217 protein-coding genes, 12 tRNA genes and 3 pseudogenes (1 of these 232 running past the window's edge) are annotated in these 230686 nt (G+C 56.2%); 103 read left to right on the forward strand and 129 right to left on the reverse strand.

All coding sequences use genetic code 11. The annotated features are described in order from the left end of the window. Window positions 1-55: 55 nt before the first annotated feature. A pseudogene (locus ABFV38_RS05375) lies at window positions 56-241 on the forward strand (LexA family transcriptional regulator); the annotation flags it as partial. A gap of 238 nt (window positions 242-479) precedes the next feature. Here ABFV38_RS05375 and ABFV38_RS05380 read toward each other — a convergent pair. Next, entirely contained in the window at window positions 480-1388 is a 909-nt protein-coding gene (locus ABFV38_RS05380; protein WP_348958728.1) for a LysR family transcriptional regulator, read from the reverse strand. 100 nt (window positions 1389-1488) lie between these two features. Between ABFV38_RS05380 and ABFV38_RS05385 the strand changes: the two genes are divergently transcribed. The 7 genes from ABFV38_RS05385 to pheP all read left to right on the forward strand — a co-directional run bounded on the left by ABFV38_RS05385 (window position 1489) and on the right by pheP (window position 10726). Next, complete coding sequence (locus ABFV38_RS05385; RefSeq protein WP_235400986.1) at window positions 1489-2487, forward strand: aldo/keto reductase; 999 nt, start codon at window positions 1489-1491, stop codon at window positions 2485-2487. Between the two features lie 303 nt (window positions 2488-2790). Further along, a complete protein-coding gene (locus ABFV38_RS05390; RefSeq protein WP_048026887.1) occupies window positions 2791-3807 on the forward strand; it encodes an iron ABC transporter substrate-binding protein in 1017 nt (338 codons plus the stop codon). A 24-nt stretch (window positions 3808-3831) separates the two neighbouring features. After that, entirely contained in the window at window positions 3832-5406 is a 1575-nt protein-coding gene (locus ABFV38_RS05395; RefSeq protein ID WP_045909677.1) for an iron ABC transporter permease, read from the forward strand. 1 nt (window position 5407) lies between these two features. Next, a complete protein-coding gene (locus ABFV38_RS05400; protein ID WP_348958729.1) occupies window positions 5408-6439 on the forward strand; it encodes an ABC transporter ATP-binding protein in 1032 nt (343 codons plus the stop codon). A 150-nt stretch (window positions 6440-6589) separates the two neighbouring features. After that, window positions 6590-6865, forward strand: a complete 276-nt coding sequence (gene yahO, locus ABFV38_RS05405; protein ID WP_235400999.1) for a DUF1471 family periplasmic protein YahO — start codon at window positions 6590-6592, stop codon at window positions 6863-6865. Between the two features lie 185 nt (window positions 6866-7050). Beyond that, on the forward strand, window positions 7051-9234 hold the full coding sequence (locus tag ABFV38_RS05410; RefSeq protein ID WP_348958731.1) for a TonB-dependent siderophore receptor: 2184 nt from the start codon (window positions 7051-7053) through the stop codon (window positions 9232-9234). Window positions 9235-9337: 103 nt separating this feature from the next. Next, on the forward strand, window positions 9338-10726 hold the full coding sequence (gene pheP / locus ABFV38_RS05415) for a phenylalanine transporter (RefSeq protein WP_045909674.1): 1389 nt from the start codon (window positions 9338-9340) through the stop codon (window positions 10724-10726). Window positions 10727-10860: 134 nt separating this feature from the next. Here pheP and ABFV38_RS05420 read toward each other — a convergent pair whose 3' ends face one another. Then, complete coding sequence (locus tag ABFV38_RS05420) at window positions 10861-12102, reverse strand: mechanosensitive ion channel family protein (RefSeq protein ID WP_348958732.1); 1242 nt, start codon at window positions 12100-12102, stop codon at window positions 10861-10863. 65 nt (window positions 12103-12167) lie between these two features. After that, window positions 12168-13604 (reverse strand): MFS transporter, encoded by a 1437-nt coding sequence (locus tag ABFV38_RS05425; protein WP_196345938.1) that lies wholly within the window; start codon window positions 13602-13604, stop codon window positions 12168-12170. A 107-nt stretch (window positions 13605-13711) separates the two neighbouring features. Between ABFV38_RS05425 and ABFV38_RS05430 the strand changes: the two genes are divergently transcribed. The 3 genes from ABFV38_RS05430 (at window position 13712) to ABFV38_RS05440 (ending at window position 15318) form a co-directional block, all read left to right on the forward strand. After that, window positions 13712-14581 (forward strand): helix-turn-helix transcriptional regulator, encoded by an 870-nt coding sequence (locus tag ABFV38_RS05430; RefSeq protein WP_045909671.1) that lies wholly within the window; start codon window positions 13712-13714, stop codon window positions 14579-14581. A gap of 139 nt (window positions 14582-14720) precedes the next feature. Beyond that, complete coding sequence (locus ABFV38_RS05435) at window positions 14721-15050, forward strand: type II toxin-antitoxin system RelE/ParE family toxin (RefSeq protein WP_048026897.1); 330 nt, start codon at window positions 14721-14723, stop codon at window positions 15048-15050. Continuing rightward, window positions 15031-15318, forward strand: a complete 288-nt coding sequence (locus ABFV38_RS05440) for a helix-turn-helix transcriptional regulator (RefSeq protein WP_045909670.1) — start codon at window positions 15031-15033, stop codon at window positions 15316-15318. Before ABFV38_RS05435 ends, ABFV38_RS05440 begins: the two co-directional genes overlap by 20 nt. Window positions 15319-15353: 35 nt before the next feature. Here ABFV38_RS05440 and nfsB read toward each other — a convergent pair whose 3' ends face one another. From nfsB to ABFV38_RS05455, 3 genes are all read right to left on the reverse strand, one after another. Continuing rightward, a complete protein-coding gene (nfsB, locus tag ABFV38_RS05445; protein WP_235401011.1) occupies window positions 15354-16007 on the reverse strand; it encodes an oxygen-insensitive NAD(P)H nitroreductase in 654 nt (217 codons plus the stop codon). Window positions 16008-16127: 120 nt separating this feature from the next. Then, window positions 16128-16496 carry an MmcQ/YjbR family DNA-binding protein gene (locus tag ABFV38_RS05450; RefSeq protein WP_023293103.1) on the reverse strand — a complete coding sequence of 123 codons (369 nt, stop codon included), beginning with the start codon at window positions 16494-16496 and terminating at the stop codon, window positions 16128-16130. Beyond that, window positions 16486-17076: a TetR/AcrR family transcriptional regulator gene (locus ABFV38_RS05455; protein WP_048026898.1), complete on the reverse strand. Its 591-nt coding sequence runs from the start codon at window positions 17074-17076 to the stop codon at window positions 16486-16488. Before ABFV38_RS05455 ends, ABFV38_RS05450 begins: the two co-directional genes overlap by 11 nt. Before the next feature lie 190 nt (window positions 17077-17266). On the opposite strand from ABFV38_RS05455, the gene ABFV38_RS05460 reads away from it, so the two are divergent. Together ABFV38_RS05460 and ABFV38_RS05465 are read left to right on the forward strand one after the other, a co-directional pair. Further along, a complete protein-coding gene (locus tag ABFV38_RS05460) occupies window positions 17267-18370 on the forward strand; it encodes an MBL fold metallo-hydrolase (protein ID WP_348958734.1) in 1104 nt (367 codons plus the stop codon). Between the two features lie 32 nt (window positions 18371-18402). Further along, the gene (locus ABFV38_RS05465) at window positions 18403-18744 is read left to right on the forward strand and encodes a RamA family antibiotic efflux transcriptional regulator (protein ID WP_010428317.1); all 342 of its coding nucleotides are present in this window, start codon (window positions 18403-18405) and stop codon (window positions 18742-18744) included. 54 nt (window positions 18745-18798) lie between these two features. Here ABFV38_RS05465 and ABFV38_RS05470 read toward each other — a convergent pair whose 3' ends face one another. Continuing rightward, complete coding sequence (locus tag ABFV38_RS05470; RefSeq protein ID WP_013097677.1) at window positions 18799-19047, reverse strand: DUF1158 domain-containing protein; 249 nt, start codon at window positions 19045-19047, stop codon at window positions 18799-18801. Between the two features lie 479 nt (window positions 19048-19526). On the opposite strand from ABFV38_RS05470, the gene ABFV38_RS05475 reads away from it, so the two are divergent. The 3 genes from ABFV38_RS05475 (at window position 19527) to ABFV38_RS05485 (ending at window position 26584) form a co-directional block, all read left to right on the forward strand. After that, complete coding sequence (locus ABFV38_RS05475; RefSeq protein WP_348958736.1) at window positions 19527-22235, forward strand: cation-transporting P-type ATPase; 2709 nt, start codon at window positions 19527-19529, stop codon at window positions 22233-22235. 122 nt (window positions 22236-22357) lie between these two features. Then, window positions 22358-23419 (forward strand): efflux RND transporter periplasmic adaptor subunit, encoded by a 1062-nt coding sequence (locus ABFV38_RS05480; protein ID WP_348958738.1) that lies wholly within the window; start codon window positions 22358-22360, stop codon window positions 23417-23419. 9 nt (window positions 23420-23428) lie between these two features. Further along, window positions 23429-26584 carry an efflux RND transporter permease subunit gene (locus ABFV38_RS05485; protein ID WP_348958740.1) on the forward strand — a complete coding sequence of 1052 codons (3156 nt, stop codon included), beginning with the start codon at window positions 23429-23431 and terminating at the stop codon, window positions 26582-26584. Here ABFV38_RS05485 and ABFV38_RS05490 read toward each other — a convergent pair. Beyond that, on the reverse strand, window positions 26514-27635 hold the full coding sequence (locus tag ABFV38_RS05490; RefSeq protein WP_348958742.1) for a YbdK family carboxylate-amine ligase: 1122 nt from the start codon (window positions 27633-27635) through the stop codon (window positions 26514-26516). The genes ABFV38_RS05485 and ABFV38_RS05490 overlap by 71 nt on opposite strands. 104 nt (window positions 27636-27739) lie before the next feature. Between ABFV38_RS05490 and ABFV38_RS05495 the strand changes: the two genes are divergently transcribed. Continuing rightward, on the forward strand, window positions 27740-28630 hold the full coding sequence (locus ABFV38_RS05495) for an oxidoreductase (RefSeq protein WP_348958744.1): 891 nt from the start codon (window positions 27740-27742) through the stop codon (window positions 28628-28630). Here ABFV38_RS05495 and ABFV38_RS05500 read toward each other — a convergent pair. Continuing rightward, window positions 28627-28731: pseudogene (locus tag ABFV38_RS05500) on the reverse strand (AraC family transcriptional regulator); the annotation flags it as partial. The gene ABFV38_RS05495 and the pseudogene ABFV38_RS05500 overlap by 4 nt on opposite strands. Window positions 28732-28852: 121 nt before the next feature. On the opposite strand from ABFV38_RS05500, the gene ABFV38_RS05505 reads away from it, so the two are divergent. Then, window positions 28853-29167 carry a DUF6678 family protein gene (locus ABFV38_RS05505; protein WP_348958746.1) on the forward strand — a complete coding sequence of 105 codons (315 nt, stop codon included), beginning with the start codon at window positions 28853-28855 and terminating at the stop codon, window positions 29165-29167. A 116-nt stretch (window positions 29168-29283) separates the two neighbouring features. On the opposite strand, the gene ABFV38_RS05510 is transcribed toward ABFV38_RS05505, so the two are convergent. The 9 genes from ABFV38_RS05510 to ABFV38_RS05550 all read right to left on the reverse strand — a co-directional run bounded on the left by ABFV38_RS05510 (window position 29284) and on the right by ABFV38_RS05550 (window position 35590). After that, window positions 29284-29583 (reverse strand): hypothetical protein, encoded by a 300-nt coding sequence (locus ABFV38_RS05510; RefSeq protein WP_146751441.1) that lies wholly within the window; start codon window positions 29581-29583, stop codon window positions 29284-29286. 230 nt (window positions 29584-29813) lie between these two features. Continuing rightward, complete coding sequence (locus ABFV38_RS05515) at window positions 29814-30317, reverse strand: DUF2569 family protein (RefSeq protein ID WP_348958748.1); 504 nt, start codon at window positions 30315-30317, stop codon at window positions 29814-29816. Window positions 30318-30598: 281 nt separating this feature from the next. Further along, window positions 30599-31189, reverse strand: coding sequence for a hypothetical protein (locus ABFV38_RS05520; RefSeq protein ID WP_348958750.1), 591 nt, complete (start codon window positions 31187-31189; stop codon window positions 30599-30601). 111 nt (window positions 31190-31300) lie between these two features. Next, window positions 31301-31711 carry an Imm63 family immunity protein gene (locus ABFV38_RS05525; protein WP_348958752.1) on the reverse strand — a complete coding sequence of 137 codons (411 nt, stop codon included), beginning with the start codon at window positions 31709-31711 and terminating at the stop codon, window positions 31301-31303. A gap of 69 nt (window positions 31712-31780) precedes the next feature. Beyond that, window positions 31781-32200 (reverse strand): helix-turn-helix domain-containing protein, encoded by a 420-nt coding sequence (locus ABFV38_RS05530; RefSeq protein ID WP_196352073.1) that lies wholly within the window; start codon window positions 32198-32200, stop codon window positions 31781-31783. After that, window positions 32197-32508: a type II toxin-antitoxin system HigB family toxin gene (locus ABFV38_RS05535; RefSeq protein WP_348958754.1), complete on the reverse strand. Its 312-nt coding sequence runs from the start codon at window positions 32506-32508 to the stop codon at window positions 32197-32199. Before ABFV38_RS05535 ends, ABFV38_RS05530 begins: the two co-directional genes overlap by 4 nt. 446 nt (window positions 32509-32954) lie before the next feature. Beyond that, a complete protein-coding gene (locus tag ABFV38_RS05540; protein WP_348958756.1) occupies window positions 32955-33461 on the reverse strand; it encodes an SRPBCC domain-containing protein in 507 nt (168 codons plus the stop codon). 133 nt (window positions 33462-33594) lie between these two features. Further along, window positions 33595-34503 (reverse strand): LysR family transcriptional regulator, encoded by a 909-nt coding sequence (locus tag ABFV38_RS05545; protein ID WP_103770800.1) that lies wholly within the window; start codon window positions 34501-34503, stop codon window positions 33595-33597. 175 nt (window positions 34504-34678) lie between these two features. After that, window positions 34679-35590, reverse strand: coding sequence for a LysR family transcriptional regulator (locus ABFV38_RS05550; RefSeq protein WP_252002408.1), 912 nt, complete (start codon window positions 35588-35590; stop codon window positions 34679-34681). A 178-nt stretch (window positions 35591-35768) separates the two neighbouring features. On the opposite strand from ABFV38_RS05550, the gene ABFV38_RS05555 reads away from it, so the two are divergent. The 6 genes from ABFV38_RS05555 (at window position 35769) to ABFV38_RS05580 (ending at window position 40804) form a co-directional block, all read left to right on the forward strand. After that, window positions 35769-36227 carry a cupin domain-containing protein gene (locus tag ABFV38_RS05555; protein ID WP_004110848.1) on the forward strand — a complete coding sequence of 153 codons (459 nt, stop codon included), beginning with the start codon at window positions 35769-35771 and terminating at the stop codon, window positions 36225-36227. A 10-nt stretch (window positions 36228-36237) separates the two neighbouring features. Continuing rightward, window positions 36238-37014 carry a carboxymuconolactone decarboxylase family protein gene (locus ABFV38_RS05560; RefSeq protein ID WP_348958759.1) on the forward strand — a complete coding sequence of 259 codons (777 nt, stop codon included), beginning with the start codon at window positions 36238-36240 and terminating at the stop codon, window positions 37012-37014. A 22-nt stretch (window positions 37015-37036) separates the two neighbouring features. Further along, a complete protein-coding gene (locus tag ABFV38_RS05565) occupies window positions 37037-37774 on the forward strand; it encodes an SDR family oxidoreductase (protein ID WP_004110842.1) in 738 nt (245 codons plus the stop codon). 199 nt (window positions 37775-37973) lie between these two features. After that, window positions 37974-39182: an MFS transporter gene (locus tag ABFV38_RS05570; RefSeq protein WP_348958761.1), complete on the forward strand. Its 1209-nt coding sequence runs from the start codon at window positions 37974-37976 to the stop codon at window positions 39180-39182. Window positions 39183-39267: 85 nt separating this feature from the next. Beyond that, the gene (locus tag ABFV38_RS05575; RefSeq protein ID WP_348958763.1) at window positions 39268-40311 is read left to right on the forward strand and encodes an alpha/beta hydrolase; all 1044 of its coding nucleotides are present in this window, start codon (window positions 39268-39270) and stop codon (window positions 40309-40311) included. A 64-nt stretch (window positions 40312-40375) separates the two neighbouring features. Then, window positions 40376-40804 carry a cyclophilin-like fold protein gene (locus ABFV38_RS05580; protein WP_348958765.1) on the forward strand — a complete coding sequence of 143 codons (429 nt, stop codon included), beginning with the start codon at window positions 40376-40378 and terminating at the stop codon, window positions 40802-40804. A 183-nt stretch (window positions 40805-40987) separates the two neighbouring features. Here the strand turns inward: ABFV38_RS05580 and ABFV38_RS05585 are convergent, their stop codons facing one another. The 9 genes from ABFV38_RS05585 to ABFV38_RS05625 all read right to left on the reverse strand — a co-directional run bounded on the left by ABFV38_RS05585 (window position 40988) and on the right by ABFV38_RS05625 (window position 49011). Next, on the reverse strand, window positions 40988-41443 hold the full coding sequence (locus ABFV38_RS05585) for a hypothetical protein (RefSeq protein ID WP_348958769.1): 456 nt from the start codon (window positions 41441-41443) through the stop codon (window positions 40988-40990). Between the two features lie 252 nt (window positions 41444-41695). Continuing rightward, a complete protein-coding gene (locus ABFV38_RS05590; protein WP_348958771.1) occupies window positions 41696-42706 on the reverse strand; it encodes a C45 family peptidase in 1011 nt (336 codons plus the stop codon). A 21-nt stretch (window positions 42707-42727) separates the two neighbouring features. Beyond that, window positions 42728-43450 carry a glutamine ABC transporter ATP-binding protein GlnQ gene (gene glnQ, locus ABFV38_RS05595; RefSeq protein WP_024906944.1) on the reverse strand — a complete coding sequence of 241 codons (723 nt, stop codon included), beginning with the start codon at window positions 43448-43450 and terminating at the stop codon, window positions 42728-42730. A gap of 2 nt (window positions 43451-43452) precedes the next feature. After that, window positions 43453-44109: a glutamine ABC transporter permease GlnP gene (gene glnP / locus ABFV38_RS05600; protein ID WP_024906945.1), complete on the reverse strand. Its 657-nt coding sequence runs from the start codon at window positions 44107-44109 to the stop codon at window positions 43453-43455. Window positions 44110-44159: 50 nt separating this feature from the next. Further along, window positions 44160-44912 (reverse strand): glutamine ABC transporter substrate-binding protein GlnH, encoded by a 753-nt coding sequence (glnH, locus tag ABFV38_RS05605; RefSeq protein ID WP_235402756.1) that lies wholly within the window; start codon window positions 44910-44912, stop codon window positions 44160-44162. Between the two features lie 125 nt (window positions 44913-45037). Then, on the reverse strand, window positions 45038-45592 hold the full coding sequence (locus ABFV38_RS05610; protein WP_196364904.1) for a carboxymuconolactone decarboxylase family protein: 555 nt from the start codon (window positions 45590-45592) through the stop codon (window positions 45038-45040). Next, window positions 45589-46917, reverse strand: a complete 1329-nt coding sequence (locus ABFV38_RS05615) for an aspartate aminotransferase family protein (protein ID WP_262780333.1) — start codon at window positions 46915-46917, stop codon at window positions 45589-45591. The genes ABFV38_RS05610 and ABFV38_RS05615 overlap by 4 nt, the downstream gene beginning before the upstream one ends. 127 nt (window positions 46918-47044) lie before the next feature. Further along, window positions 47045-47902, reverse strand: a complete 858-nt coding sequence (locus ABFV38_RS05620; RefSeq protein ID WP_045909652.1) for a MurR/RpiR family transcriptional regulator — start codon at window positions 47900-47902, stop codon at window positions 47045-47047. A gap of 227 nt (window positions 47903-48129) precedes the next feature. After that, entirely contained in the window at window positions 48130-49011 is an 882-nt protein-coding gene (locus ABFV38_RS05625) for a LysR family transcriptional regulator (RefSeq protein WP_348958773.1), read from the reverse strand. 105 nt (window positions 49012-49116) lie between these two features. Here ABFV38_RS05625 and budA point away from each other — a divergent pair, with 105 nt between their 5' ends. The 4 genes from budA to ABFV38_RS05645 all read left to right on the forward strand — a co-directional run bounded on the left by budA (window position 49117) and on the right by ABFV38_RS05645 (window position 52992). Continuing rightward, a complete protein-coding gene (budA, locus tag ABFV38_RS05630) occupies window positions 49117-49896 on the forward strand; it encodes an acetolactate decarboxylase (protein WP_086374961.1) in 780 nt (259 codons plus the stop codon). A gap of 13 nt (window positions 49897-49909) precedes the next feature. Beyond that, window positions 49910-51589 carry an acetolactate synthase AlsS gene (gene alsS, locus ABFV38_RS05635; RefSeq protein ID WP_024906953.1) on the forward strand — a complete coding sequence of 560 codons (1680 nt, stop codon included), beginning with the start codon at window positions 49910-49912 and terminating at the stop codon, window positions 51587-51589. A 20-nt stretch (window positions 51590-51609) separates the two neighbouring features. Then, on the forward strand, window positions 51610-52380 hold the full coding sequence (locus ABFV38_RS05640; RefSeq protein ID WP_023334821.1) for a (S)-acetoin forming diacetyl reductase: 771 nt from the start codon (window positions 51610-51612) through the stop codon (window positions 52378-52380). 138 nt (window positions 52381-52518) lie between these two features. Next, window positions 52519-52992: a cold shock domain-containing protein gene (locus tag ABFV38_RS05645; RefSeq protein ID WP_045909648.1), complete on the forward strand. Its 474-nt coding sequence runs from the start codon at window positions 52519-52521 to the stop codon at window positions 52990-52992. Between the two features lie 78 nt (window positions 52993-53070). Here ABFV38_RS05645 and ABFV38_RS05650 read toward each other — a convergent pair whose 3' ends face one another. The 5 genes from ABFV38_RS05650 to ABFV38_RS05670 all read right to left on the reverse strand — a co-directional run bounded on the left by ABFV38_RS05650 (window position 53071) and on the right by ABFV38_RS05670 (window position 58103). Continuing rightward, complete coding sequence (locus ABFV38_RS05650; protein WP_069719635.1) at window positions 53071-53775, reverse strand: ABC transporter ATP-binding protein; 705 nt, start codon at window positions 53773-53775, stop codon at window positions 53071-53073. Beyond that, complete coding sequence (locus ABFV38_RS05655; protein WP_348958776.1) at window positions 53762-54598, reverse strand: ABC transporter ATP-binding protein; 837 nt, start codon at window positions 54596-54598, stop codon at window positions 53762-53764. Before ABFV38_RS05655 ends, ABFV38_RS05650 begins: the two co-directional genes overlap by 14 nt. After that, window positions 54591-55424, reverse strand: a complete 834-nt coding sequence (locus ABFV38_RS05660; RefSeq protein ID WP_348958778.1) for an ABC transporter permease — start codon at window positions 55422-55424, stop codon at window positions 54591-54593. The genes ABFV38_RS05655 and ABFV38_RS05660 overlap by 8 nt, the downstream gene beginning before the upstream one ends. Then, window positions 55424-56437 carry an ABC transporter permease gene (locus ABFV38_RS05665; RefSeq protein ID WP_348958780.1) on the reverse strand — a complete coding sequence of 338 codons (1014 nt, stop codon included), beginning with the start codon at window positions 56435-56437 and terminating at the stop codon, window positions 55424-55426. Before ABFV38_RS05665 ends, ABFV38_RS05660 begins: the two co-directional genes overlap by 1 nt. Window positions 56438-56534: 97 nt before the next feature. Continuing rightward, complete coding sequence (locus tag ABFV38_RS05670) at window positions 56535-58103, reverse strand: ABC transporter substrate-binding protein (protein WP_348958782.1); 1569 nt, start codon at window positions 58101-58103, stop codon at window positions 56535-56537. Between the two features lie 201 nt (window positions 58104-58304). Between ABFV38_RS05670 and ABFV38_RS05675 the strand changes: the two genes are divergently transcribed. Beyond that, a complete protein-coding gene (locus ABFV38_RS05675; RefSeq protein WP_348958784.1) occupies window positions 58305-59003 on the forward strand; it encodes a GNAT family protein in 699 nt (232 codons plus the stop codon). A gap of 33 nt (window positions 59004-59036) precedes the next feature. On the opposite strand, the gene ABFV38_RS05680 is transcribed toward ABFV38_RS05675, so the two are convergent. The 8 genes and pseudogenes from ABFV38_RS05680 to betI form a co-directional block, all read right to left on the reverse strand. Next, on the reverse strand, window positions 59037-60731 hold the full coding sequence (locus ABFV38_RS05680; protein ID WP_348958786.1) for a thiamine pyrophosphate-binding protein: 1695 nt from the start codon (window positions 60729-60731) through the stop codon (window positions 59037-59039). 33 nt (window positions 60732-60764) lie between these two features. Further along, window positions 60765-61505 (reverse strand): SDR family oxidoreductase, encoded by a 741-nt coding sequence (locus ABFV38_RS05685; protein ID WP_048026922.1) that lies wholly within the window; start codon window positions 61503-61505, stop codon window positions 60765-60767. A 273-nt stretch (window positions 61506-61778) separates the two neighbouring features. Further along, window positions 61779-62426 carry an anti-sigma factor gene (locus ABFV38_RS05690; RefSeq protein WP_032649642.1) on the reverse strand — a complete coding sequence of 216 codons (648 nt, stop codon included), beginning with the start codon at window positions 62424-62426 and terminating at the stop codon, window positions 61779-61781. Continuing rightward, window positions 62423-62990, reverse strand: a pseudogene (locus tag ABFV38_RS05695) (sigma-70 family RNA polymerase sigma factor). Before ABFV38_RS05695 ends, ABFV38_RS05690 begins: the two are co-directional and overlap by 4 nt. Window positions 62991-63033: 43 nt before the next feature. Further along, window positions 63034-63597, reverse strand: coding sequence for a fasciclin domain-containing protein (locus ABFV38_RS05700; protein ID WP_348958789.1), 564 nt, complete (start codon window positions 63595-63597; stop codon window positions 63034-63036). A 587-nt stretch (window positions 63598-64184) separates the two neighbouring features. Next, complete coding sequence (betA, locus tag ABFV38_RS05705) at window positions 64185-65849, reverse strand: choline dehydrogenase (protein ID WP_348958791.1); 1665 nt, start codon at window positions 65847-65849, stop codon at window positions 64185-64187. Between the two features lie 13 nt (window positions 65850-65862). Next, window positions 65863-67335 (reverse strand): betaine-aldehyde dehydrogenase, encoded by a 1473-nt coding sequence (gene betB / locus ABFV38_RS05710; RefSeq protein WP_032656123.1) that lies wholly within the window; start codon window positions 67333-67335, stop codon window positions 65863-65865. Window positions 67336-67348: 13 nt separating this feature from the next. After that, on the reverse strand, window positions 67349-67936 hold the full coding sequence (betI, locus tag ABFV38_RS05715; RefSeq protein ID WP_023343550.1) for a transcriptional regulator BetI: 588 nt from the start codon (window positions 67934-67936) through the stop codon (window positions 67349-67351). Between the two features lie 128 nt (window positions 67937-68064). On the opposite strand from betI, the gene betT reads away from it, so the two are divergent. Beyond that, on the forward strand, window positions 68065-70098 hold the full coding sequence (gene betT, locus ABFV38_RS05720) for a choline BCCT transporter BetT (RefSeq protein WP_021242626.1): 2034 nt from the start codon (window positions 68065-68067) through the stop codon (window positions 70096-70098). A 46-nt stretch (window positions 70099-70144) separates the two neighbouring features. Here the strand turns inward: betT and ABFV38_RS05725 are convergent, their stop codons facing one another. From ABFV38_RS05725 to ABFV38_RS05755, 7 genes are all read right to left on the reverse strand, one after another. Then, entirely contained in the window at window positions 70145-72250 is a 2106-nt protein-coding gene (locus ABFV38_RS05725; RefSeq protein ID WP_348958794.1) for a prolyl oligopeptidase family serine peptidase, read from the reverse strand. Beyond that, window positions 72247-74379 carry a peptidase domain-containing ABC transporter gene (locus ABFV38_RS05730; protein WP_045909634.1) on the reverse strand — a complete coding sequence of 711 codons (2133 nt, stop codon included), beginning with the start codon at window positions 74377-74379 and terminating at the stop codon, window positions 72247-72249. The genes ABFV38_RS05725 and ABFV38_RS05730 overlap by 4 nt, the downstream gene beginning before the upstream one ends. Then, window positions 74372-75646 carry an HlyD family secretion protein gene (locus ABFV38_RS05735; protein WP_167212087.1) on the reverse strand — a complete coding sequence of 425 codons (1275 nt, stop codon included), beginning with the start codon at window positions 75644-75646 and terminating at the stop codon, window positions 74372-74374. The genes ABFV38_RS05730 and ABFV38_RS05735 overlap by 8 nt, the downstream gene beginning before the upstream one ends. A gap of 132 nt (window positions 75647-75778) precedes the next feature. Further along, the gene (locus tag ABFV38_RS05740) at window positions 75779-76021 is read right to left on the reverse strand and encodes a hypothetical protein (protein ID WP_348958796.1); all 243 of its coding nucleotides are present in this window, start codon (window positions 76019-76021) and stop codon (window positions 75779-75781) included. 140 nt (window positions 76022-76161) lie between these two features. Then, window positions 76162-76380 (reverse strand): hypothetical protein, encoded by a 219-nt coding sequence (locus tag ABFV38_RS05745; protein WP_045909632.1) that lies wholly within the window; start codon window positions 76378-76380, stop codon window positions 76162-76164. A gap of 349 nt (window positions 76381-76729) precedes the next feature. Continuing rightward, window positions 76730-77383 carry an enterobactin synthase subunit EntD gene (gene entD / locus ABFV38_RS05750; protein ID WP_348958799.1) on the reverse strand — a complete coding sequence of 218 codons (654 nt, stop codon included), beginning with the start codon at window positions 77381-77383 and terminating at the stop codon, window positions 76730-76732. 85 nt (window positions 77384-77468) lie between these two features. Then, a complete protein-coding gene (locus ABFV38_RS05755; protein ID WP_045909630.1) occupies window positions 77469-79718 on the reverse strand; it encodes a TonB-dependent siderophore receptor in 2250 nt (749 codons plus the stop codon). Between the two features lie 144 nt (window positions 79719-79862). On the opposite strand from ABFV38_RS05755, the gene fes reads away from it, so the two are divergent. From fes to entF, 3 genes are read left to right on the forward strand one after another with little or no spacing between them, the layout of a single operon-like run. Further along, window positions 79863-81062 carry an enterochelin esterase gene (gene fes, locus ABFV38_RS05760; protein WP_348958801.1) on the forward strand — a complete coding sequence of 400 codons (1200 nt, stop codon included), beginning with the start codon at window positions 79863-79865 and terminating at the stop codon, window positions 81060-81062. Between the two features lie 10 nt (window positions 81063-81072). Beyond that, window positions 81073-81285: an MbtH family NRPS accessory protein gene (locus ABFV38_RS05765; RefSeq protein ID WP_348958803.1), complete on the forward strand. Its 213-nt coding sequence runs from the start codon at window positions 81073-81075 to the stop codon at window positions 81283-81285. Beyond that, entirely contained in the window at window positions 81282-85139 is a 3858-nt protein-coding gene (gene entF, locus ABFV38_RS05770; RefSeq protein ID WP_348958804.1) for an enterobactin non-ribosomal peptide synthetase EntF, read from the forward strand. The genes ABFV38_RS05765 and entF overlap by 4 nt, the downstream gene beginning before the upstream one ends. Window positions 85140-85226: 87 nt before the next feature. Here entF and fepC read toward each other — a convergent pair whose 3' ends face one another. From fepC to fepD, 3 genes are read right to left on the reverse strand one after another with little or no spacing between them, the layout of a single operon-like run. Then, window positions 85227-86021 (reverse strand): iron-enterobactin ABC transporter ATP-binding protein, encoded by a 795-nt coding sequence (gene fepC, locus ABFV38_RS05775; RefSeq protein ID WP_262802228.1) that lies wholly within the window; start codon window positions 86019-86021, stop codon window positions 85227-85229. Further along, window positions 86018-87007: an iron-enterobactin ABC transporter permease gene (gene fepG, locus ABFV38_RS05780; protein WP_262802261.1), complete on the reverse strand. Its 990-nt coding sequence runs from the start codon at window positions 87005-87007 to the stop codon at window positions 86018-86020. The genes fepC and fepG overlap by 4 nt, the downstream gene beginning before the upstream one ends. Then, on the reverse strand, window positions 87007-88011 hold the full coding sequence (fepD, locus tag ABFV38_RS05785; protein ID WP_348958805.1) for a Fe(3+)-siderophore ABC transporter permease: 1005 nt from the start codon (window positions 88009-88011) through the stop codon (window positions 87007-87009). Before fepD ends, fepG begins: the two co-directional genes overlap by 1 nt. A 108-nt stretch (window positions 88012-88119) precedes the next feature. Between fepD and entS the strand changes: the two genes are divergently transcribed. Further along, window positions 88120-89358 carry an enterobactin transporter EntS gene (gene entS, locus ABFV38_RS05790; RefSeq protein WP_348958806.1) on the forward strand — a complete coding sequence of 413 codons (1239 nt, stop codon included), beginning with the start codon at window positions 88120-88122 and terminating at the stop codon, window positions 89356-89358. A 77-nt stretch (window positions 89359-89435) separates the two neighbouring features. On the opposite strand, the gene fepB is transcribed toward entS, so the two are convergent. Next, window positions 89436-90395 (reverse strand): Fe2+-enterobactin ABC transporter substrate-binding protein, encoded by a 960-nt coding sequence (fepB, locus tag ABFV38_RS05795; protein ID WP_348958807.1) that lies wholly within the window; start codon window positions 90393-90395, stop codon window positions 89436-89438. Window positions 90396-90583: 188 nt separating this feature from the next. On the opposite strand from fepB, the gene entC reads away from it, so the two are divergent. The 7 genes from entC to ABFV38_RS05830 all read left to right on the forward strand — a co-directional run bounded on the left by entC (window position 90584) and on the right by ABFV38_RS05830 (window position 97923). Then, window positions 90584-91759: an isochorismate synthase EntC gene (gene entC, locus ABFV38_RS05800; protein ID WP_348958809.1), complete on the forward strand. Its 1176-nt coding sequence runs from the start codon at window positions 90584-90586 to the stop codon at window positions 91757-91759. A gap of 9 nt (window positions 91760-91768) precedes the next feature. Next, window positions 91769-93379, forward strand: a complete 1611-nt coding sequence (entE, locus tag ABFV38_RS05805) for a (2,3-dihydroxybenzoyl)adenylate synthase EntE (RefSeq protein ID WP_348958810.1) — start codon at window positions 91769-91771, stop codon at window positions 93377-93379. A gap of 10 nt (window positions 93380-93389) precedes the next feature. Then, window positions 93390-94244 (forward strand): isochorismatase, encoded by an 855-nt coding sequence (locus ABFV38_RS05810; RefSeq protein WP_348958812.1) that lies wholly within the window; start codon window positions 93390-93392, stop codon window positions 94242-94244. Next, window positions 94244-94996 carry a 2,3-dihydro-2,3-dihydroxybenzoate dehydrogenase EntA gene (gene entA / locus ABFV38_RS05815; RefSeq protein ID WP_348958813.1) on the forward strand — a complete coding sequence of 251 codons (753 nt, stop codon included), beginning with the start codon at window positions 94244-94246 and terminating at the stop codon, window positions 94994-94996. Before ABFV38_RS05810 ends, entA begins: the two co-directional genes overlap by 1 nt. Continuing rightward, window positions 94997-95410, forward strand: coding sequence for a proofreading thioesterase EntH (gene entH / locus ABFV38_RS05820; protein ID WP_048226051.1), 414 nt, complete (start codon window positions 94997-94999; stop codon window positions 95408-95410). 149 nt (window positions 95411-95559) lie between these two features. Further along, on the forward strand, window positions 95560-97665 hold the full coding sequence (gene cstA / locus ABFV38_RS05825; RefSeq protein WP_348958814.1) for a pyruvate/proton symporter CstA: 2106 nt from the start codon (window positions 95560-95562) through the stop codon (window positions 97663-97665). 60 nt (window positions 97666-97725) lie between these two features. After that, window positions 97726-97923, forward strand: coding sequence for a YbdD/YjiX family protein (locus ABFV38_RS05830; RefSeq protein ID WP_006809671.1), 198 nt, complete (start codon window positions 97726-97728; stop codon window positions 97921-97923). On the opposite strand, the gene ABFV38_RS05835 is transcribed toward ABFV38_RS05830, so the two are convergent. From ABFV38_RS05835 to ABFV38_RS05850, 4 genes are all read right to left on the reverse strand, one after another. Continuing rightward, the gene (locus tag ABFV38_RS05835) at window positions 97920-98324 is read right to left on the reverse strand and encodes a helix-turn-helix transcriptional regulator (RefSeq protein WP_045909615.1); all 405 of its coding nucleotides are present in this window, start codon (window positions 98322-98324) and stop codon (window positions 97920-97922) included. The two genes, ABFV38_RS05830 and ABFV38_RS05835, sit on opposite strands and share 4 nt — an antisense overlap. Continuing rightward, window positions 98299-98601 carry a type II toxin-antitoxin system RelE/ParE family toxin gene (locus ABFV38_RS05840; protein WP_348958815.1) on the reverse strand — a complete coding sequence of 101 codons (303 nt, stop codon included), beginning with the start codon at window positions 98599-98601 and terminating at the stop codon, window positions 98299-98301. Before ABFV38_RS05840 ends, ABFV38_RS05835 begins: the two co-directional genes overlap by 26 nt. A 183-nt stretch (window positions 98602-98784) precedes the next feature. Further along, window positions 98785-99528: a 3-oxoacyl-ACP reductase family protein gene (locus tag ABFV38_RS05845; RefSeq protein ID WP_045909613.1), complete on the reverse strand. Its 744-nt coding sequence runs from the start codon at window positions 99526-99528 to the stop codon at window positions 98785-98787. A 57-nt stretch (window positions 99529-99585) separates the two neighbouring features. Then, a complete protein-coding gene (locus tag ABFV38_RS05850; RefSeq protein WP_348958816.1) occupies window positions 99586-100674 on the reverse strand; it encodes an oxidoreductase in 1089 nt (362 codons plus the stop codon). Between the two features lie 159 nt (window positions 100675-100833). Here ABFV38_RS05850 and ABFV38_RS05855 point away from each other — a divergent pair, with 159 nt between their 5' ends. From ABFV38_RS05855 to ABFV38_RS05870, 4 genes are all read left to right on the forward strand, one after another. Further along, window positions 100834-102336 (forward strand): sugar ABC transporter ATP-binding protein, encoded by a 1503-nt coding sequence (locus ABFV38_RS05855; RefSeq protein WP_348958817.1) that lies wholly within the window; start codon window positions 100834-100836, stop codon window positions 102334-102336. Continuing rightward, window positions 102333-103328: an ABC transporter permease gene (locus ABFV38_RS05860; RefSeq protein ID WP_348958818.1), complete on the forward strand. Its 996-nt coding sequence runs from the start codon at window positions 102333-102335 to the stop codon at window positions 103326-103328. The genes ABFV38_RS05855 and ABFV38_RS05860 overlap by 4 nt, the downstream gene beginning before the upstream one ends. Before the next feature lie 19 nt (window positions 103329-103347). Next, the gene (locus ABFV38_RS05865) at window positions 103348-104412 is read left to right on the forward strand and encodes a sugar ABC transporter substrate-binding protein (RefSeq protein ID WP_039265942.1); all 1065 of its coding nucleotides are present in this window, start codon (window positions 103348-103350) and stop codon (window positions 104410-104412) included. Window positions 104413-104495: 83 nt separating this feature from the next. After that, the gene (locus ABFV38_RS05870; protein WP_348958819.1) at window positions 104496-105737 is read left to right on the forward strand and encodes an LVIVD repeat-containing protein; all 1242 of its coding nucleotides are present in this window, start codon (window positions 104496-104498) and stop codon (window positions 105735-105737) included. A gap of 87 nt (window positions 105738-105824) precedes the next feature. Here the strand turns inward: ABFV38_RS05870 and mtnK are convergent, their stop codons facing one another. After that, a complete protein-coding gene (gene mtnK / locus ABFV38_RS05875) occupies window positions 105825-107024 on the reverse strand; it encodes an S-methyl-5-thioribose kinase (protein WP_045909608.1) in 1200 nt (399 codons plus the stop codon). A 104-nt stretch (window positions 107025-107128) separates the two neighbouring features. On the opposite strand from mtnK, the gene mtnA reads away from it, so the two are divergent. Both mtnA and ABFV38_RS05885 read left to right on the forward strand, forming a co-directional pair. Then, window positions 107129-108145 carry an S-methyl-5-thioribose-1-phosphate isomerase gene (gene mtnA, locus ABFV38_RS05880; RefSeq protein ID WP_348958820.1) on the forward strand — a complete coding sequence of 339 codons (1017 nt, stop codon included), beginning with the start codon at window positions 107129-107131 and terminating at the stop codon, window positions 108143-108145. Window positions 108146-108187: 42 nt separating this feature from the next. Further along, on the forward strand, window positions 108188-108658 hold the full coding sequence (locus ABFV38_RS05885) for an SRPBCC family protein (RefSeq protein WP_348958822.1): 471 nt from the start codon (window positions 108188-108190) through the stop codon (window positions 108656-108658). Window positions 108659-108754: 96 nt separating this feature from the next. Here the strand turns inward: ABFV38_RS05885 and ABFV38_RS05890 are convergent, their stop codons facing one another. From ABFV38_RS05890 to ABFV38_RS05900, 3 genes are read right to left on the reverse strand one after another with little or no spacing between them, the layout of a single operon-like run. Then, a complete protein-coding gene (locus ABFV38_RS05890; protein WP_348958823.1) occupies window positions 108755-109297 on the reverse strand; it encodes an acireductone dioxygenase in 543 nt (180 codons plus the stop codon). Then, window positions 109294-109983, reverse strand: a complete 690-nt coding sequence (gene mtnC, locus ABFV38_RS05895; RefSeq protein WP_023334872.1) for an acireductone synthase — start codon at window positions 109981-109983, stop codon at window positions 109294-109296. The genes ABFV38_RS05890 and mtnC overlap by 4 nt, the downstream gene beginning before the upstream one ends. After that, window positions 109980-110594, reverse strand: a complete 615-nt coding sequence (locus tag ABFV38_RS05900) for a methylthioribulose 1-phosphate dehydratase (protein WP_348958824.1) — start codon at window positions 110592-110594, stop codon at window positions 109980-109982. Before ABFV38_RS05900 ends, mtnC begins: the two co-directional genes overlap by 4 nt. A gap of 123 nt (window positions 110595-110717) precedes the next feature. Between ABFV38_RS05900 and ABFV38_RS05905 the strand changes: the two genes are divergently transcribed. After that, on the forward strand, window positions 110718-111878 hold the full coding sequence (locus ABFV38_RS05905; RefSeq protein ID WP_045909604.1) for a pyridoxal phosphate-dependent aminotransferase: 1161 nt from the start codon (window positions 110718-110720) through the stop codon (window positions 111876-111878). On the opposite strand, the gene ABFV38_RS05910 is transcribed toward ABFV38_RS05905, so the two are convergent. From ABFV38_RS05910 to ABFV38_RS05920, 3 genes are all read right to left on the reverse strand, one after another. Then, window positions 111879-112505, reverse strand: a complete 627-nt coding sequence (locus tag ABFV38_RS05910; RefSeq protein ID WP_045909603.1) for a ParB/RepB/Spo0J family partition protein — start codon at window positions 112503-112505, stop codon at window positions 111879-111881. Next, a complete protein-coding gene (locus tag ABFV38_RS05915; protein WP_348958826.1) occupies window positions 112490-113713 on the reverse strand; it encodes a phosphoadenosine phosphosulfate reductase in 1224 nt (407 codons plus the stop codon). The genes ABFV38_RS05910 and ABFV38_RS05915 overlap by 16 nt, the downstream gene beginning before the upstream one ends. A 148-nt stretch (window positions 113714-113861) precedes the next feature. Next, a complete protein-coding gene (locus ABFV38_RS05920) occupies window positions 113862-114761 on the reverse strand; it encodes a LysR family transcriptional regulator (protein ID WP_348958827.1) in 900 nt (299 codons plus the stop codon). Window positions 114762-115438: 677 nt separating this feature from the next. Between ABFV38_RS05920 and ahpC the strand changes: the two genes are divergently transcribed. Both ahpC and ahpF read left to right on the forward strand, forming a co-directional pair. Beyond that, entirely contained in the window at window positions 115439-116002 is a 564-nt protein-coding gene (gene ahpC, locus ABFV38_RS05925) for an alkyl hydroperoxide reductase subunit C (protein ID WP_008501015.1), read from the forward strand. Window positions 116003-116189: 187 nt separating this feature from the next. Then, on the forward strand, window positions 116190-117755 hold the full coding sequence (gene ahpF, locus ABFV38_RS05930; RefSeq protein ID WP_045909600.1) for an alkyl hydroperoxide reductase subunit F: 1566 nt from the start codon (window positions 116190-116192) through the stop codon (window positions 117753-117755). 60 nt (window positions 117756-117815) lie between these two features. Here ahpF and uspG read toward each other — a convergent pair whose 3' ends face one another. After that, window positions 117816-118244 carry a universal stress protein UspG gene (gene uspG, locus ABFV38_RS05935; RefSeq protein ID WP_023310731.1) on the reverse strand — a complete coding sequence of 143 codons (429 nt, stop codon included), beginning with the start codon at window positions 118242-118244 and terminating at the stop codon, window positions 117816-117818. 180 nt (window positions 118245-118424) lie between these two features. Between uspG and ABFV38_RS05940 the strand changes: the two genes are divergently transcribed. Beyond that, window positions 118425-119663, forward strand: coding sequence for a zinc-dependent alcohol dehydrogenase (locus ABFV38_RS05940; protein WP_348958829.1), 1239 nt, complete (start codon window positions 118425-118427; stop codon window positions 119661-119663). A gap of 10 nt (window positions 119664-119673) precedes the next feature. Here ABFV38_RS05940 and yldA read toward each other — a convergent pair whose 3' ends face one another. Next, on the reverse strand, window positions 119674-119763 hold the full coding sequence (gene yldA, locus ABFV38_RS05945; protein WP_008501020.1) for a small membrane protein YldA: 90 nt from the start codon (window positions 119761-119763) through the stop codon (window positions 119674-119676). A 139-nt stretch (window positions 119764-119902) separates the two neighbouring features. Further along, complete coding sequence (rnk, locus tag ABFV38_RS05950; RefSeq protein WP_045261020.1) at window positions 119903-120313, reverse strand: nucleoside diphosphate kinase regulator; 411 nt, start codon at window positions 120311-120313, stop codon at window positions 119903-119905. Window positions 120314-120558: 245 nt separating this feature from the next. Here rnk and ABFV38_RS05955 point away from each other — a divergent pair, with 245 nt between their 5' ends. Beyond that, window positions 120559-121176 carry a flavin reductase family protein gene (locus ABFV38_RS05955; RefSeq protein ID WP_048226075.1) on the forward strand — a complete coding sequence of 206 codons (618 nt, stop codon included), beginning with the start codon at window positions 120559-120561 and terminating at the stop codon, window positions 121174-121176. Here the strand turns inward: ABFV38_RS05955 and rna are convergent. Both rna and dcuC read right to left on the reverse strand, forming a co-directional pair. Continuing rightward, window positions 121170-121979: a ribonuclease I gene (gene rna, locus ABFV38_RS05960; RefSeq protein ID WP_348958830.1), complete on the reverse strand. Its 810-nt coding sequence runs from the start codon at window positions 121977-121979 to the stop codon at window positions 121170-121172. The genes ABFV38_RS05955 and rna overlap by 7 nt on opposite strands. A gap of 94 nt (window positions 121980-122073) precedes the next feature. After that, window positions 122074-123441 (reverse strand): anaerobic C4-dicarboxylate transporter DcuC, encoded by a 1368-nt coding sequence (gene dcuC / locus ABFV38_RS05965; RefSeq protein ID WP_048026951.1) that lies wholly within the window; start codon window positions 123439-123441, stop codon window positions 122074-122076. Window positions 123442-123835: 394 nt separating this feature from the next. Between dcuC and pagP the strand changes: the two genes are divergently transcribed. Next, window positions 123836-124453: a lipid IV(A) palmitoyltransferase PagP gene (gene pagP / locus ABFV38_RS05970; protein WP_080298633.1), complete on the forward strand. Its 618-nt coding sequence runs from the start codon at window positions 123836-123838 to the stop codon at window positions 124451-124453. A gap of 190 nt (window positions 124454-124643) precedes the next feature. After that, complete coding sequence (gene cspE, locus ABFV38_RS05975) at window positions 124644-124853, forward strand: transcription antiterminator/RNA stability regulator CspE (protein ID WP_002439184.1); 210 nt, start codon at window positions 124644-124646, stop codon at window positions 124851-124853. Between the two features lie 219 nt (window positions 124854-125072). Here the strand turns inward: cspE and crcB are convergent, their stop codons facing one another. Beyond that, window positions 125073-125456, reverse strand: coding sequence for a fluoride efflux transporter CrcB (crcB, locus tag ABFV38_RS05980; RefSeq protein WP_024907010.1), 384 nt, complete (start codon window positions 125454-125456; stop codon window positions 125073-125075). A gap of 67 nt (window positions 125457-125523) precedes the next feature. Between crcB and ABFV38_RS05985 the strand changes: the two genes are divergently transcribed. Both ABFV38_RS05985 and tatE read left to right on the forward strand, forming a co-directional pair. Then, entirely contained in the window at window positions 125524-126312 is a 789-nt protein-coding gene (locus ABFV38_RS05985) for a deaminated glutathione amidase (RefSeq protein WP_348958831.1), read from the forward strand. Between the two features lie 125 nt (window positions 126313-126437). Continuing rightward, window positions 126438-126641 carry a twin-arginine translocase subunit TatE gene (tatE, locus tag ABFV38_RS05990; protein WP_023310742.1) on the forward strand — a complete coding sequence of 68 codons (204 nt, stop codon included), beginning with the start codon at window positions 126438-126440 and terminating at the stop codon, window positions 126639-126641. Window positions 126642-126722: 81 nt separating this feature from the next. Here tatE and lipA read toward each other — a convergent pair whose 3' ends face one another. From lipA to leuS, 14 genes are all read right to left on the reverse strand, one after another. Next, entirely contained in the window at window positions 126723-127688 is a 966-nt protein-coding gene (lipA, locus tag ABFV38_RS05995; protein ID WP_013097595.1) for a lipoyl synthase, read from the reverse strand. 207 nt (window positions 127689-127895) lie between these two features. Then, entirely contained in the window at window positions 127896-128849 is a 954-nt protein-coding gene (locus ABFV38_RS06000; RefSeq protein ID WP_348958832.1) for a YbeF family transcriptional regulator, read from the reverse strand. A gap of 291 nt (window positions 128850-129140) precedes the next feature. Beyond that, window positions 129141-129782 (reverse strand): lipoyl(octanoyl) transferase LipB, encoded by a 642-nt coding sequence (lipB, locus tag ABFV38_RS06005; RefSeq protein ID WP_045909592.1) that lies wholly within the window; start codon window positions 129780-129782, stop codon window positions 129141-129143. A gap of 94 nt (window positions 129783-129876) precedes the next feature. Further along, a complete protein-coding gene (ybeD, locus tag ABFV38_RS06010; RefSeq protein WP_003858718.1) occupies window positions 129877-130140 on the reverse strand; it encodes a DUF493 family protein YbeD in 264 nt (87 codons plus the stop codon). A 106-nt stretch (window positions 130141-130246) separates the two neighbouring features. Next, window positions 130247-131458 carry a D-alanyl-D-alanine carboxypeptidase DacA gene (dacA, locus tag ABFV38_RS06015; protein WP_008501035.1) on the reverse strand — a complete coding sequence of 404 codons (1212 nt, stop codon included), beginning with the start codon at window positions 131456-131458 and terminating at the stop codon, window positions 130247-130249. Window positions 131459-131597: 139 nt separating this feature from the next. Then, window positions 131598-132716, reverse strand: a complete 1119-nt coding sequence (gene rlpA / locus ABFV38_RS06020) for an endolytic peptidoglycan transglycosylase RlpA (RefSeq protein ID WP_235402736.1) — start codon at window positions 132714-132716, stop codon at window positions 131598-131600. 16 nt (window positions 132717-132732) lie between these two features. Then, window positions 132733-133845 (reverse strand): peptidoglycan glycosyltransferase MrdB, encoded by a 1113-nt coding sequence (gene mrdB / locus ABFV38_RS06025; RefSeq protein WP_008501037.1) that lies wholly within the window; start codon window positions 133843-133845, stop codon window positions 132733-132735. A 2-nt stretch (window positions 133846-133847) separates the two neighbouring features. Next, on the reverse strand, window positions 133848-135749 hold the full coding sequence (gene mrdA, locus ABFV38_RS06030) for a peptidoglycan DD-transpeptidase MrdA (protein ID WP_008501038.1): 1902 nt from the start codon (window positions 135747-135749) through the stop codon (window positions 133848-133850). A gap of 28 nt (window positions 135750-135777) precedes the next feature. Further along, on the reverse strand, window positions 135778-136245 hold the full coding sequence (rlmH, locus tag ABFV38_RS06035; protein ID WP_348958834.1) for a 23S rRNA (pseudouridine(1915)-N(3))-methyltransferase RlmH: 468 nt from the start codon (window positions 136243-136245) through the stop codon (window positions 135778-135780). A 3-nt stretch (window positions 136246-136248) separates the two neighbouring features. After that, window positions 136249-136566, reverse strand: coding sequence for a ribosome silencing factor (gene rsfS, locus ABFV38_RS06040; protein ID WP_023334893.1), 318 nt, complete (start codon window positions 136564-136566; stop codon window positions 136249-136251). A gap of 269 nt (window positions 136567-136835) precedes the next feature. Then, on the reverse strand, window positions 136836-137501 hold the full coding sequence (gene nadD, locus ABFV38_RS06045) for a nicotinate-nucleotide adenylyltransferase (RefSeq protein WP_025912714.1): 666 nt from the start codon (window positions 137499-137501) through the stop codon (window positions 136836-136838). Beyond that, window positions 137494-138525 (reverse strand): DNA polymerase III subunit delta, encoded by a 1032-nt coding sequence (holA, locus tag ABFV38_RS06050; protein ID WP_048026955.1) that lies wholly within the window; start codon window positions 138523-138525, stop codon window positions 137494-137496. The genes nadD and holA overlap by 8 nt, the downstream gene beginning before the upstream one ends. Beyond that, a complete protein-coding gene (gene lptE / locus ABFV38_RS06055; protein ID WP_008501042.1) occupies window positions 138525-139094 on the reverse strand; it encodes an LPS assembly lipoprotein LptE in 570 nt (189 codons plus the stop codon). The genes holA and lptE overlap by 1 nt, the downstream gene beginning before the upstream one ends. Window positions 139095-139108: 14 nt before the next feature. Beyond that, window positions 139109-141691 (reverse strand): leucine--tRNA ligase, encoded by a 2583-nt coding sequence (gene leuS, locus ABFV38_RS06060; protein ID WP_045909589.1) that lies wholly within the window; start codon window positions 141689-141691, stop codon window positions 139109-139111. 214 nt (window positions 141692-141905) lie between these two features. On the opposite strand from leuS, the gene ABFV38_RS06065 reads away from it, so the two are divergent. Further along, window positions 141906-142388, forward strand: a complete 483-nt coding sequence (locus ABFV38_RS06065) for a zinc ribbon-containing protein (RefSeq protein WP_023617134.1) — start codon at window positions 141906-141908, stop codon at window positions 142386-142388. A 63-nt stretch (window positions 142389-142451) separates the two neighbouring features. Here ABFV38_RS06065 and rihA read toward each other — a convergent pair whose 3' ends face one another. From rihA to miaB, 10 genes are all read right to left on the reverse strand, one after another. Beyond that, the gene (gene rihA, locus ABFV38_RS06070; protein ID WP_348958835.1) at window positions 142452-143390 is read right to left on the reverse strand and encodes a pyrimidine-specific ribonucleoside hydrolase RihA; all 939 of its coding nucleotides are present in this window, start codon (window positions 143388-143390) and stop codon (window positions 142452-142454) included. A gap of 120 nt (window positions 143391-143510) precedes the next feature. Continuing rightward, window positions 143511-144236 (reverse strand): amino acid ABC transporter ATP-binding protein, encoded by a 726-nt coding sequence (locus ABFV38_RS06075; protein WP_014883001.1) that lies wholly within the window; start codon window positions 144234-144236, stop codon window positions 143511-143513. After that, entirely contained in the window at window positions 144233-144910 is a 678-nt protein-coding gene (gene gltK / locus ABFV38_RS06080) for a glutamate/aspartate ABC transporter permease GltK (protein WP_008501047.1), read from the reverse strand. The genes ABFV38_RS06075 and gltK overlap by 4 nt, the downstream gene beginning before the upstream one ends. Next, on the reverse strand, window positions 144910-145650 hold the full coding sequence (gene gltJ, locus ABFV38_RS06085; protein ID WP_008501048.1) for a glutamate/aspartate ABC transporter permease GltJ: 741 nt from the start codon (window positions 145648-145650) through the stop codon (window positions 144910-144912). Before gltJ ends, gltK begins: the two co-directional genes overlap by 1 nt. Window positions 145651-145805: 155 nt before the next feature. Then, window positions 145806-146711, reverse strand: a complete 906-nt coding sequence (locus ABFV38_RS06090) for an amino acid ABC transporter substrate-binding protein (protein ID WP_008501049.1) — start codon at window positions 146709-146711, stop codon at window positions 145806-145808. A gap of 409 nt (window positions 146712-147120) precedes the next feature. Then, complete coding sequence (gene lnt / locus ABFV38_RS06095; RefSeq protein ID WP_167212176.1) at window positions 147121-148659, reverse strand: apolipoprotein N-acyltransferase; 1539 nt, start codon at window positions 148657-148659, stop codon at window positions 147121-147123. A 5-nt stretch (window positions 148660-148664) separates the two neighbouring features. After that, window positions 148665-149543, reverse strand: coding sequence for a CNNM family magnesium/cobalt transport protein CorC (gene corC / locus ABFV38_RS06100; protein WP_021242574.1), 879 nt, complete (start codon window positions 149541-149543; stop codon window positions 148665-148667). Between the two features lie 89 nt (window positions 149544-149632). Further along, window positions 149633-150100: an rRNA maturation RNase YbeY gene (ybeY, locus tag ABFV38_RS06105; RefSeq protein WP_008501052.1), complete on the reverse strand. Its 468-nt coding sequence runs from the start codon at window positions 150098-150100 to the stop codon at window positions 149633-149635. After that, window positions 150097-151143 carry a PhoH family protein gene (locus ABFV38_RS06110; RefSeq protein ID WP_008501053.1) on the reverse strand — a complete coding sequence of 349 codons (1047 nt, stop codon included), beginning with the start codon at window positions 151141-151143 and terminating at the stop codon, window positions 150097-150099. The genes ybeY and ABFV38_RS06110 overlap by 4 nt, the downstream gene beginning before the upstream one ends. Before the next feature lie 164 nt (window positions 151144-151307). After that, window positions 151308-152732, reverse strand: a complete 1425-nt coding sequence (gene miaB, locus ABFV38_RS06115; RefSeq protein ID WP_045909585.1) for a tRNA (N6-isopentenyl adenosine(37)-C2)-methylthiotransferase MiaB — start codon at window positions 152730-152732, stop codon at window positions 151308-151310. A gap of 135 nt (window positions 152733-152867) precedes the next feature. Here miaB and ubiF point away from each other — a divergent pair, with 135 nt between their 5' ends. Beyond that, entirely contained in the window at window positions 152868-154043 is a 1176-nt protein-coding gene (ubiF, locus tag ABFV38_RS06120; RefSeq protein ID WP_348958836.1) for a 3-demethoxyubiquinol 3-hydroxylase, read from the forward strand. 119 nt (window positions 154044-154162) lie between these two features. On the opposite strand, the gene ABFV38_RS06125 is transcribed toward ubiF, so the two are convergent. From ABFV38_RS06125 to nagB, 12 genes are all read right to left on the reverse strand, one after another. Continuing rightward, a tRNA-Gln gene (locus tag ABFV38_RS06125) sits at window positions 154163-154237 on the reverse strand. 36 nt (window positions 154238-154273) lie between these two features. Beyond that, window positions 154274-154348 (reverse strand) — tRNA-Gln (locus ABFV38_RS06130). Between the two features lie 42 nt (window positions 154349-154390). Then, window positions 154391-154467: transfer RNA gene (locus tag ABFV38_RS06135), tRNA-Met, on the reverse strand. Between the two features lie 17 nt (window positions 154468-154484). Further along, a tRNA-Gln gene (locus ABFV38_RS06140) sits at window positions 154485-154559 on the reverse strand. 32 nt (window positions 154560-154591) lie between these two features. Further along, window positions 154592-154666 (reverse strand) — tRNA-Gln (locus ABFV38_RS06145). Between the two features lie 23 nt (window positions 154667-154689). Continuing rightward, window positions 154690-154774, reverse strand: a tRNA-Leu gene (locus tag ABFV38_RS06150). 8 nt (window positions 154775-154782) lie between these two features. Next, window positions 154783-154859, reverse strand: a tRNA-Met gene (locus ABFV38_RS06155). Window positions 154860-155085: 226 nt separating this feature from the next. After that, a complete protein-coding gene (gene asnB / locus ABFV38_RS06160) occupies window positions 155086-156750 on the reverse strand; it encodes an asparagine synthase B (protein WP_021242994.1) in 1665 nt (554 codons plus the stop codon). Window positions 156751-156999: 249 nt separating this feature from the next. Beyond that, complete coding sequence (gene nagD / locus ABFV38_RS06165) at window positions 157000-157752, reverse strand: ribonucleotide monophosphatase NagD (protein WP_008501057.1); 753 nt, start codon at window positions 157750-157752, stop codon at window positions 157000-157002. A 46-nt stretch (window positions 157753-157798) separates the two neighbouring features. Further along, complete coding sequence (locus ABFV38_RS06170) at window positions 157799-159019, reverse strand: N-acetylglucosamine repressor (RefSeq protein ID WP_021242995.1); 1221 nt, start codon at window positions 159017-159019, stop codon at window positions 157799-157801. Between the two features lie 8 nt (window positions 159020-159027). After that, window positions 159028-160176 (reverse strand): N-acetylglucosamine-6-phosphate deacetylase, encoded by a 1149-nt coding sequence (gene nagA / locus ABFV38_RS06175; protein ID WP_023343588.1) that lies wholly within the window; start codon window positions 160174-160176, stop codon window positions 159028-159030. Window positions 160177-160231: 55 nt separating this feature from the next. Then, the gene (nagB, locus tag ABFV38_RS06180) at window positions 160232-161032 is read right to left on the reverse strand and encodes a glucosamine-6-phosphate deaminase (RefSeq protein ID WP_008501061.1); all 801 of its coding nucleotides are present in this window, start codon (window positions 161030-161032) and stop codon (window positions 160232-160234) included. Window positions 161033-161359: 327 nt separating this feature from the next. Between nagB and nagE the strand changes: the two genes are divergently transcribed. The 4 genes from nagE to chiQ all read left to right on the forward strand — a co-directional run bounded on the left by nagE (window position 161360) and on the right by chiQ (window position 167367). Continuing rightward, window positions 161360-163312, forward strand: coding sequence for a PTS N-acetyl glucosamine transporter subunit IIABC (gene nagE, locus ABFV38_RS06185; RefSeq protein ID WP_348958839.1), 1953 nt, complete (start codon window positions 161360-161362; stop codon window positions 163310-163312). Between the two features lie 169 nt (window positions 163313-163481). Further along, the gene (glnS, locus tag ABFV38_RS06190) at window positions 163482-165149 is read left to right on the forward strand and encodes a glutamine--tRNA ligase (RefSeq protein WP_045909581.1); all 1668 of its coding nucleotides are present in this window, start codon (window positions 163482-163484) and stop codon (window positions 165147-165149) included. Between the two features lie 446 nt (window positions 165150-165595). After that, complete coding sequence (chiP, locus tag ABFV38_RS06195; RefSeq protein ID WP_023293022.1) at window positions 165596-166993, forward strand: chitoporin; 1398 nt, start codon at window positions 165596-165598, stop codon at window positions 166991-166993. Between the two features lie 47 nt (window positions 166994-167040). Continuing rightward, window positions 167041-167367: a ChiQ/YbfN family lipoprotein gene (gene chiQ, locus ABFV38_RS06200; RefSeq protein ID WP_045909866.1), complete on the forward strand. Its 327-nt coding sequence runs from the start codon at window positions 167041-167043 to the stop codon at window positions 167365-167367. 92 nt (window positions 167368-167459) lie between these two features. Here chiQ and fur read toward each other — a convergent pair whose 3' ends face one another. The 4 genes from fur to ybfF all read right to left on the reverse strand — a co-directional run bounded on the left by fur (window position 167460) and on the right by ybfF (window position 170072). Beyond that, window positions 167460-167906: a ferric iron uptake transcriptional regulator gene (gene fur / locus ABFV38_RS06205; RefSeq protein WP_014169146.1), complete on the reverse strand. Its 447-nt coding sequence runs from the start codon at window positions 167904-167906 to the stop codon at window positions 167460-167462. Window positions 167907-168196: 290 nt separating this feature from the next. Beyond that, window positions 168197-168727: a flavodoxin FldA gene (gene fldA, locus ABFV38_RS06210; protein ID WP_008501067.1), complete on the reverse strand. Its 531-nt coding sequence runs from the start codon at window positions 168725-168727 to the stop codon at window positions 168197-168199. A gap of 155 nt (window positions 168728-168882) precedes the next feature. After that, window positions 168883-169170, reverse strand: coding sequence for a LexA regulated protein (ybfE, locus tag ABFV38_RS06215; protein ID WP_023310772.1), 288 nt, complete (start codon window positions 169168-169170; stop codon window positions 168883-168885). A gap of 128 nt (window positions 169171-169298) precedes the next feature. After that, window positions 169299-170072 (reverse strand): esterase, encoded by a 774-nt coding sequence (gene ybfF / locus ABFV38_RS06220; protein WP_048226102.1) that lies wholly within the window; start codon window positions 170070-170072, stop codon window positions 169299-169301. Window positions 170073-170255: 183 nt separating this feature from the next. Here ybfF and seqA point away from each other — a divergent pair, with 183 nt between their 5' ends. Continuing rightward, complete coding sequence (seqA, locus tag ABFV38_RS06225) at window positions 170256-170804, forward strand: replication initiation negative regulator SeqA (protein WP_008501070.1); 549 nt, start codon at window positions 170256-170258, stop codon at window positions 170802-170804. A 24-nt stretch (window positions 170805-170828) separates the two neighbouring features. Continuing rightward, window positions 170829-172469 (forward strand): phosphoglucomutase (alpha-D-glucose-1,6-bisphosphate-dependent), encoded by a 1641-nt coding sequence (pgm, locus tag ABFV38_RS06230; RefSeq protein WP_048026964.1) that lies wholly within the window; start codon window positions 170829-170831, stop codon window positions 172467-172469. A gap of 90 nt (window positions 172470-172559) precedes the next feature. Here pgm and potE read toward each other — a convergent pair whose 3' ends face one another. The 9 genes from potE to kdpF all read right to left on the reverse strand — a co-directional run bounded on the left by potE (window position 172560) and on the right by kdpF (window position 184492). Beyond that, window positions 172560-173873 (reverse strand): putrescine-ornithine antiporter, encoded by a 1314-nt coding sequence (gene potE, locus ABFV38_RS06235; RefSeq protein ID WP_008501072.1) that lies wholly within the window; start codon window positions 173871-173873, stop codon window positions 172560-172562. Further along, window positions 173870-176068, reverse strand: a complete 2199-nt coding sequence (gene speF, locus ABFV38_RS06240; protein WP_348958841.1) for an ornithine decarboxylase SpeF — start codon at window positions 176066-176068, stop codon at window positions 173870-173872. Before speF ends, potE begins: the two co-directional genes overlap by 4 nt. 254 nt (window positions 176069-176322) lie before the next feature. Next, window positions 176323-176427: a leader peptide SpeFL gene (gene speFL, locus ABFV38_RS06245; protein WP_003858645.1), complete on the reverse strand. Its 105-nt coding sequence runs from the start codon at window positions 176425-176427 to the stop codon at window positions 176323-176325. Window positions 176428-176706: 279 nt separating this feature from the next. Beyond that, window positions 176707-177384, reverse strand: coding sequence for a two-component system response regulator KdpE (kdpE, locus tag ABFV38_RS06250; RefSeq protein WP_008501074.1), 678 nt, complete (start codon window positions 177382-177384; stop codon window positions 176707-176709). Beyond that, window positions 177381-180068 (reverse strand): two-component system sensor histidine kinase KdpD, encoded by a 2688-nt coding sequence (gene kdpD / locus ABFV38_RS06255; RefSeq protein WP_348958843.1) that lies wholly within the window; start codon window positions 180066-180068, stop codon window positions 177381-177383. Before kdpD ends, kdpE begins: the two co-directional genes overlap by 4 nt. After that, window positions 180069-180644 (reverse strand): potassium-transporting ATPase subunit KdpC, encoded by a 576-nt coding sequence (gene kdpC, locus ABFV38_RS06260; RefSeq protein WP_348958845.1) that lies wholly within the window; start codon window positions 180642-180644, stop codon window positions 180069-180071. Between the two features lie 12 nt (window positions 180645-180656). Further along, window positions 180657-182705: a potassium-transporting ATPase subunit KdpB gene (gene kdpB, locus ABFV38_RS06265; protein ID WP_008501077.1), complete on the reverse strand. Its 2049-nt coding sequence runs from the start codon at window positions 182703-182705 to the stop codon at window positions 180657-180659. 18 nt (window positions 182706-182723) lie between these two features. After that, window positions 182724-184403, reverse strand: coding sequence for a potassium-transporting ATPase subunit KdpA (kdpA, locus tag ABFV38_RS06270; protein WP_045909575.1), 1680 nt, complete (start codon window positions 184401-184403; stop codon window positions 182724-182726). Beyond that, window positions 184403-184492, reverse strand: a complete 90-nt coding sequence (gene kdpF / locus ABFV38_RS06275; protein ID WP_014069365.1) for a K(+)-transporting ATPase subunit F — start codon at window positions 184490-184492, stop codon at window positions 184403-184405. Before kdpF ends, kdpA begins: the two co-directional genes overlap by 1 nt. Window positions 184493-184801: 309 nt before the next feature. On the opposite strand from kdpF, the gene ABFV38_RS06280 reads away from it, so the two are divergent. The 7 genes from ABFV38_RS06280 (at window position 184802) to nei (ending at window position 190902) form a co-directional block, all read left to right on the forward strand. Beyond that, window positions 184802-185008, forward strand: coding sequence for a YbfA family protein (locus ABFV38_RS06280; RefSeq protein WP_008501079.1), 207 nt, complete (start codon window positions 184802-184804; stop codon window positions 185006-185008). Window positions 185009-185601: 593 nt separating this feature from the next. Beyond that, entirely contained in the window at window positions 185602-187014 is a 1413-nt protein-coding gene (gene phrB, locus ABFV38_RS06285; protein WP_348958848.1) for a deoxyribodipyrimidine photo-lyase, read from the forward strand. 10 nt (window positions 187015-187024) lie between these two features. After that, on the forward strand, window positions 187025-187768 hold the full coding sequence (locus ABFV38_RS06290; RefSeq protein ID WP_045909572.1) for a type 2 GTP cyclohydrolase I: 744 nt from the start codon (window positions 187025-187027) through the stop codon (window positions 187766-187768). Window positions 187769-187782: 14 nt separating this feature from the next. After that, window positions 187783-188439 carry a 5-oxoprolinase subunit PxpB gene (gene pxpB / locus ABFV38_RS06295; protein ID WP_045909571.1) on the forward strand — a complete coding sequence of 219 codons (657 nt, stop codon included), beginning with the start codon at window positions 187783-187785 and terminating at the stop codon, window positions 188437-188439. Next, window positions 188433-189365 carry a 5-oxoprolinase subunit PxpC gene (gene pxpC, locus ABFV38_RS06300; protein ID WP_348958850.1) on the forward strand — a complete coding sequence of 311 codons (933 nt, stop codon included), beginning with the start codon at window positions 188433-188435 and terminating at the stop codon, window positions 189363-189365. The genes pxpB and pxpC overlap by 7 nt, the downstream gene beginning before the upstream one ends. Then, window positions 189352-190092, forward strand: coding sequence for a 5-oxoprolinase subunit PxpA (gene pxpA / locus ABFV38_RS06305; protein WP_348958852.1), 741 nt, complete (start codon window positions 189352-189354; stop codon window positions 190090-190092). Before pxpC ends, pxpA begins: the two co-directional genes overlap by 14 nt. Before the next feature lie 18 nt (window positions 190093-190110). Continuing rightward, on the forward strand, window positions 190111-190902 hold the full coding sequence (nei, locus tag ABFV38_RS06310; RefSeq protein ID WP_045909568.1) for an endonuclease VIII: 792 nt from the start codon (window positions 190111-190113) through the stop codon (window positions 190900-190902). Window positions 190903-190991: 89 nt separating this feature from the next. On the opposite strand, the gene ABFV38_RS06315 is transcribed toward nei, so the two are convergent. Then, complete coding sequence (locus ABFV38_RS06315; protein ID WP_045909567.1) at window positions 190992-192275, reverse strand: citrate synthase; 1284 nt, start codon at window positions 192273-192275, stop codon at window positions 190992-190994. Between the two features lie 639 nt (window positions 192276-192914). Here ABFV38_RS06315 and sdhC point away from each other — a divergent pair. The 26 genes from sdhC to pnuC all read left to right on the forward strand — a co-directional run bounded on the left by sdhC (window position 192915) and on the right by pnuC (window position 215015). Beyond that, on the forward strand, window positions 192915-193319 hold the full coding sequence (gene sdhC / locus ABFV38_RS06320; protein ID WP_348959404.1) for a succinate dehydrogenase cytochrome b556 subunit: 405 nt from the start codon (window positions 192915-192917) through the stop codon (window positions 193317-193319). Beyond that, on the forward strand, window positions 193313-193660 hold the full coding sequence (gene sdhD, locus ABFV38_RS06325) for a succinate dehydrogenase membrane anchor subunit (protein WP_008501088.1): 348 nt from the start codon (window positions 193313-193315) through the stop codon (window positions 193658-193660). The genes sdhC and sdhD overlap by 7 nt, the downstream gene beginning before the upstream one ends. Beyond that, window positions 193660-195426 carry a succinate dehydrogenase flavoprotein subunit gene (gene sdhA / locus ABFV38_RS06330; protein ID WP_008501089.1) on the forward strand — a complete coding sequence of 589 codons (1767 nt, stop codon included), beginning with the start codon at window positions 193660-193662 and terminating at the stop codon, window positions 195424-195426. The genes sdhD and sdhA overlap by 1 nt, the downstream gene beginning before the upstream one ends. A gap of 15 nt (window positions 195427-195441) precedes the next feature. Next, on the forward strand, window positions 195442-196158 hold the full coding sequence (gene sdhB, locus ABFV38_RS06335) for a succinate dehydrogenase iron-sulfur subunit SdhB (protein ID WP_008501090.1): 717 nt from the start codon (window positions 195442-195444) through the stop codon (window positions 196156-196158). Between the two features lie 234 nt (window positions 196159-196392). Then, window positions 196393-199200 (forward strand): 2-oxoglutarate dehydrogenase E1 component, encoded by a 2808-nt coding sequence (gene sucA, locus ABFV38_RS06340; protein ID WP_008501092.1) that lies wholly within the window; start codon window positions 196393-196395, stop codon window positions 199198-199200. A 14-nt stretch (window positions 199201-199214) separates the two neighbouring features. After that, complete coding sequence (gene odhB / locus ABFV38_RS06345; RefSeq protein ID WP_008501093.1) at window positions 199215-200435, forward strand: 2-oxoglutarate dehydrogenase complex dihydrolipoyllysine-residue succinyltransferase; 1221 nt, start codon at window positions 199215-199217, stop codon at window positions 200433-200435. 95 nt (window positions 200436-200530) lie between these two features. Beyond that, window positions 200531-201697 carry an ADP-forming succinate--CoA ligase subunit beta gene (gene sucC / locus ABFV38_RS06350; protein WP_006809579.1) on the forward strand — a complete coding sequence of 389 codons (1167 nt, stop codon included), beginning with the start codon at window positions 200531-200533 and terminating at the stop codon, window positions 201695-201697. Beyond that, a complete protein-coding gene (sucD, locus tag ABFV38_RS06355; protein ID WP_008501094.1) occupies window positions 201697-202566 on the forward strand; it encodes a succinate--CoA ligase subunit alpha in 870 nt (289 codons plus the stop codon). The genes sucC and sucD overlap by 1 nt, the downstream gene beginning before the upstream one ends. Before the next feature lie 730 nt (window positions 202567-203296). Continuing rightward, window positions 203297-204865 carry a cytochrome ubiquinol oxidase subunit I gene (gene cydA, locus ABFV38_RS06360; RefSeq protein WP_008501098.1) on the forward strand — a complete coding sequence of 523 codons (1569 nt, stop codon included), beginning with the start codon at window positions 203297-203299 and terminating at the stop codon, window positions 204863-204865. Window positions 204866-204880: 15 nt separating this feature from the next. Beyond that, on the forward strand, window positions 204881-206020 hold the full coding sequence (cydB, locus tag ABFV38_RS06365; RefSeq protein ID WP_348958855.1) for a cytochrome d ubiquinol oxidase subunit II: 1140 nt from the start codon (window positions 204881-204883) through the stop codon (window positions 206018-206020). A gap of 14 nt (window positions 206021-206034) precedes the next feature. Next, window positions 206035-206148, forward strand: coding sequence for a cytochrome bd-I oxidase subunit CydX (cydX, locus tag ABFV38_RS06370; RefSeq protein ID WP_003858598.1), 114 nt, complete (start codon window positions 206035-206037; stop codon window positions 206146-206148). Then, a complete protein-coding gene (gene ybgE / locus ABFV38_RS06375) occupies window positions 206148-206438 on the forward strand; it encodes a cyd operon protein YbgE (protein WP_348958856.1) in 291 nt (96 codons plus the stop codon). The genes cydX and ybgE overlap by 1 nt, the downstream gene beginning before the upstream one ends. Window positions 206439-206586: 148 nt before the next feature. After that, entirely contained in the window at window positions 206587-206991 is a 405-nt protein-coding gene (gene ybgC / locus ABFV38_RS06380) for a tol-pal system-associated acyl-CoA thioesterase (RefSeq protein ID WP_003858593.1), read from the forward strand. Beyond that, window positions 206988-207680 carry a Tol-Pal system protein TolQ gene (gene tolQ / locus ABFV38_RS06385; protein WP_008501101.1) on the forward strand — a complete coding sequence of 231 codons (693 nt, stop codon included), beginning with the start codon at window positions 206988-206990 and terminating at the stop codon, window positions 207678-207680. The genes ybgC and tolQ overlap by 4 nt, the downstream gene beginning before the upstream one ends. 3 nt (window positions 207681-207683) lie before the next feature. Beyond that, window positions 207684-208112, forward strand: coding sequence for a colicin uptake protein TolR (gene tolR, locus ABFV38_RS06390; protein ID WP_003858589.1), 429 nt, complete (start codon window positions 207684-207686; stop codon window positions 208110-208112). 28 nt (window positions 208113-208140) lie between these two features. After that, complete coding sequence (tolA, locus tag ABFV38_RS06395; protein WP_008501102.1) at window positions 208141-209409, forward strand: cell envelope integrity protein TolA; 1269 nt, start codon at window positions 208141-208143, stop codon at window positions 209407-209409. 134 nt (window positions 209410-209543) lie between these two features. After that, window positions 209544-210836 carry a Tol-Pal system beta propeller repeat protein TolB gene (gene tolB / locus ABFV38_RS06400; RefSeq protein WP_008501103.1) on the forward strand — a complete coding sequence of 431 codons (1293 nt, stop codon included), beginning with the start codon at window positions 209544-209546 and terminating at the stop codon, window positions 210834-210836. Between the two features lie 35 nt (window positions 210837-210871). After that, the gene (gene pal / locus ABFV38_RS06405) at window positions 210872-211393 is read left to right on the forward strand and encodes a peptidoglycan-associated lipoprotein Pal (protein ID WP_003858578.1); all 522 of its coding nucleotides are present in this window, start codon (window positions 210872-210874) and stop codon (window positions 211391-211393) included. Window positions 211394-211402: 9 nt separating this feature from the next. Next, complete coding sequence (cpoB, locus tag ABFV38_RS06410) at window positions 211403-212197, forward strand: cell division protein CpoB (protein WP_248220988.1); 795 nt, start codon at window positions 211403-211405, stop codon at window positions 212195-212197. A gap of 161 nt (window positions 212198-212358) precedes the next feature. Then, window positions 212359-212434: transfer RNA gene (locus ABFV38_RS06415), tRNA-Lys, on the forward strand. Window positions 212435-212561: 127 nt separating this feature from the next. Then, window positions 212562-212637, forward strand: a tRNA-Val gene (locus ABFV38_RS06420). Between the two features lie 3 nt (window positions 212638-212640). Next, a tRNA-Lys gene (locus ABFV38_RS06425) sits at window positions 212641-212716 on the forward strand. Window positions 212717-212862: 146 nt separating this feature from the next. Further along, window positions 212863-212938, forward strand: a tRNA-Lys gene (locus ABFV38_RS06430). A gap of 24 nt (window positions 212939-212962) precedes the next feature. After that, window positions 212963-213038, forward strand: a tRNA-Lys gene (locus ABFV38_RS06435). 191 nt (window positions 213039-213229) lie between these two features. Next, complete coding sequence (gene nadA, locus ABFV38_RS06440) at window positions 213230-214273, forward strand: quinolinate synthase NadA (RefSeq protein ID WP_104949096.1); 1044 nt, start codon at window positions 213230-213232, stop codon at window positions 214271-214273. Window positions 214274-214295: 22 nt separating this feature from the next. Next, entirely contained in the window at window positions 214296-215015 is a 720-nt protein-coding gene (pnuC, locus tag ABFV38_RS06445) for a nicotinamide riboside transporter PnuC (RefSeq protein WP_048026975.1), read from the forward strand. Here the strand turns inward: pnuC and zitB are convergent. Then, complete coding sequence (gene zitB, locus ABFV38_RS06450; protein ID WP_048026976.1) at window positions 215012-215950, reverse strand: CDF family zinc transporter ZitB; 939 nt, start codon at window positions 215948-215950, stop codon at window positions 215012-215014. The genes pnuC and zitB overlap by 4 nt on opposite strands. A gap of 105 nt (window positions 215951-216055) precedes the next feature. Further along, window positions 216056-216436 (reverse strand): YbgS-like family protein, encoded by a 381-nt coding sequence (locus ABFV38_RS06455; protein WP_235404795.1) that lies wholly within the window; start codon window positions 216434-216436, stop codon window positions 216056-216058. A 303-nt stretch (window positions 216437-216739) separates the two neighbouring features. On the opposite strand from ABFV38_RS06455, the gene aroG reads away from it, so the two are divergent. Continuing rightward, window positions 216740-217792: a 3-deoxy-7-phosphoheptulonate synthase AroG gene (gene aroG / locus ABFV38_RS06460; RefSeq protein WP_008501110.1), complete on the forward strand. Its 1053-nt coding sequence runs from the start codon at window positions 216740-216742 to the stop codon at window positions 217790-217792. A 60-nt stretch (window positions 217793-217852) separates the two neighbouring features. Here the strand turns inward: aroG and gpmA are convergent, their stop codons facing one another. The 7 genes from gpmA to modE form a co-directional block, all read right to left on the reverse strand. Next, the gene (gene gpmA / locus ABFV38_RS06465) at window positions 217853-218605 is read right to left on the reverse strand and encodes a 2,3-diphosphoglycerate-dependent phosphoglycerate mutase (RefSeq protein WP_008501111.1); all 753 of its coding nucleotides are present in this window, start codon (window positions 218603-218605) and stop codon (window positions 217853-217855) included. Between the two features lie 206 nt (window positions 218606-218811). Next, on the reverse strand, window positions 218812-219852 hold the full coding sequence (gene galM / locus ABFV38_RS06470) for a galactose-1-epimerase (RefSeq protein ID WP_048026977.1): 1041 nt from the start codon (window positions 219850-219852) through the stop codon (window positions 218812-218814). Beyond that, window positions 219846-220994, reverse strand: a complete 1149-nt coding sequence (galK, locus tag ABFV38_RS06475; RefSeq protein WP_126325477.1) for a galactokinase — start codon at window positions 220992-220994, stop codon at window positions 219846-219848. Before galK ends, galM begins: the two co-directional genes overlap by 7 nt. A gap of 3 nt (window positions 220995-220997) precedes the next feature. Then, window positions 220998-222044 (reverse strand): galactose-1-phosphate uridylyltransferase, encoded by a 1047-nt coding sequence (gene galT / locus ABFV38_RS06480; protein ID WP_196345999.1) that lies wholly within the window; start codon window positions 222042-222044, stop codon window positions 220998-221000. A gap of 9 nt (window positions 222045-222053) precedes the next feature. After that, a complete protein-coding gene (galE, locus tag ABFV38_RS06485; RefSeq protein WP_235404792.1) occupies window positions 222054-223070 on the reverse strand; it encodes a UDP-glucose 4-epimerase GalE in 1017 nt (338 codons plus the stop codon). A gap of 201 nt (window positions 223071-223271) precedes the next feature. Next, entirely contained in the window at window positions 223272-224744 is a 1473-nt protein-coding gene (gene modF / locus ABFV38_RS06490; protein WP_048222099.1) for a molybdate ABC transporter ATP-binding protein ModF, read from the reverse strand. 67 nt (window positions 224745-224811) lie between these two features. Beyond that, window positions 224812-225600: a molybdenum-dependent transcriptional regulator gene (gene modE, locus ABFV38_RS06495; RefSeq protein WP_348958858.1), complete on the reverse strand. Its 789-nt coding sequence runs from the start codon at window positions 225598-225600 to the stop codon at window positions 224812-224814. A gap of 127 nt (window positions 225601-225727) precedes the next feature. On the opposite strand from modE, the gene ABFV38_RS06500 reads away from it, so the two are divergent. The 4 genes from ABFV38_RS06500 (at window position 225728) to modC (ending at window position 228579) form a co-directional block, all read left to right on the forward strand. Continuing rightward, a complete protein-coding gene (locus tag ABFV38_RS06500; RefSeq protein ID WP_008501118.1) occupies window positions 225728-225877 on the forward strand; it encodes an AcrZ family multidrug efflux pump-associated protein in 150 nt (49 codons plus the stop codon). Window positions 225878-226055: 178 nt separating this feature from the next. After that, a complete protein-coding gene (modA, locus tag ABFV38_RS06505; RefSeq protein WP_235404791.1) occupies window positions 226056-226829 on the forward strand; it encodes a molybdate ABC transporter substrate-binding protein in 774 nt (257 codons plus the stop codon). Then, a complete protein-coding gene (gene modB, locus ABFV38_RS06510; protein ID WP_045909470.1) occupies window positions 226829-227518 on the forward strand; it encodes a molybdate ABC transporter permease subunit in 690 nt (229 codons plus the stop codon). The genes modA and modB overlap by 1 nt, the downstream gene beginning before the upstream one ends. A 2-nt stretch (window positions 227519-227520) precedes the next feature. After that, window positions 227521-228579 (forward strand): molybdenum ABC transporter ATP-binding protein ModC, encoded by a 1059-nt coding sequence (modC, locus tag ABFV38_RS06515; RefSeq protein ID WP_167212242.1) that lies wholly within the window; start codon window positions 227521-227523, stop codon window positions 228577-228579. Here modC and ABFV38_RS06520 read toward each other — a convergent pair whose 3' ends face one another. Further along, window positions 228580-229398, reverse strand: coding sequence for a pyridoxal phosphatase (locus ABFV38_RS06520; protein ID WP_348958860.1), 819 nt, complete (start codon window positions 229396-229398; stop codon window positions 228580-228582). 140 nt (window positions 229399-229538) lie between these two features. Here ABFV38_RS06520 and pgl point away from each other — a divergent pair, with 140 nt between their 5' ends. Beyond that, window positions 229539-230534: a 6-phosphogluconolactonase gene (pgl, locus tag ABFV38_RS06525; protein ID WP_235404790.1), complete on the forward strand. Its 996-nt coding sequence runs from the start codon at window positions 229539-229541 to the stop codon at window positions 230532-230534. 123 nt (window positions 230535-230657) lie between these two features. Here pgl and ABFV38_RS06530 read toward each other — a convergent pair whose 3' ends face one another. After that, window positions 230658-230686, reverse strand: partial view of a putative acyl-CoA thioester hydrolase gene (locus tag ABFV38_RS06530; RefSeq protein WP_348958862.1) — the 3' end only. The gene runs 1255 nt beyond the window's last position; only the last 29 of its 1284 coding nucleotides appear in the window; its start codon lies off the right edge, out of view; it ends in the stop codon at window positions 230658-230660.

Below are 230686 nucleotides of genomic sequence, written 5' to 3' on the forward strand. Positions count from 1 at the left end.
CTAAGTGCACCTTTTTAATGTTTTATGCATTCATAGTATTTACCGGAGGTGCATTATGGGATTCCCGAGTCCAGTAACAGACTACGTTGAAGAACGCATATCACTCGACCAGCGCATCATCACCAGACCAGCGGCTACGTACTTCATACGAGCGGGTTCTACTCACTATCGTGAAGGAATCCTTAGCGGTGCGTTGCTGGTTGTCGACGCTTCACTGGGACCATGTGACGGATCATTGCTTGATCAATATGATGGGGGAAAAGGCATAGCTATGCCATGAGGTATGGCTATGCTCTCTGTGTGACTGGTGTCATGCAAGGATGAACCATAACGAAACGCAGAAGAATATAATGACACGTAATGACACAAACCCGGGGTGAGCGCGGAAAAATTAATGAAATTACAGTGTGTTAAATAGTACTCTTCGTTATTCTAAACCGTAGGTCGTAGGTTCGAATCCTACAGGGCGCCATTTCCTCTCAACGCACGTCTTTATTCATCGACATCACCCACGCTATGAAGGTTCTCAGCGGTGCTGGCAGATGTTTACGACTCGGGTAGTAAACACAAAAATTATCAGCAGGATAGGTATAATCAGATAGCAAACGGACAAGTTTGTTTTCGCTAATTTTATCCTCAACCAGATTCTCATAAACAAACGCAATCCCTAACCCATATTCAGCAGCCTGGATCATTGCCGCGTCTGAATCGACAACCAGATCGCCATTTACAGATACCTCCATCGTTTCCCCTTGTGGATCCATAAACTCCCAGCGATACAGCTTTCCATCAGGAAAACAGCGATTTATACACCTGAAATTGACCAGATCGTTTGGTGAGTCAGGCTGACCTGATTTCTTCAGAAAATCAGGGCTGGCAACGGGAATAAGAGACATCTTGCCACCAAAGGGAATGGCGACCATCTCTTTAGGAACATCTTGTGTATAACGTATTCCGGCATCGAAACCTGAGTCGATAATATTGATTTTTCTGTCAGTGGTGAACAACGCTAATTTAATACCCGGGTAATCATTTTTGAACTTCACGAAGTGGCTTTGAAAAAAGAGATCAAGCACGATCCGGGGTAAGTTGACTTTGATGACACCTTCAGGTTTTTCTTTGTAGTCATTAAGATTATCAATGACGCGTCTGTAGTCATTCAGGACGGGCGTCACGTCATCAAGAAATGCTTTACCGATGGCAGTCAAAGACAAGCTTCGGGTGGAGCGATTTAAAAGTCTAACCCCAAGTTTTTCTTCAAGATTATTTATGGCGACAGTTAACGTCGGCGCTGAAACATTTAATTCTCTTGCGGCTTGACGAAAACTCCCATGTTTTAAAATAAGAAGTAATATTTCTATATGTTGCAGTTCTGGTGCATTTTTCATTGTTAGTTCTCATAAAACACTGCATTAAAAATATACTAATTGTTCTACATTAAGAATGAAAGTATATATTTCCTGCTATTTATCAAAAGAGGAATATAAGATGAAAACACGTTATCTGGGAAAAGATAAATTTCAGGTGTCAGCACTGGGGTTGGGTTGTATGGGGATGAGTTTTGCCTATGGTGGCGCCGAAGAATCGGAGGCGATCAATACCATTCACGCAGCGGTGGATTTGGGCGTTACCTTCCTTGATTCCGCGGAAGTCTATGGCCCCTATGATAATGAAGTCCTGGTCGGAAAAGCGATTAAAGGCATTCGCGAAAAGGTACAGATTGCGACTAAATTTGGTTTTCGTATCCTGCCCTCGGGGCAGGGGCTGGAGCGTATGGCAGGTGTTGACAGCCGCCCTGAACATATTCGTGAAGCGGTAGACGGTTCACTTAAACGTCTCAATATCGAGACTATCGATCTGCTTTATCAGCACCGCGTCGACCCGTCTGTGCCTGTTGAAGACGTTGTGGGAACCATGGCTGATTTAATCAAGGAAGGAAAAATTCGCCATATCGGGCTTTCAGAAGTGTCTGCCGACACGTTACGCCGGGCCTGCCAAGTTTATCCGATTACCGCCGTGCAAACGGAATATTCGCTTTGGACTCGCGAGCCGGAGGAAAGCATGCTTAACGTTTGCCGCGAACTAGACGTTGGGTTTGTACCCTATAGTCCGTTGGGTCGCGGATTTTTAACCGGAAAAATCACGGACAGCTCAGGCTTTGGCGAGGATGATTTTCGGCGAAACCTGCCTCGCTTCCAGAAGGCAGCGATGCAGAAAAACCAACAGTTGCTTGCCCAACTGCAGGATGTCGCGGATAAATACCGCTGTTCCCTCGCACAGCTGGCTCTCGCATGGGTGATGAGTAAAGGAGATGACATTGTTCCCATACCGGGGGCTCGAAAAATAGCGCATTTACAGGATAATGCAGGTGCGGTCAGTCTGAATCTTTCAGGTTCGGATATTAAGTTTATTGACCATATCTTTAGGCCTGACAATATCCAGGGGCAAAGATATAACCAGAGTGATTTTAATTTAATCGAAAAATAATACCCCGCATTAATTTCTCCCGCTTCTCTGGCGGGAGAGTGGTTAACCTTGCATTAAATGTCACTATAATAAATAGAAGGCTAATGAATCCTTCCTATGTACAATCTTAAGGTTTTCTTAATATTGAGTTAAACTCCCTTATCCATCTGGAGTTTTATCATTTTAAACTTCGCAATAAAGAAATTTTACACTTTTACGCGTAAACTGGATTGATACTAATTATCATTAGCGTTGTTGTATGCTTTAATCCTGTCCCACAAAGCTATGAGTGGTTACTCCCGTTGGTCTATTAAGGATATGTTCATGAATTCTCGCCTGCTGTCCTGCTTCTCGCTTGCCTTGTTGTCTTCATCTCTTTTCCTTTCCACACAATCGGTTGCCGCCGATAACAACGACGGTATCGTTGTCTATAACGCGCAGCATGAAAACCTGGTGAAGTCGTGGGTTGACGGTTTTACCAAAGAAACCGGGATTAAAGTGACTTTGCGTAATGGTGATGACAGCGAGCTGGGTAACCAGCTGGTTCAGGAAGGTAGCGCATCGCCGGCAGACGTATTCCTGACGGAAAACTCGCCATCCATGGTGCTGGTGGATAACGCCAACCTGTTTGCACCGCTGGATGCCGACACTCTGAAGCAGGTACCGGCAGAGTATCGTCCGGCGCACGGCCGCTGGATCGGCATTGCCGCCCGCAGCACCGTATTCGTCTATAACCCGGCGAAGCTGAGTGAACAGCAGCTGCCTAAATCGCTGATGGATCTGGCGAAACCCGAGTGGAAAGGCCGCTGGGCGGCATCTCCTTCAGGCGCAGATTTCCAGGCCATCGTGAGCGCGATGCTGGCCCTGAAAGGCGAAAAAGCCACCCTGGAATGGCTCAAGGCGATGAAAGCCAACTTCGTTGCCTATAAAGGTAACAGCACGGTGATGAAAGCGGTCAATGCCGGTCAGATTGATGGCGGGGTGATTTATCACTACTACCGCTTTGTCGATCAGTCCAAAACCGGTGAAAACAGCAAAAACACCCAGCTCTACTACTTCAAACACCAGGATCCGGGCGCGTTCGTAAGCCTTTCCGGCGGTGGCGTGCTGGCGTCCAGCAAACACAAAGCGCAGGCGCAGGCCTTCATCAAATACATTACCGGCAAAGAAGGTCAGGAAAGTCTGCGTACCAACAACGCCTTTGAATACGCCGTGGGTGTGAACGCGGCCTCCAACCCGAAACTGGTTCCGCTGAAAGATCTTGATGCGCCGAAAGTTGAACCTTCAACGCTCAACAGTAAGAAAGTTATTGAGCTGATGACGCAAGCCGGTCTGCTGTGATCCTGAGAGTGAAGTGAACGTCTTATGTCTGGTCTGAGTCTCGACATCGGAAAAAACAGAGTGCAGGAGCCTGCCCGCAGGCGTCCTGCACTGCCGATGGTTGCGTTAGCTGTCTTATTTTCATTACTGGCGCTTCTGCCTTTGGGTTTTATCATTGCCATTGGCATTGAGACGGGCTGGGAAACGATAAAGGCGCTGGTGTTTCGCCCGCGTGTGGCTGAGCTGCTCAGCAACACGCTGTGGCTGACAACCCTGGCGGTTCCGCTGTGTATCGTGACGGGCGTGGCGATAGCCTGGCTCACAGAGCGCACGCAGCTTGCCGGGCGAGGGATCTGGTCTGCACTGGCGGTCGCCCCGCTGGCGATCCCCGCGTTTGTGCAAAGCTATGCCTGGGTGAGCGTTGTTCCGTCCATGCACGGGCTCTCCGCGGGCGTGTTTCTCTCCGTTCTGGCCTACTATCCCTTTATCTACATGCCGGTTGCGGCGGTGCTGCGCCGCCTTGACCCGACGCTCGAAGATGTGGCCGCGTCGCTCGGCACCCCGCCGTGGCGGGTCTTTTTCCGCGTGGTGCTGCCCCAGCTCAAGCTGGCTATCTGCGGCGGCGCGCTGCTGGTGGCGCTGCACCTGCTGGCGGAATATGGCCTGTACGTGATGATCCGCTTTGATACCTTCACCACGGCAATTTATGACCAGTTTCAGTCTACCTTCAGCGGCCCGGCGGCAAACATGCTGGCGGGCGTGCTGGCGTTATGCTGCCTGGCTATCTTAGTGCTGGAAGGCGTGACGCGTGGAAAAGCACGCTACGCGCGCATTGGCGCCGGTGCCGCGCGCGAACAGAAACGCTGGCCGCTGAAGCCTGCGGCTGCCGCGCTGGGGCAGCTGTTTTTCATCGTGCTGATCGTGCTGGCGCTGGGCGTGCCGTTGGTTGTCCTGTGTCGCTGGATTTGGCTCGGCGGTGTGGAAAACTGGATGAGCGCCGATCTCTGGCACTCGCTGCGCCAGACGCTGATGCTCGGTGTGGGCGGCGCGCTGCTGACGACGACGTGCGTGATCCCCATTGCGTGGCTCGGTATCCGCTATCCGCATCGTATCTTCCGGATGCTGGAAGGCTGCATCTATATCACCAGTTCGCTGCCGGGCATTGTCACGGCGCTGGCCCTGGTCACCGTCACCATTCACTACGCCCGTCCAATTTACCAGACGGAAATAACCCTGTTCCTTGCCTATCTGCTGATGTTTATGCCCCGTGCGCTTATCAACCTGCGGGCGGGAATTGCGCAGGCACCGGTTGAGCTGGAAAACGTGGCGCGCAGCCTTGGCAGCACGCCCGCGAAGGCGCTCTGGAGCGTCACGATGCGGCTGGCCGCGCCGGGTGCGGCGGCGGGAGCCGCGCTGGTTTTCCTCGGCGTCAGCAACGAGTTGACCGCCACGCTGTTGCTCTCTCCCCTGGGCACGCGCACGCTCTCCACCGGATTCTGGGCGCTGACCAGCGAGATTGATTATGTGGCAGCGGCACCTTACGCGATGCTGATGATCCTGATTTCCCTCCCGCTGACCGCCATTCTCTATATGCAGTCGAAGAAAATTGCAGGGCTATGACATGCTTGAATTAACCGCCATTTCTAAATCGTTTGCTGATGTGCAGGTGCTCGACAGCTTAAACCTGAGCGTTGCGCCGGGGAGCAGAACGGCCATTGTCGGGCCGTCGGGGTCGGGTAAAACCACGCTGCTGCGTATTCTTGCCGGGTTTGAGACGCCCGACACTGGACGTATTGTCATGCAGGAAAGAACGCTGTTTGATGAAAACCGTTTTGTCCCTGCCCACCAGCGCGGGATCGGTTTTGTGCCGCAGGAGGGCGCACTGTTCCCCCACCTCAACGTGGCAGATAACATTGCCTGGGGGCTGGACGGGACCCGCCACGAGAAGCGCCAGCGCGTTGAGGCGCTGATGGAGATGGTCTCGCTGGACAGGCAGCTCGCAACACACTGGCCCCACGAGATTTCCGGCGGACAGCAGCAGCGCGTGGCGCTTGCTCGTGCGCTGGCCCAGCGTCCTTCACTGATGCTGCTGGATGAGCCGTTCTCGGCGCTGGATACCGGCCTGCGCGCGATGACGCGTAAGGCAACGGCCGATCTGCTGGCCGAAGCGGGCGTGGCCTCGATTCTGGTCACCCACGACCAGAACGAAGCGTTGTCTTTTGCCACGCAGGTTGCCGTCATGCGTTCCGGACGTTTCACGCAGGTCGGGACGCCTTATGAGGTTTATACCCGTCCCGTTGACGAAGAGACGGCGCTATTTCTTGGCGACGCCGTGATCCTGCCAGCTCAGCTCACTGCCGGGTATGCTGTGTGCGCGCTGGGTGAAGTGCCGACGGACAACGCGCAGGCGACAGGACAGGGCAGAGTGATGATGCGCCCTGAACAATTACGCGTGACGGCATGTGCCTCACATGAAAGCCCGATCTCGATTCTTGATGTGGACTTCACCGGACAGCTATCGACGCTCACCCTCGGATTAGCCGGGCAGCAACAGCCCGTGATTCTGAAGACCGTCAGCCAGCCAGGATGGAACCCAGGCACGGCGGTACGCATTGATATTGCTGGGGTCGCGCGTGTATTCGACTATTCTTAATATTCGTTAGTAATTTCATGCAACGGGTTGTTATAAAAGAATTTTCCTGAACGTATGGCATTTCCTGAGATTCTCTACCATGCTCATAAAACCTCACCACAATGCGTGAGGTTTTTCGTAGTTGCTGATTAATCTCAAGGAAAAAAGGTTATGAAAAAGACGACTGCTATTTTGTTGGGAACGGCGTTACTGTTTACAACCAATGCTTTTGCTGCCCAACTGCTGACTAAAAATGAGTTCAAGAAAGTCGAGTCTCAGTATAAAAAAATCGGTACGGTAAGCACTTCAAATGAAGTATCGGTTGATGATGCAAAAAAAGAACTGATTGAGAAAGCCGATAAGCAAGGCGCGGATGTCCTGGTGCTCACCTCAGGGAACACCAACAATAAAATTCACGGTACGGCCAATATCTACAAGAAAAAATAACGTCATTGCAGCCACCCCGAAACGGGGTGGTTGTTCCTCACCCTGTCTCCCCATCTCTTCTTGTTGTTCGCAGTTACGCTTGCTAACGCATAGATAATGCGTATAGTTCTCATTTGCATTGCTATCAATACATTCTAAGGCCCGACAACGGGTCATTTTTGCGCGCACTTTCAAATGAGTTAACGATGAACAACACCAACATACACAAAACGCTGCTGGCGCTCGCCGTTGGCGCGGTAACACATTCCGCCTTCGCAGCGGACGATCAAAAAGAAGATACCCTCGTCGTGCAGGCTAAGCCTGCCAGCGAGTTCAAACCCGGTGGCGATCGGCTGATACCGGCCTTCCTCGACGGACAGGTGGCAAACGGCGGACGGATGGGGATGCTGGGCCAGCAGAACGCCATGGACGTACCGTTCAACATCATCAGCTACACCTCAAAGCTGGTGGAAGATCAGCAGGCGAAAACCATTGCTGACGTAGTCGCCAACGATGCGGGCGTGCAGTTCGTTCAGGGTTTCGGCAACAGCGCGGAAACCTACCGTATCCGTGGTCTGAAGTTCGACGGTGACGACATGACCTTTGGCGGTCTGTCCGGCGTGCTGCCGCGGCAGGTGGTGGATACGCAGATGGTTGAGCGCATTGAGATCTTCAAAGGGGCAAACGCCCTGATGAACGGCGCGGCGAGCTCCGGCGTGGGCGGGATGATCAACCTTGAGCCAAAACACGCGGGCGAACTTCCGCAGGCGAAAGTGGGCGTCGACTACACTTCCGATTCTCAAATTGGCACCACGCTGGATGCGGGCCGTCGCTACGGCGACAACGACCAGTTTGGCGCGCGGGTGAACCTGGTGCACCGCGAAGGGGAAACCGGCATACCGAACGATCGCCGCCGCACCACGCTGCTCTCTACCGGCCTGGATTACAGCGGTGACCGCTTCCGCACCTCGCTGGATCTGGGCTATCAGAAAAAAACCTTCCACGGCAGCCCAACCAGCGTCAACATTTCGGCGGTGGATTTCGTGCCCGAACCGCCGAAAAACGATCGCAACTTCTCGCAGAAGTGGGCCTACAGCAACATCGAAAACGAGTTCGGGATGTGGCGCAGCGAGTACGACATCACCGACGGCTGGACCGCCTATACCGGACTTGGCGCGCAGCACGCGCACGAGGAAGGGATCTACAGCGCGCCGAAGCTGGTGGATAAAAGCGGTAAGGCAACGGTCAGCCGCCTTGATACCAACCGCATCAGCGATTCCGTCAGCGGCATGGCGGGCATTCGCGGTAACTTTGATACCGGTTTTATCTCGCACAAGGTCAACGTTGGCTATTCGGCGATGACCAAAAACGAAAAAATCGCGTGGAAAATGTCGGCGACGAAGGATAACCCGACGACCAACATCTACCACAACACCGGCGTGGATATGCCAGACAGCAGCAACTTCAACGGATCTGGCGGAAAGTACAGCGACCCGCTGACCAGCGGACGCACCCGTACCCAGGGCTGGCTGTTGAGCGATACCCTGGGCGTGCTGGACGACAAATTGCTGTTCACCGCTGGCGCACGCTACCAGAAAGTGGTCATTCGCGGGTATAACAAAATTACCGGTGCGGAAAACGCGGCAGACGGCTTCGACGGCAGCCGCTGGATGCCAACCTACGGCGTGGTCTACAAGCCGTGGGAGGAAATCTCGCTCTATGCTAACCATACCGAAGCGCTGCAGCCGGGCAAAACCGCGCCTAATACCGCCACCAACTACGGCCAGAGCACCGGTATCGTTCACTCTAAGCAGAACGAAGTGGGCGTAAAGGCGGACTTTGGCCGCGTAGGCGGATCGCTTGCGCTGTTTGAGATCAAGATGCCGTCGGCGATCCTCGACAGCAACAATCACTACGGCCTCGACGCCGAGCAGCGTAACCGCGGCGTGGAGCTGAACATTTTCGGCGAACCCATGCTCGGGATGCGCCTCAACGCCAGCGCCACCTGGCTGCAGGCCGAGCTGACCAAAACCAGAAATGGTGTCAATCAGGGTAACGATGCGATCGGTATTCCGAACTTTTACGCCGTATTGGGTGCAGAGTATGACATCAAGCCGATTGATGGCCTGACGGCGACCGCCCGCGTCAACCACTCCGGTGCGCAGTACGCTGACCTGGCAAACACCAAAAAGCTGGACAGCTACACCACGCTGGATCTGGGGATGCGCTATCGCTTCGCAGTGAACCACAATGCAAACCAGATGACGGTGCGCGCGGGCATCGACAACGTGACCAATGAAAACTACTGGGCCAGCGTGGACGATTCCGGTACCTACATCACGCAGGGCGAACCGCGTACCTTTAAGATCGCGGTTGGCTACGAATTCTAAGCGTTCCATCTCGTTATCCGGGGCACGGATGCCCCAATCCCTTGCTACCTCCAGCATGAAGTGTTAAAACGTGCCCCTTCTAAAAAAGAGACAGGGGTAGGACGTGAAAGACGCGTCATCCGCTTCAGGCCATGGTAGCGCCGAAGCCTCGTCGGATCAGAATCCGACGCTGCAACGTGGTTTGCAAAATCGACATATTCAGTTAATTGCCCTTGGCGGCGCAATCGGTACCGGGCTCTTTCTCGGCATCGGCCCCGCTATTCAGATGGCGGGCCCGGCGGTGCTGCTGGGTTACGGTATCGCCGGGATTATCGCCTTCCTGATCATGCGCCAGCTCGGCGAGATGGTTGTCGAAGAGCCGGTGTCAGGCTCCTTCGCGCACTTTGCTTATAAATACTGGGGCCCGTTTGCCGGCTTCCTGTCCGGCTGGAACTACTGGGTGATGTTCGTGCTGGTGGGGATGGCGGAGCTGACCGCCGCAGGCATCTATATGCAGTACTGGCTGCCGGATGTCCCGACGTGGATCTGGGCGGCGGCCTTCTTCATCATTATTAACGCCGTTAACCTCGTCAACGTCCGCCTGTATGGCGAAACCGAGTTCTGGTTTGCGCTGATCAAGGTGCTGGCGATTATCGGCATGATCGGCTTTGGCCTGTGGCTGCTTTTCTCAGGCCACGGCGGCGAGCGCGCCACGATCGACAACCTGTGGCAGCACGGCGGCTTCCTCGCCACCGGCTGGAAAGGGCTGATCCTCTCCCTGGCGGTGATCATGTTCTCCTTCGGCGGACTGGAGCTGATTGGCATTACCGCTGCTGAAGCGCGCGACCCGCATAAAAGCATTCCAAAAGCGGTTAACCAGGTGGTGTACCGTATCCTGCTGTTCTACATCGGCTCGCTGGTGGTCTTGCTGGCGCTCTATCCGTGGGTGGAAGTGAAATCCGACAGCAGCCCGTTCGTGATGATTTTCCACGATCTGAACAGCAATGTGGTCGCCTCTGCGCTGAACTTCGTCATTCTGGTGGCATCGCTGTCGGTCTATAACAGCGGCGTATACTCCAACAGCCGTATGCTGTTTGGCCTCTCCGTTCAGGGCAACGCACCGCGCTTCTTAACCCGCGTCAGCCGTCGCGGCGTGCCGGTGAACTCCTTGTTACTGTCAGGTGCCATCACGTCGCTGGTGGTGCTGATCAACTACCTGCTGCCGAAAGAGGCCTTTGGCCTGCTGATGGCGCTGGTTGTCGCTACACTGCTGCTGAACTGGATCATGATCTGCCTGGCGCACCTGCGATTCCGCGCCGCGATGCGCCGCAAGGGGCGCGAAACGCAGTTCAAAGCGCTGCTTTACCCGGCGGGGAACTACCTCTGTATCGCTTTCCTGGGGCTGATTCTGGTGCTGATGTGCACCATGGATGAGATGCGCCTCTCGGCAATGCTGCTGCCGGTGTGGGTGGTGTTCCTGTTTATTGCTTTTAAGCTCTCGCGCAAAAAGTAGCGCGGTTTTCTCCCTCTCCCTGTGGGAGAGGGCACCAGACCACACTTGCCTTCATGCCCGGTGGCGCTTCGCTTACCGGGCCTACAAAATCAAAGTAGGCCGGGTAAGGCGAAGCCGCCACCCGGCAACCCACCTCACCGATGCTGAGGGGTCAACGAGCGAATATCATTCCCCGTCGGCGACTGGTGAATACGCAGACCAAATTCATCCACCACCGCGAAAATATGGTCGAAGATGTCGGCCTGAATCTCCTCATATTCTGCCCAGACCACGGTATTGGTGAAGGCATATATTTCAATCGGCAAACCATTCGCGTCAGGCGCTAGCTGGCGCACCATCAGCGTCATATCTTTACGAATACGCGGGTGGTTGCGCAGATATTCGTTCAGGTAAGCGCGGAAGGTGCCGATATTGGTCATCTTGCGCAGGTTTAATATCGATTCCCCTTCACCGTTCTGCTGATTCCACAGGTTAATTTCCTCATGACGTGCGGCCAGATAAGGCTTCAGCAGTTTCGCCTGAATGAGCTTCTGCTGTTCCTGCTCGTCGAGGAAATGAATGCTGGTGGTATCAATGTTCAGGCTGCGCTTAATGCGTCGCCCGCCGGAGGCCGACATGCCGCTCCAGTTGATAAAGGCGTCGGAGACCAGCGCCCACGTCGGAATGGTCGTAATCGTATTATCGAAATTGCGCACTTTCACGGTGGTCAGGCCGATGTCCGTCACCGTGCCGTTGGCACCGTATTTCGGCATCTCCAGCCAGTCGCCGAGCTTGAGCATGTCGTTGGCAGAAAGCTGAATACCCGCTACAAGCCCGAGTATCGGGTCTTTAAACACCAGCATCAGCACGGCGGCCATGGCGCCCAGACCGCTGATCAGAATCGCCGGGGACTGGCCAATCAGCAGGGAGATAATCAGTATCCCCACCAGGATGGCGCTCACCAGCTTGATGCCCTGGAAGATCCCTTTCAGCGGCAGCTGTGACGCGGTAGCCATTTTCTGCGACAGATTGAAAATCACGTCCAGCAGCGAGAAGAAGGAGAGCAGGGCATACACCATCACCCACAGCTTCGCGCAGGTGGTGAGTATTTCCGCTGCTTCGCTGCCTTTTTGCAGCCACAGTACCGCCTGGACATTGACAATTATCCCCTGCAGGGTAAAGGCCAGACGGTGAAATAATTTATTCTGGGTGATGATCTGCAGCCATAAATGGCTGCTGGCCTGCGCGCGCTTTTCGAATGCGCGAAGTACCCCTTTGTGTAGAATAAAATGAACGATGATGGCGGTAAGAAAAATAATACCAAAGATAATCACTAAAGAGGTGGTGTGATTAATTTCAATGCCTAACTCTTCAACCTGAGCAATCAATTCCTGCATAACGTCTCCTGTATTTTTGCAGCCCCATAATGGCGGCTGCGGATCTATTATGCAAATTCACGAACTTATTTGGCGGCCTGGCAGACCTTTACCACCGGCAGGCACAGGCGATGGCGGATGCGCAGCGTCGCCAGAGCCAGCACCACCATCATGGCTGTTTCCACCATGAGGAAGACGTTAACCGCCTGGGTGTAATCCCCGTGATGGTTTTGAAGCGCGTGCAGCAAAATGGCGCCAAAAATGGCCGGGCCAAGACCCAGTGCGGCCTGCTGTAGGGTGCTTAAAATAGCGCTCGCGGCTCCCGCGTCGTCAGGCTGAATGTCGCGCATCCCGATGCGGTAGAAACTGTTCACGATCAGCGCCTGCCCGTAGCCCACCAGTCCGGTCGCGGGTGCCAGCGTCAGGGTGGTATTCTCCATGCCCCAAACGCGGAACGTGGCGATCAGCGCCAGCAGGCCGGTAATCTGGATCGCCAGACCCGTCAGCAGGATGGTGCTGGTGCTGTAGCGGGCAATCAGCCGAGGTGCGAACCACGCCGACACAAAGTAGGTCACGCCCAGGGCGATAAAACTGTTCCCGGATTGCCACGGCGCCATCCCCAGACCGGTTTGCATGGTCAGGGCCATACAGAACATAAACCCGGACCAGACGCTGAAAAAAAGCATCGCAATCAGAATGCCAAAGCGCACGCTGCGAAGCGCAAGCAGGCGCGGCGGGATCAGCGGGTGGGCATTCTCACGCTCTTTTTTGCGCGCATTCAGCGCCATCAGCCAGGCCAGCGGGACCAGGGCGAGCAGCATCGTCTTCAGCGGCCAGGACCAGTGCCACTGCGGGCCGAGCGCCATCGGGAACAGCAGGCAGCAAAGCATGATGGCCAGCAACACGGTACCCGGCCAGTCGATGCGTGACGGCGTCTCGCGACGGGTTTCCGGTACGAAGCGGCGGCTCAGTGCCAGCACCACCAGACAAATCGGCACGTTGATAAAGAAGGCGTTACGCCAGCCCAGTCCGGCGATATCCGCCGATACCAGCCAGCCGCCGCCCATCTGCCCGACGATAAACGCAATCCCGCCGATGCCGCCGAACAGGCTGATGGCTTTTGCATGCGCCGTACCTTTGAGCGTCACGTGCAGCGTGGCAAGAATTTGCGGCATGATCAGTGCGGCACCTGCGCCCTGAACGATGCGCGCGGCGAGCAGCTGTTCAATGTTCCCCGCTATTCCGCAGAGCAGCGAGGCCAGGCCAAAGCTCGCCACACCCCACATGAACAGACGGCGACGGCCAAAATTATCCCCCAGCTTGCTGCCGAGCGCGAGGCAGACGGCAAAGGCCACGCCGTAGAGTGCGACGATGAGCTCCAGTTCGGTGGCGGTAGCGTGCAGTGAATGGGTAATGGCGTCCAGCGCCACGTTGGTGATTGAGGTATCAATCATCGGCAGCATCTGGCCGGTTAACAGCAATATCAGGCCAGCGCGACCCGGTGAAACAACTGACGTATTCATGGTAACTCCATTGCGTCATTCAACAGATGGTCGTAGCATCTACCATCAGATAAACGGGTACCAGTTCTTGCTTATACTGGTACTGGCACTACCATGCAGGGGGATTTATGGCGCTGATGTCTGAACCTGTCGTCTCACTTCAGGATGACACCCGAAAACAGCTCGGGGCATTTTTACGCGCCCGGCGTGAAAGCCTCGATCCGCAGCGTCTCGGCTTGCCGCGCAGCGGTCGTCGCCGCACGCCGGGTCTGCGCCGGGAAGAGGTTGCAATGCTTGCTGACGTGGGCGTGACCTGGTACACCTGGCTTGAGCAGGGCAGGGACGTCAATCCGTCCAGCGCGGTGATGGCGGCCGTGGCAAAAGCGCTGCAATGCACCCCAACCGAGGCCCGGCACCTGTTTGTGTTAGCGGGTTTGCCGCCGGGTGAAGCACCGCAGGCGGTCTGCTGCGAAGGCATCAGCGAAGGCACCCGACGCCTGCTGGATACGCTGATGCCGAAACCCGCGAGCATTCAAAAACCGAACTTCGATATCGTGGCGTGGAACGACAGCTTCGGGCATCTGATGGGCGTCGATTTCAATGACATCCCTCCCGAAGATCGCAACTGTATTTATCTGTTCCTCACGCATCCGGCGTGGCGCGCGCGCCTCGGCAGACGCGACGACGTGCTGCCCATTTTTGTCTCCTATTTCCGGGCGGCGATGGCCGAACACCGGGGTGACCCACTGTGGGAGGCCAAACTGGCGCGTTTCTTCGCGGTGTCCGAAGAGTTCAAAACTCTGTGGCACCAGCGCAACGACGTGCGCGGCGTGGAGAACCAGCTCAAGCTGTTTACCCATCCCGAGCTGGGGGATTTTACGCTGCAGCAGATGTACTGGTATTCCGCGCCGCGAAACGGATCGCGGCTGCTGGTGTATCTGCCGGTGGATGAGGCGGGAGAGCGGGCGATGGAGTGGCTGGCGGCGCAGGGAAAGTAAGTTTTTTGCGAGGGGCTTTCATGTAATCAAAGCAGATCCGGTTCTGTCTGTTAAAAACGGATAAGGTGGGACACGAAAAGCTAAATTAGCCTTTAATGCAAATTGCCTTATGTGCTAATATTCTCAGGGATGAAATATCGTGTTCAGACTTATCGTTCATGAGGCGGTAAGGGAAGAGATTCTCTCACTGCCTGCTGGGGTGCAGGCGAAGCTGATTCGACAGCTTGATAAATTACGCACCAATCCGACAGTACTGAGAGAACCTGACAGCAAACCCTTACCCTATGGTTTGTTTGAAATCAGAACCGTCGGGCTGATCCACACTCGTGGGATCTACGTTTATCAGCGGGAAAAGACAATTTTTCTGCTGCGGGTATTTATCAAGAAAACGCAAAAAACACCCTCTGCTGAACTCCGTCTGGCATTGAAACGACAACAGGAGATGTTGGATGAGCAAAAAGATTATTGACTGGGATGAACTCAGAGCGGAACTGTTAAGCAATTCAGAAGTGCAGGCTTCTTTTGATGCAGAAGAGCGCAAGGAACGCCTGCGAGAGATGCTGGCGCAATGGCGAGACCATGCTGGCCTGACGCGCGCGCAGGTGGCTGAGCGGATGGGCGTCAGCGCACCCACGGTATCCAGAATGGAAGCGAATATTACCCGGGCAAGCCTTGATACGTTAACGCGTTATGCGCTGGTGTGTGGGATTAAACACCCGCAGATTACGCTTTATTGAAACAGGCACGCCGGAACCCAGCGTGCCAGGAGGGATTAGCACTCGGTCACAATCGTGCTCAGTGGCAGGCGAGATTTCGGCAGCGTGGCGTTGAAATCTTCCACGCTGTGATGCCCAACCGGCACCACCACCAGGCTGGTGAAGCCCTTCTCTTTCAGGCCAAACTCTTCGTCGAGGATCGCGGCGTCGAAACCTTCGATCGGTACCGCGTCCAGACCCATAGCGCCCACGCCCAGCAGGAAGTTGCCGACGTTCAGATAAACCTGCTTCGCCATCCACTGGTCGTCATCTTTCAGATCCACGCGGTGCATGTCGGCGAAATAGGTGCGGCCCTTATGGTTCGCGGCTTTGGCTTCCGGGGTGTTGAAGCGACCGTCGGCTTCTTCCTGATCGACAACGCGTTCCAGCCAGACATCGTCCATCGCGGTTTTCGCGCAGAACACCACCACGTGAGAGGCATCCAGCATTTTGCGTTCGTTAAACACATAGGTGCCTGCCGCGGATTTCGCCACGCGCGCTTTTCCTTCCTCGGTGCTGGCCACAATGAAGTGCCACGGTTGGGAGTTGGTGCTGGACGGGCTGTACTGCAGCAGGGTTTTGATTTTTTCCGCTTCTTCAGCGGTCAGTTTTTTGCTTGCGTCGAACGCCTTGGTGGAGTGGCGTTTCAGCGCAACAGAAATGATATCCATAACAACTCCTGATGATGAAATTCGCCCGCGTGCGGGCGCGAAAGATGAGCAGATTACAGCGGGACGGGGAAAAAGATAAGGGCAATTCGAGCGTTTAATCTGTTCGTCTCAGACGAACAATCAGACCGGCCGGATCCACTTCTGGTCTTTTTTCGGCAGTTTATCCACCACCAGATGCCAGGAATCATTGATGAGGTCGGTAACCAGTTCCGGCGTCACGTCGTCAGTGCCGTAAAGGGAAATCCAGTGCTTTTTGTTGAGGTGATAGCCCGGTTCAACGCCGCGATAAATCTGCTGATTTAACAGCGATTTCTCCGGGTCTGACTTCAGGCTGACGTGTGGACGCCCGTGCGCGACGGCCACAATCATGAAAATTTTTCCGCCCACTTTAAACACGTCAAACTCCGGCCCAAACGGCCAGCAGTGTTCGGTGAATGGCAGTTCCAGCGCCACGCGTTTTGCGTGCTCCTGCAACGTTTTACTGTCCATCGCTCTCTTCCTGGGCAAGCCCGCGCCACATCACCTCAAAGCCGAGCGCTTTAAACTCAACGGCGCGGGACGGATCGCGGGTAGCAAATTCCATCGTACTTTCGGCCAGCGATAAGAAAAGCGCATCGCCAAACGTTTTAAATTCATCAGACATAAACACCTGACGCACCGAACGGCGGCAGAGTTCATGCAGCTCCGGAAACATCTCTTTCACCGCCTGTTCCGTTTCGACGCTCAGCTTTTCACTGACGCCAATCTGGCGGATCGCCGCATGTGCAACGGGGTTACGAATACCCCAGTCCACATAGCTGTTCCAGATATTGCGGGTATGTTCTTTAGGCAGCGTGATGGTGCGATCGAGGTTTGCCAGCATGGTCTGGCAGAGATCCTGCTTCAGATGCAGATAGAGGGCATTCAGCAGATCGTCTTTCGTAGCAAAGTAGCGGAACAGGGTGCCTTCGGCGACGCCCGCCTTACGGGCAATAAGCGCCGTTGAGGCGGCAATACCTGACTGTGCAAACGCCGCCGTTGCGGCGTCCAGTAAGGCCTGTTTTTTATCTTCACTCTTCGGACGTGCCACTAAATTTTTCCTCCTGTCAATTATAAAAACCCTGATTGAAACACGTGCTTTGACACGCTGCAACGCGGAATGTCAAAGATCGAAAACGTCTTGACGACTTTATCATCATATCTATAATGAGTGCTTACTCACTCATAATCAAGTTTACCCTGCGCACGCTATCGGATGGGGCGCGTTTTCGGGTCAGGATATGAAAAAACCTCTCTTCATCTGCGTGGTGTTAATCATGATTATTGCTTCAGCCGCGAGTTTACCGTTTGTTCTGAATGCCGGATTCGGCCAGCCGCCGCAGGGTGAACGCCTCACCGAAGTGGAGGCCTCCCCACAGTATCGCGAGGGGAAATTCCACAATACGCTGCCGACGCCGGGATATAACGGTGACAAAAATATGCTGGTCGCGATGTGGGAGTTTCTGACTAAAAAAACCGAAAACGCCCGCCCGGCCCAGCCGCTGCCGCTGGTGAAAACCGATCTTGCGAGCCTGCCGCTGGAGCAGGACACCCTGGTGTGGCTCGGTCACTCTTCGTGGTATCTGCAGCTCGCGGGCAAACGCATCCTGATTGACCCGGTTCTTGGCAACTATGCCGCGCCGTTCTCATTCCTCAATAAGGCCTTTGCCGGGGAGTATCCGTGGCGCGCGGAACGCATGCCGGCGATCGACCTGCTGATTATCTCGCACGATCACTACGATCATCTGGATTACGCCACTATCAAGGCGCTACTGCCGAAGGTGAAGCGCGTAGTGACGCCGCTGGGCGTGGGGTCCCACCTGCGTTACTGGGGGATGAAGCCCGAGATTATTGACGAGCGCGACTGGAACCAGTCGGTACGCATCAGCGATGAATTGACGGTGCACGTTCTGCCAGCGCGTCATTTCTCCGGTCGCGGCATCAAACGCGATCGCACGCTGTGGGGCAGCTTCATGTTCGTCACGCCAGAGCAGAAGGTTTACTACAGCGGAGATTCCGGTTACGGCCCGCACTTCAGGGCCATCGGTGAACAGTTTGGTGAAGTGGACGTCGCCATCATGGAAAACGGCCAGTACGACCAGGACTGGAAGTACATCCACATGCTGCCGGAGGAAACGGCGCAGGCCTCGGCGGATCTGAACGCGAAAGCCGTGGTGCCCGGGCATAACGGACGTTTCGTGCTGGCGAAACACGCCTGGAACGATCCGCTGATCCAGCTGGCAAAAGCCAGCAAGGATAAAAAGTATCGGTTGCTGACGCCGGAACTGGGCGAGCCCGTCCGGGTAAGCGACAGCGCACAAACCTTTCGTGCGTGGTGGGAATAATGTTTAAGCGAGAAGCAGAGGGGGACAGCAGTATGACCATTTCCGCTCAAGTCATCGACACTATCGTCGAATGGATCGACGACAATCTGCACCAGCCATTACGAATAGAAGAGATTGCCCGTCACGCGGGTTACTCGAAATGGCACCTGCAGCGGCTGTTTATGCAGTACAAAGGGGAGAGTCTGGGGCGTTATATTCGTGAACGTAAGCTGCTGCTGGCGGCGCGCGATCTGCGAGAATCCGACGCCCGGGTGTACGACATCTGCCTGCGTTACGGGTTTGACTCGCAGCAGACGTTTACCCGTATCTTCACCCGTACGTTCAACCAGCCGCCGGGTGCGTACCGTAAAGAGAACCATAGCCAGACACATTAACCTGTCGCGTGTAGGCCGGGTAAGGCGTAGCCGCCACCCGGCTTTTTTATGGGCTCAGGACGCGAGTGAAAACCAGCGTCGCCAGACGAAACGCAGCACGAAGAACTCAATCGCCCCGAGCAGTAAAAACCACACGCAGAACAGAATGGTATAGAGCTGGTTAAGATCGACCATGTGAAAGGTCTGGACCAGCTTCTGCGCCAGCACCAGCCCAAGCGAAGGCGCCGGGAGCAGCAGGCACGAAAGCAGGGCCAGTAATAAAATGCCGCCTGCGGTGAGCAGCGATTCTAGCGGGTGTTTCATCGTAATGTTAATCGTCAGTTAAAAATGTCATTGTCCGGCATTCTGTAACGTAAAGCAATATCAGCCCCTCTGACCTTTTTGAATAAAACAAAGACATTATTACTGCGCACAAATAACAACATACGATCCGGCGTTTATATTAATATCGCGTTATGTAAATAAACGTCCGCATCAGGAAAATAATTTTACAAATGTATAGGTGCTATAACCAATTAACGTGGCAATAACAATGGCCGCGATAACGTATAACACCAGTCTGCGCCCGCGATAAATACCCCACATGGTTCCCCCTCGTTTAGTTTTGGTTTAGAAATATTTTGTAAAAATCAGATCATCGAAATAGTTTTAATCAGTTTTGAATAACCGAGAAGTCATTATATTGCGGTAGATCAATTTTACCCGCAAGACTTTAAAATGAATTTATTTAAGCCCGAAAGGAATTCAGGCTTCTGTTCACCGGAAATTGAAGGAAAAATACGATGACTGAAAAAAAAGTGATTCCGAACGTGCCGCCTTCCGGCGGGCTGGCATACCAGCAGACCGTAGAGCAGGTGCTTGCACACGCGCAGAGCCAGGCCAGCGGTCTGGACCGTGCAGAGGCGCAGGCGCGTCTGCAAAAAACAGGGCCGAACGCGCTGCCGGAGAAAAAAGGCAAACCCGCCTGGCTGCGTTTCCTGGCCCATTTTAATGATGTGCTGATTTATGTCCTGCTGGCCGCCGCCGTATTAACGGCAGTAATGGGCCACTGGGTTGATACGCTGGTTATTTTGGGCGTGGCGGTAATCAATGCCTTAATTGGTCATATTCAGGAAAGCAACGCGGAAAAATCCCTGAAGAGTATTCGTAATATGCTCGCCAGCGAGGCGCGCGTTATTCGTAACGGCACCCATGAAACAATCCCCACAACTGAAATAGTCCCGGGCGATATTATTGTCTTGCGCGCGGGGGATCGTATTCCGGCGGATATGCGTTTAATTGAAGCGCATAATTTACGCGTGGAAGAGGCGATTCTGACCGGTGAATCCACCGTGGTGGATAAACACGTTAATCCGCTGAGCGGCGAATTACCGCTGGGCGATCGCACCAATATGGTCTTCTCCGGGACGACCGTCAGCGCGGGCGGCGGCATCGGTGTGGTCACCGCGACCGGTCAGGATACGGAACTCGGCCACATCAACCAGATGATGGCGGGTATCGAAAAGCACCGCACGCCGCTGCTGGTGCAGATGGACAAGCTGGGTAAAGCGATCTTCGCGATTATTCTGGCAATGATGGCCGCGCTGTTTGTCTTCAGCCTGGCGTTCCGCGAGATCCCGATGGGGGAGCTCCTGCTCTCCCTGATTAGCCTGGCGGTGGCCTCCGTACCGGAAGGTCTGCCGGCCATTATCTCCATCATCCTCTCCTTGGGCGTGCAGGCGATGGCGCGCAAGCGGGCGATTATCCGCAAGCTGCCGACGGTTGAAACGCTCGGCGCGATGACCGTGGTCTGCTCGGATAAAACCGGCACCCTGACCATGAATGAGATGACGGCTAAAGCCATCATCACCGCCGACGCCTGCTACCGCGTGGACGGCAACAGCTACGAGCCGGTAGGCAACATCTACCTGGAAGGCAGCGACGAGCCGGTGCAGATCCAGCCGGGCACCGTGCTGGAGCAGTACCTGCGCACCATCGACCTGTGTAACGACAGCCAGCTGATTCAGGACGATCGCGGGCTGTGGGGCATCACCGGCGGCCCAACCGAGGGCGCGCTGAAGGTGCTGGCGGCGAAAGCCAGCCTTGAGCCGGTGATGACCGCGCTGGTTAACAAGATCCCGTTCGACTCGCAGTACAAGTACATGAGCACCCACTACCAGATTGGCGGTGAGGAGCAGATCCTGATCACCGGCGCGCCGGACGTCATTTTCGCCCTCTGTGCGCAGCAGCAGACCCGTCACGGTGCAGAAGCCTTCAACCGCACGTACTGGGAAAGTGAGATGGAGCGCTATGCGCGTCAGGGGCTGCGCATGGTCGCCGCGGCGTTCAAGTCAGCGAACGGCGAGCAGGAACTGACGCACGATGACCTGAGCCACGGCCTGATCTTCCTCGGCATCGCCGGGATGATGGATCCGCCGCGCCCGGAAGCCATTGACGCGATTAACGCCTGCCAGCAGGCGGGGATCCGCGTGAAGATGATCACCGGCGATCACCCGCAGACGGCAATGAGCATCGGGCAGATGCTGGGGATCAGCAACAGCGAGCAGGCGGTTACCGGCTACGAGCTGGAGAAGATGGACGACGCCGCCCTGGCGGACGCGGCGGTGAAGTATGACATCTTCGCCCGTACCAGCCCGGAGCATAAGCTGCGCCTGGTGAAAGCGCTGCAGGACAAAGGCGAAATCGTCGGCATGACCGGCGACGGCGTGAACGATGCCCCGGCGCTGCGTCAGGCGGACGTGGGTATTGCGATGGGCATTAAGGGCACGGAAGTGACCAAAGAGGCGGCGGACATGGTCCTGACGGACGATAACTTCGCCACCATCGCCAGCGCGGTGAAAGAGGGGCGTCGCGTTTACGACAACCTGAAGAAGACCATCCTGTTCATCATGCCGACCAACCTGGCGCAGGGGCTGCTGATTGTGATTGCGCTGCTGGCGGGGAACATCATTCCGCTGACGCCGGTGCTGATTCTGTGGATGAACATGGCCACCTCCGCCACGCTCTCCTTCGGCCTGGCCTTTGAGGCCGCCGAGCGCAACATCATGCGCCGTCCGCCGCGTCAGACCGGGCAGCACGTGATGGACGCCTACGCCGTCTGGCGCGTGGCCTTTGTCGGCACCATGATTGCCATCGCCGCCTTTGCGCTGGAAGCCTGGCTGGCTCCGCGCGGCCACAGCGCGGAGTTCATCCGCACCGTACTGCTGCAGATGCTGGTCTGCGCCCAGTGGGTATACATGATTAACTGCCGCAACACCGAAGGGTTCTCCCTCAACCGCGGTCTGCTGGCGAACAAAGGGATCTGGCTGGTGACGGGCGTGCTGTTCCTGCTCCAGGCGGCGATTATCTACCTGCCGTTTATGCAGATGCTGTTCGGTACCGAAGCCCTGCCGCTGCGCTACTGGTTTGTGACCCTGGCCGTTGCAGGTGTGATGTTCTTCGTCGTCGAAATCGAGAAGCGACTGACCCGCAGGTTCCGTAAGGCTGCATAACGAAAACCTTACCCCTCACCCTAACCCTCTCCCCAAAGGGGAGAGGGGACCGCCCGGTTTTCTCCCTCGCCCCTTTGGGGAGAGGGCCGGGGTGAGGGGAGAAACAACGCTGAGGTACTCCCATGAAATTCCCGGTCCTGTTAGCACTTCTTGTCAGTACCCTGCAACCCGCATTCGCCGCCATTCCCGTTCGCGTCGCCACCGTGGAGCAAACCGCCCACGCCGCCGAGCGCCAGATCCCGGGCCGCATCGAAGCCATTCACACCGTTGAGCTACGGGCGCGCACGGAAGGCGCGATCGCCAAAATCCACTTCCGCGACGGGCAGTACGTGAAAAAAGGCGACGTACTGTTTGAGCTGGACGACGCCGAGCCGCGCGCCGCCCTGCGCCTGGCGCAGGCCGAAGTGAAAAGCGCCGAAGCCACGCTGCGCCAGGCGCAGCAGCAGCTTTCCCGCTTTGAAAGTCTCGGCAGCAGCAACGCCATCAGCCGTCACGACGTGGACAACGCCCGCATGCAGCGCGACGTCGCCAGCGCCGCTCTCGAGCAGGCGAAGGCCCGGCTCGAAGCCCGCAACGTCACCCTGAGCTACACCCGCATCACCTCGCCGATTGACGGCCGCGTGGGGCACAGCAGCTTCCACGTGGGTAGCCTGGTCAACCCGGCGAGCGGCGTTTTGGTGGAGGTGGTGCAGCTTGACCCGATCCGCATCGCCTTTGCGCTGGAAGAGGGGGCGTTTGCCGCCAAAGCCGGACAGCATGCGGATATCAACGCCATGAAGCGTGCCTGGCAGGCGCTGATCGACAGCAACGGCCAGCGCGTCAGCGGCGAGCTGACATCAGTGGATAACCGCGTTGACCCGCGTACCGCCAGCGTGATGCTGCGCGCCGAGTTTGCCAATCCGCGCCATCAGCTGCTGCCCGGCGGTAATGTGAACGTGTTTTTGCGCCCGGCAAGCGAGCAGCCGGTGCTGACCCTGCCTGCCGCCGCGGTCCAGCAGAACGGCGACGGCTACTTTGCCTGGGTCGTTAATGCCGACGGCAACGCCGAAATGCGCCCGCTGAACGTGGCTGGTCAGATTAGCCAGCAGTTCCAGATCACCTCTGGCGTGAAGTCCGGTGAGCGAGCGATTACTGACGGCGCGCAGCGCGTGCAGCCCGGCGCTGCTGTCCAGATACTGAATTAAGGAGCCATCATGCTGACGTTTTTCATCAAACGCCCGCGCTTCGCGATGGTGATTGCGCTGGTCATCACCCTGCTGGGGGCCATTGCGCTGAGGATTATCCCGGTGGAGCAGTACCCGCAGATCACGCCGCCGGTGGTGAACGTCTCTGCAAGCTGGCCGGGTGCCAGTTCGGCTGACGTGGCGGAGGCCATCGCCACGCCGCTGGAGACGCAGCTGAACGGCGTGGACCATATGCTCTACATGGAGTCCACCAGTTCGGACGAAGGCACTTACAGCCTGAACATTACCTTTGCGGCGGGCACCGATCCGGATCTTGCCGCCATCGACGTGCAAAACCGCGTGGCGCAGGCCGTGGCGCAGCTGCCGACCGAGGCGCAGCAAAACGGCGTGCAGGTGCGCAAGCGGGCCACCAACCTGATGATGGGGGTAAGTCTTTACTCACCGAATAACACCCACACGCCGCTGTTCGTCAGCAACTACGCCAGCACCCAGGTGCGCGAGGCGCTGTCGCGTCTGCCCGGCGTGGGGCAGGTGCAGATGTTCGGCGCACGCGACTACAGCATGCGCATCTGGCTGCGCCCGGACCGCATGAACGCCCTTAACGTCACCACCGATGACGTGGCGCAGGCGCTGCGTGAGCAGAACGTACAGGGCGCTGCGGGTCAGGTGGGCACGCCGCCGGTGTTTAACGGCCAGCAGCAGACCCTGACCATCAACGGGCTGGGGCGCTTAAGCCAGGCCGAAGAGTTTGCCGACATCATCATCCGCGCCGGGGAGATGGGCCAGCTGGTGCGCCTGAAGGACGTCGCCACCATCGAGCTCGGCTCGCGCAGCTACAGCTCCGGCGCGCAGCTGAACGGGCACGACTCCGCCTATTTGGGTATCTACCCGACGCCGTCCGCCAACGCCCTGCGCGTGGCCGATGCGGTACGCGCGGAGCTGGAACGCCTCTCAACGCGCTTCCCGGACGACCTGGTTTATGAGGTGAAATTCGACACCACCTCTTTTGTGGCCGCCACCATTAAAGAGATCGGCGTCTCGCTGGCGCTGACCATGCTGGCGGTGGTGGTGGTCGTTTCCCTGTTCCTGCAGAGCTGGCGCGCGACGCTGATTGTCGCCCTCGCCATTCCGGTGTCGCTGGTGGGCACCTTTGCGGTGCTCTACACGCTCGGCTACTCCGCCAACACGCTCAGCCTGTTTGCCATTATTCTGGCGCTGACCATGGTGGTGGATGACGCCATCGTGGTGGTGGAGAGCGTCGAAACGCTGATGGCGGAAGGACAGAGCCGCATGGCGGCAACCGCGCTGGCGCTGCGCCAGATTGCCGGGCCGGTGATTGCGACGACGCTGGTGCTGCTGGCGGTATTTGTGCCGGTGGCGCTGCTGCCGGGGATTGTCGGCGAACTCTACCGCCAGTTCGCGGTGACGCTCTCCACCGCCGTGACGCTCTCAAGCCTGGTAGCGCTGACCCTGACGCCCGCGCTGTGCGCGATGCTGCTGCGTCCGCGCCCGGAGAAACCCGCGGCCATTTATCGCGCCTTCAACCGCGGGCTGGACGCTACACGCGGTTTCTACACCCGCCTCGTGCATGTCTTAAACCTGCGTCCGTGGCTGGCGCTGCTGGCTACCGCAGGCGCGGCGGCAGTCGTGCTGTTCAGCTTTATGTCGATGCCAAAAGGCTTCCTGCCGCAGGAGGACCAGGGCTACTTCTTCGCCAGCGTTCAGTTGCCGGAAGCGGCTTCGCTGGAGCGCACCGAAGCGGTGATGACCACCGCGCGGGAGCTGATCGCCCAAAATCCGGCGGTGGAGGACGTCATTCAGGTCTCCGGATTTAACATCCTCAACGGCACCAGCGCCTCCAACGGCGGGTTTATCTCCATCATGCTGAAGGACTGGAGCGCGCGTCCGCCGCTGGAGGAGGTGATGGGCACCCTGCAGCGCCAGCTGCTGGCCCTGCCGGAAGCGACCATCATGACCTTCGCGCCGCCGACGCTGCCGGGGCTGGGCAACGCCTCCGGCTTTGACCTGCGCATCCAGGCCCAGGCGGGGCAGAGCCCGGCGGAGCTGGAGCGCGTCACCCGTGAGGTGCTGGCGGAAGCCAACCAGCACCCGCAGCTGAGCCGTGTGTTCACCACCTGGAGCAGCAACGTGCCGCAACTGACGCTGACCGTTGACCGCGAGCGCGCCGCCCGTCTCGACGTGCCGGTGTCGCGCATCTTCAGCAGCCTGCAAACCGCCTTTGGCGGCACGCGCGCCGGGGATTTCAGCATCAACAACCGCGTCTACCACGTGGTGATGCAGAACGAGATGCAGTGGCGCGAGCGTGCAGAGCAGATCAGCGAGCTGTTCGTGCGCAGCAACAGCGGCGAGCGGGTGCGCCTGAGCAACCTCGTCACCATCACGCCAACCGTCGGCGCGCCGTTCCTGCAGCAGTACAACCAGTTCCCGTCCGTGTCGGTGAGCGGCTCGGCAGCGGCTGGGGTGAGCAGCAGCACCGCGATGGCAGCGATGGGCGAGATCCTGGCGGAAAGCCTGCCGGCTGGCTACGACTACGCCTGGAGCGGCATGTCGTACCAGGAGCAGCAGACCGGCAATCAGGCGATCTGGATCGTGCTGGCGGCGGTGGTGATGGCATGGCTGTTCCTCGTCGCCCAGTACGAGAGCTGGACGCTTCCGGCGAGCGTGATGCTCTCGGTGCTGTTTGCCATCGGCGGGGCGCTGGTCTGGCTGTGGATGGCCGGATACGCCAACGACGTGTACGTGCAGATTGGTCTGGTATTGCTGATCGCGTTAGCGGCCAAGAACGCGATTCTTATCGTCGAGTTCGCCCGCGCGCGGCGTATGGACGGAATGGCGATTGTCGATGCCGCGCGGGAAGGGGCCTCGCGCCGCTTCCGGGCGGTGATGATGACCGCCGTGTCGTTCATTATCGGTGTTTTGCCGATGATGCTGGCGACCGGTGCAGGCGCCCAGAGCCGCCGCATCATCGGCACCACGGTCTTCAGCGGCATGCTGGTAGCGACCGTGGTGGGGATTCTGTTCATCCCCGCGCTGTTCGTGCTGTTCCAGCGCCTGCGTGAGTGGGGCCACGGCCTTACGGACTCGTCGCCCACAGCTCGCAGTGCTTCTGGACCAGAGAAATCAGCGAGCCGCCGTCGGCGATAAAGTCCCGCATGCGCTGCGCCTCGCTCTTGCCCTGCTTTAACAGCAGGGCAATTTCATTGATTGCGCTTGTCGCACCGAGCTTATCGGCCGACGGCGCCACCTGCTCCAGCAGCCAGGCGATGTCCTCCGCCACGGTTCGTTGCTCGCCGGTGTGCACATCCGTCAGGATCCCCTCCAGCCCGTAGCGACACGCCTGAAAACGGTTAAAACGGTAGAGCAGAAAATCCCGTTCCTGATGCTTATACGGTCGCGTGGTCAGCAGCCAGTGTGACGTGGCCTGAATCAGCCCGGCGATGTTAATCGCGTGGTCGAGCGTCAGCGGCGTATCCATCACCCGCACCTCAACGGTGCCAAAATGCGGGCTGGGGCGAATATCCCAGTGCAGATCCTTGATGCTGTCGATCATGCTGGTGGAACTCAGGCGGCGGAACAGCCCTTCGAACTCCTGCCAGCTGTTGACCCACGGCATCTGTCCGTTATCCGGGAACCCGGAGAAGATATTGAGCCGCGACGAGGAGAACTTTGTGTCGGTGCCCTGCATGTAAGGCGAGGCGGCCGCCAGGGCAATAAAGTGCGGCACAAACCGCGACAGGCCGTGCAGGAGGTAAATGGCGTCATCCCCGGTCCGGCAGCCGACGTGAACGTGTTGACCGAACACCGTCGCCTGCAAAATCAGATAGCCAAAGCGCTCCAGCGTGACGTTATAGCGCTCGTCGTCGCATACCTCCTGGCGCTGCCATTTCTGGAACGGATGCGTCCCGCCGCCGCAGATCTGAATGTGCTGCTCCGCCGCCGCGCGCAGAATGCTCTGCTGCATCACCGAGAACTGCGCCGCCGCCTGGTCGATGGTCTGACACACGCCGGTGGCGATTTCAAGCATGCTTTCTGTGATGTCGTGTTTGACTTCACCGCCTTTGATGTCGTCTTTGACGGCGGCGATGAGCGCGGAGGAGTCCTGGCTGAGATCGTACCCCGGCGGGTTAACCACCTGCAGTTCGAGCTCGATGCCAAGGGTGAACGGTTCAGAGGATTTAAAATCGGGTAAAGGCATGGCGCACTCCGTTGTCTGTGAATGTTGAGTATAGACAACGGGTGTGGCGCGCTCGTCTCAGGATGGTATAACTGATAGCAGGCTTAGCAAAAGGGGAGTGACCCATGTCTGACTATCCAACCATTGCGCTGATTGGTCCCGGTGCGATTGGCACCACCATTGCCGCGGTACTGCATGACGCTGGCCGCACGCCGCTGCTCTGCGGACGCACCGCGCATCCGGAATTACGCCTGCGTCACGATGAGGGGGAAACGGTGGTGCCCGGTCCGGTATTAACCGATCCGGCGGCCATCACGCGCCCCGTTGACCTCGTGTTTATCGCGGTGAAAACGACGCAAAATGCCGACAGCGCCGGGTGGCTGCGCGCGCTGTGCGATGAAAATACGGTGGTGTGTGCCCTGCAAAATGGCGTAGAGCAGAAGGCTCAGCTTGAGCCTTTGGTCAGTGGCGCAACGGTGCTGCCGTCGGTGGTCTGGTTCCCGGCGCAGCGCGAGCCGGATGCCTCCGTCTGGCTGCGCGCCAAACCGCGCCTGACGCTGCCGGACGTGCCTCAGGCGCAGCGGGTGGTCGAGGCGCTTCGCGGTACGCGCTGTGAAGTTGAACTCTCGGCTGATTTCCCCACCGTCGCCTGGCGCAAGCTGCTGCAAAATGCGGTCGCCGGGCTGATGGTGCTGGCCAACCGCCGTGCCGGGATGTTCAGGCGCGAGGATATCAGCGAACTTTCGCTGGCCTACCTGCGGGAAGGGCTTGCCGTCGCCCGCGCCGAAGGGGCGAAGCTGGCCGATGACGTGGCACAGGAGATTCTGGCGAACTTCCAGCGCGCGCCAGTGGATTTGGGTACGTCGATTCTCGCTGACCGTCAGGCGGATCGCCCGATGGAGTGGGATATCCGCAACGGCGTGATCCAGCGCTACGGCCGCAAACACGGCATTGCGGTGCCCATCAACGACGTGGTGGTGCCGCTGCTGGCGGCAGGGAGCGAGGGGCCGGGTTAACGGACGCTGTTTTTCCGTTCGGCAAAGTAATGGGCGGGCGCGCTGCCCATCGCTTTTCTGAACATGGTGATAAACGCGTTCACGGATTCGTACCTGAGAGTGGCGGTGGGGCGATAGAGAGGGGGAAGATAAGTGAATATGAATATCAGCTTTGTGCCATAATTTTACGTGGTTATCCTGGTAGCGTGTTGATCTGTCGGGAGCAGATCCCGGGAGGTTCAAATGCTTTATAGCTGCATGAATAATACAAAATGGTATGAGATCCGCATGGCAATGGTTAGCATGGAATCTCCCCCCTTATGGAAAATCACTTTTCTCAATGGCTATGAATCTGCAGTTGATGGCGAGTGGTTTTACCATTTCTGTGAAGGTGGCTATTTGGATATCAAGTATCTTGATATTATGACAAACTCAGTTGAACAACATACCATGGTAGGTACTATTCTTCGCGCTATTCATCTCCCTGGAATCGAGGTATCAACCGGTTATAGAATTTGGGGATACGCAGATTCGGTCAGCTATGTAGATTATATTTAACCAGATAAAATCGTTTAATGGCTAACAGGAATACGTTAGTCTTTGCGTAGAATTGGCCTCTACTCCTCACTGTCTAAGCGTTACACTGAAAGTTTATTAATTCAAAGTCAATACAATCAGACATCTTCCCATAGCGGCATCAATTCTCCAGGTAATTGTTCCTTATCAAACCCCTCAAACCAATACACAGAGCCTTGCTGTCCAATAATCGGCACTTCTCCCCACCCCGGATAAAACAATGCGCGACTCCAGTCAGGCTTGAGACGACCACGCCGTTTAAGGCGCTGACCATTACACGCAGTTGCTCGTATTGAAGGAAAATTAATAAAGAAACTTAACGGCATTTTCTCTTTGCGCGCACGTTGTAATTGCCTTGATATCCAGTCCTGGTTACGTTTGCGAAGTTTTTGTTTCATTGGCTACTGTTCTGATTGTACTCACTTATCAATCAATGCTCTCACTGTAATCCGACGCCATGCTTTATACAAGAGTGTCCGTTCTTAACTCAGTGCGGACCTTACCCACTTTTCTGCCCTTTCCGTATCATGAGCGGACGATGATAGCGTCCGCTCAGTGTTGATGACTGTATGTGCATTAGTATAGCCATGCATCTTCTGTCATCAAAATGATGAAGCCATCGTGTTTTTTATCGGATAAACGTTCTTTTTACACGAACAGAGGTTATGAAATAGGGAATCCAAATTAAAGCCGTAATCACGTTTCTAAAAACAGGTACAAGTTCATTATAGCCAATTTCAGCGCCAGGAATTAATATGTAAAGCAAATAGGTATTAAATGACATTGTCGTCACGATTGATATTAAAAACAAAATGTAAAGCTTTGGTAGCAATTTCTTCTTTCTTAGGAAAAATGAAAAAACAGTGACTGTAAAAAGAAATTCGCCAATATAAATAACCAGGGAAACTATGAAGAAAATTTTTGCATTTGCATTCAGGTGCGAATAATTTTCTATCATAAATTTAAACGCATCTGTCATTGCAAAAAGATAGGAAGCAGCAGTAACCACTAATCCTATAAGGGGTAAAAAAAGAAAACCTCCAATTTTCCTGAAGTTTTTATCTTCACAACTGTCGCAAAACTCTCTGTCCTGAGGTATTTCGACCCCACACTTTATGCATCCCCATTCCATATATGGACCTTTGAAGTATTTTATAATTTACAATAGATTAAACGAAGTATGTTACAAACGCAACTGACTGATAAATAAGTATGCTCTGCAGGTAACTTTTTCGAGTAAATTTGTGTTAAGGGGAGATTCCCGCAGCACAGATATTCATTCTAAGTCCCTACCCGGGACCGCTCTTTGCTAATAACGGTTCCTCAAACATTTCTGCCCGACAGTTCCCGACCGGAAACGAATATTTAAAGTAAAGTGCTAACGCTGAACACCATAAGGTTCTCTGTTGCACTTCAGTCCAGCTTCTCAATATTCATCCTAACCGCTTTCAGCGTTCTCCTGCGGATCCAGCCGCTGCCCGCCCGTATTACCAGCCAGTAAGCCGCCATCCTGAGCCGGGTGCTTCTGTCCGGGCAGAAGACGAACGTTTCCGTACTGAGTTCATGCTGGTCTGGTGCCAGTTCCTTTACCTGGTAGCGCAGCAACAGTGTCGCGCTGCCCGGCACGGCAGGCGTCTGAAACGTGCTGGCATCCGGCACGTTTTCCAGACCGAAATCTGCACGCCAGAATTGCCCTCTTAAGCCATAGCAAAGCTCCGATGCTGAATCTTGCAAAAGGGTAAAAGTGTGCAGACCAAAGTTGCTGATTGAGTCAGCCTGCTGATCGCGCAGAAGTTTTTGCGGTAATTGCCGCAAAGCCATCAACCGACGAATCACAGCATCTTGCCGGACGTCAAAGTTGGCAATCAACGGCAGAATATGTTCAGGGTGCGCAGTATGAATGACCGTTCGGTGTTTTTCATGAAACTGGAACTGAGGTAAAAAAGCGGGGACATCCTGCCACTGAGCAAGTGCTTTGCGGGTTACGAATCCAGGATTCAGCATTTCTCTTCCTTGTCATCCCTTGAGTGCAGCCAGAGTATCAGATGGCGTGCTGCAGGCAATCACCAGGAAAAGAGAGGGGGATAGGGCAGTAAATGTAACGAGCCGGTTGGGTTAACGATGTTCGCTTCTTTGCGAATGGAGAAGCTGAGTGATTTCTTTGCGCTTTCTTGTTGCCCATTCGGGCTTGATTGAGAGCATTAAACTGTATTCCTTTCTGAAATAAACCTCTCTGTATTCCCGTTCAGATGAATGTTTTGCTGCATAGGTTGAGGCCAGCCCCGCCACGGCACTCTCCACAAACCAATAAAGAATTTCATCGTCACTGAGCGTTACTTTTCGCTGTATTTCAAGACCCCTTTCACTGATGATAAAATGATATTCTTTCCCATGAATTTCCAGATAGGGAGTTGCAACCCCATCAGATTGGTCAGGGATAAAGAAGTAATGATTTGGTCTTGTGCCTCCCCCAAGTTGCTCACCTATTTTTAGAAGCTCGTTTCGTAGTTCTTCTATCGTTTTCATCAGCATTCCTTTGTTCTTTTATGTGAACCACTCTTTATCGCAGAATGGGTACACAGAGTCTGCTCGCGCTCACTTCCCCACAAACGCACTTAACGGCAAACCGAAACGCTTCGCCAGCGCCCGCATATGATCCAGGGTCAATGTGCGCTGTCCATTAAGGATCCGACTCACCAGAGACTTCTTACCAATCTCATTCTCGAAATCGCTCTGAGTGAGTTGGTACTGATCCATCAACGTTCGTAATAACGCAACGCCTGACGGAATGCGGGCAACACGCGCGTTAAATTCTGCAAACTCCGGAGACTCGTTTTCGTATTTATCGATTTTCGCGGTAAGCATCTCTACCAGCGGGCTATCGGGGTCGTGCTCAATAAGGTGTTCCACCATCGCCAGAGCATCCTCGTAATCTTGTCGCGACGGGCTTGAGCCCAGGAAGGGAAGCTCGTTAGTCAGCTCGTTTGCCGCTTTGATGGCTGCTGCATAATTCATTCTTTCGTTCTCCGGTAGAGGTCCGTGAGCTTGTCATACTCTGCGTGCGTGCTGATGTGTTTAATGAAGATCTTTCCCCGCTCAAAATCAGCAAAAAATATTATTCTTAAATGTCCGCCACCTACATCAATGACCCACCATTTTTCCCGGTATTTCATCCGGTCCAGGCTGGGAAAGCGCTTTCGCATGTCGCCTGGTGAGGGGTAGTGCTCCTTTTTTAGTACCCGATAAAGATCGTCCAGGGCGAGTGCTTGATTGGGAAAATGTCTGGTCGCCGTATCGAAAGGCGCTCTTGAGACTACGTGCATCCATGCCCCTTGTTTCCAGGATGGAAACATTATAGGTGGTGGGTGGTGAGTTGACAATGCGGAAACTGCGGAGATACGTAGCTTCTACATGTTATTGATAGTGGTGCTCGTGTATTGCGCCCGACTACTTAATGTAGGGGTGGCTTGAGATTAAAGGGGTAGATATCGTTCGACGAGGGGGATTTGTTTACTTTGCGTAGCGTATTCAGAAATTGTTTGCTGAAAAGGAGTCTGGTGGAGGTTAGTTTTACTAATAATATCTTATGGAAGTGTGCGAAAGATGAGTCCGCTTTGTGCCAGGAGGGGACATTACAGATATGGCCGCGCGGTGTCACTTGCGGGGGTTACATGATTTACCTGTAATCAAGTGCAATAGCAAACGGGCAAATATTCTTGAGGCTGCGGGGAAGTGCAGCCTCAGTGATATGACTGTGGAAAGCGGTTTATTATTTCTTTGCTGCTCGAATCAGGCCGTCAAGCCATTCCTGATGACCATTAAGCATTGGGTTCGGGCGGGTATTTGCCAGATCTTTTGCCGGGACTCCGTTCTGTGTTTCCTGCGTTAGGATACGGACCCTGTGACCGGAAAGATCCTCCAGTAGCCACGCATGATGGACATCGAGTCGTTGAGGGGTATCTTTTTCACCGGCCCATCCGTGCCATGCCAGACGAGCAGGTTTACCTTCAGCAGGTGGAACAAACTCCACAACCTGAGCTTCAACTGGGAAACCAAACGTGCTGAAGTAGAAGCGAACCCCATTTTCCAATTCTGGACCTTTGTTGTCATAAAAGCGCACATTGGCGGAATTTTTATAGTATTCCGGCCATAGCAATGGCTGACTCAGGAGCGGCCAGACATCATTGACGTTCAGACCTGAGATGATCATTTCATTAGAAACAAAGTTATCGGTAAAACCCGGAACAAAGCCTTCTGGCCAGTTAATCGCGTTCATAAATTTCTCCAATTGCTATAGTTGAGTGCACTGCGTGTGTCATTACGGCAGTAACGTGATGACAGTGATTATTGGTGCAATGGAGTTATAAGGCGAATTGTCATTACTTATATTCTTAATAAGATAAATTATATCAGGACGCGGGATGTTGGCTTACTTCTGCGCATAAAGCACGAATCCACTGATGACTTGGGTCACGATGGGTTCGCTCATGCCAGGCCATGCTCTTGGTAAAGCCGGGTACTTTCAGGGGCAAAGGGAGAATGATGAGATCGTTGTTAGTCAGGACCATGCGGCGAGGTACAACTGCAATCATATCAGTCACTTGCAATATATCAGGTATCACCTGAAAACTATTAACTGACATGCCTACTCGTCGTGTCAGACTGAGCTTAGCCAGTGCTTCATCTGTAACACCGGTGAAGTTACCTTCTGAAGACACCAGAATATGTTCCTGTTTGCAAAATTGTTCGAGCGTCATTTCTGAACTCGCTGCCAGAGGATGATGACGTCGTGCTACGCAGACATAATCTTCTTCATAGAGCGCTCTTCCATGCAGGTCTTCGGGGGTTGTTTGCGGTGTTATCAAAGCCAGATCAACTTCACCCCGAGATAACTGCTGATACATTCGCTCATTGTCCACGGGCCGCACGGCGATTTTAATATACGGTGCACGTTGTTTTAGCTCAGCCATCAACGGAACGACAACAGCCTTAAGTGCATAGTCCGTTGCGACGATGGTATAAGTCAGTTCCACCGTCACGGGATCAAATTTCTTTGGTTTCAGCAGGATAGCGATATCGGTGAGGATTTGTTTTACCGGCGTAGAAAGTTCGTTGGCCCGCATTGTGGGGACCATACCGTGGCTGGTGCGAACAAAGAGTGGATCGTCAAAGTAATCACGCAAGCGAATAAGCATACCACTGACGGCAGGCTGCGTCAGTGAGAGGCGCTGTGCAGCCCGAGTCACGCTTCCCTCATCCAGTAATGCATCAAGGGCCTTAAGAAGGTTAAGGTCGAGGGTTCTGATATCATTTTTCATAATGAACTAGCCTGACAGATATTAAAATTTTAATTCAGGCTAAATGCTCGGGAAAAGGTTGTCTAGAAGGTTTGCGAGTGTTTTCCTTTTGGGGGAACTTCCATTTCTGGATGGTAGGCCTTGTACGGATAAGTCCGTTCTTCGCTCATAGCTGACCGTCATTTATCAGGAAAGATTAACTCTGATGCTTCTCGCGTGTTGAATAGCGAAGTTCATCAACTAGAAGGCTAAATGCTGGAGTGGGTTGTCGGTGGCCTGGATAGTAAAGATGATATCCAGAGTAAGGTTCACACCAATCCTCAAGTACGCGAACAAGAGCCCCGGATGCTATATAGGGTTCAAGCTGCCCTTCTGGTAGATAGGCTAGCCCTCGACCCTCAAGCGCCGCTTTCAGTATCATGCTTCCCGTATTAAAAACCAGTTGACCATCAACTCGCACATTCAGCTCTCGCCCGTCCTTTTCAAACTCCCATGCATAGAGTCCTCCATGCCCGGAAAGGCGCAGGTTTATACAACAGTGTTCTGTCAATTCCTGTGGAGTAATGGGCACATGCCTGTTACTGAAATAATCTGGAGATCCCGCCACTGTCATCCGCATATCTGGTGCAATACGAACGGCAATCATGTCTTTGGCAATAGTTTCTCCGGGACGTACACCGGCATCAAAACGATCTCTTACGATGTCAGTCAGCCCATAATCTGTAAGAATTTCGACTTTAATATCGGGGTATTTTTTTACGAGACGCGACACTGCTGGCCAGAGTATTGACTCTGCTGCATATTCTGTTGCGGTAAGTCGTATTGTACCGGCTGGCTTATCACGTAATTCACTCAGCACCATTAACTGCCGCTGAATATCCTCTATCTGAGGTCCGACTGAAGCGAGTAAACGTTCCCCAGCTTCAGTTGGGACAACTCTTCTGGTAGTTCGGTTAAGCAACCGGATCCCGAGTTGTGCTTCCAGAACACGAACAGTCTGACTGAGCGCTGACTGTGAAACACCCAGACGTTTTGCCGCTCGCGTGAAATTCTGTTCCTTAGCCACCACCATAAATGCAGCAAGGGCATTCAGATTATCATCAGCCATTTAGAGGTTCTCCTTATAATTTCAATCTCATTTTACCATCTAATCACTTAATACGTCCTCAGATATACTTTCTTCGTTCACTAAATAACCATTCCTCCCGACAAAAGGCGTTTTCATTTGCAGGGAATTAATGTAATCCGCTACGCCATTTAGCCGAAAGTAACCAGCGAGGTGAAAGATGAAAGCGATTATTGCTGCTGCAGCCATATCCGTACTGGGGGCCGCCCAGGTTTCTGCCGAAGGCATTGAAATTCGCCGTAACGGGCAGACCCCTTCTGTCGTCGGCAAGGCCGATAACTTCTCAGGTCATGCGGTTGTCAGCCCGTTGTTGCCGCCAAACGCGTCCACGCGTGCCAATCTGGGCCAGGTGGATTTCGCCCCGGGTGCGCGCACGGCCTGGCATACTCACCCCGCCGGGCAGTTGCTGATTGTTACGGCCGGTAAAGGCTGGGTTCAGGAAGAAGGTAAAGCGCGCCAGGATATCGCTCCGGGTGATGTTGTATGGATCCCTGCAACTGTACGCCACTGGCATGGTGCCACGGCGACGTCCCCCATGAGCCATCTGGCCATGACGTATATGGTGGACGGTAAGAACGTGGACTGGCAGGAGCCCGTCTCAGACGCACAGTACCAGTAAGGGGGATAATATGAAAACTTCAACGGCAGTTGCGCTGGCGCTTTCTCTCGGATCGGCTGGCGCCCTTGCAGAAACGGGGGCGCAGCGGGGCCCGCTGTCAGACACCGACATAGAGGCAGTATCCCCCGCGCTCGGACGCTATGCCAGCACCAGGCTGGCAGGAGACCTCTGGAAAAGAAACGATTTGTCGCCACGCGATCGCAGCCTAGTGACCGTTGCAGCGGTTATTGCCCGGAATCAGACCGTACTTTTACCGGAGCAGCTGGAGCTGGCGCTGAAAAACGGTGTCAAGCCGGCGGAGCTTTCTGAGACCATCATGCAGCTGGCGTTCTATGCCGGCTGGGGCAATGCCATTGCCGCCGCAGCGGTAACGAAAGAGATATACCTGCAAAAAGGAATTAACGCTGAACAGCTTCCTCACGCGGAGGAGGCGCTGCTGCCGATCGATGAAAAAGCTGAAGCAGCTCGCGCTGCACGCGTTGAACAGAGTATCGGTAGCGCTGCACCGGGGCTTGTCAGCGACACTACCGATGTGCTTTTCCGGGAGCTGTGGCTGCGCCCCGGGCTTGCTCCTCGGGACAGAAGTCTGGTGACCCTGTCTGCCCTGATTGCAAATGGGCAGGTACAGCAAATTCCGCCGCACCTTAACCGGGCTATGGATAACGGCCTGACCCGGCAGCAGGCTTCAGGCGCACTGAGTCACCTTGCATATTATGCCGGGTGGCCAAATGCTTTCTCAGCAGCGCCGGTTTTCAAAACGGTGTTTGAGCAACGTGAATCGAAATAACCACTCTTTACAGGAGGACAGTATGTCTCAGGGTATCGAAAATAAAATCATCGTCATCACCGGTGCCAGCAGCGGCCTGGGAGCAGAAACAGCCCGACACCTGTCGAAACTGGGCGCAAAAGTTGTTCTGGGCGCGCGCCGTATGGAGAAGCTTGAGCAACTTGCCGGCGAACTGGGGCTGGATGCCAGAGCCATACTCCGCACCGACGTGACGGACCGTACACAAGTCCAGTCCCTTGTTGACCGGGCGGTAGAGCTGCACGGCCGTATTGACGTCATCATCAATAACGCCGGCTTAATGCCGAGTTCCATGCTCGACAAGCTGAAGGTGGATGAATGGGACCGGATGATCGACGTGAACATTAAGGGCGTACTTTACGGTATTGCCGCCGCTCTGCCGTATATGAAAGCCCAGAAGTCCGGACAATTTATCAACGTGTCATCAGTAGCCGGACACAAAGTTGGGCCCGGCGGAGCTGTCTATGCCGGTACCAAATGGGCCGTACGGGCTATTTCAGAAGGCCTGCGTCAGGAAGTGAAGCCCTGGAATATCCGCACAACTATTGTTTCTCCCGGCGCGGTAGATACCGAACTGACTAAAACCATCACCGACGAAGATATTGCGAAAGGTATGTCGAAAACCTACGAGAATGCGATCCCGGCAGAGGCTTTTGCGCGGGTCGTTGCATTTGCCATCAGCCAGCCTGACGACGTGGATGTTAACGAAATACTTTTCCGGCCGACCGTACAGGTTTATTGAAACACAACCAGGCGGGTAGCTGACATCTACCTTATTTCCGGATGGTTTATATCATCCGGATATAAAAAAAGCATTACCAGATAACGCATCTTTCAACACAGGAAATTCAAACCTGAATTTTTTGCGGGCTACTTCGCGCCCAAAAATCACATACGCGTATACGACATTCTGTTCATTAAAAGGTAAGGGGCTGCATTATATGCCTGTAAAACATTCTCAAAATAATTCCGGTGCCCGGGTTGTCGCAGCGCTGATGCCGGTAATGGCCGCGGTTCTGGTCGGTTTTATCATTATCGGCGTCGCGCTGCCCGTCCTGCCGTTGCATGTCAAAAATGACCTGGGCTTCGGGACGTTTATCGTGGGCCTGGTTGCCGGGGCACAGTTTGCGGCATCGCTGATTTCCCGGGTGTGGTCCGGAAGTTATTCAGACAAGCGCGGCGCCAAAAAGGGCGTGGTGGCCGGGCTCATCGCCGCGGCCGTTTCAGGGCTACTGTACCAGGTGTCGCTCTGGCTGGTTGGCATGCCGGTACTGTCAGTGGGTGTACTGCTTGCCGGGCGCGCGATCCTTGGTGGGGCGGAAAGCTTCATCATTACCGGCGCCGTGGCATGGGGTCTGGCCCTCGTGGATAAAGAGCACGCAGGTAAGGTTATCGCCTGGGTGGGCACCGCAATGTTTGCTGCTATGGCACTCGGCGGGCCGGTGGGCACTATGTTGTTTGAAGCCTTCGGCTTTGAGGCGATCGCACTGCTGACGTTTCTGCTTCCTTTACTGGTACTGGCGTATCTTGCTCGCATGCCCGCAGTTGCGCCCCATCCACATGCCGCGCAGGCAACCTTTGGCTCGGTCATGCACGCGGTCTGGTTACCCGGACTGGGCGCCGCGCTTGCCAGCACGGGCTACTGTACCATCCTGGCCTTCAGCTCACTGTATTACAGCGCCATGAACTGGCAGCCCGTCTGGATGGCATTCACTGCCTTTGGCGTTGCGCTGATTGCTGCCCGGACCGTTGCTGGCCATCTGCCAGATCGCTTTGGTGGCGCGCGTATTGCGCTGATTTTTGTGCTCGTACAGGCCGCCGGGCTGTTCCTGATATGGCTTGCCGGTACGTCCCTGATTGCGACGACAGGTGCTGCCTTAGCCGGTTTTGGCTACTCACTGGTTTACCCGGGCCTCGGTATTGAAGCCATCAGTGGTTCAACACCCCAGAACCGCGGCATGGTGATGGGCATCTACACAGCATTTCTTGACGTGGCGATGGCGATCGGCAGTCCTGCGCTCGGCTGGATAGGAAGCCACCTGGGGCTGAACGCGATATTCCTGGCCGGCGCGCTGGCAGTGCTGTCCACCGCTGTGGTGGCGTTCCTGCTGTTAAAACGCCCGGGCCAGAGTAAACAAAATTCGGCCTGAATAGGTCCTGCTGTCCGGAGATTTATTGTTCTCCGGATTTTTCACTCCGTTTGTCTTAACACCGTTATTTAATTCAGGAGGTAATATGAAATTGCATTCAAAAGGGAAATTAAAAACCCTGGCCGCGCTGGCGATACTTAGCGTCGCTCTGGGTATGGGGGCAAACACAGCTGTCGCGGCGGATATGTCCCACGGTGCGGATAATTTCTATAAAAGCGATAAGGTGAAGACTGAAACCGTTAAATTCAAAAATATTTACGGTATGGAAGTTACCGGTACGTTATTTACTCCACGCAATATGGAAGCCGGTAAAAAATATGACGCCCTTATTGTCGGCCATCCTTTTGCTGCAGTAAGACAGCAGGCTGCTAACCTCTACGCAACCAAAATGGCGGAAGCCGGTTTTGTTGCGCTGTCCTTCGACCAGTCTTTCTGGGGTGAGAGTGCGGGTACGCCGCGTGGGGCCGTGCTGCCTGATGTCTATGCAGAAAACTTCAGCGCTGCCGTTGATTTCCTCGGAACCCGTACGTTTGTAGACCGTGAAAAAATTGGTGTAATCGGCATCTGTGGTAGTGGCGGCTTTGCCATCGCCGCGACAAAAATGGATCCCCGCATCAAGGCGCTCGCCACCGTCAGCATGTACGACATGGGTGAATATTTCCGTACCGGCCTGAACCATGAGCGGACCGTGGAGATGAGAAACAAGGACCTGGCGATTGCCGCAGAACAACGCTACAAAACCGCTGAAACCGGGCAACCCGTTTATGGTCCGGGGCAAAACGATCCGGTGTTCATCGAAGGTAAAGAGTCTAATGACTTTTATCAGACGGAGCGCGGTAAGGTGGCATCCAACGATCGCCGCTCAACACCGGCGACCTATGCGAAGTTCATGAACTTCCATCCGTTTATCGATATCGAGTCCATTTCACCGCGACCAATACTCTTTGTCGTGGGTGATGCTGCACCATCCCGCACCTATACCGATACAGCTTACAAAATGGCCGCAGAGCCGAAAGAGCTCGTGGAGATTAAGGGGGCTAACCGTATCGACCTGTATGACCGCACTGAACTCATCCCGTGGGACAAGCTGGTCTCATTCTTTAACACCAATTTGAAATCAGATAAATAATGTTTCTGAACGGCACTATTGCAGTGCCGTTATTCCTGAAAATATAAAAACAACGGAGAGTTTTATGTTCAAACCAGTCATGCTTGCTCTGGCCTCCCTGACGGCGGTGTCATTTTCATCTTTGGGGGCTGAGGCCGAAGGTATCCGGGTCAAGATCACCGCAGGTGACCATGTGATGACGGCAACGTTTTATGACAATGCCACCACCCGGGCGCTGGTCTCTCGCTTTCCGCTGACGCTGCCCATGGAAGATCTTTACGGACGCGAAATGTGCTACCGGTTCCCGGATGCCCTGCCTGCAAACGAAACGCAGACCAGCGGTTATGAAGTGGGCGATGTTGTTTACTGGGCTCCCCGCCACAGTTTCGTGATCATGTACGAACAGAACAATGAACGGATAGGTAACCTTCAGAAAGTGGGTCGTATCCACTCTGGAGTTGGGATTTTAAGGCATACGGGTAATATTGATGTGACATTTGAGATGGCACATTGATTGCAATTCAATTTCGATAATTTGATGCAGTAACATTATTTGTCTTCATTGAGCATAACTTAGGTGTCCGGGTCAGCGTCCGCTTTTCGCTCTTAACAGACAATCAATAAATAACATTGTATTTTGTATGAGGCCGAAATCCTGCTTCTTACCCAGCAGAATTCCAGCCTCCCATCACTCACCTCAGTGCGCTGTAATATACGGCTCCTTCACAAACTCCGCCAGCAGCCAGACCATATCATGCAGCAGTCCGGTCAGTTCTTTCGCCACGTTTACAGGGAGCGTCCCGCCCATCACCGCCAGCGTTAATGCTACGGCATAATCCACCTGCAACGTCGTCTCTTGCCAGCAGTCCGGCACGCAGGAAGCAATCTTTTCCCCCGCAATCAGCTGTTCAACCAGATACGGCGGAAGTTCCGAGTCACAGCACTTGCGCAGCCGTTTGAGCGCAGCCAGCAATTGCTTACAAAGCGCGGCAAACGTCACCGCATCGTCAGTTTCCACCAGTACGCTTACGTAAGCGGCGCAGGCATCGGCCAGCTCGAAGAGATCCGCAGAATCGGAAATGGGGTGGGTGATGAGCTGATGAACAGCGCTTTCCTCAGAAAGCGCGTAGGAAAATTTAGGGGTAGTCGCCATTTAGCATCCTCTTTGTCCAAAAAATGTCATGTTATGCTAACGGGTTCCTACGCCCGGTTACGGATGTGCCGCAACGCAGGCACTTTACGGCGGTGAAAAAAGGAAGGAAAGGGGATGCCCCTGAATTACATAAGGTTGCTTGCAGGTTTGCGAGGCGGCTTCCAGAAGGGCATTGCCGGGTGGCGGCTACGCCTGACCCGGCCTACAAAAATCACAGCCTGTAGGCCCGCACTAGCGCAGCGCCGTCGGGCATTACTGCTGTAAAACGGGTTTTTGCCGATCGTGTGTGAATATCTGCCATTTTATCTGCGACGTACTCAGGGTAAAAATGGCCGTGGCCAGCGTGTTCTCTTCATCCGGGTCGTGTGGCGAGAGACGATAAATCGGGAGCGCAGGATCATGCTGGTCTGAAAGAATCCCCAGAGCCGCTGCACCATCAAGGTGAGATTGCGTCTCCAGCCAGGCGTTAAGCCGCTGCTGGCGTGACCGGGAGCTGTCAGTGATCACCTGCTCAACCGCATCAAGCTGAGGGTGGATAAGGTGATTAGCATGGGCGAAAACGTCCCGCAGCGGCGTGACGGAACAGCCTGTTCCCGTCGCCTCCACGCTAAACAGCCGGCTGTCTCCCATTTGTCCCAGCGTATGATGAAAGGCTCCGGCGCGTGGTGATGAGGTCAGTATAGTGATAGCTTCATCCAGGCTGGCGGCATTCAGCGCAGCGCGGGCAAGTATCTGGCGCGGCATGCCGTCCGGACGGTGCAAAGCGCGTATGTTATTCACCGTGTTCACCACACCCTTTTCGTTTACGGCGAAGGTGTGTCCGCAAATCGATCCCGGATAAGTGAAACTGGTGAACGCCAGGCCGTCATCCGGGGTGATGCTGACGATGGCGCAGTCATTGCGAAGCTGCGGGAAACCGTCTTCATTATGCGCGATAATCAGCTCTCCCTCCGCGGTGCTTCCCGCTACCGTGGTGCAGCCATCAGAGGTTGAGCGCACCAGATCGCCGCGGCAGTTCCAGGCAAACACCTCATCAAACGGTGCCTCCAGGCCCTCGGCCAATCCCTCCAGCTCCTGCCAGATCAGGGGATACTGAGACTGGACCCGCGAGCGCATGCACCGGGTCTGTTCTGCGTCTTTCATGGCGGTAACGGTTTGCCACAACGCCGTTTGCGTCAGTTTTGCATGCCAGGCCTCGTGGCCGAACGCGCCAAGCGCCTGACCTACTGCAAAAGCGGAACCACGAATGTCTATTTTTTTCATAGTGTTATCATTCACTTCTGTTCAGGATACGTGTTGCAAAAATTCTTTCAGGCGGGGATTGCGACTGCTATTCAGCAGCATATCAGGTGGACCATCTTCGGCAATGGTACCGCCATCAATAAAGATGAGCCGGGATGCCACATCGCGGGCGAAGCCGATTTCATGGGTCACAATCACCATGGTCATGCCCTCTTCGGCCAGCGAGCGCATGACTTTCAGCACCTCATGCCGTAATTCGGGGTCCAGCGCTGAGGTCGGCTCATCGAACAGCATCATTTTCGGTTTCACCGCCAGGGCTCTGGCAATGGCCACGCGTTGCTGCTGACCGCCAGAGAGCTCTGATGGGTAGTGACTGGCGCGTTCGCGTAAGCCAACGCGGTCCAGCAGCGCCAGCGCCTGTTCCCGCGCGGCGGCTTTGCTCTGTTTGCGTACGCGAACCGGACCAAACATCACATTCTCCAGCGCCGTCAGATGGGGGAACAGATGGAACTGCTGAAACACCATCCCGGCTTCACGGCGGATATCACATTCGTTAGCGTGAGGATCGGTAATATGCATTCCCGCTACCAGCAGCGTGCCGGAGGAAATTTCCTCCAGCTTGTTAATGCAGCGCAGCAGCGTCGATTTGCCAGAACCGGAAGGGCCGATGATCACCACGACTTCGCCAGCATCAATTTTTAAATTGATGTCGTGCAGTACCTGAGTGGCGCCGAAATTTTTCGACACTGCGCTAAATTCAACCATGCTCATAAAATATGGATCCTCTTCTCCAGTTGCTTCAGCAGGAAACTCAGGCACAGCGTCACCAGCAGGTAGATCATTGCCACTGCGGTCCAGACTTCCAGCGCGCGGAAATTACCGGCAATAATTTCTTGCCCCTGACGAGTCAATTCCGCCACACCAATCACAATAAACAGCGAGGTGTCTTTAATACTGATAATCCACTGATTACCCAACGCAGGGATCATACGGCGTAGTGCCAGCGGCATAATGACATGCCATAGCGTGCTACGCTGGGATAATCCCATCGCCAGGCTGGCCTCTCTAAAACCTTTATTAATCGAGAGGATCGCCCCTCGGGTGATTTCTGCAATATAAGCACCCGAGTTAATCACAATGGTCGTAATGGCCGCCGTTACCGGGTCGATATGAATCGGTAACACCATGGGGAGTGCGAAGTAAATAAACATCACTTGCACCATAATAGGCGTTCCGCGGATTAACTCGACAAAAACTAACGAGACTGTTTTTGATATTTTCCCTCCGAGCGCCCGGCAGGTTCCCGCCAGCAGGCCAATAACAAAACCACCCAATAAACCTGATAATGAAATAATCAGCGTCAGCTGTAGTCCTTGCAACAGCAGCGGCAGGGACTCCCAAATATATTTACTGTCGAAATTCATATGTTACCCGTTAAGATGCAACGAGGTCGGATCGCTCCGACCTGGCGGGATTATTTTGGCTGTTTAGCAAACCACTTCACGTAAATCTTGTTGTAAGTTCCGTCCGCACGTAACGCCTGCAGTGCGGCGTTGATCTTCGGCGTCAGGCTGCTGTTCTTCTGCATCGCAAAACCGTAGTGCTGCGGCAGAATGCTGTCAGTCTCGCCGGTCGATTTCACTTTGCCATCACCCGCCGTTTTTACGTAATAGAGCACGTTGGGGGAATCATGTACCACGGCATCAAGGTTACCTGCCTGCAAATCAAGATAGGCGTTGTCGATATTCGGGAATTCAACATAGTTCGCCTTATATTTGCTTTTCATAAAGCTGGCCGCCGCCGTTCCCTGCTTTAATCCCACTTTCTTTCCTGCTAAATCGCTGAATTTATTAATGGTATTATCGCTGCTTTTCACTGCCATTAATAAATCAGCATCATAATAACCGTCGCTGAAATCGACGACCTGTTTACGCGCGTCGGTAATCGTAATGCCCGCCATGGCGACATCCAGATTACGTGATTGCAAACCCGGAATCAGTCCCCCGAAGTCCATCGGGCGTAATTCGTAGCTGACATCCATTTTTTTTGCGATGGCATCCCACAAATCAATATCAAAGCCGACGTATTTATCGCCTTGTTTAAATTCAAAGGGGACAAAGGCGGTATCAACGCCAACCGTTAATTTATCCTGCGCTTGTGCCACAAAACTGGCGGAGCAAGCGACCAGCGCTAACGTAACTTTTAATTTAGTTAATAATCCAGACATGATAACCCTCGGCGTCAGTGAAGTAGCGTGCATGAATGTCACCCGGCGAAATACATCTGCGGGGTGGGGAAATAAAATGTTGATATGCAGGGCGCACTTTCATGCGCCAAATTTAAAGCGAAAGCTTATGCGGGAATAATCTCATCCCGGGTGTCGGGTACCGGCGTCTGTGCGCCGTTCATTACCATTGAGAGAAAACTGTAATAGCCATTGATGCCGATCAGGTCCACCACGCCTTTCTCGCCCCACAGCGCGATAGCGTGCTGCCAGGTGGCATCGCTGACCTTCTGCTGCTCCTGCAATTCCTTGCAAAAGTGATAGACCGCCCATTCATCCGGCAGCAGATCCTCTGGAAGACGCTTTTCATTAATCGCCTGCACCGCCGCGGCAGATATACCTTTCTCGCGCGCTATCGGCGCATGAATCGCCCACTCCACAGGCTGCGACCAGTGCCGCGCGGTCATCAAAATCGCCAGTTCAGACAGGCGCTGCCCCAGTGCGCTGCGATAACGCAGGTATTCCCCCATGCGTTGTGCATGCGCCATAAGCTCTGGGCTGCGCAGCAGCGGCTCGAAAGGTGGCAGCAGCGCACCGCGGGGCCCGTTGATTATCTCTTCGGCCAACGCGCGCTGCTGGTCGTCCCACTCATGCTCCGCCAGCGGCGGTAAACGATTGATCATAATTTGCTGGTCTCTTCGCGAATTACGGTGTTCAGCGTGTCTACCACAAAGTCGAGCTGGCCAGGCGTGACAATAAACGGTGGTGCGATCAGGATATGGTCGCCATACTGCCCGTCAATGGTTCCACCCATTGGATAGACCATCAGCCCACGTGACATACAGTTTGCTTTGATGGCTGCATGCAGCTTCAGGGCAGGATCAAAGGGGGTTTTGCTCTCTTTATCGCGTACCAGCTCAACGCCCGCAAACAAGCCGCGTCCACGCGTATCACCGACGTGCGGTAATTCCCCCAGCACTTCACGCAATGCGCTGTGCAGGTAATCCCCCTGTTGCCTCACCGCCTGCAGCAAATTATCGCGCGCAATCACCTGCTGCACGGCCAGGGCTGCGGACGCGGCGGTCGCGTGGCAAATGTAGGTGTGCCCGTGCTGGAACAGACCGCTACCGGCCTGCAGGGCTGAGACAATCTTCTCGCTCGCTAATACTGCGCCAATCGGCTGATAGCCGCCCCCCAGCCCCTTCGCGATGGTCACCAAATCCGGCACCACATCATCCTGTTCGAACGCATGCAATGTGCCGGTGCGTCCCATGCCGCACATGACTTCATCCGCGATGTAGAGGATGCCGTATTTATCACACAGGTTGCGTACACCTTTTAGATAGCCCGGGGTAGGCGGGGTGGCGCCGGTGGTGGCCCCCACCACGGTTTCTGCACAGAAACCAATAATGGTGTCGGGACCGGCCTCAATAATGGCGTGCTCCAGCTCGTTGAGCAGACGCGTGGTGTATTGCTGCTGGGTTTCGTCAGCGCGGCGGTCGCGATATTCATTGCAGGCCGAAACGCGGATCACGTCGATCAGCAAGGGAGCAAACTGGCGGCGGCGCCATTCGTTGCCTCCCACCGCGAGCGCCCCAAGGGTATTGCCATGATAGCTCTGCTTACGGGCGATAAATTTGGTGCGCGACGGCTGGCCGATCTCAACAAAATACTGGCGCGCCAGCTTGAGCGCGGTTTCAACCGCTTCCGAACCGCCCGAAACGAAATAGGCATAGTTAAGATCGCCAGGCGCCGTGCGCGTCAGCTGTTCAGCAAGCTGCTCAACGGTGTCGCTGGTAAAAAAACTGGTGTGGGCATAGGCCAGTTGATCGATCTGGCGATGCATCGCAGCCAGCACGTCAGGATGCGCGTGGCCTAAACAGGAAACGGCGGCGCCACCGCAGGCATCCAGATACTGTTTTCCCTGTGCATCAAAAATGTACGCCCCCTGGGCGCGTACCGCTACGGCGGGCGTGCTGCGTAGACTGCGGTGAATGATATGGGTCATGCTGGTCCTGCTCCTGAATGCGCTGTGCTAATGAAGCGCATCATGCAGGATTCATTTGTATCACGTCAATTTCATTTTGATTCAAATGTATTCAGTTTTCTTATGCCGGATGCAAATGAATTATTTTTCAGGGTTTCCCGGGCACCACATAGGCACCAGAGTTAATAAGGTAGCGTTCAGCATTTTCGATTTTATTCACTGCATCTCGACCATGGCGCGCGACCAGCATCGCCAGTAAACACTCGGCCAGCCCCATGCCGGACACCACGGAGGGGAAAAACGACGGGCTGTCTATGGAGAACAGCAGCGTGCAATCGGCAGCCTGGGCTAATGGCGAGACGGGAGAATCCGTGATGGCAACGATCGTCGCGCCTGCCTGCTGGGCCGCGCGCAGGACATCGAGCGACTCACGCGAATAGGGGGCAAAACTGGTGAGTAACAGGCAATCTTGTGCTGTTAATTCGCGGGTGAACACCTCGATATTGCTCGCCAGACCATCAATTAACGACGCCTGCCGATTGAACAGTCGATAGACATAAAACAGCGACCAGGCGATAGGAAAGCTGGCCCGGAAGCCGCAAATATAGACATTCTCAGCCGCGTCCAGCAGCGTTACAGCTTGCTCCATGGCCTGATGGTTTTCATGCTGTGTGAAAGCCAAATTGGCCTGATGCGCCTGAAACACCTCTTCATACAGCTGCGGCTGAGTCCCTTTGGCGATCAGCTTCTCGGCTTTGGATACATATGTATCATTGCGCAGCCCGAGTTCATCGATGAATGCGTCTTTGAGTTCACCCCAGCCGTTGTAGCCTAATCGTTGCGCTAGCCGCAGCAGCGTAGCGGGTTTTACACCGGCTTCACTGGCGAAGGCACGCATCGATAGCACGACCAGTTGATTGGTATTCTGTAGCGAGAACTCGGCAGCACGCTGTAATTCCGCAGACAACTCACTGAATGTACTGACAATATTTTCCCTTGGATTCATAGCAAATAGTCCCGCTGTTTAAGGTTAGCGCTGCTGTTGTCAAGTGACGTTCGATCTTCGCAGACTGAACGGACTCGCGTTGTCCCTGAAACGGATGATGAAAACACAGCGCAAATAAGTCAACGGGGAGCTGAACAGAGAGCATCAGGCGTGTGAAACCCAACCTGACCGCGTCCCCAACCGTAGGCCCGCGCAAGCGCAGCGCCGCCGGGCACTGCGCGCTGCCGTCACCCTTCGCTCAGCATCGTCAAAAACCGCTTCACCGTCCGCGAGCGTTCAAAACGGCGCCAGCAGAGCGCGATGTCGGTATAAAGCTCCGGTGAACTCAGCGTGTGATAGGTGACATTCGGCGGAGATATAGCCGCCATGGATTTCGGCACCAGCGCGAACCCGCCGCCTGCGGAAACCATGCTCAGGGAGGAGGAAAGCTGCGACGACTGCAGCGCGTGCTGCATGTCAATCCCGGCCCGCTCGCAGCAGCCGTGAACCCGGTCGTACAGGCCCGGCGCGACCTCCTGCGGGAACAGCACCACCGGCGTATCCCGAAGCTGCTCTAACGCCAGCGAATCGCACGCCGCCAGCGGATGATCGCGATGCAGCGCCACCACCATCGGCTCCCGGTCGAGGATTTTTAACTCGAACGCCTTGCTGCTCTCGCACGGTAGGCGCACGAAGGCGATATCCAGTTCGCCCTCCGCCAGCATCGTCGTCAGCGACGACATATTGGCTTCCACCTGGTGAACCTGCACCGCCATGTTCTGCACCTGAAACTGGCGAATCAGGGTAAAAATTTTGGGATGAAAAGCGTCGGAGCTGGTGATGCCAATCGACAGGTTACCGTTCAGCCCGCGCGCGATGCCGCGGGCTTTCTCCAGCGCGGCATCGCTCAGCGCCAGGATCTTGCAGGCATCCTCATAGAAGGCTTCTCCCGCTTCGGTCAGCTCCACGCCTCGCGTCAGGCGCCTGAACAGCGGCGTGCCCACTTCCTCTTCGAGCCGTTTGATCTGCTGACTCAGAGGAGGCTGCGAAATACCCAGCGCTTCGGCCGCCCTGGTGAAGTGTCGCTCGCGTGCAACCGCGACAAAATACCGCAGATAACGAAGTTCCATATCTAAAACGTCTCAAACCAGCATGGTTTCTATATTGGAACTCTCTGCTGAATCGGGTCAACATTTATTTAACCTTTCTAAATAAAGTTGAAGAGGACGAGCATGATGGTGCATTCATCTGCCTGCGACTGTGAAGCCAGTCTGTGCGAGACCCTGCGCGGGTTCTCTGCTCAGCATCCTGACAGCGTGATCTATCAGACATCGCTAATGAGCGCCCTGCTAAGCGGCGTGTATGAAGGAGAGACCACCATCGCCGATCTGCTGGCACACGGTGATTTTGGTCTGGGCACCTTCAACGAGCTGGACGGCGAAATGATCGCCTTCAGCAGCCAGGTGTACCAGCTGCGCGCCGATGGCAGCGCCCGGGCCGCGAAGCCGGAGCAAAAAACGCCGTTTGCGGTGATGACCTGGTTCCAGCCGCAGTATCGGATCACCTTCAATGCGCCGGTCAGCCGTCAGCAGATCCACGACGCGATCGACCAGCAGATCCCCTCCGATAACCTGTTCTGCGCGCTGCGCATTGACGGCAACTTCCGCCACGCCCACACCCGCACGGTACCGCGCCAGAAGCCGCCTTACCGCGCGATGACCGACGTGCTGGACGACCAGCCGGTGTTCCGCTTTAACCAGCGCGAAGGGGTGCTGGTCGGGTTCCGCACGCCGCAGCATATGCAGGGCATCAACGTGGCGGGCTACCACGAACATTTCATTACCGACGACCGTCAGGGCGGGGGGCATCTGCTCGACTACCAGCTGGAGAGCGGCGTGCTCACCTTCGGTGAAATTCACAAGCTGATGATCGACCTGCCCGCCGACAGCGCGTTTTTACAGGCCAACCTTCACCCCAGCAATCTGGATGCGGCGATCCGTGCCGTCGAAAACTAACAGGAGAACTACCGTGAACAGTGAGAAACAGTCACGTCAGTGGGCGCACGGCGCCGATTTGGTTGTCGGCCAGCTGGAAGCGCAGGGCGTGAAGCAGGTGTTCGGGATCCCGGGGGCGAAAATCGACAAAGTCTTTGACTCCCTGCTGGACTCCTCCATCGAGATTATTCCGGTGCGCCACGAGGCCAACGCGGCGTTTATGGCGGCGGCGGTAGGGCGTCTGACCGGCAAGGCCGGGGTGGCGCTGGTCACCTCCGGGCCCGGCTGTTCCAACCTGATCACCGGCATTGCCACCGCCAACAGCGAAGGCGACCCGGTGGTGGCGCTGGGCGGGGCGGTGAAGCGGGCGGATAAAGCGAAGCTGGTGCACCAGAGCATGGACACCGTCGCCATGTTCAGCCCGGTCACCAAATACGCCGTGGAGGTGAGTGCGCCGGACGCGATTGCGGAGGTGGTTTCCAACGCGTTTCGCGCCGCCGAGCACGGCAGGCCGGGGGGCGCCTTCGTCAGCCTGCCGCAGGATATTGTCGATCAGCCCGCCACGGGGGCGATTTTACCCGCCAGCGGTCCGGCGCTGATGGGGCCGGCACCGGAATCCGCCATCAACGACGTGGCGAAGCTTATCGAAAAGGCCAAAAACCCGGTCATCCTGCTGGGGCTGATGGCGAGCCAGCCCGCCAACAGCGCGGCGCTGCGCAAGCTGCTGGAGAAAAGCCGTATTCCGGTCACCAGCACCTATCAGGCAGCCGGGGCGGTGAATCAGGAGCACTTCACCCGCTTCGCCGGACGCGTCGGTCTGTTCAATAACCAGGCGGGTGACCGGCTGCTCCATCTGGCGGATCTGATTATCTGCATCGGCTACAGCCCGGTGGAGTACGAGCCGTCCATGTGGAACAGCGGCGACGCCACGCTGGTGCACATTGATGTGCTGCCAGCCTATGAAGAACGTAACTACGTGCCGGATCTGGAGCTGGTGGGGGACATCGCCGAAACCCTGAATCAGCTCGCTAACCGTATCGACCACAAGCTTGAGCTAAGCCAGCGGGCCTCCGAAATTCTGGTCGACCGCCAGCATCAGCGCGATCTGCTCGATCGTCGCGGCGCCTCGCTTAATCAGTTTGCCCTGCATCCGCTGCGCATCGTGCGCGCCATGCAGGACATCGTCAATAACGACGTGACGCTCACCGTGGATATGGGCAGCTTCCACATCTGGATCGCCCGCTACCTCTACAGCTTCCGGGCGCGTCAGGTGATGATCTCCAACGGTCAGCAGACCATGGGCGTCGCGCTGCCGTGGGCCATTGGCGCGTGGCTGGTCAACCCGAGCCGCAAGGTGGTGTCGGTCTCCGGCGACGGCGGCTTCCTGCAGTCGAGCATGGAGCTGGAAACCGCGGTGCGCCTCAACGCTAACGTGCTGCACATCATCTGGGTGGATAACGGCTACAACATGGTTGCCATTCAGGAGGAGAAAAAATACCAGCGTCTTTCCGGCGTCGAGTTCGGCCCGGTCGATTTCAAAGTCTATGCCGACGCCTTTGGCGCGAAAGGCTTTGCCGTGGAGAGCGCCGACGCGCTCGAACCCACGCTGCGTGCGGCAATGGATGTGGATGGCCCGGCCGTGGTGGCCATTCCCGTCGACTACAGCGATAACCCGCTGCTGATGGGCCAGCTCCATCTCAGCCAGATTTTGTGACTCAACATAAGGACAGAGAAATGCAAAAAGTTGCTCTCGTAACAGGCTCAGGCCAGGGGATTGGTAAAGCGATTGCGCTTCGCCTGGTGAAGGATGGGTTTGCCGTCGCCATCGCCGACTATAACGTGGAAACGGCAAGAGCCGTCGCCGATGAAATCATCCGTAACGGCGGTAACGCCGTCGCCGTGAAGGTGGACGTCTCTGACCGCGAGCAGGTATTTGCGGCGGTGGAGAAAGCCCGCACCGCGCTGGGTGGCTTCGACGTGATCGTCAATAACGCCGGGGTTGCGCCGTCCACGCCGATCGAGTCCATCACGCCGGAGATTGTCGACAAGGTCTACAACATTAACGTGAAAGGGGTGATCTGGGGGATCCAGGCCGCGATTGACGCGTTCCGCAAAGAGGGGCACGGCGGCAAAATCATCAACGCCTGCTCCCAGGCGGGTCACACCGGCAACCCGGAGCTGGCCGTCTACAGTTCCAGTAAATTTGCGGTACGCGGCTTAACCCAGACCGCCGCGCGGGATCTTGCGCCGCTGGGGATCACCGTTAACGCCTACTGCCCGGGCATCGTGAAAACGCCGATGTGGGCAGAGATCGACCGTCAGGTCTCCGAGGCGGCGGGTAAACCGCTGGGCTACGGGACCGAAACCTTTGCCAAACGCATCACGCTTGGCCGCCTGTCTGAACCGGAAGATGTCGCTGCCTGCGTTTCATACCTGGCGGGACCGGATTCCGACTACATGACCGGCCAGTCGCTGCTCATCGATGGTGGGATGGTGTTCAACTAAAAATTCAATACTAATAAGCTCTGACATGAGTTTTCCCCTGCACCCGTGCAGGGGCTTTTTTTTGTCTCCTCCGCCATTGTGCATTACACTGCGCGCTGCAAAACTTTAGTCATTACGATCTGACAGGCGGTAACAGCGATGAACGGTACAATCACAACGTGGTTTAAAGATAAAGGCTTTGGATTTATCAAAGATGAAAACGGCGACAACCGCTATTTTCATGTGATTAAGGTCGCGAACCCCGATCTGATTAAGAAAGATGCCGCGGTGACCTTCGAGCCAACCACCAACAACAAAGGCCTTTCCGCCTACGCGGTGAAGGTGATCCCCGAAAGCAAACATCTCTATATCGCAGGCGAGCGCGTGAAGCTCACCTCGATCAAATCCTTCGTGGTGTTCAACGAAGAAGAGCCCGCGGATACCAAAATCGACAAAGAAAATGCGGTGCTGTCGGTGGGGCTGCTGATGAACAGCATCAAGCCGAAATCTGATAAAAAACCGGGCGAAATGCGCACGGTAAAGAAGCTGGCGATCACCACCTTCCAGAACACGACGCTGATCTTCACCGAAGATGAGATCGATATTGATGCCACGGTGAAGCTGCTGAAGTAACGTTTTGCCGGGTGGCGGCGATGCCTTACCCGGCCTACAAAATAACCTCAACGCGCCACCGGGCACCGCCGCACGCACTTAACCCATCCTGTGCTCGCCCCGTAACATCGCCTCACGGTCAAACACCTTCTGGATCACCCCGTGCGCCATAAACGCTGCCCGGTCGGACATATGGGCAATCACATCCGCGTCGTGACTGACCAGCAGATAGGTCATCTCGTGCTCGGCCTTCAGGCGGTTAAGCAGGTTCAGGATTTCCGCCTGTACCGACATATCCAGCGCCGAAGTCGGTTCATCCAGCAGCAGAAGCTGCGGGCGCAGCAGCAGCGCGCGGGCAATCGCAACGCGCTGACGCTGGCCGCCGGAAAGCTGGTGCGGATAGCGCCTGCCCGCGTCGGCGGAGAGCCCCACCTGCAGCAGCGCATTGGCCATCTTTTCCGCGATCTGCGTCTCGCCGTGGATGCTTAACGGCTCCGACAGCGTGCGCGCAATGGTGTGGTTCGGGTGCAGCGACGCCCACGGATCCTGAAACACCATCTGCACGTTGCGGCGAAGCTCGCCTTCAAAACGTCGCCCTGGCGTTAACGTTTCTCCCAGCAGTGCAATACTGCCACGCCACTCGCGCTGCAGCCCAGCCAGCACGCGCAGAAGGGTCGATTTGCCGCAGCCGGATTCGCCAATCAGGCTGAACGTTTCGCCTCTCTCAATGCTAAAGCTGGCGGCAGAGACCGCCGTTTTTTCCCCGAAGGTGACCTGCACCTGGTTAACCTCAACGAGCGCCATCGTTGGCCTCCTTCCACGGCTGTGAACGGTCGAGCGTCGGCAGCATCTGTCCATAAGTATGGGCGTCTGGACGACAGGTCCACAGGGTTCGCGTGTACGGATGCGTCGCCTGCGGGAGCTGGCTCGCTGTCATCTCATCCACCTTTTCGCCCTGATACATCACCAACACGCGGTCGCAGTGCTCCGCCACCAGCGGCAGATCGTGGCTGATTAACAGCATCGCCATCTGGCGTTCTTCGCACTGCTGCACCAGCAGCTCGAGGATCTGGTTGCGCAGGCGCGCGTCCAGCGCGGAGGTCGGTTCGTCGGCAATCAGCACCTGCGGATTGTTGATCAGCGCAATCGCAATCATCACCCGCTGGCCCATGCCCCCGGAAAGTTCGCCGGGGTAGCGTGACAGCACGTTCTCGCTCAGCCCGACGGCGCGGAGGATGTAGTGAATACGCGCCGCACGCTCCGGGCGCGGCAGGCGCTGATGCAGCGTGAGCGCCTCATCAAGCTGGGCGGCGACGCTTTTGACGGGATTAAGGGCGTAACGCGGATCCTGCAAGACCATCGCAATGCCGTTGCCGCGCAGCGCCTGCCAGCGGCGGGCGCTCAGGGTCAGCAGGTCGTTGCCCAGTACGTTAAGCCGGTTGGCGCTCACGATACCGGGTTTACGCACCAGGCCCATCAGGGCGCGGGCGGACATGGACTTGCCGGAGCCGGATTCCCCCACCAGCGCCAGCCGCTCGTTGCCAAGCGTAAAGCTCAGGTTGTTGACCACGCGTGCGGCGGGGTAGTCGATATTCAGCGCATCGACGATGACGCGGGGTTTAGTCATGCTGTGGCTCCAGTACGTCGCGCAGGCCATCGCCCAGCAGGTTAAAGGCCAGGCTGGCAAACAGAATCGCCCCGCCCGGAATGGCGGCAATCCACCACTGGTCGAAAATGACCTGCATGCCGTCCGCAATCATCGCCCCCCATTCGGCCATGGGCGGACGTGCGCCAAGGCCGAGGAAGCCGAGACCGGCGGCGGCCAGAATAATTCCCGCCAGATCCAGCGCCAGCCGCACAATCGCGGAGGGCAGGCACAGGGGCAGAATATGGCCGACCAGCAGGCGCAGGCCGCGGATCCCCATCATCTCGGCGGCGGCCAGATAATCGCTGTGGCGCAGACGCTGGATCTCGCTCCGCGCCTGCCGCGCGTAAGCAGGCCAGGTGGTTAAGGCCAGCGCCAGCGCGGCGTTGACCAGCCCCGGACCGAGCATCGCCACAAATGCGAAGGCGAGGATCAGGCGCGGCATTGACATCACCACGTCGGTGAAGCGCATCAGGATACGCTCCATCCAGCCGCCGTAGTAGCCGGACAAAATGCCCACCAGCAGCCCGGCGGGCAGGGTAATAACCGTCACCAGGGCCACCAGCCCGAGCGCCGGACGCGTGCCGTAAATCAGGCGCGAGAGCAGATCCCGCCCGTAGCCGTCGGTGCCCAGCCAGTGCTGGCCGGTCGGTGCCTGCAGGCGCGCGGCGGCGTCCTGCCAGTTCGGATCAACCGGTGCCAGCCACGGGGCGAACAGGGCAATAAACACCAGCAGCACGATGGCAATCAGTCCGCAAACGGCGGCAGGGGAGCGGCGCAGGCGACGTAAGAAGAGATAAAACGGCATCAGCGCACCCTGGGATCGGTCGCCCGCACAAGCAGGTCGGTAAGGTTATTGATCAGCACAAAGCAGACGCCAATCAGCAGCGTGCCGCCCATGACCGCGGTGGTGTCTCCGGCGAACAGGGCGGTGGTGAGATAGCGTCCGATGCCCGGCCACGAGAACACGGTCTCTGTTAATACCGCACCTTCCAGCATGCTGGTGTAGGCCAGGGCAATCACCGTCAGCAGGGTACTGCGAATGTTTGGCAGCACGTGGCGCAGCAGAATGGTCATCTCCCCGGCGCCCTTGGCGCGGGCAAGGAGGATGTACTCCTTGTTCATTTCGCCGAGGCAGGCGGAGCGGGTCAGGCGGGTAATGCTCGCCAGCGAGTAATAGGCCAGCAGCACCACCGGTAGCACCAGGTGGCTGAGGGCGTTGCGGAATGCTTCGCGATCGCCGGAAAGCCAGGTATCTATCAGCGCAAAGCCGGTGCGTGGCTCGACGGTGAACTGCCAGATATCGTCCAGCCTGCCGGGGCCTGCGCTCCACTGCAGCCTGGCGTAGAACAGGGCCAGCATCAGCAGGCCAAGCCAGAAAATCGGCACCGAGTTGCCGAGCAGGGTGAGCGTTCTGATCGCTAAGTCCAGTGGCGAACCGGCGTAGCGGGCGCACAGTACACCCGCAATCACGCCGAGTACCGTGCCGATAATTAGCGCCAGCGTTGCCAGCTCCAGCGTGGCGGGGAAGGCGTGCAGCAGATCCAGCAGCACCGGCTGCCCAGTGGCGCTGGCGGTGCCCAAATCACCGTGGGCGAGGTTTTGCAGGTAGTGCCAGAATTGCACGGGCAGGGGACGATCCAGCCCAAGCTGGTGGCGAACCTGATCGTAGGTTGACTGGCTGGCGTGATCGCCGACGATCTGCAGCACGCGATCGACCGGGGAAAACGCCGAGAGCGCAAACGTGACGAGCAGCAGCCCGAAGAGCGTGAGCAGCAGGGTCAGCAGGCCCTGAAGCACGCGGGTGGAAAGATGTGGCATGGGAAATCTCTTCATGCCGGGTGCGGCTTCGCCTTACCCGGCCTACAAAAACCGAGAACACAGGCCGGGTCAGCGCAGCGCCACCCGGCAACAAGGGCTACTTCGTGACGCGATCGTACCAGACCATATCCGCGTTCAGCCCCTGCTGATACCCCTTCACGTTATCGCGCACCACGATCTGGGTTTTGCCCTGATCGACGAACACGTACGGCGAGCTCTGCTGCAGCTGTTCCTGCATTTTCTTGTACAGATCCAGACGCTTCGCCGGATCCGGTTCGGCAACCGCCGCCAGCGTGGCCTTGTTCAGCTCCGGAATTTTCCAGCCGTTCAGGCCGGCCACGGTGCTGGATTTCCCGTCGTTCCACGCGAAGGCGCTGGCGTTAGAGTGCGCATCGAAGTAGTCCGGGATCCACAGACGAATCGCCGCCTGATGCTGCTTAGCGCGCACGCGGGCATAGACCTGGCTCCCGGCGGCAGGCAGCAGATCCACCTTCACGCCACCCTGAGCGAAGCTCGCCTGCATCGACTGGGCGATGGTGATAAACGGCGGCTTGTTCTCCACGTCCAGCGTGAAGTGCGCGTCCTTAATGCCCGCTTTGACGAGAATGGCTTTCGCTTTTGCCGGGTCAAATTTAAACGGATTATCTTCCAGCGCGCCCGGTAGCCCGACCGGCAGGAAGCTCTGGTGAACAAAATACTGGCCTTTCAGCAGGTTCTTCGTGATGCCGTCATAATCGACCAGCCAGCGCGACGCTTCCCAGAAGGCCGGGTTATTAAGCAGCGGATTGGCGCTGTTGCCGGTGTTAAACACCAGGTAATTCTGCTCGGCGGACGGAATGCTCAGCACCTTCACGCCCGGCTTGCCGTCCAGGGCGCTAATCTGGTCTGCACCCAGATCGCGCGCCACGTCCGCGTCCCCCTGCTGGATCAGCAGGCGGCGTGAAGCCGGATCGGGGACGTTTTTAATGATGATGCTTTTGAGCTTCGGCGCGCCGCCGGGCGCGGCGTCGTTAGCTTCCAGCACGATGGCCTGATGCGGCTGATAGACGCGCATTTTGAATGCGCCGCTGCCCGCCGAGTGCATTTTCAGCCACGCGTTACCGAAGTCATTATCCTTCACGTTCGCGGCGACCTCTTTTTCATCGACGATAGAGGCAATCGGCGTGGAGAGAATATTCAGCGCCACCGACGGGCTGACGTCCGCCGTCCAGTGAAGCTGGAGGGTATGATCGTCCACCTTTTTCAGCTGGCTGGCGATGTTGCTCGCCTCCCAGCCCAGCACGTTGAGGATAAAGGCCGGGGATTTGTTCAGCGTCACGGCGCGGGTATAAGAGAAGATCACGTCTTCCGGGCGCAGCGGGTTGCCGGAGGCGAATTTCGCATCGGGTTTAAGCTTAATGGTCAGGGTTTTTGCTGCCGCGTCCGCTTCCCAGCTTTCTGCCAGAATCGGCGTGATTTTTTCCGGATTATCGCGGTCCGGCTGTACCAGACGCTGGTAAAGGCTCGGCACGGTCTGGATGCTGGAGAGCTCGTTGGCTTCGGCCGGGTCGAGGCTCACGATATCATCAAGCCCCTGGGCAACCACCAGCGTGTTGGGCGGCGTAGCGGCGTGGGCTGCGCCTGAGAGCGCAGCCAGCACCAGTAACGGCAACAGTTTTTTTGTCATAGCGATCCCTGAGAAGAATATATTGTGATTGTTTTATGCTCCGCTACGTTAGGGCGACTGTGACATTCCACAAAGTCGAAATTCAGCTTTACTTATGCCTTCCGGGAATATCGCATGCGCTCGGGCTATTAAAACACGCTGCTTTTCGCGCTCTTTTTAACCTGCTATAACAAATGCCTTACCTTTCAGGGAGTCACCGTCGTGCCCGAAATCAATCAACATGGTCAAACCGTTAACGATATCGTTCCCGGCTGGAAAGGCGCGCGCGCGTTAACCCGCACGCCGCTGTTCGGCCAGTATTGTCGCCTGGAGCCGCTGGACGCCGACCGCCACGCAGCCGATCTCTATGAGGCCTACGCGCTGGGCGACGACAGCGACTGGACGTGGCTTGCCAGCACGCAGCCCACGAGCGTGGAAGCCACCGCGCACTGGATCATGGCGAAGGTCATGGATGATGAGCTGGTGCCGTTTGCCGTCATTGACTTACGCTCCGAACGGGCGGTGGGGCTGGTGAGCTATATGGCCAACGAGCGGCTGCTGGGGTCGGTGGAGATAGGACATGTCACCTGGTCGCGTAAAATGAAAGGTTCCCGCATCGGCACTGAAACGGTGTGGCTGCTGCTGAAAAATGCGTTTGAGCACGGCTACCGGCGGCTGGAGTGGAAGTGCGATTCGATGAACGTGGCGTCGCGCAGGGCGGCGGAGCGGCTGGGGTTTGTCTGGGAAGGGCGCCTGCGCCAGAAGCTGGTGCGCAAAGGGCGCAACCGCGACAGCGATATGCTTTCTATTATTGACGGCGAATGGCCGCAAAGAGATGCGGAGCTGCGCGCCTGGCTGGCGGCGGAGAATTTTGACGACGACGGGCGTCAGATAAAGCGTCTTGAGGCGTTTCGGTTATAAGTTTTTTATGTAGGGTACAGCGTAAACGCGCGGCTAATCCGCGGAAATCGCGATTTCAATCAGGTTGGTTTTTCCTGACTGTAGCCCGCGCGCTACCGCTTCGGCGATATCGGCAGCTTCGGTTACCCGGCAGCAGTGGACGCCCATGGCGGTGGCCAGCGACTGAAAATCGATATGCGGGTTCACCAGGTCCATCCCGATAAAACGCCCCAGCCGCGTTGAGCTGTAGTCAGCCTGGCTCTTCATAAAGTTTTTCAGGATGTTGTACTCCCTGTTATTCATGACGATAAAGGTGACCGGCAGATTTTCGTGTGCCGCCGTCCAGAGCGCCTGCGGCGAGTACAGGGAGGCTCCGTCCCCTATCAGGCAGACCACCGGCTCCCGTCCGCGTCCCAGCGAGTGCCCTACTGAGGCAGGCATCCCCCAGCCCAGTCCGCCGCCGCGCATAAAGTAGTAGCGCTGGTGCTGCTGGTCAGAGATGAACCGGCGGACATGCCTGGCGGTCGCTATCGCCTCATCAACGATGGTGGTACCCGCCGGAATGGATCGGATGACTTCCCAGGCTGCGACCATCGGGGAGATCGCCGGGCGTAGCCGCTCGGCGGCCAGACGTTCCTCCTGCTGCTGCCACTCCTTCTCCCGTTCGTCGCGGGCCGCAACCAGCAGCCGCTGGTGGACCAGTCTGCTGGCGATCAGGCGCTGCTCAAGCTTCGGCAACAGTTCGTGCAGGGAGAGCTTGATATCCCCCATCACCGAAAGGCGAGTGGCATACGTACGGCCAAGCTCGTGCATATCCGCCGAGAGCTGATACACCGCGCAGGTCGCCGGAATGGCCTCGCCCTCGCTGTACAAAATGGTGATCAGGCTTCTGCCGCCGATGATGAATACGGCATCGTAGGCATTGATGATGCTGGCGATTTCGCTGGCGGTGGTGGGCATATTGCCCCGCCAGAGCGCGTGCTGAGTGGGAAAAGGCAAATTCAGCGGCCAGGAGGAGCCATAGACGTGGGCGCTGAGCGCTTCCGCCAGCTGGACAATCTCCTGCGTCGAGCCGCTGGAGTGCACCTCATCGCCCGCCACAATCATGATCCTGCCGGGCGTAACCTGGCTCAGTTCTTCGGCCAGTTCGTCCAGCGAGCCCGCCACGGTGTGGTAGTTCACTTTAGAGGCCGTTTGTATCCCGGCGTCGCTGAGCTCTTCCATTACGTTCATTGGCAGAGAGAGCAGCACCGGACCAGCCGGAGGGTAGCTGGCAGCGTGAAACGCCCGGCGCACCAGCACCGGGAGCTGGTCGGCGCTGGTGACCTCCTGCGCCCATTTCATGACCGGGGAGCCAATGGAGACAATGTCATCGTACAGGAGCGGGTCGCGCACGTAGTGTCGCGTATCCTGCTGTCCAACGGTGACCACCAGCGGGGTTTTCATGATCCGCGAATTAATGAGATTCCCCATCCCGTGCCCCAGACCGCTGGCGGTATGCAAATTGATAAAACTGGTCTTGCCGGAGGCTTTCGCATAGCCGTCAGCAATTGCCACCACGGTGCTCTCCTGAAGCGCCAGAATATAGTGAATATTTTCATGGCGAAGCAGGGCATCAATGAGTGGAAGCTCGGTGGTACCGGGGTTGCCAAAAATATATTCCACGCCTTCACTCTCCAGCACTTCAAGGAGAATATCGGCACCCGTTCGCATATTGAGATCTGATAAGGACGTTAATGATTTAATCATACTGACACCTCATTCAGTATTATTTAACCCAGGCTAAAATTCTTCCTGCGTTGGACGAACAACAATTTCATTAATATCAACGTCGCCAGGCTGTTCTATGGCAAATAAAACCGCGCGGGCAATCGCGTCAGCCGGAATAGCCTGCTTATAAAACTCATGGAGAAATTTTTTGCTCTCTTCGTCAGAACTGCCGAATTGCAGTTCGCTCTCGACGGCACCGGGCGAAATAAGCGTCGTGCGGAGGGTTTTACCCGCCTCCTGACGTAAGCCTTCACTCAGCGCGCGGACGGCGAATTTCGTGGCGCTGTACACCACGCCGCCAGGCGCCAGCACCTTGATGCCCGCGACGGAGGCAACGTTAATAAAATGCCCGCTGCCCTGACGCTGGAACACCGGAAAAGCGGCAGCGATGCCGTACAGTACCCCTTTCAGATTGGTATCAATCATCTTGTCCCATTCGTCGGTTTTCAGCTCGCTAAGCGGGGCGATAGCCATAAAGCCCGCGTTGTTGATCAGCACATCCACGCGCTGGTAGGCGTCAACGGCAGCGTCAATGGCGCGCTGAACCTCTTCCTGACGGGTGACATCGGCCTTGACGGCAATAGCCTTGCCGCCTTGCTGAATAATCTGATCCACCAGGGCATTAATTCTGTCCAGACGGCGCGCCACCAGCACCAGCGAAAACGCGTTATTCGCTAAATGGAGGGCAATTGCCTGACCAATACCGCTGCTGGCACCGGTAATGACAACAACCTTGTTTGCACTATTATTCATGATCTTATCTCGCTATTGAGTGATGCAAAAAATAAAAGGCAGAGAAGCGTTAATGAATAATGACAAATTCATTAACGCGGTTTTGGATATATTGTGTATCGGGAATAAAATGATGTTCGTTTAAAACTTAATGGAGTGCGGGAGAGTCTGTCAATGTCGTTTTTTAATAATTAAATTAATTACAGGCTTAATATTTAATTCTTATAGGTAACCGAGAATAGTATATAAATGAAATGGGGTCACGATAGCGGCCCTGCGAACAGGGCCTGAGGATTATAATTTGCCACTGTAAAGCACCGGGCCAGTGGGAAGTCCAGTGGGCGATCCGCCCTCTGGTTCAAGGCTTATGGCTATCGTGGCGTCAGGAGGGAGCGTTGTGTTCCTGAGGGTGACGCGTGTGGGGATGTCGTTATGCAGCAGTCCCATGGATACCGGCGCCTGCCCGCCAGGGATCAGCCAAAGCTGCAGGCTGTGTTGCGCCGCGACGGCCGTTGGTCGAAGAGGGGCAATGCTCAGGTGCTGACGGCTGGCGTCCGCGCTGACGACCCACTGTCCGTGCTGTTGGGTATCGTTGAGTACCATCAGCGGAGCGAGTTCCGGGGTACGGATGGCATACCAGGCAACGACCGACAGGGCGGCGAGGGAGGCCGCAGCCATCCAGCCGACATAAGGCCGACTTTTGCGTAAAGGCTTTTTGGGCGGCAGATCGAGGGCGATTCTCTTCCACACCGTCTCGGGTGGCGGGACGGGCACAAGATGACTATCCAGCGTGCTGAACATGTCCTGCCAGTACGCCACGCGGGCGGCCAGAGCGGGTTCATGGAGGACCCTTTTCTGGAACTGAAGCCGCGCTCCTCCCCGCAGCGTGCCGAGGGCATACTCTGCTGCCAGCATGTCGTCGCGTTTTTCTGCGTCATTCATAGCCCGACACACTCCCGAAGATGGTCCATTGCCCGACGTATCCAGCTTTTCACCGAGCCCAGAGGCTGCTGGAGCCAGTCGGCAATGTCGCTGTGAGACATTCCCTGATAGTAGGCGAGCATAATGCTCTGGCGCTGTTCGCTGCTCAAATGTTCGAGACACTGTCTGAGCCGCTCTGCCTGCACATCGTCGTGCCAGTTATTCTGCTCATCGTTCTCGCAAGGCAGAATCGCGTCGTTATACGCCGTCTCGCGGTCGGCAGCGCGGGTTTGCCCGCTGCGCAGCCAGTCAATACAGCGGTTGCGCACAATGTGCGTAAGCCAGGTCATCGGGGAGCTCAGTGCAGCGTTGTAGGTTTCGGCTTTACTCCAGACGGTGATAAAACAGTCGTGAAGGATCTCTTCTGCCCACGCGCGGTCACGCAGCATGCGCAGCGCGACGGCAAACAGGTGTGGCGACGTGAGTCGATAAAGTTGTTCAAATGCACGGCGATCGCCGTTTGCGATCGCCGTTTGCGACCGCCTGCATTAATTTCAGTTGCTGTTCAGCCAGCGCGTTATCCATGTTTTTCCCGGAAGGCAACGTCACACTTCCGAAGTATAGACAACTACTTAGGCATCAGGACGGTATCAATCACATCGATCACGCCGTTTTTTTGATGAACGTCATAGGTGCTAATGTTCGCCACATTGCCTTTACCGTCCTTAAGCTGAATATTGTGCGGGCCGTTGCTCATGATCCACAGTGGCTGACCGTTAACGGTCTTCAGCTCCGCGTGGCCGCCGCCCTGTTTAATTTTCTGCTCCAGCGCTTTCATATCGTAATTACCGGCGACCACGTGATAGGTCAGGATGCTGGTGAGCGTGGCTTTGTTTTCGGGTTTGACCAGGTTCTCGACCGTGCCGGCAGGCAATTTCGCAAACGCCGCATTGGTCGGCGCAAAGACGGTGAATGGCCCTTTGCTCTGAAGCGTATCCACCAGTCCTGCCGCTTTGACGGCGGCCACCAGCGTGGTGTGATCTTTCGAGTTTATGGCGTTTTCAACAATATTTTTGCTCGGGAACATTTCCGCTCCGCCCACCATCACGGAGCCTGACGTCATGGCGGCTGATGCGCCTGCACAGAAGAGTAAAGCGCTGGTTAAGAATGCAACACGGGTTAGCTTTTTCATCATCTTTCCTCGGATTGGGGAGCAAAGGGGTTGCTCACAGACTCATATACGAGAGGCGGGGGGAAACTGGATGCAGGTAAATAAAAAAATTTTGGGTGGGGAGATAAACGTCCTCTCCCTTATGGGGTAAGGGATCTCCATTCATTTTTTAACCAGAAGCGATAAATGTGATTCAGGAAAATGAATAACTTACAGCGATGCCCTGGTCCGGCTGTAAATCGCCGAAGCGTTTCCGTAAGGCCGGGGCGAGGCGCAGGGATGCGCCGAGAGGGCGTGGCCTGCAGGGATGCAGGCTCATGCCCGACCCGATAGCCTGAAGGAATAAGCTGAGGGTACCGCGAAGCGGCGATTTACCGCCGGGAGCCCGGGTCGCCAGGGCGGCGGCGATTGAGCCGTCCTGGCACGTTCACTGGTCATGTCGTTACAGAGTAGCAAGGAACATAATGTGAACGGAATGACCACCACAGCCGTATGTTCCCCCTCACCCCAGCCCTCTCCCTCAAGGGAGAGGGGGCCGTCTGTGCAGGCATTATTTTGTTGGAAGCCCTCTCCCGTATGGAAGAGGGCCAGGGTGAGGAGAAATATCCTCAGCGGCGAACCGGCGCCCCGTTCGCCACATAATACGCGGCCGTGCTCTTCGCCAGCGGCTCGCGTCCGCGAATGACGTCGGCAATCTTTTCGCCGATCATAATGGTGGTGGCGTTCAGGTTGCCGGTGATGATCTGCGGCATAATCGACGCATCCACCACGCGCAGCCCTTCCAGCCCGTGAACGCGGCCTTCGCCGTCGACCACCGCCATCTCGTCGTAACCCATTTTGCAGGTGCCACACGGGTGGAAAGCGGTTTCGGCATGGTTGCGCACGAACTCGTCCAACTGCTCGTCGGTCTGGCACTCGACGCCCGGGCTGATTTCACGGCCGCGGTACTTGTCCAGCGCGGGCTGGTGCATGATCTCGCGGGTGATGCGGATCGCGTCGCGAAACTCCTGCCAGTCCTGCTCGTGGGACATGTAGTTGAACAGGATCGCCGGATGCTGGTGTGGATCGCGCGACTGGATGCGCACGTGCCCACGGCTCGGGGAGCGCATGGAGCCGACGTGGCACTGGAAGCCGTGCTCTTTCACCGCGTTCGAGCCGTTGTAGTTAATCGCCACCGGCAGGAAGTGGTACTGAATGTTCGGCCACTCAAACTCTTCACGGCTGCGGATAAACCCACCCGCTTCGAAGTGGTTGCTCGCGCCCACGCCGGTGCCGCCAAACAGCCACTCGGCGCCAATCTTCGGCTGGTTCCACCACTGCAGGGCAGGGTAGAGGGAGACCGGCTCTTTGCATTCGTACTGGAGGTACATCTCCAGGTGATCCTGCAGGTTTTCCCCCACGCCGGGCAGATCGTGTACCAGCGGGATATCGAACTGTTTCAGCAGGTCAGCGTTGCCCACGCCGGAGCGCTGGAGGATCTGCGGGGAGGCAATCGCCCCGGCACTCAGCAGCACTTCTTTTTTTGCCGTCGCTTTGGATGGGATGGTGCTTTCACCCTCCAGCCACTCGACGCCCACCGCGCGCTTGCCCTCAAAGAGGATGCGATCGGTCATGGCGTGGGTGCGGATGGTTAGGTTTGGGCGCGGTTTCGCCTGATCCAGATAGCCGCGCGCGGTGCTGGCGCGTCGGCCCTGCGGCGTGACCGTGCGGTCCATCGGGCCGAAGCCTTCCTGCTGATAGCCGTTGAGATCGTCGGTGCGCGGATAGCCCGCCTGCACGCCCGCTTCCACCATCGCCTCAAACAGCGGGTTCACGCCCGGTTTCGAGGTGGTGACGCTCACCGGACCGTCGCCGCCGTGATAGTCGTTCGGCCCCACGTCGCGGGTCTCTGCCTTGCGGTAGTAGGGCAGGCAGTTGAGGTAGCTCCAGTGCTCCAGGCCCGGCTCTTTCGCCCAGTGGTCGAGGTCCATCGCGTTACCGCGGATGTAGCACATGCCGTTGATCAGCGACGAGCCGCCCAGCCCTTTGCCGCGTCCGCACTCCATGCGGCGGTTGTTCATGTACGGCTCTGGTTCGGTTTCGTACGCCCAGTTGTAGCGCTTGCCCTGCAGCGGGAACGCCAGCGCGGCGGGCATCTGGGTGCGGAAGTCAAAGCGGTAATCCGGCCCGCCCGCCTCAAGCAGCAGGACGGTGGTGTTCGGATCTTCAGTCAGTCGCGTTGCCAGCACGTTGCCGGCAGAGCCGGCCCCGATAATGATGTAGTCAAATTGCAAATAAACCTCCCGGTTAAAATATGGACTGGAATTTACCCATCTCAACCTGGATGGACTTCACCTGGGTATAGCTCTGCAGCGTCATCACGCCGTTCTCGCGGCCAATGCCGGAGTGCTTGTAGCCGCCGACCGGCATCTCTGCGGCGGATTCACCCCAGGTGTTGATCCAGCAGATGCCCGCCTCGAGCTGATGAATGGCGCCGTGGGCGCGGTTCAGGTCGGCCGTGACGATGCCTGCCGCCAGCCCGTAGTCGGTGTCGTTGGCGCGGCGAATCGCTTCCTCAATGGACTCATAGGTGAGGATGGACATCACCGGGCCGAAGATCTCTTCGCGCACGATGGTCATCTCGTCGGTGCAGTCGGTGAACACGGTCGGGGCCACCCACGCGCCGTTATCGAAGCCTTCGCCCTTCAGCACGTCGCCGCCGCACAGCACGCGCGCGCCTTCCTCTTTGCCTTTGGCGATGTAGCGCATCACGCTGTCGCGGTGCGGGAAGCTGACCATCGGACCAAAGTTGGTCGCTTCATCGAACAGATCGCCCGCGCGGATGCGGCCCACGCGCTCAACGATTTTCTGCTCAAACGCGGCTTTGAACTTAGCCGGAACAAACACGCGGGTGCCGTTGGTGCACACCTGGCCGGAGCTGAAGAAGTTGGCCATCATGGCGATGTCCGCCGCGAGATCCAGATCCGCATCGTCAAAAATAATCAGCGGCGATTTGCCGCCCAGCTCCATCGTCACCTCTTTCAGGGAGGAGGCCGCGGCGTTCGCCATCACCTTTTTGCCGCTGGCGACGCCGCCGGTAAAGGAGACTTTGGCGATGCCAGGATGCTCGGTCAGGTACTGGCCGGTCTCCGCGCCCACGCCCGGCAGGACGTTAAACACGCCGTCCGGCAGGCCCGCTTCGGTGTAGATCTCGGCAAGCTTCAGGGCGGTAAGCGGCGTCACTTCGCTCGGCTTGAAGATCATTGCGTTGCCCGCCGCCAGCGCCGGGGCCGATTTCCACAGGGCGATCTGGATCGGGTAGTTCCATGCGCCGATGCCCGCCACCACGCCCAGCGGCTCGCGGCGGGTATAGACGAATGAGGTCTCGCGCAAGGGGATCTGGCTGCCTTCCAGCGCCGGGATCAGACCCGCGTAGTACTCCAGCACGTCCGCACCGGTGACGATATCCACGGTTGAGGTTTCGGAATACGCTTTACCGGTGTCGAGGGTTTCCAGCTTTGCCAGATCGTCGTTGCGCTCGCGCAGGATGTCGACGGCGCGACGCAGGATGCGAGAGCGCTCCATGGCGGTCATCGCTGCCCAGACTTTTTGCCCGCGCGTTGCGCTTTCTACGGCGCGATCGACGTCTTCGCGCCCGGCGGCCTGAACGGTCGCCAGGACTTCACCGTTGGCCGGGTTGATGGTCTCGAAGGTGCGACCGCTGGTGGCCGATGTATAACCACCATTGATATAAAGCTGCTGTTCTGCCATTCGGGACATAAATTCTCCTCGGTTATTCGGTCGGTAAATGCTGGCTGATAAAGTGGCTGGTCAGTGACTGAGCCAGGGTCTTATCCAGCGGCTTGCCGCTCAGCGCGGCGCGCAGCCACAGCCCGTCGATCAGTGCCGCCAGCCCGTAGCCCGCCTCCTGGGCCTGCTCGCGCGGAAGCTCGCGGCGGAACTCGTACACCAGGTTCGACAGCAGGCGGCGGCTGCTCACCTGCTGCAGGCGGTAGAGCATCGGCTGGTGCATGCTGCTTGCCCAGAAGGCCAGCCAGGCCTTCATCGCCGCGCTGCTCACCTGGGTTTCATCAAAGTTACCGCCGACAATCGCCTGCAGACGCTGCTCCGCGCTGCCGTTCGGCAGGGCGTGCAGGCGGCTTAATACCGCATCGCGCAGCTGGCCGGTGATGTCGCGCATGGTCGCTTCCAGCAGGCCGTTTTTGTCTTTGAAATAGTGACTGATGATCCCCGTGGAAACGCCTGCCCGACGGGCGATCTGCGCGATCGTCGCGTCATGCATTCCCACTTCATTTATTGCTTCCAGCGTGGCGTCGATAAGCTGCCTGCGCCGGATCGGCTGCATCCCCACTTTGGGCATTTTTGCCACTCCATTCATCAGCGTTAGTTAACCATTAAAGCGGTTTTTGATTGGACGTTCAATATAAAATGTGTCTTAATTGTTGCGGATTTGGATTTTAATAGTTACAAAAACAGTGAGGATACTGGATGACAGACCTTTCACAGGACAGAGAAAAAGACAAAATCAACCCGGTCGTTTTTTATACGTCCGCCGGGCTGATTTTGTTGTTTTCCCTGACAACGATCTTCTTTCGCGATTTTTCTGCCGAGTGGATTGGGCGCACCCTGAACTGGGTGTCAAAGACCTTCGGCTGGTACTACCTGCTGGCGGCGACGCTCTATATCGTCTTTGTGGTCTGCATTGCCTGCTCGCGCTTCGGCTCCGTTAAGCTCGGTCCCGAGCAGTCCAAGCCCGAGTTCAGCCTGCTGAGCTGGGCCGCGATGCTGTTTGCCGCAGGCATCGGCATCGACCTGATGTTCTTCTCCGTGGCGGAACCGGTCACGCAGTATATGCAGCCCCCGGAAGGGGCAGGGCAGACAATGGAGGCCGCGCGCCAGGCGATGGTCTGGACGCTGTTCCACTACGGCCTGACCGGCTGGTCAATGTACGCCCTGATGGGGATGGCGCTGGGATACTTTAGCTATCGTTATAATTTGCCCCTCACCATCCGCTCCGCGCTGTACCCGATTTTCGGTAAAAAGATCAACGGCCCGATTGGCCACAGCGTCGACATTGCGGCGGTGATCGGCACCATCTTCGGCATCGCGACAACGCTCGGGATTGGCGTGGTGCAGCTTAACTACGGGCTGAGCGTGCTGTTTGATATTCCGGATTCGATGGCGGCGAAAGCGGCGCTGATTGCGCTCTCCGTCATTATCGCCACCATTTCGGTGACGTCGGGCGTCGATAAGGGCATCCGCGTGCTCTCCGAGCTGAACGTGGCGCTGGCGCTGGGCCTGATCCTGTTCGTGCTGTTTATGGGCGACACCTCGTTCCTGCTCAATGCCTTAGTGCTGAACGTGGGCGACTACGTGAACCGCTTTATGGGCATGACGCTGAACAGCTTCGCCTTCGACCGCCCGGTGGAGTGGATGAACAGCTGGACGCTCTTCTTCTGGGCGTGGTGGGTGGCGTGGTCGCCGTTTGTCGGCCTGTTCCTGGCGCGTATTTCACGTGGCCGCACCATCCGTCAGTTTGTGATGGGCACGCTGATTATCCCGTTCACCTTTACCCTGCTGTGGCTGTCGGTGTTTGGCAACAGCGCGCTGCATGAGATTATCCACGGCAACGCGACCTTTGCACAGGAAGCGATGGCGCACCCGGAGCGCGGCTTCTACAGCCTGCTGGCGCAGTACCCGGCGTTCACCTTTAGCGCCTCCGTGGCGACCATTACCGGCCTGCTGTTTTACGTCACCTCAGCGGATTCCGGCGCGCTGGTGCTGGGCAACTTCACCTCGAAGCTGAAGGACATTAACAGCGACGCGCCGAACTGGCTGCGCATCTTCTGGTCCGTCGCCATCGGCCTGCTGACGCTCGGCATGCTGATGACCAATGGCATCTCGGCGTTGCAGAACACCACGGTGATCATGGGGCTGCCGTTCAGCTTCGTTATCTTCTTTGTGATGGCCGGGCTGTATAAGTCCCTCAAGGTGGAAGACTACCGCCGCGTCAGCGCCAGCCGCGACACCGCGCCGCGCCCGATGGGGGCCCAGGACAGGCTGAGCTGGAAGAAACGCCTGTCGCGCCTGATGAACTACCCGGGCACGCGCTACACCAAACAGATGATGGAGACGGTCTGCTTCCCGGCGATGGAAGAGGTGGCGCAGGAGCTGAAGCTGCGCGGCGCCTACGTGGAGCTGAAAAACCTGCCACCGGAGGAGGGCGAGACCCTGGGGCACCTGGACCTGCTGGTGCACATGGGCGACGAGCAGAACTTTGTCTACCAGATCTGGCCGCAGCAGTATTCGGTGCCCGGCTTTACCTACCGGGCGCGCAGCGGGAAGTCGACCTACTACCGGCTTGAGACCTTCCTGCTGGAAGGAAGTCAGGGGAATGATTTGATGGACTACAGCAAGGAGCAGGTGATTACGGATATTCTGGACCAGTATGAACGGCACCTGAACTTTATCCACCTGCACAGGGAAGCGCCGGGGAATAGCGTGATGTTCCCGGATGTTTGAACCATTTCGTGTATGAATGACAGGGCACCCGTAACGGGTGCCGCTTTCACCTGTCGTGAACGTGAAGACCGGTTTTCCAGATGAAGAAACTTACCGTGTCGACTAATTTTGAATCGGCCTCGGCATAGGTTGCCGCACTGTGTCCTCCCTGACGGTAAGCCAGAACCAGCACGCTACGCGGCGAGCCGATCTCCTCTAAACGGGCGGCGAATTTTGCTGTTTGCCACGGGGAAACGCGCTGGTCATGCAGGCCCACGGTTAACAGCACGGGAGGATAACGTTTTTCAGTGACCAGATGCCGGTATGCATCTATTTTCAATAAGTTTAGCCTGCCTGACGGCGTCAGCGGCGATCCCAGTTCGTCATAGTTCATCACGCCTATCGGAATGTTATCCAGTCGGCTGGTATTCAGCATCCCGGCGTCTATGGCCACTGCGGAAAACAGTTCCGGGCGACGTGTCATCGCCATACCCACGATAATTCCCCCCGCGCTTTCACCCCCGATTGCCAGTTTTGACGGTGAGGTGTAGCGACTGTCGATAAGATATTCCGCGCAACGGATAAAATCGGTAATGGAATTTTCTTTCTTATCCGCTCTTCCTGCTTCGTGCCATTCAGGGCCCATTTCACCGCCTCCGCGTACATGCGCGATAGCGAGAATACCGCCTTGTTCCAGCCAGAGCAGACGGGTCAGATCGAATGAAGGAAACGTACTCACGCCGTACGCGCCATAAGCCGTCAACCAGGTAGGGACCGAACCATCGCGCGCAATGCCTTTACGGTATATGAGAGTCAGTGGGACGCGAACATTCTCTGCTGTAGTGACCCATTTTTCTTCCGTCACATAGTCTGTCAGGGGCTGGCTTAACGGCGGTATTAACTCTGTTTTCTGGAGAATGTTATCCGCAGGTTGATAATGATAAATGACGGGGGGATTAAGCCAGCCCTGACGGGTGAAGAGAATGTCCTGACTATCGCTGCTGGCAAATATCGCACTCACGTCTTCATCTGCAGGGACCGGAATTGCCTGGTGGTGACGGATATCAGCAAACGGAATACGCATGAATTTACTGCTTCCGGCGTTATGATAAGCCACATAAAGTGAATCCCTACTCAGGCTTAATTGTGTTAACTCTCCGTTCGACCAGCTCATCACGGGTTCTTTGGTGGAGGCAGGAGCCGCCAGATTGATGCGTGAAATATCATAGCCTGAGGAGGCGTTATAGCTCGCCAGATAAATCCACTTCCCGGAATAAACAAAGGCAGAAACATTTTTATCGGTATCAACAATTTTGTTCCAGGTGAGTGTGCTGTTGTCATCCGGGTCTTTTTTAGCGGCAAAAAGGTAGCCTCCATAACCACTGATGGATTTTGAAACGTTAACAATCAGATATTCAGAATCAGGAGAGGTGTACAGATTTACGTTTTCGCAGGCTTTTTGTGCGAGTTCAGGGAGCGTGCGCCAGTCAAACGTCATAACGTCTCTGTCGTGCCCTATACGATGGAGGTAGACCTTGCCGCAGGTTTGTCGTCCTGAATCCTGAGTGATGGTGTTGAGACTATAATAAAAGGACTGATTATCCGCGGCCCAGACAACGCTGGGATAGCGAACGTCGGGGATATGCGTATCTAATACGACATTATCCACAACCCGGATAACGGTAATTCTCGTGCTTTCAGTCCCGTTTTTTGAGAGCCCAAAAGCCACGTAGCGACCATCATGTGAAGGGCTAAAAAAATTAATCCCATAGCCAACAGGCGGATCGATGAGCACCCGTTCCGGTTTTCCCTTCTGTCTTACAAACAGCCGCAGGTATGGGTGTTCGACCGTTGAGCGTAGATAAAAACGATTTTGTCCCGCATCATAAATATCAGAAATAGTGGGGGCCGTATTCTCCAGCTCGCTTAACCTTTTCGCCAGCGCGTTTCTCCATGGAAGGGCGTGGAGTGTCTTAACCGTCTGGTTTGAGCGTTGATTTAACCAGCGAGCAGTCTGTTGGGGGTGAGTTTCCATCCAATGATAAGGATCCATGCCATCCTCATAGGGATTTGCGTTAGCATGAGCGAAAAAGAGACAGCCGAAAAATGCGAGGATCGTAATAATTATCTGCTTGCTGATAGGTTTTATTCTCGGTATCAGGCAATGTTTCATTTCTGGCTGGGCTCATGTTGTTCTGTTAGTGGCGTTAGTTGAATCACACGTTCAGCGGATGCGATAGTTGATTTTCTGTGCGCGATGATAATGCGTGTGATGTTTAACTTTTTGATGGCTGCATTGACATAGCTCTCACTCTCTTCATCCAGTGCGCTGGTCGCTTCATCCATAAATAATATTCCGGGTTTGCGATATAGCGCGCGCGCAATAAAGAGTCGTTGTTTTTGTCCACCTGATAATCCTTCACCGAGTTCACCAATTAGGGTCTCGTATCCCATAGGCATTTTTATAATCACGTCATGGATATAGCTGGCGCGGGCGCAGGCTTCCATCCACTCCTTATCGCCTTTGTCATCAAAGCCACAAATATTTTCCCTGATTGATCCAGAGAACAACTTATCATCCTGCATAACGCAGCCGATAATTTTACGATAGTTGTTTAAACCCAGCTGTTGAATGTCATAACCGTCGATTGTGACGGAGCCCGAAAGTGGTTCAAATAACCCACAAAGTACTCTCATAAGCGTGGTTTTCCCCGCTCCTGACGGTCCTGTAATCGCCACGCTTTCACCTGCTGAAACCTTGAATGAGAGATTGCGAAAAACATCGGCGGAATGCTCGTCATAGCGATAGCTCAGCGCATGGGTTTCAAGAGTAACAGGTTGCATGGTATTTATGATTTCTCTGTCAGGCTTTTTCATTTCTCTTACGTTAAGCGCAATATCGGATACGCGTTCGTTATGAAGATGCATCATGCGCAACTTCATCAGAAAATTTGTCAGTGACCAGATTCTGTCGGCAAATTGTTCTCTGAACACGCCAAAAGCGATGAACATCCCAATTGTCATCGCGTTTTCTATGATGAGTTTCGAACCCAGCCATAACATTGTTATTTGTTCGCAGGCAATAATAAAAGCGTTTACCCCACCAAAAAGCAGATCCATTTTGGTGATTTTTATCTCTGTATTGATCGTGTCAATTTCCAGATTTAACCAGTGAGTGCCGCGTCTCTCACTCAAACCCTGCATTTTTACGGTCGCGATACCGTACAACGTTTCCATGAAATAGGACCGGGTGCGGGCATCTCTGATGAGGGTTTCTTCCGATAACTCGCGATAGGTACTGTAGGTCATTAGTCTGGTCAGAACATACAGCGCAGTAAAGCCTATGACTACGCCAGTCAGCCAGCCGCCATAAAGTATCATCATCACGATGACACCCATCATCATGGTTCCATCGATAAGTGCCCCAATGATGCTGCTGGTAAAAGTTTCCCGAAGCGTGTTCAGTGATCCAAAGCGCGACTGAATATCGCCCAGCTTGCGTCGCTCAAAATAGCTTAGAGGCAGCCGCACGAGATGGGTAAAAAGCCCGGACTGCCACTGCACATTGATAAGCGTCGTCATTATCAGCGAGGACCATGAACGTAAAGCACTCAACGCCACGCGCAGTAAAGTAAAGAGAAACAGGCCGATACAAATCACCGTTAACAAGCCCATATCTGCGGCGGGAATAGCATGATCCAGGGCGAGTTGAGTGCCTATCGGTATAAGCAGGTTGATGGTTTCAATAATGAGCGAATAGAAAAATATTTTGCCTAACATTCCCTTAAGGCCGTGCACCTTCGCGGCCAGGGACCTTAGGCTGAACTGATGGCTTGTTGGCTGTGCGGCAAATGTACTTCCGGGCCATACTTCGAGCGCTATGCCGGTAAAGTATTTCGACATCTCCTCCATACCTACTTTTCTTCGCCCCCGAGCGGGGTCGTGAAGTATGGCTCGATTCTGCTTCACGCTGACGAGTACCACAAAATGGTTAAAATCCCAGTGCAGGATGCAAGGAGTCTTAAGCGCGCTGAGTTCATTGAGATCGAGGGATAAACAGCGTGTTGCGAGTCCAAGCTGTTCAGCAATTTGCGTCATGCCTGCCAGTGTGGTGCCCCGTGCCGACAGGTTAAATTGTTGACGCAGGGCGATGAGGTTGCTCTGTTTGCCATAGTGGCTACAGATCATCGCGAGGCAGGCCAGGCCGCACTCTGACGATTCCGTCTGGTGGACCAGCGGAACCCGGGAGCGCAACTGGAGATCCAGCTGTTCGATGAGGGTTTTAAGAGAGCGTTTACTCATTTACCGGACCCCCGGCGCTATTTTTCATATCGTAGAAGGGGGAAAGCATCCACTGGTAGATTTTTCTTTTTTCCAGAAATAAGGTGCTTTGAGCCTGCATACCATTGCCTAAACTCAGACGTTTGCCCGCATAGGCAATGTTTTGTCTGTCAGGCCTGATAATAATTTTGTAGTAAGGGGCGGCCCCGGGTGAGGTCGCTTTAAGTGCCCCCTGATAGGTTTGCATCTCCTGAGGGGAGGCAGGGGAACGCGAGATAACCGAAATGGAGCCCCCAAACATGCCAAATTTTTGTGCCGGAAACGCCTCATAGCGAATGTTCACCCGGTCGCCAGGAGAAAGGTAGGGGACGGCATCATTAGGCACCCATGTGACAAGAGAAAAATGATCGATAGTCAGAGGGATAATTTGCAGGAGGCTGTCGCCAGGTTTGATCATCTGCCCAACAGTAACGCTCAGGGAGTCTACCCGCCCGTCAGACATTGCCCGGATGATAATTGCGCCCCCGGCATCAATATTTAGACGCTCTTTTTGCAGCTCGTAGCGCTGAAGCTCCATCTGGTGGATCTGGTTATCAAATTCGGCAGCCTGAGTTTGAATCTGGCTTTCGAGAGTGGTCACCTGCAACGCGTTCTGATCGCTTTGAGCAGACAAATTAAGCATATTATTTTGTCGCTCGTAGTATAAGGCTATCTGGTTTATCAACTGATCCTGCGTGATAAGTCCGCGCGCTTGATAATGCCGATAGTTTTCCATGTTCGTTTTCATGACGCGAATGCCTTCCTGGGCTTGTGCGATAATGTCTGAGGATCGTTTGAGGGCAGCACTGTATTGCTCTTTTTGTTTTTTTAGCATTTCCAGGGTGTTTCTTTTATTCTCCTGAAGAAGATCCGTGATTTGAGCAATACGTGTAAGTTGGTTATCGACATCCATTCGCTGGTTATCACTCACAACACCGCTACGCGTGCTTTTACTAACATCTATCATGTAGATAGCATCGCCTGTTTTGAGCAGTTGACCTTCAGTGACAAACTGTTTAACTACAACGCCCTGGACACTGGCATACACATTTGATGAGCGGGGATACGTGGATATCTCACCCATCACTGTGATCCTTCTTGTATAGCTGAATGTCAAAATGAAAACGATAAAGGCAACAATAAAAAAAGCAGATAATCCGGCAACAAGCCAAATTGGAATACCAGGTAGTAATAAGGCCTTTCCCTGCCATCGCATTTTTTTGTATTCAACCGCTTGTTGGCGATACACGCATGCTATTCCTTTTGTAAAGCAAGTCTTTAGATTTAGCCTGATTCCAGGCGATCATTTTTAGCTGAATGGCGCCTGGTTATTCCACCTGTTCCAAAACGTTCACTGACTGTCCTGGCCATTAGCTCTCAGTCAGTAATGTTGACCCGGAAAAGATTCAGCCATCTTTTCCATTGCGTCCGTCATGTCCGCCGGGACCTCCTTTTCCGCCTTTGCCCCCTTTCCCGCCTGGGCCACCGTTACCGCCATCTCCTCCGTTACCTCCACGTCCACCATTGCCGCCGTTGCCGCCATTGCCTGACCCACACGTGCCACCGTTTCCTCCACGACCTCCGTTCCCACCGGCGCCCCCGTTGCCGCCATTACCGCCGTCACATTGTGATCCTCCGGAAATAAGCTGCATCTCAGAATTCAGTAATTTTCGCATTTTCATCTCCTGATGAAATAAGTACATCCTTCACGATGGCCCACAATAAAAATCTATCGTGAGCCGTCGTATTCGCTGTTAAGGGTGATTAACGGCGTCCGCCATTATTACCACCACCACAGTTTCCGCCATTACCGCCGTTGCCGCCATTACCCCCACGGCCACCATTACCACCATTGCCGCCGTTACAGGTACCACCGTTACCACCACTGTTACCATTGCCGTTACCACTGTGATTACCGTTCCCGTTACCAGCACCAATTCCACCAGCGACACTGCTCATTTCATTTTGGTTTAATTCACGCATTATACTTTCCTTAGTGATATTGAGTTAATGTAAAACAGCGAAAGCATAATGTTCCTAAAATTATAAAATTGAAATGATTTATTTTGTGTTTGTTGATTTTTTTATCTTGGCATTTTTGATCTGGCTCGAGGTTTTATGGCTGAGTTCTGTTATGAAAAAAACCTGCTCGCATACTTTTAAATGCTCAAGGAAAATTTTGGTGGCTATTATAAATGGTAGGGAGGGGCTTAACATTTTTTCCCGGTGGGTGTACGTTTATTTGATCGGTGGCTATAGGGGAGGATGGTTTCGTTATTATTCATCTGGTATTAATTAAAACTAAATGGCTGGAGCAATAAACAGGGCAGCATTATTCCTGAACGACAATCATTGTATATACCTCTCCATTAACACGTTGCCAGGCGAGGCTAAAGCATTTTCCCTGCTGATAACGGCCCGCCGGAAGGCTGAGCGTCAACGCGATAGTTTGCTGATTCAACGCCGTGACCCGTGCACAATCGAATCCCATGTAGCGCCTTGCCGTAGGGAACAGGGCTTTAAACAAACTTTCTTTGGCGCTGAATGCAAGCGTCAATGCCAGCGCAAAGGGGTAGCCCGAGCGTGTCAGGCACATCGCTTCCTGTGCATCAATGATGCCGTCCTGGATTTCTCGGGCTTCACGGTCAGGAAGAATGGCTTCGCAATCAATACCCACAAGCGCATCAGGATGACGGACGGCAACCGCCATCGCCTGCGTGCCGCAGTGGGTGATGCTTCCTGAAACGCCGTCAGCCCAGAGAGGTTCACCGCTGGGGCCGATGCCGGGCACGGTGTGGTCAGGTAAGGCATGCGCGGCGGCGATGCGGCCTGCCAGATGCTCGGCTTTGCGTTTGCGCCCGGCGTTTGAAAGCTCGGCGTGGTGGGGGAGCCAGAGGAGATCGGCGTCGGTGAAGGTGGTTGGGTCGAAGGTGACGTGGTGAACGGTGTGGCCGGCGAGAATGAACGTGCGGTGGGTGGTGTGCATGGTTTCCCCTCTATCAATAATAGTGCGGCCTGATGCACTTACCCCAGCCCTCTCCCACAGGGAGAGGGAGGCGTTGTTGCCTTTATCAGAAACGCGTATTCACGCTCATATACCACGTGCGGCCTGGCTCATTATAGGTATAAGCCCCCGCGCCGTACATATACGCACCGGTGGTGGCGTTCCCGGTTGTCTGGGCATTACCCGCGCGCCACTGGCGTTTGTCGAAGACGTTGTCCACGCCGCCGGTCAGGCTGACGTTTTTGGTCATGTCCCAGGTTGCGCTCAGACCCACGATGCTGTACGGGCTGACTTCGTCTTTTTCAGACCCGGTCACCGGCTGACCTTTGTAGTTGTACTTCTTCGGCTGCTGCTTGCCGTACCAGGTAAAGGTCGACTGGAGCGACACGTCCTGATGCACCTGCCAGCTCAGAGTGGAGTTCAGCGTGTACTCCGGAATGATCGACAGACGGTCGCCAGTCTCCTTGTTCTTGCTCTGCAGCATGTAGGTGATGTTGTTGGTCCAGTTAATCGTGTCGCTGACCGGCACGTTCAGGGAGCCTTCCAGACCTTCAACCACCGCCTTCGGCACGTTTTCCCACTGGTAGATATCCGTCTGCACTTTACCGGAAGAGGTGTGACCAATCGGCGCGTAGCCCGCTTCAATCTTGTCGCGGTAGTCGTTGCGGAACCAGGTGACGCCCGCTAGCCAGCCGTCGTGTTTCCACTCCAGGCCAATCTCTTTGTTGATGCTGGTTTCGGCCTTCAGGTCGTCGTTACCCATCATGTAGCAGCCCACGCCGTCGGAGCTGGCGTAGCAGCCCTGGCCTTTGCTGTAGAGCAGGTAGTTCGGGTTGGTCTGGTACAGGCTCGGCGCCTTATAGGCGCGGGCGATCCCCATCTTCAGCGTGAAGTCATCCCCCAGACCCTGCGACAGGTTAAGTGACGGGCTCCAGTTGTTGCCGACGATGGTGTGATGGTCGAAGCGCAGGGCAGGGGTCAGCATGGTGCTGTCGGTCAGCTCCATGTTGTTTTCGGCGAACAGAGAGAAAATCTCTGCCGACGTGTACGGGCTGCGGTCATTGCTCATGCCCGGAATGGTGCCGCCCTGCTGGGTTTGGGTGAAGGAGGTTGAGTCCTTCATGCGCTGCTGATTCCACTCGGTGCCGAGCGTCAGGTTCTGGTTAACGAGGAAATCAATCGGCAGGTTGATTTCACTGTGCAGCATCACGTCGGCCAGATCGGTGTCGGTGAATTTATTACTGTTGAACAGGCCTTCCAGACCGCCCGCCAGCCCTTCGCCCAGACGGGAGTTGCGGGTGTGCTCGTACTGCGCCCAGTTGCTGGTGGTAATGCCGTTATCCCAGCCGCCGTTCCAGGTCACCGCGAAGTTCTGGCGATAGATACGGTTGGTCTCTTTGCCGTAGTTCTTTTTCACCAGACCGCTGGAGCTGTTGTCATTGTTGGTGTTCTGGGTATCACCGGCGTAGAGGTTGTTCTGGCGGCTGTAGCCCGCCTCAAATTCCAGAGACTGCATCGGCGCAAAGTCCCAGCGCACCACGCCGTTGATGTCTTTATTTTCTACACCCTCGCGGCCAGCAGGCAGCGTGTCGGCGTAGGCACCGGTACGGTCAGACTGGTGACCCTGGTTGATGTCCCACGCGTCGGCCTGGGTTTTGTCCAGATTGCCGAACATGCGGAAGCTGAAGTCGCCGCCCAGCGGGCCGCTCAGGCTGAAGTTGGTGCGTTTGGTGGAACCTTCATCCTTGTGCTCAGGCGCATTCAGGTAGGTGTTCCAGGAGCCGTGCCACTGGTCGTCGAATTTTTTGGTGATGATGTTCACCACGCCGCCTGCCGCACCGTTGCCGTAGCGCGCGGCTGCCGGACCGCGGATCACTTCGATGCGCTCGATCATCTCCGGCGGCACCCAGCCGGTATCGCCGCGGGTGTCGCGCTCGCCGCGCCAGCCCAGACGGATGGAGTTACGGCTGGTCACCGGCTTGCCGTCGATCAGGATCAGGGTGTTTTCTGGCCCCATGCCGCGGATATCAATCTGACGGTTATTCCCGCGCTGGCCGCTGGTGGAGTTACCGGTCAGGTTAACGCCCGGCATGGTGCGGATGATTTCAGCCACGTCCCGCGCGGGCGGGTTTTTACGTATCTCATCGGCGGTGATGGTCGATACCCCCGGCGCCTGCAGATTCTGCTCGGCGGCGGTGATCACCATCGTGTCTTCGTGCTGCGCAGAGGCGGTGTTGTCGTCTGCCAGAGCGGGCAGCGCGACGCCGTAAATCCCTAAATTGACCAGCAAGGCCAGAGAGTGAATCTTCTTATTCATTGTACGTCCTGCTTTTGCGGTTGTTTTATGAGCGCTTCCCACAGCGCGGGCACTACGCTATTGCAAATGCAAATAGTTATCAATAATATTATCAATAAAATTTGCTCTGAAACAAAAAAGACTGTTAAACATGAGGTTATAAGGGTGACGGCGTTAACAACGGGAAGTGAAGCGTGGTGGCAGTCGAAAAACGGGCCTGAATGGACGCCGGAAAAGGGAAACTATCGCGTCACGTTCTGGTGGCGTGACCCGGCAGGAACGAAAAGAACGTCACCGATCAAACGCGTCTGGCTCTACGTCACCGGCGTGACCGATCACCACCAAAATGCCCGCCCGCAGTCTCTCGAACGCATTCCCGATACCGACGTCTGGCAGTGGCAGGGCGAGTTCAGCCCCGAGTGGCGCGGAAGCTACTGTTTTATCCCTTCCGTGAATGAAAACGATTTTGCCAGTGTCGTGTTTGAAGGCGAGCAGCCGGAGCGCATGGCGCTGCGCGAAGGGTGGCGCAAGCTGCTGCCGCACGCGGTTTCCGACCCGCTGAATCCGCAAAGCTGGCGCGGCGGGCGCGGCCATGCCGTCTCCGCGCTGGAGATGCCGGGCGCGCCCGTTCAGCCGGGCTGGAATCATCCCGATACGCCGTATCAGCCGCCAGTCTGCATTGAGTGGGAAAGCGCGCGCCTGAAAAATCGCCGTCGCGTCTGGATTTTCACTACCGGGGGCGACGACCCGGAACGTCCGCTGGCGGTGCTGCTCGACGGGCAGTTCTGGGCCGAAAGTATGCCAGTCTGGCCTGCGCTGGCGTCGCTCACCGCCGAGCGCAAATTACCGCCTGCGGTCTACGTCTTAATTGATGTTATCGATATGGAGCATCGCAACCGCGAGCTGCCGTGCAATCCCGATTTCTGGCTGGCGGTGCAGGAAGAACTTCTCCCCCTTGTTAAAAAACGCGTGCCGTTTAGCGACCGCGCCGACCGTACGGTGGTGGCTGGCCAGAGCTTTGGCGGTCTCGCGTCGCTTTATGCTGGCCTCCACTGGCCGCAGCGTTTTGGCTGCGTGCTTAGCCAGTCCGGCTCTTACTGGTGGCCACACCGCGGCGGCCAGCAGGACGGGCTGTTAATCGAACAACTTAAAGCCGGTGAAATATCTCCTCGCGGGCTACGCATCATTCTTGAAGCCGGGCGCAACGAGCCGCTCATCTTCCGCGCGAATCAGGCGATTTACGCCGAACTGCACACACACCAACCGGTTATCTGGCGTCAGGTTGACGGCGGACACGATGCGCTTTGCTGGCGCGGTGGGCTGACACAGGGGCTGATGATCCTCTGGCAGCCGCTTATTCACTAACGGAGTCTGTATGGAATTCAGCAATCCTTTCGATAATCCGCAGGGACAGTTCGCCATTTTGCAAAACGACCAGGGGCAGTACAGCCTGTGGCCTCAGCAGTGCGAACTGCCGGCAGGGTGGTGCGTGGTGTGCGAAGCACAGTCGCAGGAGGCGTGCCAGCAGTGGCTTGCCGGGCACTGGCAAACGCTTGAGCCGTCTTACTTTGTGGGGGAGAAAGCATGAACCGTCTTCCTCTCGTCGCCGCCCAGCCGGGGATCTGGATGGCGGAACAGCTGTCCACGCTGCCAAACGCCTGGAGCGTGGCGCACTACACCGAGCTGAAAGGCGATATCGATGCGCCACTGCTGGTTAAAGCCATTGCGGAAGGCATGCTGCAGGCCGATACCCTGCGCATGCGTTTTGCAGAAGAAAACGGTGAGGTGTGGCAGTGGGTGGATGAGACCTTCATTCTGCCGGAACCGTCCGTTGTTCGCGTTGATTCCCACGCCGCTGCCGTGGCGCTGATGGAATCCGATCTTAACCAGAACCTGCGCGTCGACAGCGGTCAGCCGCTGGCATTTCACCAGCTGATTCAGGTCGGTGACAACCACTGGTACTGGTATCAGCGCTATCATCATCTGGTAGTGGATGGCTTCAGCTTCCCGGCCATTACCCGCCAGATCGCCGCGATTTATGCCGCGTGGAAAAAGGGCGACCCCACGCCTGAATCCCCGTTTACCCCATTTGCAGAGGTGGTGGACGAGTACCAGCGCTATCGCGACAGCGAGGCGTACCCGCGCGACGGCGCGTTCTGGGCCGAGCAGCGCAAACAGCTGCCTTCTCCGGTCTCGCTCTCCTCCGCACCGCTGCCGGGTCGTGCCGTGACAACGGATATCCTGCGCCTGAAAATCGCCGCCGACGGTCGTGCTTTTAGCCAGCTTGCGCAGGCGGCAGAAAAGGTACAGCGCACCGACCTGGCGCTTGCGCTGGTGGCGCTGTGGCTGGGGCGCCTCACCGGACGGCTGGACTACGCCGCCGGGTTTATCTTTATGCGAAGGATGGGGTCCGCAGCCCTGACCGCGACCGGACCGGTGCTTAACGTCCTGCCGCTGGCGGTCAATATCGATCCGCAGGAGAGCCTGCCCTCGCTGGCGCTGCGCCTGGCGAACCAGCTGAAAAAAATGCGCCGCCACCAGCGCTACGACGCCGAGCAGATCGTGCGCGACAGTGGGAAAGCGGCGGGCGATGAAGCGCTGTTTGGCCCGGTGCTGAACGTGAAAGTGTTCGACTACCAGCTGGATATCGACGGCGTGGAGGCCATCACCCACACGCTGGCGACCGGCCCGGTGAACGATCTGGAGCTGGCGCTGTTCCCGGACGAGCAGGGCGGGTTGAGCATTGAGATCCTCGCCAACAAACAGCGCTACGACGAGGCGACGCTGGTGCGTCACGTCGCGCGCCTGAACGCGATGCTGAGGCAATTTGCGGTCAATCCGGACCTGCGCTGCAGCGAGGTGGAAACCGTTTCAGAGCAGGAATACGCTAAGCTCGCGCGCATCAACGATACCGGACTGGCGCTGCCGTCCAGCACGCTCGCGGATCTGGTGGCGGAACAGGCGAGCAAAACGCCGGACGCCCCGGCGCTGGCGGATGCGCACGTTAAACTCAGTTATCGCCAGATGCGCGAGCAGGTCGTCGCGCTGGCAAACCTGCTGCGCGCGCGCGGCGTGAAGCCGGGCGACAGCGTGGCGGTGGCCCTGCCGCGCTCGGTATTCCTGACGTTAGCCTTGCACGGCATTGTGGAGGCGGGCGCCGCGTGGCTACCGCTCGACACCGGCTACCCGGACGATCGCCTGCGGATGATGCTCGAGGACGCGAAGCCGTCCCTGCTCATTACCACTGACGAACAGCTTCCGCGCTTTAGCGATCTCTCCGTCGAGACGTTTAGTTACAACACACTATTACCGACCGCGGGTGCTGAACCGCTGCGTCTGGCGAAGCCGGAGCAGACGGCGTACATCATCTTTACCTCCGGCTCGACCGGGCGTCCAAAAGGGGTCATGGTCGGCCATACCGCCATCGTTAACCGCCTGAAATGGATGCAGGATCATTATCCACTGACGGCGTTTGACGTAGTGGCGCAGAAAACGCCGTGCAGCTTTGACGTGTCGGTGTGGGAGTTCTGGTGGCCGTTTATCGCCGGGGCGAAGCTGGTGATGGCCGAGCCGGACGCGCACCGCGATCCGCAGGCGATGCAAAGTTTCTTCGCCCACTATGGCGTGACCACTACCCACTTCGTGCCGTCGATGCTGGCGGCGTTTGTTGCCTCGCTGACGCCGGAAAACGTGGTTTGCTGTAAAACCCTTAAGCAGGTGTTCTGCAGCGGCGAAGCGCTGCCAACCGAACTGTGCCGCGAGTGGGAACAGCTGACCCGCGTGCCGCTGCACAATCTTTATGGCCCGACGGAAGCGGCGGTGGACGTCAGCTGGTATCCGGCGTTTGGGCCTGAGCTGGCGGCGGTGGAAGGCAACAGCGTGCCGATCGGCTTCCCGGTGTGGAACACGGGGCTGCGCATTCTGGATGCGATGATGCGCCCGGTGCCGTTCGGCGTGGCGGGCGATCTCTACCTCACCGGCATCCAGCTGGCGCAGGGGTATCTAGGACGCCCCGATCTCACCGCCAGCCGCTTTATCGCCGACCCGTTTGCACCGGGCGAGCGGATGTACCGCACCGGAGACGTTGCCCGCTGGCTGGATAACGGCGCGGTGGAATATCTGGGCCGCAGCGACGACCAGCTTAAAATTCGCGGCCAGCGCATCGAGCTGGGTGAAATCGACCGAGCGATGCTCTCGCTGCCGGACGTGGCCCAGGCCGTGGCGCACGCCTGCGTCTTCAACCAAGCGGCGGCAACGGGCGGCGATGCCCGCCAGCTGGTGGGGTACGTGGTTTCTGAATCCGGCTTACCGCTGGACCGCGACGCGCTGCTGGAATCGCTCAAAGCCCAGCTGCCGCCGCATATGGTGCCGGTGGTGCTGCTGCAAATCAGCGCGCTGCCGCTGAGCGCCAACGGCAAGCTGGATCGCAAGGCGCTGCCGCTGCCGGAACTGACCGGTAAAACGTCCGGACGGGCCCCGGAAAACGAAACCGAAATCGCCGTCGCGCAGGCGTTTGCCGCGCTGCTGGGCTGCGAGATCAATGACATTGAGGCGGATTTCTTTGCCCTCGGCGGCCACTCGCTGCTGGCTATGCGTCTGGCGGCGCAGCTCAGCCGTGCGTTCAACCGCAAGGTCACGCCGGGGCAAATTATGGTCGCCTCGACGGTCAGCAAGCTTAGCGCCCTGCTGGCCTCGCAGATGAGCGACGAGCAGGCGCAGCGTCTGGGGTATGAAACGCTTCTGCCGCTGCGTGAGGGCGACGGCCCGACACTGTTCTGCTTCCATCCGGCATCCGGCTTCGCCTGGCAGTTTAGCGTGCTGGCGCGCTACCTCTGCCCGCGCTGGTCAATCGTCGGCATTCAGTCGCCGCGCCCGGACGGGCCGATGCAGCAATGTGCGGATCTGGATGGGGTGATTGAGCGCCACCTGTTTACGTTACGTAAGCAGCAGCCGCAGGGGCCGTATTACCTGTTCGGTTATTCCCTCGGCGGTACGCTGGCGCAGGGGATTGCGGCCCGCCTGCGCGAGCAGGGTGAAGCGGTTTCGTTCCTCGGCCTGCTGGATACCTGGCCGCCGGAAACCCAGAACTGGGCGGAAAAAGAGGCTAACGGCCTCGACCCGGCGGTGCTGGCAGAGATCGAGCGGGAACGTCAGGCGTTTATCGCCGCCCAGCAGGGGCAGGGCTCCAGCGAGCTGTTTAACGCGATTGAAGGCAACTACGCCGACGCGGTGCGGCTGCTCACCACGGCGCACAGCGCGCGCTTTGACGGCAAAGCGACGCTGTTTGTCGCCGAGCGCACGCGAACTATGGATCCGCAGGCGGCCTGGGCGCCGTGGGTGTCGGAGCTTGAGGTGTACAGCCAGGATTGCGCCCACGTGGATATCATTTCACCGCAGGCGTTTGAGAAGATAGGGCCGGTGTTGAAGAATATTTTGGGGTAACGTCAAAAGCGCCGGGTGGCGGCTACGCCTTACCCGGCCTACGGGAGCCGAGTGTAGGCCGGGTAAGGCGTAGCCGCCACCCGGCAATTACCGCCGACCTAACGGCACCACCAGCGGTGTGCCCGCCACCGGATCGTCGATTATCATGCACCGCAGGCCGTAGATCCGCGCGATCAGCTCCGGCGTGACAATCTCTTTCGGTGCACCCTGGGCCACAATCTCCCCGTCTCGCAAGGCAATCAGGTGCGTGGCATAGCGGCACGCCTGGTTTAAATCGTGCAGTACCGCCGCCAGGGTGTACCCCTGCGCGCGGTTCAGCTCGCTCAGCAGCTCCAGCAGGTCAATCTGGTGGCTGATATCCAGCCACGTTGTCGGCTCGTCCAGCAGCATGATGGAGGTCTCCTGCGCCAGCACCATCGCGATCCACGCGCGCTGACGCTGTCCGCCGGAAAGGGTATCCACGCTTTGCTGAGCGAGATCGGTAATGCCCGTCGCCCGCATCGCGCGGTTCACCGCCTCGTCATCTTCCTTGCGCCAGCGGGTAAACAGCGGCTGGTGCGGATAGCGCCCGCGCGAGACCAGCTCCTGCACCGTGATGTCCCCCGGCGTGGTGGCGTTTTGCGCCAGCAGCCCGATGCGCCTGGCCACCTCTTTGCTGGCGAAGCGCTGGATCTGCTCGCCGTCGAGAAGCACGCTCCCCGCAACCGGCGTCATCAGGCGGCTCAGCGTGCGCAGCAGAGTCGATTTTCCGCAGCCGTTCGGGCCGATAATCGCCGTGAAGTGGCCGTCCGGAATGGCGACGGATAAATCACGGGCAATAATTTTTTTGCCGTAACCGAGGGTGAGATTTTCGCCGCGCAAGCGGGTGGTTGAATCTGTCATTTCTTGCGAGACTCCTGAACGAGCAAGACGATAAGGTAAATGCCGCCGAGGCTGACGGTCACCACGCCCACCGGAAGCTGGTAAGGCATAAACAGCCGCTGGGCGCAGAGATCGGCGGCCAGCAGCAACAGCGCGCCGCACAGCGCCGCCTGAGTTAATCCCCAGCGCGCCGTCCCGCTTAGACGTCGTGCGATATGCGGCGCCACGAGGGCGATAAACGAGATCGGCCCGGCGATGGCGGTGGAGGCGGCGGTCAGCAGTACGGCGACCAGCATCAGCATCAGGCGCGAGCGTTCAACGCCCACGCCCAGCGCGCAGGCGCTGTCGTCGCCCATCTCCAGCAGCCGCATGCGCCGTACCAGCAGCAGCGCGCCGATAAACATCAGCACAATCAGTGGTGCCGCGGGCCAGGTTTTGCCCCACGTCAGGCCGTTGAGGGAGCCCGCGTACCACAGCCCGGCGGAAAGCGCCGTTTCCAGCGAGGCCTGCAGCAGCAGCCAGGTGTTAAAGGCCATCAGCATCGCACGGATGCCGATACCGATAATGATCAGCCGGAAGGTATCGATGCCGTTGCGCCAGGCCAACAACCAGATAACCAGCGACGTCAGAATGCCGCCCGCCATCGCCGTAAAAGTGATGGCCGTCAGGTGCTGGCCGAACAGCACCATCGCCACCAGCACGCCGCTCCAGGCCCCGGTATTGAGGCCCATCACGTCCGGGCTGCCGAGCGGGTTGCGCATCAGCGACTGGAAGATCGCGCCGCTGACGCCGAGCGCCGCGCCCACCAGGATCGCCATCGCCACGCGCGGCAGTCGCCATTCGGTGACAACCAGGGTGATATTGCGCGGCGCGCTGCCGAGCAGGGCGTTAAGCACCTGAGTGAAATCAAGCGTCACCGCGCCGCTGCGCAGGCTCCAGACCGCCAGCAGCAGAATGGCGATAACCAGCAGGGAGACGCAGGCGACTAAACGCCGGGAGGGAGCCATCATGCGCCACCTCCGCGTCTGCGTCGTACCAGGAAGATCAGCACCGGCGCACCGATAAAGGCGCTGACCACCGAGACGCGCAGCTCGCCGGGCACCAGCAGGCGGCCCAGCACGTCGGCAAACAGCAGCAGGGCAGGGGTCGCCAGCAGCGTGACGGGCAGGGACCAGCGGTGATCCGCCCCCACCAGCCAGCGCGCCATATGGGGCATCATCAGGCCGATAAAGGCAATCGGGCCAACCACGGCGGTCGCGCTGCCGCACAGTACGGTGATGGCCAGCAGGCCCGTCAGCTGCGTGCGCGCCACGCGGTTGCCGAGGGCGGTGGCGGTGTCGCTGCCGAGGCTCAGGCTGTTCAGCGCCCGGCTTAACGACAGCGCTACGACGACGGCAATCATCACCGGGATCGCCACCACTTTCAGGGTTTCAAGGGTGCGGATATCCAGCGAGCCGGCCTGCCAGAAGCGCAGCTGGTCGTAAACGTCCGGGTTGAGCAGGGCGATGCCGTTGGACAAGCCTTCCAGCACCGCCGCAAGCGCCACGCCCGCCAGCGTCAGGCGTACCGGGCTCAGCTGTCCGCCGCCCTGGCTGCCGGTAAACGCCACCACCAGCGAGGCGGCCAGCGCGCCGCAAAAGGCCATCACCAGCTGTTCAGAGGGCGACGTCAACCCGAACAGCGCCGCGCCGAGTACGATGGCAAAGCTGGCACCGGAGTTCACGCCGAGAATGCCGGGGTCCGCCAGCGGGTTACGGGTAAGGGTTTGCATCAACGCACCGGCAAGGCCGAGCGCGCCACCGGCCAGCAGTCCGGCAAGGGTGCGGGGCAGGCGGGCGTCGAGCACGATGATGCAATCGGCGCTCTGACAGGTGCCGGAGAGCGCATCAACGATAACGGAGGCGGGCAGCGGCTTCGCGCCGACCAGCAGGCTGAGTGCAATCGCCAGGCTCAATAGCAGCAATAAAACGGGCACGGCAATGGCGCGCACCGAAGAAGAGGAAAACGACATAGCAACATCCATGATTTGATAATGATAGTGATTATCGTTATCTATCTTATTTGGCTATGTTAGCATGTGCGCCCATGGAATGGGTAGAATTACACTCAAGGCTTTGTCATGAATCAAAAATCCTGGCTGCTCAACCTCAGCCTGCTCAAAACGCACCCGGCGTATCGCGCCGTCTTTATCGCTCGTTTTATCTCCATTTTATCCCTTGGTCTGCTCGGCGTGGCCGTGCCGGTCCAGATCCAGACTATGACGCACTCCAGCTGGCTGGTGGGGTTATCGGTGACGTTAACCGGCGGGGCGATGTTCATCGGTCTGATGGTCGGCGGCGTGCTGGCGGACCGCTACGAGCGTAAAAAGCTGATCCTGCTGGCACGCGGCACCTGCGGCGTGGGCTTTATCGGGCTGTGTCTGAACGCCATGCTGCCGGAGCCGTCGCTGATGGCCATATATGCCCTCGGGCTGTGGGACGGTTTCTTTGCCTCCTTAGGCGTGACGGCGCTGCTGGCGGCGACGCCCGCGCTGGTCGGGCGCGAGAATCTGATGCAGGCGGGGGCAATCACCATGCTCACCGTGCGCCTCGGCTCGGTGATTTCGCCGATGGTCGGCGGCCTGCTGCTGGCGACCGGCAACGTGGCGTGGAACTACGGCCTGGCGGCGGCGGGGACGTTTATCACCACCCTGACGCTGCTGCGCCTGCCGCTGCTGCCACCCCCGCCGCAGCCGCGCGAGCATCCGCTGACATCATTGATGGCCGCTATTCGTTTTCTGTTCAGTAACCCGCTGATTGGCGGCATTGCGCTGCTTGGTGGCCTGCTGACCATGGCGAGCGCCGTGCGCGTGCTGTATCCGGCGTTAGCGGGAGAGTGGCGGATGAGCGCCTCGGAGATTGGCCTGCTGTACGCCGCGATTCCGCTCGGTGCGGCCTGCGGGGCGCTGACCAGCGGCAACCTGGCGCAGAGCGCGCGTCCGGGGCTGATTATGCTGCTTGCCACGCTGGCCTCGTTTATCGCCATTGGCTTCTTCAGCCTGATGCCGGTCTGGGCGCTCGGGGTGATGTGTCTGGTGATTTTTGGCTGGCTGAGCGCCATCAGCTCGCTCTTGCAGTACACCCTGATCCAGACCCAGACGCCGGAAGGGATGCTCGGACGCATCAACGGCCTGTGGACCGCGCAGAACGTCACGGGCGATGCCATCGGCGCGGCGATCCTCGGCGGGCTGGGGGCGATAATGAGCCCGGTGGCGTCGGCGAGCAGCAGCGGGTTTGTGTTAGCAATGGTTGGGGCGATCTTATTGGTGGCGCTGGTGGAATTGCGCCGGTTCAGGCAGGAGAGTGTGGTGACCTTGTAGGTCGGGTAAGGCGGAGCCGCCACCCGACAAAACGCCCGGTGGCGCTGCGCTTACCGGGCCTACGGGGATCGTGCCTCTTATTTAAATATCGCGTTCAAACGCTGCAACACCAACATCGCGCTGTAATAATCCAGGCGGAACGTCTCGGTTCCTAACGCCCACACGCGCTTGTTTTTCACCGACGGCAGGTGCGCCAGGAGTGGGTTAGCGTAAATCGCCGCCACGTCTTTCTCGTCACCGGCAAACACAAACAGCCCTTCGCCGTTAAGTCCCGTCGCCAGGTTTTCACCGCCCAGCTGGATAATGTCGTGGCGCTTGCCCTGGCTTGTTGAGGTCTGCAACCCGGCAGGCAGCTCCGCCAGCGTAAAGCCCAGCTGGTGCAGCAGCTTGCCCTGCGCCGATTCCGCGGTCCACAGGTTGGCGGAATGCGCGGCGGCGGTGTAGACGATGGCGTTCACCGGCTGCGGCGGCAGCGTCATTTGCTGTTTCACCTGCGCGAGCTGTGTATCAAACGCGGCTATGCGCCCGGCGGCCTGCTTTTCATGGCCGGTGATCGTGCCCAGCTGGGTCAGCAGCGCCTGCCAGCTCTTGTCGTCGTAGTTGATGATAAGCGTCGGCGCGATAGCTGAGAGCTGATCGTACAGCGCCAGCGCGGAATCCCCGCCGGTAGCGCTGATCAAAATCAGGTCCGGCATTTGCGCGGCTACCGCTTCGGCGCTCGGCTCGCCAATGTACAGCCGCGCTACCTTGCGCTGCTTCGCGATATCGCCCCACTGGCGCAGGAAACCCTGTCCATCCGCCACGCGGTTGTTTGGCGTGGTCGCGCCGCTGGCGACGACCGGTGCGTCAATGGCCAGCAGGGAGCCGGTTAAGGTCACGCTGGTGGAGACAATGCGCGTCGGTTTGTGCTCAAGGGTATGTACCCCGCGGCTGTCAGTCACCTGACGCGGCCAGTCGGCGGCAGCGGCTGAGGTAAGTCCTAAAACAAAAAGTGATAATAAAAGCAGGGGATTACGGAAAACGGCAGGGAATTTCACAGCGCGGGATCCTGTTTTCGTTGAAGATAATGCTTCTCATTTTCATGGTTGACGCATCGGGATGCAAGCTTTTGTCGCACAAGTTATTTGCCCGACGGTTGACAGCGAAGCGATGTGGGATTAGGTTAGCCGACGAAAATATAAATGATAATCATTATTGCTTCTTTTATCATTTTTAGGAGGATGATATGGATACGTCCCTGGCTGAGGAAGTTCAGCACGCCGCAACCACGCTGGAATCAGACCGTTTTTTCTTTATGTCGCCTTACCGCAGCTTTACCACGTCCGGCTGCTTTGCCCGCTTCAGTGAACCCGCCGTCGGCGGTGACGATCCGGCGGGTCGCTTCCAGCAAAAATTAGCCCAGGCCTTCCGCACGGCAAAAGCCAGCGGTATTGCTCACCCGGTGATGGTGGGGGCGATCCCGTTCGACACCCGCAAGCCCTCGTCGCTGTTTATTCCGCAACGCTGGGAAACCTTTTCCCGTCCCGCACGTCAGCAGTCCGCACGCTATTTTTCCGGCGCGCAGGCGCTGAAGGTGGCACAACGCACCGAGGTCCCGCCGCAGCCCGTCTTCGAAGAGATGGTCGCTCGCGCCGCGTCGCTGACCGCCACGCCGCAGGTGAACAAGGTGGTGCTGTCGCGCCTGATTGATATCGCGACCGACAAACGCATGGACAGCGGTGCCCTGATGGAGCGCCTGATCGCCCAGAACCCGGCGAGCTTCAACTTCCACGTGCCGCTGGAAGACGGCGGCGTGCTGCTGGGCGCCAGCCCGGAGCTGCTGCTGCGCAAAGAGGGGGCGCACTTTAGCTCGCTGCCGCTGGCAGGCTCCGCGCGCCGTCAGCCGGACGACGTGCTGGATCGCGAAGCGGGCAACAAGCTGCTGGCCTCCGAAAAGGACCGTCACGAGCACGACCTGGTCACCCAGGCGATGAAGGCCATTCTGGCACCGCGCAGCCACCATCTCAGCATGCCTGATTCTCCTCAGTTGATTACCACGCCGACGCTGTGGCATCTGGCGACGCCGGTGGAAGGCGAGGCGCGTGAAAACGAGAATGCCCTGACCCTGGCCTGCCTGCTGCACCCGACCCCGGCGCTGAGCGGCTTCCCGCATCAGGCGGCGAAAGAGCTGATTGCCGAGCTGGAGCCGTTCGACCGCGAGCTGTTTGGCGGCATCGTTGGCTGGTGCGACAGCGAAGGCAACGGCGAGTGGGTGGTGACCATCCGCTGCGCGCGTCTTCGTGAAAATACCGTTCGCCTGTTTGCCGGTGCGGGCATTGTGCCTGCCTCCTCCCCGGTGGGCGAGTGGCGCGAGACGGGCGTGAAGCTCTCCACCATGCTCAACGTGTTTGGTTTGCACTAAGGAAGACTCATGACCATTCCCTTTACCCGCTGGCCTGAGGCATTTGCCCGCCGCTACCGTGAAAAAGGCTACTGGCAGGATCTGCCGTTGACCCACATCCTGACGGATCGGGCGGACAGCGATGCGGTGGCGATTATCGATGGCGATCGCCACATTACCTACCGCGCGCTGAATCAGGCCGTAAACAACCTGGCCTCAGCCCTTCAGGCGCGTGGGCTGCAGCGTGGCGAGACGGCGCTGGTGCAGCTTGGCAACGTGGCCGAGTTCTACATGACCTTCTTCGCGCTGCTGCAAATCGGCGTCGCGCCGGTCAACGCGCTCTTTAGCCACCAGCGCAGCGAGCTGTACGCCTACGCGGCGCAGATCAACCCCGCCGTGCTGATCGCCGATCGCGACCATGCGCTGTTTGCGGGCGATGATTTTCTTCATGCCTTTGTGGATGAACATCGCTCGGTGCGCGTCGTGCTCCTGCGTGGCGATAAGGGTGAATATGCCCTGGACGCGGCGATTGCGCGCCCGGCGGACAATTTTATCCCTAACCCGACGCCCGCCGACGAAGTGGCGTTCTTCCAGCTCTCCGGCGGCAGCACCGGCACGCCGAAGCTGATCCCGCGGACGCACAACGACTACGACTACAGCATTCGCCGCAGCAACGAGATCTGCGGTATCACTGCGCATACCCGGTATCTGAACGCGCTGCCCGCGGCGCACAACTACGCCATGAGCTCGCCGGGGTCGTTAGGCGTCTTTACCGCGGGCGGCTGCGTGGTGCTGGCGAACGATCCGAGCGCCACGCTCTGCTTCCCGCTGATCGAACAGCATCAGATTAACGTCACCTCGCTGGTCCCGCCGGCGGTCAGCCTCTGGCTGCAGGCGATTGCCGACGGTGCGGGGAACGCGCAGCTTAACTCCCTGAAGCTGCTGCAGGTGGGCGGCGCACGCCTCTCCGCCACGCTCGCGGCGCGCATTCCGGCAGAAATCGGCTGCCAGCTTCAGCAGGTGTTCGGCATGGCAGAAGGGCTGGTGAACTACACCGCGCTCGACGACGCGCCGGAACGCATCATCAACACCCAGGGCCGACCGATGTGCCCGGACGACGAAGTGTGGGTGGCGGACGAGCACGGCAACCCGCTGCCGCGCGGGGAAGTCGGGCGCCTGATGACGCGCGGCCCGTACACCTTCCGCGGCTATTTCAACAGCCCGGAACACAACGCCAGCGCCTTCGACGCCGACGGCTTTTACTGTTCCGGGGATCTGATTGCCATTGACGAGCAGGGCTACATCACCGTGCAGGGGCGCGAGAAAGATCAGATCAACCGCGGCGGCGAGAAGATTGCTGCTGAAGAGATCGAGAACCTGCTGCTGCGCCATGAGTCGGTGATCCACGCCGCGCTGGTGAGCATGGAGGATAGCCTGCTGGGTGAGAAGAGCTGCGCGTATCTGGTGGTGAAACAGCCCCTGCGTGCGGTGGAGGTGCGTCGCTTCCTGCGCGAGCAGGGCGTCGCCGAATTCAAGCTGCCGGACCGCGTGGAGAGCGTGGATGCGCTCCCGCTGACGCCGGTCGGCAAAGTCGATAAGAAACAGTTGCGCCTGTGGCTTGCTGAACGCGCCCGGGGCTGAGGAAAAGAGTATGGCCATTCCAAAATTAACCGCTTACGCGCTGCCGACCGCCGCAGAGTTGCCGACCAGCAAGGTGAACTGGGCGTTTGAACCCGAGCGCGCGGCGCTGCTGATCCACGATATGCAGGAGTATTTCCTGAACTTCTGGGGCGAAAACAGCGAGATGATGCAGCAGGTGGTGGCGAACATCGCCAGACTGCGCGCCTGGTGCAAAGAACACAATATCCCGGTGTACTACACCGCGCAGCCAAAAGAGCAGAGCGACGACGATCGCGCCCTGCTGAACGACATGTGGGGCCCGGGCCTGACCCGTTCGCCGGAGCAGCAGCGCATCGTCGCCGAGCTGGCGCCGGACGAAGCGGACACGGTGCTGGTGAAGTGGCGCTACAGCGCGTTCCACCGCTCGCCGCTGGAGCAGATGCTGAAAGAGACGGGCCGCAACCAGCTGCTGATTACCGGCGTCTACGCCCACATCGGCTGCATGACCACCGCCACCGATGCCTTTATGCGCGACATTAAGCCGTTCTTCATTGCCGACGCGCTGGCGGATTTCACCCGCGACGAGCACCTGATGTCGCTGAACTATGTAGCCGGACGCTCGGGCCGCGTGGTGATGACCGACGAACTGCTGCCGTCCGTTCCGGCCTCGAAGCCCGCACTGCGCGAGCTTATTCTGCCGCTGCTGGACGAGTCCGACGAGCCGATGGATGACGAAAACCTGATCGACTACGGCCTGGATTCAGTGCGCATGATGGCGCTGGCCGCCCGCTGGCGCAAAGTACACGGCGATATCGACTTCGTGATGCTGGCGAAAAATCCGACCCTCGACGCCTGGTGGGCGCTGCTTTCCCGCGAGGTGAAGTGATGGGATGGGATTTCACCGGTAAAACCGTCTGGGTGACGGGCGCGGGGAAGGGGATTGGCTACGCGACCGCACTGGCGTTTGCCGAAGCCGGCGCGCAGGTGACCGGGTTCGATTTGGCCTTCCCGCAGGATCACTATCCGTTTGCCACCGAAACGCTGGACGTGGCGGATGCCGCGAAGGTGCATGAGGTGTGCGGGCGCGTGCTGGCTTCGCTCGAACGGCTGGACGTGCTGGTCAACGCGGCGGGCATTCTGCGCATGGGGGCGACGGACCAGCTCTCGCACAAGGACTGGCAGGACACCTTTGCGGTCAACGTTGGCGGCGCGTTCAATCTGTTCCAGCAGACCATGGGGCAGTTCCGCCGTCAGCAGGGCGGGGCGATTGTTACCGTGGCGTCCGACGCGGCGCACACGCCGCGCATCGGCATGAGCGCCTATGGCGCATCGAAAGCGGCGCTGAAAAGCCTGGCCCTGACCGTCGGGCTGGAGCTGGCAGGCAGCGGCGTGCGCTGCAATCTGGTGTCGCCGGGCTCAACGGACACCTATATGCAGCGCACTCTGTGGAAAAGCGACGATGCGGAGCAGCAGCGCATTCGCGGCTTCGGCGAGCAGTTTAAGCTCGGTATTCCGCTGGGCAAAATTGCCCGTCCTCAGGAGATAGCTGAGACCGTGCTGTTCCTTGCCTCCGATGCCGCCAGCCATATCACCCTGCAGGACATCGTGGTGGACGGCGGCTCCACGCTGGGGGCGTAAATGATCTGGAAACGTCATTTATCGCTTGAGGAACTGAACGCCACCAGCGTGAATACCCTGGTGGCGAACCTGGGCATCGTCTATACCCGCCTCGGGGACGACACGCTGGAAGCGGAGATGCCGGTGGATGCGCGTACCCATCAGCCGTTTGGCCTGCTCCACGGCGGGGCCTCGGCGGCGCTGGCGGAAACGCTCGGCTCAATGGCCGGATTTCTGATGACCCGCGACGGGCAGAGCGTGGTGGGAACGGAGCTGAACGCCACGCATCATCGGGCGGTATCCCACGGCACGGTTCGTGGCGTGTGTCAGCCGCTGCATCTTGGGCGTTCGAGCCAGAGTTGGGAAATTGTGGTTTTCGACGAGCAGGGGCGGCGGTGCTGTACCTGCCGGTTGAGTACGATGGTGCTGGGCTAGCCCAGGCAGATCAAAGTGATCGGCTTAACACTGTGGTGTAAATCTCTGGTTTGACCACGCATTATTGCGTTTCAAAGTTGTTAAATTTTTCCGGTTGTTCTAGAAACAAAATGTAACATCTCACTGTTTCACAACAACGGACAACAACTATGAACAACTCAGGGAAATACCTTACATGGGCAGGGCTCTCCGTTGTGGGAGCCTTTGCCCTGGGCTACATCGCCCTCAACCGGGGGGAGCAGATCAACGCGCTCTGGATCGTCGTTGCCTCGGTCTGCGTTTACCTGATCGCCTATCGTTTTTATGGCCGCTATATCGCTAAAAATGTTCTGGCGGTCGATAGCACCCGCATGACGCCTGCCGTCCGCCATAACGACGGTCTGGACTACGTGCCGACCGACAAGAAAGTGCTGTTCGGTCACCATTTTGCGGCGATCGCCGGAGCAGGCCCGCTGGTGGGCCCGGTGCTGGCGGCGCAAATGGGCTACCTGCCGGGGATGATCTGGATCCTCGCCGGGGTGGTGCTGGCGGGGGCGGTGCAGGACTTTATGGTGCTGTTCGTCTCCACCCGCCGCGACGGACGTTCGCTGGGGGAACTGGTGAAAGAGGAGATGGGGGCCACTGCCGGGGTGATTGCGCTGGTGGCGACCTTTATGATCATGGTGATCATCCTCGCGGTGCTGGCGATGATCGTGGTGAAAGCGTTGACCCACAGCCCGTGGGGAACGTATACCGTAGCCTTTACCATTCCGCTGGCGCTGTTCATGGGGATCTACATCCGCTACCTGCGTCCGGGCCGCATTGGTGAAGTGTCGGTGATTGGTCTGGTGTTGCTCGTGTTCGCCATTATCTCCGGCGGCTGGGTGGCGGAAAGCCCGACCTGGGCGCCGTTCTTCGACTTTACCGGCGTACAGCTGACCTGGATGCTGGTGGGCTACGGCTTTGTGGCGGCGGTGCTGCCGGTGTGGCTGCTGCTGGCCCCGCGCGACTACCTTTCAACGTTCCTGAAAATCGGCACCATCGTCGGGCTGGCAATCGGTATTCTGATTATGCGCCCAACGCTGACCATGCCGGCGCTGACCAAATTTATCGACGGTACCGGCCCGGTCTGGACCGGGAATCTGTTCCCGTTCCTGTTTATCACCATCGCCTGCGGTGCGGTGTCGGGCTTCCACGCGCTGATCGCCTCCGGGACGACGCCGAAGATGCTGGCGAATGAAAATCAGGCCTGCCTGATTGGCTACGGCGGCATGCTGATGGAGTCCTTCGTGGCCATCATGGCACTGGTCTCAGCCTGCATTATCGACCCGGGCGTCTACTTCGCGATGAACAGCCCGATGGTGGTCCTGGCTCCGGCCGGTACCGTTGACGTGGTGGCATCTGCCGCGCAGGTGGTGAGCGGCTGGGGCTTCGCGATTACTCCTGATACGTTGACGAGCATCGCCAGCGAAGTGGGCGAGCAGTCCATTATCTCCCGCGCGGGCGGGGCGCCGACGCTGGCGGTGGGCATGGCGTATATTCTCCACGGCGCGCTGGGCGGGCTGATGGACGTGTCGTTCTGGTATCACTTCGCCATTCTGTTTGAAGCGCTGTTTATCCTGACGGCGGTGGATGCGGGAACCCGTGCGGCGCGCTTTATGCTGCAGGATCTGCTGGGCGTCATCTCCCCGAACCTGAAGCGGACCGACTCGCTCCCGGCTAACCTGCTGGCGACGGCGCTGTGCGTGCTGGCGTGGGGCTATTTCCTGCATCAGGGCGTGGTCGATCCGCTGGGCGGGATTAACACCCTGTGGCCGCTGTTCGGTATCGCCAACCAGATGCTGGCGGGCATGGCGCTGATGCTCTGCGCGGTGGTGCTGTTCAAGATGAAGCGCCAGCGCTATGCGTGGGTGGCGCTGGTGCCTACCGCGTGGCTGCTGATCTGTACCCTGACGGCGGGCTGGCAGAAGGCCTTCAGTCCGGATAATAAGGTGGGCTTCCTGGCAATTGCCAACAAGTTCCAGGCGATGATCGACAGCGGCAAGATCCCGGCACAGTACACCGAATCACAGCTGTCGCAGCTGGTGTTTAACAACCGTCTGGACGCCGGGCTGACCATCTTCTTTATGGTGGTGGTCGTGGTGCTGGCGTTGTATTCTCTCAAGACCGCGCTGGCGGCATTGAAAGTCGACACGCCAACGGCGAAAGAGACGCCGTATGAGCCAATGCCTGAAAACCTGGAAGAGATTGTGACCCAGGCGAAAGGGGCGCACTAACCTTTGTGCCGGGTAGCGGCTTCGCCTTACCCGGCCTACATTCCCTGTGAGATCAGAATCATGTTCGACACCCTTTCCAAAGCCGGTAAGTACCTGGGCCAGGCCGCCAAAATGATGATTGGCGTGCCGGACTACGACAACTACGTCGAGCATATGCGCGTCAATCATCCGGACCAGACGCCAATGACCTACGAAGAGTTTTTCCGTGACCGCCAGGACGCCCGCTACGGCGGCAAGGGCGGGGCGAAGTGCTGTTAACCCTCTTTCGGGAGATAGAGGCTGATCTGCTCCTGCTTACAGCCGTAGATCGCTGCCAGCTTTTCACGGGTGCGCTTTTGCGGACGGGAGTCCAGCGCTTCCAGCTGTGACACGGCGGACTGGCTGATGCCGAGTTTCTCCGCCACCTCCTGCTGGGATAGCCCGCGCAGGATACGCCACGCGGCCTGCAGGCTGACGTTCTGCCAGGTCATGATGCTGCACACTTCTCCGGGCAATTCCACGTCATCCAGACTATCGTGTTCGACCTCAATATCCTCCAGATCGTCATCGGTTTCGTCGTCAATTTCTGACATCTGTAAGAGCATACGAAAATATTCGTGATAGGGAATAACGGCGTACTGCGTTTTCCCGTTATCATCCTTGATTAGCTGTACAGCCATAGGTGGCACTCTCCTCATGCAGGTAAGTCGTTGAAGTTCTGCGCTTGACGGCCAAAACATAACAATGGTCATCGGGATCGTCCCGAAGCGTATAGATGATGCGGTAATCGCCAACGCGTAGCCGGAAATGATCTTCTGTCGCCGATATTTTTTTGATATCGGGCCGGGGAGCCGAGCGGTCATCCAGCTCAGTAAGCTTTACCTCAATGCGTCGCTGATACCGCTCTTCAATCTTTGAAAACGCCTTCTTTGCACCATTGGACCAGACAATCTTCATCCGTACCTCCACTGTACGCCCACACAGAATATAAGGAAATAATAAGACTATTAGATAAATTCCGAATTTCTAATGGGGTACTGTAGAGCGGAGAAAAACCGGAAGAAAGCGGCAAAACGGGAACCGTCGAGGGTGCTCGGGAATGCCTCTGCCGGACGACAGAGGCTTGCAGGAAATGTGCGATCAGGCGTTCAAACCACCGTCCACATCGAGACCGGTACCGGAGATCTGCCCGGCGGCCGGGCTGGCGAGGAAGGTGACCGCCGCCGCGATGTCTTCCGGCTGGCCGTAGTGACCGACTGCGATCATCTGGCGCTGGGCTTCCGCCTGTTCGCCGTCTTCCGGGTTCATATCGCTGTTGGTGGGGCCGGGGTGGACAAGGTTAACGGTAATACCGCGCGGGCCCAGATCGCGCGCCAGGCCGCGGGTGAGGGAGTTAAGGGCAGACTTGGTCATCGAGTAAACGGCAATACCCGGCATCGCCACGCGGTTGGCCAGACAGCTGCCGATGTTGATAATGCGCCCGCCGTCGGACATGTGCACCAGCGCTTCCTGAATGGCGATCACCACGCCGCGAATGTTGACGTTGATGAGCGCGTCAATGTCCGCCAGGGTCATGGACTCAAGCGGGCCGCCGCGCGCGATACCCGCGTTGTTGACCAGAATGTCCAGCCCGCCAAGGGAACGTGCTGCATGGGTGACGGCATCCTGAATCGCCTGCGCGCTGGCGCTGTCGGCCTGCACAGCTTCGCTGTGTCGTCCCAGCGCCTTAATCTCCTCTGCGACCGCCTGGGCTTTATCGGCGGATTTTTCATACGTAATAATCACATCCGCACCGGCGCGCGCCAGCGACAGTGCAATAGCCCGACCCAACCCGCGGCTGGCACCGGTAACCAGCGCCTTTTTACCTGTTAAATCGATCTGCATGATGACCTCGTTACGAGAGTGATAAGAATCATCATTAGGTATAGACGGTCAGGGAGATTAACGGCTGAAGTATTCCACCTTCTCAAACGCCGCGCGCAGAACCTCAGGCGTTAACGTCACCGGCAGATAATGAATTGACTCCACCGGACGCAGGGTGTGGGCAATCACCCTATCCAGCTCGTCGCGGTTGTGAATATCGACCTCCAGCGCGCGAAGCGTGGTCGGCAGGTTAAAACGTCGATACGCCGAGACCAGTTGCGCCAGCACGTCGTCCTGGCCGAGCAGGGCGCTCTGCACCAGAATGCCGTAGGCCACCTTGGTGCCGTGGAGGTATTTTTCCGTCTGCGGCAGCACGGTTAAACCGTTGTGCACCGCATGCGCCGCCGCCACGCGGGTATAGCGTTCGCCCAGACCGCCGACCATCCCGCCGCCAGCGATTATCGCATCCACCACGTCCCGAAAGACCTGCGTCTGTTCGCCGCGCAGCTGGTCGGCTAGTGCTTCCTCACTGTGCTCCAGCAGTACGTCGCGGATCGCCAGCGCGCCGTTGATGCCCAGCCGCACGGTCAGCGGCAGGTTTTCAGGCTGCGGAGCAAGCACTACCGCTTCGTACCACTTCGCCAGCGTATCGCCGATCCCCGCCAGCAGGTATTCCGCGGGCGCGTTGAGAATGATCTGTGGCTCTACCAGCACCAGGAAGTTGGCGTCATCGAAGATCTCAAAATGCAGCGCCTGCCCGGCATCGTTGTACCAGACGGAGAGCGGAGTCCACGCCGCGCAGGTAGCGGCAATGGTGGGGATACCCACGAACGGCACGCCCAGACGACGCGCCACGGCCTTGACGGTATCCAGCACCGCACCGCCGCCGACGCCAATCACCACGCTGGCGTCACTGCCGGATTCGTTCACCAGATGGATGACGTCGCGCTCGCTGCAGTGGCCTTTAAACAGCAGGTGTTTCGCCCCCGGCGCGTGAAAGCTCTCCGGCAGGAACGGGCGCGCGCCGTCGATAGCGCGCTCGCCGTAAATCCACACCGCGCGGGAAAGCTGTTCCGGGGTAAAGAAGTCATTCAGATGCGCAAGGCTTCCGGGATGGGAGAAGTAGTTCGCCGGGCCAGGCACGACGCGGATATCGGTGTTGCTCATGGTGTTGTCCTTTTTTAGCAAGCGCTAACCCGATGTTATGTCTGGACATCCGGATGGCTAATAATATTTCGCTTTAACTTATGCCTTTTCCGTCGTTGTCAGTCAACCGGAGCTGTGAAAAATTCGATAAATCAGAAGAGTAATGAAGGATTTACGCGGATGGTTTCCAGTCGCCTTGAGATGCGCGGTATCAGCCTGGCCTTTTCCGGCTTTCAGGCGCTGTCGCGCGTGAACTTCACCTTAACCGGCGGATCGGTACATGCGCTGACCGGCGCCAACGGCGCGGGGAAATCGACGCTGATGGCAGTGCTGTGCGGGACGCACGACCACTATGAAGGCGAAATCTCCATTAATAACCAGCCGGTAAGCATCCGCGAGCCGCTCGACGCCAAACGGCTGGGCATCCACCTTGTGCAGCAGGAGGTGGACGTGGCGCTGATCCCGGGGTTAAGCATCGCCGAGAACATCATGCTCGACCAGCTGGCGCAGCCGGGGCATCGCTTCCGCTGGCGCGCCGTCCGCCAGCAGGCGAGACAGGCGCTGGCGCAGCTGGATGTTGCTCTGGACGTACGCCGTTCCATCGACAGCTGCACGCTTGCCGAAAAGCAGCAGATTTTGCTGGCGCGCGCCCTGTCACACCACTGCCGTTTTCTCATTCTTGATGAGCCCACTGCGCCGCTGGACGCGCACGAGAGCGAGCGCCTGTTTGCGGTGGTGAGACGGTTAAAGCAGCAGGGCATCGGCGTGGTGTTTATCTCCCACCGCATTCACGAGCTGAAGGCCATCTGCGACACCCTGACGGTGCTGCGCGACGGCAAGCTGATTGAGTCCGGCCCGATGGCCGATCTCAGTGGCGAAACGATCGTCGAGAAGATGCTCGGCCACGTCCTGAGCGATATCTACCCGCCCACACGGCCGCCGCACGGCGACGAAACGTTGCTGCGGGTTGAAGGGCTGCACGACGACGCGCTGCTGAAAGATATCTCCTTGCACCTGCGTAAGGGCGAAATTCTCGGTATTGCCGGGCTGGCGGGCGCGGGCAAAACCGAACTCTGTAAGGCGCTGTTTGGCGCCAGCAAAAGCCGCGTGTCGCGCGGTGAGTTGAATCAACAGCCCTGGCAGCCGCGCGATCCGGCGGACTCGGTGCTGCGCGGCCTGGCGCTGGTGCCGGAAGAGCGGCGCAAAGAGGGCATTTTTATCGACGAGCCGGTGAGCATGAACCTTGCCGTATGCGCCGATAACAGCTTCTCGCGCTGGAGCCTGTTCGGCCATCGTCAGGCGTGGCGCTGGGCGGAGGCGGTGATCGCCCGCGTCGGCGTGCGCGCCCGCGGTCCCGGACAGGTTTTGCGACGTTTGTCCGGCGGCAACCAGCAGAAGGTCGCCATCGGCAAGTGGCTGCGCAATGACGCGAGCGTGCTGATCTTCGACGAGCCGACCAAAGGCGTGGACGTGAAGGCCAAAACCGATCTGTTCCAGCTGATTGACGGCCTGGCGCGCGAGGGCAAAGGGGTGATTTACGCCTCCGGCGAGTTTGCCGAGTTGGTCGGGCTGTGCGACCGCATCTGCGTGCTGTGGGACGGGCGCATCGTGGCGGAAATCGCCGGGGCCGAGGCCCGTGAAGAGACACTACTTTATTATTCAACCGGAGGAACGGCGTCGTGAGCAAGGCCCTTTCAGTAAACGCGACGGCGTCTGGCCGTCAGCAGATTTTCGATTTTCTCTACAAGTGGGGCATGCTGTTAACCGTCGTCGCGCTGGTGGCCGTCTTTGGCCTGGCGTCGGACAGCTTCCTCGATCCAAACAACATCATCAATATTCTGCGTTCGATTGCCATCGTGACGGTGATAGCCATCGGCGTGTCGATCTCGCTGACCATCGGCGGGTTCGATCTCTCCGTGGGGTCTACCGCGTCGCTGGCGAATGCGCTGGTGATTTCCCTTTTCGTCTGGCACGGCTTCGGCACCACCGAGTCGATTCTGATCACCCTCGCGCTCTGCACGCTGGTGGGGCTGTTTAACGCCTTTCTGATCGTCATCCTGCGCATTCCGGACATGCTCGCGACGCTGGCCAGCCTGTTTGTGATCCAGGGCGTGGCGATGACCTACAGCTACGGCGGGTCGATTACCGAGAACATGGTGCTGCCGAGCGGTGACATGGTGGAAGGCACCATTCCGGCGACGTTCAGCCTGCTGGGGCAGGTGCCGACGATCGTGATCATCATGCTGGTGGTGACAGTTCTGGCGCAGCTGGGGTTGTCGCTCACCACTCACGGTCGTCGGATGTACGCCATTGGCGGCAACCCGGAGGCGGCGCGCCTCTCCGGCATTCGCACCACCCGCTACAAGGTGGCGGCCTACGTGATTGCCTCCCTGCTGGCGGGCCTGGGCGGGATTTTGCTGGCCTCGCGTATTGGCTCATCGCAGGTGAACGCGGGCGGCGGTTACCTGATGGATGCGGTGGCGGCGGCGTGGATTGGCTTCTCGCTGGCCGGGTCCGGGAAGCCTAATGCGCTGGGGACCCTGGTCGGGGCGGTTATTCTCGGCGTGCTGTCGAACGGGCTGGTGATGCTCTCCGTGCCGTATTACGCCATGGACATTATAAAAGGGCTGGTGCTCGCGGTAGCGCTGGCGATTACCTACATACAAAAACGCTGACAACACAACGGGATAAAAAATGAAAAAGATTGCACTCTCTTTGGTGGCATTAGGGTTATTCACCGCTCTGCCTGGCTTCGCGGCCACGCCCGCACCGCTTCCGGCGGCCATTGCCAACCACGACGGCCCGATCCGCATCGCGGTGATCCGTAACCTCGGCTCAGACGACAACACCACGCAGTTTATTGCCGGGGCCATTCAGGAAGGGAAGAAGCTTGGCTTTAAGGTCAGCACCTTTTTAAGCAACGGGGACGACGCCAAATTCCAGGACTTCGTGAACCAGGCCATCAGCCAGAAGTACGACGGGATTATCCTTTCTCAGGGCCGCGATCCGTACTCCACCGCGCTGGTGAAGAAGGCGGTGGACGCCGGGATTAAGGTCGCGGTATTTGATACCGCCGTCAACGGCGAGATCCCGGGCGTGACCGTCACCCAGCAGGATGATGCCTCCCTGACGAACCTCTCCTTCGGCCAGCTGGCGAAAGATTTCAACGGCAAGGCCAATATCGTCAAGCTGTGGGTGGCGGGCTTCCCGCCGATGGAGCGTCGTCAGGCGGCGTATAAAGAGTTGCAAAAACAGTACCCGGACATCAAAGAGCTGGAGTCTATCGGCGCGGTCTCTTCTGACGTGCAGGGCGACACCGCCAACAAGGTAGGTGCGATTCTGGCGAAATACCCGAAAGGTAAAATCGACGCCATCTGGGGAACCTGGGACGCCTTCAGCCAGGGCGCCTACAAAGCGCTGAAAGAGAACGGCCGTACCGAGATCAAACTCTACAGCATCGACATCTCCAACCAGGATCTGCAGCTGATGCGCGAGCCGGGCAGCCCATGGAAGGTGAGCGTGGCGGTGGATCCGAAGCTGATTGGGGCGACCAACGTGCGTCTGGTGGCGAACAAAATTGCCGGGGAAGCTACGCCTGCGACCTACGATTTTAAGGCGGCCGCTATTCCGCAGGCGCTGCTGACCGCCCAGCCGGGTGCGGTGAATGTGGCGTCGCTGGGGAAAATCATTCCGGGCTGGGGCCAGACGGAAGATTTTATCGCGCCGTGGTTTGCGACGCTGGAAGCCAGGTCAAAATAATGCCCGGTGGCGCTTCGCTTACCGGGCCTACGGTGTTGTAGGCCGGATAAGGCGAAGCCGCCATCCGGCGAAAGGACTCAACTATGTCTGCATTACCTCAACCCGAATACAGCCGCAACATGCGGCTGATTGGCCATAGCGTTCAGGGTGGTCGCCCGGACGGCGTGCAACTGATGGTGCACCGCGGTTTCGCTTATATCGGCCATATGGTGTCGCAGGGCTTTTCGATTGTCGACGTGCGCGATCCGAAAAACCCGAAAGCGGCGGGCTACGTGCCCGCGCCGCCCGGCACCTGGAACGTGCATCTGCAGGCGCATGATGACCTGCTGCTGGTCATCAACGCCCGGGATCTGTTTGCCGATGCCCGCTTTGCCGACGAGAAGGTCTACTACACCCGCCAGGTGGGCGAGACTGTCCGCGACGTGCAGGACAAAGGCTGGAGCGCCGGGCTGCGCGTGTTTGATATCTCCACCCCGGACGCGCCGCGCGAAATCGGCTTTCTGTCGCTGAGCGGAATTGGCATTCACCGCATCTGGTACGTCGGTGGCCGCTGGGCGTACGTGTCGGCGCTGATCGACGGTTTTACCGACTACATCTTTCTGACGATCGATCTGGCCGACCCGCGTAAGCCTGAGGTGGCAGGGCGCTGGTGGCTGCCGGGGATGAACCAGGCCGAAGGTGAACAGCCGAACTGGCCGGAAGGGAAACGCTACGCGCTCCACCATGCGATTATTGCCGGCGATACTGCGTACGGCAGCTGGCGCGACGGCGGCCTGACGCTGCTGGACGTGAAGGATCGTACCCGGCCTAAGCTCATTAGCCACCGTAACTGGAGTCCGCCGTTTGGCGGCGGCACGCACACCGCGCTACCGCTGCCGGACCGCGATCTGCTGGTGGTGCTGGATGAAGCGGTGCTCGACAACCAAGAGGACGGGGAGAAGCTGATCTGGCTGTTTGATATCCGCGAGCCGTCGAACCCGGTAAGCATCTCTACCTTCCCACAGCCGGACGAAACTGACTACGTGGCGAAAGGGGCGCATTTCGGCCCGCATAACCTGCACGAGAACCGGCCGGGGAGCTTTGTCAGCTCCACGCTGATTTTTGCCACGTATCAGAATGCGGGCGTGCGCGCGTATGACATTTCCAATCCGTATCGTCCGGTTGAAACGGGGGCGCTGGTGCCTGCCGCGCCGGCGAAAATGATGGATACCCGCCCGAATCGCCCGCAGGTGATCCAGTCGTGTGACGTGTTCGTGGATGCGCAGGGAATTATCTACAGCACGGACTATAACGGCGGGCTGTCCGTGATTGAGTATTTGGGGTGAGTTTTTGCCGGGTGGTGGCTTCGCCTTACCCGGCCTACATTTTGCAGCCGTAGGCCCGGTAAGCGCAGCACCACCGGGCAAACGTTCTCAGCTGTACTGCCGTACCCGCGCCACCAGATCTTCCGCGCTGTCGATACGGTCGGCAATAACAATCAGCGCCTTGCCGAGCGTTATCGCGTGGCGAAGGCATTCGTGGCGCATCGCCTCGTCCTGAATGGTGTCGATATCCGCGACGTGGGAAAGCCCGACGCTGCGGCGAATCAGCTCGGTGCCGCAGAATCCAATGGCGTCATGCCAGACCTTTTTCAGGAACGCGGAGGCATAGCCCGGCGCGCTGAGCGCGGCGTCGCGCGTTTTCTCGTGTGCCAGCGCCTGGAAGCGCTCCGCGAAGGTGTTCCACAGTTCCTGAATATCGGTCAGGCGCTGTTCGCGGGCGGCGGCGGCATCGCGAATGCCCAGATGTCCCGGCAGGCCGCAGAAGTTCAGCAGCAGGTTGCCGATAGCGGTGCCGACGTCAAAGCCCATCGGCCCGAAATAACCGAACTCGGCGTCGATGGCCTTCAGGCTGCCGTCGGCCACAAAAATCGAGCCGCTGTGGATATCCCCGTGCAGCAGGGCTTCAGCCTGAGAAAAGAAACGGTGCTTCAGGGAGGCCACGGCAATTTTCAGCTGGGCGTCGTCGCGCAGCGCGGCGACGTCATTTTCCAGCTCGGCCGGGTAGCTGTTGCGTTCGTGGATCTGGTACGGATCGTTGAAGAACAGATCTTCGGTGATCTCGCACATCTCCGGGTTGATGAATTTCGCCACCTGCGCTTTTTTCTCGTGCGGGTGCAGGTAGAAATCGCTGGTGTGGAACAGCGCGTGCGCGAGGTATTCACCCAGCTGACGCGCCGCCTGCGGGTAATAATTATTTTTGATCAACTCGCCGCGCCAGATGCGATGGCTGGAGAGATCTTCCATCACCATCACCGCCAGTTCCGGGTCAAAGTGGTGGATTTTCACCGTGTGCTGCGGGCTGTGCCGGTAGTGCTCGACCAGGGTTTGCGCCTCCAGACGGGCGCGGTCCAGCGTCAGCGGCCAGGACTCGCCGACGCAGCGCACGTAGGGCAGCGCCTGCTTAACGATGATGCGGCTCACGCCCGCGCTGTCGAAGATTTTGAACACCAGATTGAGGTTGCCGTCGCCTACCTCCTGCGCCTCCACCAGCGATGAAGGATCGTCAAGGCCGCCAAACTGCCTGGCATATTCCACGGCGTCCTGAGCGGTAAAGGTACGGTATTGCGACATGGCCTGCTCCTCACGGGTTTGCTAATAAAGACATGTAGACGTCTATACATCTGGATTTCATCCTGACACAATGTGCTACAACAACGCAACAGGGAATTAACGACATGCAGACATTACAGACGACCAGCCTGCGGGTAGCGGATAATCAGCTCTTTATTCTCGACCAGCAGGCCCTTCCGCAGGAGAAACGCTGGCTGGATGCCTCAACGGTAGAGGCGCTGGTGGGGCATATTCACGCCCTGCGGGTGCGCGGCGCGCCGCTGATCGGTCTCTCTGCAAGTCTGCTGCTGGCGCTGCTGGCGGAAAACGGCAAAAGCCGTGACGAGCTGGCGGTTGCGCTGGAAACCCTGCGCGCATCCCGCCCGACGGCGGTGAACCTGATGAACAACCTTGACCGCATGAAGCTGGCGCTGTGGCAGGAAGAGTATGTTCCGGCGCTGGTGGCGGAGGCGCTGCGCCTGATCGACGAAGACAAACGACTCTGTGACGCCATTGCGAGAGCGGGCAGCGCGCTGGTGAAGCCCGGCAGCCGCCTGCTGACCCACTGCAACACCGGCGGGCTGGCAACGGCGGGTGTCGGCACCGCGCTGGGGGTGATTGCTCGCGCGCACCAGGAAGGCAAGGTCAGCAACGTCTGGGTAGATGAAACCCGTCCGCTGCTGCAGGGCGGTAGATTGACCGCGTGGGAACTTGGCGAGCTGGGCGTGCCGTATCAGCTGATTACCGATTCCATGGCCGCCAGCCTGATGGCGAAAGGGCAGGTGGACGCCGTATGGGTGGGTGCAGACCGCATTGCCGCCAACGGCGACGTGGCGAATAAGATTGGCACCTATTCCCTGGCGGTGCTGGCAAAATTCCACGGCATTCCGTTCTACGTGGCCGCGCCGCAAACGACCCTCGATCCGGACTGCCCGAACGGCGACGCGATCCCGATTGAGCAGCGCGCCGCCAGCGAGGTGACGGGCGTCGCCGGAAGCTTTGGCGCGGTGCTGTGGGCGCCGGAAAACGCGCAGGTCTATAACCCGGCGTTTGACGTAACGCCCGCCTCGCTGATTAGCGGCTGGGTGCTGGATATGGGTGTGGTCACGCCGGAAGCGGTGGCAAACGGCAAATTCGCCTGAGTCCGGCTATCCTTTAAGGGGTTCCCTTAAGAGGACAATATCGTGACGCTCGATCCTGAAACAGACTTAAAACTGGAGCGCGTGGTGGATGCCCCGCGCGACCTGCTGTGGCTCTGCTGGACTATGCCCGAGCACATCAAAAACTTCTTCATTCCTGCTCCCCATAAGGTGACCGAATGCGACCTTGACCTCCGCGTGGGCGGACGGTTCAACACCGTGTTTGAGGTGGACGGTCAGCGGATGGATAACCGGGGTGTGTTCCTTGAAATCGACCCGGGAAAAAAGCTGGTCTTTACCGACGGCTATACCGAAGGCTGGAAACCAACCGAGAGGCCGTTTATGACGGCGATCCTGCTGCTGGAAGAGGTGGGCGAGGGCAAAACCCGCTATACGGCGATTGCGCGCCACCCCACGAAGGAAATCCGCGAGCAGCACGAGCAGATGGGCTTCCACGAAGGGTGGGGGATCGTGCTGGATCAGCTGGTGGAGTATGTGAAGGGATTGAAGCGTTGAAGCTCGAGCGGCCTGATGCCCTCACCCCAGCCCTCTCCCACAGGGAGAGGGAGCAAACACTAAAAACGGCAGCTATAGCTGCCGTTTTGCTTTCACCTATGCCAGGCGCGGATACGCATCCGCAATGGCGTTACCGGTAAATTGGGCCACCCAGCCTTCCGGATTATCGAAAATACGAATCGCCGTAAAGTTCGGCTCTGAGCCCATATCAAACCAGTGCGGCGTGCCCGCGGGCACGGAGATCAGGTCGTTTTTCTCGCACAGCACCTGATACACCTCATCGCCAATGTGCAGGCAGAACAAGCCCGCGCCTTCCACGAAAAAGCGTACTTCGTCCTCGCCGTGGGTGTGTTCGTTCAGGAACTTCGCGCGCAGCGCGTCTTTTTGCGGATTGTCGGCGCGCAGGCTGATCACGTCCCAGCTCTGGTAACCCTTCTCTGCGACCAGTTTGTCGATCGCATGTTGATACGCCGCGATCACGGCTTCAGGGGCGGGATCGTGTCCTACATCGCGATCCGCCGCCCAGCGTTCAAACCGCACGCCTTTCGCGTTGAGCTGTTGGGCAATCTCGGCGGCGTCGGTGCTGTGCCACTGGTGTTGACTGGCGTCTTTGTCGGAATAAATGGTCAATGCGCTCATGAAGGGATCTGCTCCGGGTTAATCTCGTCAAACTGGTGGACCTGATGGTGGTGGCTTGCGCCGTCATCATCACCGCGAATCAGCTGCAGGGTACGAAAACCTGCCTGTTCAGCCGCGTCCAGCTCCTGATGAATATCGGAGAGGAAGAGGATCTGCGACGGGGCTATGCCCGTTTGCGCCGCAATGTTCTGATAAGACTGCACCTCGCGCTTGGCGCCGATGTGGGTGTCGAAATAGCCGCTGAACAGATGAGTAATATCACCTTCGTCGCTGTAGCCAAATAACAGTTTCTGCGCAGCGACGGAGCCAGAGGAATAAACATAGAGATCAATCCCTTGCGCTTTCCATTTTTCCAGCGCGGGCAGCACGTCCGGGTAGAGATGGCCGGTAAAGTCGCCGTTGACGTAGCCGTCGTGCCAGATGATCCCCTGCAGCGCTTTAAGCGCAGTGGATTTACGGTCTTCATCCATAAAGGCAAACAGGGCGTCGATAAGTTCGCTGACGCTGGCGTGTGGGTGACCGATTTCATCACGCAGGTTGTCCAGAATGGATTTCACCGGCTCGGCGTACTGCTGAGCGGTCACGAAGGCCGCCAGCCGCTCACGCGCGTAGGGGAACAAAACATCATGGACAAAACGAATATCGCTGGTGGTCCCTTCAATATCCGTCACAATCGCGCGAATCATACTCTCTCCAGTTGTCGTAAACGCATTTCACATTCAAACAGGAACTCCAGTCCTTCCAGGTGACGGCGGGCTTCGGCCACATCGCGCCCCCAGCAGGTTAAGCCATGACCACGCAGAAGAAAACCATAATTAAGCGGACGTTCCTGCGCGTAATGGGCGATTCGCGAGGCGAGGGCGTCAATATTCTGGTCGTTATCGAAGACCGGGATAGCCACCGTGTCCAGATGCGTGGTCTGTCCGGTGAGGGATTTTTGCATCTCAAAGCCGCTGATGTTGAGCTCGGCTTCTTTGACCAGACGTGACAGCACCGTGGCGTTAATCGTGTGAACGTGCAGGACGGCGTTGGCCTCAGGGAACAGACGATAAATCAGCGTGTGCAGCCCGGTCTCCGCCGACGGTTTACGACCGGACGGCGCGCGGTTGGTGGCGATCTCCACCTGCAGAAAGTCATCGGTTGTGAGGCTACCTTTGTCTTTGCCGGATTCGCTAAGCCAGCAGAGATGTTCGTCCTGACGCACCGACATGTTACCGCCGGTAGCGGGCGCCCAGCCTTTGGCACCGATCCAGCGGCAGGCGTCGACCAGATGCGTGAGTTGCAGGTTGTCTGTCATTTTCCTTTTACCCTCTCGGACAGGAATATTCATATTGTTTAGACGTCTAAGCGTCTTGATTGCCAAAGACTAACATCGTGTTATAGTGGCAGCAACATAAGTATTACAAGCAGGCACAACACAATGAGCATTAACGCCTTGATTCCGCAAAGTAAACTTCCCAATCTCGGTACCACCATCTTTACGCAGATGAGCGCTCTGGCGCAGCAGCACAACGCCATTAACCTTTCGCAGGGGTTCCCGGATTTCGACGGCCCGGCTTATCTGCAGGCGCGTTTAGCGTATCACGTGGCGCAGGGGGCGAATCAGTATGCGCCAATGACGGGCGTACAGGCGCTGCGGGAAGCCATTGCCGACAAAACGGCTGAGCTGTATGGTCATAAGCCCGATGCGAACAGCGACATCACGGTGACGGCAGGGGCGACCGAAGCGCTGTACGCGGCCATCACCGCGCTGGTGCGCGCGGGCGATGAAGTGATCTGCTTTGACCCGAGCTACGACAGCTATGCGCCTGCGGTTGAACTTTCCGGCGGCGTGGTGAAACGCGTGGCGTTACAGCCACCGCATTTCCGCCCTGACTGGCAGGCATTTGCTGCGCTGCTGAGTGATAAAACCCGTCTGGTGATCCTGAATACCCCGCATAACCCATCCGCGACGGTGTGGCAGAAAACGGACTTCGCCGCGCTGTGGCAGGCCATTGCTGAACGTGAAATTTACGTGCTGAGCGATGAAGTTTACGAGCACATCTGCTTTGCAGAAGAGGGACACGCCAGCGTGCTGGCCCATCCGCAGCTTCGCGAGCGCGCTATCGCCGTCTCGTCGTTCGGTAAGACCTACCATATGACCGGCTGGAAAGTGGGCTACTGCGTCGCACCGGCCGCCATTAGCGCTGAGCTGCGCAAGGTGCATCAGTACCTGACCTTTGCCGTGAACACGCCGGCTCAGCTGGCGCTGGCGGATATGCTGCGCGCGGAGCCCGAGCATTATCGCGCGCTGCCGCGTTTCTACCGTGAACGTCGGGATCTGTTCGTGACGGCGCTGAGTAAAAGCCGTCTGGAAATTTTGCCGTCTGAAGGAACCTATTTCCTGCTCGCGGACTACAGTGCGATTTCCGATCTGGATGACGTCAGCTTTTGCCAGTGGTTGACAAAAGAGGTGGGAGTGGCCGCCATTCCGCTGTCGGTATTCTGCGCCGATCCCTTCCCACATAAGCTGATCCGTCTTTGCTTTGCCAAGCAGGAATCGACGCTGCTGGCGGCGGCAGAGCGTTTAAACACGCTCTGATTATTTCACCGTCCAGGCTTCGGAATAGCGACGGTCTGCAAACAGCGCCAGCAGACCGTTGATTTGCTTGAGGCGCAGCACCTCGTCGCTGTCCATTCCGAGCTCTTTGCCAATTCGCTCATCATTCCAGCCGAGCTGTGCCAGTTCGCGCACGATCTCTGACATGGCGTTAATCTGGTGCCGACCCCGCGCCCGGTTGTGACGGATCGTGGCAGCCATACGGTCATGCTTTTCCTGTCGGTCCTGGCGCAGGCAGGTGACGGGGAGATATCCCTTGAGCTGACGCTTCAACGCCGCCCGATTTTTGCCGATTTCATGGCGGTGGAAACCATCCACAATTTCGTAATGTTGCGGTTCACTTTCCGTTACGACAAGAGGTTGGGTGAAACCATCGAGTTCCAGCGACCTGGTGAGCAGCCGTTTTTCTGGAGGGGCAACGTTATTGGGGTTGTAGTCGTTAGCGATAATCGCGTCCTGTTTGATCCAGAGCACGCAGTCTATCGGTTGCTCACGAAAAGGACTGTGTCGATGGATCGCTTCACGAAAGGCATTGATGGCGTTAATCCGATCCTCTTCGGAAAGTGACTGCAGGTACGTTTCGATCTCGGTAATTATTCTTTGTCGCATAAAATGCCCCACTCCTTGCGTTTCGCCTTCACTCTGTCGCTGTAGCGCTGATAATGTTTGGGTTTATTTGGGCTGAACGACAGCGCCCTGCACCAGTAGTCATTATTAAGTAAAACCTTACAAATACGGCGCCATGAGGGGATGTCTTTGGCGCCGATATCGCCCTCCTGCGTCTCGGGAATATCCGGCATGCCTCTCTTCTGATACCAGTGCAGATAGATCGCGATTTTATTGCGGTAATGCTCAGCCGTGTTTTGCGGCATGCTGTCCAGCAGGAGCATGGCGTAGTCGCGCCAGCCGAGGTGCTCGGGTTTGAGGATTTTGCGGTGGCCGTAAAAATGGTTGTCCTGCCCGGCGTAGATGCCGCCGCTGCGCACGCCGCTGACGCGCTCGCACATCGCGGCCCAGCGCTCGGGCTCAAGAACGTGATAGAGCCAGAGCCCCTGGCGCTGTTCCGGGCCGAAGGGTTCGCAGATGCGCATATAGCGCGGCGGGACGCCCGCCTGAAACATGAGGTTGTAAAGCGGGTTATAGCTGCACCCGGATTTTGCAAACCATGTCCAGATGTCTGCGGTTTTCCAGTCGTAGACAGGATAGACGTACCACGCGTGCCCGCCGGGGGCGGTGGTTGTCCAGGGCTTATCGTCCGCGAAGCGCTGCTTGCGGTTGTTGGCGATGGTCAAAAACCGGTTGTAGGATTCATCGGCGCGGATGCCCACCAGTACGGCTGCTGGCCGGTGCAGGGCAAACCAGTCGGAAAACGAGCGGACAAACGCTTCAAAGGTCATTCCCGCCTGGTAAAAATCAAAATAATCGGCAGCGGTGATGGCGTCCTCCGGCGGCTGGCGCACCCAGCGCACGCCCGGCGCCCAGCACTGCCATTCTGGTTGATACTGTGAGAGCGAATTTTGCGTGGTCAGCGGAAGCGCCACCCAGTAAAAGTGCTCGATGACGTCCCGGTAGCCTTCGCGCAGCGCATTAACGTGCTCAATGGTGCAGGAGAACTGAGCCTCCCAGTCAATAAACAGCACGCTGATTTTTCGCTTTTGCGCCCGGGCCATTTGCGCGGTGAGATGCAGCATGACGGTGGAGTCTTTGCCGCCGGAAAAGGAGACGCAGATGCGGGAAAACGTGGCGAACGTCCAGTCGATGCGCGCCTGCGCGGCCTCCAGCACGTTAAGCTGCAGGGGATGTTTATACAGTGACATGTGCAATCTCTTCCTGAGTGTGACAGTCGGGGACTTATTTATTGATAATAAACGAAATTATTATGAGTTAATCAGATAATTTGTAATAAAAAAGCAATGACTGCTTTGTTGCTGTAAAGTGATTAATTATATTAAACAATAATTTCACTTATCCCGCGGAGATTTTTTCGATAAATTGAGTGAAAATGGTGCTGTTGAGTGCGGCTCGGTTGTAATTGAGATAAATATCCATCTCAGGCATTTTGAAAGTTGTGGAGATGCTTTTAATATTAAGCGTTTCTTTATAACGTTCAAACATAGCATCAGGTATATATCCAACGAGGTCGGTAGAGCTTATAATGCTCATTATAGAAATAAGCGAGTCGCTGCGAAAGCAGATGTTTCTTTCCGCTAAAAGCGTATTAGAAAGTGACTGAAATTCTTTTATTCCGTTTTCCTGGCTACGCAGAAGTGTGAACTTTTCATGACGTAGGTCTTCGGCGGTGGCATGATCCCGGAGACGGGGATGGTTGTTGCGACAGGTCAGGACGACGGAGAAACGAGAAAAATGTGTGCAGACGACCGATCGGTTGTTGATAGGCGCGAAGGTGAACACAAGATCGGCTTTACGGTAGGCTAACAAATCTTCAGCGCTTTCTGGTGATAAAACCATATCGTTCTGTTCTACCTGGTAATTATCATCGGCAAGCAAGGTGTTTAACAGGTCGGCTAAACGTCCACGGACCATGATCTGCGGACAATAGACAACAAAGCTCTTTTTGATCTGCGCACTATTCAGGATATTGATAGTCTGCTCGATCTGGTTAAGGTTTTCTTCCAGATGGTGATGCAAATTGATCCCCACGGTCGTTGGGGTGATACCTTTACCCGAACGAATAAAAAGCGGGTCATTCAGCTGCGTGCGCAGGCGTTGCAGGGACTGGCTCACCGCAGAGGGGGTGATGTAGAGTGTTTCCGCAGCCTTGCTAATGCTGAGGTGCTGATAAATGCACTCAAAAATGACTAACAGATTGAGATCGAATTTTTTAAGGTCATAAAGATTTGCCATGGGTCATCCTGAGCGTGTTGTTGTGGTTATAACATTACTGATAACTATAGTTCGAAGTTAATCATTTACAATCCTTGTGATTAACTTGCTTAATTTATTTTGTATATGAGCTTAATATATCACGAGGCTCGATAATTGAAATAGAGCTTCAGCCGTTATTAAGATATTTTTATCTTTAAAACGTCGGCGTTGCTCTCAAATTAGCACTTTCTGTTATACATCCTACGTGAAATATTATTGCTACTTTATGGCTGATAACCGGGCCGGAGACTGATTGCCATTCCTTCTCATTGTTCATGAACCGTTTGAGCGCGGCAGAATAGCACACTATTCGGTAAAACCTATCGCAGCCATAGGGCGGAATGCCGGCGTGACGGATTGCCCAAACTGTTAACCGGTGCTGTAATCAAACCGCTGTTACGGCCTGATACAAGGTATGTAGAGCGCAACGCAACGCCAGTCCAGGCTGGCACTGAAAGTTCCTGTGGAAAGTTCAGGTATCAGGGCCGCCCACCAGGGCGGCCTTTTTACGTTCAGGCTTTCCGTTAATTCAGTTCACAACGTTGTCTTGTTGGTGTTGTAAGGTTTGGCTGATTGATTTGATAAAGCATACGCATTAGCCCCGATGGATAAAGTTGGTTACCTTACCTCTCAACGAAAACACGGAGGAAGTACAGATGTCTTTGATTAACACTAAAATTAAACCTTTCAAAAACCAGGCGTTCAAAAACGGTGAGTTCATCGAAGTAACCGAGAAAGATACCGAAGGTCGCTGGAGCGTCTTCTTCTTCTATCCGGCTGACTTCACCTTCGTTTGCCCGACCGAACTGGGCGACGTGGCTGACCATTACGACGAACTGCAGAAGCTGGGCGTAGACGTTTACTCTGTGTCTACCGATACCCACTTCACCCACAAAGCGTGGCACAGCAGCTCTGAAACCATCGCCAAAATCAAATACGCGATGATCGGTGACCCGACTGGCGCCCTGACCCGTAACTTCGACAACATGCGTGAAGATGAAGGCCTGGCAGACCGCGCGACCTTCGTCGTTGACCCGCAGGGCATTATCCAGGCTATCGAAGTTACCGCTGAAGGTATCGGCCGTGATGCGTCTGACCTGCTGCGTAAAGTGAAAGCAGCGCAGTATGTCGCTTCTCACCCAGGCGAAGTGTGCCCGGCTAAATGGAAAGAAGGCGAAGCAACGCTGGCGCCATCCCTGGACCTGGTCGGCAAGATCTAAGTCTGTAAAGCCTGGCGGCGCTGCGCTTGCACAGGCCTACAGTATCGTAGGCCGGGTAAACGAAGTGCCACCCGGCAATCAATGGGCGCATCCGCGCCCATTTTATTCCAGCACCATGATGCAAGTTGCATTCAGGCCGCCCACATAAGGCAGCTTGCATGATGACGTCTTAAGAGAGGGAAGAACAATGCTCGACACAAATATGAAAACCCAGCTCAAGGCCTACCTTGAGAAACTGACTAAACCCGTTGAGCTGATTGCCACGCTGGACGACAGCGCGAAATCGGCAGAGATCAAAGAACTGCTGGCTGAGATCGCCGAACTGTCGCCAAAAGTGACCTTCAAAGAAGATAACTCGCTTAACGTCCGTAAGCCTTCTTTCCTGATTACTAACCCAGGCTCTGAGCTGGGGCCGCGTTTTGCCGGCTCGCCGCTGGGGCACGAATTTACCTCGCTGGTGCTGGCGCTGCTGTGGACCGGCGGTCATCCGTCGAAAGAGGCGCAGGCGCTGCTGGAGCAGATCCGCGATATCGACGGTGATTTTGAGTTTGAAACCTATTACTCGCTCTCCTGCCACAACTGTCCGGACGTGGTGCAGGCGCTGAACCTGATGTCGGTCCTCAACCCGCGCATCAAGCACACGGCAATTGACGGCGGTACCTTCCAGAATGAAATCACCGATCGCAACGTGATGGGCGTTCCGGCGGTGTATCTGAACGGTCAGGAATTCGGTCAGGGTCGTATGACGCTGACGGAAATCGTCGCCAAAGTGGATACCGGTGCCGAAAAACGTGCCGCAGAAGCGCTGAACAAACGTGATGCCTATGACGTGCTGATTGTCGGTTCCGGTCCGGCGGGCGCGGCGGCGGCAGTGTACTCCGCGCGTAAAGGGATCCGCACGGGCCTGATGGGCGAGCGCTTCGGTGGTCAGGTACTGGATACCGTGGACATTGAAAACTATATCTCCGTGCCGAAAACCGAAGGCCAGAAGCTGGCCGGCGCGCTGAAGGCGCACGTCAGCGATTACGACGTAGACGTGATCGACAGCCAGAGCGCCAGCAAGCTGGTACCTGCTGCGGTTGAGGGGGGGTTACACCAGATTGAAACCGCCTCCGGCGCGGTGCTGAAAGCACGCAGCATCATCATTGCCACCGGTGCGAAATGGCGCAACATGAACGTCCCGGGTGAAGATCAGTATCGCACCAAAGGCGTGACCTACTGCCCGCACTGCGACGGCCCGCTGTTCAAAGGCAAGCGCGTGGCGGTGATCGGCGGCGGAAACTCCGGCGTGGAAGCGGCGATCGACCTGGCGGGGATTGTTGAACACGTAACCCTGCTGGAGTTCGCGCCAGAAATGAAAGCCGACCAGGTGCTGCAGGACAAAGTTCGCAGCCTGAAAAACGTCGACATCATACTGAACGCGCAGACCACGGAAGTGAAGGGCGACGGCAGCAAGGTGACCGGTCTGGAATACCGCGACCGCGTGAGTGGCGACGTGCACAGCGTGCAGCTGTCAGGGATCTTCGTGCAGATTGGTCTGCTGCCAAACACCACCTGGCTGGAAGGCGCGATTGAGCGCAACCGCATGGGCGAAATCATCATTGATGCGAAGTGTGAAACCAGCGTGAAGGGCGTGTTTGCGGCGGGCGACTGCACCACCGTGCCGTACAAACAGATCATTATCGCCACGGGTGAAGGGGCGAAGGCGTCTCTGAGCGCGTTTGACTACCTGATCCGCACCAAAACCGCATAAGAAAAGAAAGTAAGGCTACACCTGCAATAGCGAGAGGCCACCGAAAGGTGGCCTCTTTTTTTATCTGACGACCATCACCGGTATATGCGTGTGGCGGATCACGCTGGAGGCGTTAGATCCCAGCAGATGCGTGGTAATGGAAGGGTTGCGCGAACCGATGACCACCACGTCTGCTTTCAGCTCGTTCGCCAGTTCATTTACCGCATCACGTACGCTGCCGAATCTGACGTGCGTTTTGATCCGTGAAGGGTCGATGCTGAAGTGGCTGACCATGGTTTGCAGGCGCGTTTCCGCCTCGTGCTGCAGGTGCTCTTCGAAGCGGCGCACATCGGCAGCAAAGCGGTGCAGGCTCAGGCTGGCGGAGCCCGGGAGCACGTGCAACAGATGAATGACCCCGTCCTGCTGCGCCAGGAACTCCGCGTGGCGTACGGCCTTGTCGCTCAACTCCATCTCAAAAACATCAACCGGCATAATGATTCTCTGATACATACCCGTTTCTCCTTGTTTATAAACGCTGTACTCATTCAACCACAAAATCGTCATGGTTTCTGTAAGCGCCCCGTCAGTTTTCTTATCTTGCCAGGATAAATCTCAAAAGAACCGTATTCACGGGCAGACCTTCAGGGGTAGCTACCCTTATACACTTACCTGGAACCTTTCGGAGGTCGCATGAAAGCACTTACGTATCACGGTCCACACCATGTTCGCGTCGAGAATGTCCCCGACCCCATCATCGAACAGCCCGACGATATCATTCTGCGTGTCACGGCCACGGCTATCTGCGGCTCCGATTTGCATCTCTACCGCGGAAAGATCCCGAAGGTGCAGCACGGCGATATTTTTGGCCATGAGTTTATGGGGGAAATCGTCGAGTGCGGTGCAGAGGTCAAGAATTTGCAAAAAGGCGATCGCGTGGTGATCCCTTTTGTCATCGCCTGCGGAGACTGTTTCTTCTGTCGTCTGCAGCAATACGCGGCCTGTGAGAATACCAACGCCGGGCAGGGTGCTGCACTGAATAAAAAGCAAATCCCCGCGCCGGCCGCGCTGTTTGGCTATAGCCACCTCTACGGCGGTGTGCCGGGGGGACAGGCGGAATACGTTCGCGTGCCAAAGGGGAACGTCGGGCCGTTTAAAATCCCGCAGCTTCTTTCTGATGATAAAGCACTGTTCCTGTCCGACATTTTGCCCACGGCCTGGCAGGCGGCAAAAAATGCGCAGATTGAAAAAGGCTCAAGCGTAGCCGTTTTCGGCGCCGGGCCGGTGGGGCTACTGACCATTGCCTGCGCGCGGCTGCTGGGGGCTGAGCAGATCTTTGTCATCGATCACCATCCTTACCGGTTACGATTTGCCGAGGCACGATACGGTGCAATTCCCATCAATTTCGATGATGACAACGACGCCGCGGAAAAAATCATCGAGCAGACCGCGGGCCAGCGCGGCGTTGACGCTGTGATTGATGCGGTCGGGTTTGAAGCGAAAGGCAGCACCACGGAAACGATCCTCAGCAATCTTAAAATTGAAGGCAGCAGCGGCAAAGCGTTGCGTCAGTGCATTGCTGCCGTGCGGCGCGGCGGGGTGGTCAGCGTACCCGGCGTATACGCAGGGTTTATCCATGGCTTCCTGTTTGGCGATGCCTTTGATAAGGGGCTGACGTTTAAGATGGGCCAGACGCACGTCCATGCCTGGCTGGGGGAACTGTTACCGCTGATCGAAAAAGGGCTGCTTACGCCGGAAGAGATCGTGACCCACTATCTCCCCCTTGCGGATGCGGAGCGCGCCTATAAGATTTTCGAAAAACGGGAGGAGGAGTGCCGAAAGGTGATTCTGGTCCCGGGGGCAGACACGCCCGAAGCCGCAGAGCAGACCGTTAAGGGCCTGGTGAATGCCTTCCCGGGTGGGGTGGCCTGAGAATGTTCGCTTACCAGTGGCGTTCAAGATAGAGCACGGCCGTGACGATAATCGCCACAAATATCAGAAAGATAAGTGTGATAACGCCTATCTCACTCATGACCGTCCCCGCGGCACCAAAACAGATTAAGCGTGGATTAAGGCCATTTTGCGCGGTATAGGAAAATCGGGTGAATTTGCGGAAAGAGGATGCGGCTGCATCCTCTGTGCAAAGCGGGTAGGCGCTTATTCAGAAGAGATTAACGCAGGTAATCGCCCGCGGCTTCTGGCTGGTAGAGCAGCTCCAGCACTTCCAGATGGGTCGAGGCACCGCCCGGCAATTCCCAGTGGATCGTATCCCCCGTACGCAGCCCCAGCAGTGCGGCACCCACAGGGGCCAGAACAGATAGCTGTGCGCTGCTGTCGGTCATCTGAGCGGGGTAAACCAGCGTACGGGTCAACTCTTCACCGGTGGTCAGGTTACGGAATTTCACCTGGCTGTTCATGGTGACCACGTTATGCGGCATCGTCTCAGGCGTGCACATCTGTGCCCGGTCGAGCTCCTCATTCAGGGCGTCGGCCACGGGGAGCGAGGCGAACTCCGCTTTTTCCAGCAGCCTGTCGATACGTTCTGCGTCGAGCTCATTGATGATAATGGTAGGTCTGGACATTTTTTACTCCATGTCGTTAATGCTGCGTCTTACGCAGAAACTGATCCAAAAGAAAACCCTCGCCGTCTGGCAGCGAGGGTTTAACTCTCCCGATGATACTGGCTGAGCGCGCAAGTTTGAAGTGATGAAAGTCACATTCATGGGCCATATGAATTTTGCTGAAATTTATTCAGTCTTCATTCCTGGCGGAATACGTTACGCTGAGTGTCCTGAATCCGGGCGTTGCCCGCCAACGAGAGAGCACTATGTACTTCTATCAACCGTCTCAGGGGCACGGCCTGCCGCATGACCCGCTGAACGCCATTATTGGTCCGCGTCCGATAGGCTGGATCTCCTCATGCGATAAGGCCGGTCAGCTGAACCTCGCACCGTACAGCTTCTTTAACTGCTTTAACTATCGCCCACCGATCATCGGCTTTTCCAGCAACGGCTGGAAGGACAGCGTGCGTAATATTACTGAGACAAAAGAGTTTGTCTGGAATCTGGCAACGCGCGATCTTGCCCAGGCGATGAATCAAACCTCCGCGATGCTTCCCCACGACCGGGATGAATTTAGCTTTGCCGGGCTCACGCCAGCGGCCAGCCAGCTGGTGAACGCCCCTCGCGTTGCAGAAAGCCCGGTGAATTTTGAGTGTCGCCTGTCGCAGTGCATTCAGCTGACGGGGGCTGACGGTACGCCGGTAGACACGTGGCTGGTGCTGGGGGAAGTGGTCGGTATCCATATTGCCGAAACGCTGCTGGAAGAGGGGATATACCAGACGGCGAAAGCGCAGCCCATCCTGCGTGCGGGTGGGCCGACGGCGTACTATGGCATCAGCGATGAAAACCGGTTTGATATGGTGCGCCCAACGGTGGATCAGTAGCCGGCTTTATCAATCACAAATTGTTTACCGCAGTTACCCGGATGTGGCTGCGGGGCAAATGAGGTCGCAGAAAGCGGGTTGTTAATGGTGCCTGCCTTCAGCGAAATCTGCATCTCGGTCAGATAAGCCGGGTTGCCGCTGCAGGTCAGCTTGAACGCTTTGACGTTCTCGTTGCCCCAGCTCCTGGCCACGGCACTGTCAAAATCGCTGCGAGTGACGGTTTTCCCGTAGTGACCGGCAAGGAATTTACCGACCGCACTGTTTTTAATTTCCTGATTCATCCGCACCATCGTGCCGAAATAGGCATCGGGATCGAAACCAAAGCAGACGCCGTGTTTAGCGTATTCGTAACGCTCCAGGCAGGAGTTACCGCCCGCGCCCGGCATCACGTCGTTGAGCTTTGCGGCAGCGGAAAGCGACAGCCCGGTTTCGGCGGCTTCGCATTTGCGGCTGGCCTTCACTTCCGGCATGTTCGGTATGGGGCGCGTGGCGCAACCAAAACGCATCCAGCGACGCTCATCTACCCCGCGTGCGGCAATGGATTTCGGCAGGCCGGGCCATAACCCGTGAACGGTCAGAAAATCGGCTTTATTTTCGCGCTCTTTTTGCAGACGACATTCGTCAGGTTCATTGCGGTTGCGCTCGACCATGCTCTGGCAAAACCCGGTTTGCCAGGACAGAGCCAGCACATAGCGATCGAAATCGCCATACTGGGTTGCCTTGAGCGGTTCTGCCTGTGTGGAGAAGACACAGAGTGCAAGCGCGATTGCGCCGGACGGGATAACAATATCCTTCCTGAACATATGATTTCCTGATCGAATGAGCGTGATTAATTTCTGGGGGTTATTAAAGCACAAAAAGCGCCCGCAGGCGCTTTCTGGATATCCCTAATTTAGGTTAGGCTGCACCGGGAACCAGCACCTCCGTGGCGATAATTACGATAATCAGCCCAACCAGAACGGGTACGGAGGTGCGTTTTACCACTTCGAATGGTGAGATTTTTGCCATCCCGGCAACGGCAACCACCACGCCTGATACCGGGGAGATGGTACGGCCCAGGTTTGACGCCTGCAGCATGGGAATGGAGAGATAGGCCGGGTTGATACCGGAGGAGTGGGCCAGTTTCGGGATCATCTCAACGAAAGCGTAGAAAGGCGCATTACCGGAACCGGTGGTCATCGCCGCCAGCATGGTGAGTACCACCAGCACCAGCATCAGGATAATACTGGCCGATCCGAACGAGGTGGCGATAGAGATCAGGCTCTGGATAAAGCCGATGGTGCTCAGACCCTGGGCAAAAACGCCCGCTGCCACCAGCAGCATCACCACGCCAGCGAAGGCATCCGCCATGCCGCGATAGGCAACTTCCAGACCCGAGAACACCTTTTGCGTGTTAAAACCACGCACAAATTCCAGCACGGCTGCCAGCAGCATGCAGATCACCAGAATGGTAATAATGTGCAGCTGCGGGCCCCATTTGCCGTCAAAAATCAGCACCCCGATAATCGGCGTGAAGGGCAGAATGGCATAAAACGCGGGAGCGGTGGTGGTGATTTCACTCACGTCCATCATTTCATGGCTGATGTTTTCTTTCTTATCGAGATAGCGCTGCCAGAAGAAATGCGCGATACCCATGCCGACAATGGCAACAATGGAGATCGGCAGCGTGGTTTTAAAGGCGAAGTCGATGAGCGACATCTCCGCAGCCTTTGCCGCCAGCACGACGTCGCCGGAGGTCGGAGAGAGAATAATCGCAGCCGGAGACGCGCAAATGGCTGCTGCTGCGCCGCGGCTGATACCAACGTTCACCATGACCGGGAACAGCGTGGCCATCAGCAGTACGCCAAGTCCGGTAGCCGACGAAACGGCCAGTGACATCAGGCAGGCGAGGAAATAGGCGGCGACCATCAGCAGATACGGCGAGTTAATGTATTGCAGGGGTTTGGAGGCAAGCTTAACGACCATGTCGTTGGCGCCGATATGAGTCATGTAGGCCGCAAAACCGCACAGCATCATGATCATCATGCCCAGGTCACCGCCGCGGCTCATGAGCAATATTTTAATATATTCCACAATATCGGTGGCGGTGTAACCGGTGCTGGTTGCGCTGGCAGGCAACACCTGATGCCCCATCAGTGCGCTGATAATCAGCAGCGTTAAACCGCCAACAAATAATACGCCCGTGGCCGAGTAGCCTTTAATGATGTAGCGTGCGACACCGACAATGACGACGACTCCAATAAGGAGCTCGAATAACGTAAGCATGATTTCCCCTGTATCTCTGCTGCTATGGAGCACAAAAAATCAATAAAAAAAAGAAGGATGAAAATGTGCCGAATAAATGGCCTGTTCTTGCTGATTAAAATCAATAAACAGACGACTAGAGAGCAGAACAACCGTGTTTTTGCCATGGCTCATACATTTATGCCATGCGGGTCTTGACCGTCAGAAATAGCGCAATATGTCCTTACAATGATAACAGATTGTTAATATTTTGTGTAATGCAGCATATTGCTGATATACAAGGCTAAACAGGTTAAAGGCTCACTCTGAATGTGCTTATTCAGACTTGCGGTCCAGTTTATTGAGAATATTCCCGGAAAAAGGCCGAATAATTAGGAATAACGCTGATGTCGTTAAGCCTTGATTCAACTACTTTATGGTAAACTTTGCCTCGAATACTAAGAATGGTAATTGCATTGTGATCGTACGTAATACATTTTTCTCAATTTTATTGTTTATTTTTGGGCAGTTAACGTTTTCTTCTGTTGCACAGGCAGAGGGCAACGCGACGGATAAAGGGTGGTTCTCAACCTTTACGGATAATGTCTCTCAGACCTGGACGGCGCCCGAACATTATGATCTCTATGTTCCGGCAATAACGTGGCATGCGCGTTTTGCATACGACAAAGAAAAGACCGATAAATACAACGAGCGTCCGTGGGGCGCGGGTTTTGGTCAGTCGCGCTGGGATGAAAAGGGAAACTGGCATGGCATCTATCTGATGGCCTTTAAAGATTCCTTTAATAAATGGGAGCCGATTGGAGGCTACGGCTGGGAGAAAACCTGGCGCCCGCTAGCCGACGAGAACTTCCATGTTGGGTTGGGCTATACCGCGGGGGTCACCGCGCGTGACAACTGGAACTACATTCCGATCCCGGTGCTGCTGCCTTTGGCTTCTATCGGCTACGGTCCCGCAACGTTCCAGATGACCTACATTCCGGGCACGTATAACAACGGTAACGTTTACTTCGCCTGGATGCGTTTTCAGTTTTAACTGAAAAAACGTCATAGTCTGGTTAAAAAACGTGCAGGCGTTGATTCATAAACGATAAAAATCGGCCAGTGAAAATTAACGCGACTTTAGTCACTTTTTATCAAAGATCCGCTGGACAAAAGGTCTCACAATTGATGTACTGGTAACCGACACAGCATTTGTGTCGTTTTTTAATGTAAAGGTAATTTTGATGTCTAAGATTAAAGGTAACGTTAAGTGGTTTAATGAGTCCAAAGGATTCGGTTTCATTACTCCTGAAGATGGCAGCAAAGACGTGTTCGTACACTTCTCTGCAATCCAGTCTAATGGTTTCAAAACTCTGGCTGAAGGTCAGCGTGTAGAGTTCGAAATCACTAACGGTGCCAAAGGCCCTTCTGCTGCTAACGTAATCGCTCTGTAATTCAGACGCGTCAGCAAGAATTTCAAAACCCGCTCACTGAGCGGGTTTTTTTCGTTTTGAATCAGCCAAGCAGATACATTTTCAGGAAGCTTGCAACGATCAGCACGCTCAACAACACCATGCCTGCGCTCATCAGACTCTGTTTCATTCTGTCACCCTCGTTCAGTACTGCACTCAGAGTGACAGAGAAAAATTAAGCCAACATTAACGGTCCGTCTGTTAATGCGTGCTTGCGGAGGAAAAGAGCCAAAATGCGATCCCCGTCATCGCAAACGAGCCGAGCATGTTAATTGCGATATTCGCCAGCGCCCAGCCGATACGGCCTTCCTGAAAGAGAAACACCACTTCCGCAGAGAACGTCGAAAAGGTGGTTAATCCGCCGCAGAATCCGGTGGTAATCAGGACTTTCCACATTGGGTCAATGTGTGTCATTCGATTAAACCAGGCCAGCCCCATGCCAATGATAAAGGCACCAATCAGGTTTGCAGCCAGTGTCCCCATGGGAATCGCCTGATGCAGCGGGTTAAACCGCATACTCAGAAACCATCGCGCAACGCTACCCGTTCCCCCACCAATAAAAACGGCTAAAAGTAGTTGTAACACGCTAAATACCTGCTATTTGATGTGTAAGAGAAGCGAGTTTAACGCCGTTTATGATGAGGGGACAAATATGTATGTTGCGGTAGGGCAATTTGCGGTCACGCCAGACTGGCAGGCGAACGCGATAACATGCGTCAACCTGATGATGCAGGCCCGGCAGAAAGGCGCATCGCTGCTGGTGCTCCCCGAGGCGCTGCTGGCCAGGGATGATAACGACCCGGATTTATCGGTGAAGTCTGCGCAACCGCTGGACGGTGAATTTTTACAGCAACTGCTCGCCCAGAGCATGGGCAATACGATGACGACGATCTTAACGATCCATGTTCCCTCCACGCCGGGCCGTGCAGTGAATACGCTGGTGGCGATTCGCGGCGGAGACATTGTCGCACGTTACGCCAAGCTCCATCTCTATGATGCGTTCAGCATTCAGGAGTCGCGGCGCGTTGACCCCGGAGACAGTATCCCACCGCTTCTGGAGATTGACGGATTCAAGATCGGGCTGATGACGTGCTATGACCTGCGTTTTCCGGAGCTGGCGCTCCATCTGGCGCTGCAAGGCGCGGACGTACTGGTACTGCCTGCCGCGTGGGTCAAAGGACCGTTAAAAGAGCACCACTGGGCAACGCTGCTGGCGGCACGCGCGCTGGATACCACCTGCTATGTTGCTGCTGCAGGAGAGTGCGGCACGAAAAACATCGGGCAAAGCAGGGTGGTCGATCCGCTGGGTGTGACGATTGCCGCCGCTGCGGAAGCGCCGGATTTGCTGGTGGCGGAGATAAACATAGACAGAATTGCGCTTGCACGTCAGCAATTACCTGTTCTTCGCAATCGTCGGTTTGCGCCACCGCAATTATTGTGATGTTTTTTTCAACAATGCTTGATTCACCTTGTTACAGATTGCTATTGTGTGCACGCGCTAAATGACCGTTAATACAATCAGGTTTTGGCGCTGAATGCAGCCTGTTTTAAGTAAAGAAGGTATCTATGGGTGAGATTAGTATTACCAAACTGCTGGTGGTTGCCGCACTGGTCGTCCTGCTGTTTGGTACCAAGAAGTTACGCACGCTGGGTGGTGACCTGGGGGCTGCCATCAAAGGCTTTAAGAAAGCGATGAACGACGATGATGCAGCCGCGAAGAAAAGCGCTGAGGATGACGTCCCGGCAGATAAGCTTTCTCACAAAGAGTGACAGCAACGCCTGAGGGCTTGCGAAAAAAAACCGGCTCATGAGGCCGGTTTTTTTGTATTACTGTAAATGAATATTACAGCTTTATTTAACTTCTTCGCCTTTAGCCTGCATATCGGCATGGTATGAGGAGCGAACGAATGGGCCGCAGGCTGCGTGGGTGAAGCCCATCGCCATCGCTTCGGCTTTCATTTCATCAAACTCGTCCGGGCTCACGTAGCGCTGTACCGGCAGGTGGTGACGGCTTGGCTGCAGATACTGGCCCAGGGTCAGCATGGTCACACCGTGGCGGCGAAGATCGCGCATCACCTCGATGATTTCATCGTTAGTTTCACCCAGACCCACCATCAGGCCTGACTTGGTCGGAATATGCGGATGCGCTTCTTTGAAACGCTCCAGCAGTTTCAGAGACCAGTTATAGTCAGCGCCCGGGCGGACCTGACGATAGAGACGCGGCACGTTCTCCAGGTTGTGGTTAAACACATCCGGTGGCGTCGCGGTCAGGATATCCAGCGCGCGGTCCATACGGCCGCGGAAGTCAGGCACCAGCGTCTCGATTTTGATGTTTGGGCTTTTCTCGCGAATGGCCGTAATACAGTCAGCGAAGTGCTGCGCTCCGCCGTCGCGCAGATCGTCACGGTCAACGGACGTGATAACCACATAGCGCAGCGCCATGTCGGCGATAGTCTGCGCCAGCTTCTGAGGTTCGTTAGCATCAGGTGCGACCGGACGGCCATGAGCAACATCGCAGAACGGGCAGCGGCGGGTACAGATAGCACCCAGAATCATAAACGTCGCGGTACCGTGATTGAAACATTCAGCAAGGTTCGGACAAGAGGCTTCTTCACAAACGGAGTGAAGGCCATTCTTGCGCATCGCCGCTTTGATCCCCTGGATACGCGAAGAGTCGGCCGGAAGTTTGATTTTCATCCATTCCGGTTTTCTTAACAGCGCCTCGCGCTCTGTAGCCACGTTTTTAACCGGGATAAGGGCCATTTTATCGGCATCGCGGTATTTAACACCGCGTTCCATCACAATGGGTTTACTCATAGCGTGCGTGTTCCAGTTGCGAATATCGAAGGAAAGCGTTTCAATTCAAGGGAATGTTGTATTTATCAACTATTTTTGAACGAACGACAGGCAGTATATCATTGAAACGGTCGTTAAAGCAGCCTGCCAGATCGCCAATTTGTAAAATAGTTGTTGTTTTGTGCCTTTTGCCCTGCCTGTCACAGGGGCTTATGCTGGCTCAACCTGTCAGAAGGCCTGACGGATAATGCGGATGACGTTTTCCAGGACCGGATCGCGCAAACTCAGCTTGTTATAATGCAGTGAAATCTCAACTGATTCCGCATTAAGCTGACTGAGGGGAATACTGTCCAGCGGCCAGCATTTCCGGAGCAGGTTATACAGGCGCGATGGCATCACGCACAGCATATCGCTGCTGCCAATCAGAGAGGCGGTGGTGAACATATTGTAACTGCTGAAGCTGATCTGACGTTCCGGGAAAATTTCATCAATACGCTGACGAAGGGCATGGTTAGACTGCCCTTCGGTCATAAAAGACGAGTGGTCGTAGTTGCGCAGGTTTTCGAGGGTCAGCGGTTCGCTGAGAACCGGATGCTGATGCCGGCAAACCAGCACCAGGTTATCCGTATAGAGCACATTTTGTCCCAGCGCTCTGGCGCTGAAGCTGCCGCTTTCAATAATCAGGTCCGTTTGGAACTGGGCAAGCTGAACGTCAGGTTCATGGAGAGGCACATTGCGAAGCAGGAGCTGCGGAGCATGCTCTTTCACGGCCTGGAAGATCGCAGGCATGACCAGCACACCCACCGAAGGGGAACAGCCGATGGTGATGGTTCTCTGCTTATCGTAGCTCCCGGTTAAATCCAGTGCGCCCAGAATCGACTCCAGCCCCTGGCTGATGTACTCATGGAGATGCGTGGCGTAGGCCGTCGGCGTTACCCCCTGACCCTTACGGATAAATAACGGGTCAGGAAATATAGCGCGTAGCTTTTGGATGGACTGGCTAATTGCTGATGGCGTGAGATTAAGAATTTTCGCAGCGTTAACGATACCCTTATGGACATATACTGCCTCAAAAATAGTCAGTAAATTGAGATCAATATTACGTAAAGTCCGAAAAATTTGCGGCTTGTCTTCGCCACCAGGTTCATTCAGTCGTTTGGCTGGTAAATTATTATACTCCACGCTTTCACTCCGTATACATTCACAATATGAATGATAGTTGAATTTATTTATTATGCTTGTAGAGATTCGTAAAGTGTTGGTTTTGTTTCACTTGTTTATCAAAAGCAAACACTTGTGTGATAATTGCTCACGTTACTTATGCCGTGTTTGCCGTGCTTGCTGGAGGCTAAATAATATGTAGCGGTAATATTCGGGCGCTTCGAAAATATAGAATCTATGGATTATTGTAAAGTGCAAAAACGGTAAATAAACGGTGGCCCGCCAAATTAGCGAGCCCTGTTGTAGGATATATTAAGCAGGGATATATTCGTGCGGGGGATTGTTAAGTAGTGCTAACACGTTCTTCAAAAGCACGGGACGAATAGTGTCTGGCGTAGCGGTTTCAACCCACTGGCGCACTTGCGTCATTTCCATACCGGCGTAGCCGCAGGGGTTTATGCGCTGGAAAGGGGCAAGATCCATATTAATATTCAATGCCAGGCCGTGGAATGAGCAGCCTTTACGAATACGCAGCCCCAGAGAGCAGATCTTCATTTCCCCAACGTAAACCCCAGGCGCATCGGCACGCGGATGCGCATCAATACCATATTCCGCCAGCGTGTTGACGACGGTTTGTTCCAGTAGGGTAACCAGCTCACGGACGCCCAGCTTTCTGCGCTTCAGATTGAGCAGGACGTACATCACCTGCTGCCCGGGCCCATGGTACGTGACCTGACCGCCGCGATCGCTCTGGATAACCGGAATATCGCCCGTCATTAATAAATGTTCTGCTTTTCCCGCCTGACCCTGCGTAAAGACCGGCAGGTGTTCGACCAGCCAGATCTCATCGGGGGTTGTATCATCGCGTGAATCGGTGAAGTCATGCATAGCCTGGGAGACAGGCTCGTAAGGTTGCAGCCCGAGGTGACGGACCAGAATTTTATCCTGATACAAAACTGCGTCTCCGAAGACGAGGGACAAAAGGTATGCGGGAGTATATCACAGCGGGGAGAGGGGTTACCCGGCAAACCGGGTAACCGCAAAGGGACTACAGCACCATACGAACGATTTCGATATTGCCGAGCTCTTCGTACAGCGTCTCAACCTGCTCAATGTGTGTCGCAGTGATGGTAATAGAAACCGAGTGGTAGTTGCCCTTGCTGCTTGGTTTTACTGACGGAGAGTAGTCACCCGGCGCATGGCGCTGTACCACTTCAACCACCTGATCAACCAGCTCAGGTTTCGCCAGACCCATTACTTTGTAGGTAAATGGGGTAGGGAATTCAAGCAGTTCGTTAAGTTTGGTTTTCATGTCAGCTCCGGCGTAACGTCAAAAAATAATAACTCCCACGTCAGGTGGGAGTTATCAGGATACTTAGTATATGGGGATCAAAATCACACTTTCAAGTGTTCAATTTTTAACCAAACCAGTGGTGGAACATCAATTTAATGTAATCAATGATTTTGCCGAAGAAATTGCCTTCAGGAATTTCTTGCAGGACCACCAGCGGACGCTGATCGATCGTTTTGCCATCCAGCTGGAAGTTGATGGTACCCACAACCTGGTTTTTCTGCAGCGGGGCGTGCAGCTCGGTACTGTTCAGTACGTAGCTGGCTTTCAGATCCTTCATACGACCGCGCGGAATGGTCAGGTAGAGGTCTTTATCAACGCCGAGAGAAGCACGGTCGTTGTCGCCGAACCAGACGGGTTCAGACGCAAACTCTTTGCCTGCTTTCAGTGGATTCACGGTTTCGAAGAAACGGAAGCCCCAGGTCAGCAGCTTCTTGCTCTCTGTTTCGCGGCCTTTAAAGGTGCGACCCCCCATCACGGCAGAGATCAGACGCATCTGGCCTTCAGTGGCGGAGGCGACCAGGTTGTAGCCCGCTTTGTCGGTGTGACCGGTTTTGATGCCGTCAACGTTCAGACTGTTATCCCACAGCAGGCCGTTACGGTTGGTCTGACGGATACCGTTGAAGGTGAACTCTTTCTCTTTATAGATAGAGTACTCATTCGGGACATCGCGGATAAGCGCCTGACCAATCAGCGCCATATCACGAGCGGAGCTGTACTGACCGTCTGCGTCCAGGCCGTGTACGGTCTGGAAATGGCTGTTTTTCAGACCCAGCGCGTTCACGTAGCTGTTCATCAGGCCCACGAAAGCATCCTGGCTACCGGCGGCAAAATCGGCCATCGCCACGCAGGCATCGTTACCCGACTGCAGGTTGATACCGCGAATCAGCTGGGAAACAGGAACCTGCATACCCGGTTTCAGGAACATCAGAGAGGAACCTTTAAAGACCGGGTTCCCGGTCGCCCACGCATCGTTACCGATGGTGACCAGATCCGTTTCTTTGAATTTACCTGCCTTCATCGCCTGGCCGATAACGTAGCTGGTCATCATTTTGGTCAGGCTGGCCGGGTCACGGCGGGCATCGGCATTCTGTTCTGCCAGCACTTTGCCAGAGTTGTAATCGATCAGGATGTAGGATTCCGCGTCGATTTGCGGAACGCCAGGGATCATGGTCTTGATATTCAGGTCATCGGCGTGAGCTGCAGAGAGCGCAGCCGCGCAAAGGGCCGTGGTCAGCGCCATGCGCTGCACAAAACGAGCAGAAAAAGTGGTCTTCATGGTCAGAACTACGACATCCGTGATGGAATTAAAAAAAGTGCCTTACTATAGCAAATGCTATTCAGGCAGGCATCCGACTTTAAGCATGAGTTTGTGAATGTGTTTTACACAAACTGACAATTCGGATACCGCCGGTTAATTATTTCGCAACAGCGATAAATGACTGAAGCTGAGCTTCATTCTGCAGACGCTGCTGCAGGGAGGCTGCCTGCGATTTGCTGGCAAACGGCCCCATCTGAATGCGCCAGACCGCACCGTTCTGCTCAACGCGTCCTGGTACGCCAAACTGCTGGCTCAGACGCTGTTGATACTGTTTGGCCCGGGCCTGATCGCTCACTGCGCCGACCTGAACCACATAGCTGCCGCTGGTTGCTGTTGGAGCCGTCACCGCTGCACTTTGCGTGGCCGCGGGCGACGTTACGGGAGCCGACTGGGTCGCTGGCGCAGCAACGGGAGCGGGGGCTGGGGCTGGGGTAGGCTCACTGCCTTCCAGCACGCCCGAGGCTAAGGTCGTCGGTGCGCCAAGAAAGCCGCTACTCTTTACCGGTGCGCCCGTTGAATCGTCGCTTTGCAGCGTGTCATTGCTGATTGGGCGTATTTCTCCCCCCGGTTGAGCAGGCTCGGCCGGAGAAGAGACGCTGCCCATTCCGCCGTCAAGATTTGGGCGGTCGGGCAGGGCATAGGTCTGTTTCGCCACCGTCGTACACGCGGTACCTGGCCCGGACAGCGAACCATCCTGTGCCACGATAATCGGGTCAATACGGACTTTGGTGTTGTTCGAGGTATTCAGACGATCGGCTGATGCGCGAGACAGGGAGATCACCCGGTCATTTCCGTACGGGCCGCGGTCGTTGATACGCACGACAATCATACGGCCGTTTGCCAGGTTGGTGATACGGGCGTAGCTCGGGATCGGCAGCGTTGGGTGTGCTGCCGTCAGCTGCATCGGGTCGAACGTCTCCCCGGAGGCCGTCAGGTTACTGCCTGGCTCGGCATCGTAAATGGCGGCAAAGCCCGCCTGACTGAAACGGGAAGGATCCTGAACAATTTTATAGCTTTTGCCGTCGCGCTCGTAATCCTGATTGGCACTGGCATTCAGCGGTTCATAAACGGGATCGGCACCGCTGATTTCAACGATTGGGCCATTACACACCGCAGGCTGCGGCGGCGCGACGGTTGCCTGTTGCTGACCATCATCACTTGTGCAGGCCGCAAGTAAACTTGCCGCAATGCAGATCCCCAGCCACTGCTTACGCATTCCGATCCCCTTATTTTTATACGCTTTTTGACAACATTTTTCTGTGGGTATGGATCGACATCACGATACCAAACCCGGCCATCAACACGATCAGTGCCGAGCCCCCGTAACTCACCAGCGGCAGCGGTACGCCTACCACCGGCAGAATACCACTCACCATACCAATATTTACGAAGACATAAACGAATAAAATCAGCATCAACCCGCCAGCCATGACGCGACCAAAGGTCGTTTGCGCGCGTGCTGCAATCCACAATCCCCGCATGATCAGCAGAACGTATAGCGCCAGGAGTATTAAGATACCCACCAGCCCCAGCTCTTCCGCCAGTACGGCAAAGATAAAGTCGGTGTGGCGTTCCGGTAAAAATTCCAGCTGCGACTGCGTACCGTGCAGCCAGCCTTTCCCGCGCAGGCCGCCGGAGCCAATCGCAATCTTGGACTGAATAATATGATAGCCCGCGCCCAGCGGATCGGTTTCCGGATCGAGCAGCATCATGACGCGCTGGCGCTGGTAATCATGCATCAGGAAGAACCAGAGAATAGGGATGAACGCCGCTATCAGCACCACCGCGATGCCAATCAGGCGCCAGCTCAGGCCCGACAGGAAGAGGACAAACAGACCTGAGAGCGCGATAAGGATTGAGGTGCCAAGGTCAGGCTGTGCCGCAACCAGCAGCGTTGGCAGGAAAATCAGCACCAGCGCGATAGCGGTATTCTTCAGCGACGGCGGACAGACGTCGCGGTTGATAAAGCGTGCCACCATCAATGGCACGGCGATTTTGGCAATCTCCGAGGGCTGGAAGCGGACAATACCCAAATCCAGCCAGCGCTGCGCCCCTTTTGAAATGGCACCAAACGCATCGACCGCAACCAGCAAAATAATACAGAAGATGTAGAGATAGGGCGCCCAGCCTTCGTAAACGCGCGGCGGGATCTGCGCCATCACCACCATAATGATCAGGCCCATGGCGATCTGGCCGATTTTGCGCTCCATCATCCCGATGTCCTGGCCGCTGGCGCTCCAGATAACCAGCGCACTGTAAACCAGCAGAGCCAGCAGGATCAGCAGCATGGCTGGGTCGATGTGGATTTTATCCCACAGCGATTTTTTATTTGGATTATCCGTCATGATTATTGGTCCTCCGCCGCAGCGGCGGCCGGGTTTTCAGCCGGCAGTTCGGTGTTGTTATCACCCAGCATGATGTGGTCAAGGATCTGGCGCATGATGGTCCCTACTGCAGGCCCGGCACCGCCGTTCTCCAGAATCATTGCCACCGCGACCTGCGGGTTGTCATAAGGGGCAAACGCCGTCATCAGCTTATGGTCACGCAGACGTTCGGCAATGCGGTGCGCGTTATAGGTTTCGTTGGCTTTCAGACCAAATACCTGCGCAGTACCGGACTTCGCCGCCACTTTGTACGGCGTCCCGGCGAAATACTTATGTGCGGTACCGTTCGGGCGGTTTGCCACGCCGTACATACCGTCTTTCGCGATTTCCCAGAAGCCGGAATGAATGTCACCCACCGGGGCTTCGTGCGGCTGGTTCCACGGCACTTTTTTGCCGTCTTCAACCGTACTCTGCAGCAGATGCGGCACTTTCACCACGCCGTCATTGATGAGGATCATCATGGCTTTGTTCATCTGAAGCGGCGTTGCCGTCCAGTAGCCCTGACCGATACCCACCGGAATGGTGTCGCCCTGATACCACGGCTTTTTAAAGCGCTTCAGCTTCCATTCGCGCGTCGGCATGTTGCCGGAGCGTTCTTCCGCAAGGTCAACGCCGGTGTAGTGTCCGTAGCCGAATTTGCTCATCCACTCTGACAGGCGGTCGATCCCCATGTCATACGCCACCTGATAGAAGAAGGTATCCGCAGACTCCTCCAGCGATTTGGTGACGTTCAGATGACCGTGGCCCCATTTTTTCCAGTCGCGATAGCGCTTATCTGAACCCGGCAGCTGCCACCAGCCCGGGTCAAACAGGCTGGTATTGCGGTTGATGACACCAGCACTCAGAGCAGAGACCGCCACGTACGGTTTAACCGTTGATGCCGGTGGGTAAACCCCTTGCGTCGCGCGGTTCACCAGCGGCGTGTTGGGGTCATTCAGCAGACCGGAGTAGTCTTTACTGGAAATGCCGTCAACAAACAGGTTCGGGTCATAGCTTGGCATTGACACCATCGCCAGGATGCCGCCGGTTCGAGGATCGGTGACCACAACGGCTGCACGGCTGCCCGCCAGCAGGGTTTCAATATACTGCTGCAGCTTAAGGTCGAGGGTCAGATAGACGTCATGCCCCGCCTGCGGCGGTACCTCTTTAAGCTGGCGAATCACGCGGCCACGGTTGTTAACCTCAACTTCTTCATAGCCGGTTTGCCCGTGCAGGACATCTTCGTAGTAGCGTTCAATGCCCAGCTTACCGATATCATGCGTTGCGGCGTAGTTCGCCAGCTTGCCGTCTTTATCGAGGCGGTCGACGTCTTTGTCGTTAATCTTGGAGACGTAGCCAATCACATGCGTCAGCGCGGAGCCGTAGGGGTAGTAGCGACGTTTGTAACCTTTTACTTCCACGCCGGGGAAACGGTACTGGTTCACCGCAAAGCGGGCCACCTGGACTTCCGTCAGGTTGGTTTTAACCGGGATGGAGGTGAATCGGTGTGAGCGGGCGCGCTCTTTTTTAAAGGCGGCGATATCGTCGTCGTTAAGGTCAACAACGCTTTTTAGCGCTTCCAGCGTATCCTGAACATTATCGACTTTTTCCGGCATCATCTCGATTTGATAGATGGTGCGGTTTAACGCCAGCGGGGTGCCGTTACGATCGTAAATAATGCCGCGGCTGGGTGCGATAGGCACCAGCTTGATACGGTTTTCGTTGGAACGCGTCTGGTAATCGGTAAAGCGGACAATTTGCAGATTATAAAGGTTGGCGATCAGCACGCCGGTAAGCAGCAAAATCCCGGTGAAGGCGACCAGCGCCCGGCGCACAAACAGCGCGGACTCAGCCGTATAGTCGCGAAAAGAATTCTGTAGTTTCATCCGCTGCTTAATCTACCCTGGTCAGTCATTACTCGCGGTGATAGGGGTGGTTGGTAGTAATGCTCCACGCGCGATACAGGCTTTCTGCCACCAGTACCCGAACGAGCGGGTGGGGAAGCGTCAGCGCGGAGAGGGACCAACTTTGTTCTGCTGCCGCTTTGCAGGCAGGGGATAACCCTTCAGGCCCGCCAATCAACAGACTGACGTCACGACCATCCTGCTTCCAGCGCTCCAGTTCGTGCGCCAGCTGCGGCGTATCCCAGGGTTTTCCTGGAATATCGAGGGTGACGATGCGGTTCTTGCCTGCGGCAGCCAGCATCAGTTCGCCCTCTTTATCGAGAATACGTTTGATATCGGCGTTCTTGCCGCGCTTACCGGAGGGAATTTCCACCAGTTCGAACGGCATGTCTTTTGGAAAACGGCGCAGATATTCAGTAAAACCGGTTTGTACCCAGTCCGGCATTTTGGTGCCGACGGCGACCAGCTGCAACTTCACGCATTAACCCCAGAGTTTTTCCAGTTCATACAGGCGACGGCTCTCGTCCTGCATGACGTGGACAATCACATCGCCGAGATCGACAACCACCCAGTCAGCCGTCGCTTCACCTTCAACACCCAGCGGTAACAGCCCTGCTGCACGTGATTCCTGAACCACGTGATCGGCAATCGAAACAACATGACGCGTGGACGTACCGGTGCAGATAATCATGCAGTCGGTAATACTGGATTTACCCTTCACGTCAATCGCGATGATGTCCTGACCTTTCAGGTCATCAATTTTGTCAATAACAAAATCCTGGAGTGCTTTACCCTGCAAGTTTTCCCCCTGGGGTGAATGAGATTGTAAAACTTTGAATTCGTAGCCAGGCAGTATACCTGAACTCATGCCTGTGTCGGGACAAATGTCTCCGGCCGGGCTTTTGAAGGCGGGTATCATCCCACCCTCCGCCTGAGATTGCATCGCCATTTTTGTAAAACAATTTCTGTAAAGCAATGACTGGCGGGAAAGTCTGGCAGCGGAGAATAACAGTATGGCTTACCCTGTCAAGGCAGGATAAACAATAAGCCGCTTTTTATGCCTTCCCGCTATTCATCTGCGCTTTTCTGATACAAACCGTGCGTATGGATATAGGCCAGCACCGGTGCGGGGAGCAGATCGTCACATGCTAAACCCTGCTGTAAACGCTCGCGAATGAGGGTCGCAGAGATATCGAACCACGGCGTTTCCGCCAGATAAATCTTCCCGGCAGGCTGATTGTGGAGATCTTCAACATTGGCGGTGAGATGATCTTCCAGCCACTGCTGGTACTGCGCTTCGCGCATGGTCAGCGGATAGCCAGGACGGCGGCAGACGAGCAGATGGCTGTTCTCCAGAATGGTTTCATATTTATGCCATGTGGGGAAGTTCAGCAGGGAATCCTGACCGATGATAAAAGCCAGCGGCTGGTCTGGCCCCTGTTCTGCGCGCCACTCCTGGAGCGTCTGCGAGGTCCATGAGGGTGTGTCGCGACGCAGTTCACGCTCGTCAAGCCGGAAGAGCGGCTTATCTGCGATGGCCAGGGCAAGCATCTCTTTTCGCTGCTCGCTGGTCGCCTCGGGCTGTGGACGGTGGGGCGGGACATTATTGGGCATGATGGTAACGCGCTGAAGGCCGATCAGATTCGCCAGAATTTCAACCGGCTTCAGATGCCCGTAGTGTACCGGGTCGAAGGTGCCGCCATACAGGGCCTGTAAAGAATGCATACTATCCATCAATAAAAACGTCTGCCAGCGCCTTGTGGCAGAGCAGCAGAGAAAGGCTTTCCAGCTCCGCCCAGACCGACTGGCCGTAATCTTGCTTGAGCGTAAGCTCGGCGCGCATCAGAAGCTGTACCGCCTGGCGAAGCTGTTCATGACTCAGGCGGTTGATGGCCTCGGTGGTCAAAGCCCGGCGATTTTGCCACACCCGGTGTTTATCAAACAGCGAACGCAAAGGCGTATGGGCAGACTGACGCTTGAGCGTAATCAGCAGCAGTAATTCGCGCTGCAGGGTTCGCAGCAGAATAACCGGTTCGCTGCCTTCGAGGCGCAGCTGCTGCAGAATATGCAGGGCGCGTTTACTTTTTGCCGACAGCAGCGCGTCCACCCAGTGGAACGGCGTGAAGTGCGCCGCGTCGTTAACGGCCTGCTCGACGCGCGGCAAGGTCAGCTTGCCGTCCGGCCAGAGCAGGGAGAGTCTGTCAAGCGCCTGCGCCAGGGCCAGCAGGTTACCTTCATAGCAGTAGCAGAGCAGCTGATTTGCCGCGTCATCCAGCTGAAGGTTGTGCTGTTTCGCTCTCGCGGCGACCCATTTAGGCAGATGTGCCTGCTCAGGCGTCTGACAGGTGACCAGCACCGCGTGGGTCGCGAGTTGGGTAAACCAGGCCGCGTTTTCCTGCGCTTTGGTCAGCTTGTTGCCACGCACAATAAGGAGCAGATCGCTGTGTAAGAGGCTGACCAGCGTTGCGAGCTGCTCGTTTATCGCCGCGTTAGGGCCGTTCTCCGGCAGCAGGATCTGAATTGTCTGGCGCGATGCGAACAGGCTCATCGCCTGACAGAGCGAGAAGAGGGCGTTCCAGTCGGTGTTGTTATCCAACTGGACGGTGTGATGTTCATCAAAACCCTGCGCGGCGGCGGCATGCCGCACGGCATCCAGGCTTTCCTGAAGCAATAACGGATCGTTTCCAAGAAGCAGATACGCCGCGCGCAGCCCTTCATTGAGCTGCGCGCGGAGTTGTTCAGGATACAGCCTGATCATCATTTACCCAGAGAGTTAGCAGCAGGAAGCGTGCCATCAACCGGTTTATCAACAATGTCAGATCCTTGTTTGGTTGACGCTGCAATACTTGGCAGTTTACGGATCAGCTGTTCCGCCGCCTTGTCGTACATTTCGTTGATGATAATCTGCTGTTCGGCATCTTTTGCCAGCGCCGTCTGCGGGTTATCGAAGAACGAACGGTACACTTTCGTGCTGATCGGATAGATGTCTTTACCCGGGATCAGAACTGCCGCGTTGACCGTCAACACCATTTGATACTCTGCGGTACGGCCATCCTGGAAGATTGACGCGGTATCTCTCGACAGACCACTTCCTGTCACACGCAGGGACGGTACATCCTGACGCAGGGTCTGTTTCTCAACAAGCTCAACGCCGTTGAGGCGCAGCTGATTGCGAATTGCCCGGCTGAGTGGACCATTCGGATCCCCGGAATCAAAGATCATGGTTTTCATCTGAGCAGGCACCGCCGTGGTATTGCGCAGGTGCCAGCCACAGCCAGCGGTGACAAGCACCGCCAGTGATAAGAGTATTGTTGCCAGTTGTCGCACGTTTCCTCCCGCGCTTAGCCAACGACCAGATTCAGCAGTTTACCCGGTACGTAGATCACTTTACGTACGGTAACGCCCTCAAGATATTTAGCGACCAGTGGTTCCTGGCCCGCGCGCTCGCGAACCTGTTCTTCGGTTGCATCGACCGCCACGGTAATTTTACCGCGGACTTTGCCGTTCACCTGGACTACGACCAGCGTGGTGTTTTCCACCATCGCGGCTTCGTCAGCCTGCGGCCACGGCGCGTTGTCGATATCGCCTTCGCCTTTCAGCTCCTGCCACAGGGTAAAGCTAACGTGCGGCGTGAACGGGTTCAGCATGCGAACGACGGCTAGCAGTGCTTCACGCATTAAGGCACGATCCTGCTCGCCGTCCTGCGGAGCTTTCGCCAGCTTGTTCATCAGTTCCATAATAGCCGCAATTGCGGTATTGAAGGTCTGACGACGACCAATATCATCAGTCACTTTCGCAATCGTTTTATGAACATCACGACGCAGCGCCTGCTGATCTTCAGTCAGGGCGGCGGCGTTCAGCGCCGGGGCATCGCCCAGTGAGGTGTGCTCGTAAACCAGTTTCCAGACGCGTTTCAGGAAGCGGTTTGCGCCTTCTACGCCAGACTCCTGCCACTCCAGCGTCATGTCTGCCGGAGATGCAAACATCATGAACAGACGCACGGTATCCGCACCGTATCGCTCAACCATCACCTGCGGGTCGATACCGTTGTTTTTCGACTTAGACATTTTGCTCATGCCGGTGTAGACCAGCTCATGACCTTCGGCGTCTTTGGCCTTCACAATACGGCCCTTCTCGTCGCGTTCAACGATCGCGTCAACCGGAGACACCCAGTTACGCTCGCCGTTTGCACCGACGTAATAGAAGGCATCCGCCAGCACCATGCCCTGGCACAGCAGCTGTTTTGCAGGTTCGTCAGAGTTCACCATGCCCGCATCGCGCATCAGCTTGTGGAAGAAGCGGAAGTAGAGCAGGTGCATGATGGCGTGTTCGATACCACCGATGTAGATATCTACCGGCAGCCAGTAGTTCGCCGCGTTGGAATCCAGCATGCCGTCCTGATACTGCGGGCAGGTGTAGCGTGCATAGTACCAGGATGACTCCATAAAGGTGTCAAAGGTGTCGGTTTCGCGCAGCGCAGGCTGGCCGTTGACGGTGGTTTTAGCCCACTCAGGATCGGCTTTGATCGGGCTGGTGATGCCGTCCATGACGACGTCTTCCGGCAGGATCACCGGCAGCTGATCTTCTGGCGTTGGCATCACGGTGCCATCTTCCAGCGTCACCATCGGAATTGGCGCACCCCAGTAACGCTGACGGGAAACACCCCAGTCGCGCAGACGGAAGTTAACTTTACGCTCGCCCACGCCAAGGGAGGCCAGCTTGTCGGCGATGGCGTTGAAGCCCTCTTCGAAGCTCAGACCGCTGAACTCGCCGGAATTGAACAAGGTCCCTTTTTCGGTCAGCGCGTGTTCGGACAGGTCTGGTTCAGAACCGTCAGCCGCCAGGATAACTGGCTTGATGGTCAGGCCATATTTGGTGGCAAATTCGTAGTCGCGCTGGTCGTGACCCGGAACGGCCATCACGGCGCCCGTGCCGTATTCCATCAGTACGAAGTTGGCGGCCCAGACAGGGATCGCTTCGCCCGTCAGCGGGTGAATGGCTTTAAAGCCGGTATCAACGCCTTTTTTCTCCATCGTTGCCATATCGGCTTCGGCCACTTTGGTGTTGCGGCATTCGTCGATGAAGGTAGCCAGTTCCGGATTGTTTTCTGCCGCTTTCTGCGCCAGCGGGTGACCTGCGGCCACGGCCAGGTAGGTCGCGCCCATGAAGGTGTCCGGACGGGTGGTGTAGACGGTCAGAGTCTGGTCGTAGTTCTCAACGTTGAAGGTGATTTCCACGCCTTCGGAACGGCCGATCCAGTTGCGCTGCATGGTCTTAACGGTATCTGGCCAGTGGTCCAGATTATCCAGATCGTTCAGCAGCTCATCAGCATAAGCGGTGATTTTGATAAACCACTGCGGGATCTCTTTACGCTCTACTTTGGTGTCACAGCGCCAGCAGCAGCCATCGATAACCTGTTCGTTCGCGAGAACGGTCTGGTCATTCGGGCACCAGTTAACGGCAGAGGTCTTCTTATACACCAGGCCTTTTTTGTACAGCTCGGTGAAGAATTTCTGTTCCCAGCGGTAGTATTCCGGCGTACATGTTGCCAGCTCGCGGCTCCAGTCATAGCCGAAGCCCAGCATTTTGAGCTGGTTTTTCATGTACGCGATGTTGTCATACGTCCACGGTGCCGGCGCCGTATTATTTTTTACCGCCGCGCCTTCCGCAGGCAGACCGAACGCATCCCAACCGATGGGTTGCAGAACGTTTTTACCCAGCATGCGCTGGTAACGCGCAATCACATCACCGATGGTGTAGTTACGCACGTGGCCCATGTGTAGTCGACCAGAAGGATAGGGAAGCATCGACAGGCAGTAATACTTCTCTTTGCTCTCGTCTTCGGTTACTTCAAAGGTGCGCTTCTCGTCCCAGTGTTGCTGGACTTTTGATTCTATCTCTTCCGGGCGGTATTGCTCTTGCATGGCAGCCAGTGGTCCTGTTTTCAATACAGCTACAAATGTAGCCAATGGATGTGGTAATTCAGATCCGCATAGCATAGCCCAAACGCCCGCGTCAAAACAGCCTTTCGCACAAATGCGCTTTGCAGGAATTTACCGGGTCTGTGCTTCACCTGACAAAGCGGCGATGAAATAAGGTCTATTATTAGAAATAGTTACTTACCCGGGAGGCAAAATGATGAACAAGGTTGCTCAATTTTACCGCGAACTGGTGGCGACACTGACGGAACGGCTGCGTAACGGCGAGCGCGATATCGATGCGCTGGTGGAGCAGGCGCGTGCCCGCGTGTCGCAAACGGGTGAGTTAACGCGAACCGAAGTGGAAGAGGTGACGCGTGCCGTGCGTCGCGATCTGGAAGAGTTCGCGCGCAGCTACCAGGAGAGCCAGGAGGAGGTCACGGACAGCGTTTTCATGCGGGTGATCAAAGAGAGCCTGTGGCAGGAGCTGGCCGATATCACGGATAAAACGCAGCTGGAGTGGCGTGAAGTCTTTCAGGATTTGAACCACCACGGTGTGTACCACAGCGGTGAGGTGGTCGGGCTGGGAAATCTGGTGTGCGAGAATTGCCACCACCATATTGCGGTGTATACGCCGGAGGTTCTGTCGCTGTGTCCGAAATGCGGCCACGATCAGTTCCAGCGTCGGCCGTTTGAGCCCTAGGTAAAAGCGCAGGTTTGCGCCCTCTCCCGTGGGAGAGGGCCGGGGTGAGGGCATCAGGCCGCACTACGCACTATAGTAAGCCAGCCTCTCCGCCAGCAAATCCACAAACGCCTCACGGTCAATATCCACCATCACCGTGGTATTCGGCTTATTTCCCGTCAGCGAGTAGTAGTCCACCACCGTCATCCCCTGGGTGTATTTCCCCTGAGTTTCGACGCCAACCCACCTGTGGACGGTGGTAAACATCTCCGGCTTTAATAGCCAGGCAATGGTGCATGGATCGTGCAGCGGCGCGCCGTGGAATCCCCATTTCTCGGCTTTGTGATACTCCATAAAGAAGTCGAGCAGCTCAGCCACGGTTGTCGCGACCGGATTACCAACTGAGCGGAAGCGTTCAATGTCGTCAGCCATAATCTGCGCGCGATGGGTCACGTCCAGCCCTGCCATCACGACGGGCAAACCGGACTGGAAGACGATCTCCGCCGCTTCCGGGTCGACAAAAATGTTGAATTCTGCGGACGGCGTCCAGTTTCCCAGACCCATGGCCCCGCCCATGATGACGATACGGGCGATTTTGCTGTGCAGTTCAGGGTGGCTGTTCAGCAGCAGCGCGACGTTGGTTTGCGGTCCGGTAGCCACCAGCGTCACGGGTTCCGCGCTCTCGCGTAGCACCTTCGCCATCAGCTCCACGGCGGTGCAGTTTTGCGGCGTGAAGCCCGGCTCAGGCAGCGCCGGACCGTCCAGCCCGCTTTCACCATGCACGTTATCCGCGATAATTAATTCACGCATCAGGGGCTTGAGGGCGCCACCGACGACGGGAATATCGGTGCGCCCGAGCAGCGTCAGCATGCGCAAAACGTTACGCAGGGTTTTATCCGGCGTCTGGTTTCCGGCGGAAGAGGTGACGGCTTTGACGTCGAGTTCAGGGGAGGCAAGTGCAAGAACGAGCGCGATCGCGTCATCATGACCCGGATCGCAATCGAAAATGATGGGTTGTGCCATAGCGTTCTCCATTCATAGCGTTATTTTGTGACAAGGTTAACGCTGCAATGTGACGCAGAATAGATAAAGACAGCTAAAGCGTGAAGCAGTGCGCAATCCGCAGATTGCGCACCAAGAAGATTAGTGCAGGATTTTGGCGAGGAAATCTTTCGCACGTTCGGATTTCGGGTTGGCGAAGAACTCCTCTTTCGGGGAATCTTCGACAATTTTCCCTTCGTCCATAAAGATTACGCGGTTGGCCACCTTACGGGCGAAGCCCATTTCGTGGGTCACCACCATCATGGTCATCCCTTCGTGCGCCAGTTCGACCATCACGTCCAGCACTTCGTTGATCATCTCCGGATCGAGCGCCGACGTTGGTTCATCAAACAGCATGGCAACCGGATCCATACACAGCGCGCGGGCGATCGCCACACGCTGCTGTTGGCCGCCGGAAAGCTGCGCCGGGAACTTATCGGCATGCGCAGAGAGGCCAACGCGTTCCAGGAGCTTCAGGCCTTTCTCACGCGACGCTTTTTTATCACGCTTGAGCACTTTCACCTGGGCCAGCGTCAGGTTCTCAATAATGGAGAGGTGAGGGAACAGCTCAAAATGCTGGAACACCATACCAACGTGAGAACGAAGCTGGGCAAGATTGGTTTTCTTGTCGTTGACTTTGGTACCGTTGACGACGATCTCGCCCTGCTGGACCGGCTCCAGACCATTGACGGTTTTGATCAGCGTCGATTTACCGGAACCGGACGGTCCGCACACCACTACCACGTCGCCTTTTTTCACTTCGGTGGAGCAGTCGGTCAGCACCTGAAAGTGCCCATACCATTTAGAAACATTTTTCAGGGAAATCATTGTACCGTCCTTTTCTTCAGCCAGCTGACCAACAGCGACGCGCTTAAACTAATCACAAAATAGACCGCACCCGCAAAGAGCACCATCTCAACCTGCGTTCCATCACGCTCACCGATGGTTGACGCGGTACGGAAGAAGTCTGCCAGGCTCAGCACGTAGACCAGAGAGGTATCCTGGAACAGCACGATACCCTGGGTCAGCAGGAGCGGAACCATGGCGCGAAACGCCTGCGGCAGAATAATGAGCTGCATGGACTGCCAGTGCGTCATCCCCAGCGCCAGCGCGGCGCTGGATTGCCCGCGGGAGATACTCTGAATGCCCGCACGGATAATCTCCGAGTAGTAAGCGGCCTCAAACATCGAGAACGCCACCATCGCCGAGATCAGACGGATATCGGTTTTCGGCGACAGCCCCAGCACGTTTTGCAGGAAGCCGGGCACGATCAGGTAAAACCACAGCAGCACCATTACCAGCGGGATGGAGCGGAACACGTTAACGTAGGCGGTCGCGAACCAGGCGAGCGGCTTAAAGCTCGACAGGCGCATGACGGCCAGCAGGGTGCCCCAGACGATACCGACAATAATGGCAATGACGGTGATTTTTAAGGTAATCATCAGTCCATCAAGCAAATAAGGCATGGATGGAACGATAGAACTCCAGTCAAATTCGTACATTATTTGCCCCCCATGTTGCCCGGCAGGCGAATTTTGCGTTCAACCAGGTTCATCACCAGCATGATGAAAGCGTTAATCAGAACGTAGGCGAGCGTGATCGCGGTGAAGGATTCCCACGCGTGAGCGGAGTAATCCAGCAGCTTGCCCGCCTGTGCAGCCATATCGACCAGGCCGATGGTTGAGGCGATGGCCGAGTTTTTCACCAGGTTCATCATCTCGGAGGTCATCGGTGGAACGATGACGCGGTAGGCGTTAGGCAGCAGCACGTAGCGGTAGGTTTGTGGCAGGGTTAATCCCATCGCCAGACCCGCATTTTTTTGTCCACGGGGTAATGACTGAATGGCGGCACGCACCTGCTCGCAAACGCGCGCAGCGGTAAACAGCCCCAGACACATCATGGAGGAGACAAAGAACTGCACATTCGGATCCAGTTCCGACTTGAACCACATGCCAATATTTTCCGGCAGCAGTTCCGGGATAACCAGATACCAGGTAAAGAATTGCACGATCAGCGGAACGTTACGGAACAGTTCCACATAGAGGGTGCCAAGCGTTGAAAGAAAACGGTTAGGGACGGTGCGCAGAATACCGAACAGAGAACCGACAAGAAACGCGATGATCCACGCCGTTATCGATAATGCCACGGTGACCTGAAAGCCGCTCCACAGCCAGCCAAGATAGGTGGTGTTGCCGAACGGGGCTTGTTGCAGAAATATGCCCCAGTTCCAGTCGATTGACATAATAAACTCCAGAAAAAAAAGGGTAGCAGCGCTACCCTCGAAGATTGGTGAGAAGCTCATTTTTCGCGCTGAGTGGGGAACGACCACTCAACGTATAGTCTGTCCATGCTTCCCGACAATCGAGAGGGCAGGAGATCCCGCCCCTGTTGTTCTAATTAGTTAAGAGCCTTGTCATTTGGAGATTTGAACAGCGCTTTCATGTCGTCAGACAGTTCAAAATTCATGTTCAGGTTTTTAGGTGGAATCGGGTTCTTGAACCATTTGTCGAACCATTTTTCCGCTTCGCCGGAGGTCTGCACCTGAGCGATGGTGTCATCGATCAGCTTTTTGAACTGCGGATCGTCTTTACGCAGCATACAGCCGTAGGCTTCTTTCGACTGCGCGGTGCCGACGATATCCCAGTTGTCAGGTTTCTTCGCTTTCGCACGCTCGCCCGCCAGCAGGGCATCATCCATCATAAACGCGACGGCACGGCCGCTTTCCAGGGTACGGAAGGAGTCGCCATGGTCTTTCGCGCTGATGATGCGCATATCCATTTTCTTCTCGTCGTTCAGCTTGTGCAGCAGCACTTCAGACGTGGTACCGGAGGTGACAACGACCGCTTTGCCTTTCAGGTCAGCGAAGTCTTTAATCTCACCGCCTTTCTTCGTCAGCAGGCGGGTGCCTACAACAAAGATGGTGTCAGAGAAGGCTGCCTGTTTCTGACGCTCGAGGTTGTTGGTGGTGGAGCCACACTCGAAATCAAAGGTGCCGTTTTGCAGCAGTGGAATACGGTTCTGTGAAGTGATTGGGATCAGCTTCACCTGCAGGTCAGGTTTGTTCAGCTTTTTCTTCACGGCTTCAACGATAGCGTTGGAGTAATCCTGTGAATAGCCCACGACTTTTTGCGTGTTGTCGTAGTAAGAGAACGGGACAGAAGATTCACGGTGGCCGACCACGATGACGCCGTTTTTGGCAATCTTGTCGAGAGTGCTGCCTGCTGCTGGCGCATCTTCAGCGTGAACCACGCCTGCAGACATTCCCATAACCAGCATTGCTGTGGCCAGTTTACGTAATTGCATACCCAACTCCTTTCTTATCAGCGCCAGAGACGCATTGATACCCATTGTGATGTTGTTATATCTCGCGCAATGCGAGTGCAGTGTTATGCAAGCTTGTTAACATTTAGTCTGGCTTAATGTAAAGATTTTGCTGCGTTATTGTTTATTTTTGCGAAGCGCGCCGCACCATTCAGAGGCAAATATCTCCCGTTGCACCGTTTCGGTGCTACCGATGATCTACGCTGGTGCGACAAAGTTGCACGTTAAGCCAAACTGCGTTTACCTGAATAAACAAAGCAATAGGCGTGCCAGAATTGGAGTCTGGAAGGAATTGTCGGGTGGCGGCTGCGCCTTACACGACTTACGGGAACGGAAATGTTGAATGTAGGCCGGGTAAGGCGTAGCCGCCACCCGGCAACAGAAGGGAAGGTTATTTACGACGCTGGCGCAGGCTCATCAGCACCGCGCCAAAGCCGAACAGCGCGGTCAGGATCCACAGCGGCCAGTTGCCGGTACGGGCGTATGGCGTCAGCCCCGTGGTCGGGGTGACGTGAGTGGTCAGTACCTCACGGGTGAACTGTGGGATCATGGCCTGGATTTCACCCTGCGGACCAATCACGGCGGTGATACCGTTGTTGGTGCTGCGCAGTAACGGACGCGCCAGCTCCAGGGAGCGCATGCGTGCCATCTGGAAGTGCTGCCACGGGCCGATTGACTTACCAAACCAGGCATCGTTAGAGATGGTCAGCAGATAGTCCGTATCCGGGCGGAAGTTATCGCGCACCTGCTCGCCGAGAATGATTTCGTAGCAGATGGCCGCCGTCAGGGCAACGCCGTGCGCGTGCAACTGAGGCTGAACGTACGGGCCGCGGCTAAAGGAGGACATCGGCAGATCGAAGAACGGGGCCAGCGGGCGCAGAATCGACTCCAGCGGCACAAATTCACCAAACGGCACCAGGTGGTTCTTGTTGTACCGGTCAGTGGAGTGGTAGCTGTATTCGCTGTCTTTGCCGAGCGTAATGATGGTGTTGTAAGTGTCGTAGCGGTTCTGCTGATTCAGACGCGCATCGACAATCCCGGTGATCAGCGTGCTGCCACGCGAGAGCAGCAGGTCGTTCATCATGTTGAGGAACGGCTGCTGGTTGATCTCCAGATCGGGAATGGCAGACTCCGGCCAGATAATCAGCTGCGATTTACCCATCACCTCTTCGGTGGCGTTAGCGTAGATCTTCAGCGTATTCAACAGCTCTTTCTCGTCCCACTTCATGGACTGCGGGATGTTCCCCTGAACCATGGAAACCTGCATAGCGCGTGCGGGCTCAGGCGTGAACCACTGGATATAGCGCAGCGGGAAGGGAAGAGCGAACAGCACCAGCGCCACAGCCAGCGGCTTCCAGCCACGCGTGACCAGCGCCAGGACCAACAGGCCGCTGACCACCATGAGCAGGAAGTTAATGGCCTCAACGCCCATGACCGGCGCCAGGCCTTTGAGCGGGCCGTCAATCTGACTGTAGCCGAACTGCAGCCACGGGAAGCCGGTCAGCACCCAGCCGCGCAGGAATTCCGTGATTTGCCAGACCACCGGTGCGGCAATCGCGACGCGCAGCCAGCTGGTTTTGGGCCACAGGCGAGAAAGGATGCCGGCGAACAGGCCAGTATAGAGCGAGAGATAGGCGGCGAGCAGTACCACCAGGAAGACGTTTACCGGGCCCGGCATACCGCCAAACTGGGCGATGCTGACGTAGACCCAGTTAATACCTGAGCCAAACAGCCCCAGTCCCCAGAAGTAGCCGATAGCGGCAGCCTGTACCGGACGACGGTTCAGGGTCAGACCCTGAAGCCCCATCAGGGAGAGTATGGCCGCAGGCCAGATGTCGTAAGGAGAAAAAGCCAGCGTACCGCTGGCTCCGAGTAACAGCGCCAGCAGCAAACGGACGCGCTGGCGTTCAAGCAATGGGGCAAATGCCATTTACATTAATCTTCCAGTTTTGGCACCGGTGAGTCGTCCGGCGTTCTGACATGAACCTGTATAATACGTCGGCTGTCGGCCATGGCTACTTTGAACTGGTAACCGTCGATGTCAACGGTCTCACCGCGCGCCGGGAGATGGCCAAAGGCCTGCATCACCAGCCCGCCAATGGTATCGACCTCTTCGTCGCTGAAGTGGGTCCCGAAGGCGTCGTTGAAGTCCTCAATGGAGGCCAGCGCGCGCACGGTCCAGGTGTGGCGGCTGAGCTGACGGAAGTCGATATCCTCTTCTTCGTCGTACTCATCTTCGATTTCGCCCACGATCAGCTCAAGGATATCCTCGATCGTGACCAGACCGGAGACGCCACCAAATTCATCAATAACAATCGCCATGTGGTAACGCTGAGAGCGAAACTCTTTCAGCATCCGATCCACACGTTTACTTTCCGGCACAACCACGGCCTGGCGTAACACTTTTTCCATGCTGAAGGCTTCGGCATCGCTGCGCATAAACGGCAGCAGATCTTTCGCCATCAAAATCCCTTCGATGTGATCTTTATCTTCGCTGATAACCGGGAAACGCGAGTGGGCGGATTCGATGATCACATCAAGGCACTCGTCCAGGGTCTGGTTACGTTTCAGGGTGATCATCTGCGAGCGGGGGATCATGATATCGCGAACGCGCTGGTCGGCGATGTCCATAACCCCTTCGAGCATTTCGCGCGTATCTTCGTCGATAAGGTCGTTCTGCCCGGAATCACGAATCAGCTCCAGCAGTTCATCACGGTTTTTGGGTTCGCCGTGGAAAAGCTGGTTCAGAATGAGGGAGAAGAATCCCTTTTTACTGGTTGTCGTGTCGCTACTGTGTGAATTGTCGTCGCTCATGGCGTTTGTTAAGGGTTCTCTTGTTAGTTCAACGTTTACCGCCACGCGATATCCTTTCGTGGCGGCAGGTGAGTCAGTCAGGTGACGGACTATTCTTTCTCGGCAATGTACGGATCCTCATAGCCCAGAGCAAGCATTATCTCTGTCTCGAGGGACTCCATCTCTTCCGCTTCGTCGTCTTCGATATGATCGTAGCCGAGCAGATGCAGGCTGCCGTGTACCACCATGTGCGCCCAGTGGGCTTCAAGGGGTTTCTGCTGCTCTTTGGCTTCCTGTTCAACCACCTGACGGCAGATGATCAGATCGCCCAACAGCGGCATCTCGATGCCCGGTGGGGCTTCGAACGGGAAAGAGAGCACGTTGGTCGGCTTATCTTTCCCTCGATAAGTCAGGTTAAGCTCATGGCTTTCTGCTTCATCCACCAGGCGAATCGTGACTTCTGATTCTTCCTGAAACTGCGGGATAACGGCATCCAGCCATTTCTGAAACTGTGCCTCATCTGGCATGCCGGAATTGTCTTCACAGGCCAGCTGTAAATCGAGGATCACCTGACTCATTTCTGTTCTTGCTCCTGCGCTTCGCGCTTACGTTCTGCGGCCAGTTCGGCCTTACGCTTCTGATCCGCCTCTTCCCAGGCTTCATAGGCGTTAACGATACGCGCGACCACCGGGTGGCGTACCACGTCTTCACTGTGGAAGAAGTTAAAGCTGATTTCGTCGACCTCGGCCAGCACCTCGATGGCGTGGCGCAGGCCCGATTTGGTGCTGCGCGGCAGGTCAATCTGGGTGACGTCACCGGTAATCACCGCTTTCGAGTTAAAGCCAATACGCGTCAGGAACATCTTCATCTGTTCGATGGTGGTGTTCTGGCTCTCATCGAGAATGATGAACGCATCGTTCAGCGTGCGGCCGCGCATGTAGGCGAGCGGGGCCACTTCGATCACGTTACGCTCAATGAGCTTCTCGACCTTCTCAAAGCCCAGCATTTCGAACAGCGCATCGTATAAAGGACGCAGATACGGATCGACCTTCTGGCTCAGATCGCCTGGCAGGAAGCCCAGTTTTTCACCGGCTTCAACGGCAGGGCGGGTCAGCAGGATACGGCGGATCTCCTGACGCTCCAGCGCATCGACCGCTGCGGCAACGGCAAGATAGGTTTTACCCGTACCCGCCGGCCCCACGCCGAAGGTGATGTCGTGGTCGAGAATATTGGCGATGTACTGCGCCTGGTTTGGCGTACGCGGCTTGATGACGCCACGCTTGGTCTTAATGTTGATCGCCTTGCCATAGTCCGGCACGCTCTCCGCGCTCTGCTCAAGCACGCGCGCCTCTTTAATGGCGAGGTGAATCTGCTCCGGTTCGATATCCTGAATTTCGCCGCGCATGGGGGAGGTGTCGACATACAGGCTACGCAGAATGTCCGCAGCGGCGTTGACGCAGATTGGGCGTCCGGTGAGTTTGAAATGATTATCGCGACGATTGATTTCGATACCCAGACGTCGCTCCAGTTGTTTGATGTTGTCATCAAACGGCCCGCACAGGCTCAGCAGGCGAGCGTTGTCTGCTGGCTCAAGGCTAATTTCACGCGTATCTATGTTCAAACTGTTCCTCTTTGATTGATTAACTGACCCGCTGCCACACGGCGCAATAAAACGGTCATTACCGAAATTATTCACGCCACACAATAAAGGCGCAAGCGTTGCGGAAGATATTGGGGGCGATGAGAGGAAATACAAGGCCTGCCAAAAGAGGCAGGCCTGAAGGATTAGGGCTGGTAAATCCCAACGCCAGAATCGTTTTCTTTGCGGGTACGCGAGATCACGGATTGCGGTGACTCTGCGATACGCAGGCCCATTTCGTCTTCGGTGCGGACGACCTTCGCGCGCAGCGAGTTGGTCAGCACTTCGACAATCTCGACGTCCACAAACTTACCGATCATATCCGGGGTGCCTTCAAAGTTCACCACGCGGTTATTTTCGGTACGACCAGAGAGTTCCATAATGCTCTTGCGGGAAGTGCCTTCCACCAGAATGCGCTGAACGGTGCCGAGCATGCGGCGGCTCCAGGCGTTGGCCTGCTGGTTGATACGCTCCTGCAGAATATACAGACGCTGCTTTTTCTCTTCTTCCGGCACATCGTCAACCATATCGGCCGCCGGTGTTCCAGGACGCGCGGAGAAGATGAAGCTGTAGCTGACGTCAAAATTCACTTCGCCGATGAGCTTCATGGTGCGCTCGAAGTCATCAGCGGTTTCGCCAGGGAAGCCGACGATAAAGTCAGAGCTAATCTGGATATCCGGACGCGCTTCACGCAGCTTGCGGATGGTGGATTTATACTCCAGCACCGTATGCGGGCGGCCCATCAGGTTCAGCACGCGGTCCGAGCCGCACTGGATCGGCAGGTGCAGGAAGCTCACCAGCTCTGGCGTATCGCGATAGACGTCAATAATGTCGTCGGTAAATTCCATCGGATGGCTGGTGGTAAAGCGAATGCGGTCGATGCCGTCAATCGCGGCCACCAGACGCAGCAGCTCGGCAAAGCTGCCGGTCGTGCCGTCGTAGTTCTCACCGCGCCAGGCGTTAACGTTCTGGCCCAGCAGGTTCACTTCGCGCACACCCTGCGCGGCAAGCTGCGCGATTTCAAACAGAATGTCATCTGCCGGGCGGCTGACCTCTTCACCACGGGTGTACGGCACCACGCAGTACGTGCAGTATTTGTTGCAGCCTTCCATGATGGAGACGAAGGCGGTCGGGCCATCGGCACGTGGCTCAGGCAGACGGTCAAATTTTTCGATTTCCGGGAAGCTGACGTCAACGACCGGGCTACGGTTACCGCGAACCTGATTGATCATCTCAGGCAGACGGTGCAAGGTCTGAGGGCCAAAGACGATGTCCACATACGGGGCTCTCTGGCGGATCAGCTTGCCTTCCTGCGACGCGACGCAGCCGCCCACGCCGATGATCAGGTCCGGATTTTTTCGTTTAAGAAGTTTCCAGCGGCCTAACACATGAAAGACTTTTTCCTGCGCTTTTTCACGAATTGAACAGGTGTTCAGCAGCAGCACATCGGCTTCTTTCGCATTTTCAGTCAGCTGGTATCCGTGGGTGGTATCCAGCAGATCGGCCATCTTGGATGAATCGTATTCGTTCATCTGACAGCCCCAGGTTTTTATATGGAGTTTTTTAGTCATCGACTTGCTCAGCTCAGGATTGCAAGCCGCGTATTGTAATGCTTTGGTGGGGTTGTGACCAGTATGAAGGTTGTGTGTCTCAGGACCGCAAAAATCCGGTAAACTTAAGGGATTCTCCAATAAGGAAAATTGACCATGACACTCCAACACACCGAAGTTGCCGTTGTCGGCGGCGGTATGGTCGGCGGCGCGCTGGCGCTGGGGCTGGCGCAGCAGGGATTTGAGGTAACGGTAATCGAACAGGCGGCTCCGCCAGCCTTCGATCCCGCCAGTAAACCGGATGTGCGCATTTCCGCTATCAGCGCGTCGTCCGTCGATCTGCTGCGCGGGCTGGGCGTCTGGGAGACGGTGCTGGCGATGCGCGCTCATCCTTACAGCCGTCTTGAAACCTGGGAATGGGAAAATGCCCACGTCGCGTTTGATGCCGCTGAGCTGAAGCTGCCGCGCCTGGGCTATATGGTGGAAAACAATGTGCTCCAGCTGGCGCTCTGGCAGGCGCTGGAGGCGCACCCGAAGATGACGCTGCGCGTTCCTGCGTCGCTTAAGGCGCTGCATCCTCACGAGAGCGGCTATCTACTGACGCTCGACAGCGGCGATGAGCTGTCCGTGAAGCTGGTCATCGGGGCGGATGGCGCTAACTCGCAGGTCAGACAGATGGCGGGGATCGGGGTTCATGCCTGGCAGTATGAACAGTCCTGTATGCTGATTACCGCCAGGTGCGAGAATGCGCCGGGTGAAAGCACCTGGCAGCACTTTACGCCGAACGGCCCGCACGCCTTTTTACCGCTCTTCGATCACTGGGCATCGCTGGTGTGGTACGACAAACCGGCGCGCATTCGCCAGCTGCAGGGAATGAACATGGAACAGCTGCAGCGCGAAATTCTGCTGCACTTCCCGAGCCGTCTGGGACACGTCACGCCGGTCGCCGCCGGGGCGTTCCCGCTCACACGCCGTCATGCGTTGCAGTATGCCCGCGAAGGCTTAGCGCTGGTGGGGGATGCGGCACACACCATTCATCCGCTGGCCGGGCAGGGCGTGAACCTGGGGTATCGCGATGTCGATGCCTTACTGGATGTGCTGGGCTTCGCCCGCGGACACGCGGAAAACTGGGCCAGCCATCAGGTGCTGAAGCGTTATCAGACGCGGCGTATGGCGGATAACTTCCTCATGCAGTCGGGAATGGATCTGTTCTATGCCGGGTTTAGCAATGACGTAGCCCCGGTGCGTATTCTGCGTAACATAGGCCTGATGGCAGCGGAACGCGCCGGTGGCCTGAAGCGTCAGGCCCTTAAGTACGCTCTCGGACTTTAATCTTTGCTCCGACTTTTCCCTCGCCCCTTTGGGGAGAGGGTAAGGGTGAGGGGGAATCAGGCCGCACAATTTTGTACAAAAACAAAAAAGCCCGCAGAGCGGGCTTTTTTGTTACTAAGTGGCTGGGGTGCAGGGATTCGAACCCCGGAATGCTGGTATCAGAAACCAGAGCCTTACCGCTTGGCGACACCCCAATTGCGTTAAACAAGCTGCTTAACGACTTTTTAAATTGGCTGGGGTACGAGGATTCGAACCTCGGAATGCCGGAATCAGAATCCGGTGCCTTACCGCTTGGCGATACCCCAACAATTTTTTTTCATTACCGAACAACATCGATAATCTAAATTTGGTGGCTACGACGGGATTCGAACCTGTGACCCCATCATTATGAGTGATGTGCTCTAACCAACTGAGCTACGTAGCCAGTACTGCAATCTTCGATGGCTGGGGTACCTGGATTCGAACCAGGGAATGCCGGTATCAAAAACCGGTGCCTTACCGCTTGGCGATACCCCAATACCGCGGAGAACCGCAAAATCGAAGAAATATGGCTGGGGTACCTGGATTCGAACCAGGGAATGCCGGTATCAAAAACCGGTGCCTTACCGCTTGGCGATACCCCATCCGTGCAACGCTTACCCGGGAATGGTGCGGGAGGCGAGACTTGAACTCGCACACCTTGCGGCGCCAGAACCTAAATCTGGTGCGTCTACCAATTTCGCCACTCCCGCAAAAAAGATGGTGGCTACGACGGGATTCGAACCTGTGACCCCATCATTATGAGTGATGTGCTCTAACCAACTGAGCTACGTAGCCATCTTTTTTCGCGTTACCTTATCGGCGTTGCGGGGCGCATTATGCGTATAGACCCTTGCAGCGTCAACACCTTTTTCAACGAAAATAGCCGGAATGTGACTGTTTGGTTAGGTTGCGAACAGCGTGACCGAATATTCGGCAATTATTGGTTATTAATCGGTTTTAGCTGTGCAAAAGCGGGGCAAAAAAAATCAGGCCCCGCAGGGCCTGATGATGAAATGCACGATTATTTGTAGGCTGACTGGTGAACGCCTACCGCACGTCCTGACGGATCGTTCATGGATTTGAACGATTCATCCCATTCGATCGCTTTGGCAGACGAGCAGGCGACGGACGGGCCACCCGGTACGCACTCCGCAGCGCTCGGTACCGGGAACAATTCTTCAAAGATTTCACGGTAGAGATACGCTTCTTTCGATCCCGGCGTGTTGTACGGGAAGCGGAAGCTTGCGGTTTCCAGCTGTTGGTCAGAAACCTGTTTCGCCGCCACCTCTTTCAGGGTGTCGATCCAGCTGTAGCCTACGCCATCGGAGAACTGCTCTTTCTGACGCCATGCCACGCTCGCTGGCAGGTAGGATTCAAAACATTCACGCAGGATATGTTTTTCCATTTTTCCGTTGCCGCACATCTTGTCCTGCGGGTTGATGCGCATCGCCACGTCGAGGAATTTCTTATCCAGGAACGGCACGCGCGCTTCGACACCCCATGCCGACATCGCTTTGTTGGCACGCGCACAGTCAAACATATGCAGCGCCTGGAGTTTACGCACGGTCTCTTCGTGCAGCTCTTTGGCGTTTGGCGCTTTATGGAAGTACAGGTAGCCACCAAACACTTCGTCAGAACCTTCACCGGAGAGCACCATTTTGATGCCCATCGCCTTGATCTTACGCGACATCAGGTACATCGGCGTTGAAGCGCGGATGGTCGTTACGTCATAGGTTTCGATGTGATAGATCACATCGCGGATCGCATCCAGGCCTTCCTGCACGGTGAAGTGAATTTCATGGTGCACGGTGCCGAGGTGGTTTGCGACTTCCTGCGCGGCTTTCAGATCCGGCGCGCCTTCCAGGCCCACGGCAAAGGAGTGCAGTTGTGGCCACCAGGCTTCTGAGCGCTCCTGATCTTCCACGCGACGAGCCGCAAATTTCTTGGTGATCGCGGAGATCACGGAGGAGTCCAGACCGCCGGAGAGCAGCACGCCGTAAGGTACGTCTGACATCAGGTGGCTTTTCACGGAATCTTCCAGCGCCTGACGCAGCTCGGCTTTGTCCGTGACGTTGTCTTTTACCGCGTCGTAATCGAACCAGTCACGCTGGTAGTATGGACGGATCTCGCCGTCTTTGCTCCACAGGTAGCTGCCCGCCGGGAACTCTTTGATGGTGCGGCAGACCGGCACCAGGGCTTTCATTTCAGAGGCAACGTAGAAGTTGCCATGTTCATCGTGGCCCATGTACAGCGGGATAATACCGATGTGGTCGCGGCCAATCAGATAGGCGTCTTTTTCGCTGTCGTACAGAGCAAAGGCAAACATACCCTGCAGGTCGTCCAGGAACTCGGGGCCTTTCTCCTGATACAGCGCCAGGATCACTTCACAATCGGACCCGGTCTGGAACGCGTAGCGGTCGCCGTACTCGGCGCGCAGCGCCTGATGGTTGTAGATCTCACCGTTGACAGCCAGCGCGTGCGTTTTTTTCTCGTTATACAGCGGCTGTGCACCGGCGTTGACGTCAACAATAGACAGACGTTCGTGAGCCAGAATCGCTTTGTCACTGGCGTAAACGCCTGACCAGTCCGGTCCGCGATGGCGCATCAGGCGGGACAGTTCGAGTGCCTTTTTACGCAGTTCGCCCGCGTCAGTTTTAATATCCAGTACGCCAAAAATTGAACACATAACCTTCTCCGTTAACCCTGTTGCTTTGTAATGTTGCTTGCTTATGAAAATGCCGCAAAGGGGCAGGGTGCGCAAGCGTTTTACGGGTGAAAACGGAAATAGTGCAATGGTGGTTGCGGATCGGTGAAAAATGCGTATGTCGTGAGCGCTTTTATTGATGATTATGCAATGAAAGTGCTTTTCCGTTAGATGCAGTTGTGTTTTACAGGCGAGAAAATAAAAAACCACGCCCTGAGGCGTGGTTCGGAATCAGATAATGTCGATTTCGTCGACGGAGGGGTAAATCCAGCTTGGCCGGAACGGCATCGAATCAATGTCATCAAGCTGAGAGACGCCTGACAGGACCAGAATCGTCTCCAGACCTGCCTGGAAACCGGCAAGAATATCGGTGCGCAGGTTGTCGCCGACAATCACGGTCTCTTCTGAGTGGGCCTGCATCTTGTTGAGTGCGGCACGGATGATCCACGGGCTGGGCTTGCCGACGTAGAACGGCTTGCGCCCGGAGATCTTCTCGATACCGGCACACAGCGCACCGCAGGCCGGATAAAAACCACGACCGTGGGTATCCGGGTTGGTCGCAATAAAGCGCGCGCCGTTAGCCACAAAGAAGGATGCCTTATGCATCATCTCCCAGTTGTAGGAGCGCGTTTCACCCACAATCACAAAATCCGGGTTGACGTCGGTGATGGTAAAGCCCGCTTTATACAGCTCATGGATCAGCGCGCCTTCACCGACCACATAGGCTTTTTTTCCTTCCTGACGTTTCAGAAAATCCGCCGTGGCCATCGCCGAGGTATAAAACACGCTGTCCGGGACGTCGACCCCTGCCGTGGCAAAGCGGTTTGCCAGATCCTGACCGGTCTGAGAAGGGTAGTTCGTGAGAAGAACCAGAGGCATTCCTTTGTCGATGATGCGGTGAAGAAACTCCGCAGCACCCGGCACGGCAACGTTGTCGTGCATCAGCACGCCGTCGATATCACAAATTACATTCTTAATGGTCATGGACAGTCCGACATTAAAAAAAAGAAGGCGTTACTATAAGGTCCGATCAACTTTCCAGCAAATGCTGCAGCAGAATTCCGTTGAGCATGGCGCGTTTGACCAGCGCGAACGCGCCAATCGCCGAACGATGGTCAAGCTTTGAACGAACCACCGGAAGATTCTGGCGGAATGCTTTCAGCGCCTGGGTGTTAATACAGCCTTCAATCGCGGGGAGCAGCACCTTTTCCGCTTCCACAATTTCACCGGCGATTACCACTTTTTGTGGGTTAAACAGGTTAATGGCGATGGCAATGGTTTTCCCCAGATGGCGCCCCACCTGCTCGATCACTTCACAGGCCAGCGCGTCGCCTTTATTAGCGGCTTTGCAGATGGTGCCTATCTTGCAGTCGTCCAGCGTGACGCGGCTTTGATAACCCTGTTCAAGCAGATGGCGAACGCGCTGCTCGATGGCCGTGTTGGCGGCGATGGTTTCAAGGCAGCCAAAGTTGCCGCAGTGGCAGCGCTCCCCGAGGGGCTCAACCTGAATGTGGCCGATCTCACCGACGTTACCGTTGCGACCAATAAAGATTCGGCCGTTAGAGATAATGCCTGCGCCCGTACCGCGGTGGACGCGCACCAGAATAGAGTCTTCGCAGTCCTGGCTCGCACCAAAGTAGTGCTCTGCCAGCGCCAGAGAGCGGATGTCATGGCCCACAAAGCAGGTCACCTTGAAGCGCTTTTCCAGCGCGTCGACCAGCCCCCAGTTTTCAACCTGAATGTGCGGCATATAGCGGATCACGCCGCTTTCCGGGTCGACCAGACCGGGCAGTATCACCGAGATGGCGATGAGTTCGCGGATCTTACGCTGACAGCTTTCAATAAACTGCGCGATAGTATTCAGCAGCGCATGCTCCAGCGTCTCCTGGGTGCGTTCCGGAAGGGGATAATGCTCTTCCGCAATGGCTTTGCTGCTCAGATCGTACAGCGTGAGCGTGGTGTCATGACGGCCGAGCCGGACGCCAATCGCCTGGAAATTGCGGGTTTCGGTAATAATAGAGATGGCGCGGCGGCCCCCGGTGGAGGCCTGCTGATCGACTTCTTTGATCAGACCGCGCTCAATGAGCTGGCGGGTAATTTTTGTCACGCTGGCGGGAGCAAGCTGGCTTTGTTCGGCTATCTGAATTCGCGAGATGGGTCCGTGTTGGTCAATCAGGCGATACACCGCCGCACTGTTAAGTTGTTTAACGAGATCGACATTACCGATTTGAGCTTGTCCGCCAGGTGTCATACTTTTACTTACTCAGTGACGACCTCGTTACCATTAACGATGGTCTTAATAATTTTATAATCGTGTGTGAATGCCGTCAGGTTTGCAACCATACCTGGTGCAATTCCGCCGAGCTGTTTATCCACGCCGATTGCGCGGGCCGGATAAAGGGTTGCCATGCGCAGGACTTCCTCAAGCGCAATCCCGCAGTGCTCAACCAGGTTACGTACCCCTTCAATCATGGTCAAAGAGGAACCGCTCAGCGTACCGTTTTCATCCACACACAGTCCATTGCGGTAGTATATTGTTTTACCGGCAAAAATGAACTGCTCAATATTTGCACCTGCCGGCGCGGTAGCGTCCGTCACCAGGCAAAGCTTGTCACCTTTCAGCCGCTTGGCATTGCGAATGTTGGTGTAATCGACGTGTAAGCCGTCAGCAATAATGCCGCAGTAGACGTCTGGCTCATCCAGAATCGCCCCGACCAGACCCGGTTCACGCCCCGTGATATACGGCATGGCGTTATACAGGTGCGTCGCGAAGGTAATGCCCGCGCGGAAACCGGCTTTCGCTTCTTTCAGCGTGGCGTTTGAGTGGCCTGCTGAAACCACAATTCCGGCGGCGGCCAGCTTGCTGATGACGTCCGTGCCGGTCATTTCCGGTGCCAGCGTCACTTTGGTGATCACATCGGCGTTGGCACACATGTAGTCAACCAGCTCCGCATCGGGCTTACGCACGTAATCCGGGTTATGCGTTCCTTTCTTGACCATGTTCAGCCATGGCCCTTCAAGGTGCAGACCGAGCGCCTGATTTGGGTGTTTGGCCAGATATTCGCGCATCACGCGGATACCCTGCTTCATCAGGTCATCACTGCTGGTGATGAGCGTCGGCAGATAGCTGGTGCAGCCCGATTTCTCGTTGGCTTTCTGCATGATCTCCAGCGTTTCGACCGTTACCGCATCGGCGGTATCATTGAATTGCACACCGCCGCAGCCGTTGAGCTGTACGTCGATGAAACCGGGGGAGATTACTGCTCCATTGAGTGAGCGCTGTTCAATCTCCGGCGGCAGTTCTGCCAGCGGGCAAACACGTTCAATCAGGCCATTCGCGATAACAATCGCGTGGTCATCCAGAATTTCATGGCCGGTATAAATCCGACCGTGGGTTAAAGCGTACATAACGACCCCCGGTTAAAAAAAGCGGCCGCCTCTTGAGAAAGAGGCGGTTATTCAATTACAGACCTTTGATGTTCTCGGCTTCTAACTCGTTGAAGTATTTCAGCGTCTTAACCTTCAGCTCCATCGTGGACGGCTCGTCGCAGACGATGACTGATTTAGGATGCAGCTGCAGACAGCTGATGGTCCACATATGGTTAACGTTGCCTTCAACAGCAGCCTGGAGCGCCTGCGCTTTCACGCCGCCCAGCACCAGAATCATCACTTCTTCGGCATCCAGCAGGGTGCCTACGCCTACGGTCAGGGCGTATTTTGGAACCTGGTTAACGTCACCGTCAAAGAAGCGGGAGTTTGCCACGCGCGTGTCATGGGTCAGCGTTTTAATACGGGTACGAGAAGCCAGAGAGGACGCCGGTTCGTTAAACGCGATATGACCATCATTACCTACGCCACCCATGAACAGGTGGATTTTACCGTAGGAACGGATTTTTTCTTCATACTGACGGCATTCTGCGTCAATATCCGGCGCGTTTCCATTCAGCAGGTTAATATTTTCAGCTGGGATATCAACATGATCAAAGAAATTGCGGTGCATAAAGCTATGGTAGCTTTCCGGGTGGTCTTTCGGTAAGCCAACGTATTCATCCATATTGAAGGTCACAACATGTTTGAAGCTAACCTGGCCTGCTTTATGCATCTCAACCAGCGCCTTGTAGGCGGTCAGCGGCGTGCCGCCGGTCGGAAGGCCAAGAACGAAAGGACGATCGGCGGTCGGCTTGAACGCGTTAATGCGGTTTACGATATGGCGAGCGGCCCATTTACCGACTTGTTCAGCAGTTGCCAGGGGAATCAGTCTCATTGTTCACCTCAAAGTTTAAGTAGAAGAGTGGGCGGATGGCTTCGGAACCTGATACTAAAGCGTAACCTGGAAACTTTCAGGCCGGATCAATCCGTCTTGATTTTTTGAATGATAAAATAAGTTTTCGCTGTTAGCCAGTGTAAGGGAGGGCTGAATACGATATTTGGTGACAAAAATCACAAAAAATAGGTGTTTAATTTGCGATACGAATTAATTTTTCACACACTCAGACTGCCAGTGAATTATCAACGGTATCTATCGTTCGTGACACAATAAAAACATAGTTTATGCGCGAGCCTGAAAAACGGGTCTCGTAGGGGGAATAGGATGAATATTTTAGGTTTTTTCCAGCGCCTCGGTAGGGCTTTGCAGCTCCCTATCGCCGTGCTACCGGTTGCAGCATTGCTGCTGCGATTCGGGCAACCCGATCTTCTTAACGTACCGTTTATTGCTCAGGCTGGCGGTGCTATTTTTGACAACCTGGCGCTGATTTTCGCCATCGGTGTTGCCTCAAGCTGGTCAAAAGACAGCGCGGGTGCTGCAGCGCTGGCAGGGGCAGTCGGTTATTTCATCCTGACGAAAGCGATGGTAACGATTAACCCAGAAATCAACATGGGCGTGCTGGCAGGTATCATTACCGGTCTGGTCGGTGGCGCGGTGTACAACCGCTGGGCAAACATTAAGCTGCCAGACTTCCTGAGTTTCTTTGGCGGCAAACGTTTCGTGCCGATCGCGACGGGCTTCTTCTGTCTGGTTCTGGCCGCTATCTTTGGCTACGTCTGGCCACCGGTACAGCATGCGATCCATGCGGGCGGTGAGTGGATTGTTTCAGCGGGTGCAGTGGGCTCAGGTATCTTTGGTTTTATCAACCGTCTGCTGATCCCAACCGGTCTGCATCAGGTGCTGAACACTATCGCATGGTTCCAGATTGGTGAGTTCACCAATGCTGCGGGCACCGTATTCCACGGCGACATCAACCGCTTCTACGCGGGTGACGGCACCGCAGGCATGTTCATGTCTGGCTTCTTCCCAATCATGATGTTTGGTCTGCCGGGCGCTGCGCTGGCAATGTACCTGGCTGCGCCAAAAGCGCGTCGCCCAATGGTTGGCGGCATGCTGCTGTCCGTTGCGATTACCGCGTTCCTGACCGGCGTAACCGAGCCGCTGGAATTCCTGTTCATGTTCCTGGCGCCGGTGCTGTACCTCATGCATGCGGTGCTTACCGGTATCAGCCTGTTTGTGGCGACCCTGCTGGGTATCCATGCTGGCTTCTCCTTCTCTGCAGGCGCGATCGACTACGTGTTGATGTACAACCTGCCGGCGGCAAGCAAGAACGTCTGGATGCTGGTGGTAATGGGTCTGGTCTTCTTCGTCATCTACTTCGTGCTGTTCACTGCGGTTATTCGTATGTTTAACCTCAAAACGCCGGGCCGCGAAGACACCAATGACGACGTGGTGACCAACGAAGCCAACAGCAATACCGAAGAGGGTCTGACTCAACTGGCGACCAGCTATATCGCTGCCGTTGGGGGGACTGACAACCTGAAAGCCATTGATGCCTGCATCACCCGTCTGCGTCTGACGGTGGGTGACTCTGCGCGCGTCAGCGACGCAATGTGTAAACGCCTTGGTGCATCGGGCGTGGTTAAACTGAACAAACAAACTATCCAGGTTATCGTGGGCGCCAAAGCGGAATCCATCGGTGACGAAATGAAGAAAGTGGTTGCCCGTGGACCGGTCGCGGCGGCATCAACCGACAGCGCACCTGCGTCGACGGCTGCCCCGGTAGCGAAGCCGCAGGCCGTGCCTAACGCCGTGACGGTGGCCGCGCTGGTCTCTCCGGTAACGGGTGACGTGGTTGACCTTGAGCAGGTACCTGATGAAGCGTTCGCCAGCAAAGCGGTCGGTGACGGTGTGGCGGTGAAACCAACGGATAAAACCGTGGTGTCTCCTGCTGCCGGTACCATCGTGAAAATCTTTAACACCAACCACGCGTTCTGCCTCGAAACCGAAAAGGGCGCGGAGATCGTTGTCCACATGGGTATCGATACCGTTGCGCTGAATGGTCAGGGCTTTACTCGCCTGGTGGAAGAGGGCGCTGAAGTGGTGGCCGGGCAGCCGATTCTGGAAATGGATCTGGACTTCCTGAATGCCAACGCGCGTTCCATGATTAGCCCGGTGGTTTGCAGCAACATCGACGACTTCAGCGGTCTGGTCATCCAGGCGAAAGGTCAGGTTGTTGCGGGTCAAACCCCGCTGTACGAGATTAAAGGCAAGTAATCGCTCCTGAGTAGAGTCATGCCTTAAGCGGCGGGGGATATCCTCCGCCGCTTTTTTTTGCAGCAAAAGCCCCCATTATTTTATTCAGAGACGTTTTAAGGGTTGTCACTACGTCCGGCTTATAAGATCATATGCCGTTATACGTTGTTTACGCTTTGAGGAATCCACGATGAGTGAGGCAGAAGCCCGCCCGAGTAACTTTATTCGTCAGATCATCGATGAAGATCTGGCCAGTGGTAAGCACACCACAATTCATACCCGTTTCCCGCCGGAGCCGAACGGCTACCTGCATATCGGGCATGCGAAGTCCATCTGCCTGAACTTTGGCATTGCGCAAGACTACCAGGGACAGTGCAACCTGCGTTTCGATGACACCAACCCAGTAAAAGAAGACATCGAATACGTTGAGTCTATCAAGAATGACGTGCAATGGCTGGGCTTCAACTGGTCTGGCGATATCTGCTACTCCTCTGACTACTTTGATCAGCTGTATGCCTACGCGGTAGAGCTTATCAACAAAGGTCTGGCGTATGTTGACGAACTGTCTGCAGATGAGATCCGTGAGTACCGCGGTACGCTGACCGCGCCGGGCAAAAACAGCCCGTTCCGCGATCGCAGCGTGGAAGAGAACCTGGCGCTGTTTGAAAAAATGCGTGCCGGTGGTTTCGAAGAAGGCAAAGCCTGCCTGCGTGCCAAAATTGACATGGCATCGCCGTTCATCGTAATGCGCGATCCGGTGCTGTATCGTATTAAGTTCGCTGAACACCACCAGACTGGCAACAAGTGGTGCATCTACCCGATGTACGACTTCACCCACTGCATCAGCGATGCGCTGGAAGGCATCACCCACTCGCTGTGTACGCTGGAGTTCCAGGACAACCGTCGTCTGTACGACTGGGTGCTGGATAACATCACCATTCCGGTGCATCCGCGCCAGTACGAGTTCTCTCGTCTGAATCTGGAATACACCGTGATGTCCAAGCGTAAGCTGAACCTGCTGGTGACTGACAAGCACGTTGAAGGCTGGGATGACCCGCGTATGCCGACCATCTCCGGTCTGCGCCGTCGTGGCTACACCGCGGCGTCAATCCGTGAATTCTGCAAGCGTATCGGCGTGACCAAGCAGGACAACACCATTGAGATGGCCTCTCTGGAATCCTGCATTCGCGAAGATCTCAACGAAAACGCCCCGCGCGCGATGGCCGTTATCGATCCGGTGAAACTGGTGATCGAGAACTATCCGCAGGGCGAGAGCGAGCTGGTCTCCATGCCTAACCATCCGAACAAACCGGAAATGGGAAGCCGTGACGTGCCGTTCAGCGGCGAGATCTGGATTGACCGCGCTGACTTCCGTGAAGAAGCCAACAAGCAGTACAAGCGTCTGGTGCTGGGTAAAGAAGTACGTCTGCGTAATGCTTACGTCATCAAAGCCGAGCGCGTAGAAAAAGATGCGGAAGGGAATATCACCACCATCTTCTGTTCTTATGACGCTGAAACGCTGAGTAAAGATCCGGCGGATGGCCGCAAGGTGAAAGGCGTTATCCACTGGGTGAGCGCAACCCACGCGCTGCCGGTCGAGATCCGCCTTTACGATCGTCTGTTCAGCGTGCCTAACCCAGGCGCGGCGGAAGACTTCCTGGCGACCATCAACCCGGAATCGCTGGTGATTAAGCAGGGTTATGCGGAGCCGTCCCTGAAAGCGGCTGAAGCGGGCAAAGCGTTCCAGTTCGAACGTGAAGGTTACTTCTGCCTGGACAGCCGTTACAGCACGGCGGAAAAACCGGTATTTAACCGTACCGTAGGCCTGCGTGATACCTGGACGAAGATCGGCGAATAATATTCCTGCTCTGGTCAATGAGAGACAAACGCCGCATTATGCGGCGTTTTTTTATTTAACGATCAGAGTATTAAGCCAGGGACTAAAGAGGCGTTCTGAAAATAACAGGTCAATGAGGTGCTACTTATTTTTTTAAAAAAAGTTTGTATCATTGCCAAAATTAAAAATGTGATAAAAAAGGAAAGCGATCCCGCGCCTGGCCACTGAAAAACCTGAGAATTACCCGTCATTCCTCGCCTTCCTGTAAATGTTACAAAGCACTACCAATTATGTGCACTTCGTCATAATCCTGACTTTTGCCCGCTGAAAAGCATTGATAATTCGCGTCGCGAAAAATAACCTAAAGACGGTAGTTAATTCGAGGGTATTTAAAACTACCCCTGACCATTTGGTCTTTTTTATTTACGCCGTTTCAGGCGTTTTAATTCGTCAAAGAGGAATAATCTATGCGTACGTTCAGTGGCAAACGTAGTGCGCTGGCGCTGGCTATTGCCGGTGTGACAGCAATGTCGGGCCTGGTGATTGCGCCAGAGGCAAAAGCAGCGGGTTTCATCGAAGATTCTACCCTCACGGGCGGTATTTATTACTGGCAGCGTGAGCGTGACCGTAAAGACGTCACTGAAGATAAATACAAAACCAACCTCTCGCACTCCACCTGGAACGCCAACCTGGACTTCCAGTCAGGCTACGCCGCGGATATGTTCGGTCTGGATATTGCCGCCTTCACCGCGATCGAAATGGCGGAAAACGGCGACAGCGGCCACCCGAACGAAATCGCCTTCTCCTCCAGCAACAAAGCCTATGATGAAGACTGGTCCGGGGATAAGAGCGGTATCAGCCTTTACAAAGCCGCAGCGAAATTCAAATACGGCCCGGTCTGGGCGCGTGGGGGGTATATTCAGCCAACTGGCCAGACGCTGTTAGCCCCACACTGGAGCTTTATGCCGGGTACCTATCAGGGTGCAGAAGCCGGGGCTAACTTTGACTACGGTGACGCAGGTGCGCTGAGCTTCTCCTATATGTGGACCAACGAGTACAAAGCACCGTGGCACATTGAAATGGACAAGTTCTACCAGAACGATAAGAAAACCAAAGTCGATTACCTCCACTCGCTGGGGGCGAAATACGACTTCAAAAACGATCTGGTTCTCGAAGCGGCATTTGGCCAGGCGCAAGGGTATATCGATCAATACTTTGCCAAGGCCAGCTATAAGTTCGATATCGCGGGTAGCCCGTTGAGTACCAGCTACCAGTTCTACGGTACGCGCGACAAAGTCAGTAACGGTGGTGTCAACGACATCTACGACGGCACCGCGTGGCTGCAGGCGCTCACCTTTGGCTACAAGGTCGGTCAGGTTGATTTGCGTCTGGAAGGCACATGGGTGAAAGCGGAAGGGCAGCAGGGCTACTTCCTGCAGCGTATGACCCCGACCTACGCCTCCTCCAACGGTCGTCTTGATATCTGGTGGGATAACCGCTCCGACTTCAACGCCGACGGTGAGAAAGCGGTCTTCTTCGGCGCAATGTACGATCTGAAAAACTGGAACCTGCCTGGCTGGGCGGTGGGCGCGTCTTACGCTTACGCCTGGGATGCAAAACCTGCCGACATGGCAACACCGGATGCTTACTACGATCCAAACTATCGCCTGAAAGAGTCTTCCTACAGCCTGGATGCAATCTATACCCTGCAGGATGGCCGCGCGAAAGGCACGATGTTCAAACTGCACTTCACCCAGTACGACAACCACTCCGATATCCCGAGCTACGCGGGCGGTTACGGCAACATCTTCCAGGATGAACGTGACGTGAAATTCATGGTTATCGCACCGTTCACCATCTTCTGATGAATCGTCCGGCGGGTCAGCTCCCGCCGGACTGGAGACTGCATATGATGAAAAAAATCGTAATCGTCGCGCTGTTGGCATCGGGGCTGGTGGCGTGTGCCCAGACTCAGGCACCGAAAGAGGACTCCCGTCTCAGGGAGGCCTACAGCGCCTGTATTAATACTGCGGAAGGCTCGCCGGAGAAAATTGAAGCCTGCCAGAGCGTGCTGAATGTGCTGAAGAAAGAAAAAGCGCACGAGCAGTTTGCGACGCAGGAAAATGTCCGGGTGATGGATTACCAGGCCTGTATCCAGGCGCGTAAAACCGGTAACGATCAGGAAGTGGCGAAGCGTTGCGACAAGATCTGGAACGAGATACGCAATAACAATAAATAAGTTGCTTTACGCCCGGTGGCGCAGCGCCACCGGGCTTTTTTTCAGGCAAAAAAAAGCCAACCTTGCGGCTGGCTCAGAGTATGAATACTCGCTTATTTTGCGTCGTGCGCGTGGTCATCTTCACGGCAGTCGCCTTCAGCGCAGTGACCGTAAAGGTACAGGCTGTGGTTGGTGAGGCGGATACCGTGACGCGCGGCGATTTCACGCTGACGCGCTTCGATGGAATCATCGCTAAATTCAATGACCTTGCCACAGTCGAGGCAGATCAGGTGATCGTGGTGCTGCTGCTGGGTCAGTTCGAATACAGATTTACCGCCTTCGAAATTATGACGGGTGACAATGCCCGCGTCATCAAACTGGTTCAGCACGCGATAGACGGTAGCCAGCCCAATCTCTTCACCCATGTCGATAAGACGTTTATAAAGGTCTTCCGCACTGACATGGTGATTGTCTGGACCCTGAAGCACTTCGAGGATTTTTAACCGAGGAAGCGTAACTTTCAGGCCAGCCTTCTTTAATGCGGTATTGTTGTCAGTCATGCGGAATCTGTCCTGTTGCTAAACGATTCACTTCTGTAGGAAGTGACAGAAAATGCACCTGGGATAATGCGTCTCATTATAGAACTGCCATGGCTAAATGAAAACTGCAAGTCTCAGGCAAAATATGCTTATAAAAATGGGGTATCACCAACAAACTTGCTCGATGGAAAACCACATTTATCAGGGAGACATTGTACAGGTCTGGGCGAAAAAGTTAAAAGATTGTAGCAATTAATTTAATCGGTTTGACCTGGTGCACGGGCGCAACCGCCGTTGCGCCGCGAGAAAAATCAGGCGTTAAGAATATCGTCCAGGTGCAGTTCTTCACGGATCTGCTTAACCCATTTCTCTACGCGCTCTGCGGTCAGTTCTGGCTGACGGTCTTCGTCGATGGCCAGACCCACAAAGTGATCGTCATCGGCCAGACCTTTAGACGCTTCGAAGTGGTAACCGGCGGTCGGCCAGTGGCCGACGATCACTGCGCCATTCGGCTCAATGATGTCGCGGATGGTACCCAACGCGTCACAGAAGTACTCGGCGTAGTCTTCCTGATCGCCGCAGCCAAACAGGGCGACCAGCTTACCGTTGAAGTCCACTTCTTCCAGCGTCGGGAAGAAATCATCCCAGTCACACTGGGCTTCACCGTAGTACCAGGTCGGAATACCCAGCAGCAGAATGTCATAGCCTTCGAGATCTTCTTTGCTGCTCTTGGCGATGTCATGCACATCAGCAACGTCTTTACCGAGCTGTTTTTGAATGTTTTTCGCGATATTTTCGGTATTGCCGGTATCACTGCCAAAGAAAATGCCGATGATTGCCATGAGTAAAATAACCTCTTGAAACTTAATAGTATGGTGGCGCAATTCGGCCACGGATAAGGGCAATAATAGCAGAACTGGCAACCCTGCGGAAACAGCTATCGCGCAGGACTGCACTCTGTGCTACATGAAAAGGGTAATTAAGGGAATTTTCAGACTTATGCCTGGCCGCGCAATGTCTCAAGCTGGGCGATCAGCATCTCTTCAATGAGCTCGCTGCGGCTGATATTGCGCGCCTCGGCCAGCTCGTTAAGTGCATCGACCGCGTCGGCGTTGAGCTTCAGTTCGACACGCTTAAGCCCACGATTTTTATCGCGTTTAAGCTGATTGCGTTTATTGATACGCAGCTGTTCATCGCGCGAAAGCGGATTCGTCTTCGGTCGTCCCGGGCGACGCTCATTCGCGAACAGATCTAGTGTCGTACGGTCCGTTTGTTCTTTGGCCATGATTCTGAGACTTCGGGGGAAACACGCCGCCCTGCTAATGCCCGGGCGATAAGCGCGCCATCATACATCACCAAAAACGGCGCGCCAACGACTGGAAGCCCGCAGCCTTCCAGTCGCTCTCTTTTTAATCAATTTGCAGTATCAGCAAGATAGCGGCGAATGGCGCGCAGTACGGCGTCAGGTTTTTCCGCATGCACCCAGTGCCCGGCTCCGGCAATGACGTGGGCGCGAGCCTGCGGGAATTGCGCCAGTATGGCGTCGCGGTACGCGTCGGTAACGTAAGGGGAGTTACCGCCGCGAATAAAGAGGGTAGGGTGCGGCCAGGCAGGCACGGTTTGCCAGCCCACAATATTGTTGTACTGGTTCCAGAGCACCGGCACGTTAAAACGCCATTGCCCGTCAACAAACGACTTCAGCAGGAACTGCACGACGCCTTCTTCATCAAGATGCTCACGCATGACGGTAGCGGCCTGCTGGCGGGTCGCGACACCCGCTTCGGTGACCGCATTGATGGCGGCAAAAATCTCGTCGTGACGGCGCACGTCGTAATCCACGGGCGCAACATCAATCACCACCAGGCCGTTAATACGCTCCGGGGCCAGCGCCGTCAGGGCCATCACCGCTTTGCCGCCCATTGAATGCCCGATGAGGGTGACCTTTTGCAGATCGTTGGCATCCAGCGTATCCAGCAGATCCTGCGCCATCGCGGCGTAGGTCATCTCGTCGGAACGGCCGGAAAGACCGTGATTGCGCATATCAACCTGTAAGATATCGTGATCGGTAACCAGATCGCGCGCCAGCACGCCCAGGTTATCCAGGCTGCCAAAAAGCCCGTGAACCAGTACGATGGGAGAATTATTGTTCGGCGATTGTGCAGTTTGCGCTCGGGTATTCAATTTCATGGCAAAGTTCTTTTTTTACGTATGTCAGGTTAGGGTATCATGTTGACCATTCTGCCGCCCGGCTGCAAGGTTCCAGTTTAATCTGACTTTTGCCGCCAACCTGGTTTGACGCTATCCGCTGTTGGGATTTGACCTTATAATCCCAATGACTTGTATTCAGATAAGATATCGCACTGGATTAAGATGAAAACAATCGAAGTTGATGACGAACTCTATCAGTATATTGCCAGCCAGACGCGGCATATCGGGGAGAGCGCGTCCGACATTTTACGGCGCATGCTTAAAATTTCCGCCGCTTCACAGCCTGCTACCCCAGTCACCAAAGATGTCGTGTCTCAGCCAAGCGTTGTTGCACAAGCAAAACCTGCCGTGACGCCGGCAAAAGATAAAGTGCGCGCGATGCGCGAGCTGCTGCTCTCCGATGAATACGCGGAGCAGAAAAAGGCGGTCAACCGCTTTATGCTGGTGCTGTCTACACTTTATTCACTGGATAACAAAGCGTTTGCTGAAGCGACCGAGTCGCTGCATGGTCGTACTCGCGTCTACTTCGCGGGCGACGAGCAGACGCTGCTGCAAAATGGCAATCAAACCAAACCCAAACATGTTCCTGGCACCCCGTACTGGGTGATCACCAATACCAACACGGGCCGCAAGTGCAGCATGATTGAACACATCATGCAGTCCATGCAGTTCCCGGCGGAATTGATTGAAAAGGTTTGCGGTACAATTTAACCCTTGCATCAGAAGGACCCGGTAATGGCAAATCACAGCCGTGCAGGCCAACCTGCACAACAAAGCGATTTGATTAACGTCGCTCAGCTGACCGCGCAGTATTACGTGCTGAAGCCGGTCGTGGGCAACGCAGAACACGCAGTGAAGTTTGGTACATCTGGTCACCGCGGCAGCGCGGCGCGCCACAGCTTTAACGAACCGCACATTCTGGCCATTGCTCAGGCCATTGCGGAAGAGCGCGCTAAAAACGGCGTTACCGGTCCGTGCTACGTGGGGAAAGATACCCATGCCCTGTCTGAACCGGCCTTTATTTCCGTGCTGGAAGTTCTGACAGCGAACGGCGTTGATGTGATTGTTCAGGAGAACAACGGCTTCACCCCAACGCCTGCGGTGTCTAACGCCATCCTGGTACACAACAAAAAAGGTGGCGCGCTGGCTGACGGTATCGTTATCACGCCATCCCACAACCCGCCGGAAGACGGTGGTATCAAATACAACCCGCCTAACGGTGGCCCGGCAGACACCAACGTCACTAAAGTGGTTGAAGATCGTGCGAACGCCTTGCTGGCCGATGGTCTGAAAGGCGTGAAGCGCATCTCTCTGGATGCGGCCATGGCGTCCGGCCACGTAAAAGAGCAGGATCTGGTTCAGCCGTTCGTGGAAGGTCTGGCGGATATCGTCGATATGGCGGCCATCCAGAAAGCCGGCCTGAAGCTGGGGGTGGATCCGCTGGGCGGCTCCGGGATTGAGTACTGGAAACGTATTGCCGAGCACTACAAATTGGATCTGACCATCGTGAACGATCACGTCGATCAGACCTTCCGTTTTATGCACCTGGATAAAGACGGCGCGATCCGCATGGACTGCTCCTCCGAGTGCGCAATGGCGGGCCTGCTGGCGCTGCGTGATAAATTCGATCTGGCGTTTGCTAACGACCCGGATTACGACCGCCACGGTATCGTCACCCCTGCCGGGCTGATGAACCCGAACCACTATCTGGCAGTCGCGATTAACTACCTGTTCCAGCACCGTCCGCAGTGGGGCAAAGAGGTGGCTGTCGGTAAGACGCTGGTTTCCTCCGCGATGATCGACCGCGTGGTGGACGCGCTGGGCCGCAAGCTGGTGGAAGTGCCGGTGGGCTTCAAATGGTTTGTTGACGGTCTGCACGACGGCAGCTTTGGCTTCGGTGGTGAAGAGAGCGCGGGAGCTTCTTTCCTGCGCTTCGACGGCACGCCATGGTCAACCGATAAAGACGGCATCATCATGTGCCTGCTGGCGGCGGAAATCACCGCGGTCACCGGTAAGAACCCGCAGGAACATTACAACGACCTGGCGGCACGCTTTGGTGCGCCAAGCTATAACCGTATTCAGGCCAGCGCGACGTCAGCTCAGAAAGCGGCCCTGTCCAAACTCTCTCCGGAGATGGTCAGCGCAAGCACCCTGGCCGGCGACCCGATCACCGCGCGTCTGACGGCGGCACCGGGTAACGGCGCCTCCATTGGTGGGCTGAAAGTGATGACCGAAAACGGCTGGTTCGCTGCGCGTCCATCCGGCACGGAAGATGCGTATAAAATCTATTGCGAAAGCTTCCTCGGCGCTGAGCATCGTCAGCAGATTGAGAAAGAAGCGGTAGAGATTGTCAGCGAAGTGCTGAAAAACGCGTAAGTGCGGTTTGTGTGCCGGGCGGCACTGCGTTTGCCCGGCCTACAACAACGATCGTAGGCCCGGTAAGCGCTAGCGCCACCGGGCTTTTTTTCAACTGTGCTTATTCTTCAATTCAAACCGCGGTGACACCAGACCGTACAGCGTCCAGCCCATAAAGGTCACCATCGCGCCATACAGCATCGCTTCCTGGCCGGAGGAATAGAGCGCGTAGAAGCTGTAGATTGCCCCAATCAGCGCCACGATATTGGCCGCTCGCGCTTTGCGTGGATCCACCTTCGCGACTTTCTGAATAATCACCAGCGCCGCCATCGACAGGATATACGGAATGATATTCGTCACGACCGCCAGGTTGACCAGCACGTTAAACTGGCTGTTCAGCGACGGGCTAATGGTCATCAGCGACAATCCACTCTGGAAGATGACAATCGCCAGCATGCCCTGCACCGGCGCATCGGCTTTGGTGACGCGGGAGAAGATTTTTGGGAAGTAACCTTCATCAGCCGAGGATTTAAACACCTGCGCGATGGTGAACTGCCAGCCAAGGAGTGAACCGCAGCACGACATGACCATCAGACCCATAATCACTTTCCCGACTTCCGGCGTGAACATCTGCGCGAAGGCCAGCCCGAACGGCGCCGTGGAGTTGGCCAGATCCATGTTCGGAACGATGCCCGCAATGACGTTCGTCGAGACGATATAGATCACCGCCGCGCCCAGCGTACCGCCGAGGACCGCAATCGGGACGTTCTTTTCCGGATTATCAACGACTTCTGCGTTCGCGCAGGCGGATTCCAGACCGAGGAAGGCCCAGAGCGTCATGGCGATAGAAGAGCCGACTGCGCTGAAGAACGGCACATGGTGCGGGTTCCAGGAGTTGGCGTACAGGGTCGGGCTGAACCAGAACCAGCCGATGATGCACAGGCCGACAACCGGAATAATCACGCCCCAGACGGTGATGCTGCTGAGCTGTCCGGTGATACGCGCCCCGCCAAAGTTAGCCACGGTGCAGATCCACAGCACGCCGATGGTGGCCAGGCCAATCTGTACCGGGCTGAGCGTCGCGCCAAACAGCTCCGTACCGTAGCCCACGGCGGAGATGGCAATCGCCACGTTGGCGATCAGCAGTGATACCCCATAGGTATAGTTGGCCATAAAGTTGCCCGACTTGCCAAAGGCATACTCGGCGTAGCCTCCCATGCCGCCTGACTTGCGGCTGAACATCCCGCACTTGGCAAATGCCCATGCCAGCGCCATTGAGCCGACGGCGGTCACCAGCCAGGAGATGATTGAAATGGTTCCTACTTCGGCAAGCTTGGTGGGCAGCATGATGATGCCGGAGCCCATCATGTTCACCATGGTGAGGATGGTCAGCTGCACCACGCCCATCTTATTGGACTTACTCATAATTTCTCTCCTTTCAGCAGCGCGGGCTGAGCGGCGGGTTGTTTGATGACATTACAGCGAACCTGTTTACGGCCCTCACACTCCTCGACGTACACACCCTGCAACTCCGGCGCAAAGCCCGGCAGCAGGTTGATGCCTTCTTCCAGCGCGGTGAAGTAGCGCAGCACGGAGCCGCCCCAGACCTCCCCAGGGACAACGCACAGCACCCCCGGCGGATAAGGCAGGGCGCCTTCCGCGGCGATGCGGCCTTCCGCGTCGCGAAGGGAGACCAGTTCCACTTCTCCGCGCAGATAGGCATAGTTCGCGTCCTGCGGGTTCATCATCACGCGTGGGAAATGGGACTTGCGGAACATCTCTTTCTGCAGCTGTTTCACGTTGTGACGGGCGTACAGGTCATGCATCTCCTGGCAGATCTGGCGCAGGGTGTAATCCGCGTAACGTTCCGGATGTTGTTTGTAGAGAGAAGGCAGGACGTCTTTCAGCGGAGCATCGCTCTCAAGCAGTTTTTCGAAGCGCACCAGCTGCGCCACCAGCTGCTGCAGTTTGCCCATATCTTCCGCTGGCGTGAGCAGGAACAGGATCGAGTTGAGATCGCATTTCTCCGGCACGATGCCGTTTTCACGCAGGAAGTTGGCAAGGATGGTGGCGGGCACGCCGAAATCGTCATACTCCCCGGTGCGGGCGTTAATGCCCGGCGTGGTCAGCAGGAGCTTGCACGGGTCGATAAAATACTGATGCTCAGCGTAGCCTTCAAAAGCGTGCCAGTTTTCACCCGGTACGAAGTGGAAGAAGCGCAGATTGGTCGCAATCTCCGCCGTGTCCCAGCTTTCCCACGGACGGCCATCCACTGTCTCCGGCACGAAGGGGCGCAGATACCGGCAGTTCTCCAGGATTAGCTTACGCGCTTCAATACCGTTCACCACGCAGTCCATCCACATGTTGCGGCCGCTCTGGCCTTCATGCATGCGGGCGTTGATGTCCAGTGCGGCGAACAGAGGATAGAACGGGCTGGTGGAGGCGTGCATCATAAAGGCATTATTCAACCGCTTATGCGGGACATAGCGCTGCTGGCCTTTGATGTGGCTGTCTTTCTTGTGAATTTGCGAGGTCTGCGAGAAGCCTGCCTGCTGTTTATGCACGGACTGGGTAACCAAAATCCCCGGGTCGTTTTCGTTCAGCTCCAGTAGCAGCGGAGAGCAGTCGGCCATCATCGGAATAAACTGCTCGTAACCCACCCAGGCGGAGTCAAACAGGATGTAATCACACAGATGCCCAATCTTATCCACCACCTGACGGGCGTTGTAGATGGTGCCATCGTAGGTACCCAGCTGGATCACCGCCAGACGGAACGGACGCGCATCGCGCGCACGGCCCGGTGCAACTTCGGCTACCAGCTCGCGTAGATAGTTTTCTTCAAAACAGTGGGCGTCAATGCCGCCGATAAAGCCGTACGGGTTGCGCGCCGTTTCCAGATAGACCGGCGTTGCGCCTGCCTGGAGGAGGGCACCGTGATGGTTGGATTTGTGGTTATTACGGTCGAACAGTACCAGGTCGCCCGGGGTGAGCAGGGCGTTAAGCACCACTTTATTAGATGACGAGGTGCCGTTCAGCACGAAATAGGTCTTATCGGCATTAAACACCTTCGCCGCATGTTGCTGCGCAATGCACGGCGCGCCCTCGTGAATCAGCAGATCGCCCATTGCGACGTCGGCGTTACACAGATCGGCGCGGAAAAGCGTCTCACCAAAGAAATCAACGAACTGATTACCGGCAGGATGGCGGCGGAAGAACTGGCCGCCCTGATGGCCCGGGCAGTCAAACGCGCTGTTGCCCTGCTTCACGTAGTCGACCAGGGCGCGGAAAAACGGCGGGCGCAGCTGGGTTTCATACCGCAGGGCAGCTGCTTCCAGCTGGCGTCCATAAAAGTCGTTGCTGGTGTCTGAATACTCAAATACGCCATGAATGCGCGATAAATAGTCTGCCGGAATGATCTCTTCTTTATGCGTCGCAACAAAAACAGGAATACCAAATCCGGTGGCTTCTATTTCCTCCAGTATGCCGTCGGTAATATCACTGACCGCCAGCACAATAGCGGCAACGTCGATATAATCAGAGGTTCTGACATCCACCAGTTCACGCTGGGTGGTAAAGCAATCCGGACATGCACGGCTGGCTGCGATTTTTAAACTTTTCATCTTTCTCTCTTTATTTTAGGTAATAAGCGTCCCTCGATTTCTTGCAAGAAAGAAATCGATAATTTTCCGGAAAAAAAGCAAAAGGTGGCCGCTGATTAAAATCAGTACATTGCTTTTTTGATGATTGAAATTCAGTCCGCCCGGTGCGGATGAGTCTGAATTAAAATGAATGAGCGCACGAGTTCACAGGCAATAGCCTGTAAAATAAGATGTTTCAGGGTAACCTGTAAGCGAGTGCGCCAGAAGTCGAAGGACTACCGGGCATTAAAGAGATGAAAGTCAAAGCAGTTTCGGTGGGCAAACATCATGATATGTGTTGTCCGCCTTATATGGGGCATTAAACGATTGTTGTTTTCCATGATTCATTTTCCTTTCAGTAATTGAAAGCACGGTCATTTTATCCAGGAAAAGGCGATTAACTGTGAAGAAGATCACCGTTAACCGATCATTTTAGAAATAAATAGTCGTTTTTGATGAATATCGCAGATCAAAACTCTGATTTGTTATCGATGAGTTAACAGGACGTTTTATCAATGTTTTAAAAGGGCGTGAATAATCCGAATAAACACTAACTGGATTATTTTTGACATATTTTCTGAGAGGTTTAGATTCTATTTAAAAATAAAATGAATAGTTATTCAGAGCATAAACCGATAACCGATACCGGTTTCAGTTAATAAATGGCGAGGGCGAGCGGGGTCGACTTCGAGTTTCTGACGAAGGTGTCCCATATATATGCGTAAATAGTGACTATGTTCCACGGCGTTGGGTCCCCACACCTGACTTAGCAGCTGGCGCTGGGTGAGAACCTTGCCGTGATTGTTAAGCAGCACGGCGAGCAGGCGAAATTCAATGGGCGTGAGGTGAATTTCCTCTTCGCCGCGCACAATGCGCCGCGCGGCCAGGTCAACCCGGATATCCCCAAACGTGTAGGTTGGATCGGCAGGCGTGGTGGCGCTGTGGCGACGCAGCGCCACGCGAAGGCGAGCCTGTAGCTCGCCGATACCAAACGGTTTAATCAGATAGTCATCCGCCCCGGCATCCAGCGCGGCGATTTTATCCGTCTCTTCAGTACGGGCGGAGAGCACGAGGATCGGCATCTGGCTCCACTGCCGGACTTCACGAATAAAATCGATGCCGTCGCCGTCCGGGAGTCCAAGATCGAGGATCACCAGGTCCGGCTTGCGGGTGGCGGCTTCAATTAAACCCCGCTGAAGCGTACCCGCATCATGGACGCGTAGACCGTCTCCTTCCAGCGCAGCGCGCAGAAAACGGCTAATGGCGATCTCATCTTCAACAATCAGAACGTTGATCACAAATCCTCTGGTAATTCATTAAGTTCTGGCGGGGTTTCCAGAGGAAGTGTAACACAAAAACGTGCGCCGCCTTCGGGACGATTCTCTGCGGAAATGGCCCCGCCGTGGACGTCAATGATCGCCTGACATATTGCCAGCCCCAGCCCCACGCCCGGAATGGCCGACTCCTTATTGCCGCGTGCGAATTTCTCGAAAATAGCCAACTCCTGCCCGGCTGGAATGCCGGGGCCGGTATCCCAGACGTCAAGGCGAAGCGTGCCATCTTCCACTGTCGCATCCACCCCAATCTGAGCACTGGCACCCGCATATTTGGCGGCATTTTCCAGCAGGTTGATCAGCACCCGCTCGAATAGGGGCCCATCAACGTGAATTAAGGTCAGGGGCTCGGGCATGTTCAGCGCAATATGTCGCCCGCCCAGGCCCGGCTCGAGCATTTTCAGCGCGCTGCCCACCACCTCTTCCAGCGTGAGCCACTCTTTTTTGAGGTTAAAACCGCCCGACTGGATACGCGCCATGTCGAGCAGGTTATTCACCAGGCGCGTGGTATTCAGCACGTGCTGGCGGATCTCGCTGGCCTGAAGGGCATGTTTAGAGCCTTCCGCCGCCAGGTCCAGCGTCAGAATTTCTGACTGACCAAACAGGACGGTGAGCGGGGTACGCAGATCGTGAGACAGCGCCGCCAGCAGCGAGTTACGAATGCTTTCACGCTCGCTCGCCAGACGGGCCTGTTCCTCGCTGGCGGTGAGGGCCAGTCGTTCCAGCGCGCTGGCCACCAGTAGGGTAAAGGTCTCCAGCAGTCGCTGCTGTTCGGGGATCATCAGCTGGCGCAGGTTGGAAGGCTCCACGATGACCAGCCCCTGATTTTTATCGGCACTGCGCAGCGGCAGAATTTGATAGGGCACGCCGGGGAGGGTGTCGGTCCCTGCGCCCGCCGGTAAGCCTTTGTCAAAGCTCCAGCGCGCGATGGCTTCGTCCCAGGGCGTCATGCCGGTAGCCGAGGTCAGCGGGCGCAGCTTGCCGTGTTCGTCCGGGAGCAAAATCAGGTTGCTGGCATGAAAGGTCGAGCGGATAAACTGCTCGCTGGTCTGCACGATATCCAGCGGCGTGCGGCCCACCGCCAGCGATTTCGACATCTCATAAAGATGGCGCGTGCGCTGTTCGCGATAGCGGGCGATGCGCGCCTGATAGCGCACGCCCGCCGTCAGATTCCCGATCACCAGCCCGACGGTGAGCATAACCGCGAAGGTGAGGATGTACTGTACGTCCGAGACGGCCAGCGTCCCGCGGGGGGCAATGAAGAACAGATCGAAGCTGATGACGTTAACAACCGTCGCCAGGACCGACGGCCAGCGCCCGTAAAAGAGCGCCACCACCACCACGCCCAGGAGGTAGATCATCACCAGGTTGGCGGCATCAAACGCAATCAGCCACTGGCTGGCAATCACGGTAATCAGGGCGCAGAGCACGACGGCGACAAGACAGCCGCGAAGCTGAATGCGCCATTTGTCGCTGAAGGTGCGGCTGTCCGGCGCGCGATTGGGTAAGGGGGTAGGTTTGTCATCCAGCGCCACGATCACCAGATCCAGATCCGGCGCACGACGGGCCAGCTTGTCGGCAAAGGATTCGCGGCTAAACCAGCGGCGATGCTGGCGACGGCCGATGACGATTTTCCCCAGGTTATGCTCGCGCGCGTAGCGCAGAATCGCTTTATCTTCCTGCGGATCGGAAAGGGTGGCGGTTTCCGCGCCCAGCTCCTGCGCCAGGCGCAGCGAACTCAGGATCGCACGACGCTGGTTTTCGGGCAGCGCGTGCAGTTGCGGCGTTTCGACATACACCGCATGCCAGACGCTGCCAAATTTGGCCGCCAGACGCGCGGCGGTGCGGACAAGTTTTTCGTTGCCGCTGCCATGACCGACACACAGCAGGATGGCATCCCGCGTGTGCCAGACGCGTTCCTGGCCCTGCAGGTCCCGCCAGGCGCGCATCTGATCGTCCACCCGGTCGGCGGTTCGGCGCAGGGCCAGCTCGCGCAGGGCAATCAGGTTGCCTTTGCGGAAGAAATGTTCGATGGCGCGCTCGGCCTGGCCGGCGATATACACTTTGCCTTCGTGCAGGCGCTGGCGCAAATCATCGGGCGGCAGGTCGACCAGTACCACCTCGTCCGCGGAATCAAAGAAGGGGTCGGGCACCGTCTCGCGCACCTGAATGCCGGTCACGCCGCTGACCACATCGTTCAGGCTTTCGAGATGCTGAACGTTAACCGTGGTGAACACATCGATACCGGCTTCAAGTAATTCTTCAACATCCTGCCAGCGTTTTGGATGGCGTGAGCCAGGCGCATTGCTGTGCGCCAGCTCGTCCATCAGGATAAGCGCGGGACGGCGGGCGAGGGCGGCATCGAGATCGAATTCAGTGACTAACCGACCGCGATGGCTGATGCGGCGGGGCGGCTGGGTAGCCAGCCCCTTCAGCAGTGATGCTGTCTCTTTACGTCCGTGGGTTTCAACCACGCCGATCAGAATATCGAGCCCCTGCGCCCGAAGCCGCTGGGCTTCCGTCAACATGGCGAAGGTTTTCCCGACGCCCGCGCAGGCGCCGAAGAAAATTTTCAGTTTGCCGCGATGGGCTTCAGTTGCTTGTTCGAGCAGCCTGTCCGGATCCGGGCGCATGGGCTCGTCGGTCATTTAGTTTTTCCTTAGCGCGTCCAGCGCCAGATTCAGCTCAACAATATTTACCACAGGCATGCCGATGAAGCTGACCAGCGGCTTTTGCGTGTGCTCTGCCACAAGCCTGCTCACCTGTTCGATGGTCAGCTGACGGGCAGCAGCAACGCGCGGGATCTGCCATGCCACCGCTGCCGGCGTCAGGCTGTAGTCCAGCCCGCTGGCCGAGGCGGTCACCAGCTCCACGGGAACGTCACGGCTGGCCTGTGGATTTGCGGCGCGCAGGGCTGCTACGCGCTCCGTGACGGCTTTGTCCAGTTCAGGGTTGCTGCCCGCCAGGTTGCTGCCGCCGGATGCCATCGGATTATACGGGCTTTCGGCAGTGGCGGAAGGGCGTCCCTGGAAGTAGCGGGCATCCGTAAAGTTCTGACCAATCAGGCGAGAGCCGCGGTTTTCACCTTTTTGCAGTATCAGCGAGCCGTTAGCCTGATCCTTAAACCACCACTGACCCAGCGCGGTGGTCACCAGCGGGTACAGCCCGCCGGTAATGAGAGACAGCAGAATAAACAGAAGTATAGCGGGGCGTAACATGGTCATTTGATTCACCTTTTAAACCAGGCCGAACAGCGTCAACAGCAGGTCGATAACCTTGATACCGACGAAGGGCACCACCAGCCCGCCCAGGCCATAAATCCACAGGTTACGGCGCAGCATGGCGGCCGCCGTGAGCGGCTTGTAGCTCACGCCCTTCAGCGCCAGCGGGATCAGGAAGACAATAATCAGGGCGTTAAAGATGACTGCGCTCAGAATCGCCGAGGCTGGAGAGTGCAGGTGCATCACGTTCAACGCGTTTAATTGCGGATAGGTCGCGGCAAACGCGGCCGGAATGATGGCGAAATACTTCGCCACGTCGTTGGCGATGCTGAACGTGGTCAGCGACCCGCGCGTCATCAGCATCTGCTTGCCGATGTGCACCACCTCAATCAGCTTGGTCGGGTTAGAGTCGAGGTCGACCATGTTGCCCGCCTCTTTTGCTGCCTGGGTACCGGAGTTCATTGCCACCGCCACGTCGGCCTGTGCGAGGGCAGGGGCATCGTTGGTCCCGTCGCCGGTCATCGCCACCAGACGGCCTTCCGCCTGATACTGACGAATCAGTGCCAGCTTGGCTTCCGGGGTGGCTTCAGAAAGGAAATCATCCACGCCCGCTTCGGCGGCAATCGCCGCGGCGGTAAGACGGTTATCCCCGGTGATCATCACCGTTTTGATCCCCATCTTACGCAGCTGGGCGAAGCGCTCCTTGATGCCGCCTTTGACGATATCCTTCAGCGCAATCACCCCGAGCACGCGAGCGCCTTCGGCCACCACCAGCGGCGTCGCTCCCTGACGGGCCACGCTTTCGACCAGACTGTCCACTTCAGGCGGGAAGTGACCATTGTTGGCCTCAATGTGGCGGCGAATCGCGTCAACCGAACCTTTACGGATCATGCGATCCTGAATGTTAATGCCGCTCATGCGGGTTTGCGCCGTGAAGGGCACGAACGTGGCGTGCAGGCTCTGAACGTCGCGCTGGCGCAGGTTAAAGCGCTGCTTGGCGAGGATCACAATACTGCGGCCTTCCGGGGTTTCATCGGCAAGGGATGAGAGCTGGGCGGCATCCGCCAGCGTTTTTTCATCCACGCCCGGGGCGGGTAAGAAATCAGACGCCTGGCGGTTACCGAGGGTAATGGTGCCGGTTTTATCCAGCAGCAATACATCCACGTCACCGGCGGCTTCTACGGCACGCCCGCTGGTGGCGATGACGTTGGCACCGAGCATACGGCTCATGCCAGCCACGCCGATGGCCGACAGCAGGCCGCCGATGGTGGTAGGGATCAGACAAACCAGCAGCGCCACCAGCACCGTGACGGTGACTGCGGTACCGCCATAGGCGGAGAACGGCCACAGCGTGGCGGTTGCCAGCAGGAAGACAATGGTCAGGGCCACCAGCAGGATGGTCAGGGCAATCTCGTTTGGTGTTTTCCGGCGCTGTGCGCCTTCCACCATGGCGATCATCCGGTCGAGGAAGGTTTCACCCGGGTTAACGCTGCACTGGATCACCAGCCAGTCGGAGAGAATGCGCGTCCCGCCCGTCACGGAGGCGAAATCGCCGCCGGACTCACGGATCACCGGCGCGGATTCGCCGGTGATGGCGCTTTCATCCACCGATGCGCCCCCTTCAATGACTTCGCCGTCGCAAGGGATGATGTCACCGGCTTCCACCAGCACCACATCGCCTTTACGCAGTTCATCCGCCGGAACGTGGTCCATCTGGGCACCGTATTTCGGCTCACGTAACTTGCGCGCGAAGGCGGTTTTTTTCACCCCTTTCAGGCTGTTGGCCTGGGCTTTACTCCGGCCTTCCGCCAGCGCTTCTGCAAAGTTGGCGAACAGCACGGTAAACCACAGCCACAGGCTGATGGCGCCGGTAAACATCGCATTTCCCGGCATATGGCCCGTTCCCATGGCAATCGCCAGGGCGGTGGTCAGGACGCTTCCCGCCCAGACGATAAACATCACCGGGTTGTGCCACTGCACGCGCGGGCTCAGCTTTTTCACCGCATCCATGAGCGCCTGGCGAACTAATGACGGTTCGAACAGGGCCAGTTGTTTACGACTCATGACAATTTCTCCGCAAAATCAGCGTAAAGAGAGGTATTCCGCGACCGGGCCTAACGCGAGGGCGGGGATAAAGGTCAGGGCGCCGACCAGCAACACGGTGCCCGTCAGCAGGCCGATAAACAGCGCGCCGTGGGTCGGTAATGTCCCGGTGGTGGTCGGTTGGATTTTTTTGTTCACCAGCGATCCGGCTATCGCCATAACCGGCACAATGATCCCGAAGCGGCCCACGAACATGCAGAACGCCAGCAGACAGTTCCAGAACGGAGAGTTGGCGCTTAAGCCTGCAAAGGCGCTGCCGTTGTTGTTGGCGGCAGAGGAGACGGCATACAGCACTTCACTAAAACCGTGAATGCCGGGGTTAAAGATGCCGCTGCGTCCGGCCTCGGTCATCAGCGCCAGCGCGGTGCCGAGCAGCACAAGCGCCGGGGTGACCAGAATCGCCAGCGCGGTTAATTTCATCTCGCGAACGTCGATTTTTTTACCCAGATATTCCGGGGTGCGGCCAATCATCAGACCGGCAATAAACACCGCCAGCAGCACGAACAGCAGCATGCCGTAAAGACCAGAGCCTACGCCGCCAAACACCACCTCGCCAATCTGCATCAGCCACATCGGGATCATGCCACCCAGCGCCGTAAAGGAATCGTGCATGGCGTTGACGGCCCCGCACGAGGCAGCCGTGGTGACCACCGCATACAGGCTGCTGGCAAGAATGCCAAAGCGGCTCTCTTTACCTTCCATATTGATTGCACTATCGGCCCCGAGTGAGAGGAAGTGCGGATTACCCTGCCATTCGGCCCACATCACCAGCGCAACACAGACCACGAAGATAAGCGACATGGTCCAGAGCAGGGTGCGCCCCTGACGGCGATCGTTAACCACGTCGCCAAAGGCAAAGCAGAGCGCGGCGGGGATCAGGAAAATCGCCAGCATCTGCACAAAATTGGTCAGGGCGGTAGGGTTTTCAAACGGGTGCGAGGAGTTGGCGTTGAAGAAGCCGCCACCGTTCGTCCCGAGCATTTTGATGGCTTCCTGCGACGCCACTGGCCCCATCGGCAGGAGCTGTTTTGCGCCTTCCAGCGAGGTATAAGGTGCGTAAGGCAGCAGGTTTTGCAGGCTGCCCTGCTGTATGAAGAACAGCGCGATCAGCAGCGCAATCGGCAGCAGGATCCACAGCGTAATGCGCGTCAGGTCTACCCATGCGTTACCTAACGTACTCACTTTCTGACGTGCAAACGCACGCGTCAGCGCGAAGATCACCGCAATACCGCTGGCGGCAGAGAGGAAGTTCTGCACAGTTAATCCGACCATCTGGCTGAAGTAGCTGAGCGTGGTTTCACCGGAATAGGACTGCCAGTTGGTGTTGGTGACAAAACTGACTGCCGTGTTCAGCGCAAGATGCCACGACAGGCCCGGTAATTGTTGCGGATTCAGCGGCAGGATACCCTGCAACATCAGCATGGCAAAAAGCGCAATGAGTCCGACAATGTTCAGCAGCAGAATGGCGATCAGATAGTCACGCCAGTTCATCTCCCGATCGTCTACACCCAGTACACGCCAGATCCCTTTTTCAACGCTTCCCGTGCCGGGCAGGGGAACGTTATTGATGAGCCGTGCCAGCCCCGAGCCCAGTGGCCTTGCCAGGACGAACAACACCACTAAGAAACTGGCAATAAGCAAAAACGCCTGAGCAGCCATCAGAATGCCTCCGCATTAATCAGGGCATAAACCAGATAACCCAATAACAGGAACACCAGCACGATACCGGCAATAAGACCTGCACTCACAATCCACCTCCGGGTGACTTTTGTTGTTGTGCTAACGGTAGGATTTATGGCGCAAAGATTTCGCAAAAATGAGAAGGGTGGGTGTAAAAAAAGTATAAAAATGGCAAAGTCCACAATTTAACTATTGATAAGTAAATCGTTAACTTTTTTGTAACTTAATTACGGCGTGAATGTAAATTTTGGCTAAACGGGCGAAAATAAGTGGTCGGATGAGTAGTAAAATTACAAACAAAGCGATATTATTTTAGCCAGGTCACAGATTTTGAATTTTCCGGATGACGTTTCCGGCCAACTATAGGGGAGAAAAATATGGATCTTTATAAAGAGTTTCCGGCTCATATCGTGTTCATGCGCCGCGCTTTCGCCGTAGTGGCTGGCGTGCTGGCTCTGCCGGTGATGCTGTTCTGGAAAGATCGTGCACGTTTTTATAGCTATCTGCACCGCGTCTGGGCGAAAACCAGCGAGAAGCCGGTATGGATGGATCAGGCCGAGAAAGCGACCTGCGATTTCTACTAAGACTACACACAGCAATAAAAAAACCGCCAACAGCAATGTGGCGGTTTTTTTGTCCCTCCGGATTCGCGGTCCGTTGGGTGGTTTTCAAGCCCTCGTCAGAGGCTTAAAAGAATATCTCGGGTCCTTAAGTAATCAAACTGCAACTCCCTAAATATATTCTCAAAAACCTTTTCGGTGGATTACGTTTTACGCCAGGGCCAACTACTATGCAGCGTCCCTTTCCGCCATCTCGCACATGGGCACCGGTCCCGGGAAAGGCGTGACCACAACCGTAAGTCAGGCTCTCGTCAGAGCTTGTGTCCACCGACTTATCACCGGTGGTGAACGGTGGAGCGGTTAGCAGCAGGGACCGCATAATGAAACGCTATTTTTGCATCGCGTTCATTGTCGCCAGCGTACTCGTTGTCAAAAGTGATGAACCGATCGGGTTTGTTGCATTTACCACGATAGCGCAGGACAAGTAGCGTTAAGGCCGCCTTGGGCGGCCTTTTTTATTTCATCCCGTCTACACTTCATGGCAAAGTAGTTCAATGCATGCTTTTTCCTTTTACGGCATGCCCTTACGGACATAATGGATATTTGCCTGGAGTTTTATGCCCACCCATCTGGTTTGGTTTCGCGCGGACCTGCGCGTACATGACAACATCGCCCTGGCGGCGGCCTGCCGCGCCAAAGACGCTAACGTACTGGCTCTGTTTGTGGCTACGCCCGAGCAGTGGCGGCAGCATGATATGGCGCCACGCCAGGCGGCCTTGCTGCGTGCGTATCTGACCGATCTGCAGCATTCGCTTGCCGGAAAAGGCATACCGCTGATTTATAAAGAGGTAAGTGATTTTGCCGCACAGCTGCAGACGGTGCAGGAGACCTGTAAGCAACACAACGTCACGCATCTTTTTTACAATTATCAGTACGAATTCAACGAGCAGCAGCGCGACCGTCAGCTGGAGAAGATACTGGAAGATGTGGTCTGTGAAGGATTTGATGACAGCGTGATGCTGGCGCCGGGCAGCGTGATGACCGGCAACCGTGAGATGTATAAAGTTTTCACTCCGTTTAAAAATGCCTTTATCAAGCGTCTGAAGGAGGCGTTGCCGGAGTGCGTTGCCGCGCCTGCCGTGAGAGGCGAAGCCATAAAGGACCTGCCTGAACTGACGTTCGATTACCCACAGGAGCCGTTTGACAAAGCGCTGTTCCCCGCCGATGAAAAAGCGGCCATCGCGCAGCTCCGCCAGTTCTGCAAACAGGACGCGGCCAACTACGACGCGCGGCGGGATTTTCCGGCCATCGAGGGCACCAGCCGCCTGTCGGCCTGTCTGGCGCTGGGCGCGATCTCTCCTCGCCAGTGTTTACACCGCCTTCTGGCCGAGCAGCCGCAGGCGCTGGATGGGGGCACCGGTTCTGTCTGGCTGAACGAGCTTATCTGGCGTGAGTTCTACCGCCATCTGATGACGTATCATCCCGATCTCTGTAAGCATCGTCCGTTCATTCCCTGGACCGACAACGTAAAATGGCAGCATGATGAGGCACTTTTACAGGCCTGGAAAAAAGGGGCGACGGGCTATCCGATTGTTGATGCCGCGATGCGTCAGCTCAATGAGACGGGGTGGATGCACAACCGCCTGCGAATGATTACCGCGAGTTTTCTGGTGAAGGATCTGCTTATCGACTGGCGTATCGGAGAGCGCTATTTTATTTCTCAGCTGATCGACGGCGATCTCGCCGCGAATAACGGCGGCTGGCAGTGGGCGGCTTCTACGGGCACCGATGCGGCTCCCTATTTCCGGATTTTTAATCCAACCACTCAGGGACAAAAATTTGATGAGAACGGCGAGTTTATCCGCCGCTGGCTCCCTGAACTAAAAGAGATACCGGCTAAAGCGATCCACGAACCGTGGGCATGGGCGGATAAACAGCGTGTAAAACTGAATTATCCCCGTCCGATCGTTGACCATAAACAGGCGCGTGTCGCCACGCTGGCAGCGTACGAAGCGGCCCGCAAAGCATAAGAGAGTGATGATGAAAAACAGCGAACTGGAACGCCTGATTAACGAAAAACTCAATACCGCCTCCTTTAGCGACTACGGTCCAAATGGCCTGCAGGTAGAAGGGCGCGAAACGGTGCAGAAAATTATCACCGGCGTCACGGCAAGCCAGGCGCTGCTGGACGAGGCTGTCCGTCAGGAAGCCGATGCGGTGATTGTCCATCACGGTTACTTCTGGAAAAACGAATCACCGATTATTCGCGGCATGAAGCGCAACCGCCTGAAAACGTTGCTGGCAAATGACATCAACCTGTACGGTTACCACCTGCCGCTGGACGCGCACCCGGAGCTTGGCAACAACGTTCAGCTTGCCCGACTGTTGGGGATCACCGTAATGGGCGAAATTGAGCCGCTGGTGCCGTGGGGCGAGCTGGCGATGCCGGTTCCCGGACTGGAGCTGGCCTCGTGGATTGAAGCGCGCCTGGGGCGTCGTCCGCTGTGGAGCGGCGATACCGGTCCGGATACGGTGAAGCGTGTTGCCTGGTGCACCGGAGGCGGGCAGGGCTTTATCGACAGCGCCGCGCGCTTCGGTGTCGATGCTTTTATCACCGGCGAGGTTTCCGAGCAGACCATTCATTCGGCACGTGAACAGGGGCTGCATTTCTACGCGGCCGGGCATCATGCCACCGAGCGCGGCGGTATTCGTGCCCTCAGCGAGTGGCTGACGGAAAATACCGATCTGGATGTAACCTTTATTGATATCCCTAATCCGGCCTGATGAGAGGTGCCTGAGTGCAGCGAGCGCGTTGTTATCTTCTGGGAGAAACGGCAGTGGTTCTGGAGCTCGAGCCGCCGGTAACCCTTGCCACGCAAAAGCGTATCTGGCGGCTAACCCAGCGTCTGGTCGAACTGCCGGACGTGGTTGAAGCCATTCCGGGGATGAATAACATCACGGTGGTGCTGCGTAGTCCGCATACGCTGGCACTGGATGCCATTGAACGTTTACAGCGCTGGTGGGAAGAGAGCGAGGCGCTGGAGCCGGAATCGCGTGCCATTGAGATCCCGGTCGTTTATGGCGGTACGGGGGGACCGGATCTTGGTGTGGTCGCAGACCATTGCGGACTCACCGAAAAGCAGGTTGTTGAGTTGCACAGTTCGGTGGATTACGTCGTCTGGTTCCTGGGATTCCAGCCCGGATTCCCGTATCTGGGGGGATTATCTCCCCGGCTGCATACGCCGCGCCGCGCTGAACCGCGCCTGAGCGTACCGGCGGGGACGGTCGCGATTGGTGGCGAGCAGACCGGCGTCTATCCGCTGACTTCGCCCGGTGGTTGGCAGCTTATTGGGCATACCGCCACCCCGTTATTTGACCCCGGGCTGGCGTCGCCAATACTCCTGCGCCCGGGCGATACCCTTCGCTTTATCCCGCAGAAGGAGGGGGTATGTTAACGCTTATTCGCGCCGGGCTTTATACCTCCGTACAGGATGCCGGCCGCTTTGGCATGCGCCAGTCGGGCGTGAGCTATTGTGGCGCGCTGGACCGTCCTGCGCTGGAAATCGCTAACGTGCTGGTGGGCAACCCCGGCAGCACGGCGGCGCTCGAAATTACGCTCGGCCAGTGTGTCATTGAGTTTGGTCAGGAGACGTGGTTCGCACTCACCGGCGCAGGCTGTGATGCCACGCTGGACGGCAAAGCGGTGTGGACCGGCTGGCGTCTGCGGGCGAAAGCCGGACAGCGTCTGACCTTAAAGCGTCCTTTGCACGGCGTGCGTAGCTATCTCGCGGTGGCTGGCGGCATTGATGTGCCTGTGGTGCTGGGCTCATCCAGTACCGATCAGAAAGCCGGGGTTGGTGGTCACGAAGGACGTTTGTTGCGCGATGGCGATCGCCTGGCGATTAAGCCCTCCTCGCGTCACTTTTCGACGGCGCAGGGGGTGAAACAACTTCTCTGGGGAAACCAGATCCGCGCCTTACCGGGGCCGGAATATCATGAGTTCGACGAGGCCTCCAAAGAGTCCTTCTGGCGCTCGCCGTGGAAGCTCAGTCCGCAGAGTAACCGTATGGGATACCGCCTGCAGGGGCAGCCGCTGATCCGGACGACCGACAGGGAACTGCTTTCCCACGGTTTACTGCCTGGGGTTATTCAGGTGCCGGGCAACGGGCAACCGATTGTGTTAATGAACGACGCGCAGACGACGGGCGGTTATCCGCGAATTGCCTGCATCATTGAAGCCGATCGCTACCATCTGGCGCAAATTCCCCTCGGACAGCCGATTCACTTCGTGCAGTGTTCGCTGGAGGAGGCGCTAAAGGCGCGGCAGGATCAGCAGCGCTATCTCGAACAGCTGGCGTGGAGGCTCGATGGTAAAGATTGATTTGAATGCCGATCTGGGCGAGGGCGGCAGCGCCGATGCGGCGCTGATGACGCTGGTCTCCTCGGTCAATATCGCCTGCGGCTTTCACGCAGGCGATGCGCAAACCATGCTAGAGAGCGTGCGTTATGCCATCAAAAATGGCGTGGCGATTGGCGCTCACCCGAGCTTCCCTGACCGGGAAAACTTTGGCCGCACCGCGATGGACCTGCCGCCTGAGACGGTCTACGCTCAGGTGCTCTACCAGATTGGCGCGCTGGAGGCGATGGTTCGCGCCGGGAAGGGCGTGCTGCGCCACGTGAAGCCGCACGGCATGCTCTATAACCAGGCGGCAAAAGATCCGGCGCTGGCGGAGGTGATTGCCCGCGCGGTACGCGATTGCAACCCGCAGCTGATCCTTGTGGGGCTGGCAGGCAGCGAGCTTATTCGCGCCGGCCAGCGTCTGGGGTTAACCACGCGGCAGGAGGTCTTTGCCGACCGGGGTTATCAACCCGATGGCAGTCTTGTACCGCGTACGCAAGCTGGTGCGTTGATAACGGACGAAGGTCAAGCGCTGGCGCAGACGCTGGAGATGGTGCGCGCCGGGCGAGTGACCGCCGTGGATGGCACAACGGCGCACGTTCAGGCTGATACGGTATGTTTACATGGTGATGGCGAGCATGCGCTCCAGTTCGCGCGCCGCTTGCGGGCAGCGTTCTCTGAAGAGGGCATTCTTGTCAGCGCAGACTAATCATGAAAGGACAGAAAAATGCCAGAAGGCCCGGAGATCCGCCGCGCGGCGGATAGCCTCGAGGCGGCGATAAAGGGCAAACCCCTGACGGAGGTCTGGTTTGCTTTTCCTCAACTGAAACCGTTTGAATCACAGCTGGTAGGGCAGTCGGTAACGCATATTGAAACGCGCGGCAAAGCGCTGCTCACGCATTTTTCCCATAACCTGACGTTATATAGCCATAACCAGCTTTACGGCGTCTGGCGAGTGGTGGAGGCGGGTGAACAGCCGCAGACTACCCGCGTGCTGCGCGTCAGGCTGCAAACGGCCGATAAGGCGATCCTGCTCTATAGCGCCTCTGATATCGAAATGTTAACGCCGGAGCAACTCCTCACGCACCCGTTTCTACAGCGAGTGGGGCCGGACGTGCTGGATATGCGTCTGACGGCGAGCGATGTGAAGGCCCGACTGCTATCGCCCACATTCCGCAACCGGCAGTTTTCCGGCCTGTTTCTTGACCAGGCGTTTCTGGCCGGGCTTGGCAACTACCTGCGGGTGGAAATCCTCTGGGAAGTCGGGCTGGCGCCGCAGCACAAAGCCTCTCAGCTGAGCGATGAACAGCTGGAGGCGCTGTCCCACGCGCTGCTGGACATCCCGCGGCTGTCGTACAACACGCGCGGCATCGTAGATGAAAACAAGCACCACGGGGCGCTGTTCCGGTTCAAGGTGTTTCATCGGGCGGGGAAAAAGTGCGAGCGGTGCGGCGGCGTGATTGAGAAGGCTACGATCTCTTCCAGACCGTTTTACTGGTGTCCAGGGTGCCAGATGTAAAAAAGCCGGGTGGCGGCTACGCCTTACCCGGCCTACGTTTCGCATTTATTTGTAGGCCCGGTAAGCGGTAGCGCCACCGGGCTTAACTTTTAGCGCTTCAGGTCAGACTTAAAATCACGCTGCTCGTAGCCGGTATACAGCTGACGAGGACGGGCGATCTTCATGCCTTCGCTGTGCATTTCGTTCCAGTGCGCAATCCAGCCTACGGTACGGGCCATCGCGAAGATGACGGTGAACATGGAAGACGGAATGCCCATCGCTTTCAGAATAATGCCAGAGTAGAAATCGACGTTCGGGTAGAGTTTCTTCTCGATGAAGTACGGATCGTTCAGCGCGATGTGTTCCAGCTCCATCGCTACTTCCAGCAGGTCATCTTTGGTACCCAGCTCTTTCAGCACTTCGTGGCAGGTCTCACGCATCACGGTGGCGCGTGGGTCGTAGTTTTTGTAAACACGGTGACCGAAGCCCATCAGGCGGAAGGAGTCATTCTTGTCTTTCGCGCGACGCACGAACTCAGGAATATGCTCAACGGTGCTGATCTCTTCCAGCATCTTCAGTGCCGCTTCGTTCGCGCCGCCGTGCGCCGGTCCCCACAGGGAGGCGATGCCCGCAGCGATACAGGCGAACGGGTTCGCGCCTGAAGAGCCTGCGGTACGGACGGTGGAGGTCGAGGCGTTCTGTTCGTGGTCAGCGTGCAGGATCAGAATACGGTCCATCGCGCGTTCCAGAACCGGGTTCACTTCATACTCTTCGCACGGCGTGGAGAACATCATGCGCAGGAAGTTGCCCGCGTAGGAGAGGTCGTTGCGCGGATACACAAACGGCTGACCGATGGAGTATTTGTAACACATCGCCGCCATGGTAGGCATTTTGGACAGCAGACGGTAAGCGGCGATTTCACGGTGACGCGGGTTATTCACGTCAAGGGAGTCGTGGTAGAACGCTGCCAGCGCACCGGTAATCCCGCACATCACCGCCATAGGGTGAGAGTCACGACGGAACGCATGGAACAGACGGGTAATCTGCTCATGGATCATGGTGTGACGGGTCACGGTGGTTTTAAATTCATCGAACTGGGCCTGCGTCGGTTTTTCGCCGTTCAGCAGGATGTAGCACACTTCCAGGTAGTTGGATTCGGTGGCTAACTGATCGATAGGGAAGCCGCGATGGAGCAGGATACCTTCGTCACCGTCAATGAAGGTGATTTTGGATTCGCAAGATGCGGTAGAGGTAAATCCAGGGTCAAAGGTAAACATCCCTTTGGAACCCAGCGTACGGATATCAATAACATCCTGACCGAGCGTGCCTTTTAGCACATCCAGTTCAATAGCAGTGTCACCATTTAGGGTGAGCGTTGCCTTTGTATCAGCCATTTACGGTCTCCTTAGCGCCTTATGCTTAAGACTGCGCTTTACCGGATTTGCTTTCAGCTGTTAATCACCGTTACCAGATTGTTATTTGGCTTACCGCTCAGCTCACGAGGACAAACCAGGGTACAGAGCTATGGCGCCTTGCAGGTAAACGAATGAAATATCAGTGAAACAACAGCAAATCAGCGTTTTTGCAGTCCGAATTATTCAAACCTGTATATCACTAATAACTGTCCTGATAACTTCGGTCAATACCATCACACTGTTACATAACTATTTGTCAGGTGAAAGAGAGACCTCATAACTTTTGCGCATTATATGCCTTTTCTGATGACGTTTGTAACAATATTGTTTAACATTTGTCAAATCAGATGATTAAAAATTAAAAAGATGTTGTTATCGTGACCCTGATCACTGTTCCAGAGAAAACCCGACAAACTGTATGTAGGTTAATTGTAATGATTTTGTGAACGGCCTATACTGCCGCCAGGTCTCCGGAACACCCTGCAATCCCGAGCCACCCAGCGTTGTAATGTGTCGTTTAAGCATCTGGAAGCACTGTTTTGCATGACGCGCAGTTATAGAAAAGGAACGCTGTCTGACCCGCATCGCAGTCCGGAGGAAGGAAACAATAAGAACAGCATGTGGGCGTTATTCATGATAAGAAATGTGAAAAAACAAAGACCTGTCAATCTGGATCTCAAAACGATCCGGTTCCCCGTAACAGCAATAGCGTCCATTCTGCACCGTGTTTCTGGTGTGATTACGTTTGTGGCGGTCGGTATTCTGCTGTGGTTACTGGGCACCAGCCTCTCTTCCCCTGAAGGATTCCTCCAGGCCTCAGCCATCATGAACAGCTTCTTCGTGAAATTCATCATGTGGGGCATTCTGACCGCACTGGCGTACCACGTTGTGGTGGGTGTTCGCCATATGCTGATGGACTTTGGCTACCTGGAAGAAACCTTCGAAGTAGGGATTCGCTCCGCTAACATTTCATTTGTGATTACAGTCGTGCTTTCACTTCTCGCAGGAGTTCTCGTATGGTAAGCAACGCCTCCGCATTAGGACGCAACGGCGTACATGACTTCATTCTGGTCCGTGCTACCGCCATCGTTCTCACCCTCTACATCATCTATATGATCGGTTTCTTTGCGACCAGCGGCACGCTGACGTGGGAAATCTGGAGTGGGTTCTTCGGATCCGCCTTCACCAAAGTGTTCACCCTGCTGGCCCTGTTCTCCATCCTTATTCATGCCTGGATTGGCATGTGGCAGGTGTTGACCGATTACGTTAAACCGCTGGCGATTCGCCTCCCACTGCAGCTGGCCATTGTCGTTGCACTGGTGGTTTACGTTATTTATGGATTCGTTGTGGTGTGGGGTGTGTAATGAAATTGCCAGTCAGAGAATTTGATGCTGTTGTGATTGGTGCCGGTGGCGCAGGTATGCGTGCCGCACTGCAAATTTCCCAGAGCGGCCAGAGCTGTGCGCTGCTCTCTAAAGTTTTCCCGACCCGTTCCCACACTGTGTCCGCGCAGGGCGGTATCACCGTTGCGCTGGGTAACTCCCATGAAGATAACTGGGAATGGCACATGTATGACACGGTAAAAGGTTCCGATTACATCGGCGACCAGGATGCCATCGAATATATGTGTAAAACCGGCCCGGAAGCGATTCTGGAGCTGGACCACATGGGTCTGCCGTTCTCCCGTCTGGAAAATGGCACCATCTATCAGCGTCCGTTTGGCGGCCAGTCGAAAAACTTCGGCGGCGAGCAGGCGGCACGCACCGCGGCGGCGGCTGACCGTACCGGTCACGCGCTGCTGCACACGCTGTATCAGCAGAACCTGAAAAACCACACCACCATCTTCTCCGAGTGGTATGCGCTGGATCTGGTGAAAAACGCCGATGGCGCAATTGTTGGCTGTACCGCGCTGTGTATCGAAACCGGTGAAGTGGTTTACTTCAAAGCCCGCGCTACCGTGCTGGCGACCGGCGGTGCAGGCCGTATTTACCAGTCCACCACCAACGCCCACATCAACACCGGTGACGGTGTCGGTATGGCTATCCGCGCGGGCGTGCCGGTGCAGGATATGGAGATGTGGCAGTTCCACCCAACCGGTATCGCCGGTGCGGGCGTTCTGGTGACGGAAGGCTGCCGTGGTGAAGGTGGCTACCTGCTGAACAAACACGGCGAGCGCTTCATGGAGCGTTATGCTCCGAATGCGAAAGATCTGGCGGGTCGTGACGTGGTGGCGCGTTCCATCATGATCGAAATCCGTGAAGGCCGCGGCTGCGACGGCCCATGGGGTCCACACGCGAAGCTGAAACTCGACCATCTGGGTAAAGAAGTGCTGGAGTCCCGTCTGCCGGGCATCCTGGAACTGTCCCGCACCTTCGCGCATGTCGATCCGGTGAAAGAGCCGATTCCGGTTATCCCAACCTGCCACTACATGATGGGCGGTATTCCGACCAAAGTGACCGGTCAGGCGCTGACCGTGAACGAGCAGGGCGAAGACGTGGTCATTCCTGGCCTGTTCGCGGTGGGCGAAATTGCCTGCGTATCCGTACACGGGGCAAACCGTCTGGGCGGCAATTCGCTGCTGGATCTGGTGGTGTTTGGTCGTGCGGTGGGTCTGCATCTGCAGGAATCCATTGCCGAGCAGGGCGCGCTGCGTGACGCAACCGACGACGAAATTGATGCCTCTCTTGAGCGCCTCAACCGCTGGAACGGCAACCGTAACGGCGAAGATCCGGTGGAAATCCGCAAAGCGCTGCAGGAATGCATGCAGCACAACTTCTCGGTATTCCGTGAAGGCGACGCGATGGCTAAAGGTCTTGAGCAGCTGAAAGCGATCCGCGAGCGTCTGAAAAATGCCCGTCTGGACGATACCTCCAGCGAGTTCAACACCCAGCGCGTCGAGTGCCTGGAGCTGGATAACCTGATGGAAACCGCGTTCGCGACCGCGATGTCGGCAAACTTCCGTACCGAAAGCCGTGGCGCGCATAGCCGCTTCGACTTCCCGGAGCGTGATGACGAAAACTGGCTGTGCCATTCCCTGTATCTGCCAGAGTCGGAAACCATGACGCGTCGTAGCGTCAATATGGAACCGAAACTGCGTCCGGCGTTCCCGCCGAAGATTCGTACTTACTAATGCGGAGACAGGATAATGAAACTCGAATTCTCAGTTTATCGTTATAACCCGGATGTAGACGACGCTCCGCGCATGCAGGATTACACGCTGGAAGCGGAAGAAGGTCGTGACATGATGCTGCTGGATGCCTTAATCCAGCTGAAAGAAAAAGATCCAACCCTGTCGTTCCGCCGCTCCTGCCGTGAAGGGGTGTGTGGCTCTGACGGTGTGAACATGAACGGCAAAAATGGCCTGGCCTGCATCACGCCAATTTCAGCGTTGCAGCGTCCTGGTCAGAAAATTGTTATCCGTCCTCTGCCTGGCCTGCCGGTCGTGCGTGATTTGGTGGTAGACATGGGGCAATTCTATGCACAATATGAGAAGATTAAGCCTTACTTATTGAATAATGGGCAAAATCCACCGGCTCGTGAGCACTTACAGTCTCCTGAGCAGCGTGAAAAACTCGATGGTCTGTACGAGTGTATTCTCTGCGCATGCTGTTCTACGTCCTGCCCGTCGTTCTGGTGGAACCCGGACAAGTTTATCGGCCCGGCCGGTCTGCTGGCTGCCTATCGCTTCCTGATCGATAGCCGCGACACCGAAACCGACAGCCGTCTGGAAGGACTGAGTGACGCTTTCAGCGTATTCCGCTGCCATAGCATCATGAACTGCGTCAGTGTGTGTCCGAAGGGGCTGAACCCGACGCGCGCCATCGGCCATATTAAGTCGATGCTGCTGCAGCGCAGTGCGTAAGTAAATTTGCCGGATGGCGCTGCGCTTATCCGGCCTACGAAACTGTAGGCCCGGTAAGCGTAGCGCCACCGGGCAAAATGCAGAAACCTTTAAAAACTGCCCTGAAGTCTAGACAGTTTCTAAAGGTTCCTTCGCGGGCCACAAAGAGCTCGCAGGTGAACCCCGGCACGTACACATGGTGTGCGTGGTAGTTTCTACGGCGAAAGTAAGCATAAAAATGCTTAAGGGATCACGATGCAGAACGGCGCAATGAAAGCCTGGCTGGACTCTTCTTACCTCTCTGGTGCCAACCAGAGCTGGATAGAACAGCTCTATGAAGACTTCTTAACCGATCCTGACTCAGTGGACGCAAACTGGCGTTCCATGTTCCAGCAGTTGCCTGGTACAGGGGTCAAACCGGATCAATTCCATTCCAAAACACGTGATTATTTCCGTCGTCTGGCGAAGGATGCCTCACGTTACTCTTCTGCGATTTCCGACCCTGACACCAATGCGAAGCAGGTTAAAGTCCTGCAGCTTATCAACGCTTATCGCTTCCGTGGTCACCAGCATGCGAATCTCGATCCGCTGGGACTGTGGAAACAAGACCGTGTAGCCGATCTCGATCCGGCGTATCACGATCTGACCGAGGCCGATTTCCAGGAAAGCTTTAACGTAGGTTCCTTTGCCATCGGCAAAGACACGATGAAGCTGGGCGATCTGATTGACGCGCTCAAGCAAACCTACTGCGGCTCCATCGGCGCGGAATACATGCACATTACCTCTACCGAAGAGAAGCGCTGGATCCAGCAGCGCATCGAATCCGTAGCGGGCCACGCGACCTTCTCGGCTGACGAGAAAAAACGCTTCCTCAGCGAACTGACCGCAGCGGAAGGCCTTGAGCGCTATCTGGGCGCGAAGTTCCCGGGCGCAAAACGCTTCTCGCTGGAAGGCGGTGACGCCCTGGTGCCGATGCTGAAAGAGCTGATTCGTCACGCAGGCAAGAGCGGCACCCGTGAAGTGGTGCTGGGCATGGCACACCGTGGTCGTCTGAACGTACTGGTCAACGTGCTGGGTAAAAAACCGCAGGACCTGTTCGACGAATTCGCGGGCAAACATAAAGAACACCTCGGCACCGGCGACGTGAAGTACCACATGGGCTTCTCGTCTGATATCGAAACCGAAGGCGGTCTGGTTCACCTGGCGCTGGCGTTTAACCCGTCACACCTGGAAATCGTCAGCCCGGTGGTTATCGGTTCCGTGCGCGCGCGTCTGGATCGTCTGGACGAGCCGAGCAGCAATAAAGTTCTGCCAATCACCATCCACGGTGATGCGGCGGTGACAGGGCAGGGCGTGGTGCAGGAAACCCTGAACATGTCGAAAGCGCGTGGTTATGAAGTGGGCGGTACCGTTCGCATCGTGATCAACAACCAGGTGGGCTTCACCACCTCTAACCCGCTGGACGCGCGTTCTACCCCGTACTGCACCGACATCGGTAAGATGGTGCAGGCGCCGATCTTCCACGTTAACGCGGATGACCCGGAAGCCGTGGCTTTCGTTACCCGTCTGGCGCTGGACTTCCGTAACACCTTCAAACGCGATGTGTTCATTGACCTCTTCTGCTACCGCCGTCACGGCCACAACGAAGCGGATGAGCCAAGTGCAACCCAGCCGCTGATGTACCAGAAAATCAAAAAACACCCGACCCCGCGCAAAATCTATGCTGACAAGCTGGAGAGCGACAAAGTGGCGACGCTGGAAGATGCGACCGAAATGGTCAACCTTTACCGCGACGCACTGGATGCGGGTGAGTGCGTAGTGAAAGAGCTGCGCCCGATGAACATGCACTCCTTTACCTGGTCGCCGTACCTCAACCACGAGTGGGATGAGAGCTACCCGAACAAGGTGGAGATGAAGCGTCTGCAGGAGCTGGCTAAACGCATCAGCACCGTGCCGGACGCTATCGAAATGCAATCTCGCGTAGCGAAAATTTATGCTGACCGTCAGGCCATGGCGGCAGGCGAGAAGCTGTTCGACTGGGGCGGCGCGGAAACGCTGGCTTACGCGACGCTGGTTGACGAAGGCATTCCTGTGCGTCTGTCCGGTGAAGATGCGGGCCGTGGAACCTTCTTCCACCGTCACGCGGTCGTTCACAACCAGTCTAACGGTTCAACCTACACCCCGCTGCAGCACGTGCACAACGGTCAGGGCCAGTTCAAGGTCTGGGACTCCGTGCTGTCTGAAGAAGCGGTGCTGGCTTTCGAGTACGGTTACGCCACGGCAGAACCGCGCACCCTGACCATCTGGGAAGCGCAGTTCGGCGACTTCGCCAACGGTGCGCAGGTGGTTATCGACCAGTTCATCTCCTCCGGCGAGCAGAAATGGGGCCGTATGTGTGGCCTGGTGATGCTGCTGCCGCACGGCTATGAAGGCCAGGGTCCGGAGCACTCCTCCGCGCGTCTGGAACGTTATCTGCAGCTCTGCGCTGAGCAGAACATGCAGGTTTGCGTACCGTCCACCCCGGCGCAGGTTTACCACATGCTGCGTCGTCAGGCGCTGCGCGGTATGCGTCGTCCGCTGGTGGTCATGTCACCAAAATCCCTGCTGCGTCACCCGCTGGCGGTGTCCAGCCTGGAAGAGCTGGCGAACGGTACCTTCCTGCCAGCCATCGGTGAAATTGACGAGCTGGATCCGCAGGCCGTGAAGCGTGTGGTGATGTGTTCTGGTAAGGTTTATTACGACCTGCTGGAACAGCGCCGTAAGAACGATCAGAAAGATGTCGCCATCGTGCGTATCGAACAGCTTTATCCGTTCCCGCACCAGGCGGTGCAGGAAGCGCTGAAACCGTACGCTCACGTTCATGATTTTGTCTGGTGCCAGGAAGAGCCGCTCAACCAGGGCGCATGGTACTGCAGCCAGCATCATTTCCGTGAAGTGATTCCATTTGGGTCAGCCCTGCGCTATGCAGGTCGCCCGGCCTCCGCCTCTCCGGCGGTAGGGTATATGTCCGTTCACCAGAAGCAGCAACAAGATCTGGTCAATGACGCGCTGAACGTCGATTAATTAAAGGATACATAATGAGTAGCGTAGATATTCTTGTTCCCGACCTGCCTGAATCTGTAGCAGATGCGACCGTCGCTACCTGGCACAAAAAACCAGGCGATGCCGTTAAGCGCGATGAAGTGCTGGTAGAAATCGAAACTGACAAAGTGGTACTGGAAGTACCGGCTTCGGCGGATGGCGTTCTGGACGCGGTGCTGGAAGATGAAGGTACCACCGTGACTTCTCGTCAGATCCTGGGTCGCCTGCGTGAAGGCAACAGCGCGGGCAAAGAGTCCAGCGCGAAGTCTGAAGAGAAAGCCTCTACGCCGGCTCAGCGCCAGCAGGCCTCTCTGGAAGAGCAGTCCAACGACGCCCTCAGCCCAGCGATCCGTCGCCTGCTGGCGGAACACAGCCTTGACCCGGCAGCCATTAAAGGCACCGGTGTGGGCGGTCGTCTGACCCGCGAAGACATCGACAAGCATCTGGCGAAAGCGCCAGCTCAGGCGGAAGCGAAAGCCCCTGCGGCAGCACCGGCAGCTCAGCCTGCTCTGGGCGCGCGCAGTGAAAAACGCGTGCCAATGACCCGCCTGCGTAAGCGCGTGGCAGAGCGTCTGCTGGAAGCGAAAAACTCTACCGCGATGCTGACCACCTTCAACGAAGTAAACATGAAGCCAATCATGGACCTGCGTAAGCAGTACGGTGACGCGTTTGAAAAACGTCACGGTATCCGTCTGGGCTTTATGTCCTTCTACGTGAAGGCGGTGGTTGAGGCGCTGAAACGCTACCCGGAAGTGAACGCGTCCATCGATGGCGATGACGTGGTTTACCACAACTACTTCGACGTCAGCATGGCGGTTTCGACCCCACGTGGCCTGGTAACGCCGGTTCTGCGTGATGTGGATACCCTGGGTATGGCTGACATCGAGAAAAACATTAAAGAGCTGGCTGTGAAAGGCCGCGACGGCAAGCTGACCGTAGACGATCTGACCGGCGGTAACTTCACCATTACCAACGGCGGCGTATTCGGCTCGCTGATGTCTACCCCGATCATTAACCCGCCGCAGAGCGCGATCCTGGGTATGCATGCCATTAAAGATCGTCCTATGGCGGTAGACGGTAAAGTTGAGATCCTGCCGATGATGTACCTGGCGCTCTCTTACGACCACCGCCTGATCGACGGCCGCGAGTCCGTGGGCTTCCTGGTTGCCATTAAAGAGCTGCTGGAAGATCCAACGCGTCTGCTGCTGGACGTCTAGTCACGATTTAGCATCACCTGCCCCGTGGACCGGCACACGCTGCGCCGGTCTACAGGTTTGAAGATAACGATTACCCTGAAGGATGGATAGAACACATGAACTTACATGAATATCAGGCCAAACAGCTGTTTGCCCGGTATGGCTTACCGGCTCCGGTGGGTTATGCCTGTACTACCCCGCGTGAAGCAGAAGAAGCCGCATCTAAAATCGGTTCCGGCCCGTGGGTAGTTAAGTGTCAGGTTCACGCTGGTGGCCGTGGTAAAGCGGGCGGTGTGAAGGTTGTTAAGAGCAAAGAAGAGATTCGTGCGTTTGCTGAACATTGGCTCGGCAAGCGTCTGGTAACGTACCAGACAGATGCGAACGGCCAGCCGGTTAACCAGATCCTGGTTGAAGCGGCAACCGACATCGCGAAAGAACTGTATCTGGGCGCGGTGGTTGATCGTAGCTCCCGTCGCGTGGTGTTCATGGCATCTACCGAAGGCGGCGTGGAAATCGAAAAAGTGGCGGAAGAGACTCCGCACCTGATCCACAAAGTGGCTATCGATCCGCTGGCGGGCCCAATGCCGTACCAGGGTCGCGAGCTGGCGTTCAAACTGGGTCTGGAAGGCAAACTGGTTCAGCAGTTCACCAAGATCTTCATGGGTCTGGCGACCATCTTCCTGGAGCGCGATCTGGCGCTGATCGAGATCAACCCGCTGGTGATCACGACCCAGGGCGATCTGATCTGCCTCGACGGCAAGCTGGGCGCTGACGGCAACGCGTTGTTCCGCCAGCCGGATCTGCGCGAAATGCGCGACCAGTCTCAGGAAGACCCGCGTGAAGCGCAGGCGGCACAGTGGGAACTGAACTACGTGGCGCTGGACGGTAACATCGGCTGCATGGTTAACGGTGCGGGCCTGGCGATGGGCACCATGGACATCGTTAAGCTGCACGGCGGTGAGCCAGCAAACTTCCTCGACGTGGGCGGTGGCGCAACCAAAGAGCGCGTAACCGAAGCGTTCAAAATCATTCTCTCCGACGACAACGTGAAGGCCGTTCTGGTTAACATCTTCGGCGGTATCGTCCGTTGTGACCTGATCGCCGACGGTATCATCGGCGCGGTAGAAGAAGTAGGTGTTAACGTTCCGGTGGTTGTGCGTCTGGAAGGTAACAACGCTGAACTCGGCGCGAAAAAACTGGCTGACAGCGGCCTGAATATTATTGCAGCGAAAAGTCTGACGGATGCAGCTCAGCAGGTTGTTGCCGCAGTGGAGGGGAAATAATGTCAGTTTTAATTAATAAAGATACCAAGGTTATCTGCCAGGGCTTCACCGGTAGCCAGGGGACTTTCCACTCCGAACAGGCGATTGCCTACGGCACGCAGATGGTTGGCGGCGTAACGCCAGGTAAAGGCGGCACCACCCACCTGGGCCTGCCGGTGTTCAACACCGTGCGTGAAGCGGTAGAAGCGACGGGCGCAACCGCGACCGTGATCTACGTTCCGGCGCCGTTCTGCAAAGACTCTATTCTGGAAGCGATCGACGCAGGCATCAAACTGATCATCACCATCACTGAAGGCATCCCGACGCTGGATATGCTGACCGTGAAGGTGAAGCTGGATGAAGCTGGCGTGCGTATGATCGGCCCGAACTGCCCTGGCGTTATCACCCCGGGCGAATGCAAAATCGGCATCATGCCGGGCCACATTCACAAGCCGGGTAAAGTGGGCATCGTGTCCCGTTCCGGTACCCTGACCTATGAAGCGGTTAAGCAGACCACCGACTACGGTTTCGGCCAGTCCACCTGCGTGGGCATCGGCGGTGACCCAATCCCGGGCTCTAACTTCATCGACATCCTGAAGCTGTTCCAGGAAGATCCACAGACCGAAGCGATCGTGATGATCGGTGAGATCGGTGGTAGCGCGGAAGAAGAAGCGGCTGCTTACATCAAAGAACACGTGACCAAGCCAGTAGTGGGTTACATCGCGGGTGTGACCGCGCCGAAAGGCAAGCGTATGGGTCACGCAGGCGCGATCATTGCCGGTGGTAAGGGTACGGCTGATGAGAAATTCGCAGCGCTGGAAGCCGCAGGCGTGAAGACCGTTCGCAGCCTGGCGGATATCGGCGAAGCACTGAAATCCATCATTAAGTAAGTCCTCTCTGCTCCCCGAAAGGGGGGCGTTGCAGTATAAAAATGTCCGTTTCGACATGGTTGGCCGCTGTAAAGCGGCCTTTTTTATTGCCTGCCGGGTGTCATGCAATAGTCACAAAGTGGTGTTAATTACAGAGGATGCAAAAGTAAAATAATTGTTATTTATTTGCCTTTAAGAGGGCAGATGGAAAAAAATGAAAAACGCACTAAAATTTATGTCCTGAATAAATCAGTCATTAAGCGCTACTGAGTTAATAAAAATCACTTCTGTTTATATTCATCATTCGATTCGATAACCTTAATTGTATTTCATATACATATCTTTAACATGGTTTTTACCATGTTCACCACATCAAAACACAATTAACATAACGGATTGTTTTTGATTTAAATCAAAGTTTAATCCTTGGAAAAAGGTGCTGAAAAGCGCTAAATTGTCCCCGATCAAAATGGCCGAAAAGTGGTAATTTTGCTATAAATTGATCACCGTCGAAAAACGTAAATGTGACTCTATAAAAACCTGTTTATTGTAAGGGTTTTGCAGCGTATTATATTTGCGGGATCAATTTGAGTTTTTTATTAACGTATTTGTAACCTCACGTCATCGTTTTTATCCTCCTTCAGGGTAATAACGACGACAAGGATGCGAATAATTTGTATTGGGGCATGCGTGTGGATCGCTTTGACGGGGTTCACTCTCGGAGTCTTCATGCGATGAGCAAGGAGTCATAATGTTAGATATAGTCGAACTGTCGCGCTTACAGTTTGCCTTGACCGCGATGTACCACTTCCTGTTTGTGCCACTGACGCTCGGTATGGCGTTCCTGCTGGCCATCATGGAAACGGTATACGTTCTCTCCGGCAAACAGATTTATAAAGATATGACCAAGTTCTGGGGCAAGTTGTTTGGTATCAACTTCGCACTGGGCGTGGCCACCGGTCTGACCATGGAGTTCCAGTTCGGGACTAACTGGTCTTACTATTCCCACTATGTCGGGGATATCTTCGGTGCGCCGCTGGCCATTGAAGGTCTGATGGCATTCTTCCTCGAATCCACCTTTGTAGGTCTGTTCTTCTTCGGTTGGGACCGTCTGGGTAAAGTCCAGCATATGGCGGTGACCTGGCTGGTGGCATTAGGTTCGAACCTGTCCGCGCTGTGGATCCTGGTTGCGAACGGCTGGATGCAGAACCCTATCGCGTCTGATTTTAACTTCGAAACCATGCGTATGGAGATGGTCAGCTTTGCCGAGCTGGTCCTGAACCCGGTTGCTCAGGTTAAATTCGTTCACACCGTCGCTTCTGGCTATGTGTGCGGCGCGATGTTTGTACTGGGCATCAGTTCTTACTATATGCTGCGCGGTCGTGACTTCGCGTTTGCTAAGCGCTCCTTTGCTATCGCTGCAAGCTTCGGTATGGCTGCTATCCTCTCCGTTATCGTTCTGGGTGATGAATCCGGTTACGAAATGGGTGACGTGCAGAAAACCAAACTGGCCGCCATCGAAGCCGAGTGGGAAACCCAGCCGGCGCCTGCTGCCTTTACGTTGTTCGGTATTCCGGATCAGGACGCGCAGGAAAACCGCTTCGCCATTCAAATCCCTTATGCGCTGGGTATCATCGCCACCCGTTCTGTTGATAAGCAGGTGACGGGTCTGAAAGAGCTGATGGTGCAGCACGAAGAGCGTATCCGTAACGGTATGAAAGCCTACTCGCTGCTGGAACAGCTGCGTGCCGGTTCTACCGACCAGGCCGTTCGCGACCAGTTTAACGATGTGAAGAAAGATCTGGGTTACGGTCTGCTGCTGAAGCGTTATACCCCGAACGTGTCTGATGCGACGGAAGCGCAGATCCAGATGGCAACCAAAGACTCGATTCCACGCGTTGCGCCACTGTACTTCGCATTCCGTATCATGGTGGGCTGCGGCATCATCATGCTGCTGATCATTGCGGCGTCCTTCTGGTCCGTGATTCGCAACCGTATCGGCGAGAAAAAATGGCTGCTGCGCACTGCGCTGTACGGTATTCCACTGCCGTGGATCGCAATTGAATCCGGCTGGTTTGTGGCGGAGTATGGCCGTCAGCCATGGGCGATCGGTGAGGTGCTGCCAACGGCGGTAGCGAACTCGTCCCTGACCGCAGGCGACCTGATCTTCTCCATGCTGCTGATTTGTGGTCTGTACACCCTGTTCCTGGTGGCTGAACTGTTCCTGATGTTCAAGTTCGCGCGCCTTGGCCCAAGCAGCCTGAAAACCGGTCGCTATCACTACGAGCAGTCCACTGCGACTACTCAGCCGGCACGCTAAGACAGGAGTCATCAAATGATCGATTATGAAGTATTGCGTTTTATCTGGTGGCTGCTGGTTGGCGTTCTGCTGATCGGTTTCGCCGTCACGGATGGTTTCGACATGGGGGTGGGGATGCTCACCCGTTTCCTCGGTCGTAATGACACCGAGCGTCGAATCATGATCAACTCCATCGCCCCGCACTGGGACGGTAACCAGGTGTGGCTGATCACCGCAGGCGGCGCGCTGTTCGCCGCCTGGCCGATGGTCTATGCGGCTGCGTTCTCCGGTTTCTATGTGGCGATGATTCTGGTGCTGGCCTCTTTATTCTTCCGTCCGGTCGGTTTCGACTACCGTTCCAAGATTGAAGATACCCGCTGGCGCAACATGTGGGACTGGGGCATCTTCATCGGTAGCTTCGTTCCACCGCTGGTGATCGGCGTGGCGTTTGGTAACCTGCTGCAGGGCGTACCGTTCCACCTGGACGAATACATGCGTCTTTACTACACCGGTAACTTCTTCCAGCTGCTGAATCCGTTTGGTCTGCTGGCCGGTGTCGTGAGCGTGGCGATGATCATCACTCAGGGCGCAACCTATCTGCAGATGCGTACCGTGGGTGAGCTGCATCTGCGTTCGCGCGCGACGGCTCAGGTTGCTGCGCTGGTTACGCTGGTCTGCTTCGCGCTGGCCGGTGTGTGGGTGGTGTACGGTATTGATGGCTACGTGGTGACGTCTGCGATCAACCACACTGCACCGTCTAATCCGCTGACCAAAGAAGTGTCGCGTCAGGCGGGGGCATGGCTGGTGAACTTCAACAATACCCCTGTGCTGTGGGCGATCCCGGCGCTGGGCGTGCTGCTGCCGCTGCTGACCGTGCTGACGTCTCGTCTGGAAAAAGGCGCGCTGGCGTTCGTGTTCTCTTCACTGACCCTGGCATGCATTATCCTGACGGCGGGTATTGCGATGTTCCCATTCGTCATGCCATCCAGCACCATGCTGAATGCTAGCCTGACCATGTGGGATGCAACGTCCAGCCATATGACGCTGAACCTGATGACGTATGTTGCTTGCGTGTTCGTTCCGATCGTTCTGGCCTACACCATCTGGTGTTACTGGAAAATGTTCGGTCGTATCACGAAAGAACATATCGAAAGCAACACCCACTCTATGTACTAAGTAAGGAGCTGAATATGTGGTATTTCGCATGGATTTTAGGGACGCTTCTTGCCTGTGCATTTGGTGTCATCACTGCCCTGGCGCTTGAGCACGTAGAAGCGACCAAAGCGGGTGAAGAAAAACACTGATGAATATTATCGCGAAACTTTACGCGGTAATGGACAAGCGCCCGTTACGGGCGCTTTCTTTAGTGATGGCATTACTGCTGGCAGGTTGTATCTTCTGGGACCCTTCGCGCTTTGCAGCGAAAACCAGCGAGCTTGAAATCTGGCACGGCTTCCTCATTATGTGGGCGGTGTGCGCAGGTGTGATCCACGGCGTGGGCTTTCGTCCGAAAGCCGTTCACTGGCAGGGAATTTTCTGCCCGCTGATTGCCGAGCTGGTGCTTCTCGCCGGTTTGATTTTCTTCTTCTTCTGAATAAGAAATGTCCGTTAACGTTATGGGCTTACCCGAGCCCATAAAAATTTACTCTCCGTTTACTTTCCCCCATTCCAAACCATCTTTCCCGCGCGTATAGTAGCGAAGTTTAAAAGCTCTAACTTTTGTTGCATTACTGGGATGTAAAGTGAATACAACGCTGTTTCGATGGCCGGTTCGTGTCTATTACGAAGATACCGATGCCGGTGGTGTGGTTTACCACGCCAGCTACGTTGCTTTTTATGAACGGGCACGCACAGAGATGCTGCGCCATCATCACTTTAGTCAACAGGTGCTGTTGGCTGAGCGAGTTGCCTTCGTGGTACGCAAGATGACGCTTGAGTATTTTGCGCCTGCCAGACTCGACGATATGCTCGAAGTCCAAACTGAAATTACATCAATGCGCGGAACCTCACTGGTTTTCACGCAGCGGATAGTCAACGCAGAGAACACCGTACTGAACTCAGCTGAAGTACTGATTGTTTGTGTTGATCCAACCATAATGAAGCCTCGTGCGCTTCCTAAGTCTATTGTCGCGGAGTTTAAGCAGTGACTGACATGAATATCCTTGATTTGTTCCTGAAGGCAAGCCTTCTGGTTAAACTTATCATGTTGATTTTGATTGGTTTTTCAATCGCATCCTGGGCCATCATCATCCAGAGAACGCGTATCCTCAATGCCGCTGGCCGTGAAGCTGAAGCGTTTGAAGATAAGTTCTGGTCGGGCATTGAGCTTTCTCGTCTGTACCAGGAGAGCCAGGGACGCCGTGAAAACCTGACCGGCTCCGAGCAAATTTTCTATAGCGGTTTCAAAGAGTTCGCCCGTCTGCATCGTGCAAACAATCATGCGCCTGAAGCGGTGGTGGAAGGTGCCTCGCGTGCGATGCGCATCTCGATGAACCGCGAGCTGGAAAACCTTGAAACGCATATTCCTTTCCTCGGTACTGTCGGTTCCATCAGCCCGTATATTGGTCTGTTTGGGACCGTGTGGGGGATCATGCACGCCTTTATCGCGCTGGGCGCGGTGAAGCAGGCGACGTTGCAGATGGTTGCACCGGGTATCGCTGAAGCACTGATTGCGACCGCTATCGGTCTGTTTGCGGCAATTCCGGCAGTTATGGCCTATAACCGTCTGAACCAGCGCGTGAACAAACTGGAACTGAACTACGACAACTTTATGGAAGAGTTCACTGCGATTCTGCACCGTCAGGCGTTTACCAGCACCGAGAGCAACAAGGGGTAAACCATGGCCAGATCGCGTGGACGAGGTCGTCGCGAGCTCAAGTCCGAAATCAATATCGTTCCACTGCTGGACGTCCTGCTGGTACTGCTGCTGATCTTCATGGCAACAGCGCCAATCATTACCCAGAGCGTGGAAGTGGATCTGCCGGATGCGACAGAATCACAGGCGGTGAGCACCAATGACGATCCTCCGGTTATCATTGAGGTTTCCGGCGTAGGGCAATACAGCGTCGTGGTAGAGAAGGATCGTATGGATCAGCTGCCACCTGAGCAGGTTATTGCCGAAGCGCAGCGTCGCCTGGAGTCAAATCCGAAAACGGTCTTCTTAATCGGTGGCGCGAAAGACGTACCCTACGATGAAATTATTAAAGCGCTGAACTTGCTACATAGTGCGGGTGTTAAGTCAGTTGGCTTAATGACCCAACCTATTTGATCATCCGCGTAGTTTTTGGGAACCGATAGTGTCAAAGGCAACCGAACAGAACGACAAGCTTAAGCGAGCGATAATCGTCTCCGCAGTGCTGCACGTTATTCTTTTTGCAGCGCTGATCTGGAGTTCGTTCGACGAGCATATTGATGCATCAGCCGGCGGCGGTGGAGGGTCTTCCATTGACGCCGTGATGGTGGATCCCGGTGCGGTAGTACAGAACTATAATCGCCAACAACAGCAGAAGGCGAGTGCAAAACGGGCTGAAGAACAGCGTGAAAAACAGGCGCAACAGCAAGCGGAAGAACTGCGTGAAAAGCAGGCCGCCGAGCAGGAGCGTCTGAAGCAGCTTGAGAAAGAACGTTTGCAGGCGCAGGAAGCCGCGAAAGCGCAGGCAGAACAGCAGAAACAAGCCGAAGAGGCCGCGAAAAAAGCACAGGAACAGCAAAAGCAGGCGGAAGAGGCGGCAGCAAAAGCCGCAGCGGACGCGAAAGCACAGGCTGATGCCCAGGCGAAATTAGCGGCAGAAGCGGCGAAGAAAGCGGCTGCTGATGCCCAGAAGAAAGCGGAAGCCGAAGCCGCGAAGAAAGCCGCCGCTGATGCTCAGAAGAAAGCGGAAGCCGAAGCCGCAAAGAAAGCCGCAGCTGATGCTCAGAAGAAAGCAGAAGCGGAAGCCGCGAAGAAGGCCGCTCAGGAAGCAGAGAAGAAAGCTGCTGCCGAGGCCGCGAAGAAAGCGGCTGCTGCCGAGAAAGCTGCAGCAGAAAAAGCCGCGGCAGAAAAAGCGGCAGCCGCCGAAAAAGCCGCTGCTGACAAAAAAGCTGCAGCTGAGAAGGCCGCTGCCGATAAGAAAGCAGCAGCTGAAAAAGCGGCTGCTAAAAAGGCTGCCGCCGCTGAAAAAGCCGCTGCTGCCGCAGGGGTTGACGATCTGCTGGGCGATTTGAGCTCCGGTAAGAATGCGCCGAAAACGGGTGGTGGGGCGAAAGGAAACAACGCAGCGCCGACCGGAAGTGGTAACACTAAGAGTAACGGTGCGACAGGGGCTGAAATCAACGGTTATGCCGCGCAGATTAAATCCGCTATTGAAAGCCGATTCTATGATGCGTCTTCCTATACCGGTAAAACGTGTACGTTACGTATAAAACTGGCTCCGGATGGCATGCTGCTGGATATTAAGTCTGAAGGTGGCGACCCGGCTTTATGTACTGCGGCCCTGGCTGCAGCGCGTCAGGCGAAGATGCCTAAACCGCCTTCGCAGGCAGTCTACGAAGTCTTCAAAAATGCGCCGCTGGACTTCAAACCTTAAGTTACATTTTCCCCGTGCAAACGGGGAAAAATAGACCAGGTTTAGTCACAGGGTTCGGGTAGTTTTGTCTATTTGAGTTTGTTAACATTCTGCTAAATTATCGTGGGTAAGGTTACCCGGATAAGGGAGATATGATGAAGCAGGCATTACGTGTAGCATTTAGTTTTTTAATGCTGTGGGCAGCAGTACTGCACGCAGAAGTACGTATCGAGATCACCCAGGGGGTGGACTCGGCACGCCCAATCGGTGTTGTTCCGTTCCAGTGGGCCGGTCCTGGCGCTGCACCTGAAGATGCCGGTGGCATCGTGGCGGCTGACCTGCGTAACAGCGGTAAATTCAACCCGTTAGATCGTTCTCGTCTGCCTCAGCAGCCGGGTAGCGCGCAGGAAGTACAGCCTGCAGCATGGTCTGCACTGGGTATTGATGCCGTGGTTGTGGGTCAGGTTACCCCTAATCCAGACGGTTCATACAACGTGGCCTGGCAGCTGGTGGATACCGGCGGTGCACCAGGTACCGTTCTGGCCCAGAATTCTTACAAGGTCACCAAGCAGTACCTGCGCTACGCGGCACACGCTGCCAGCGATGCGGTATTTGAAAAACTGACCGGCATTAAAGGTGCGTTCCGTACCCGTATCGCGTACGTGGTGCAGACCAACGGTGGTCAATTCCCGTATGAGCTGCGCGTATCTGATTACGATGGCTACAACCAGTTCCTGGTGAAACGCTCTTCGCAGCCACTGATGTCTCCAGCCTGGTCTCCGGACGGTTCTAAGCTGGCGTATGTCACCTTCGAAAGCGGCCGTTCTGCGCTGGTTATCCAGACGCTGGCAAACGGTGCGGTTCGTCAGGTGGCGTCTTTCCCACGTCACAACGGTGCGCCTTCGTTCTCTCCAGATGGCTCTAAACTGGCGTTTGCGTTGTCTAAAACCGGTAGCCTGAACCTGTACGTGATGGACATTGGCTCTGGCCAGATCCGTCAGGTGACCGACGGTCGTAGCAACAACACCGAACCTTCATGGTTCCCGGACAGTCAAAACCTGGCGTTTACCTCTGACCAGGCCGGCCGTCCACAAATCTATAAAGTCAACATCAACGGCGGTGCTCCGCAGCGTATTACCTGGGAAGGTTCACAGAACCAGAACTCAGACGTGAGCAGCGACGGTAAATTTATGGTAATGGTCAGCTCTAACGGTGGGCAGCAGCACATTGCCAAACAAGATCTGGTAGCGGGTGGCGTTCAAGTTCTGTCGTCAACGTTCCTGGATGAAACGCCAAGTCTGGCACCTAACGGCACGATGGTAATCTACAGCTCTTCTCAGGGGATGGGATCTGTGCTGAATCTGGTTTCTACAGATGGGCGTTTCAAAGCGCGTATTCCGGCTACTGATGGACAGGTAAAATCACCTGCCTGGTCGCCGTATCTGTAAATAATAATTAATTGATTACTAAAGGAATCATAGAAATGCAACTGAACAAAGTGCTGAAGGGGCTGATGATCGCTCTGCCTGTAATGGCAATCGCAGCGTGTTCTTCTAACAAGAACGCCAGCAATGACCAGAGCGGCGAAGGCATGATGGGTGCCGGCACCGGTATGGACGCGAACGGCAATGGCAACATGTCTTCTGAAGAGCAGGCGCGTCTTCAGATGCAGCAGCTGCAGCAGAACAACATCGTTTACTTCGATCTGGATAAATACGACATCCGTTCTGACTTCGCTGCGATGCTGGATGCGCACGCTAACTTCCTGCGTAGCAACCCATCTTACAAAGTCACCGTAGAAGGTCACGCGGACGAACGTGGTACTCCAGAGTACAACATCTCCCTGGGTGAACGTCGTGCTAACGCTGTTAAAATGTACCTGCAGGGTAAAGGCGTTTCTGCTGACCAGATCTCCATCGTTTCTTACGGTAAAGAAAAACCTGCAGTACTGGGTCACGACGAAGCGGCTTACTCCAAAAACCGTCGTGCCGTACTGGTTTACTAAGAGAATTGCATGAGCAGTAACTTCAGACATCATCTGTTGAGTCTGTCGTTACTGGTTGGAATAGCGGCCCCCTGGGCCGCTTTTGCTCAGGCACCAATCAGTAGTGTCGGCTCAGGCTCGGTAGAAGACCGGGTCACTCAACTCGAGCGTATTTCTAACGCTCACAGCCAGCTTTTAACCCAACTCCAGCAACAACTTTCCGATAACCAGAATGATATTGACTCTCTCCGCGGTCAGATTCAGGAAAGCCAGTATCAGCTTAACCAGGTTGTGGAACGTCAGAAGCAAATCTTGTTGCAGATCGATAGCCTGAGTAGTGGTGGTGCAGCAGCACAGCCAGCCGCAGGCGATCAGAGCGGTGCGGCGACGTCTACGCCAGCGCCATCTGCTGATACGTCAGCCTCAACAGGCGCGCCTGTACAGAGCGGTGACGCGAATACGGACTACAATGCGGCCATTGCCCTGGTACAAGATCAATCTCGTCAGGATGACGCGATTGCTGCGTTTCAGAACTTTGTTAAGAAATACCCTGATTCCACTTATCAGCCAAATGCCAATTACTGGCTCGGTCAGTTGAATTACAACAAGGGTAAAAAGGACGATGCGGCGTTTTATTTTGCCTCAGTGGTGAAAAATTACCCAAAATCGCCGAAAGCGCCAGATGCGATGTATAAGGTTGGCGTGATCATGCAGGACAAAGGCGACACCGCGAAAGCCAAAGCGGTTTATCAGCAGGTGGTTGCAAAATTCCCGGGTACCGAAGGTGCTAAGCAGGCGCAAAAACGTCTGAATTCGATGGGATGATTATCGCATGACCAGAAATCGCGTTATTTCTGGTCGTGCAGCATGATTACTAAGCAGTTAAGTGATCTTCATCGAAATTTTTGTTGCGCAGAATTCTTAAATCAGTAATATATGCCGCCGTTGCCACGGGATATCAAACAACGTGAAAGCAGCATAAAAGTGGGTCGTTAGCTCAGTTGGTAGAGCAGTTGACTTTTAATCAATTGGTCGCAGGTTCGAATCCTGCACGACCCACCACTAAGTCAGGTGGAAGTAGTAGTAAAACGTGAAGGATAACGTTGCGTCAGCAACGGCCCGTAGGGCGAGGCGAAGCCGAGTCATCCTGCACGACCCACCACTTAACGCAGTTCTGGCAGTACAGAGTGGGTGATTAGCTCAGTTGGTAGAGCATCTCCTTTACACGGAGGGGGTCGGCGGTTCGAGCCCGTCATCACCCACCACTCGGGTCGTTAGCTCAGTTGGTAGAGCAGTTGACTTTTAATCAATTGGTCGCAGGTTCGAATCCTGCACGACCCACCAATTTTAATATCTTACTCAGGTATTAAACGTGAAGGATAACGTTGCTTTAGCAACGGCCCGAAGGGCGAGGCGAAGCCGAGTCATCCTGCACGACCCACCACTTTAAAGTGGTACCGAGTAAAAATCTTCGAAGTCAGCACCCGAATGGGTCGTTAGCTCAGTTGGTAGAGCAGTTGACTTTTAATCAATTGGTCGCAGGTTCGAATCCTGCACGACCCACCACTTCGAAGAAAAAAATCCCGCAAGGGGTCGTTAGCTCAGTTGGTAGAGCAGTTGACTTTTAATCAATTGGTCGCAGGTTCGAATCCTGCACGACCCACCAGTGTAGAAAGGCGCCCTAAAGGCGCCTTTTTGCTATCTGCGATACAACAAATGCTCCGCCCATCTATTCCCGGTGACTTTTCACGCCAGATTCGCTATCTTGTTTAGTATACAAAACACAATTGCCACGCGTTTTGCTATGTCAGGCAAATGAAAGGCAATATTGTTAAGCCCGTAAAACGAGAAGCCATAATGAGTGTGATGTTTGATCCTGAAGCCGCAATCTATCCGTTTCCGCCAAAGCCTGTCCCGTTGAGCCAGGACGAAAAGCAATTTTACCGCGAGAAGATCAAACGTCTTCTTAAAGCGCGCGATGCGGTAATGGTGGCCCATTACTACACCGACCCGGAAATCCAGCAGCTGGCGGAAGAGACCGGCGGCTGCATTTCTGACTCACTGGAGATGGCGCGCTTCGGTGCACGACATCCCGCTTCCACGCTGCTGGTTGCCGGCGTGCGTTTTATGGGCGAGACGGCAAAGATTCTGAGCCCGGAAAAAACCATTCTGATGCCCACGCTTAACGCGGAGTGTTCCCTGGATCTCGGCTGTCCGATTGACGAATTCACGGCCTTCTGTGACGCTCACCCTGACCGGACCGTGGTGGTCTACGCTAACACCTCAGCGGCGGTAAAAGCGCGGGCTGACTGGGTGGTCACGTCGAGCATCGCCGTCGAGCTGATTGAACATCTGGACAGCCTGGGGGAAAAAATTATCTGGGCGCCTGATCGTCATCTCGGCAATTATGTTCAGAAGCAGACGGGGGCTGACGTTCTTTGCTGGCAGGGTGCCTGCATTGTGCATGATGAATTTAAAACTCAGGCGCTGGCGCGCATGAAGGCGCTTTATCCTGACGCCGCCATTCTTGTTCACCCCGAGTCACCGCAGTCAATTGTCGACATGGCGGATGCCGTGGGCTCAACCAGCCAGCTTATCAACGCGGCCAGGACGTTACCTCACAAGCAGCTCATTGTCGCGACCGATCGCGGTATCTTCTATAAGATGCAGCAGGCCGTGCCGGAGAAAGAGCTTCTTGAAGCACCAACGGCGGGCGAGGGCGCAACGTGCCGCAGCTGCGCGCATTGTCCCTGGATGGCGATGAACGGCCTGAAAGCAATTGCCGAAGGGTTAGAAACCGGTGGTGCGGCGCATGAAATCCATGTGGATGCCGCCCTGCGTGAAGGCGCGTTAATTCCGCTTAACCGCATGCTGGATTTTGCGGCTACACTACGTACTTAATTCAACTCGCCCCGGGGAAAAGATGGATTTTTTTAGCACACATAACATTCTGGTTCATATACCGATTGGTGCAGGTGGCTATGACCTGTCATGGATTGAGGCCGTAGGTACGCTGGCGGGCTTATTGTGTATCTGGCTGGCAAGCCTGGAGAAGATCAGTAACTACGCGTTCGGGCTGATTAACGTCACGCTGTTTGCGATTATCTTCTTCCAGATCCAGTTGTACGCCAGCCTGCTTTTGCAGCTGTTCTTCTTTGCCGCCAATATTTACGGCTGGTATGCCTGGTCGCGTCAGAACAGCCAGCAGGAGGCCGAGCTGCAGATCCGCTGGCTGCCCCTGCCGAAAGCCATCGCCTGGTTCGTCGCCTGCGTGGTGGCCATTGGCTTAATGACCGTTTACATCAACCCGGTGTTTGCCTTCCTGACCCGCGTTGCTGTTTCGGTCATGTCCGGCATCGGCCTGAACGTAACGATGCCAGAACTCCAGCCGGATGCTTTCCCGTTCTGGGATTCCTGCATGATGGTGCTGTCGATTGCGGCAATGATTCTGATGACCCGTAAATACGTTGAGAACTGGCTGCTGTGGGTCATCATCAACGTGATCAGCGTGGCGATCTTCGCCCTGCAGGGCGTCTATGCCATGTCGCTGGAATATCTGCTGCTGACCTTCATCGCGCTGAACGGCAGCCGAATGTGGATTAACAGCGCGCGTGAGCGAGGCTCTCGCGCGCTTTCCAGCTAGTGGTCATGATGATGTGAATGACCGGACTGCGCCTCGTTAAGATGGCAGTCCGGTCCGCTACAGGGCTGATACTCCATCTGAACGGTAGCGTGGCTAATGTCGTAGTGGTGCTCCAGGAAGTGCTGAATGCGATCGAGCAGCGCATCGTGGTCGTGAGGTGGGATCACCTGGACATGTAGCGTCATGACCGGTTTCTCTCCCACCAGCCAGACGTGCACGTGATGGACATTACGGACTTCCGGGACGGTGCGGCGCAGGTTACGCTTCAGCTCATCAATGTCCATGGATGCTGGCGCCCCTTCAAGCAGTTCGTTCACGCTCTCCTTCAGCAGCCGCCAGGCGCTACGCAAGACCAGACACGACACCAGTACGGACAGAATCGGATCGACAGGCGTCCAGCCGGTATAGAGGATCACCAGCGCGGCGACAATCGCCCCGACTGAACCGAGCAAATCCCCCAGCACATGCAGTGCCGCCGCGCGCACGTTGAGGTTCTTTTCCCCGCTCCCGCGGTGCAGGATCCAGAAGGCCAGAATATTCGCCAGCAACCCTGCCACGGCAATGACCATCATTGTCGCCCCGGCGATCGGCTGTGGATGCCGAAAGCGCTGTATGGCTTCCCAGACGATAAGCACAGTAATGACAACCAGCGCAATGGCGTTAACAAACGCGGCCAGGGTGGTCAGCCTCAGCCAGCCGAAGGTGTGGCGCGCATTCGGTGGGCGGCGCGCAAACTGCACGGCCAGCAGGGCGAAGAGCAGGGCGGCGGCATCGGTCAGCATATGTCCGGCATCGGCCAAAAGCGCCAGAGAGCCGGAAACCAGGCCGCCAATGACCTCGATAATCATAAACGTTGCCGTGACGCCAAAGGCCAGCATCAGTCGTTTAGCGTTGTCGTTGCCGGGTGCATGCGAGTGGGAATGGGAGTGCGCCATGTCTGCTTTCCTGAAGTGTTATTGTTTTTAGTGTAGCGTTTTTAATAGGTTACTCCAAAAAGAAAGGAGAGCCTGGGCTCTCCTTTTTCTGACGGTGCATACAAATTACTGGGTGGTACCATCCGTTTTGGTATTGGCGTCGTCACCTACTTTGTCGTTAGGGTCCGGGCATTTGCCGTCCTTACACATGGAGTTCTTGTGGACCTCGTCTGAACTCATATTGTCATGGTTCATGGTGCCGGAACCGCTACCGTCTGGATGCAGCATGGTGCCGCCCGTGTTGGTATTGCCGGTATTGATCTGGCCGTTGTCGACGTTATTCGGGGCAATATTCTGTTTTGCATCAGGCGCAGGCTGACCTGCCGCCGCAGCCGCATTCGCGTCACCGTTGCTGTCTGAGGTGCCCGTTTCGGCGGCCAGGACGCTGCCGCTTGCCAGGGTAAGGGTGGCGGTCAGGAAGAGGGTTGCCAGTTTTGTCATTTTCATCATGGTGCTCCTGTTCTTGTCGTTACGCTGGATAACATTCTCCAACAGTGCATCTTTTTTGAGGCGAAAGATTCCGCCTTACGGACTTACGTCAGTAGGGAATCGCGTTTAAGCGTTTAAAATTGGTTGTTACAGTTAAAAAGCTTAGGTTAGATCTCATTTTTCGCTATTTTGTGGCGATTTTTAGGCGAATTCCAGGAATTATCTGCGTGAAGTGTAAAACCGTGTTTACACTTCCTGGTCGACAAGATAGATTGAAAGGATTGCTTTCATTACTAAAGATATGGCAGAGCTGGAACGAAGATGAATTATCAGAACGACGATTTACGCATTAAAGAGATCAATGAGTTATTACCTCCTGTAGCACTCCTTGAGAAATTCCCCGCCACTGAAAATGCCGCAAACACGGTTTCTCATGCTCGTAAAGCGATCCATAAGATCCTGAAAGGTAATGACGATCGTCTTCTGGTGGTGATTGGCCCGTGCTCGATTCACGATCCTGCTGCCGCGAAAGAATACGCTGCCCGTTTGCTCACCCTGCGTGAAGAGCTGAAGGACGAGCTGGAAATCGTCATGCGTGTCTACTTTGAAAAACCGCGCACCACCGTGGGCTGGAAAGGGCTGATTAACGATCCGCATATGGATAACAGCTTCCAGATCAACGACGGTCTGCGCATTGCGCGCAAGCTGTTGCTGGAGATCAACGACAGCGGCCTGCCTGCGGCCGGTGAATTCCTGGATATGATTACGCCGCAGTACCTGGCAGACCTGATGAGCTGGGGGGCAATTGGTGCCCGCACTACTGAATCTCAGGTTCACCGCGAGCTGGCGTCCGGTCTCTCTTGTCCGGTGGGCTTCAAAAACGGCACTGACGGCACCATTAAGGTGGCTATCGACGCCATCAACGCAGCGGGCGCACCGCACTGCTTCCTGTCCGTGACCAAGTGGGGTCACTCTGCCATCGTTAACACCAGCGGTAACGGTGACTGCCATATCATTCTGCGCGGCGGCAAAGAGCCGAACTACAGCGCAAAACATGTGGCCGAAGTCAAAGTCGGGCTGGAAAAAGCCGGGCTGCCACCGCAGGTGATGATCGATTTCAGCCACGCCAACTCCAGCAAGCAGTTTAAAAAGCAGATGGAAGTGGGCGCAGATGTCTGTCAGCAGATTGCCGGCGGTGAGAAGGCGGTAATTGGGGTGATGATCGAAAGTCATCTGGTTGAAGGTAACCAGAACCTGGAAGGCAGCGAGCCGCTGGTGTACGGCAAGAGCGTGACCGATGCCTGTATCGGCTGGGACGATACCGACGCCATCCTGCGCCAGCTGGCTAACGCAGTGAAAGCGCGTCGCGGTTAATTCTGACGGCTCAAATAAAAAAGCGCGGATGGTTCCGCGCTTTTTTTATGGTCAGCGAAATTACTTCGCTTTACCCTGGTTCGCAACGGCCGCCGCTTTCGCTGCGATTTCGTCCGCGTTACCCAGGTAGTAGTGTTTGATTGGCTTGAAGTTTTCGTCGAACTCATACACCAGCGGTACGCCAGTTGGGATGTTCAGTTCGAGAATTTCGTCTTCACCCATGTTGTCCAGGTATTTCACCAGCGCACGCAGGGAGTTACCGTGAGCCGCGATAATCACGCGCTCGCCGCTTTTCAGGCGTGGCAGAATGGTTTCGTTCCAGTAAGGCACAACGCGGTCGATGGTCAGCGCCAGGCTCTCGGTGGTTGGCAGCTCAGCGTCGGTCAGTTTCGCGTAACGCGGGTCGTGGCCCGGGTAGCGCTCGTCATCTTTGGTCAGCTCTGGTGGGGTGACCGCGAAGCCGCGACGCCACTGTTTAACCTGCTCGTCACCGTATTTCTCAGCGGTTTCCGCTTTGTTCAGGCCCTGCAGCGCACCGTAGTGACGCTCGTTCAGTTTCCAGGATTTCTCAACCGGCAGCCAGGCCTGGTCCAGTTCGTCCAGCACGTTCCACAGGGTGTGGATGGCACGTTTCAGCACAGAGGTGTAAGCAAAATCAAAGCTGAAGCCTTCTTCCTTCAGCAGTTTACCTGCTGCTTTTGCTTCGCTTACGCCTTTCTCGGACAGATCAACGTCGTACCAACCGGTAAAGCGGTTTTCGTTGTTCCACTGGCTTTCGCCGTGACGCACCAGAACCAGCTTAGTAATAGCCATCTCTTACTCCTCAAGCATTTTTAGAATGATAACAATTCTCATTATATTGCCGTGGCCGTGCCAGCAGCAACGCTTAACCCTAACCATAGCGAAAATAGTCTCTGAGTGTAAGATGCTTGTGAATCCAGGGTTATGATTTTGTCTGCGATCGGCGCTATTTTCAGCAAGGCGCGCAGAAAAAAGCCCTCCAGAGGGAGGGCTGAATATTAATGTGGAATAAAATGATATTCCGTCACGCTAACATACTCTTCACCCGGACGGAGCACGCAGTCTGGCTGCGGCCATTCCGGATGATTCGGGCTGTCCGGCAGGAACTCGCTCTCCAGCGCCAGGCCTTGCCAGTCGCTGTACTCTTCGTGTTCGCGCGCCGTTGTGCCGCCGAGATAGTTACCTGAGTAAAACTGCAGGGCAGGGGCAGTGGTATAAACCGTCATCTGCAGCTTCTCATCCGCAGACCAGACCTGTGCGGCAGGTTGTTTCACATCACCTTTGGCCTGCAGCAGGAACGCGTGGTCGTAGCCTTTCACCTTGCGCTGATCGTCATCGCTCAGGAAATCCTGGGCGATCGTTTTCGCGCGGCGGAAATCAAAGCTGGTCCCGCTCACGTCTTTGAGCCCCTGATACGGAATGCCCATTTCGTCAACCGGCAGATACGCATCCGCCAGGATCTGCAGCTTGTGCTCACGCACGTCGCACTGGTTGCCGTCCAGATTAAAGTACGCGTGATTGGTCAGGTTGACCGGACACGGCTTGTCGACCGTCGCACGGTATTCAATGGCGATACGGTTGTCGTCGGTCAGCGTAAAGCGCGCGGAGGCGATAAGGTTACCCGGGAAGCCCTGATCGCCATCCTGCGAATCCAGCGAGAACAGCACTTCGCCGTCGTTTTGCCTAACAATTTTCCAGCGGCGTTTATCAAAGCCTTCCGGGCCGCCGTGCAGCTGGTTTTCACCCTGGCTTGGAAGCAGGGTGTACTGTACGCCGTCGAGCTCAAAGCGGCTCTTCGCGATGCGGTTAGCATAGCGTCCTACGGATGCGCCCAGATAGGCGGACTGATTAACATACTGCTCGGGCGATGCGCAGCCGAGCAGGGTTTCGCGCACGCTGCCGTCCGGCATCGGTACGCGGGCTGAAAGCAGGGTTGCACCCCAGTCCATAAGCGTAACCACCATCCCCGCGCGGTTGCGCAGGGTTAACAGGCGATACGGCAGACCATCCGGTGCGAGGGTAGGTGTTTCGTTTAGCACTGTCCGGCTCCTTGTGATGCTTTGCAAACATAGAAGGTTTCTTTGATACCTGTTTTCGCTTCGTACTGCTTCGCCACGGCGTCCTGTACGGCAGGGACCAGCTCTTCCGGGACCAGCGCAACGATGCAGCCGCCAAAACCGCCGCCCGTCATGCGTACGCCGCCTTTGTCGCCAATGACCGCTTTGACAATCTCCACCAGGGTGTCGATTTGCGGAACGGTGATCTCAAAATCATCGCGCATGGAGGCGTGAGATTCCGCCATCAGCTCACCCATGCGTTTCAGGTCACCTTTCGCCAGCGCGGAGGCGGCTTCGACGGTACGGGCATTTTCCGTCAGCACGTGACGAACGCGTTTGGCGACAACCGGATCCAGCTCGTGCGCCACTTTGTTGAATTCATTGAGCGTCACGTCGCGCAGGGCGGGCTGCTGGAAGAAGCGGGCGCCGGTTTCGCACTGCTCGCGGCGGGTGTTGTACTCGCTGCCCACCAGCGTGCGCTTAAAGTTGCTGTTGACGATCACGACAGCCGCGCCTTTTGGCAGGGGAACGGCTTTGGTGCCAAGCGAGCGGCAGTCGATCAGCAGCGCGTGTTCTTTTTTGCCCAGTGCGGAGATCAGCTGGTCCATGATGCCGCAGTTGCAGCCCACGAACTGGTTTTCCGCTTCCTGACCATTCAGAGCGATTTGTGCGCCATCCAGCGGTAAATGATAGAGCTGCTGGAACACGGTGCCCACGGCGACCTCCAGAGACGCAGAGGAGCTTAAGCCCGCCCCCTGCGGCACGTTGCCGCTGATGACCAAATCGGCGCCGCCGAAGTTTTTATTACGCTTCTGCAGATGCTTCACCACACCGCGCACGTAGTTAGACCACTGCTGGCTGTCGTGCGTCACAATCGGGGCATCGAGGGAAAACGCGTCCGTCTCATTCCCGTAATCCGCCGCAATCACGCGAACCTGACGGTCGTCGCGCTTCGCGCAGCTGATGACCGTCTGGTAATCGATGGCGCACGGCAGCACAAAACCGTCGTTATAGTCGGTGTGTTCACCGATCAGGTTAACGCGGCCAGGTGCCTGAATTACGTGGGTGGCAGGGTAGCCAAATTTCTCAGCAAACAGGGATTGTGTTTTATCTTTCAGACTCATTTTTTAAACTCCTGATTCGCGATAGTGGACGTCGCTAACGGCACGCAGACGTTCTGCCGCCTGTTCCGCCGTCAGATCACGCTGGGTTTCCGCCAGCATTTCGTAGCCCACCATAAATTTACGTACCGTCGCAGAGCGCAGCAGCGGCGGATAGAAATGGGCATGCAGCTGCCAGTGCGGATTCTCTTCCCCGTTAAACGGTGCGCCGTGCCAGCCCATGGAGTACGGGAAGGAGCACTGGAACAGGTTGTCATAACGGCTGGTCAGTTTTTTCAGCGCGAGGGCAAGGTCATCGCGCTGCGCGTCGCTGAGTTCGGTGATGCGCTGCACGTGTGCTTTCGGCAGCAGCAGCGTCTCAAACGGCCAGGCGGCCCAGTAAGGGACGACGGCCAGCCAGTGTTCGGTTTCCACCACGGTACGGCTGCCGTCTGCCTGCTCACGCTGCGCGTAATCCACCAGCATCGGCGAGCCGTTTTCCGCGTAATACGCTTTTTGCAGACGGTCTTCACGCTCGGCTTCGTTAGGCAGGAAGCTGTTCGCCCAGACCTGGCCATGCGGATGCGGGTTGGAGCAGCCCATTGCCGCACCTTTATTTTCAAACACCTGCACCCATGGGTAAGTTTGACCCAGCTCGGCAGTTTGCGCCTGCCAGGTGCTGACCACCTCTTTCAGAGCCTCAACGCTCAGCTCCGGCAGCGTTTTGCTGTGATCGGGAGAGAAGCAGATCACGCGGCTGGTACCGCGCGCGCTTTCACAGCGCATCAGCGGATCGTGGCTTTCCGGCGCGTCCGGCGTGTCGGTCATCAGGGCGGCAAAATCGTTGGTAAACACGAAGGTGCCTTTGTAGTCCGGGTTTTTATCCCCGGTCACGCGCGTGTTGCCCGGACAGAGGAAGCAGTCCGGGTCGTGCTGCGGCAAGGTCTGTTTTGCAGGCGTCTCCTGCGCCCCCTGCCAGGGGCGCTTGGCGCGATGCGGAGAAACTAAAATCCATTGCCCGCTTAACGGGTTAAAGCGACGATGCGGATGATCGACGGGATTAAATTGCGTCATGACGGATCCTTAGTCTGGATAGCCTTGCGGGTGGCGTGACTGCCAGTGCCAGGTATCCTGTGCCATTTCATCAAGCGTGCGCGTAACACGCCAGTTAAGCTCTTTGTCGGCTTTGGTGGCGTCGGCCCAGTAAGCAGGCAGATCGCCATCACGACGCGGTGCGAAGTGGTAGTTCACCGGCTTGCCGCAGGCTTTGCTGAAGGCATTGACCACGTCCAGCACGCTGCTGCCGACCCCGGCGCCGAGGTTGTAAATATGCACGCCAGGTTTATCCGCCAGCTGCTGCATGGCGGCAACGTGGCCGTCTGCCAGATCCATCACGTGGATATAGTCGCGCACGCCAGTGCCATCTTCGGTGGGGTAGTCATTGCCAAAAATCGCCAGCGAATCGCGGCGACCGACGGCAACCTGCGCGATATACGGCATCAGGTTGTTCGGAGTTCCCTGCGGATCTTCACCCATATCGCCAGACGGATGGGCACCGACCGGATTGAAGTAGCGCAGCAGCGCGATGCTCCACTCCGGCTGGGCTTTTTGCAGGTCGGTCAGGATCTGCTCCACCATCAGCTTGCTTTTGCCGTACGGGCTCTGCGGCGTCCCGGTCGGGAAGCTTTCAACGTAAGGAATTTTGGGCTGATCGCCGTAGACGGTGGCGGAAGAGCTAAAGATGAAGTTTTTGACGTTGGCCGCACGCATGGCGGAGATGAGACGCAGGGTACCGTTGACGTTGTTGTCGTAATACTCGAGCGGTTTTGCAACGGACTCCCCGACGGCTTTCAGACCCGCGAAGTGGATCACCGCTTCAATAGCGTGGTCGTGAAGGATCTCGGTCATCAACGCTTCGTTGCGGATGTCGCCTTCCACGAAAGTCGGTTGTTTACCGCCAAGACGTTCAATCACAGGCAGCACGCTGCGCTTACTGTTGCACAGGTTGTCGAGAATGATGACGTCATGGCCGTTTTGCAGCAGCTGCACGCAGGTATGACTACCGATGTAACCGCTACCACCTGTTACCAGAACTCGCATATTTCGCTCCATTGGGCTTATGGTATGTAATAACCATAGCATAACAGAGACGCAAAAAGTGTGACATGGGATAAAATAGTGGAATCGTTTACACTGTTTTTAAAATTCGATTTTCAGCTGCCATGAGGCATTGTAGATCAACGGGATAGCAATGTATTAGTGCAGGTTATCTGAAAAACGGAGGGCGGTGCCCTCCGGGGGTCAATCGATTTTGCTTTGCAGATAACGATAGTGCTCACCATCCGGAACAAACTCCAGGCGATGCGTGATGCAGGAGGGGGCATCTTCGGCATGATGTGAAACAAACAGCAGCTGCGTTTCACCTTCGCTAATCAGCACGTCCACAAAGCGGCGGATAAGCTGTCGGTTCAACGGGTCGAGTCCCTGCAGCGGTTCGTCGAGGATCAGCAGCGTAGGGTGTTTCACCAGCGCGCGAACGATCAGTGCCAGACGCTGTTGCCCCCACGACAGGCTATGGAACGGCGCGTCAGCGACCCGGTTGTCCATGCCCAGGATATCCAGCCACTGCTGGGCCAGCTTGTGCTGTTTGTCCGACACCGCCTGATAAATACCGATGGAATCAAAATAGCCGGAGAGGATCACGTTGCGTACCGTGGTACTGACCCGGTAATCCAGATGCAGGCTGCTGCTTACATAGCCGATATGTTTTTTAATATCCCAGATGGTTTCGCCGCTGCCGCGACGCCGACCGAACAGCGTCAGATCGTTGCTATAGCCCTGCGGGTGATCGCCGGTGATCAGGCTCAGCAGCGTGGATTTCCCCGCGCCGTTGGGGCCGACAATCTGCCAGTGCTCGCCCGGATTGACCGTCCAGCTGAGGCGGTTAAGGATCGGGCGATCGTCATAAGCGACCATCCCGTCACGCAGCACGATGCGCGGCTGGTGGGGGTCAAGCGCATGGCGGGCCGAAGGGGCGTCAGGTTCCGGAAGGGTAATACCATCGAGCTGTTCGCTGTGGGCGAGCTGGGCAATCAGCGCCTGCTTAAGCAGCGCGGTTTTTTCGCCGGTCTCTGTCAGGTTACAGTCGGCCAGGACGCCCGCGTGCTGGATAAAGTCCGGAATTTCATCGAAGCGGTTAAGCACCAGCACGAGGGTATATCCCTGCTGATTAAGCGATGCCAGCAGGGACGCCAGCTGCGCCCGGGACTGCACGTCAAGACCGTCAAACGGTTCGTCCAGAATAAGCAGTTCAGGTTGGCTCATCAGCGCCTGACAAAGCAGCGTTTTTCGCGTCTCGCCGGTCGAAAGGTATTTAAAGCGCCGGTCCAGCAGAGGGGTGATACCGAACTGTTCTGCCAGGCGCTCACAGCGGGTGGGGTCTTTCACCTCATCCTGTATAATTTCTGCGGTCGTACGGCCGGTATCCTCTTCGCCAGGGCTGAGCAAATCGGTGTTGTTGCGCTGCCACTCGTCGCTGACCAGCTTTTGCAGTTGTTCAAACGACAGGCGCGTCAGGCGCGTAAAGTCGCTCTGGTATTCGCCCTTGAGGAGGTTGAGCTCTCCCGCCAGCGCACGGGCCAGCGCAGATTTACCGCTGCCGTTGGTGCCGACAAACGCCCAGCTTTCACCCGCGCGTAGTGTCAAATCAGCAATCGTCAGCGTTCGGGTATCGCTAAGACGAAACGTGCCTTGCGAAATATGCAATGATGACATGATTTATCCCTGTTTTTGCAGCAATAGATATCAGGGATACGCACTGTCGGTACGATTGTCAATGCGCTCAGCACAAAGTGGCGATAATCACCCGGTCCGCGTTGAAATACGCGGTGACGACAGCACCTTCTTCTAAGTCGTCCGACTCGCTGAGCGGTAGGGTCGCGCAAAGCGGTTGCCCGTCTGCCAGGGTCATGAGCACTTCGCACTGCGCCTGGCCGCGTTCGATGTGGCTGATTGTTCCCTGCACCTGGTTATCTGCTGCCTTTGCCGCGTCGGGATCGCGCGTAATAGTGACCCACGGCGCTTTCAGCAGCACCAGCACCTCTTTACCTTCATCCAGTTCAAGACGTTCCGCGCTTTGCGCCGTTATGGCGGCTTTTAGCCGGGTGGTGCCATCGGCAAGCAGGATCTCAATATGCTGCTGTATCTGCAGATTATCGCGCGCCGTCACCGTTCCAAACCACTGGTTGCGGGCGCTGGTTTGTAGCGAGAAGCGGGAAATGGCGGCCAGCAGACTGTCCAGCGGCACGTTATCGTCATCGCTTAACACATCGAACGCTTTTTGCTGAATCTGGGCCAGCAGATCGTAAAGCTGAATAAGGCGCTGGCCATAACGCGTCACGATCGCACCGCCGCCACCTTTGCCGCCCGTGGCTCTGTCCACCAGCGGCTGTTCGCTCAGGGTGTTCATTTCGTTGATGGCGTCCCAGGCGCTTTTATAGCTGATGCCCGCGTTTTTCGCCCCCTGGCTAATCGAGCCTGTTTGTTCTATTTGTTTAAGCAGGGCGATACGTCGCGGATCGGCGAAAAGCTTTTGCTGAAGTCGGAGTGTGAGGAGAATTTCGGCCTGCATAACAGTGTCCTGGCAAAAAGGGTATTGTGACCCAAATGGTGCAGGGCGCAAAGGGTACCGCACAAAAGGGGATGTTTTTCTCAGTTGAAAGGGTAGAATACGCTATTCACAATATCTGGAGAAAACCATGTTAGAGTTGTTGAAAAGTCTGGTATTCGCCGTGATCATGGTACCAGTAGTGATGGCCATCATCCTCGGTGCCATCTACGGCCTGGGTGAAGTGTTCAACGTCTTTTCGAACATTGGTCACAGAGACCAGGCTAAAAAGCAGCATTGATTCCCCCCAAAACGCCCGGCTTGCCCGGGCGTTTTGCTCTCAAGATTTTCCCGTTTTCGCCGATAATATTTAACGTATCACACCGGTTTACCTCTTCAGCGGTACGATTTAACGCTGGGATCTCCCTGATGTTACCGTTATATTAATGTGTATATAACGCTACTCACAGGAGTTAAAAATGGCACGTACCTGGGTACGCCTTTTCGCAGGGGCAACGCTGACGCTTTCACTTACCGGCCACGCGCTGGCGGACGAGGGTAAAATCACGGTTTTTGCGGCGGCGTCGCTGACCAACGCGCTGCAGGATATCGCGGCGGCGTATAAAAAAGAGAAAAACGTCGAGGTTGTCTCCTCGTTTGCCTCTTCCTCGACGCTGGCGCGCCAGATAGAAGCGGGCGCACCGGCGGATCTGTTCATCTCGGCTGACCAGAAGTGGATGGATTACGCGGTGGAGAAGAAAGCGATTGATGCGGCAACCCGCGAAACGCTGCTGGGGAATAGCCTGGTTGTCGTGGCACCAAAAGCCAGCACCCAGGCTGACTTCACCATCAACAAAGAGACCCACTGGATAAGTCTGCTGAACGGCGGGCGTCTGGCGGTGGGCGATCCGGAGCACGTTCCGGCCGGGATCTACGCCAAAGAAGCGCTGCAAAAGCTGGGCGCGTGGGAGACATTGTCGCCGAAGCTGGCTCCGGCGGAAGATGTCCGCGGCGCGCTGGCGCTGGTGGAACGCAACGAAGCCCCGCTGGGCATTGTGTATGGCTCTGATGCCGTCGCCAGTAAGGGTGTGAAAGTGGTGGCAACGTTCCCGGAAGACTCCCACAAGAAAGTGGAATATCCTGTTGCGATTGTTGATGGACATAAAAATGCGACCGTGACGGCTTTCCGCGATTATCTGAAGGGGCCTGAAGCGTCCGCAATCTTTAAACGTTACGGATTTACGACTCACTGATGATATTGACCGATCCTGAATGGCAGGCTGTTCTGCTGAGCCTTAAAGTCTCTTCCCTAGCGGTTGCGCTGAGTTTGCCCTTTGGGATCTTCTTTGCCTGGTTACTGGTTCGCTGTCAGTTTCCCGGCAAAGCGCTGCTCGACAGCGTGCTTCATCTTCCGCTCGTGTTGCCGCCCGTGGTGGTCGGTTATCTGCTGCTGGTTTCGATGGGGCGGCGCGGTTTTATCGGCGAGAAGCTCTACGACTGGTTTGGGCTGACGTTCGCTTTTAGCTGGCGCGGTGCGGTACTGGCGGCAGCGGTAATGTCATTTCCGCTGATGGTGAGGGCGATCCGTCTCGCGCTGGAAGGCGTGGACATGAAGCTCGAACAGGCGGCGCGTACGCTGGGTGCTGGGCGCTGGCGCGTCTTTTTCACCATCACGCTTCCCCTGACGTTACCCGGCATTATTGTCGGGACGGTACTGGCCTTCGCCCGCTCGCTGGGCGAGTTTGGCGCGACAATCACCTTTGTCTCGAACATTCCCGGCGAGACGCGAACCATTCCATCGGCCATGTATACCCTGATTCAAACGCCGGGCGGAGAGGGCGCGGCGGCGCGGCTCTGTATTATCTCAATCGTATTAGCCCTGGTATCGCTGCTGGTGTCGGAATGGCTGGCGCGGCTCAGCCGTGAGCGGATGGGGAAATAAGCATGCTGGAACTGAATTTCACTCAGACGCTGGGAAACCATACCCTGACGCTTAACGAGACGCTGCCTGCAAGCGGTATCACCGCCATTTTCGGCGTGTCGGGGGCGGGAAAAACATCGCTGATAAATGCCATCAGCGGCCTGACGCGCCCGCAGTCAGGACGGATTGTATTGAATAACCGCGTTCTGAATGACGTGGAAAACAAGGTGTATCTGTCGCCGGATAAACGCCGCATTGGCTATGTTTTCCAGGACGCGCGCTTATTCCCGCACTACAGCGTGCGCGGCAACCTGCGTTACGGCATGGCGAAAAGCATGACCGGGCAGTTTGATAAACTGGTGACGCTTTTAGGCATTGAGCCACTGCTCGACAGGCTGCCATCCTCGCTTTCCGGCGGAGAAAAACAGCGCGTGGCCATTGGCCGCGCGTTGCTGACCGCACCCGAACTGCTGCTGCTCGACGAACCGCTGGCCTCGCTGGATATTCCGCGCAAACGTGAGCTCCTGCCTTATCTACAGCGCCTGACGCGGGAAATTAATATTCCGATGCTCTACGTCAGCCATTCGCTGGATGAGATCCTGCATCTGGCCGACAAAGTGCTGGTGCTGGAAGAGGGCAGCGTCAAGGCCTTCGGCAACCTGGAAGAGGTCTGGGGCAGCAGCGTGATGCACCCCTGGCTGCCCCGGGAACAGCAGAGCAGCATCCTGAAAGTGAGCGTGCTGGAACACCACCCGCACTACGCGATGACGGCGCTGGCGCTGGGCGATCAGCACCTGTGGGTCAATAAGATCGACAAGCCATTACAGTCCGCGCTGCGTATTCGTATTCAGGCGTCGGACGTTTCGCTGGTGCTGCAGCCGCCGCTGCAAACCAGTATTCGAAATATCCTGCGCGCCAAAGTGGCGGAATGTTTTGATGATAACGGCCAGGTGGAAGTGAAGCTCGAGGTGGGAAGCAGAACGCTCTGGGCACGCATCAGCCCGTGGGCCAGGGATGAGTTAGGGATCAAACCTGGCCTGTGGCTCTACGCGCAAATCAAGAGCGTCTCGATCACCGCCTGATTACAGCAGGTGGGTATAAATGTACTGCGCGATGCTGTCGGTGGTGTTGTTGCCAATCACCACGTTAGCGCGCGCTTTTACCGCGTCGTCGGCATTGCCCATCGCCACGCCCGTACCGACGGCTTCGAGCATGCTGATGTCGTTGTAGTTGTCGCCGAAGGCGATCGCGTCCTGCATTGACCAGCCCTGCGATTCCACATACTGCGTCAGACGCTTGCCTTTGCTGTTGCCTTTGCGGGCAATATCCACCTGATCGTGCCAGGACCATTCGCACTCCAGACCCAGCGTCTGTTCCACGTGTTTCGCGAAGGCATTCAGTTTAGTGGTGTCTTCATCCGTCAGGGCAAATTTCCAGATAGCCTCAACGTCCTGGGCTGCCTGACGCAGGGAAGTTACCTGAGTAAAGACCGGACGCTGCGCTTCAGGCAGGGACAACGCCCAGTTGCTGGTGCGCACCACATGGCCGGTTGGGCGCTCGTACACCATCGCGTTATCCACGTACATCAGGCCGTGAATGGCATGCTCATCCAGCAGATCAATCAGTTGCAGCGCCTGGGGAACCGGCAGCGGGTCGGAGGCTAAAACCTTTTTTGCCTGATAATCATACAAATAAGTGCCATTACAACAAATTGCAGGTGTATCTAACGCCAGTGCCTGATAAAAAGGGTGAATGGCAACGTGATGTCGACCCGTTACGATAAGGAGTTGATATCCCGCTTCCTGTGCGCGTTTAAGCGCTTCCAGAGAAGAGGGGAGAAGGGTTTTTTGCGGCGTCAGTAAGGTACCGTCTAAATCCAGAGCAATCACACGCGAGGTCATTTGTTTTTCCGGGTTAATATTGAATTTACGTTTTGATGGGATGGTACACCGAGAGGCGAACGCTTCAAAACTCCTGTCGACAATTCAGCATTCACCGTCAAAAGTTAACTACTTTCATGCGCAGTGAGGAGTGAATATTCATGAAACAAACCGTTTATACCGCCAGTCCTGAAAGCCAGCAGATCCACGTCTGGCGTTTAAATACCGAAGGGACACTCACGCTGGTTCAGGTTGTTGATGTGCCAGGTCAGGTGCAACCGATGGTTATCAGCCCGGATAAACGTTTCTTGTACGTGGGTGTGCGCCCGGAGTTTCGCGTGCTGACCTATCGCATCTCTCCGGACGACGGCGCGCTGACTTACACTGCCGAAGCCCCGTTGCCGGGCAGCCCAACCCATATCTCAACCGATCGTAAAGGCAACTTTGTCTTCAGCGGCTCTTATAACGCGGGTTGCGTCAGCGTAACCCGTCTTGAAGATGGCATTCCGGTTGAAACCGTGGATGTGGTGGAAGGGCTTGAAGGCTGCCACTCGGCGAATATCTCTCCGGATAACCGCACGCTGTGGGTGCCTGCGCTGAAGCAGGATCGTATCTGCCTGTTCACCCTGAGCGACGATGGTCACCTGGTGGCGCAGAATCCAGCTGAAGTCACGACGGTAGAAGGCGCAGGTCCTCGTCATATGGTCTTCCATCCGAACCAGCAGTACGCCTACGTGGTTAACGAACTGAACAGCTCTGTGGACGTATGGGAACTGAAAGATCCAAACGGTCAGATTGAGTGCGTGCAGACGCTGGACATGATGCCGTCTGATTTCTCCGACACCCGCTGGGCGGCAGATATCCACATTACGCCAGATGGCCGTCATCTGTACGCCTGTGACCGTACCTCCAGCCTGATTACCGTGTTTAGCGTTTCCGAAGACGGCAGCGTGCTGGCGGTTGAAGGCTTCCAGCCGACGGAAACCCAGCCGCGCGGCTTTAATATCGATCACAGCGGCAAATACCTGATTGCGGCGGGGCAGAAATCCCACCATATCGCGCTGTATGAAATTAAAGGCGAGCAGGGTCTGCTGGAAGAGAAAGGGCGCTACGCCGTAGGCCAGGGGCCGATGTGGGTGGTGGTTAACGCTCACTAAGCGGCTTAAAACAAAAAACCTCGCGAATGCGAGGTTTTTTTATGCCCGGTGGCACCGCGTTTACCGGGCCTACATAACCTGTAGGCCGGGTAAGGCGAAGCCGCCACCCGGCAAAAGGACTGCTTACTGCTTCGGCTCAGCAACCACTTTGC

Source organism: Enterobacter cloacae complex sp. Mu1197 (assembly GCF_040059225.1).
In the GTDB taxonomy this organism is placed as follows: Bacteria; Pseudomonadota; Gammaproteobacteria; order Enterobacterales; family Enterobacteriaceae; genus Enterobacter; species Enterobacter quasiroggenkampii.

Coding starts and splice junctions, on each gene's coding strand:
- ABFV38_RS05380 (WP_348958728.1), bottom strand. CDS start 1,388: ATGAAAAATGCACCAGAACTGCAACATATAGAAATATTACTTCTTATT.
- ABFV38_RS05385 (WP_235400986.1), top strand. CDS start 1,489: ATGAAAACACGTTATCTGGGAAAAGATAAATTTCAGGTGTCAGCACTG.
- ABFV38_RS05390 (WP_048026887.1), top strand. CDS start 2,791: ATGAATTCTCGCCTGCTGTCCTGCTTCTCGCTTGCCTTGTTGTCTTCA.
- ABFV38_RS05395 (WP_045909677.1), top strand. CDS start 3,832: ATGTCTGGTCTGAGTCTCGACATCGGAAAAAACAGAGTGCAGGAGCCT.
- ABFV38_RS05400 (WP_348958729.1), top strand. CDS start 5,408: ATGCTTGAATTAACCGCCATTTCTAAATCGTTTGCTGATGTGCAGGTG.
- yahO (WP_235400999.1), top strand. CDS start 6,590: ATGAAAAAGACGACTGCTATTTTGTTGGGAACGGCGTTACTGTTTACA.
- ABFV38_RS05410 (WP_348958731.1), top strand. CDS start 7,051: ATGAACAACACCAACATACACAAAACGCTGCTGGCGCTCGCCGTTGGC.
- ABFV38_RS05420 (WP_348958732.1), bottom strand. CDS start 12,102: ATGCAGGAATTGATTGCTCAGGTTGAAGAGTTAGGCATTGAAATTAAT.
- ABFV38_RS05425 (WP_196345938.1), bottom strand. CDS start 13,604: ATGAATACGTCAGTTGTTTCACCGGGTCGCGCTGGCCTGATATTGCTG.
- ABFV38_RS05430 (WP_045909671.1), top strand. CDS start 13,712: ATGGCGCTGATGTCTGAACCTGTCGTCTCACTTCAGGATGACACCCGA.
- ABFV38_RS05440 (WP_045909670.1), top strand. CDS start 15,031: ATGAGCAAAAAGATTATTGACTGGGATGAACTCAGAGCGGAACTGTTA.
- nfsB (WP_235401011.1), bottom strand. CDS start 16,007: ATGGATATCATTTCTGTTGCGCTGAAACGCCACTCCACCAAGGCGTTC.
- ABFV38_RS05450 (WP_023293103.1), bottom strand. CDS start 16,496: ATGGACAGTAAAACGTTGCAGGAGCACGCAAAACGCGTGGCGCTGGAA.
- ABFV38_RS05460 (WP_348958734.1), top strand. CDS start 17,267: ATGAAAAAACCTCTCTTCATCTGCGTGGTGTTAATCATGATTATTGCT.
- ABFV38_RS05465 (WP_010428317.1), top strand. CDS start 18,403: ATGACCATTTCCGCTCAAGTCATCGACACTATCGTCGAATGGATCGAC.
- ABFV38_RS05470 (WP_013097677.1), bottom strand. CDS start 19,047: ATGAAACACCCGCTAGAATCGCTGCTCACCGCAGGCGGCATTTTATTA.
- ABFV38_RS05475 (WP_348958736.1), top strand. CDS start 19,527: ATGACTGAAAAAAAAGTGATTCCGAACGTGCCGCCTTCCGGCGGGCTG.
- ABFV38_RS05480 (WP_348958738.1), top strand. CDS start 22,358: ATGAAATTCCCGGTCCTGTTAGCACTTCTTGTCAGTACCCTGCAACCC.
- ABFV38_RS05485 (WP_348958740.1), top strand. CDS start 23,429: ATGCTGACGTTTTTCATCAAACGCCCGCGCTTCGCGATGGTGATTGCG.
- ABFV38_RS05490 (WP_348958742.1), bottom strand. CDS start 27,635: ATGCCTTTACCCGATTTTAAATCCTCTGAACCGTTCACCCTTGGCATC.
- ABFV38_RS05495 (WP_348958744.1), top strand. CDS start 27,740: ATGTCTGACTATCCAACCATTGCGCTGATTGGTCCCGGTGCGATTGGC.
- ABFV38_RS05505 (WP_348958746.1), top strand. CDS start 28,853: ATGCTTTATAGCTGCATGAATAATACAAAATGGTATGAGATCCGCATG.
- ABFV38_RS05510 (WP_146751441.1), bottom strand. CDS start 29,583: ATGAAACAAAAACTTCGCAAACGTAACCAGGACTGGATATCAAGGCAA.
- ABFV38_RS05515 (WP_348958748.1), bottom strand. CDS start 30,317: ATGGAATGGGGATGCATAAAGTGTGGGGTCGAAATACCTCAGGACAGA.
- ABFV38_RS05520 (WP_348958750.1), bottom strand. CDS start 31,189: ATGCTGAATCCTGGATTCGTAACCCGCAAAGCACTTGCTCAGTGGCAG.
- ABFV38_RS05525 (WP_348958752.1), bottom strand. CDS start 31,711: ATGAAAACGATAGAAGAACTACGAAACGAGCTTCTAAAAATAGGTGAG.
- ABFV38_RS05530 (WP_196352073.1), bottom strand. CDS start 32,200: ATGAATTATGCAGCAGCCATCAAAGCGGCAAACGAGCTGACTAACGAG.
- ABFV38_RS05535 (WP_348958754.1), bottom strand. CDS start 32,508: ATGCACGTAGTCTCAAGAGCGCCTTTCGATACGGCGACCAGACATTTT.
- ABFV38_RS05540 (WP_348958756.1), bottom strand. CDS start 33,461: ATGAACGCGATTAACTGGCCAGAAGGCTTTGTTCCGGGTTTTACCGAT.
- ABFV38_RS05545 (WP_103770800.1), bottom strand. CDS start 34,503: ATGAAAAATGATATCAGAACCCTCGACCTTAACCTTCTTAAGGCCCTT.
- ABFV38_RS05550 (WP_252002408.1), bottom strand. CDS start 35,590: ATGGCTGATGATAATCTGAATGCCCTTGCTGCATTTATGGTGGTGGCT.
- ABFV38_RS05555 (WP_004110848.1), top strand. CDS start 35,769: ATGAAAGCGATTATTGCTGCTGCAGCCATATCCGTACTGGGGGCCGCC.
- ABFV38_RS05560 (WP_348958759.1), top strand. CDS start 36,238: ATGAAAACTTCAACGGCAGTTGCGCTGGCGCTTTCTCTCGGATCGGCT.
- ABFV38_RS05565 (WP_004110842.1), top strand. CDS start 37,037: ATGTCTCAGGGTATCGAAAATAAAATCATCGTCATCACCGGTGCCAGC.
- ABFV38_RS05570 (WP_348958761.1), top strand. CDS start 37,974: ATGCCTGTAAAACATTCTCAAAATAATTCCGGTGCCCGGGTTGTCGCA.
- ABFV38_RS05575 (WP_348958763.1), top strand. CDS start 39,268: ATGAAATTGCATTCAAAAGGGAAATTAAAAACCCTGGCCGCGCTGGCG.
- ABFV38_RS05580 (WP_348958765.1), top strand. CDS start 40,376: ATGTTCAAACCAGTCATGCTTGCTCTGGCCTCCCTGACGGCGGTGTCA.
- ABFV38_RS05585 (WP_348958769.1), bottom strand. CDS start 41,443: ATGGCGACTACCCCTAAATTTTCCTACGCGCTTTCTGAGGAAAGCGCT.
- ABFV38_RS05590 (WP_348958771.1), bottom strand. CDS start 42,706: ATGAAAAAAATAGACATTCGTGGTTCCGCTTTTGCAGTAGGTCAGGCG.
- glnQ (WP_024906944.1), bottom strand. CDS start 43,450: ATGGTTGAATTTAGCGCAGTGTCGAAAAATTTCGGCGCCACTCAGGTA.
- glnP (WP_024906945.1), bottom strand. CDS start 44,109: ATGAATTTCGACAGTAAATATATTTGGGAGTCCCTGCCGCTGCTGTTG.
- glnH (WP_235402756.1), bottom strand. CDS start 44,912: ATGTCTGGATTATTAACTAAATTAAAAGTTACGTTAGCGCTGGTCGCT.
- ABFV38_RS05610 (WP_196364904.1), bottom strand. CDS start 45,592: ATGATCAATCGTTTACCGCCGCTGGCGGAGCATGAGTGGGACGACCAG.
- ABFV38_RS05615 (WP_262780333.1), bottom strand. CDS start 46,917: ATGACCCATATCATTCACCGCAGTCTACGCAGCACGCCCGCCGTAGCG.
- ABFV38_RS05620 (WP_045909652.1), bottom strand. CDS start 47,902: ATGAATCCAAGGGAAAATATTGTCAGTACATTCAGTGAGTTGTCTGCG.
- ABFV38_RS05625 (WP_348958773.1), bottom strand. CDS start 49,011: ATGGAACTTCGTTATCTGCGGTATTTTGTCGCGGTTGCACGCGAGCGA.
- budA (WP_086374961.1), top strand. CDS start 49,117: ATGGTGCATTCATCTGCCTGCGACTGTGAAGCCAGTCTGTGCGAGACC.
- ABFV38_RS05640 (WP_023334821.1), top strand. CDS start 51,610: ATGCAAAAAGTTGCTCTCGTAACAGGCTCAGGCCAGGGGATTGGTAAA.
- ABFV38_RS05645 (WP_045909648.1), top strand. CDS start 52,519: ATGAACGGTACAATCACAACGTGGTTTAAAGATAAAGGCTTTGGATTT.
- ABFV38_RS05650 (WP_069719635.1), bottom strand. CDS start 53,775: ATGGCGCTCGTTGAGGTTAACCAGGTGCAGGTCACCTTCGGGGAAAAA.
- ABFV38_RS05655 (WP_348958776.1), bottom strand. CDS start 54,598: ATGACTAAACCCCGCGTCATCGTCGATGCGCTGAATATCGACTACCCC.
- ABFV38_RS05660 (WP_348958778.1), bottom strand. CDS start 55,424: ATGCCGTTTTATCTCTTCTTACGTCGCCTGCGCCGCTCCCCTGCCGCC.
- ABFV38_RS05665 (WP_348958780.1), bottom strand. CDS start 56,437: ATGCCACATCTTTCCACCCGCGTGCTTCAGGGCCTGCTGACCCTGCTG.
- ABFV38_RS05670 (WP_348958782.1), bottom strand. CDS start 58,103: ATGACAAAAAAACTGTTGCCGTTACTGGTGCTGGCTGCGCTCTCAGGC.
- ABFV38_RS05680 (WP_348958786.1), bottom strand. CDS start 60,731: ATGATTAAATCATTAACGTCCTTATCAGATCTCAATATGCGAACGGGT.
- ABFV38_RS05685 (WP_048026922.1), bottom strand. CDS start 61,505: ATGAATAATAGTGCAAACAAGGTTGTTGTCATTACCGGTGCCAGCAGC.
- ABFV38_RS05690 (WP_032649642.1), bottom strand. CDS start 62,426: ATGAATGACGCAGAAAAACGCGACGACATGCTGGCAGCAGAGTATGCC.
- ABFV38_RS05700 (WP_348958789.1), bottom strand. CDS start 63,597: ATGAAAAAGCTAACCCGTGTTGCATTCTTAACCAGCGCTTTACTCTTC.
- betB (WP_032656123.1), bottom strand. CDS start 67,335: ATGTCCCGAATGGCAGAACAGCAGCTTTATATCAATGGTGGTTATACA.
- betI (WP_023343550.1), bottom strand. CDS start 67,936: ATGCCCAAAGTGGGGATGCAGCCGATCCGGCGCAGGCAGCTTATCGAC.
- betT (WP_021242626.1), top strand. CDS start 68,065: ATGACAGACCTTTCACAGGACAGAGAAAAAGACAAAATCAACCCGGTC.
- ABFV38_RS05725 (WP_348958794.1), bottom strand. CDS start 72,250: ATGAAACATTGCCTGATACCGAGAATAAAACCTATCAGCAAGCAGATA.
- ABFV38_RS05730 (WP_045909634.1), bottom strand. CDS start 74,379: ATGAGTAAACGCTCTCTTAAAACCCTCATCGAACAGCTGGATCTCCAG.
- ABFV38_RS05745 (WP_045909632.1), bottom strand. CDS start 76,380: ATGCGTGAATTAAACCAAAATGAAATGAGCAGTGTCGCTGGTGGAATT.
- entD (WP_348958799.1), bottom strand. CDS start 77,383: ATGCACACCACCCACCGCACGTTCATTCTCGCCGGCCACACCGTTCAC.
- ABFV38_RS05755 (WP_045909630.1), bottom strand. CDS start 79,718: ATGAATAAGAAGATTCACTCTCTGGCCTTGCTGGTCAATTTAGGGATT.
- ABFV38_RS05765 (WP_348958803.1), top strand. CDS start 81,073: ATGGAATTCAGCAATCCTTTCGATAATCCGCAGGGACAGTTCGCCATT.
- entF (WP_348958804.1), top strand. CDS start 81,282: ATGAACCGTCTTCCTCTCGTCGCCGCCCAGCCGGGGATCTGGATGGCG.
- fepC (WP_262802228.1), bottom strand. CDS start 86,021: ATGACAGATTCAACCACCCGCTTGCGCGGCGAAAATCTCACCCTCGGT.
- fepG (WP_262802261.1), bottom strand. CDS start 87,007: ATGGCTCCCTCCCGGCGTTTAGTCGCCTGCGTCTCCCTGCTGGTTATC.
- fepD (WP_348958805.1), bottom strand. CDS start 88,011: ATGTCGTTTTCCTCTTCTTCGGTGCGCGCCATTGCCGTGCCCGTTTTA.
- entS (WP_348958806.1), top strand. CDS start 88,120: ATGAATCAAAAATCCTGGCTGCTCAACCTCAGCCTGCTCAAAACGCAC.
- entC (WP_348958809.1), top strand. CDS start 90,584: ATGGATACGTCCCTGGCTGAGGAAGTTCAGCACGCCGCAACCACGCTG.
- entE (WP_348958810.1), top strand. CDS start 91,769: ATGACCATTCCCTTTACCCGCTGGCCTGAGGCATTTGCCCGCCGCTAC.
- ABFV38_RS05810 (WP_348958812.1), top strand. CDS start 93,390: ATGGCCATTCCAAAATTAACCGCTTACGCGCTGCCGACCGCCGCAGAG.
- entA (WP_348958813.1), top strand. CDS start 94,244: ATGGGATGGGATTTCACCGGTAAAACCGTCTGGGTGACGGGCGCGGGG.
- entH (WP_048226051.1), top strand. CDS start 94,997: ATGATCTGGAAACGTCATTTATCGCTTGAGGAACTGAACGCCACCAGC.
- cstA (WP_348958814.1), top strand. CDS start 95,560: ATGAACAACTCAGGGAAATACCTTACATGGGCAGGGCTCTCCGTTGTG.
- ABFV38_RS05830 (WP_006809671.1), top strand. CDS start 97,726: ATGTTCGACACCCTTTCCAAAGCCGGTAAGTACCTGGGCCAGGCCGCC.
- ABFV38_RS05835 (WP_045909615.1), bottom strand. CDS start 98,324: ATGGCTGTACAGCTAATCAAGGATGATAACGGGAAAACGCAGTACGCC.
- ABFV38_RS05840 (WP_348958815.1), bottom strand. CDS start 98,601: ATGAAGATTGTCTGGTCCAATGGTGCAAAGAAGGCGTTTTCAAAGATT.
- ABFV38_RS05845 (WP_045909613.1), bottom strand. CDS start 99,528: ATGCAGATCGATTTAACAGGTAAAAAGGCGCTGGTTACCGGTGCCAGC.
- ABFV38_RS05850 (WP_348958816.1), bottom strand. CDS start 100,674: ATGAGCAACACCGATATCCGCGTCGTGCCTGGCCCGGCGAACTACTTC.
- ABFV38_RS05855 (WP_348958817.1), top strand. CDS start 100,834: ATGGTTTCCAGTCGCCTTGAGATGCGCGGTATCAGCCTGGCCTTTTCC.
- ABFV38_RS05865 (WP_039265942.1), top strand. CDS start 103,348: ATGAAAAAGATTGCACTCTCTTTGGTGGCATTAGGGTTATTCACCGCT.
- ABFV38_RS05870 (WP_348958819.1), top strand. CDS start 104,496: ATGTCTGCATTACCTCAACCCGAATACAGCCGCAACATGCGGCTGATT.
- mtnK (WP_045909608.1), bottom strand. CDS start 107,024: ATGTCGCAATACCGTACCTTTACCGCTCAGGACGCCGTGGAATATGCC.
- mtnA (WP_348958820.1), top strand. CDS start 107,129: ATGCAGACATTACAGACGACCAGCCTGCGGGTAGCGGATAATCAGCTC.
- ABFV38_RS05890 (WP_348958823.1), bottom strand. CDS start 109,297: ATGAGCGCATTGACCATTTATTCCGACAAAGACGCCAGTCAACACCAG.
- mtnC (WP_023334872.1), bottom strand. CDS start 109,983: ATGATTCGCGCGATTGTGACGGATATTGAAGGGACCACCAGCGATATT.
- ABFV38_RS05900 (WP_348958824.1), bottom strand. CDS start 110,594: ATGACAGACAACCTGCAACTCACGCATCTGGTCGACGCCTGCCGCTGG.
- ABFV38_RS05905 (WP_045909604.1), top strand. CDS start 110,718: ATGAGCATTAACGCCTTGATTCCGCAAAGTAAACTTCCCAATCTCGGT.
- ABFV38_RS05910 (WP_045909603.1), bottom strand. CDS start 112,505: ATGCGACAAAGAATAATTACCGAGATCGAAACGTACCTGCAGTCACTT.
- ABFV38_RS05915 (WP_348958826.1), bottom strand. CDS start 113,713: ATGTCACTGTATAAACATCCCCTGCAGCTTAACGTGCTGGAGGCCGCG.
- ABFV38_RS05920 (WP_348958827.1), bottom strand. CDS start 114,761: ATGGCAAATCTTTATGACCTTAAAAAATTCGATCTCAATCTGTTAGTC.
- ahpC (WP_008501015.1), top strand. CDS start 115,439: ATGTCTTTGATTAACACTAAAATTAAACCTTTCAAAAACCAGGCGTTC.
- ahpF (WP_045909600.1), top strand. CDS start 116,190: ATGCTCGACACAAATATGAAAACCCAGCTCAAGGCCTACCTTGAGAAA.
- uspG (WP_023310731.1), bottom strand. CDS start 118,244: ATGTATCAGAGAATCATTATGCCGGTTGATGTTTTTGAGATGGAGTTG.
- ABFV38_RS05940 (WP_348958829.1), top strand. CDS start 118,425: ATGAAAGCACTTACGTATCACGGTCCACACCATGTTCGCGTCGAGAAT.
- yldA (WP_008501020.1), bottom strand. CDS start 119,763: ATGAGTGAGATAGGCGTTATCACACTTATCTTTCTGATATTTGTGGCG.
- rnk (WP_045261020.1), bottom strand. CDS start 120,313: ATGTCCAGACCTACCATTATCATCAATGAGCTCGACGCAGAACGTATC.
- ABFV38_RS05955 (WP_048226075.1), top strand. CDS start 120,559: ATGTACTTCTATCAACCGTCTCAGGGGCACGGCCTGCCGCATGACCCG.
- rna (WP_348958830.1), bottom strand. CDS start 121,979: ATGTTCAGGAAGGATATTGTTATCCCGTCCGGCGCAATCGCGCTTGCA.
- dcuC (WP_048026951.1), bottom strand. CDS start 123,441: ATGCTTACGTTATTCGAGCTCCTTATTGGAGTCGTCGTCATTGTCGGT.
- pagP (WP_080298633.1), top strand. CDS start 123,836: ATGGTAAACTTTGCCTCGAATACTAAGAATGGTAATTGCATTGTGATC.
- cspE (WP_002439184.1), top strand. CDS start 124,644: ATGTCTAAGATTAAAGGTAACGTTAAGTGGTTTAATGAGTCCAAAGGA.
- ABFV38_RS05985 (WP_348958831.1), top strand. CDS start 125,524: ATGTATGTTGCGGTAGGGCAATTTGCGGTCACGCCAGACTGGCAGGCG.
- tatE (WP_023310742.1), top strand. CDS start 126,438: ATGGGTGAGATTAGTATTACCAAACTGCTGGTGGTTGCCGCACTGGTC.
- lipA (WP_013097595.1), bottom strand. CDS start 127,688: ATGAGTAAACCCATTGTGATGGAACGCGGTGTTAAATACCGCGATGCC.
- ybeD (WP_003858718.1), bottom strand. CDS start 130,140: ATGAAAACCAAACTTAACGAACTGCTTGAATTCCCTACCCCATTTACC.
- dacA (WP_008501035.1), bottom strand. CDS start 131,458: ATGAAGACCACTTTTTCTGCTCGTTTTGTGCAGCGCATGGCGCTGACC.
- rlpA (WP_235402736.1), bottom strand. CDS start 132,716: ATGCGTAAGCAGTGGCTGGGGATCTGCATTGCGGCAAGTTTACTTGCG.
- mrdB (WP_008501037.1), bottom strand. CDS start 133,845: ATGACGGATAATCCAAATAAAAAATCGCTGTGGGATAAAATCCACATC.
- mrdA (WP_008501038.1), bottom strand. CDS start 135,749: ATGAAACTACAGAATTCTTTTCGCGACTATACGGCTGAGTCCGCGCTG.
- nadD (WP_025912714.1), bottom strand. CDS start 137,501: ATGGATAGTATGCATTCTTTACAGGCCCTGTATGGCGGCACCTTCGAC.
- holA (WP_048026955.1), bottom strand. CDS start 138,525: ATGATCAGGCTGTATCCTGAACAACTCCGCGCGCAGCTCAATGAAGGG.
- leuS (WP_045909589.1), bottom strand. CDS start 141,691: ATGCAAGAGCAATACCGCCCGGAAGAGATAGAATCAAAAGTCCAGCAA.
- ABFV38_RS06065 (WP_023617134.1), top strand. CDS start 141,906: ATGAACAAGGTTGCTCAATTTTACCGCGAACTGGTGGCGACACTGACG.
- rihA (WP_348958835.1), bottom strand. CDS start 143,390: ATGGCACAACCCATCATTTTCGATTGCGATCCGGGTCATGATGACGCG.
- ABFV38_RS06075 (WP_014883001.1), bottom strand. CDS start 144,236: ATGATTTCCCTGAAAAATGTTTCTAAATGGTATGGGCACTTTCAGGTG.
- gltK (WP_008501047.1), bottom strand. CDS start 144,910: ATGTACGAATTTGACTGGAGTTCTATCGTTCCATCCATGCCTTATTTG.
- gltJ (WP_008501048.1), bottom strand. CDS start 145,650: ATGTCAATCGACTGGAACTGGGGCATATTTCTGCAACAAGCCCCGTTC.
- ABFV38_RS06090 (WP_008501049.1), bottom strand. CDS start 146,711: ATGCAATTACGTAAACTGGCCACAGCAATGCTGGTTATGGGAATGTCT.
- lnt (WP_167212176.1), bottom strand. CDS start 148,659: ATGGCATTTGCCCCATTGCTTGAACGCCAGCGCGTCCGTTTGCTGCTG.
- corC (WP_021242574.1), bottom strand. CDS start 149,543: ATGAGCGACGACAATTCACACAGTAGCGACACGACAACCAGTAAAAAG.
- ybeY (WP_008501052.1), bottom strand. CDS start 150,100: ATGAGTCAGGTGATCCTCGATTTACAGCTGGCCTGTGAAGACAATTCC.
- miaB (WP_045909585.1), bottom strand. CDS start 152,732: ATGACTAAAAAACTCCATATAAAAACCTGGGGCTGTCAGATGAACGAA.
- ubiF (WP_348958836.1), top strand. CDS start 152,868: ATGACACTCCAACACACCGAAGTTGCCGTTGTCGGCGGCGGTATGGTC.
- asnB (WP_021242994.1), bottom strand. CDS start 156,750: ATGTGTTCAATTTTTGGCGTACTGGATATTAAAACTGACGCGGGCGAA.
- nagD (WP_008501057.1), bottom strand. CDS start 157,752: ATGACCATTAAGAATGTAATTTGTGATATCGACGGCGTGCTGATGCAC.
- ABFV38_RS06170 (WP_021242995.1), bottom strand. CDS start 159,019: ATGACACCTGGCGGACAAGCTCAAATCGGTAATGTCGATCTCGTTAAA.
- nagA (WP_023343588.1), bottom strand. CDS start 160,176: ATGTACGCTTTAACCCACGGTCGGATTTATACCGGCCATGAAATTCTG.
- nagB (WP_008501061.1), bottom strand. CDS start 161,032: ATGAGACTGATTCCCCTGGCAACTGCTGAACAAGTCGGTAAATGGGCC.
- nagE (WP_348958839.1), top strand. CDS start 161,360: ATGAATATTTTAGGTTTTTTCCAGCGCCTCGGTAGGGCTTTGCAGCTC.
- glnS (WP_045909581.1), top strand. CDS start 163,482: ATGAGTGAGGCAGAAGCCCGCCCGAGTAACTTTATTCGTCAGATCATC.
- chiP (WP_023293022.1), top strand. CDS start 165,596: ATGCGTACGTTCAGTGGCAAACGTAGTGCGCTGGCGCTGGCTATTGCC.
- chiQ (WP_045909866.1), top strand. CDS start 167,041: ATGAAAAAAATCGTAATCGTCGCGCTGTTGGCATCGGGGCTGGTGGCG.
- fur (WP_014169146.1), bottom strand. CDS start 167,906: ATGACTGACAACAATACCGCATTAAAGAAGGCTGGCCTGAAAGTTACG.
- fldA (WP_008501067.1), bottom strand. CDS start 168,727: ATGGCAATCATCGGCATTTTCTTTGGCAGTGATACCGGCAATACCGAA.
- ybfE (WP_023310772.1), bottom strand. CDS start 169,170: ATGGCCAAAGAACAAACGGACCGTACGACACTAGATCTGTTCGCGAAT.
- ybfF (WP_048226102.1), bottom strand. CDS start 170,072: ATGAAATTGAATACCCGAGCGCAAACTGCACAATCGCCGAACAATAAT.
- seqA (WP_008501070.1), top strand. CDS start 170,256: ATGAAAACAATCGAAGTTGATGACGAACTCTATCAGTATATTGCCAGC.
- pgm (WP_048026964.1), top strand. CDS start 170,829: ATGGCAAATCACAGCCGTGCAGGCCAACCTGCACAACAAAGCGATTTG.
- potE (WP_008501072.1), bottom strand. CDS start 173,873: ATGAGTAAGTCCAATAAGATGGGCGTGGTGCAGCTGACCATCCTCACC.
- speF (WP_348958841.1), bottom strand. CDS start 176,068: ATGAAAAGTTTAAAAATCGCAGCCAGCCGTGCATGTCCGGATTGCTTT.
- speFL (WP_003858645.1), bottom strand. CDS start 176,427: ATGGAAAACAACAATCGTTTAATGCCCCATATAAGGCGGACAACACAT.
- kdpD (WP_348958843.1), bottom strand. CDS start 180,068: ATGACCGACGAGCCCATGCGCCCGGATCCGGACAGGCTGCTCGAACAA.
- kdpC (WP_348958845.1), bottom strand. CDS start 180,644: ATGACCATGTTACGCCCCGCTATACTTCTGTTTATTCTGCTGTCTCTC.
- kdpB (WP_008501077.1), bottom strand. CDS start 182,705: ATGAGTCGTAAACAACTGGCCCTGTTCGAACCGTCATTAGTTCGCCAG.
- kdpA (WP_045909575.1), bottom strand. CDS start 184,403: ATGGCTGCTCAGGCGTTTTTGCTTATTGCCAGTTTCTTAGTGGTGTTG.
- ABFV38_RS06280 (WP_008501079.1), top strand. CDS start 184,802: ATGGATCTTTATAAAGAGTTTCCGGCTCATATCGTGTTCATGCGCCGC.
- phrB (WP_348958848.1), top strand. CDS start 185,602: ATGCCCACCCATCTGGTTTGGTTTCGCGCGGACCTGCGCGTACATGAC.
- ABFV38_RS06290 (WP_045909572.1), top strand. CDS start 187,025: ATGAAAAACAGCGAACTGGAACGCCTGATTAACGAAAAACTCAATACC.
- pxpC (WP_348958850.1), top strand. CDS start 188,433: ATGTTAACGCTTATTCGCGCCGGGCTTTATACCTCCGTACAGGATGCC.
- pxpA (WP_348958852.1), top strand. CDS start 189,352: ATGGTAAAGATTGATTTGAATGCCGATCTGGGCGAGGGCGGCAGCGCC.
- nei (WP_045909568.1), top strand. CDS start 190,111: ATGCCAGAAGGCCCGGAGATCCGCCGCGCGGCGGATAGCCTCGAGGCG.
- ABFV38_RS06315 (WP_045909567.1), bottom strand. CDS start 192,275: ATGGCTGATACAAAGGCAACGCTCACCCTAAATGGTGACACTGCTATT.
- sdhC (WP_348959404.1), top strand. CDS start 192,915: ATGTGGGCGTTATTCATGATAAGAAATGTGAAAAAACAAAGACCTGTC.
- sdhD (WP_008501088.1), top strand. CDS start 193,313: ATGGTAAGCAACGCCTCCGCATTAGGACGCAACGGCGTACATGACTTC.
- sdhA (WP_008501089.1), top strand. CDS start 193,660: ATGAAATTGCCAGTCAGAGAATTTGATGCTGTTGTGATTGGTGCCGGT.
- sdhB (WP_008501090.1), top strand. CDS start 195,442: ATGAAACTCGAATTCTCAGTTTATCGTTATAACCCGGATGTAGACGAC.
- sucA (WP_008501092.1), top strand. CDS start 196,393: ATGCAGAACGGCGCAATGAAAGCCTGGCTGGACTCTTCTTACCTCTCT.
- odhB (WP_008501093.1), top strand. CDS start 199,215: ATGAGTAGCGTAGATATTCTTGTTCCCGACCTGCCTGAATCTGTAGCA.
- sucC (WP_006809579.1), top strand. CDS start 200,531: ATGAACTTACATGAATATCAGGCCAAACAGCTGTTTGCCCGGTATGGC.
- sucD (WP_008501094.1), top strand. CDS start 201,697: ATGTCAGTTTTAATTAATAAAGATACCAAGGTTATCTGCCAGGGCTTC.
- cydA (WP_008501098.1), top strand. CDS start 203,297: ATGTTAGATATAGTCGAACTGTCGCGCTTACAGTTTGCCTTGACCGCG.
- cydB (WP_348958855.1), top strand. CDS start 204,881: ATGATCGATTATGAAGTATTGCGTTTTATCTGGTGGCTGCTGGTTGGC.
- cydX (WP_003858598.1), top strand. CDS start 206,035: ATGTGGTATTTCGCATGGATTTTAGGGACGCTTCTTGCCTGTGCATTT.
- ybgE (WP_348958856.1), top strand. CDS start 206,148: ATGAATATTATCGCGAAACTTTACGCGGTAATGGACAAGCGCCCGTTA.
- tolR (WP_003858589.1), top strand. CDS start 207,684: ATGGCCAGATCGCGTGGACGAGGTCGTCGCGAGCTCAAGTCCGAAATC.
- tolB (WP_008501103.1), top strand. CDS start 209,544: ATGAAGCAGGCATTACGTGTAGCATTTAGTTTTTTAATGCTGTGGGCA.
- pal (WP_003858578.1), top strand. CDS start 210,872: ATGCAACTGAACAAAGTGCTGAAGGGGCTGATGATCGCTCTGCCTGTA.
- cpoB (WP_248220988.1), top strand. CDS start 211,403: ATGAGCAGTAACTTCAGACATCATCTGTTGAGTCTGTCGTTACTGGTT.
- nadA (WP_104949096.1), top strand. CDS start 213,230: ATGAGTGTGATGTTTGATCCTGAAGCCGCAATCTATCCGTTTCCGCCA.
- pnuC (WP_048026975.1), top strand. CDS start 214,296: ATGGATTTTTTTAGCACACATAACATTCTGGTTCATATACCGATTGGT.
- zitB (WP_048026976.1), bottom strand. CDS start 215,950: ATGGCGCACTCCCATTCCCACTCGCATGCACCCGGCAACGACAACGCT.
- ABFV38_RS06455 (WP_235404795.1), bottom strand. CDS start 216,436: ATGAAAATGACAAAACTGGCAACCCTCTTCCTGACCGCCACCCTTACC.
- aroG (WP_008501110.1), top strand. CDS start 216,740: ATGAATTATCAGAACGACGATTTACGCATTAAAGAGATCAATGAGTTA.
- gpmA (WP_008501111.1), bottom strand. CDS start 218,605: ATGGCTATTACTAAGCTGGTTCTGGTGCGTCACGGCGAAAGCCAGTGG.
- galK (WP_126325477.1), bottom strand. CDS start 220,994: ATGAGTCTGAAAGATAAAACACAATCCCTGTTTGCTGAGAAATTTGGC.
- galT (WP_196345999.1), bottom strand. CDS start 222,044: ATGACGCAATTTAATCCCGTCGATCATCCGCATCGTCGCTTTAACCCG.
- galE (WP_235404792.1), bottom strand. CDS start 223,070: ATGCGAGTTCTGGTAACAGGTGGTAGCGGTTACATCGGTAGTCATACC.
- modF (WP_048222099.1), bottom strand. CDS start 224,744: ATGTCATCATTGCATATTTCGCAAGGCACGTTTCGTCTTAGCGATACC.
- modE (WP_348958858.1), bottom strand. CDS start 225,600: ATGCAGGCCGAAATTCTCCTCACACTCCGACTTCAGCAAAAGCTTTTC.
- ABFV38_RS06500 (WP_008501118.1), top strand. CDS start 225,728: ATGTTAGAGTTGTTGAAAAGTCTGGTATTCGCCGTGATCATGGTACCA.
- modA (WP_235404791.1), top strand. CDS start 226,056: ATGGCACGTACCTGGGTACGCCTTTTCGCAGGGGCAACGCTGACGCTT.
- modB (WP_045909470.1), top strand. CDS start 226,829: ATGATATTGACCGATCCTGAATGGCAGGCTGTTCTGCTGAGCCTTAAA.
- modC (WP_167212242.1), top strand. CDS start 227,521: ATGCTGGAACTGAATTTCACTCAGACGCTGGGAAACCATACCCTGACG.
- ABFV38_RS06520 (WP_348958860.1), bottom strand. CDS start 229,398: ATGACCTCGCGTGTGATTGCTCTGGATTTAGACGGTACCTTACTGACG.
- pgl (WP_235404790.1), top strand. CDS start 229,539: ATGAAACAAACCGTTTATACCGCCAGTCCTGAAAGCCAGCAGATCCAC.